The sequence below is a fragment of the Photobacterium sp. TY1-4 genome (assembly GCF_025398175.1).
Classification (GTDB): Bacteria; Pseudomonadota; Gammaproteobacteria; order Enterobacterales; family Vibrionaceae; genus Photobacterium.
On the sequence record NZ_CP099734.1, the window covers coordinates 1,435,073 to 1,665,758 of the forward strand.

A 230,686-nucleotide genomic window follows, 5' to 3' on the forward strand; every position below is an offset into this window, starting at 1 on the left:
TGACAGTTTCGTGAACTCTATATATGGCTATTGTTATATATAGTAACTCATATATACTGGCTCCAGCTGTTTATCGACTGAGTCCTTCATGAAAAAGAAAATCTTATTTCTTTGTACCGGCAACTCTGCCCGCTCTCAACTGGCGGAAGCGCTGATGCGCCATATGGCGGGTGAGCACTACCAGGTTATGAGTGCCGGCATGAAGCCGGAAACGGTGGATCCGCGGGTTTATCAGGTGCTGTCTGAGGCCGGGATCGATGCTGAAAATCTCCATAGCGTGTCTGCACAGGCATTGCAGGATCAACATTTTGATGTGGTCATCACCTTGTGTGACAGAGCCAGTAACGAATGTGCGCTGTTTTCGGATTCCGATGCGTTGATCCATTGGGATTTTAAAGATCCAAAACCGCTCGAAGGGCTGGCGCCGTTCCGGGAAACGCTGGAAGGACTGCGGGCGCGACTTGCCTTGTTTCTGATGCTCAATGGGGAACCGCAGCAGGATGTGATAGGCCCGGTTGAGTTGTTTAAAATTATGAGTGATCCGCTCCGGCTTCGGATTTTGATGCTGATCGAAGACGAACAGGCCCTGTCGGTCAGCGACCTGACCAAGGTGCTGGAAGTGAGTCAGCCGAAGGTCTCACGGCATTTGGCACTGCTCCGTGACGGTGGCGTGTTGCAGGATCAGCGTGAAGGGTTGTGGATTTTCTACCGACTGGCCGAGAATTTGCCGACCTGGATCCGGCATACACTGGCGACGGTCAGAAACGGTAATCCGAGCATGATCAATGCCGAAAAGCTAAAACTCTCAGCGCTGGCCGATCGTAAAAAACCAGGATACAGCCATAAAGATTCGACGCTGAATGCCTAGCGTTCGGCTTTCATTTATACCTTTCTGATGTTAACAGGAAAAACCATGTCGACTGTACACCCGTACTGGACCCTCCCGCTGGCGGGGAGTGGCCAATTGATTTTGACGCCTTGTCCCGGCACCAAAGAAACGCCGTTGAAAGCGGCCTTGCAGCAACTGAAAGATGCGGGTGCCACAGCGGTGCTGACCGCACTTGAACCCGGCGATTTAGCCGATGATGGCCTGACGGCGCTGGCTCAGGCGTGTGAGTCGCTGGGGCTGAAATGGTTCCATCTGCCGATTGAAGATGACTGCGCCCCGGGCGATGCGTTTGATGCCAATTGGCCGCAAGCCAATCGTGAAGCGCAGGCCATGCTGGATCAGGGCGAGTCATTGGCAATCCATTGTATGGGCGGCTCCGGTCGGACCGGGTTGATTGCGGCGCGGTTGATGCTGGCGCGTGGTGTGGCACTGGAGACGGCGATTACGCAAATTCAGGCGCTGCGCCCGGGGGCATTTACCCGTCAGGCTCACCTTGACTATATCCGGCAGTTTCAATAAACCCGAAGTTCGGGCAGTCAGAAACACCGTATAACAGAACTCTTATAAAACAACGTGATGAGTTGGCAACGCGAACCCCGTTTCGACGGGGTTTTTTTGTTGCTGGTGATTACGGTTAATTTATTTTCTGTCCCGGCTCTGACCGGGTTCATCATTTTGTCAGCCGATAACCATAGAATGCCCAGGATGAAAAAAAATGGGCTTTTATGAATTTTTTAAGAAAGGGCTAGCCAGACGTTCAGGATATGACTAGTATATTCGTTATTCCATATATATGGCTTTTCGGATATTTAATGGTGCGCTCGCACCGAGGAAATGAAGCATGGCGATTAAAGTAGGTATTAATGGGTTTGGCCGTATTGGTCGTTTGGCACTGCGCGCTGCCTTTGACTGGGCGGATATTGAATTTGTACAAATTAACGATGTCGCCGGGAATGCACAGACTTTAGGTCACCTGCTGGAGTTTGATTCTGTTCAGGGCCGCTGGCATCACGGAGTCGTCGCAGAAGACAATGCCATTGTGATTGGCGAGCATCGGATTCGCTGTACTCAGGAGCGCGATATTGATGCAGTTGACTGGTCAGGGTGTGACGTGGTGCTGGAAGCAACCGGGGTACATCGTAAAACTGAGCTGCTGCAAAAATATCTGGATCAGGGCGTCAAACGTGTGGTGGTCTCTGCGCCGGTGAAGGAAGAAGGCGTGTTGAACGTTGTGGTGGGCGTGAACGATCATCTGTTTGATGCTGAAAAACATCGTATTGTGACGGCGGCATCCTGCACCACCAACTGTATTGCTCCGGTGGTGAAAGTGATCCATGAAAAACTGGGGATTGAGCAATCGTCATTTACTACCATTCACGATTTGACCAACACTCAAACCATTCTGGACGCGCCGCATAAAGATCTGCGTCGTGCCCGTGCCTGTGGCATGAGCCTGATCCCGACCACCACGGGTTCGGCAACGGCCATTGTCGAAATTTTCCCGGAGCTGAAGGGCAAAATTAACGGCCACGCAGTTCGTGTGCCGCTGGCGAACGCATCCCTGACCGACATTATTTTTGACGTCAGCCGCGATACCACGGCCGAAGAAGTCAATGCACTACTGAAAGAAGCGGCGGAAGGTGAACTGGCCGGTGTTCTGGGCTTTGAAGAGCGCCCGTTGGTTTCTATTGATTACAAAGGCGATCAGCGCTCGACGGTGGTTGATGCGCTCTCGACCATGGTGGTGAACGATCGCATGGTCAAAGTGTACGCCTGGTACGATAACGAGATGGGTTATGCAACCCGCACGTCCGAGCTGATCCGTAAAGTCGGCCTGGCATAAAACCGGACTGAGCGACACCGCTGTAAGGGCAGTATTGAGCAGGCCACAGGACACGGGAAACCCCGCTGCTGTTGGCCTGCTTTTCCGCCGTAGTGCGAGTGCTGCGCAACTGACAAGAGAATTTTGCATGTTTGCTGCTTTTTCTAACTTATCGAAAGACGTGCGCCAATATATGTTGGTGACCTTTAACTACTGGAATTTTACGGTCACCGATGGGGCGCTGCGCATGCTGGTGGTGCTGCATTTTCACCAGCTGGGCTACACGCCACTGGAAATTGCATCGCTGTTTTTGTTTTATGAGTTTTTCGGTGTCGTCACGAATTTGGTGGGCGGCTGGCTGGGCGCCAAACTGGGCCTGAACCGAACCATGAATGTCGGGCTCGGTATGCAGGTGCTTGCCTTGGCGATGCTGGCCGTGCCATCGGCCTATTTGACTGTGCCTTGGGTGATGCTGGCACAGGCATTATCGGGCATTGCCAAAGATTTAAATAAGATGAGCGCCAAGAGTGCCATCAAAACTTTGGTGCCGGACGAGCGTCAGGGCGCCTTGTACAAATGGATCGCGATTCTGACCGGCTCGAAAAATGCGCTCAAAGGTGCGGGCTTTTTTCTCGGTGGCTTACTGCTGACCACCATTGGGTTTAAAGGTGCGGTGCTGGCGATGGCCGGTGTCCTGCTGGGCGTGCTGTGCCTGAGTTTGTCGGCTTTGGATAAGGAGATGGGCAAAGCCAAGCAGAAGGTGAAGTTTAGCCATATCTTCTCGAAAAGCAGCAGCGTGAATATTCTTTCGGCCGCCCGGATGTTTCTGTTCGGCGCGCGGGATGTTTGGTTTGTCGTTGCGCTGCCGATTTACCTGGGGCAGGTGTTTGGCTGGGAGCATAGTGCCGTCGGCGGCTTTCTTGCCTTATGGGTGATCGGATACGGCTTTGTTCAGGGTATCGCCCCGCGCATTACCGGGAAAAGCAAAGGCGTGGTGCCCGATGGCAAAGCTGCCATGGGCTGGGCCGGGCTGCTGGCGCTGATCACCGCCGCGGTTGCTTTCGGGGTCCAGTCCGGCTGGCAGCCGGGGTTGACGATTGTCGGTGGCTTGTTGGTGTTCGGGGCCGTTTTTGCCGTCAATTCATCCCTGCATTCCTATCTGATCGTCAGCTATGCCAAAGATGACGGCGTCTCTCTGGATGTTGGGTTCTACTATATGGCCAATGCGATGGGTCGCTTGATTGGAACCGTCCTTTCCGGTTGGCTGTATCAGGTCGCGGGACTGGCGACGTGTCTGTGGGTTTCATTTGCCTTTCTGGCCGTGACCACGCTGATTTCCCTCTGGCTACCGGCACACCCGAAAACACAAGTGGTAAACTAACCAGAGACAGCAGCCAGATTGGCTGCTGTCTCCTTTTCTGTCGTTATTCTATGCTTTGAAAGCATGAATCTCCTTGTAGCAACAGGGAGATGGCAAAATTTCGGGATATAGTGATACATATCAATATTTTGAAACTTTGATCTTCCTCCCATTCGACGCTCACTTTAATAAACCAGGTTCATCATGTAGAGTCTCACTCCGTTTTGCCTTTGATAACCCACAGACATGACCGGGTTACTGACCAAGTCTGACTATTGCTAAGCGAGTGATGAATACCACGATTGAAAATGCGCTCAAGCGCTTACATGGAAATCAACTGTTTGATGAAGCCACGCATCTGCTGTATGAGTTCTTATCGCCGAAGCACTGTTTTATTGGCTGTTTTGATGAGACAAGGCACTATGCTAGCACCTTGTCCTACCGGATCCAGGGTGAGTTGAGTGATCCGTTCACCTATCCACTGACGGGGACACCATGTCAGTTGGTACAGCATGGCAGTCAGGCTTGCAGTTATCCGGCGAACATCAAGGCGCTGTTTCCGAACGATATTGCGCTCCAGGCCATGGATGTCGAGGGTTACCTCGGGATCCCCGTTTTTACCGACAGCGACGAAGCCGTTGGCATCATTGTCTGCTTGTTTGATCGGCCGTACCAACACACGGAGGCCGCGCAACGGTGGTGCCAGGATTTGAGCTATCTGCTCGGAATTGAACTGAAATACACCCAGCTGTTGTCCAAACAGGAAAAATTGTTGTGGGAGCTCGAAGAGGGCCAACGAGTGGCGAAGGTCGGCAGTTGGTTCTGGGATCTGACCGCAGACACCATTTCCTGGAGCCGGGAAATCTACCGGATATACGGGATTGAAGATACCGGCCTTACGCCTTCGATTGATTTGCTCTCTGAATTCATTCATCCCGAAGATCGGGATTGGGTCTTAAACTCATTGCATGAGTCGATTGAATCCGATTCGGTCAGCTATAACCTGGTCCACCGCGCGCAACTGGCCGATGGATCGATCAAATATTTGCGCAAGCGCGCAGATGTGATCCGGGATAAACGGGGCAAGCCGCTGCTGATGCGGGGGACGGTACATGATGTCACCGATGTATACCAGATTTCGGCGAAGCTGACCAAAACATCTCACAAACTCAATACCACCTTTAACTCGGTTGAAGAGGGGATTTGGGAATATGATCTGCTCAGCGAGGAGTTTTTTACCTCGCCGAAGTTCTGGAATATCCTCGGTCGGGAAAAACCGCAAGACGGCAGTGATTTTGCGGAGTGGATTGAATGCATTCATCCGGAAGATCGCGCGGAAGGGTTGAGCTTTTTCCAGCGCTTTATTCAGCAGAATTTTACCAGCGTGTTCCAGTTTGAGTTTCGACTCAGTGAAAAACGTTTTCCGGAGCTGATCGAGGGCAACGAGCGCTGGCTGAAGCTCAAAGGGAGTGTCATTGCCAAGAATGACCAAGGTGAGCCGACCCGCATTGCCGGGATTCAGCGCGATATCACCAACACGGTGGAAGCGCGGCGCCAGTTGAATCGCGCTCAGGTGGTGTTTGACAATACCTCCGAATGCATCTTGATCACGGATCGCCATAACAAGATTATCTCGGTGAACCGGGCGTTTGAACAAACAACGGGCTACCGGGAAAAAGAGCTGCTGGGCCAGACTCCGAGTGTGCTTTCCTCGGGCCTGCATGAGAAAGAGTACTATCAGGATCTCTGGTACAGCCTGACCACGATGGGACACTGGAAAGGTGAGGTCTGGAACAAGCGCAAGAACGGTGAGATCTACCCGGAAGAGATGTCGATCAATGTGATCCGGGACAGCAATGATGAGGTTATTAATTATGTTGCCGTGTTCCGCGACATCAGTCATTGGAAGAAAGCGGAAGAGCAGCTGACCTTCTTCGCCTATTGCGATCCGCTGACTGGGTTAGTCAACCGCCGGAGCTTTGTGCACCGGGTCGAGAAAAAGATTAATTCGGTGAGCAAGAAAAGCCAGGTCTTTTCGCTGTTGTTCATCGATATGGATGATTTTAAATCGATTAACGATCTGTACGGCCATGATTTCGGGGACCGGGTGCTGACCCATATTGCCGAGCGCCTCAAGCAGCAGTTTACTGAGAACGATAATATTTGCCGCTATGGCGGTGATGAGTTTTGTGTGTTACTGCCCGACAGCGGGGCGAACGAAGCGAAAGAAATGGCCCATGCCGTGGTGGCGACAATTTCCAAGCCGCTGCTGATTGACGGTATCACCATCAATACGACGGTGAGTATCGGCGTTTCTACCTATCCCGATAGCGGCATGACGCATCATGCGTTGCTCAAGAATGCCGACTATGCCATGTACAACATGAAAGGGCGGGGGCGGAATGGCGTTTGCGAGTATGACGGCGATCTGCAGTCTGAGTATTTGCAGAAACTCCGGCTGCGGGATCGGTTGAAAAATGCCATCGCCGATGAAGCGCTGACGGTCTACTATCAGCCGATTGTGGATGCTCAGAGCGGCGATATTTCAAAGTTCGAAGCTCTGGTCCGTTGGTTTGACGATGTGGAAGGTTTTGTCTCCCCGGCGGTGTTTATCCCGCTGGCGGAAAAATACGGCTTGATTAAACAGCTGGGCTCATTTGTGCTGCACAAGGCCTGCCGCGATTTGAAAACGCTCCATGATGCCGGATTTGACTCGGTGAGCTTCTCAGTCAATCGCTCGGTGAAAGAGTTTATCAATAACGCGGAAGAAGAGCAGGTGTGGGAAGTGATCCAGCACTATGGCCTGCCGGATAACGCGATCATTATTGAAATTACTGAATCGATTGCGTCCAAAGAGAGCAGTGATATCCAGTGCCTGCTGAATCATTTCAAGCAGCGGGATATCAAAGTAGCGATGGATGATTTCGGTACCGGGTACTCGTCGCTTAGTGCGGTGGTTGAGCTCCGGCCGGATATTATCAAAATCGACCGTGAGTTTATCAAAGACATTGAGCAAAGCCCTGATAGCCAAACCCTCGTGTCGCTGATCATCGACCTCAGCAAAAAGCTCGGGATCCAGGTGGTGGCCGAAGGCGTTGAAACTCAGGAGCAACTGGCATTGTTACAGGACATGAGCTGTCAGTATGTTCAGGGATTCTATTTTAGTCAGGCGGTGCCGTTTGAACGCTGCTTCACATTGCTGCAACAGCAATGAGGCAGAGATTTTGTTACACTGCGTCAGCGAAACTGATGAGCAGGTTAAATTATGCAAAATGATGAAATCATGAACGGGGACATGCTGATCGAAACGATCGAAAATCAGCTGGCCGACGGCAACCCGATCAAAGTAAAAGAAACGCTGATGCGTCTAATGATGACCGGCACCCCGCGGGAAGAAGCCATTGAAATGATGGCGTGTGCGCTGTCTGTTGAAGTGTTTGATGTCGCCAAAAATGACGGCAGCTTTAACCTCAAGCGTTATGCTGAAAATCTCGACGCCCTCCCGGATATGCCTTGGGAGTTTGAGGATTAACATGCCCTAGCCAAGAAAGCCGCGAAAGCGGCTTTTTTTGTTCCCGAATTTCGCCATGCTCACGGTGCAGAATTTCACCACTCTTATTGAAAATCAGTATCTTAACGTCTCATCCCGATTTCATACCCATTGTAGTCAATAACGGCTCACCCTAGCTTGTTCAAACTCTCGATAACTGCGTTAGACATTTTGATTGTCGAATCACGCCTTATCGAACAATGCTGCCTTGTTCTCAAGCATTGTTCCTACACTATTGCTGCTCACTTACTGACTGTGATTGGTATCAACATCCCGGCCATGTTCATGTGCAGGATGATGCCTGCTCTGTATTTGAGCGCATTTTTTCTTGCGGCAGTTTTCTATGGCGCGACATGACCCCGGTGTTTAGCCCGCTGACGGAGGTACGTAGGAATGTTGCCTTTGTGTGATGAAATGTAATGGGCTTTAATCACAGCACTTTTACGTATTGAACCCGTAATCATGCTGAAGAAGTTAGAAATTCTGTATTTTATCCTGTTGTGATTGTGTTTTTTTGGCTTGATAGTCGGTTTTTGGCATTTTGTCCATAGAGGTTATTTCTATATATGCTACCCACTATAGGGATTATCACTGGATATGTAATAAATGATGGTCAGGTGGTCTAATTTGTGCTCAAAAACCCAATTTTTGTTGTGTGAGCCAAGTCAAAAACAGTTCATTGTGCCAGATTAGAAGAAAATCCTAGATGGATTTGTTGGAACCAGGTTAAAAAACGGTGACACATTCCAGTCTTTTTTCATTATTGTGTACATAACTTTTAAACAAGTCAGCAAGGATATAAAAATGATTATCGGTGTACCTAAAGAGATTAAAGTTCATGAATACCGTGTAGGTATGGTCCCTGCTTCTGTAAGCGAGGCTGTGGCGCATGGACATACTGTGTATGTTGAAACACAAGCGGGTACAGGTATCGGCTTCAGCGATCAGGACTACATTGATGCCGGTGCTCAAATTCTGCCAACAGCAGAAGCGGTTTTTGCCGAATCAGAAATGATTGTCAAAGTTAAGGAGCCGCAAGCTGTTGAGCGTGCGATGCTTCGTGAAGGTCAAATCCTGTTTACTTACCTGCACCTGGCCCCGGACCCAGCGCAGACCAAAGACCTGGTCAACAGCAAAGCTGTTTGTATTGCTTACGAAACAGTGACTGACGACAACGGCCGTCTGCCTCTGCTGGCGCCAATGTCTGAAGTTGCGGGCCGTATGTCTATCCAGGCTGGTGCTTTTGCGCTGGAGAAATCAAAAGGCGGTCGCGGTATGCTGCTTGCGGGCGTTCCTGGTGTTGAGCCTGCGAAAGTAGTGATCATCGGTGGTGGTGTTGTTGGTGCCAACGCAGCACAAATGGCTGTTGGCCTGCGTGCAGATGTGGTTGTTCTGGACCGTAGCATTGATGCACTGCGTAAGCTGGACGCTCAGTTTGACGGTAAAGTGAAGTGCGTTTACTCAACGAAAGATGCGATTGAGAAACACGTTCTGGAAGCTGACTTGGTGATTGGTGGTGTTCTGGTTCCTGGTGCCTCTGCACCGAAACTGGTGACTGCTGAGATGGTTAAGAACATGAAACCAGGCGCAGCCATTGTTGATGTGGCAATCGACCAAGGCGGTTGTGTTGAAACTTCTCACGCGACAACACACAGCGACCCAACTTACATTGTTGACGACGTTGTTCACTACTGCGTAGCGAACATGCCAGGTGCGGTTGCCCGTACTTCGACGTTTGCCCTGAACAACGTAACGCTGCCATACATCCTGAAACTGGCAAACAAAGGTTACAAAGCTGCACTGCAAGAAGACAAGCACCTGATGAACGGCCTGAACGTTTACCGCGGTCAAATCACTTGCGACGAAGTTGCAGAAGCACTGGACCTGCCATTCGTTTCAGCTGAAGAAGCACTGGCATAATAGCCATTTAGGTTAGTGTCGGAAAATCCCTGCCTTCGCGCAGGGATTTTTTTGCCTGAAATACCAATTGTAGTCAATCACTGGTCATCCTAACTTGTTAAAACGCCTGATAAATGCGTTAAAATTTTTGATTGTAAAATAACTACTTATCGAAGAATTCTGCCTTGTTCTCACGCGTTTTCCTACGCTATTTCTGATCCCTTACTTACTGTGATTGGTATAAGATCTGGCTGTGCGTCCTCCCCAATCTTTGCCCGATACCCGCATATAGCTTGTGAGAAAGGAGCAGGGAGAAAGGAAATGGTGGGTGTGGATCCTGCCGTAATTACAGTAAAGACGACTGCGCCATTGTGTCGCGGCATATCACTATCTCGGCTGATCACTGAAATTGCTGGTGATGAACTATCTTTTTACTCATTGACTATTCAGCGGCATTCTTAGGTGGAAATTTTTCAAGATCATCAATGATATTTGATGTTATCGGGATAGGACGTTCAATAGATAGTGTGTGAGGTGGGTGAATTATGTTTTAGATATAAATGTCTGGAAATGAATTCACTTATCAGTGGCTCGGTTGAAAGTCAGTCTGAATTAAATCGATAAAAAAGGTATGACATCTGCGTCATACCTTTGCTGTGAAGCGAATGAAATAAATGATTGTTGTTCTTATTCAATTACGTGAATGACCGGCTGACTCAGGCGTGCGCATAAATGACGCTGCCGCCTTTGATGGTATCAATAATCTGACGCGATAATCCGCTCGGCAATGCCGGGCAGCCCCAGCTCCGTCCCAGATAGCCATGATGCTTGATGAAAGACTCCGTGGCGTATTTGGCGCCATGAACCACAATGTAACGGCGCCGGGCGTTGTCGTTGATGCCGCGGGTCAGGCCGTCCAGTTTCAGGGAGTAGCCATTGCCACCGTAGTAGGTGGTGTCAGTCAGAAAGGTACCCAGCGAGGTTTGCCGGGAGTTGACCCGGTTGGAGAAACGGGTCGCTTTGCGTCCACCGCTGTTCACGCCATGGGAGACATAAGTGCGATAGATCAGCTTGTTGCGATTCAAATCAATGACAAAAAAGCGTTTTTCTGTGGATGGTTTGCTGTAGTCAATGATGGTCAGAATTTGTTTTTTCCTGCCCGATGCCTGGTAATACGCGTTATACCCTTCTTTAAATACTTGATAATCAACCACACCTTTGAGATTTGCTTCCTGATAGACATGGTTGATGATCGATTCCGGTGTTTGGTTATTACTGTATGTGTTGCCGTGAATTTTACTGGCAAAAGTGGTGATCGGTAGAAATAAAAAAATCAGAACGAACAGGTTAATCGCTTTTTTCATGGTCCTTGTTAAACACTCTATTGTTCGACTTATGGTTAATATGGCGAGACTTTACCATAAAACTGGCACAAGTTTAGTCAGATGTGTTGTATCCGAAGGGGGGTGCAGGCATAAAAAAGTCCTGTTAATTGGAGGAATGAAGTGGGAAATTCTCTGAATAACATTCAGTTAGAACATGAATTTTTTATTATTAACAACCCGGCGGCAGAAGAATCCTAAACGCTGAAAATCTGAAATGGCCTGTAATGATATTTTTATAAATACTTGTTTATAGGATGCAAATATTGATGACGGATTTATTAACTATGAATTCTTGGTCATTGAACTGTTTGTGCATTTTTTGAGCGCAATATCGCATTTTATCTTGCGATAAAAGCGTCAAAAAGCTGCTGATTTTTTGTTCGTGGTGTGTCGATAATTTGACGATCTGTCTGGAGTGGTTGTTTATCGCTCGATGGGGTGGAAAAAAGCGCGGGCAGTTTCCCGCGCTTGAGGGGCTCAGGAACCGTCCCTTATAAGGTACAGACTTCTTTCCAGGTGTTGTCACTGCCCGGAATGGAGTTGGACCACCAAATGGCTTCGTAGATCACACCGTTATAGATGATCTTATCCCCTTGGTTGGCATGGCTCGGGTTTCCGGCCCAATCGGCTTGTGGCCAGTTCGGGTAGGTGTTGATCCCTGTGGCAACACATTCGCCCGGCGTACCGCCCCCGTTACCGGTGCTGATATCACCCAGCGGCAGATCCGGTTGCTCGAACTTGAACGCATAGTCTTTCCCATTCACATTGACGCTGTAGTTTGCCGGTCCGGAAATCGGCAGATAGTAGACCATATCCAGCTCGTAAGTACCGCCAGCAGGCAGCTCTTTCCAGCCTGGCAGGGTGAAGGCGACGCGATGCATCGGTCCGTCCAGCCCGCCAATGTTGTTGGCGCGGGTATGGCCGGAAGCAATCACCTTGAGACCGCCGCCGGACTGATCTTTGGCGTTATCGGGGGCAGAAACCGGAATGTCAAACTGGAATTCCGTGCCGCCCGGCAGCGCCTGTCCGGTGTTGTTGGTGAAAGTGATCTTCGGATTGATTGGGTAGTTCTGATCGCCGACCTTGAAACCGCTGATAGCAATGGTGATATCCAGTGCTTCGGTCGGGATGGCACCGGTCGCAATGCTATTGCCGTAAGGCGTTGCAGCCTTGAACTTGTTATAGATGGTTTGGGTCATGGTGTTCCCCATGTGATATTCCCCATTGCCGGTCTTACAAGCATTTTCGGTCAGATCCACCGCGCCCCGGTTGCCGTTGGCATCAAGGGTGTAGCAGTTGTAGTCTCCGGCCAGCTCCCAGAACATGATCCCGCCAATTCCTTTGTCGATGACGTAGTCTGCTTTGACATTGATCGACTGCTCATCTTCGGTGGACAGGAAGACTTTCTTCTCCGGGTTCCACAACCAAGGGGCGACTGCAACGCTGTCATAGTGACGGGTGTAGGTGCCGACCAGCGGGTCGGTGGTCGGGTTCAGGCCATATGCCGCAGTGTAAGAGCCGTAGACTCCTTGAGCCAGGTTCAGCGCATGCCACATCGGGTTCGAGCCAGCGCCCATTTCATCCCCGGCGGCATTTTGATCGTGCCAGAGGTTATCCAGTCCGATGGCACCGTGGCCGCAGTTATTTTTCTCGCCTTCACCGGTGCCCGGCGCACACTGGGTTTGATCCGGCAGGGCTGCGCGTCCCCAAAGACCGTTTTCACCCCCGGTGACCCCTTGCCAGCCTCGGGTGTAATAAGGCACGCCGATATTGATCCGGCCGGCCGGCATGGAGCCGCGGAAGTAATGGTAGGCCCAGTCGGTGTTGAGGTAGCCGATGCCGCCGTATGCGGCGGTGTCGTACACGTTCCACATGGCCAGCTCTGAATCTTTTCCGGTATCGTATAGCGCGGCATTATGGCCGACATGATCGTTCCAGGCGCCATGGAGGTCATACGACATGATGTTGACGTAATCCAGATATGGAGTAACCGCCATGGTTTCCATCCCTCGCAGCAGGTAGCCGGAGGACGGCGCGGCAATCGTGAGCATGTAGTGCGTGCCGTCGGCGGCACTGGCGCGGTCGAGTTTCTCGCGCAGTACGCGCATCAGCTCATGGTAGGACTTCATCAGGTGCGGGCGGCGAGGCTCTGCGAATGCGGAGTCGTCCGGATTTCCGGCGCCGGACATGCTGGTCGGATATTCATAGTCGATATCCAGACCGTCAAACTTGTACTGGCGCATCATAGCGACGGCGGAATCAGCAAAGGTCTCGATACCGGCGTGGTTGATACTGCCGTCGGCATTCGTGGTCATGGTGTAGAAGCCGCCGTCGGCGACGCGTTGGCCATCAGCACCGAAGTGGCCGCCGGTTTCAGCCCAGCCCCCGATTGAGATCAGCGTTTTGACCCCGTGTTTGGCTTTGGCGGTGGCAAGTGCCCCGAAATGACCTTTGAAGCCCAGGGCCGGATCAATTTCGACGCCATCCCACGTCAGGCCGACAGCCGGGTTGGTCGGGTCGTTGACATTGCCGATATTGACCTTGCCGTCGGAGCCGATGCTGACGAAAGCATAGTTAATATGGGTCAGCTGCTCCCAGGGGATGTCGTTGACCAGATAGGAGGTTTGCGGATCGTTGCCCGCCCGCCAGCTGGTGAAGTAGCCAATGACCCGACGTGGGTGATCCGCGCCCATCAGTTCACGGCCTTCGGCATCGTAGACCGTACAGTATGGAACATTCACCCCTAGGGTCTGGTAGAGGCCGTCAGGGCGGCAGTTGTTGACGGCGGCGCCGGTAACGGTGAGTTGCACTGCGGCAGAGTCTGTGGAAGCGCCCAGGTTATCGGTCGCGCGGGCGACAACGGCCAGCGCTCCCGGCTGCGTGGCGGTATAGCTGAGGGTATAAGGGGCGGACGCCACGGTGCCGATCAGGTTGCCGGCGACCAAGAAATCAACTTTATCGACGCTGCCGTCGCTGTCGGCTGCCTGGGCCGTCAGGGTGACGGTGGTACCCACTTCAACCGTTGCTACGGACAGTGCGACATCCACGGTTGGCGCAACATTACCGGTGTCCGGCTGCTGTACGGTTATGGCCAGCGTGGATTCCGAAACCGCCCCGAGATTGTCAAACGCCTTGGCGGTAATGGTATGGTTGCCGGCGGTTGCGGTCCAGGCGGTGGTGTAGGGTGCATTTTGGACCGTCGCGAGCAGGGTTTGGCCGAGGTAAAACTCAACCTGGGCGATGGTCCCGTCGCTATCGCTGGCATCGGCGGCGATCGTGATTTGATCGCCCGCGGTGAGCGGGCCGCCGGCCGGGGAGGTCAGTGACACTGTTGGTGCGACGTTTCCGGTTGTCGCACAGTCATCGATAAAGCGCCACTCCTGACTCGGACCTGAGTGGGTTGCCGGGTTGTTCCCCTGGCTCCACCATTTGGCTTCGTAAACTTTATTTCCTTCCTGAACTTGTGCACCGCCGGAGTAGGCCGCGCTGCTGTTCCAGGCTTCGATCGATGTGCAGTCCATTGCGGCCTGGGCATTGAAGGCCAGCAGGCACGAAACCGTGAGGGCGCTGAGTCTGAAACTGGTCTTCAGGACAGCTCCCTGTTTTGAGTGAGTCATTGTTTCATCCTTAAGTCGTTGTTTATTATTGGTCAAAAAATCGATTACGGCATGTTCTTGCTTTATGTTTGCCGTGAAAGAACTATAGGAAACTTGCCAAAATTGAAGCGACTTGTTGTGATGATTTACACGATGACTCGCAAAAATAGGTGAATGGTTAATCTGTTTTTGCGCTTAATTTGCCCAAGAAATCAAATTAAGAGGGAAACGAGGTCAGGCAGGGCGGAAAGCAGCCGGCTCCAGGAATGAATCTGAAAGAGCAGACTGCTGATCGAGCGGTTGTTACTGGGTTGGTGCTTGCTGGTTAATCTGGGCTTTGAAGCGCTCACGGGTGGCGGCATCGGCTTGTTCGTACCAGTAGAACAGCATGTTCTCAGCCACATTCTGGCCCTTCTCAGGCGTTGCCGTGTTCGCGGTTGTTGGCGCTGCGACCAGTTGCGGTGCTGGTGTGACGGCCAGTGATGCCAGCGCGGCCGGGGCATTGGTCAGGTTATAGGCCTGGATTTCTTTTTCGTAATCGCGGCCAAATTGCATGCCATGCTTCACCAGCTTGTCCTGGGCAAATGAAACCGACTGAGCCTGAGGGTCGGTGAGGTTGAGGGTTGGAGTGTTATCGAACCGGCTTACTTCCCGGGCCGTCCGGAGCTTCGGCAATGCCAGTTGGTAAGTCGTATCCTGACCGGCAAATTTGATGATGATGACTTCGGATTTATAGAGTTTGTAATCCCCGTTTTCACGGTAGTTGTCCTGATAGCGGAAAGCAATCTGGTGTTCACCGTTGTGCAGAGTGAGCGTCTCATTGCCCGTTGCTTCCTTGCCGTTGACCAATACCAGTTCGCTGCTGTATGGCAGTTCGACTTTCACCTCGGCGAGGGCGGCAGTGCTCAGGCCACAGGCCGCAAGCGCAAGTAGGGCTGTATGAAGTTTCATGTCTGTTCCTTGATAATTCTAATATTCCGGCAGTGTCGCGCTAAGGCGCTGAATATAACCTGAATAGGCTGGTCTGTGCGACAGAGAATAATGTATAACTATGAAGATGTTAAATGGAGAGTACACTTTATATGGATATGACGCTGCTTCAGGTGCTGCTGTTGCTGGGTACGGGGTTTCTGGCCGGAATTATTAATACGCTGGCCGGAGGCGGGTCGAACCTGACGCTACCGGCGCTGATGGTCATGGGGATACCGGCCGAAGTGGCCAATGCCACCAATCGGGTTGGCGTGCTGATCCAAGGTATTACTGCGGTGTCGGGTTTTCGTCAGCACGGCAAACTGGAGACCGATGACACCGTGCCGATCCTGATCCCGACCGTGATTGGCGGTTTGCTCGGTGCGGCCGGGGCTGCTTACGCGCCTTCGGCCTGGGTGAAACCGCTGTTGCTGGGGACCATGCTGACGATGGCGTTGGTAATTTTACTGCGTCCGTCGATTGTCGCGCCGGAGCCCGGTACGCCGACGCGGAAAGTCCGGCAAACACCGAGTGCCTGGCTCGGACTTGGGCTGGCCGGCTTCTATGGCGGCTTTGTTCAGGCCGGGGTGGGTTTTGTGTTACTGGCGGCACTGGCCGGGACGCTGCGCTACGACTTGGTGCGGGCCAACGCACTCAAAATGTTCTGTACCGTAGTGTTTACCCTGGTCGCGTTGGTGTTGTTTATTGTTGAAGATCTGGTGTTGTGGGGACCGGGGCTCATTCTGGCATTCGGCACCATGTTTGGTGCGCATCTGGCGGTAAAAATGGCCATTAAGGCCAAACCGGAAACCCTGAAATGGTTTTTGTTTGTGATGACGTTGTGCGGCTGTATTGCGGCGATGCTGACTGATTAATGGTGTATGCGCCAAGACGGTGTATGAGAATCAAGAGGGCGTTTGCGGTATCAAGTACAACAACGAAGGAGAGGTGATCCGGCCGAACTGGCGTCGGCCGGATCCTGCCCGATTATTTCACGTAGCAGGCGAAGCCTTTGAGGTAAAACCCTTCCGGATACGCACTATCAAGCGGGTGATCAGCCGCCTGACTGAATCGCTCGATGAACTGTACCTCACGCTGGGCATCTAGTGCCGCATCGGCAATGATCTTCTGGAACAACTGGTTGTCCATCAGCCCGGAGCATGAGTAGGTCAGTAGCGTGCCGCCCGGTTTCAGGATCTGCATTGCCAGCATATTGATGTCTTTGTAGCCGCGGCATGCGCCGTTCAGCTGTGACTTGGATTCGGCGAATTTCGGCGGATCCATGATCACGACATCAAACTGCTCCCCGCGGTCGCGGTATTCACGCAGCAGCTTGAACACATCAGCGTTGAGGAATTCGGCATGCTCCAGCGGCAGAGCGTTGATTTCGGCATTGTGTCGTGCGGTATCGAGCGCCGGCTGTGATACATCGACATTGACCACCTGGCTGGCACCGCCTTTGAGGGCGTACAGGCCAAAGCCACCGGTGTAGCAGAAACAGTTCAGGACACGTTTGCCGTTGACATATTTCACTGCGCCCTGGCGGCTGTCACGCTGGTCGAGATAGAAGCCGGTCTTATGGCCGCCGACGATATCGACGTTGATTTTGACGCCGTTTTCTTCAATGGTGACGAATTTCGGCGGTGTTTCACCGGACAGGACACCGGTGCGCTGCTTCAGGCCTTCTTTCTTCCGCACCGAAACGTCTGAACGTTCGTACACGCTACACTCGGGGTAGCAGCGATTCAGCGCTTCAACCAAAGTCTCTTTTTGTGCTTCGGCGCCGGCACTGAGCAGCTGGCAGACCAGGAAATTCTGGTAGCGATCAATGGTGATCCCCGGCAAGCCGTCAGACTCGGCCGCAATCATGCGATAACCGGTCAGGCCGTCACGCTCAGCCAGAATATCGCGCAGGCCCTGGGCTGTATTGAGTCGGTTGATAAAGAAGTTGACGTCAATGGATTCATCTCGTTCAAAGGTCCATACCCGCACTCGGATCTGAGATTGCGGTGAGTAGGCGCCCCGTGCCAGCCATTCCCCTTTGTGGTCGTAAATCTCAACGGTTTCACCCAGCGAAGGCTGACCTTCGACCCGTTGAATACCGCGAGAGAAAACCCAAGGATGGCGGCGGCGCAGTGATTTTTCCCGGCCTTTGACCAGATAGATTGAAGCTGTCATGACATGCCCAAATATGGAATTCAGAATGGTCGCGTATTATGTTGTCAGGGCTGCGGAAAAGCAAATTTATCTGGTCACGGAAACCGTCGGGCAGTGCAGAGAAAGCAAGGCGTATCCCGGATACGCCCGCTCAGGCCGAAAGGCCGATTCAGATTAGGCTTTGAGCCCGCTCATCAAAGATTCCAGAACTTCGGCCTGCTGGTTCAGGCGCTCAATATCATTGGCCGATTCAGTGATCGCTAGGCAGATTTGACTCGACTGCGAGCGAACCTGCTCAACACTGCTGGCAATGTTGTCAGCCACGGCACCTTGTTGCTCTGCAGCGGCTGCGATTTCCGTGCTGCGATCAGAAATATGCTGATTGCGCTCGGTGATCTGGGTGATGTCGCTATCTACCCCGTTCATTAATTGTTCGCTGCTGCCGGCATTGTCGACCGTACTCTTCATCACGTGCATCAACTGTCGGCTGTTTTGCTGCAGGGACTCGATCATCTGCTGGATTTCAACGGTGGCTTTTTGCGTCCGGCCGGCCAGGGTGCGCACTTCGTCGGCAACGACTGCAAACCCTCGGCCTTGCTCACCCGCCCGGGCGGCTTCAATCGCGGCATTCAGCGCCAGCAGGTTGGTTTGCTCCGAAATTCCGTTAATGGTGGTGACGACATCATCAATTTTCGCGGCATTGCTATCCAGCGCAGCGACGGCATCGGCGGCCTGGGCAATTTCCGCACTCAGCACAGCAATGGCGGCGCGGGTTTGGTCAACCTGGGCTCGTCCTTGCTGTGACACTTGCTGAGCTTCGCGTGTCTGCTCCGATGTTTCGTGGGCATGGGTAGCAACTTCCCGAATGGAGGTGGCCATTTCTTCCGTCGCACTGGCCAGGGAATCGAGGTGTTGCTGTTGCTCGGAAGAGAGGGATTCACTCTGGTGGCTGCGCTGGCGCAGGCTGCTGCTGATTTGCTGCATCAGGGCAATCGCTTCCTGGGTTGCCTTGACCAGCTGTTGTTCACGCTCACTGACGCGGTCAATGGTAATGGCGAGCAGACTAAACTCATCCCGGACCTTGAAGAAGTTCAAACGGCTGGTCAAATCACCGTCCGCGAGCGCTTGAAGGGCCTTGTGGGTGGTGAACATCGCGCCGCCGATAAAGGTCATAATGTAGTACACCGTCGCCAGAACAAACAACAGGATGGCCACGATGGCACTGATCTCCAGCGGGGTCAGAAAGCCCAGCACACCGCCGTTTTCCACAGCCATGATGTTGTAGTGCATGCCCGGAACTGCCGCCGAGAGCTCGCCACTGCCGACCTGGAAACCCGACGGTGTAATGATTCGGGCCGCATCTGCTTGTGTGACCTGGTATTCAGCCAGCAGATTGGCGGTGGCTGACAGTTGATGAGTTGTAAATTCAAGGCGTTGCTCATCGGCCGCATCGACTAAAATGGCACTGATACTCAATATTGCGATGAGGGGCAACATAAAGAGTAAATAGAACTTTTCCTGAATTGTGATATGAATGAGATACTTATCGATCCATCGAAAGGCAACTTCTTTCATGAGGGCATCCTGTGAGATCCGCGGAGATGCGGCTTTACTGATAAATTACTTTATATTATCGGTTTTTTTTGTGAAATATTGAGGTGATGTATGTCACAAACTTGTGTAAAGGTCATGATTAAAGGCATGGTTCAAGGAGTAGGGTTTCGATTTCATACGGCGCACGAAGGGTTGAAGTTCGGGTTAACCGGGTATGCGAAGAATTTACCTGATGGCAGTGTCGAGGTGCTGGCTTGCGGTGAAGAAGCGAAGGTCAACCAGCTCGTGCAATGGTTGCAGCAAGGTCCGAGAGCTTCCCGGGTTGATCAGGTGGAGACCGAGGAACTGGCTTGGCGCCATGTCGATGGCTTTGAAATTATGTAACGGCCCGGGAGCAATCGCCGCCGGGCCGGGGATGACACTAACTTGTGCGGGTCAGAGTCGGTTAGATACATTTGACCGGTTTTGGGAGCCCGGCTAGCTTGGTGGCTTGCTTTGCCGGCCCTTTCGGGAACAGTTTATACAGGTAGCGGGAGTTCCCTTTCTCTTCCCCGTACTTTTTTGCCATCGCTTTAACCAACATCCGGATCGCGGGTGAGGTTTTAAACTCCAGATAAAATTCACGCACAAAATGCACCACTTCCCAGTGTGCTTCACTCAGGGTGATCCCTTCGTCATCGGCCAGCAATGGAACCAGGGCTTCAGACCAGTCGTCCACGTTTTTCAGGTAGCCCTGGGCATCGGTTTCGATATGTTTGCCTTCAAATTCAAGCATGATAAGCCTCGATCGGTTGAACGGGGCAAGCATAGTGATTCAGTGGGCTGGCTGCAAGTAAAAGTGTAAGAGGGACGCGGCGGATGGTGAGGGAGACTGCAAGAAAAAAAGCGCCTCGAAAGGCGCTTTATCCAAAGGTTTATCCCTTTAGTCGATGAGGATTAGTCATCGCTGCCCATGATGCCCAGGATTTGCAGCAGGCTCAGGAACAGGTTGTAGATTGAGACATACAGCGTCACCGTGGCAGAAATGTAGTTGGTTTCACCGCCACGAACAATGCTCTGTGTGGTCAGCAGGATGGCTGCTGATGAGAACAGCACGAACATACCGCTGATCGCCAGCGACAGCATTGGCATCTGCAGGAAGATATTGGCAACCATCGCGACCAGAATCGCAACGAAGCCTGCCATCAACATACCGCCCAGGAAGGACAGGTCACGCTTGGTGGTCAGGGCATAAGCAGAACATGCCATGAAGGTCAGGGCTGTACCGCCCAGTGCCGGAACGATGGCATGGCCCATGCCCGCACCGATATACATGTTCAGGATCGGGCCGAGGGTGTAACCCATAAAGCCGGTCAGGGCGAAGGTGAATACCAGTCCCAGGCTGCTGTCACGGTTCTTCTCTGTCAGGAACATCAGACCGTAGAAGCCAACCAGGGTCAGGATCAGGCCCGGATGTGGTAGGTTCATGGCCATGGCTGCGCCGGCAATCACGGCAGACCACACCAGCGTCAGTGAAAGCAGGAAATAAGTGTTACGAAGTACTTTGTTGGTTGACAGTACGCTTTCGTATGTTGAGCTACGATTGACAATACGATCGTTCATAAATAGTCCCCTCAGGGTTCGTGATAGTTTAGCTGTTAAGACATATATTGGGGTATTCACTTATAAATGCAAGTCAGCAAAGTCTGATGAACCACTGACAACCGCCTTAATGTCTCCGGTAAAGTGCTCCTTCCGATAATACTTAACAATTCATCAGCTTTGCTGTCAAAGTTGTAAGTTTATGTTTCAGGCACCGGGATGTCGTGTCAGAAAATTGTCTCGCCGGACAAGAGAGCAGGCATCTGGGCGGGCTGGCGTGTCGATTGGGTTCGTTGTTGAGGTGTGCAGTGACAGGCGCGCCGGGCGTTCGATGGGAACGCCAGACGCGCGGGTATCAGCTCGCAGGCTGAACGGTGTATCGGTTTAACGGATAGGCGGCGCGTACTGGATGCCGCCATCCCGCCACAGGGCATTATAGCCGCGGCGAACCTTCAGCTCGGAGCTCATGCCGATGGTACGCTCAAAGCTCTCACTGTAGTTCCCGACTTGTTTGATGATCTGGAAGCTCCAGTCATCCGCCAGCCCCAGCCCTTTGCCTTTCGGGCCGTCCAGGCCGATTAAGCGGCTAATATCCGGGTCGTTGGAGTTCTTCATGTCATCAACACTGATGGAGGACACCCCGAGATCTTCGGCGTGCAGCATGGTAAACAGGGTCCATTTGACAATGTCAAACCACTGTTGATCGCCATGCCGAACCGCCGGGCCGAGTGGCTCTTTGGAGATCAGCTCCGGTAACACCACCACGGCGTCCGGATCATCCATCCCGAGGCGGTGTGCATACAGGGCCGACTGATCCGTAGTCATTACCTCACACTTGCCGGTTTTGAAGCCGTTGATGGTCTCTTCTTCGGTGTCGAATATCACCGGGGTGTATTTCATTTCACGGAACTTAAAGTAATCGGCCAAATTCAGCTCGGTGGTCGTGCCAGACTGAACACAGACCGATTTTCCGTCCAGCTCCATGGCATTGGTCACCCCGAGGTTTTTGTTGACCATAAAGCCCTGGCCGTCATAGTAGTTAATGCCGGTGAAGGTGACGCCGAGGGTGGTATCACGATGCAAGGTCCAGGTTGTGTTGCGGACCAGCAGGTCGACTTCACCATTTTGCAGGGCGGAAAAGCGCTCTGTGGTCGTCAGCGGAATGTATTTCACCTTGGTTTTGTCGCCCAGGGTCGCTGCGGCGACTGCCTGACAGAACTCGACATCCAGTCCTTCCCATTCTCCCTTGTCATTCGGAGCGGAGAAACCTTTTAAACCGGTACTGACCCCGCATTTGATGTAACCCAGTTTTTTCACATTGTCGAGCGTCGAAGTGCCGTTACTACTGCCGGATGCACCGGCCAGCTGTTTTTCTAAGCTGGCAATTTTCTGCTCCAGTGCCTGGGTATCGGCCGAGCCGTTGCTAGCGGCGGTTGGCGGGGCGGACTCGGAATCTGCAAGTTGTTGCTCAAGCGTCTGGATCTTTGCTTCCAGCGATTTGATCAGCTCTTTGTCTTGTGCATTGCTGTTGTCACAGCCAGAGAGGGTTATTGCGAGGGTCGATATGGCCAGAGAATACCTTATTATTTGCTTCATAGTCTTATCCCGTCGATCCAAATAGGGGGCGTTCAACAAGGGGTCGTGGTTGCGAAAAACACGGATGCAATAAATCTATGTTATTTGTATCAATATTCAGTATAGGAATAGATGGTGATTCTTCTAGTGCTCGATTTGATTCATGGCTCAAGATTGATGCACTGGGGAGGCGGCAAGGACAAAGAAGGTGACCGCAGATGTTAATCTGCGGCCCCGACACAGGTGGTGTAGAGTAATGCCAGCGGGCGGTATTCGTCGCCCCGACCACTGCGCAGGTTGAGGGTTTTGATTTCACCGGAATAGAAGCTGAGGGTACTACTCCAGTAGTTGGCTTGGATCGGCCATTGCAGACGCAACAGATGATGCTGCCCATATGTGTGAAGGGCGGTCAGTTCTTCCACCGTCGGCAAGCGAAGCCCGAAACGTCGGCACCAGTTTTCCGCGGTTTGATAGTTTACTTTCGACCAGAAGTGCCCATTTTCCTTATTCATCATCGGCGGCAGTGCCTGCTCCGAGCTGATATTCATCGGCTGGTGGTAGTTGAGCCGCTCGTACGTGAATGCATAGACTGCAGCGCCCATGACGACGCGATTGTCGATCAGGGTTTCCTTTTTCGCGGCTGTTGATTTTGTTAACTTGGTAGATGGTGCCGTCAGCGTGGTTTGAGACGGCGCCACAGGCTGCTTCGATGATGCAAACGGCATGACGTTTGTCAAGGTGACCGGGGCCCGGGTTTGGCGGATGAAGGTCTCGGTTTGTTGACGTGCCGCGAGATTCTTCTTGGCTTCTACGGCCTGCGGCCAGGTCTGGAACGGACCGACTAAGCAGCGAACATTTCCACGATCGGGGACCAAAAAGAAGTGGTTGGGATACAGATCCCGAAGGGCTGCGGTCATCGCCCGGTTCGGGAGCGATTTGCCATAGTGGCATTGTAGCCAAAAACTATGATTGGTTGGCTGACCGGTTTTTCCCCATAAGCCGGTCCCGATATCACAACTGGCATTCAGGTATTGCCATCCTTGCTCTGCTTTCTCAACCTGGCAGCGGCTCGTCGCTGAAGGTGAGGCAGCGTTAACCGGATGCGAAAAGGGGAGACTCGCAAACAGGATCCAGTAAATAAAAATACGCAGATGTTGCTTGTTCATGGGACTGATAACTCAATGGGGGTATTCGCTAGCCAATATGACCATAAAAATCTCACAAATGTATGAAAAATTAAATAAAAGAATCTCAAGAGCGTGGGCTTCCCGTGAAATTTTCGCCTGTGGAATGTTGCTCTGATCCTTTTGAGTGTAGAGGATGGGAGAAGGCGTATCAGTAAAGCCCGGTGGCGACACCGGGCTTTTGTTGACCCTCATCCGGGTCGTTTAACGTTTCACATGAATCTCAACTTTGGCAACATTGGAGTATAAGCCGTCTTTATCTTTAATTTGATAAGTAAAGCTGACGCTCTTCTTACTCATTGGACGATAAGAGATCCGACCATCACCATAGTTGGTTAGGACGCCGTCAAAGCGATCCGGCTGGCTGATAATTTTCACGGATGAATAATCCAGATTGGCATAACCTTTCTCATCATTATCCATCACGTTGATCATCGCTTCACCCGGGTATTTCACCTCAACATAGTCGTCGTGGGCTTTCGGCTCTTCTGGGTTTTCGACCAGGAAGCCTTTCACCGGCGGCAGATTTTCGGCTTTACGACCGTGGCGACCAACGCTTGGAATTTCTTCCCATTGAACCAGTGCCTTACCGGTGCCATCATCAACTACGCTGTGCTCGTCACCGACATGACCGACCGGAATAAACAGCTGAGGATGGTCAAATGGTGCTTGTTCCCAGCGAACCCGCTCGTCTGTTAGCGACTTGAGGTAAGCAACAAGCGCATGTTTATCCTCGTCATTGAGGTTGACAGGTCCCAGGTTGAAGGCGAGGTTGGTGTTTTGACCATTATGACCACTACTATCACCACCAAACGGATTGTTTGGATTGGTTAGACGACGGTTACCGCCACGGCTATAGAAGTCGACGACTTGCTCCAGGGTCGACAGGCTGCCGTTGTGCATGTACGGACCGGTCAGCTCAATGTTATGCAACAGTGGCACTTTAAAGGCGCCATCCACCGCATCCCGTGGAATGTTTTGATCTTCGATCAAAGCCATATCCGGTCCGTCACCGGCCATCGCCTGGCGGGTAAATGACAGCGGGGCGCCGAATGGTGAAGTCCCACCTAAACCCATATCATCTTCTGTTGGCCGCACCCCGATATTGAAGAAGCCGGTATCAGCCGTGGCCAGTTCAAATGGCGGTTGTTGTCCTGGACGGAATGGCCCGACGAACAGGAAGTTACCCAGCACATTTTTCTCATCGCCATTTAAGCTCAGGGTCGCCGAGCTGAGCGCATTCCCTGCATGACAGCCGCTACAGCCGCCGTTGGTATTGAACACTTGCTTACCGCGTTGTTCGAGCTCCGTCATTTTCGTCTCATCATCGCCGCGGGTGTTGCCGAGCGAAACCAGAGTACTTTCATACATTTGGATTGCCAGGCCCCAAATCAGCGGAAAGTTTTGCTCAATCTGGGTATAGCCGTCTTTGTCGCGATGTGGCGCCATCCAGTATTTGTCATGGAACGCCAGGCGGATCAGTGTGCGGTAGTCGGTCCGCAGGCCCGGTGCCGGGTAGGCACTGAGGGAGCCGAGCGAACTGTCACTTGGGTGAACTTTCTGCAGCCCGAGCGGTGGCAAGCGTAATAGCTTGCGTCCCATAGTTTTGAACGCCTTGCCACGGCAGGTCATCTCAAAGTCACTGCCCGGAGGCCCGACTGCCTGAGAAGCAAGACTGGAGTTGATCAAACGGGTTTTCTCAGGGGTCATCTTACCGTGTCGCATGTCATAGGCCATGACATACGCGTCCTTGTTATGATCCCCGAATGGGTCAACCCCGTTGAAGACGTTGTTGGCCCGGCCATCCCAGAAATTTCGGAAGTTATAGACAGCGTTGATTACTGTTGGGGTATTACGCGGCTCAACCCGGCGGGTATTGAGGCCGTTGACATGGAAAATATCCTGAATATTTTCACAGGTCTCTTTGCCGTCTTCGAACTGGGAGCGGTAATTCGTCCCGTTCAGGCCGACAAATTGCGCCAGGGAAACTCCCTGAGATGAAATTACATCATCCGTCTCATAGTCGACGGCAGAATCACGGTCTGTATCGTCGACCAGTCGATACAGCGGGAAGTCATCCTGCGTCAGGGTATAGTTGGGGCCAGGTTTGCCACCGGAAGGCAGAAGTTGGAAGTCTTTATAGCCGAATTGTTCCTTCATACTCGGGTCGGTATGAAGCACGCTCGGGCTGATTTGGTTCTTGGCTCTGTTATCGGCCCCAGCGGCGAAGTGACAACTGGCACAGCTTTGCCCCTGGCTACCCGCCTGCATATCCCAGAAAAAAGCCTTGCCCAGTTTAATGGCTGCATCTTTGTCTTTAATGTATTTCTCAATACCCGGTACTTCGGGCAGGTTGTTCGGTAGATATTGGCTAGGTTTCTCAGGTGATGCCGCCACCGCCTGTTGGATGGATGCTGCTAGCAGTCCGGTTACTGCGATAAATACGCCTAGCCGGGCGTGTTTTCGCACATTATTATTTTTCATTATTTGCTCCTGAATTCCCCAAGGGGTTGCTTAAAGTGCTTATATAGTTCTTTGTGTGCATTTTGCTATTTAATGATGATATGAAAAATACAATGTGGCTTTATTAAAGTTGGGAATTTCATCAGGAGGGTAAATAAAAATTTATTGTTCAATGTTAATCACGTGAAGATGGTGGAATATAAGCAATTGTGTAAAAACAAGTGGTTGTAAAGTTGTTGGATATTTTAGTGTTAATATTTAAGTCAAATTAGTATAAATAAGATGATGTGTTATAAATAAGATGATAAATAAAAATTGATGATTTAAATGTTAAACTGGTACAAAATTGAGAAATAAAAAAGCCCGACTAATTAGGTCGGGCTTTTATTCTCTTGGGACTCACTCACAAGAGGTAGTACTTTGGTTTATGCGTTGGCCAGCTTCTGCTCCAGCGCTTTGGCATCGACAGGCTTGGTGATGAAGGTCAGTACGACGGCAACGGCCATCATCACTGCACAAATGGTATAGGCTAAGGCATACGTCCCTGTCGTATCAACCGCAACCGCCGCGACCACCGGGCCAATGAAGCCACTGATACCCCAAGCGGTGTACAGCACGCCGTAGTTGGCACCGTAGTTTTTCAGACCATAGTAGTCTGCGGTAATTGACGGGAAGACCGCCAGTAGTGTGCCGTAGCCGACGCCTGCCAGGGCTGCACCGATCATCAGGGTGAAGTCAGACTGGAAGCTGGCGAACATCGCCATGTTGATCCCCTGCATGATAAACGCCAGCATCAGGGTTTTCACGCCGCCGATTTTATCAGACAGCATACCTGCTGCGATACGGCCACCGGCGTTGAAGATCGACAGGATCACCACCAGGTATGCAGCTTCGGTAATGTTGGCTTGCGCAGCCGCGATGGAAGTGATGTTACCAATCACCATCAGGCCCGCAGAAGAAGCCAGGGCAAACATCAGCCATAGTGAGTAGAATTGCGGTGTTTTCAGCATACTGCGCCAGTTAATATCAACCGGTTTGGTGGCCGTTTTGTGTTGCCCACCGGCTGGTGCCTGCGGCTGGTAATCTGCCGGTGGGTTGGTGATGGTGCAAGCCAGCGGCAGTGCGATCAGCAGCACAGCAACGCCCAGGATCAGGAAACTGGTGTTAATACCAAAACTGGTGATCATCGAAGATGTCAGCGGTGCCAGATAAACGGCAGCCAGGCCAAAGCCTGCGGCGATCAGACCGTTAACCAGACCTTTTTTCGATGGGTGGAACCATTTCATGGCTGAAGGTGCCAGACATGCATAACCGAAACCAATACCACAGCCGGTCAGCAGGCCAAAGGTCAGGATCAGCAGGATTGGCGAGGTTGCAAAGCTGGAGATGATCATCCCGATCCCAACCATGGTGGTACCCAGGATGAGAATACGGCGTGGGCCCATACGGTCTTGCAGTACACCGGCAACCAGAAGTGATAGGGAGAAAGCAATAACAGCTACGGTGTAAGGCATGGATGCATCTGCATTTGACCAACCCAGATCAACGACCAGCGCCTGCTTAAAGACACTCCACGCATACAAGATACCCATACACAGGTTAATGCAGAAACCGGCAAGCAGGATCTGCATCGCTCTATCAAATTTTTTCATGTTCTCTATCACCACGACAGTTGCAGCCAAGTGCTGCGCCAAAGGCATAATATTTTAGAAATAATCAACAAAAGTTGTATTTTCTGAAAAGGAGCGCGGATTCTATCAACATTTGTTGAATAGAAAACAGATTGAAATATTTTGTTACAAATGTAATGCAGGAGAGGGGCGACCCGTCTCCTTGCCAGCCGGGCAGGAGACGGGATTGGAGACGTTTATCCGGTGATGACCGGAGCGGTTTTTGATTGAATGGCTGCGCTTGCTGCCCGAATGTTGATGCTGCTATCGGATCAGTTGGTCAGGATGCCGTAGATCTTGTCCTTCAGTTGTACGCGTTCCAGTTTCAATTGCGTGAAGTAAGTGTCTTCGGTCGGAATATTGTTACCTTCCAGCCCTCGTATGGTGTGGTCAAGTTGATGGTATCTATCTGAGAGTGCTTTGAAATTTTCGTCAACCATTTTGAGGTGTTTGATTTTGCTTTCCAGCTCTGGGAACTCAATATTGAGTGCGTGACTTTCACCTAACATCTTCAATACTCCGTACGTTGGTCAATATAGCCCTGCTTTCTCTCGTTGCTGTTATGGCGCCCTAAACTGTAAATCAGCAGCTTAGAATCATTATAAAATGGCGCACCCGAAACCGATTAGAGCATAATCATTCGAGTTGATTGCTGCGTTATGTCAATTTTTGATGTGGTTTTGTATTAAGGATAGAACGAAATTCCGTCGTTGAAGCTGGCGAAATCAAAAAAAAGGCCGCGTGACAAGGTCACACGGCCTGTTGTTGGCAAGGCTCGGGAGAAACGAGCTTAGCGAATAAAGCTGATGTAGGTTTGCAGAACCACCAGGTTTGCGATGTCGATAAAGAAGGCACCGACAATCGGAACGACCATGAACGCCTGTGGCGACGGGCCGTTGCGTGACACCAGCGAGCCCATGTTCATGACTGCCGTTGGCGTCGCCCCCATGCCAAATCCGCAGTGGCCTCCAGAGATAATGGCGGCATCGTAACTCTTACCCATCAGGCGGAAGGTGACGAAATAAGCAAAGACTGCCAGGGTCACGGTCTGGACCGAGAGAATGACCAGCATTGGCAAGGCCAGATCAAACAATTCCCACAGCTGAAGACTCATCAATGCCATCGCCAAAAACAGTGACAATGAGATGGTACCCAGTGCATCGACGGTCTCTTTGTTGACTTTGTAAACACGGGTTGTTTCACACACGTTGGTGATCAGGACCCCGATAAACAAGGCATAGACAAAGTCCGGTATGCGGAGCCAGCTGATCCCAAAGCTATCGACGACTGTTTTCACGTGCGCAGCACCGGCAACACAGATCAGCAGAATGAACAGGATCTCCACGGTATTTTTCGCCGTGATTCGATCTTCCTCATGGTCGCTGTAGGTCACCAGATCCGGGTGTTCAATGTGATGGTTCTCACCTTCGCCGTACTCGGATTTCAACTGGTATTTGTGGATCAGGCGCTGAGCGACCGGTCCGCCGATAATCCCGCCCATGACCAGACCAAATGTCGCCGCGGCCATCGACAGCTCCAACGTGTGAAGGTCGAAGTCATTGGCGAAGGTTTGCGACCAGGCTGCCCCGGTGCCGTGCCCGCCGGACAGCGTGATGGAGCCTGCAACCAGACCAATTAGCGGGTCCAGGCCCAGCAGACTGCTGAGCGAGACGCCAACCGCATTTTGGATGACGATATACAGTGTCGCCACGGCCAGGAACAGAAAAACGCGGGAGCCGCCTTTCACCAGGAGTTTAAAACTGGCAGCCAACCCGACTGTCGCAAAGAACATTTGCATCAAGGTATCTTTTAACGTGAGTTTAAAAGTGACATCGATACCTTGCTGGTGGAGCAATGCAATGATCGCAGCAACAATGAGGCCGCCGACAATCGGTTCGGGAATATTATACTTTCTTAGAACCTTAATTTTGCTATTAATAAAGTAACCAAGAAAAAGCACGATCATCGCGATGAGCATGGATTCCAGCTCGTTGATCTGAATAGTTGAGTTCATGATTATATCTTTTCATACTTCTTTTGGTGCTAGATTCTACTGCTTAAAGTCCCTTCTGCCTATATTGCTTTTATTTTACAGCTGGTGTAGGCAAATGTTTTGATATATTAGGGAAATGTAGGATTTCAGCTCCACTTATTAACATGGTTTATCTATTTTGTTATTTCTTTGCGTGAGGGCGAACGGGGAAAATTTCATAGAATCTGTAGGTGAATGATGGTCCTATGATCGGGGGAAATGACGATCTCTATCGGGGTGTCGATTTATATTTATTTAAAATCAATGGTTTATGAGTTGGTCTTAAGGTGCGCTTAGCACTGGTTTCAGTGCTGATTATCCGAGAATCAGCTCAGATGAGTGTAATGAAGTTGTTGTATTGATGAATGATTTTTATTGTTATCATTACTAGAGTTAATCGTCTTGATTTGAGAGGGGTTGGGGCGGATCCAGATTAATTATGACGAATATAACTGAAATATTAGTTAAACACTATGGTTGTGGTGTCTTTATTTTGCTCGGTTTGATTTTATTTTAGTCGCGTTTGTTTGGCGAATGCCCGCTGATTTCTGGTTTATAGCTTACCCGGGAAAGATATCTTTGATTAATAATTCATCTTTTTGAGTGTGTTTTGATCATTTCTGGGCGGGTTTTAAATTTATCCGGAAATTACAGATGCCTGCATCCGGACCGAGAAGGCATGGGATACAGGCACAGTGGTCGTGTCGATCAGAAGAAGTACAGCCTTAGCTGGTGCGCTTTTTCAACTTGAGCGATTTTCTCAGTTGCTGGATGTAATCGACTCGGGCCGGATTCACGGGTTTGGCCTCAACTTTTAGCTGCTCTGCCGCTTGTGCTTCCTGAGCGGTGACGCAGCGTCCGTTGATGCGAAGATGCAGTGTTTTGGTTTCAATCGCGGCTTGCTCTGCCGCCTCTTCTTGCGCTTTGGCAATGGCTTCTCGGGCAACACTTTGGTTGGTGGGTGCGATGGTCGGTTGCCGGGGATCGAAACGGGTTTTTGTTGTTGTTTTGTGCGCCTGTTGGTCCCGTTGCCGGATAAAATCATCTAAATAATCGCTAAAGCTCATAGGGTCACCATCACCTGTTTACTGGGGCGATCTGATTATATACCCAAACCTTCCCCGCTGAACATCGCATCTTTGTTGCGGCATTAATCTTCACCTGAGCCTTGGACGTTGGACTAAAATGCTTTTTCGGTCACGTGCAGCGGGTGCGGCGCATGGAGATACAGCCGGACAAACTCAGCTATCGGCACCGGGTGGCCAAAATAAAAGCCCTGGAATTCTTCGACGCCAAGGCTGGCCAGGAACTGCGCTTGCGCCATCGTCTCGACCCCCTCAGCAACCACCGACATCCCCAGGTTATGCGCCAACTCGACAATGGAGCGGGTGATTGTGATGTTATCCTTGTTCCAGGGGAGATCTTTGACAAACTCGCGGTCGACTTTCAGGATATGGACCGGGAAGCGGCTCAGATAGGCCAGGGAAGAGTACCCGGTCCCAAAGTCGTCAATCGCGATCTTCACGCCTAACCCTTCCAGCTGCCGGAGTTTGTCCAGCGCTGTGGTGACATCTGTCATAATCACGCTTTCGGTTATTTCCAGCTCCAGATGGCGCGGATCACAGCCGGTCTCCTCAATGGCTTGGCGCACGGTTTCGACCAGATTGGAGTTCAGCAACTGGCGCGCAGAAATGTTCAGGGCAAAATTTAACGGATATTGTTGTTGCTGCCATTGCTTTAACTGTCGGCAGGCGGCCATGATCTGGTGTTCGCCGACTTCGATGATCATGCCGGAATGTTCGAGAATGGGGATAATTTCGTAAGGTGGCTGAATGCGGCCCTCGGCATCTTTCCAGCGCAGTAAAGCTTCGATACCGCATATCTGTCGGGTTGCCGTGTTCACTTTGGGCTGGTAGTACAGTTCATATTGTTCGGTGCCGATAGTTTTGCGCAGTTCGGACTCCAATCGCATCATTTTGATACTTTCCGCCCCCATTTGCGGGGTGAAAAAGCAGAACTGGTTTCTGCTGCCGTCTTTAGCCCGATACAGGGCAATATCGGCATTCTTGAACAGGGTGTCGACATCATCGCAGTCATCCGGGAACAGGCTACCGCCCATACTGGCTGAAATGAATAGTTCTTTGCTGTCAATACAGAGCGGCTCATTAGTCCGCCGGATGAGGCGGTTCGCCATACTGACCAGATTGTCGGGTTCGACACCGTGTTTGACGACAATGGCAAACTCATCCCCATCCAGTCGGGCCAGGATGTCGCCGGCCCGCAAGGTGTGTTGGATGCGCTGGGCAACGGCGAGCAACACTTTATCACCGACGTCATGGCCCAAAGAATCATTCACTTGCTTGAAGTGGTCCAGATCCATCGTCATCAGGGCAAATCGGCTGCCAGTTGAGCGACTGTCCTGAACGGTTTGCTCCAAGAGTTGTTGCAGCATCATACGGTTGGGCAGTTCGGTCAGCAGATCATAGTGCGCCAGTTTGTGCAGTTTGCTTTCAAACAGGACCCGTTCCGTGATGTCCTTGCCGGTAGAGATATAGTGGCTGATCCTCCCACGACTGTTGCGGATGGGGGAGATGGTTTTCTCCTCATAAAGGACCGAGTCGTCAGCCTGGGTTCGGGTCACCACCCGGCGGACGGTCTGGCCTTCTTTCAGTTGCGCCTGAAGTTCTCGAACGTTTGCATCTTCTCCCAGTGTACGCTTGAGTAAACTGGTCGACTGAGAGCCGAGAATATCTTTGGACTTAATGCCAGTGAACTTCTCGAAGGCCCGGTTCACATATTCAATGATGCCGCGATGGTTGGTGATCACAATGGAGTCATTACTCTGCTCCAGCGCCCGCGACATACTTTTCAGTTTTTCTTCCCGGTTGATCCAGTAGGTGACATCCCGGAAATTAAGCAGTAATTCACTGCTGGTGCTGTAAGTGGTTTCCGTTGCGGTACATTCGATGTGCCGATCTCTCAGATCATTAAATTTCAGCCGAGCCTTGACCTGCTTTGGTGAGGGGTTGGCTTGGTTTTCATGGGCTTGAACGACAAGTCGCGAGATGGCCTCACGGTTCTTGTGACCGTGGATCAGAGAAAGCAAGGGTTTACCAACGGCCTTGTGGGGTTGAATGTTCAAAATGGCCCCGGCCGATTTGTTGATCGTATTGATGATGAGATCCTGACTGACACTGACGAGCCCGTCCGGCACATTCCTGAGCACCGTCTTATATTTCAGAACTGTGTCCTCGATCTCCAGCTTGAGCTGTTTCTCATCCCGCAACATCCGGTAATAGTGCCTGGCCAGCAGAATACTGCCGGCAAGCAGGCACATGCTCAAAAAGGAAAAGAGCAATAGCTTTACAATCCCTTCCCGCGACATGGTCAGTGCCCAGGTCCCGGCTGTGAGGTTCACTCGGGAAATAATGGTCCATGGCAGATCGGCGCCGTGGATTGGGCCGGTGAAGGATAAATTGGTCGTTCGCAGTTCAGAAAAGTTATGGGTATAGGTATAGAGATAATCTCCCTGGGTGACTTGACCGTTGGGATGGCTGGCAATTGCCTGCCAGAGTTCGGGGTAGACTTCGGAGAACTCCGGCACCGTTTTTTCTTGATCTGGGAACATGAATTGCCAGCTGCTTTCCTGGTTGGGCCCGATCAGCCATTCTCCACGATTATTCACCAGCCAGTTCTCATTATGATTCCAGTTATGGTGATTTTTGATTTGGTTCAGATAGTTGTCACCCAGGTAATTGAGCACAACGAGCCAGCTTTTGTTGCCGAGCTTGAAGTGACTGATAAAACGCAAAGTCGGAATCATGGGTGTTTCAATCTGTCCGTGTTCTGTATTGAGGTCAAACTGTGAGATATAGACGGAGCCGGGTGGTACGCTCAGAGACTCCTGGACATAGGGGCGCTGCCCTTTGTCTTGCAGCTCACCAGCTGCGGCCAAGCTGGGAATGCCATCGGTAATATCGACGCGAACCTGTTCAAGGCCATGGTCATCGATCAACCGGATTTGATCGTAATAGGGACGCGTGTTTGCCATGCGAATGAAGGTGTCAGACAGTGTCTGGACTTGCTCGGTGGTCAGCTGCTCGCTTGAGACGACTTCCGTTACTTTTTCAGTCAGATAGCGCAGATCATCGATCACCGGCGCAAAATGCAGCTCAGTCAGTTTCACGGTCGAGAGATGGAAGTTTTGCTCGTTTTCGCGAATGCGTGATTCCAGTTGTTGGATATCTTCATTGTAGACATACCAGGCAACAAGGACCGTGAGGGTCAGTAACGGAAAGAGCAGTACGACAAATCGTAAAATAGCTTGTCTCATAGGCCATCCATGACATCAAACTTCCAATCCAGCTGGGTATATTGTAGTACTGAAACAGCATGTATATGTGTTTATTTTTACGTTCTTTGATGCCAGACAAGTAAGACAAAAGCCAGTCGCGATGGACTGGCTGATGAAAGCGGAGTGAAATTGGCGGTTTAGGTACGGCTGTGTTCGAAGGCGAGCGCTTGCCGTTCCACCTGGCGGAAAATCAGCGTCAGGATGGCGTTGATCGTTAAGTAAAACAGGCCGGCAACACTGAATACGACCAGGGTGTCGTAGGTTTGGGCATTGATCCGCTGGGCATATCCCATGATATCCATAATCGTGATAGTACTGGCCAGGGAAGTGCCTTTAAATACCAGGATCACTTCGTTGGAGTATGCCGGGATGGCCCGGCGGACAGCATAGGGTAGCAGCACCCCGAGAGTTGCCCGGTGATCCATACCCAATGCGCGGCAAGCCTGCCATTGTCCGGATGGAATCCCATTAAAAGCACCATGAAACAGTTGCGTGCTGTAGGCTGCGGTATTGAGCGACAAAGCCAACATCGCGCAGAACCACGGCTGGCTGAGCCAATACCAAAACACACTGTTGCGGATCCATTCAAACTGACCCGGACCGTAATAGATCAGGAAAATCTGGACCAGCAGCGGGGTGCCGGTAAACAGGGTGATCAGGCCGCGGCTGACTGCGTTAAGGACCGGAAGTTTGAGGATCAGCGTCACGGTCATCAGTAGTGCCAGCAGACAACCCAGGATCAGCGACGCAGCAGTCAGCTCCAGGCTGGTCCACAGACCTTCGGCCAGTTGCCAGAGATGCTGTTGATTCATAGCGAGGCTCCTTGCGGTTGTCCCAGACCACGTGCATTGAATTGTTTATCCAGGCGTTTGACGACCCGCTGGGTCAACAGGGTGATCACCAGATAAATCGCAGCAGCACTGGCATACCAGGTAAAACTGTCATGGGTCGCCGCAGCAGTTAACTGCGCTTGTTTCAGCAGGTCGGTGACCCCGATAAGCGATACCAATGCGGTATCTTTCAGGAGCACCAGCCATTGGTTCGTGAGCCCCGGCAGTGCATGGCGAGCCGCCTGAGGCAGAATAATGCGCACGAAGGTGCGTCCTCTCCCCAGTCCCAATGCGCTGGCGGCTTCCCGCTGGCCATTGGGCACCGCTTTCAAAGCGCCGCGCAGCGTTTGCGCCGCATACGCGGCGAAGATCAGCGATAGCGCAACCACACCGGAAATGAACGGACTGATATCGATATAATCGCCGGTGATCAGAAACAGAACTTGGGTGGAGCCGAAGAAAATGAATAGCACGACCAACAACTCCGGCAGGCCGCGCAGAATCGTGACCAGCACTGTGGTTGGCCAGGCTATCCAGCGGGAGCGGGACATTTCCCCCCCGGCAAAGAGTACGGCCAGCACCAGTCCCAGCAATAAGCTGGCAAAAGCCAGCTGCAATGTCAGCCAGCCTGCTTCTGCCAGAGTCGATAAATAACCAGACAAGACCATCTTACTTACCGAAGTATTTATCGTAGATCACTTGGTATTCGCCACTGGCTTTCACGGTTTTCAGCGCCGTATTGAGCTGATCAACCAGCGCTTGGTTCTTTTTGTTGACCGCGATGCCAAAGCCGTTGCCGAAATATTGCGCATTGGTGACCGAATTGCCGACGTAGGTCAGTTTGTCGTTCTTCTCGAACCACTCGGCAACCACGGCAGTATCGCCGAAGATCGCGTCAATCCGGCCGTTTTGCATGTCAATAAAGGCATCCTGATAGCTGGCATACGGGACGGCAGTCACACCGGCCATTTGCTCGCTCAGATAGCTTTGGTGCGTCGAACCATTCTGAACCCCGACCCGTTTACCTTTCAGTGCATCCTGACTGGCAACATGGCCGCTCAGTGCAACGAACGCTGCGGCGTTCTCATAGTAAGCGTCGGTGAAGCTGACTTGCTGCAGGCGTTGCTCGGTAATATCGATCCCGGAAATCGCTGCGTCGTAGCGACGGAATTTCAGGGCTGGGATCAGGCTGTCAAAAGGCTGGTTGTGAAAACTACATTTGGCTTGGATCTCTTTACACAAGGCATTGGCCAAATCGACGTCAAACCCCTGAATTTGGTTATTTTCATCAATATATTCAAACGGGGCGTAGGTCGCCTCCATGGCAAACTTGATTTCTTCTTGCGCGGCAGCGTGAGCGGAAGCCAGACCGATCAGGGAAGCAAGTAGGATTTTTTTCATGTGCATTACTCCATGTAACTGACTATCCGGCACTGCTGGGTCCAATTGGTGAGCAGCAGCGACGGTAAACTGTTGATAAATTAATGGGTTAAATATTCAGCAAACGCTGCGGTGGTCGGGTTGACGAAAGCGTCTTTGGTCCCGTGTTCAACAATACGGCCTTGTTCGAGATACAGAACATGGCTGGCAATCTTGCGGGCAAAATCGACCTCATGGGTGACGACCACCTGGGTGATCCCGGTATCACTGAGCCCGTTGATAATTTTGACCACCTGGTTGGTGATCTCCGGATCCAGTGCCGCTGTCGGTTCGTCGAATAACAGCACTTCCGGTTTCATCATTAAAGCTCTCGCGATAGCGACCCGTTGTTGCTGTCCGCCGGAAAGATGCAGGGGCCAGGCATCCGCCTTATCAGCCAGTTGCAAGGTCGCCAGGATCGCTTTGGCCTCTTCTACAGCGGCCGCTTTGGTCATGCCGGCGACTTTTACCGGAGCTTCGATCAGGTTTTCCAGCACGGTCAAATGGGGCCACAGATTGTATTGCTGGAACACCATGCCGACTTTCCGTCTCAGGGTCAGGCCGTTCTTCTCAGCAATCGGTGCCTTGAAATCAAATCGCTGTCCGGCGATCTCCAACTCGCCGCTCCCGGCTGTTTCGAGCAGGTTCAAAATGCGCAGCAGTGAGCTCTTTCCGGCACCGCTGGGTCCGAGCAAAACCAGAGTTTCCCCTTGCTGGCAGGTGAAGCTGACGTCATGTAAGACCTGCGTTTGGCCGTAGAATTTATTAAGACTGCTGACTTGAATACCCATGCTGACTTTCTGCATTAAACTTCGCTTGGCGTTTATATTACCCAGAGCGGTATCTTATGCAAGAAAAATGTATAAATAATCCGATACGTTGCATTATTGTTTGTAAAATGTACTGCTTACGGGTTTATTCTCTGGTTAAACCAGTGGTTTAGGCGTGGGATTGTTACAGTTTTAAGCCAGGAGAGTGATGGCAGAATTTCCGGGGTGAGATTTTAGTCAGGTTGCCGTGTAAAAGAAAGGCTGCCGGATGGCAGCCTTGTATGCGAAAAGGGTTATGTGATTCGTAAAGGAATCAGCGGATCGCTTGCTCTGCCAGGGCGGCGGATTGCAGCCCCTGGCGACGCGATTGAACAACCAGCGCATAACCGGTTAAGGCGATAAAGCCTGTCGCGAACATGGCGATGGTCACCGTGTACAGGCCATAGCCCGAGAAAGCCGAGACCAGGCCACTGGCCGCAAAACAGACTGTTGTTTGCAGGAAGTTCAGCAAACCGGCAGCAGTGGCACTACAGTTTTTAAAATCTTCCAGCGCCTTGCTGATCACAATCGGATAAATTGCGCCGTTGGCGACAGCCAGCAGACAGAATGGACCCAGGATCGGCCAGATGGTTGTCGGCTCGGTGTTGAGTGCAATCAGCAGCATCGCCGTCACACTGCCAACAAACAGTTTCAGGATCCATGGCAGGACACGCTGACCGTCAAATTTATTGAGTAGTGCCCGGCAGCCATAACCGCCAACAATGAAGGCCACGGTTTGCGGGGCGTAGCTCAGGCCGATATCGGCACCGGAGTAGCCCATCGCAGACATCACGAATGGTGACCCGGTCAGGTAGGCAAAGAAAGCTGCAGAACAGGCCGCAAAGATGAGCATATTTCCGACGAACTTTTTTGAACTTAGAATTTGGCGATAGTCCCGCTGAAGCTGAGTGAGGACTTTCTCCTGTTTTTTATCCATTTTGGCGCTTTCAGGTTCTTTTAGCGTCATCATGGCCAGAATAACCCCAAAGGCAACCAGAGCAACGAAAATGCTGCGCCAGCCGAACTGATCCTCCAGCATCGCACCAGCTAATGGTGCCAAGGCCGGAGACAAGGCCACCAAAGGCATAATGGTCGCGAAGACGCGCTCTGAGACTTTGCCTTCATAGCGGTCAACCACCACGGCCTGCCAGATGACTGTGGCACTACAGGCGCCAAGGGCCTGAGCAAAACGGGCTATTAACAGGACTTCAATATTGGGTGCAAATGCACACAGCAATGAAGCCAGACTGAACAGGACCATACCGCCCATCAGGACTTTAATCCGGCCAATTCGGTCAGACAGCGGGCCGTAGACCAGCTGGCCCAGCGCCATACCCAGCAGGAAAATACTGAGAGATAAGCCGATCAACGACTGAGAAGTGTTGAATTCAGTTTGCATGGTGGCAAAAGCCGGCAGATACATATCTGTGGCCAGAAAGCCCAGCATACTGAGAAATGCAAACCAGAGGAGTGTGATTTTTGAAGGTTGGGTGTTCATAAAAGTGGCTTTATCAATTTCAATTTTCGCTAGTTTAAGTCTGGCTGTCCGTGGTGTGAAACGGTAAAATTTCAACACTTATTTCAAAAAATTTGATGTGATATGTTTTCGTACAATGAACTGCAAGTCATTGATGTGGTTGCCCGCCGGGGAAGTTTCTCCGCAGCTGCTGAAGAACTGCACAAAGTCCCCAGTGCGATCAGCTATACCGTCCGCCATGTTGAGGAGCGGCTGGCGGTTGCGTTGTTCGTCCGGCTGCATCGTCAGGTTCAGCTGACCCCGGCCGGAAATTATTTCGTCGAAGAAGCCCGCCAGCTCATCAAGCAGATGGAGCAGGTGAAGCTGCAAACCCAGCGGGTGGCTAACGGTTGGTCACAGAATGTGTCGGTGGCGTTGGATACTGTGGTGCGGGAAAGCCGGGTGAATACCCTGGTCCGGGACTTTTATCAGCATTTTCCGGATGTCGAGCTGCATTTGTCGATGGAAGTGTTCAACGGGGTCTGGGATGCCCTGGCAGATGGCCGGGCCGATTTGGTCATTGGCGCGACAGCTGCGGTGCCGGTGAGCGGGACATTCGATTATCGGGATATGGGCACGCTGGGATGGACGTTCGTGGTCGCCCCGGATCATCCGCTGGCAATTGCAGAGACACCGCTGGCGCCGGAAGCGTTGGCAAACTATCCGGCGATTTGCCTGGAAGATACCGCCCGGGTGCTGCCCAAACGGGTCACCTGGCTGATGGATAACCAGCGTCGGATCATGGTACCGAACTGGCACAGTGCAATGCAGTGTCTGAAGGCTGGATTGGGGATCACTGTGGTGCCGGAGCACATGGCCAGGCCCAGAATTGCGGCCGGTGAGCTGGTGGAAAAGCAACTGGCCAATCACCCGCCGGTGAGTCCTTGTTGCCTGGCCTGGAATAAGGAACGGTTAAACCCGGCGCTGAGCTGGCTGTTGGATTATCTTGGCGACAGCGAGCAATTGCACCGGGAGTGGATGCGTTAGTCCGTGGACTGATCGGACGCACCTGCTTCGGCGGCCGGTACGACGGTATCGGTTTGATTATCCGTCGCTTCTGCGTCCATTTTGGCCCGTTCAGCCTTGGAAATATAACGGGGCTTATTGCTCCGGTGCAGTTTGGCGTTTTGTTTCTTCTGTCTCTTCTTCAGGGCTTCGTTAATTTTTTTCTTACGATTCATGGTGCTTCTGCTGGTCAACTAATACGATTTAAGCACGCCACGGCGTCTGAGCAATTTGGGCCGGATTTACCGTCTCTCACGTGAGTCCGGTCGGCACAGTGTGACGCTGGCGAGGGCCAAGCATACCAGAAAACATTCGGGTACACGCCATTGTCTTCGAAATCATGGCGCAGGACTGTAGCAGCGGGCCGGGCTGTGTTTGGGAAAGTGGATGAGGTTCAGGTGGTTGCGGCGAGCCCATTGCACGGTCAGCGCGGTGGGTGCGGAGAGGGTCACCAGTGTGCCGATCCGGGCGCGCACGGCCTTATGGATCAACTCCAGGCTGCAGCGGCTGGTCATCACCGCAAAGCCATCTCTCGGATCGATTTCGTCGGTCGCCATCGCACCAATGAGTTTATCCAGCGCATTGTGACGGCCGATATCTTCGCGACAAAGGATGATTTCTCCTGCCGGATTGGCATACAGAGCGGCATGCAGGGCGCCGCTTTGTCGCGCGGCAACCTGAGCCAGACGAATACGCTCGCGTAAACCTTCCAGGCTGGATGTCCGGGGCAGGGGGGCGGGTTGCAGCGGCTCAAGTTGGGGCAGGGCCTGCTCCAGGGCTTCCACACCACAGATCCCACACCCGCTGGTGCCCGCGAGCTGGCGGCGATTCTGCTTCATGGCCCAGAAAGCACGGTTCGAAATTTCAACAGCTGCATGGTGGGATTCGCACGCGGCCGTGATCTCGATATCATAAATTTCGCGAAAGGAGTGAACCATGCCGGTACTCAGGCTGAACCCTCTGACAAAATCTTCGAGGTTCCCCGGGGTGACCATCATCACGGCCTGATTGATGCCGTTATAACTAATGGATAAGGCTGACTCGCTCGCCAAGGCAAAATGTCCCACAGCTTGCTCTTCCCCCAGCGCCTGATAACAGAACAGATCCGGGAGCGGCGGTGCGGTGTTGATATCGTAAGCTTCGGACCGCTGTAACACGGGGTCATTCATGGTCATGCCTTCCTGTTGTGAGTTCTGTATTGATGGCCTTAAGGTGCAGTTGCAGTTGCAGTTGCTGTTTGGGCCACCTGAGCCGGGTATTCGGATGATGTGCATGTTGTTCGTCGCTGCCGGATTAAGCCGGTGAGGGCATTGCTCCGGTTGCAAAAATGGTTTTTGCTTCGGCAAAACATTGCTCAGCCAGTGCCGAGCGTGGCGCGGTCCGACGCATCAATAATCCGATGGGCGATTGCACATCCGCGCCGCGGATCGGCACGATCCGCAGGTGGTCATTCAGATCTTCCAGCCCGCTGCGCAGCGGCATCACGGCACAACAGATGCCGGCACTGACGGCCTGGATGAGCTGGAAGGTTGAATCGCCTTCCAGGACAATTTGCGGCACTAATCCCTTACTACTGAAACTCAGATCAATCGACTGCCGGTAATACATGCCTTTGGTCAGTAAACCAAGTGGGATTTGATCCAGTTGGTCCCAAGTGAGTTCGGGTTCAGAAAAATCAAAATGGCGTACATCATGCAGCAGCCCCATGCTGGTGGCAGAGAGCTTGATGACGTCGAAATGCGTGGTATCAACCTGCTCCAGATAGCACAAGCCCAGATCCAGCTGATTGCGATTGAGGCCATCAATCACCTGCTCTGATGTCATGGAAGACAACTGATAGCGGAGTTCGGGGAAACGTTGTGACAGGGGCTTGAGCAGTTGCATCGGATTCTGGCTCGCCAGCGGCACCATGCCCAGACGAAGGCTGCCGACTAACTGTCCGCGGCAGTTTGCAGCTTCTGCCTGCAGGCCGTCATGCGCGGCTAACACGGTTCTTGCCCAGGCGAGGATCCGCTCTCCGGCCTCGGTAAACCCTTCAAAGCGCTGGCCCCGCTCGATCAAGACCAGGTCGAGTTCATCTTCCAGATTCCGGATCCGCATCGATAGCGTCGGCTGTGTGATATGACACAGTGCTGCGGCCTGGCCGAAGTGGCGGGTCTGATCCAGGGCGATGAGGTATTTGAGTTGCTTGATATCCATAAAATTCCGGGTCACATTATCGCAGGCAGAGCGGCCACATATTGATCGTTGCATGGGGCTCAATGATCTGTCGCACGATGGTTGCTTATCTGGTGCTGTGTTTAATTGCGCACCATTTCATATGAGTCTTTCAGGATACACGAATATTGAAACGAGTGGGCTGTGGCCATGCCGAATCGATGGCCATGATTTCACGGGCGTACTGCAAGGCTGGGACGTCAGTGACCTTCTTCATCCGATCAATCTCGCCGTATACCAGATAAATCGCACCATCAATTTGATCTACATCAAGGGTAGGGTTGCGGTAAATTTGCGTCAAATGAGTTGTGTTTATGGTGTGATAGATATTATCTATCATTCGAGGCGATTCTGAGCCTCCTCGATGGACCGACATCTCAAAAAAGCAGTCGCTTACATCAGTGGTTTCGGGATTCTTGCGGGGAGGCGACCCTGCTTGCAGGCTTCGTGATAGATAATACTGATGAAAAGGTAAATGCTTTCAATTGGACGCGGCTTAGCGAAGTGAATAATCTTTGACACAAATCAAAGTAATTGCATGGCCATCTGCTGGGTTGCAATTGTCTGAACCACAATCAATGAGCGTCATACCGTTTGTTTGAGAAAGCCATTTGCCTCAGATAACAGCGCGTTTGAGAAAAACCCGTTCCTGATAACTCGTTTTTAGTCAAGCGTCCGGTGCCTTTATCAGAATCAGTACACTCGCTGTCTCGTTCATTGTTCTCGCCAATCGAGGAATACCTTCATGAGTCAAAAAGAACATATCAGAGATTATAAGGCTCCGGCCGGAGGATGGGGCGCGCTGAAAAGTGTCACCAAGAGCTGGCTGGGCAGCGAGAACGCCTTTCGTAACCTCAGAATCATGCTGAAAACGAACCAGAATGGTGGGTTTGACTGTCCGGGGTGTGCCTGGGGTGAATCGCCTGAAGATGGCATGGTGAAGTTCTGTGAGAATGGTGCGAAGGCCGTGAATTGGGAGGCGACCAGCCGACGGGTCGACCCGGACTTTTTTGCGACATACAGTGTGTCTGATTTAAAACAACAGACAGATTACTGGCTGGAATACCAGGGGCGTCTGACACACCCGATGCGCTATGACGCCACTACCGATCGCTACGTCGAAACGTCGTGGGAAGATGCTTTTGCGCTGATTGCGAAGCACCTGAACGATCTGGACTCACCCGATCAGGCAGAGTTCTATACCTCCGGCCGGGCCAGTAACGAAGCTGCTTATTTGTACCAGTTATTTGTGCGTGCTTTCGGGACCAATAACTTCCCGGATTGCTCGAATATGTGCCACGAAGCCAGCGCGATTGCGATGTTTGACACCATCGGCGTGGGTAAAGGGACGGTGGTGTTTCAGGATTTAGAAGAGGCTGATGCAATTTTTGTGATTGGCCAGAACCCCGGCACCAACCATCCGCGAATGCTGGATCCGCTGCGTGAAGCCGTCAAGCGCGGCGCGCAGGTGATTTGCCTGAACCCGTTGAAAGAACGCGGGCTGGAACGTTTTCAAAATCCACAGCTCCCGATTGAAATGTTGCGGAATGGCTCGGAACCAACCAACACTGCCTATTTCCGTCCGGCACTTGGCGGTGACATGGCCGTATTTCGTGGCATGGCGAAATTCTTGCTGAACTGGGATCGCGAAGCGCAGAAAAACGGCGAACCGGCGGTATTTGATCATGCCTTTATTCAAGAACATACCAGCGGCTTAGATGATTACCTGAACACGGTGGATGCGACAAGCTGGGCGCATATCGTCGAGCAATCCGGCTTAACTATCGAAGAGATTGAAGTACTGGCACGGATGTACCGCCGGGCTGACAAAGTGGTGATGTGCTGGGCGATGGGGCTGACCCAGCATCGTCACTCAGTGCCGATTATTCAGGAAATTGTGAACCTGCAATTGCTGCGCGGCAATGTCGGCAAGGCTGGGGCGGGATTGTCTCCGGTCCGTGGTCACAGTAATGTGCAGGGAGACCGCACCATGGGGATCAATGAGAACCCGTCGGAGGCGTTCCTCAATGCGCTGGAAAAACGCTTTCAGTTTCAAGTGCCGCGCATGCATGGCCACAACACGGTGCAGGCCATTCAGGCGATGGAGGAGAAACGTGCCAAAGTCTTTATCGGCCTGGGCGGAAACTTCGCCCAAGCTACACCGGATACCTCGAGAACACACGGCGCGCTCAGCAACTGTGAATTGACGGTGCATATCGCGACGAAACTGAATCGCTCTCATCTGGTCACCGGACGTGAGGCACTGATTTTGCCTTGTCTGGGACGAACTGAAATTGACCAGCAGGCCGAAGGACCGCAGGGCGTGACAGTGGAAGATACCTTCAGCATGGTCCATATCTCCTATGGTCAGTTGAAGCCGCGCTCACCACACCTGCGCTCTGAGCCTGCCATCCTGGCTGGCATCGCCAAGGCGACGCTGGGTGACCATCCGATCAGCTGGGAATGGGCAGTGGCAGACTACAGCCGGATCCGGGATTTGATTGCCGACACCATTGTGGGATTCACCGACTTCAATGAGAAGCTCAAACATCCGGGCGGTTTTTATCTGGGTAATGCAGCGGCGAAACGTGTGTGGCACACCCCGAGCGGCAAAGCGCAGTTCAGTGCGACCACACTGCCTGAGCAACTGGTGAATGAAGGCGTGCTGGCCAAAGGTGAACGCCCGGATCTGATCCTGCAAACCATGCGCTCACACGATCAATACAACACCACGCTATATGGCCTGGATGATCGCTACCGTGGGGTGTTCGGTCTGCGTGAAGTGGTGTTTGCCAATGAAGCCGATATTCGTCGACTGGGCTTTGAACCGGGGGAAAAAGTGGATCTGGTCTCGCTGTGGGATGATGGTCGTGAGCGCCGGGTGTCCGACTTTGTGCTGGTGGCTTATGATATACCGGCGGGTCAGGCTGCGGCGTACTATCCGGAAACGAACCCGCTGGTACCGCTGGAAAGCTACGGGGATCGCACGTTTACCCCGACCTCCAAGTTTATCGCGATCAAGCTGGAAAAGGCCAAGCCAAGCATGATGATCCCGACTCAGCAAAGCTAGCAAAACAACGGAACCACGTATCAATAACGGCGTCGCAGATCGGAAACGATCTGCGGCGTTTTTTGATTGAGCGGGTGGTTCTCGTGAGCGTTTTCAGGGCTGCGCTTTGAGCGTCTGATAGCCGGCCCAGATCCGGGTCGTGGTGGTGATCCAACACAGCGTACCGAAGACCCAGGCGATCAGCGCAAAGTACTGCGGCAGCAAACAGCACAATACGAAGCAGGCAATGGTTTCGGTGCCTTCGGTCAGCCCGCCGATATAGTACAGTGATTTTTGCTGGTAGACCGGGCTTTCCAGATTGCGTTTACTGGCCATCACCGCAAAGGCCAGAAAGCTGGATCCGGTTCCGACAAAGGCAAAGATCAGAAACGCGCCAGCGACGGCATTGGCCTCGGGGTTGGCCAGCACAAAGCCGAATGGGATCAGGGAATAGAACAGGAAATCCAGCGTGATATCGAGAAATCCGCCGCAATCGGTGATCCCCTGACGTCTGGCCACTGCGCCGTCCAACCCGTCAAAAAGGCGGTTAAGGATAATGAATACCAGCGCCCAGCCATATTGCGCCCAGGCGAGGGCGGGCAGGGCCAGCAGTCCGAGTGCAAAGCCTGCCAGGGTGATTTGGTTGGCGCTGATCCCCATTTTATCCGGCAGCGCAGACAGCGATTGCAACGGCCAGCGGATCACTTTGATGGCATAACGATCTAGCATGTGATTCTCTCAATTGATTTCATGATCTTTATTTTTCGGGTTTTGTTTTTGGATCTTGGTTTCTCGTCTATTGCATGGTTCGTTCAACTGGACTCGCGTCTGGGATCCTGCCCCACCGATTCGGTATGCCAGGGCCAGCGCAACACCTCGCCGCCGGGCGGAATGTCATCATCATCATGGGTCACCATCAGCGCCGGAATGGCCTGCTGACGGATCTGCTCAAACACAAACTGGCGAAACTCGGCGCGCAGAGCTTTATCCAGTTTACTGAACGGTTCATCAAGCAGAACTGCGCGGGGTTTCGACAGCAAGGTGCGCATCAGGCTGATCCGGGCGCGCTGACCGCCGGAGATTTCATCGGGCATCTGATTGGCCAGCGCGCCGAGCCCGATCTGATCAAGGATTGCCTGTGCTTTCGCTTTGCGGGCTGTGCCTTTGATGGTCTTGGGCAGGCCGAACGCCAGGTTTTCCCACACGTTGAGGTGCGGAAACAGCAAGTCATCTTGAAACAGAATGCCGATCCGGCGCTGATCCGGTGCCAGAGGCAACATGTTCTCGCCATGGAGTTCAATGTTACCTGAGAGCTGGAAATACGGGCTTAAATGGCCGGCAACGGCACTGAGTAGGGTTGATTTCCCACAGCCGCTCGGACCCATCAGGGTTAAGATTTCGCCGGGCGCGACCTGAAAGGTGAGCGGCGGAAACATCGCCTGCTCCCGGTTATTTATAGTGAGGTTTTCCACAGATAAGGTCATCCGTGCTTTCTCTCCGTTGTTGCAGGTTGGTCCGGCGGAATCGGGCGCTGAAGCGACTGGCCGCCATGGCTAAAGTAAAGAAAATGAGGGGCAGTACGCCCTGGATCAGGCCGTAAACGGCACTGACCCGACGGTCCTGTCCGCTCGCCAGCGTTACGGCCTCGGTGGTCACCGTTGAGATCCGTCCGGCACCGAGCATCTGGGTTGGCAGGTATTGGGCCAGGCTGACGCTGATCCCGACCGCGAGACCGAGCCAGATTGCCGGCAGTAGTAACGGGCATTTAACCTGCCACCAGGTTTGCCAGCCGTTCAGGCCCAGACCACGGGCTGTCTGATCGAGGCGAATGTCGTAATGCCGCCACGGGCCGTCCAGCGCCAGGTACAGGTACGGGAAGACGAACAGCAGATGGCTCCAGCAGACCCAGAGCCAGTACCACTGGCCGGGGATCCAGTAGGTGGTGATCTGAATGCCGAATAACAGTGACAGTTGCGGGATCACCATCGGCAGGGCAATCAGCCAGCCGGGCAGGCCGCGCTGATACTTCTGTCGGTATTCCAGACAGGCGATCGCCAGTACCAATGCGCCCAGGCTGCTGATCAGGGCCAGGGTGACGCTGCTGGTCGCCAGCTCAATCAACGAGGCGGATTCCTGTTGCCAGAACCGGCCACTGTAGCGGCTTGGCAGCAGATCCGGAAAGCGCCAGCGCTGGGCGACCGACCAGATCATCAATACCGGGACCACGATCAGCGGGATCGCAATAAAGGGCAATGCGATCGGCCAAAAGCGCTGTCCGGTTAACTGTGACCGGGTTCGCCCCGTTTCGGGATTGAGGGCAGGACCACTGAGCTGCCAGCGTCGGTCGTAATGTAAGCTCAGCCATTCTGTCGCGCGCAGCATCCCAAGTGTCAGCATGGCAATTGTCAGCAGGAGCAGGGCACCGACTGCCGCGCGCGGCAGCAGGGTTAAATCTGGTTCGTTAAACCATTGCCACACCAGCACAGCTAACGTGGGTGGCCGGGTGGGACCGAGGATCAGCGCAACATCAACCACGGATAACCCGTAGGCGGTGACAGCAAAAATCGGCAGCCGCATCCCGGGCAGCCATTGCGGCAGGATCACCTTGATCCAGCTTTCGTGTCGGCTGTAACCCAGCCCGGCGGACACGGCCAGGAGCCGGCTGATCTGGATTTGCTGCAACACGGCAATACTCATCAGCAGCAGAAATGGGGTTTCCTTGACGGCCAGAGCCACCATCAGGCCAAGACCGTATGGGTCCTGGATCAGGCTAAACCAACCGTCGGTGTTGAACCCGGAAAATTCCAGCAGGCGGAACAACCAGCCGGTTGGAGAAAAGGTAAAGGCAAAGCCGATGGCAAAGGCAACATGGGGCATCGCCAGCATGGGTGACAAGGTGTGTTCTAAGAACTGCCAGCGGCGACTGCCCCAGTAGCGTTTCAGGATCACAAAGCAAAACACGGCTGCCAGCAGGGTGCTGCCCAGGCCGGTGAACAGGGTGAGGCCGATTGCGGCACTTAGCCCCGGCCAGTGCAGGACGCTGGAAAATGCCTGAAGATTCGGGGTGGTCATGCCCAATGCGGGCAGCCAGGAAAAAGCCGGGATCAGGATCCCCAAGACCCCGGGGACGAATGGCAGGGCACACAGAAACAAGGTGAGTAAATACAACAAGCGAATCATCATATATCAGTATGGCAGGGAGCAAGATTGGCCTTGCTCTCTGCCATGTTTTCCTTCTTGGTGATCAGCTGCCGTAGCGTTTTTGCCATTCGAGTTCCAGCGCGGTTAACCAGCTCGGGTGCGGTTCCGGAATGGACTTGAACAGGGAAAACCCTTGCGAACCACCCGTTGCCAGCGCATCGGCTTTAAGTACGGACGGATCGCCCCAGATCTTGGCATCAGCCTTACGCAGCTGGGCTTGCGGGCTCATCAGGAAATTGATCGCCACCAGAGCGCCTTCTTTGGCGCTGGCATTCCAGGGAATGGCCAGAAAGTGGATATTCGACAGGGCACCTTGCTGGAAAGCATAGGTCTGGGCAGATTCAGCCAGATTACCATTGGCGATGGCGGCGTTGGCGGCATTGGGATTAAAGGTGATGGCCAGCAGTAATTGCCGATCATCCAGCAACTGAATTGATTCGCTGGTGCCAGACGGGAACTGTTTTCCCTGTTGCCAGGCAACCGGGTGGAGCTGGTCCAGATACTGCCATAGCGGTGCCGTGATCCGATCGAACTTGGTGCGCTCCGACTTCGGGTCTATGGGCTGGTACAGGGCAGCTTTGTCTGCGGTCAGCTCCAGCAGGGCGGCTTTGAGAAAGCTGCTGCCGTGAAACTCCGGCGGTTGCGGGTAGCTGACTTTGCCGGGATAGGCCTTGGCGAGGCTCAGGAGCTCAGCAAAGTTCTGCGGCGGATTGTTCAGGGTCAGTTTGTCATGAATAAACACCAACTGGCCGACGCCCCACGGCGCTTCCAGGCCATCGGTGGATTCGGTAAAATCTTCACTGACCGGCAGGGATTTGTCGACCAGCGACCAGTTCGGCAGCGCCTGGGTAAAGGGTCCGTACAACAGGTTGTTTTCTTTCATCGAACGGAAGTTTTCACCGTTGATCCACACCAGATCGACACTGCCGTCCTGATTTTTTCCTGCCGTTTTTTCCGCCAGCAGGCGCTGTGCGGTTTCGGCAATATCGGCCACTTTGACATGCTTGAGGCTGACGCCGTACTGGCTTTGCAACTGGCGATCCGTCCAGCGCAGGTAATCGTTGATTTCCTGGCTGCCACCCCACGCATTGAAGTAAACGGTTTGCCCTCGGGCTTTGTCGACCGTTTGCTGCCACTGTTCGGCAGAGAGGGGCGCTTGGTTACTGGCGCTCGCAAATCCGGCGACCAATGACAGGGCGAACCCGGCGAGTAATTTTTTCATGAAATTAGCTGTCCCTTTCTTGTTTGAATTGGGTTTCGGATAACGTGCGTTTCGAGGTCTCGGTCCCTGCGCGGTCACGACGCATCCAGCGGTGATACTTTTCGACCCAGGCCAGCAGTGTCTGCGGGGCGTTGGCTTGTTTCCACACCCCGGCCGTATATTTGGCGGCTTCGCTCATGGTTGGATACGGGTGCACGGTGCCGAGGATCTTGTTTAAGCCTAAGCCATGTCGCATCGCCAGGGTAAATTCTGCCAGCAATTCACCGGCCCCGGTGCCGACAATTGTGGCCCCGAGAATCGTATCTTTGCCTTTGGGTGTAATGACCTTCACAAAACCGTGATCCGAACCATCGGTAATGGCCCGATCCAAATCATCCAGGTCGTAGGTGATCACATCATAATCAATGCCTTGCGATTTGGCTTCAGTTTCATTGATCCCGACCCGGGCCACTTCCGGTGCGGTGTAGGTCACCGCAGGGAGCACCGAGTAATCGGCTTTGAATTTCTTGAACTGGCCAAACAGGCCGTTGACCGCGGCATACCAGGCCTGATGCGCTGCGGCATGGGTCAGTTGGAACGGACCGGCGACATCACCGACGGCGAATATATTCGGGTACGCCGTCTGCATAAAGGCGTTGACCTGCACGGTGCCGCGTTCTGTGGTTTCGATCCCCAGTGTTTCAAGGCCGAACCCTTGCACATTGGCGACCCGGCCGAGGGCTAGCAGCAGGGCATCGAATTCAACCACCACCTGTTTTTCCTGATTCCAGTCGAGGTAAGCCCGGAATACGGGCTGCCCCTGGGCATCCTGCGTCGCTTCAAAGCGCATGGCCCGGTGGCCGAGTTTGACGTCAACGCCATCGGATTGCAGGCTCTGCAACACCAGTGTCGCGGCATCGGCATCTTCACGGACCAGCAGTTGTTCGGCCATTTCGACCAGCGTGACGTCACTGCCGAGGCGAGCAAAGCTCTGGGCCAGCTCACAGCCGATCGGGCCGCCGCCAAGCACCAGCAAGCGCTTGGGTTGGGTTTCAAGCGACCAGATGGTATCGGAAGTGTAGTAGTTGACTGCCTCTAAGCCGGGGATCGGCGGCACGAGCGGTCGGGCACCGGTGGCGATGACAATATTGCGGGTGGTGATGCGCTGGCCGTTGACCTCAACTTCCCACGGCGACAGGATCCGGGCATCGCCCTGAATACAGTTGACCCCCAGTTTTGAATAGCGCTCAACCGAGTCATGGGGCTCGACCTTGCGGATCACCGCCTGCACCCGCGCCATCACCCGGGCAAAATCGACGGTCGGGCGGTCCGTGGTGATGCCGAATTCATCGGCACGGCTGATTTCAGCCATGGTATGCGCAGCACGGATCAGTGCTTTCGACGGCACACAACCGGTATTGAGGCAATCGCCTCCCATTTTATGGCGCTCGATCAGGGTCACTTTGGCTTTGACGGCAGCAGCGATGTAGGCACTGACTAACCCGCCAGCCCCGGCACCAATCACCACCATATTCTGGTCGAACTGATTTGGGCGGGTCCAGCCGGTGTAGATCCGACGGCGGTTATACAGGTTCATCAGCCCTTTGGCCAAGAGCGGGAAAACGCCAAGTAAGGCCAGTGAGAACAATACTTGCGGGGAAATCACCCCGCTCAGGGAGTCAATTTCACCCAGTTGGGTCCCGGCATTGATATACACCATGGTGCCTGCCAGCATCCCGAGTTGGCTGATGAGGTAGAACATCCGGGTGGAAATCGGTGTCAGGCCCATCAGCAGGTTGACCAGAAAGAACGGAAACACCGGGATCAAGCGCAGGGTAAACAGATACAGCGGGCCATCTTTTTCGATGCCGGCATTGATAGGGGCCAGACGGTGGCCAAATTTGTCCTGAACCCAGTCACGCAGAATATAGCGGCTGAACAGAAAAGCCAGGGTGGCCCCGATGGAGCTGGCAAAAGAGACCAGCAGCAGGCTCCACCAGAAGCCGAACAGCGCGGCGCCCAGCAAGGTCATGATCGCTGCGCCCGGCAGCGACAGTGCGGTCACCCCAATATAAATCGCAAAGTAAATCAGGCTGGCCATGAGCGGCTGACTGGCAATCGTGTCCTGCAGGGCGAGTTGCTGTGCTTTGGCCTGCTCGAGGGTGAAGTACTGGCCGAGATCAAACACAAACCAGAGGCCGATGAGGGCGGCAACGATACTGAATAGCCCTATTTTTTTCTTATCCATGAGGTTCCCTATTTTGTGTGGTCAGCCGGCTGAGTCGCGTTCGGGTTGGCTTGCTCCGGCTGGATCGGCAGCGAGCAAAAGCCCTGCGCAGGTACATCCAGGGCGGTATTAAATTTGGCGGAGAGATTCTGGAAGGCGATCAGGGCCGTCAGTTCGACCAGCGCATCCTCGTCGTACCATTGCTGCAATGCAGAGAGCATGGCATCGGTCACCTGTTGTCCGGTGATGGTGATGGCTTCGGTATAGCCCAGTACCGCTTGCTCTTCGGCACTGAATAAGCCACTTTGTTGCCAGTGTGCCAGCGCCTTGATTTTTTCGACGGAGTCACAACGTTCGGCCAGTTTCATGCCGTTGGCATCGACACAAAATGCGCAGAGGTTGAGTTGCGATACCCGGACACAGATCAGTGAGCGAATCACCGGGGTTAATGGCGAAGATTTGCGGTCCAGGTAGCCAAAAAAGCCGGCAACCAGCCAGAACAGAGTGGGGCGTCGTCCCCATAATAAGGCCGGATTCAGAGGATGGCCGTAATGGCGCTTCTGAAGCCAGAGGAGCGGCTTGATGAGAAATGAGTAATCTTGCTTGGCTGAAATACGCACGTGTGCCTCTTAGGTTGCCAGTGGGCCACATATGCAACAAAGATAGCACGAATCGTTGCGCAGCATGCAGCTCTACCGAATGGTATGAGACAAGACCGAGCAACGGTTGGAAAACTTTCAGTTTTGAGAGAAAAAATCTTTAAATTCGTTTAGTTGAGCGAAATATAGACGGATTTGGCCTCTTGCTGCTGCGCCATATCCGGAATGGCGGGCTGGGAAACAAACAAATAACCGGACGCCAGGACCGGCAGTAAGGCAAGGGCCATGGTTTTGCCGATATGATAGTTGCGGTACCAGTATTTTTTGGCACGGATTTTAAGCAAAACGCCCCACAGCAACAGCAGGCCGTTAAACCCAGCGGTCAAGGCTAGTATTTCATCGAGCATTGAAAACGGGGCCAGTTGTTGATGGACAACAAAGACGATGATTGCTGTCGGCAGAAAGTTCAGCAGGACTAACAGGCGCATCAGTTTTGGCCATTTGCAAAACTTGTCTTTGAACATCTGATTGGATTGTCCTGGAAAAGGCTGCGAGCTGTACATGATACCTTCCTTCCGGCTGCGTTGACGCCCCAATTCTACTGAGGTCGCAAGGGATGAAAACCCTGTTGATGAATTTGTGAACAGCTTTGGGAGTGGTGTCAATCTTTGTCATTTCTTAACAGAAAAATGTCTTTCGGTTGGTACAAATTTGACAGGGCGCAGGGCATATAAATACTCCCCGTGGCGACCGACATTGAACCGCGTAGTTTGCTTCTTAAATGCTTGTTCAGGTCAGGGATGGCTTGGTTAAGGGATGGGAAGCGAAGCATGAAATAAAAAAAGAGGCGCAAGCCGCCTCTTTTTCACAATGAATCGGGAAGGGTTCAGCCGTTGAGTTTTGACAACAGCTCGGAACGACGCTGCGGTGGAATGACGGACCAGTGACGTCCGCTCACCGCGCCTTCCAGCGCCCAGAGCAAGTCGATACTGACCGTTTCCTGATGCGTTTCCTGCAGAGCTTTATAAGCGTTTAATGCACCGGCTTCGTAGAGTTCGTCGACGGTACAAATCCCTGCTTTTTTCAGCATTCGTTCGTTGGCTAAACGTAGGTTCGGCAAATCCTTGATACGGCTCGGGCCGGTCTGGCTTTTCTTTTCCTTGTCCTGTTTAGCAGCCTCAAAAGATTGTTTGGCGTGTTCGATAATTTGCTCTGGCGCATCCCACCACTCCTCAGGAATTGCGAAGTGTTTGGTGACGACCGGAAATCCACGCTTTTTGTAAACGTATGGGCTGAGTCCTGCTTGTTTAAATTGTTCTTCGTTTTCGGCATTGGCACGCAGGTGAAGTTTGTCGTTAACCACTAACGCAAACATGGTTTCGCCTGAGAAAATCCCAAAACCACCAAACATTGAACGTGATTTTACATTTTCAAAACATTGAAACAGTCGAAGAGAATCTTTAAGTACTGGTTTGTCCATGCTTCTTACTCGGTGAAAAATTTCTCGAGTCACCTAACAACAGAGCGAGGATTCAGATTAGCAAATTACGAAGAAAAGCAATGTCAGGGATTTGTCAGGATTCTGAACATGACTTCTTGCTACATCCATCGGCAACCCCGCTACCATAAGTCCACTTAGTTATTGATAAATAAGTAACTCTTAGGCCGGAGGCTTTGCGTCCCATTCTTTAGAATGGTTTGCCTTGTTCGTGACATAAACAAGCATATCTCAGAAGATATTTTTGAACTTGGTCCCATTTTTAAAAATGTGATATTGCTCCCACAAATAGATCCTAAAGCCTGCTAGCAAAAATTTAAAACTTATTAAATTTTGAACAAGTTGGTCGGGATTGGGCCAGATTTAACACGTTATGGGTCTTGATAAATTCGGGATGTAAATCTGTGGTCAGAGGATGGTCAAAATTGCAACAAAAAACCGATAGCAAGCTATCGGTTTTTTTGAAAAGAAAAATTGAAGTGTTTATGAAATCAGATGTTTAGGTTCTTGACTGATTTTCTCACGACCAATTCGGGCGCCATTTCAAAGATCCGGCGTTCATGTTGTTTGTCTTTCACCCGTGCCATCAGGATTTCAATGGCTTTCTTACCCAACCGTTGTTTCGGCTGGTGGATGGTGGTGAGCGGTGGTGAGAAGTACGGCGCTAGATCGATATTGTCATAACCGATGATGGAGATATCATCCGGCACGCGCAGACCCGCTTGCTCAAACGTACTGATCAGCGCCATTGCCATAATGTCGTTAAAGCAGAAAATCGCGGTCGGGCGCTCTTCCATGGCGATGAACTGCTTGGCAGCCGCCACGGCAGATTCACACTCAAAATCGCCTTCAATCAGCCAGTCCGGATTGACGCTCAAATTGGCTTCAGCCATGGCTTTGTGGAAGCCTTTGAGGCGCTCACGGCAGGTCAGTTTTTCACTGTGTCCGGTCAGGCAGCCAATTTTCTGGTGGCCGTGTTCAATAAAGTATTTGGTCGCGACATAGCCACCCAATTCCGCATTGTCCTGGATTTTGTCGGTGTGCGGGCTCTCCGGACCCCAGTCCATGACCACCATCGGCAGATCTTTCTGGCGCTCGAGCAGGGCCAGCAGTTTATCGTCCAGATCGGAACACATCACCAGTAATCCGTCGACCCGCTTTTCAGCCAGCATGCGCAGATAGTCACGTTGCTTTTCCAGGTTCCCTTCGGTGTTACACAGGATCAGCGTGTAGCCTTCGCCATAACAATATTCTTCAACCCCATGTACAACTTCGGCAAAGAACGGGTTGGTTGATTTGGTCACCAGCATGCCGATGGTCCGGGTGGTGTTACATTTCAGGCTTCGCGCCACAGCGCTCGGGGCATAGTTGAGCTCATCCACGGCGGCCAGCACTTTCTTCTGGGTTGCTTCTGCAACAAACCGGGTTTTATTGATCACGTGAGACACTGTTGTGGTTGAAACACCTGCCAAACGTGCAACATCTTTAATCGTTGCCATACTTATTCTTCTAATAATTCAAAGCGGGCTTGGGCCCATTTCTCTTCATTGATCTGAACAGCATTCAACAGCCGTGCACCAAACTGAATAAGTATCTGGTTTGCTTCTTGGAGTCAGGCCAGATACTTGTTCAGTTTGGCATGATGATCTGCGTTCACAGGGATCATCATGCTGTTTCATACTGCGTATAAAACGTCAAAAAGCCGCTTCTCTTCCGAGCGGCTTTCTTGTTCTTCTCGCCTTTCAGGCGTTGCATTGTGTAATCGCTTGCGATCACATTCTACTGAGTGTAGCGCACAGTGCAACGTTTCTGTATCGCAAGGTAGTAATTCTTGATAGATATCAACAAACTCACTGCAAATTTTCTCAAATTGGATGCATATCTGGTGGTGTTCTTTATGTCGGCCATCGCTTCTCCCGGAGGAAAACCGGGAGAATCGTGCTGGGGATGGTGCAGGTTAGGCAGGTTTCCTTATCCTGCGGGCAATACGACCGGGAAATCCTGGGTCGGATGTTTGCTGACGTGGACCGGCCAGCCATAGACCTGCTGGATGATGTCGGGGGTTAACGCCTGCCATGGCGTGCCATCAGCCTGCACTTTGCCTTGATTGATGATCACTAACCGATCGGCATATTGGGCGGCCAGATTGAGATCATGGATCACCACAATCACAGCCGCACCGGCCCGGGCCAGCTCCCGGGCCACTTGTAAGGTCCGGTGCTGATGCGCGAGATCCAGGGCAGAAGTCGGTTCATCAAGCATCAGGATACATTGCTCACCCGCCTGGCTGAGTTGCGTCAGCACCCGGGCTAGGTGAACCCGCTGTTTTTCACCACCGGACAGGGTGGGGTATAGGCGGTCCTGAAGTGCCAGGACATCGACCCGGCTCATGGTTTCAGTTGCCAGTGCTTGGGTGTCTTTTTTCGTCAGTTGCAGGGGTAAGCTGCCCAGCTCAACCACTTCCCGTGCAGTAAACGCAAACGTCAGGTTGCTGTGTTGCGGCAGGACCCCAAGGTGTCTGGCGAGGGTCGCCGGGGCATAGGTGTTCCGATCTTGACCGAAAAATTGTATCGTGCCGCCGCCGTCGGCTTCGCCGCACAGTACCTTCAGCAGGCTGCTTTTGCCGGCACCATTCGGACCGAGCAAAGCGGTCAGCTCGCCGCTGGCCAAACTGAGGGTGAAGTCATCAAGTAGTGTTTTGCCGCCCAGAGTCAGGTTCAGCGCACGGGCGTTAATCGCTGGTGTCGTTTGCGTCGTTGCAGAGACAGGGTTAATCGCGGTATTCATGACATTCTGCCTCGTTGTTTCATCAGCATGACAATAAAGAACGGCGCGCCGAGAATGGCGGTAATGATGCCCACCGGCAATTCCGTCGGTGCCGCCACGACTCGGGCCAGCATATCGGCTACCAGCAGTACCAGTGCGCCCAGCAGGGCAGAGAGCGGAAGCAGGACTTTATGGTTCGGGCCGCACAGCATCCGGCCCAGATGTGGGATGATGAGACCAAGAAAACCGATCACCCCGCTCAAAGAAACACAGATCCCGACGCCCGCAGCACAGAGCAGGATCAAGCGGCGTTTGAGCCGCTGGACGTTGACGCCCATATGTCGGGCTTCTGCTTCCCCCAGCAAAAAAGCATTCAGGGCATTGGCGTCCCGATCAAACAGCAGGACCAGCACGCTGAGTGTGATGAATGCCAGGGTGATCCCCGGCCAGGTTGCTCCGGCCAGCGAGCCCATGCTCCATAAGGACAGATCCCGTAACGCCTGATCATCGGCCAGATAGTTCATCAGACCCATCGCAGCACCGGAAAGTGCAGCAATGGCTACCCCGGCCAGCAGCATCACGGTAACAGAGGTGCCGTTTTTATCGGTCCCGAGACGGTACACCAGATAGGTGCTGACCGCACCACCGATAAATGCAAAAGCGGGCACGGTCCCGACGGTCAGCAGCAAAGGATAACTTGCTGCCAGCGGTGCAAACACCACAATCGCCAGCGCGGCTCCCAGGCTCGCCCCGCCGGAAACGCCGATGATGCCGGGATCCGCCAGCGGGTTCCTGAACAGGCCTTGCATGACCGCACCGCACAGGGCCAGAATGGCGCCCACGGCAATACACAGCAGGGTACGCGGCAGGCGGATTTGGTGGATCACAATCTGAATATGTGCCGGAAGCTCGGCTTGCCAGGGCAGTAATGCCTTCAGGCTGTCGCTGAAGCTGATCCCCATCGGGCCGACAACCACCGAGCTGGTGATTGCCAGGGCCAGGCTCAGCAAGCCCAGCGGAAAAATAATGGTGGCAGGAATGCGTTGAAACTGCATAGTGGTGAACTTCGGCTCTGTTAGTGTGGGTAGAACACGGTGTTTAAACGTTCTGCTTCGCTCAGGCTTTTCAGGCCCAGTCCGCCAATCAGTGCAGTGCCATCGATGGTGGCAATCGCTTTGTTCTGCCCGGCCGGGGTGGCGATCAGCAGCGGCATTTGCTGTAACAGCTCATCAGCACTGCCAAGGTTGGCGAGGGTTCGTGAGCTGAGCAAAATGATATCGGGCTGCATCTCGACCATGGCTTCCACGGAAACCGGTTTGTAGGACTCGACGGCTTCAGCTGCCGGGTTTACCCCTCCGGCTAAAGTGATCACGGTATCGGCAGTGGTGTTGCGCCCGGCCACATTGGCTGGGCGGCCTTCGCGGATCAATAAAAACAGGACTTTCTTCGGTGTTTGGGTTTGTGCCAGGTTCGCCTGGATGGCAGCCAGCTTGGCTTTGACGTCCTGCTGTAAAGCGGCTGCCTGGGCCTGCTTGCCCGTGAGTTCGCCGACCTGATCAATTCGGATCATCAAATCGTCTACGGTTTCGCCGGAGTTGAGGATGTTGACTGCGATCCCGGCCTGGCGGAGCAAGTCGAGGGTCGTTTTTGGCCCCATCTCATTTGATCCCAGCAAGCGGGTCGGATTGAGCGCAATCAGGCTTTCAGCTGAGAGCTGGCGGTGGTAGCCCAACGTTGGGACTGACTGATCGACCAGAGGCTTGCTGGTAATATCTACCGCCGCAATTTGTGACTGGGCATCGAGCGCATACATCAGTTCGGTGACGGCGGCCCCTGCGCTGATGATCCGTTCATTGGCCCAGGCTGCGCTCGTTGTGAGCAGGAGTGCGGTTGCCAGAGCAATACGCTTCATGATTTATCCTCTTCCATTAATAGTTGTGTGGCTTTGATATCCTGCTGCTGCAAGAACGCGAGCAGTTTGAGCATGTGTTCGATCGACCCGGATTTGTCTGCCCCGATCACCACGGGTTTGTCCGGATGTGCCTGTACTTCACGTAACAGAGCGTGACTGAAGGTATCCCAAGTCTCGAAGGGGGTACCCTGTAAGGCCCAGTACGGCGTATGTGCCATGAGGTTGATCGTGACCGGATCGGCCTCGGTAGTTTGCAGCGTCCGGGTGTCGGTTTGCGGCAATTCGACTTCCAGCGACTGCAGCTTTACGCTGGCGGTGAGCAGTAGAAACACCATCACGATGAAGATGATGTCGATCAGTGGGGTCAGATCCGGTGTCAGTTGGTCCTCGTCCTGAGGGTGATTGGTGACCCGGATCATGGCTGAGCCTCGCTGGTGCGGACTGTGGCCGAACCCGTCTTCGGATTGGCCGGATTCAGGCTCAAGCCTTCAAGCCACAGGTTGCAATAGTTCAGGGTGTGTTCCATTTTGGCCGTGATCTGATCGGCCCACAGGGCCAGTAACTGGGCACCGGTAATGGCGGGCAGTGCGATAATCAGGCCGGCGGCAGTCGTTCGCATCGCTAAGCCCAGCCCGTCAGCCAGATCGCCCGGGGTGACTGAGCCTGTGGTGGTGGCAATGCCTTTGAACATTTCAATCAGACCCAGTACGGTGCCAAGCAGTCCGATCAGCGGGCTGATCACGCCAATCAACGTCAGCAGGCGCAGCCCGGATCGCAAATTAGCGCGCTTTTGTTGCAGCCAGATCCCGGCGGCATCTTCGCGCAGCGGTTTGTCAAAGTGGCGGTATGACAGCAGCATCGCAATGCCTTGATAGAGCAAGGGGCGCTTGGCGCTCAGGGATTCGGCCAGTTGAGTCAGGCCTGCTTCATTCTGGCGATCTTGCTGCGCCAGCAACGCAATAATCTTACGTCGGCCCACGCCGGTGCACAGTATGACCTGTAGACTACGCTCCAGCAGGATCATCAGGGTCAGCGCTGAGCAGAGCAGCAGCGGCCAGGTCATCAGGCCAAATTGGGTTTGGAGTTGTGTAATGGTGTACATGTGTTAGTCCAGTTGAAAGCGAACAGGGATTTGCACGCGATGTGCAATCGCTTGTCCGTCGACGATATGAGATGAAAAGTGCCAGCGCTTGATTGCCTCCAGCGCGGCCTGATCTAAAATTTCTGTCCCGGAGGATTTCACCAGAAGTTGTTTGATCTGTTTGCCGTTCGGATCAATCCAAACTTCCACCTTGACCACCCCCTCGATACCACGGCGCTTGGCCAGCGACGGATAGGTCAGCGGACTGGGGCGGGTGGCAAAAGTTGGCTTTGAAACCATCTTGGGGACGCTGTTGACCCCGGCTGCAGCCTGTGCTGCTTGTTGTGGTTGCTCAGAACTCGGCTTGGACGGAGTCTCGGCATTTGTGGTCACCGGCCTGTCTTTGGGGGGGGCGACCGGTGTCTCCAAGACTTTCGGAATCGGCTGCTGAACCGGTTTCGGTTTCTTTATTACCGGCTGCGGTTGTTTGGCTTGAGCCATGGGTGTACGTTCAACATGCTTGTCGGCTGCCGGCTCGGCTTTTTTCACCAGCTTTTTGACCCGGCTCGTGTCCGGTTGCGGCGTCGTTTTGGCCGGAACTGGTGCCGCTTTGGTCTGAGTGGGCGTGCTTACCGGCTTCGGTTCGGGTTGCTGAACCTGCGGCTCAGGCTGTGCTGATCGGGCTTGTTGCACGGGGGGCGGCGTCGCAACCAGATTCACGGAGACCCGGGCCGAATGAGTACCTGCCGGCATTGCCATGGCCACATTGTTTGGTACAGCAGATAACAGCACACCGTGAACCAGTATGGAGACAGCGCCAGCGATGACATAACGTGTCGAGTTCATTTGGGTGGACCTACCTTAATTCTTGAAACCGGATCTTGTTGAACGTTGTACTCGCTTGATGATCGGCCAAAGCGAAAACCCGGAGATAACTGTTGATGTAAACAACGATTGATGCGAACAACGATTTAAGTGAATAACACTCTGATAAATATTGATAATTTGTATAGATAGTTTCATCAATAGTGTTTTCCGGGGCGAATATTTTCATATTATCCACGAAACACGAATAATATCAATTATCATTTGCAATGTTGTTTGCGGGTGATTATGATGCATGCAAATACGATCCGCTATTCTGTAGAGGCATGCGGTAATCATTCGCCTCGGGGGAGAATGCGTGATTTGGCAACCCCGAAAGCAAACAATCCGCATGGTCAATTCGATCGATTTGTGCCTTTGAAGCGTGACATCGTCAGTCGAGCCATCCTGTACTGTCCGCAATCCCTTCCGGGTGCGACAGTGTGATTCGGAGAGAAACAGTGTTTGAAAAAATTTCTTTAGAAGCCTTGAAGATCCAAGTCGCGGAGATGCTGGCGTCCAATCCGGGACTGCATGCGGTGCTGATTGCCCAGGAGCTGGCGATCACCGAAGGGGAGGTGATTATGGCTTTCCCGCCAGAGTGGGTCGAAACCCTGCCGGGTGAGCATGCCCAGGCTGTGCTGGAAGCCTTACCGTCCTGGGGACCGATGACTACCATCGTTCATTCCATGGGTTCGATTTTCGAGATCAAGGCGCCATTCCCGAAAGGCAAGGAAGCGCGCGGATTTTATAACCTGATGGGGAAAGAAGGTGAACTTCATGGACACCTTCGCCTGGAACATGTCGCTAATGTGGTTTTGGTTAGTAAGCCAGCGAACGGAAACGCCAATTATTTTATCGGCTTTCTGGCGGAGAATGGCGAATGTATCTTTAAGGTCTATTTGGGGCGTGATAAACAACGCCAGCTGTTCCCGGATCAAATTGAACAATTCAAACAACTCAAACAACAAATTCTTGGAGAGTAACGATCATGAGTGATGTGAAACAAGAGCGCCTGCAAAACCGTCTGGGTCCGGAAATCAAAGAATTTCGTGAAGCCTGCCAGACGCTGCAACTGGCGACAGTGGATGCTGAAGGGAAGCCAAATGTCAGCTACGCACCCTTTGCGCTGCTGGATGATGGTTACTACGTGTTGATCAGCCAGATTGCCAAGCATGCTCGCAACCTGTTGGACAATCCTCAGGTGTCGTTGATGATGATCGAAGACGAAAGTACTTCAAAGGCGATTTATGCCCGTAAACGACTGACGTTTGAGGCCAATGTGGTTGTGGTTGAGCGCCAGAGCGAGCGCTGGCTGGCAGCGATTGCCGGCCTGAAAGCGCGTTTTGGTGAGATTGTGGATGGTCTGAGCGGTCTGGAAGATTTCACCCTGTTCCGTCTGGAGCCAACCCAGGGCCTGTTCGTCAAAGGCTTTGGTCAGGCGTTCCAGGTGAGCGGTGACGACTTGGTTGATTTCGTGCATTTGCAGGAAGGTCATAAGCGGATTCAAGATGGCAGCGAAGTGACTTCGACTTCAGAAGAAGAATTGTAAGTTCTCGCTTTCACTGAGAATTTCAGGGCCTGTCGATACTGTCGACAGGCCCTGTTTGTTTAGGGGAGCCTGCCGGCGATGATATACACTCAAAAGAGCTGTATTGAATGGAGCCGCGATAATGGCTGAACAAGGCAAATCCCGACCCGGGCATTCCGTGTATTTTCCCGATGAATCTACACCGCCGCAGCGGATGAGTATGCACGAGGGCATCGCCCCCTGGTGTGACTGCTGCGTCTGCGAAGCTGAACCGTATTGGGCCGAAGTCGCCGAGGAGCTGGGCATCGATCTGAGTGACTATGAAGCCGGTGAGCCTCGTTGAGTAAAGTGTTTTGCGAGTGAATTCCAGAATCGAAACTTAGTTCGAATTCTAATTTTCTCGAACCTTGATTAAGCCGACATACGGTTTTCCGACAGGAGTCGCTCGGTATGGTTGCCGAGCGAATAGATTGCACGCAATCGAGGGTAACCCTTCATCTAGGTATTAGATGTAATGGTGACATCCTTTCACCAAAGCGACGCAATCTTTCATAATTTTATCGCCGAACCCAGTGAGCTTTCCTGATTTTTCGAGCACCGCTACGGTTTGATGGAACTTGTCAGTAAAGGGGAGGTGGTTGTTTGCTTCATTGTAGTGACTACAAATATCCTTGGGATCCAAGGCTATTTTTGGATTGTCCAGCAAGAGATTGAAGCCGTAAATGGTGCGGGCAAGAACAAACATAGCGTGGTAAACACCGCTAATCGGGCGCTCATCTTTTCTGAATGGGGTATAAAACAGCCCGTCATCATCGGTAATGATCTGCGCCTGGTGCCAAAGTTGGTAAAGGAGATTGTGCGCGGCCTCATGGATAATGTGCTCCATCAGGCGGCTCCAGTGCTCTGTCTCTTCTTTCAAGTAGCGTATGTTGAACATACCGAGCATTGTGAGATAGCTACCAGCGTTTACATGCGGTGAGTTCATAACATGGATCTGAGAAACAACGGCCTGGATCTCATCGTAGAGCGCCGGGCAGGATTGTTTGAGGTAGTCTAGACAGGTTTCTATTTCCCGGGCGGTAAAATCAAACGCCTGCTCTGTGGGGGCTGTAATCCCTTCATTTCTTTCAACCAGGTGCTTACCATAACATTCTAAGTGATCATCAGCGATCAGGGCTTTTAGAAGTTGGTTTGTATATTCATGGTATCGCAGACCAAATTGGACAACTTCGATTTGAGTTCTCTGAGTCGGGGTCAGTTCCGATAAATAACCGTTAAAGATTGCTTCCGGATGGATGTCTTCTTGCTCAATTTTCCGTACCAAGTACTCATGATAAAGAAATGTCTGAGGCATATTCTGACGAACCGATAGCTTTTTCGTGTTGAGCTCATTTTGAAGCGCGGCACCGTCAAATCCTGCGAAGTCATAAAGGTAAGAAAAACTCTCGATGAGCGCATCCAGGTTGCAAGAGACAAGCGTGTTAGCCAACGCCGCGTTTGGCTGCGCCCAATTATGGTTGCTGAAATCCATTTACTTAAAAGCCTCGGGATAATGTGTTGTGTAGTAGTGTTCCAATTCATTGTCCGTTGTTCTCAACACCCTGACTGATTCACGGGACTGGGTGATAAACGACAGTGACAAAATGATGAGGACTCCCATGAACATCACCAAGGCATCGATGCTGATGATGTCTAAATCAATGGCATAACTGAATACAAAGCTGCCGATTGGGATGGTCAGAATACAGAGAGAAAAAATGGCAGACTCAATGCGTGCTTTATAGTCATGGGGCACCGCATGGCCCCGAAGTGAGCTGAATGGGATGCCTTTCATCGTGAGCCCTAAGCCTGAGATAAACAGTGCAAAGGCTTTGAAGTAAATCAGCTCTGCCCAAGCAAAGCAGATGACACCTATCCCAATGAATACCCCGCCCAGCAATACCTGGTGATAGCGGTCCATCCATGATGAAATTTTTACTGAGGTCATGCCGCCGACTATCATGCCGACAGCAATCGCTGACTCAAATAAGACAACATACTCAATGTTGTTGCCTAGTGCCTGCTGCACATAAATTGGGACGATGATTGATATCAGCGGGGTAAGAACAAAGTTGCCGACCATCGCAGAGCAGCAAAACATCACTTCAGGTTTGAGTATTTTCAGGCTGCGAAACCCTGCGATCATGCGCAGCGCTCCCTGATCTTCCGATGACTTTACCGGGCCTGTGCTTGGGATCTGAACAAATAAGAAAAGGACGAGAGAAGTTGCATACAACACAGCTGTCACTACTAATGAGCTGTGCACACCGATCGCATAAATAACGCCGCCACCGATCACGACACCAATGATCACTTGTAGCGAGTTCAAGGTCGAGGAGATGCCGATAGCTTTCGTTAAGCGCTCTTTGCTGACAAGTCTTGGAATGATGGCGTTGGGTGCGGAAGAAATCGCACTATTGAAAACTGCCAGAAAGGAGATTGTGACAATACAAGCGATGAGTGTGTCATAAGCCTTCAGCAAAGTAATAGAAGCGATGACAGAGAAAATGCTGGAAACGAGAATAATTGTTTTCTTTGGATATTTATCAAGTAGATAACCTGAAGCAGGCAAAAAAAGGATGTTCGCAATCCACATGCTCGCGACCAGTATGCCGACACTTTCCGCTCCCGCAGTTGATTGCACGAATGCCCAAATGGTGACGATCGTGGCACATCGAAAAGCGACGATGGAGGCCAAGTGAGAAAGTATATACAGATAATAACTCATTCAATCAGCCCCCATCCAACAATCAGTTTTCTACAACTTTAAGCGCTGGTGCACCTTTCTTGTTGATAGAGAACAGTTTTGATTTATCTAGCTTTTTCATGTCGTATTTCCTTATGTGTATGATCCAAAATCGATAAATGCCGCCACCAATTGTTACCAACTTGTTGCGGCCAAGTGGTACTATAGTGCGTTCGACGAGCTTGTATCAATACACATTATATGCAACTGGTTTGTTATTGGGTGCAGTGTCACAGAATTAACGAAGTGACTGATAGGAGATGAAGATCAACCGAAAAGGCATCACGTAGGGAATGACAACGCAGCACGTGGCTTTGATTGCTGCGCAAAAATCGGATCATTTATTACAATGAAATCAATCAGGTGTGGTTGTAGTTCGCACTTGATCTCCGTAGCAAGTAAGCCGTAAATAGAAGCCCCAGTGAAAAGCTAACCACATGACCCGGCTTTGGAAGGTGGTTTTCCGCGTAAATCAGGTCGAGGGCAAATGCCGGTAATATTGTCAACGCTATAACGGATAACATGAACTTGCTTTTGAGTTGAGCGCAGATATACAGGACTAGCCCGGCTGCAGCCAACGCTAAAATGGCTTGAGAGCCCCCAGTACCTAAATTCCATGGTGCGGGAACCGTAAACGTACTGACGAAAGTCCCGGCAGCCCCTGCAAACAACCAGATGAAAGTAAAAGTCAGGCTGCCAATTCGACGTTCAAGCAGATAACCCAACGCCAGAAGTGACAGCGCATTGTAAAACATATGGGCTTGCTTGACATGAATGAGCTGAGACACGACGAGTCTCCACAGCTCAAAATCGGCAATATGTTCGACGGTGTAACCCCCGAATGGCTCTAAATCCGGCACTTTAATTTTCCCGAACAACGTCCCTGAAATAAGGTAATTCACAGTCAAAGAGGTGGTGATTGTGGCGGCAACCAAGATCAGGGTCATGTATGGGATTTGCTTGAGCTGCATTTGAGAATGTCCTTGTTTCCCTCAAGTGGCATGGGGTTATGCTTGTCAGTTTTTGCTGTGCTGGGTACAGCACATTTCTGTAAATTGGAGTTCGCAGTATCTGACTTTCAACATTTGAAGGTGTGACTTACGCTGGCACAGCACGATAAACGCTTTTAAGATCACTGTTTATTGGAAACAGAGCAGTGAAACCGCTGAGCACACACTCAGAGTGTATCGTTCAATGCTGACTCAAGTAGCAGTACTACCTCTATAGAATCAAAATATTGCCCGTCAAGCTTCATGGCATATTTCTTGGTTGTTTCTTTGATAAACCCAAATTTTTGCCAGGTTATCGGCTCTGGAGCCATGGCTGGTGGGCCTACTGAAAAGCATACCGCGGTGAGGCAAAGTAAGAGATCCTCACTATGTGTTGTCACTCAGACGCCAAAGCTCGTTGATAGAGTAAGTCAACGCTCTCTGATTCGGAAAAGTCGATACAATACCCAAGTTCAATTATGTCACCTTTTTTCGAACGATAACCGCCCAGATCACGACTATCCACAAGCTTTGAAACGTCGAAGAATACTTCAAGCGGCAAATCCGAGTAGTCCCGGTATCCTTGCATTGCAGCGATGGCATCTTCATATACTTCAGAACCTTTGTAAAATGTGGCGAGGCATGTGGATAAGGCATAGTTCTTTAGCAACTGCTTATCACTCATGTCGTTCAAATTATGAGCATTTGCGCTTAAGTTACAGCTCAAGGCGAATAATAAGGAGCTTAGTCTTTTAATTGCCATAAGTACGCCTTTTTCGCTAAAGAAAAATAACAATGATCTGTACATCTGTTACCAGTCCAAATCGTGGCATGACCAGAAGCGTCTGACCATACATCAACATCAACAACTAATATGCCTTTGTATTCGGAAAGTTTGTCTGTATGGGGAGCATCAATAACGACCTCCGGATTACCGAAGCTATCGTGTAAAAAGTTGATTAAGTCTTTCACTCGATAAATATACCAGTGACCTTGACCACCTGAAATTGTTTTTCCTTTTATATATGGCACTTTAAACCCAGCGTAGTTCAAAGCGTAGGACATGCGAATTGCACATGCATTCTCAAATCGTCCTTGCTCAGGAGTTAATACGTTAATATTGTGATTTACTTTACCACCGATTAGACTTCCGACTTCAGGAACATCTCTATTTACTTTTGCAAATGCTAACTTCATTTTCAACAAGCTTGGACGTATAGCCATCATGGCACTCATAACATTATTTATGGAAGCGTGAAAATCTCATAATTTTTTATCCTAAACAAATGCCATATTATCGGTTATGAAGCATTTTCATATTTTAATGTAAATGAATGAAAATGATAGAAATATTAAATTAAAGTAGATTTCTTATGCGGAGGCTTGCCATACTGAAATACTTACCTCCACTAGGGTTATATTTCTTTTACTGCTTGCAGATCTGACAAATCAAGCACCTGCCAGCGTTGAACTGGCAGATGCTTGTGGGGGGAAATACAGTTTTCAGGCTTGGCTTACTGAATTTGCTCAACCAAAGTGTTAAGTTCTTTCACCAGCGCTTCAGTTTTTGGGTCCTGATCTTTCATGGCAACTAAAGTTTCCTGTTGCAGCTTTTCCTGCATGCCCATCAGCTGTTTGTCTGAGATAATTTGCTGACGTTGCTCTGCCATTTTGTTTTTAGCGGTAATGAAGCTCTGGATCAGCTCGCTGCGCTCTTCTTTCGACAGCTGTTCAGTTTGAATTTTGGTCTGGATCTCCTGCGCCTGGGTGACAAACGCTTCCGGATCGTAACCAATCGCTTTGGCTTTTTGCTCAAAAGCCTGCTCCAGTTGTTTGGCCTGCGCCGCTAGCTCTGGGTTCGACTGCATCGCCTGCTGGCGGATGCTGGTGAGATCGCGCTGGATCGCATTGATGCGCTCGACGGTCTCTTTCGGCGGGGTGGCGGTTTTGTTGGCCAGGCTGGCATTGGCCTGCGGCGTCAGCACCATGGCAAGGAGAACCAGAGGCAGTGACAGGCTGATGAACCAGCGCTGTACAGATGATTTCACAGACAGCGAACGGGCAATACTTGAACGGGTATTGGTCATGGCGATACCTCTTGCTATATCAATTGAATGCTCAATGAGCGTGGTATGGCAATTAATGTAGCGAAGCGGCAGGTGGGAAATGTCAGTGATGTGTCATGAAAGCTGTGTCTTTGCTGAACAGCCGATCATTTCAGACTGGGAAGGCCGCAGAAAAAAGCCGGCACGCAGGGTGCCGGCAATCGGTCTGGAGATTGTTATCGGTTATGCTTCTTGGGCTTCACCGGCCAGAAAGGTGCGGTCAAGCCGACAAAAGGCGAGCAGCAGGTTGACGGCAGCAGCGTAGAAGCCAAACGGGTCCCGTGACTGGCAAGCCTGCGCGAATGCCGGCAGCCAGTTCAGCAGCATGGTGTCGAGGAAGGCTAGCTGTGCCTGCATCAGCGGCTCGGCCGCTTGCTCATCAGCTTGCTGATTGGCGCGGATAATGAGGTTGCCCATGAAATCCAGCTCAACAGCAAGGTGATCGGCCGGTTCGTTAAAGTCCTTGCGCTGGGCAATGTCGTAACGTTCAAGCCACTGATTCATCTCCTGCGCTGGTTGGTCATTGAGCAGGCCGCTCTGGCCGACGTAGATCGACGCATAAGGCAGGGCGCCGGTTTTCGGGGTGCTGAGAAACAGGCCGCAGAAGTCTGCCGCCAGTTCCAGCTGTGCATCGGCACGGGTTGCCAGCCGCTGTAGCGCGTTTTGGAAATCCGCTGCCGGCTGCTTGAGCTCCGGCGTCATGGCCAGACCGGAGAGAAATGTGAGGATCTCGCCGCTGTGATAGTGGTTGAGATCTTCAGCCGTCAGCTCGCGTGAGAGCAGGGAAGACATCCACCAGTAGATTTCCGCACGTTGTTCGTTGAAAGCAATCATTTCTTGCATGGCGGCTCCTGAGTCTCGCTTGTTTGGTATTGTTCTGGGCTTTGTTCAAGGTGCTGTTCAAGGTGTTGTTTAGGGCGCTGTTGGATATGTCGCTATCTGTTTCCAGATGAGAGCACCGCGCACCAGCCCGTATTATCGTCTTGATTATAAACCCCCGGCAGCAAAAGGCCCGCACAGGCACAAACGGTTCGGGATACGGTGCCAGACTGTCTGGCACCGTGCTCCATTGGGGTTACTTTGCTATACCGATCGATTTAGTCGAGATCCATCGCCGGGAACAGCGGGTTAATGTCGGTTACTTCCGTCGGGCCGCTGAAGCCGGTTACTGGTGGGACCGTGCCGGTGTATTTTTCGATGTCGACCAGCGCCGAGGCCGCTGAAGTGGCCTGTGCCAGTTTGGAAGAGCCGATATCCTGCGTCAGGACGTTCGGATCGCCGTAGGTACACAGGGTACCCGGCTTGCCGCCTTCCAGTGGGCTGTACCAGGCACCTTCATGGATGCGGCAAACCCCGGTTTTATAGTCGTCGGTCACCACGGCACCGGCCAGCACCTGACCCCGATCGTTGAAGACACGCACGATATCACCGGACTGAATGCCCCGCGCTTTGGCATCTTTGGTGTTGATGTAGATCGGCTCGCGGTCGGCCACCGCGTAGCTCGCCCGGTGCTCGGTTGAGGAGCACAACTGCGAGTGCAGACGGTGGTTCGGGTGCGTACTCTGCAAGTTGAGCGGGAACTTGTCGGAACGCGGGCCGCCGTGGCTGCGCTCTTTCTTCTCAAACCACATCGGGTGGCCCTGACAGTCGTCATAGCCCATCTGGGCAATCGTCTTACAGTAGATCTCAATCAGGCCCGAAGCGGTGCCCAACGGCTCCAGATCTGGTTCGTTGCGGAACGAGGCATGGCGGACCCAGGCCTGACCTTCCGGAAACTCGACAAAGCCCTCACCATCCCAGAACTTGCGGAAGTTCGGCATCCGCACACCCAGGCCACGGCCTTGCAGGCGGGCACCGTTGTAAATGTGTTCGATCCAGTCCATCTGGCTCTTGCCACCGGTGAACTCTTCCTCGCGGTCGAAGCGACGGCACAGATCGCGGAAAATATCGAAATCATCTTTGGCTTCGAACATCGGGTCGACCACTTGCGGCAGGGCAATGATCCCGGCGTTCGAATGGTTACCGTATTGCTCGATGTCGTTGCGCTCATGGGTGGTGGTCGCCGGCAGCACGATGTCGGCAAAACGGCAGGTCGCAGTCCACTGGTGATCGATGCTGATCACGGTTTCCAGCTTGCGCCAGACCTTGATCATCTTGTTGCGATCCTGATGGTGGTGGAACGGGTTGTTGCCGCAGAAAATCGCCATTTTCATGTGCGGGAATTTCACATCATGGCCGTTCCACTGGATGGTTTTGCCCGGGTTTTCGATACAGTCGACGAATCGTGCCACCGGAATGTAAGTGGAGTAACCCTTGAATGAGCCGTTGTGGATCGGATCGACACCCGTGACACCGCTAAAGCCGGACATCAGCGGGCCGTTCGAGGTGGTTGAACCGGCATCGTTGTAGTGCCAGCCGAAACCGAAACCGCCGCCCGGCAGGCCGATTTGACCCAGCATCGCCGCCACAACAACCAGCATCCAGGCGTATTGTTCGCCGTGCTGCATTCGTTGCAGACACCAGCCGCCGATGATTTGCGTACGGCCACCGGCCATCTGGCGCGCCAGCGCACGGATAGTCCCGGCATCAATGCCACAGATTTTTTCGGCCCATTCCGGGGTCTTCTCGATGCCGTCTTTCTCACCCAGCAGGTAAGGCAGGAACTTGTCAAAACCAGTCGTGTAGTCGGCAATGAAGTCTTTGCTATAGAGATCTTCTTTATACAGGGTATGGGCAATGGCCAGCATCAGCGGCACATCGGTTTGCGGGTTGACCGGGATCTGCTCGCCGCCGACGAATTTCTGGGTCTGAGAGCGCACCGGATCAATGTAGATCACTTTGATCTCTTTATTCTTCACCTTCTCGGCCAGTTGCTGGTAGTACGCATAAGGGCTGTGGTCCGGCACCAGCCAGCCCACCTGAAGGTTCTTGATTGGGTCAGAGCCCCAGATCACGATGGTGTCAGAATGCTCCAGCACCAGCGGCCAGGAGGTTTGCTGCTCATACACTTCCATGGCCCCGGCCACATACGGCAGCACCACCTGAGCGGCACCGGTCGAGTAGTCGCCCATTTTGCCGAGGTAAGTACCGTGCAGGCCAATTGCGCGGCTCATCATGGTTCCGGCGGAGTGCAGTTTACCCACCGACTGCCAACCGGTATGACCGGCATACAGCGCGCTCGGGCCGTATGACGTCTGGACACGCTCCAGCTCGTGATAGAAGAAGTCCAGCGCCTGAGACCAAGGCACGCGGACGAAGCGGTTGTCACCACGCTGGGTGGTATCTGATTTGTAGCCGTGCTTGAGCCAGTCGAGGCGGACCATCGGGTATTTGACCCGGGCCGGGTTATAGACCACTTCCCGCACGCCGTTGATCATCGTGGTTGGGTGCTTGTCTTTCTCGAACGGCACGGTATCGACCCAGACGCCGTTTTCGACTTTGGCGCGGAAGGCACCCCAGTGGGAGCCGGACAGAACCTCACCGGTGAAGTTCGCTTTGGTTTCGTGGGCGGCCATGGCTTTACGTGGCGCCAGCAGGCTGGTGCCGACGACAGATGCGGCACTGGCAGCGACCAGACCGGAGAGAAAGCGACGGCGCGTGATGCCTTGAGTTTGAGTTGGAGTCGCCATAATTGAATCCTTTACAAAAATTTGGAGTGAATAGCGGCGGGTAGGGCAATGCTCCCGCCGCGGTTCGTCATTAGTGGGCGCCGGCGCCACCGGTGTCTTTACCGTGGTTCTGCAGATATTTCAGCAGCGTGCGCTCTTCTGTCTTGCTCAGGCGGTAGTAGGCGCTCATGGCATTCAGGCCTGAAATCCAGCCGTTGGCGGAGAAGTGTGCCGGATCCGGCGCTGCATGGCAGGCGTTGCAGGTTGAGCCGTACATCTGCTCGGCGTATTGCCAGATCGGTTGAATGTTGTCGATCATGTCTTCAGCAGTCACCCAGGCTTCCACCGACACCTGCTGCCAGACGATATCGGTCGCGTGGTCGGTCTCTTCGGAGATCACTTGCTGGGTTGCTTTTACATCGCCGCGAATGGTGGCTTTGAATACGCGTTTACCCATGTACTCGGTCATTACCCGTCCTTTGCCGGATTTTTCCAGCCAGCCGGTGATCTTAATGTTCAGCATGTTGTCCTGACGGCCCAGCACTTCAATTTCAGAAGCCGGCAGCAGCTTCCCTTGCACTTTGCCGTTGGCATCCGCAGTGGCAAACAGTATTTTCTCACCCAGTGAGTAAAGGGTTGTTGCGGTCGCGCCCTGAGCATTGGCAGTGGCTTGCAGTGCCTGGAAGTCTTTCTGGAACCCGCCGGCCATGTTCGGCAGTTCGTGGGCAATCCCTTTGTGACACTCGATACAGTTCATATCTTCGGCCGCTGCTTTCTTCATTTCGAAGGCCGCTTTCGCCGATTGTTTGCTGTGATCCATGTCGTCATAGGAGTGACAGCTCTTACAGGTTTTCGAATTCTGACGACTCATGCGCTCCCACACTGTCTGGGCCATTTCGAGTCGGTGATCTTCGAATTGTTCCGGCGTGTCGATTTTGCCGGTCACAAAGTGGTGATAGAGATCTTTGGCCGCTTCTAATTTGCGGAACACTTTGCCTGGAAAATCTTTCGGTTGGTGGCAGTCCACGCATTGTGCCTGGACGCCGGAAGCGTTTTTGAAGTGTACCGTTTCTTTATACTCGGCGTAGTTCTGCTCCATGGTGTGACAAGAAGTACAAAACTCGATGGTTGAGGTGACTTCGAATCCTTTATGAACCACAAAGGTTCCCGCCAGGGAGATCCCAACCCCGACCACGACCAGCGCAAGGATGGAATACTTGCTGCTTGGCTTTATTATTTTTTGCCAAAGTTTTTTCATATTGGAAGATTCCGTTACAGTATGAATATGTTCGTAAATGACGGTGAACTAATATTTTTTCTGGTTTTATCTTAATTCCATGATATGAATAAGGTTCAGGCCTGGGGTGAACAGGATTGCCTGCTTTATTAAAAATTGTTAACAGGCATACCTTGTGCTACCGTTTAAAAAGTTGCTGAATTTAAGTAAGAGTAAAAAATGAGTCATCACATTCTTGTTGTCGAAGATGAGGTTGTAACCCGCGCCAAACTGGTGGGGTATTTTGAAAATGAGGGTTATCAGGTCAGTGAGGCCGACAGCGGGGAGCGGATGCGGGAAATTATGGCCAATGAGCGCATCGATTTGGTGATGCTGGATATTAATCTGCCCGGGGAAGATGGCTTGTTGTTGACCCGGGAGCTGAGAAGTCGCTCTGAAGTCGGTATTATTCTGGTGACGGGACGGGTGGACAGTATCGACCGGATTGTCGGCCTGGAGATGGGCGCGGATGATTACGTCACCAAGCCTTTTGAGCTGCGCGAGCTGTTGGTTCGGGTGAAAAACCTGTTATGGCGCATTGGGTTAGCGGAAAAGGCCCGTATAAAAGGGGCGGTGAGCCCGCAAGATAGCCATATCATTTCGTTCGGTCACTGGCAGTTTGATATCAACCGCCGGGCGCTGACCCACCATGGCGAGCCGGTGAAGTTAACCAAGGCGGAGTACGAGTTGCTGGTGGCCTTTTCTTCCCACCCAAATGTGGTGCTGAGCCGCGAGCGGATCCTGAATATGCTGAGCCACCGGGTTGAAGCGCCGAATGACCGGACCATTGATGTTCTGATTCGCCGGATGCGGGCCAAGATGGAAACCGACCCGAAAAACCCACAGATTTTCGTGACGGTTCATGGGGAAGGATATATGTTTGCCGGGGATTCATAACCCGGGAGTTTTATTTTTGACGTACTTTTTGGCCATCATTGACTTATTCATAACTTGTCATAAATCGCTGGTTTTTCAGTGATTCTGGCTGAAGCCGTTTGAGTTAATCACACTTTCGTTGATCTGAATCAAGAAGAATGACTCGCGTAAAATCAGGTGCTTGTTAGGTTTTTTCAAGTGATGTTATTGCGTTTTAACGACCATTTAACTTTGGCGGAACGGAAATGAAAAATATGCTGATAATGAGCCGGTATTTATTAAAAAAATGCGCCCAATATTTTTAGTTTATTTTTTTGTGTAGATATGAAATGAGACGGAAATAAAATAGCCTGGCCGATGCCAGGCTATTTTTATATCACTCAGGAGTACGAAATTTGCTCACGTTTTAAGATGCGATCCGTCAGCGATTGGATCGTTGGTAAGCTGATACTGCTCTCCTTGGCCAGTGCTTGCTGCTCCGTCAGCACGTCTTCCAGAATCGTCTCGGTGGTGAGCGGATTGGCCAGCACGACCCGGAACACGGTGGTGAGCTTGCGGTCCCATTTCACCGGATTCAGCCGGGTTCTGGAGACGAATGATTTCCCGGATTCCCGCTGCCGCTTCTGAATGAACTTGGTGAGATCATTGAGCGCATTGAGCAACGCTTTTTTCTCTTCTGCTGAGGCGAGTGTCAGCGCCTTTTGCGTTGCGGCCGGGACATAGCGATAGGTGAGCAGGCACAGCTCCGGCTCGGAAATCAGCTCAAAGTCCGGGTGCGCTTCGATCAGGGCAGCAAAGTGCTTGGCTTTTTCGATGCTGTTGTTGATCAGCATTTCATAGCCGGGCCGGCTGATAATATTCATGCTGGCAAACAGCAGCATCGCCATTCCGCTGCGCGAGCCTTCCAGAGTGTGGCTGCCCAGATCTTTCGAACCTTTCCGCAGGATATATTCGGCATGATGTTCAATCGCCGTCATCAGGGCCGGGTTTTTGAAGATGACCATACCGGCGCCCATCGGCACGTACAGCTGCTTGTGGGCATCAATGGTCACGGAGTCTGCGCGCTCGATCCCGCGCAGCAGGGATCGGTACTTGTCGGACATCAGCGTTGCACCACCCCAGGCCGCATCAACGTGGAAATGGCAGTCGTGCGCTTGGGCGATATCGGCCATTTGCTCCAGCGGGTCAATGTTGCCGGTCTCGGTCGTGCCGGCGACACCAATAATCGCGAACGGCTTGATATTGCGCGATTTCAGGTCGGCCAGCGTGCGTGACAGTGCCTGCAGATCGATTCGGTTATTGTCATCGGTTTTAATCGCAATCAGACTGTCGCGCCCAATGCCCAGAACATCGGCGGCTTTTTTCAGCGAATAGTGGCCGCGCTCGGACACCAGCACCGCCAGATCGTCATAGCCGTAATGCTTCATGGCTTTGAACAGACCTTCCTGGGCCACGCCCCGGAAGTCGCCGTCAGGGCGCAGGGCCTGGTTGCGAGCCACCCACAGCGCCGTGATGTTGGCAATGGTCCCACCGGAGCAGAAGGCACCCAGCGAATGGTTGGCGCTGTGCATCCATTGTTGGTAGAAGTCTTCAGACTCGTGGTAGATCAGGTTGTGCAGCATGCCCAGCACCTGACGCTCCAACGGCGTAAAGGCTTTGGAGGTCTCAATCTTGACCAGGTTCTGATTCAGGCCAATCATGATTTTGGACAGCGGCATCAGGAAATAAGGCAATGCCGAGGTCATATGGCCGATAAAACTCGGTGCAGAGGTATGGACCGACTGGGCAACCAGTTTATCAAGCAGGAAATGGGTATGGTCAGAGACAAAAGAAGGGGTTTCCGGAATATCTGCCGAAGAAAAGTCCTTCTCAATGTCGACCAGCGGCTTTTCCGTTGCCGCGATGTGCGTCTGAAGAAACGCATTCAGGTTTTCTGAAATCTCTTTTTCAATCCGGCCCAGGGTCGAATCGGGTGCCTCCGGCACGGTAAAGATGCGATGCAGCGATTCTTCCGTCGCATCGGCTTTTCGATTATCTACTGCCATAGGACATATGTGCTTCAAACTGAAATTGGCAAATTGCTGTTAATGTAATGCAATTTACCTGTTATGTCCCGTAAAAAGCCCAAATTGGTTGCGTTTACGGCGGTTTTCGGAGAACTCAACAGGGGCAAAACGGGGCAGGCTGGCGCAAGGCCGGGCCGTGTACGGCCCGGCCTGCTCGCGGGTTAGTCACATTCAATGGCTGCGATTGCGGTCATTTTTTCGTTGTACATATTGAGCGGCTGATCGATGTCACCCGGGTGGGTCAGCAGATCGGCAAAGGCACTGCGCAGCTCATAGTTTTTCGGGTGCGGTTTGCTTTGGCGATCATCAAACGACAGTTTCGCCATATGGCCCAGTGTATTGTCTTGCAGTGACAGGGCTTTTACATCCTGCTGCGTGAGCTTCAGCCAGGACTCGATGGGCTGAGACAGTGCCAGCTTGTCGGTATCATTTTCTAAGTACCAGTCAACAGCTTCGCGATTGAGCTCAAAGTGGTGCTTCCGACCTTCCAGGAACCAATCCCCAACCTCTTTCAGACTCGGATCTTTCTTGACCGCGATATCGACCAGACTCTGGTACCACGACAGGGAAGCATCAATATACTGGTGATATTTATCACTCTGACAACTGGTATCGGCAGCAAGCACGGTAGAAGGGAGGAGTGCAAGCGAGAGTATAATAGCAGGTAACTTCATTGCCTTTCCTTGTGAATAGACTGTTCTTAGATTTATGGCTGAACGCATCGCTGACTGTTGATTAGCCGCTTAAAAACAGCGAATAACAGTGCATCGAATTGAACAGAAGGTCGGGGGATTGTAACGGCAGGATTATAATAAAGAAAAGGGATCTTTGCCGGAATGAATCATGGCTAACAAAGTTGAATTTATCAGCTTGCATTTGTGTGATAAATTTTGGTGCGGTTCTGTATTGATTTGGCTCATAGTTTATTGCTGAAACGCTGAGTCAATAATGCCTTCCAAGCAGAGTAATCTGAGCAGAGTAGCTGTCCCTGAACACACGCAAGCTGCAACCAATACGCGAGCAGCGATTAATTCGCAAAGAGCTATTAATTTGCCAGGAGCTGTTAATTTGCAACGAGCAATGAATACGCAGGATCATTGAATACGCGCGCATCAATAAAAAAGAGGCTTCGTCGGAAGCCTCTTTTGAGATTAAGGATTACTGTTGCTTGTGCTTCATCGCTACGGAGATGCAGTAAGCCGCGCCTCCCCAGGTGATCCCAAGTCCGAACAGCATCATGATAATTGCGCCGAATGTCATAACTTACGCCTCCTGGTGAGTGTGGGTTTTGGATGCCAGATTGATGATTACTGCTACAACAAACATCGCAGCAACCAGTCCCCAGCCCAGCAGCATCAGATCAGAGACCGCGTAACCACCGTAGCCGTCGTTAAAGGTGTTCACCAGGTTAGTCCCCAGAATCACCGCCAGCATGGCCGGGCTCAGGAAGCGAATACAGATTTCAAACCATTTCCCGATTGAGAACTCTGAAATATTGTTGGTGTAGCTGCGAACATCTGCCGCTTTGAACAGCCAGCCGATAATCAGCAGTTCAATCAGACAGCTGGTCAGCAGTGCCACGTTGTTGATAAAGTAGTCGATCAGATCCAGCAGCAGCAGGCCGCCGTTGGTGGCGAATGCCATCGATACCACAAAGCCGATCCCACATACCACAGAGGCCGCTTTCTTCCGGGACCAATGCAGTTTGTCAATGATGGCCGATGTGACCGCTTCCAGGATTGAGATGTGCGAGCTCAGGCCAGCAACAACCAGAGCCAGGAAGAACAACGGACCCAGGATATACGGTGCCGGCAGTAGGTTAATTGCCGCCGGAATGGTGACAAACGCCAGGCCAACCCCAGCCGAAACGACTTCTGTCAGCGGTTTCGCTTGCTCTTGTGCCATGTAACCCAGGACGCCGAAGATCAAGACACCTGCCGTGATGGAGAAACCACAGTTGATCAACACCGTCATAAACGCATTGTTGTTGATATCTGATTTTTCTGGCAGATAGCTGGAGTAAGCGATCATGATGGCAAAGCCGACACTCAGGGTGAAGAAGATCTGACCGTAGGCCGCAGACCAGACTTTGGCATCGAGAATCTTACTGAAGTCCGGCTGGAACAAGTAGTTCAGGCCATCCATCGCACCCGGCAGGAATACGACGCGGCTGATCAGGGCCAGGACCAACAGGAATAACAGCGGCATCATGATTTTACTGGCGCGTTCGATCCCGCCTTTGACGCCAGTAAAGATCGCCGCAAAAGTAATTGCCCAGGCAATCGCCATCGGAATCGCGATATGCAGCTGCAGGCTCCCCAGTTGGGTCGGGGTGTTATCGCCCAGTTTCAGGTATTCGCCGAAGAAAAAGGCGTTGGTGTCACTGCCCCAGCTCTGGGTAAACGAGTGGCCCAGATAGGAAATTGCCCAACCGATGATGGCGACATAGTAGACGGCAATCACGGTGGCAATAAAGACCTGGAACCAGCCCAGCCATTCAAACTTAACGCCAACCTTCGCAAAAGCACGTGGCGCAGCGCCGCGTAATTTATGACCCAGGCTGAACTCCATAATCATAAATGGAATACCGGCAGTGAGCATGGCGAAAAGGTAAGGAATAAAAAATGCGCCGCCGCCGTTTTCATAAGCCATATACGGGAATCGCCAGATGTTCCCCAGACCGATTGCGGAGCCGACCGCTGCCAGGATAAACCCGGTACGGGAGCCCCATTGTTCACGTTTCATAAGCATCTCCTTATGTACTGCAATTCTCTATGTAACTTTGAAATCAAAGTTAATTATTCTGAATTTTTACTTCCTGTAACGTGGAATCTGGATTGAACAACCACGCTAATGATTTGAGATTAGCCAGACTAAGAATGTAAAGCAATAGAGTGTAGGTTTGTTAGCCCTGTGGAGCCCTAGTGTTAACTTTTGTTTGAGTGTAGGACAGATAAGCTAAATTAGATGGGTAAATGGAATAATTAGAGGATCTAACTATTGTTCCGGGACACGATAGGGAGAAATATTATTTTTTGAAAAGGATGACTCTGACTGTTAATTCATCAAAATACAGCTGTTCTTCATGCGGAGGCGGGATAAGGCTAGATAATCTAGCCTTTAGAGTATGTGCTCAGAAAGAAATACTCAGCCCGAGGTTGGTTTGCCATTGGCTAAGCCATTCAGAATCGAAACGAATTTGGCAATCGGCACCGCTGCTTTGCAGTTGGCAGTCCCGCTTCGACTGGCCGTCGAGCCGGTTTGCTAACCACCGTGCTTCGAACACCAGACGGGTGTTGTGGCTGATTTTATATTCGGCGCCGGTAAAAACGCCTGCTGAAAACAGTAAATCTTCATCTAACCAGTCAACTTGCGAGACTGTGGTGCCCAGCGACAGGCCGAATATGGTATCGACCTGGGGGTAAGTCTGGTAGCGAACGGCACTTTGGAAATGAACGTAGGTCAGGGAGCCATCGCCTTGAATTCCTTTCATCTCGGTCGGCTGGTGGCTGATAAACAGCCCGACCCGGCCGTTGTCCATATCGGTTTCCAGCGCTAATGCAAGATGGGGATCATCCTGAACGCGTACTCTGCTTCCGTTTTCGTCGCTAGCGGATTCAGAAAAGCTGTAGCCGAAGTAGGGCGTGACATAAACTGCGTTTTCCGCAGCGGCGTGGGGGGACAGGGTTGTGAGCATCAGCAGTCCTATCACCGATGCAAGAGGCAGTACCTTCATAGCTAGATAAGATTCCTTTGACCTAAGTTAAGTTAATTGTGACAGCATTCTGAAAATGATGCGCTTTTATTGTAAATAAGCTTGAACTGACCCCCAATTAGGGTTAATAATGTGTTAAAACATTGCTTTGAGTGGGGAAATAAACATGGAATTCGATTTAAAACTAGCACTCTTAACTGCAGCGATCGTGATGAGTGTGCTGTTGAGTTTCGGTATTATCTCAGTCACCATGTAATGCCCTTGTTCTACAAGGGCTTTTAATGGTTTTTGTATCAATTAGACTATCGGTGATACGCTGTCAGCTGGACGTGGCCAACGAACTTTGACACGAGTGACTTTGATGAATCATCTGCCATTTAGTTTAAGCGATCTTGATTTACAGCGTGTTAACAGTTTCTCGACGAAACTCAGTGGCACCCGTAACCGGAAAATTGCCTTGGTGGTCCAGGGCGGTGGACAGCGGGGCATTTTTACTGCGGGTGTCTTTGACGCATTTCTTGAAGCCGGGTTCGACCCCTTTGAACTCTATATCGGTACTTCAGCCGGCGCCTTGAATCTCTCCTCTTTTATTAGTCGGCAACAGAAGTTTGGCTACCATTTCATCGTTGACTACACCACTGAAAACGAATTCTTCAATCTTTATAAATATCTGAGCAAGCAAAAACCCATGAATTTGGACTGGGCGATGCAACAGGTGGCAGAGCAAGGACCGTTGCAGTTGGATCTAGCAACCGCCCGACAGGTCTTGCGCCATCGTACGGCGCTGGCGTGTGCAACCCGCAAAGATACGCTGGAAGATATTTATCTGCCGATGTTCCAGGATGACTGGCAGGAAGTGCTGCGGGCTTCCTGTGCGATTCCGGTGCTGTATAACCTGCCGGTCAGTTTACGTGAACTGGAGTGGGTGGATGGTGGTGTCAGCGCTGCAGTGCCGGTGAAAGAAGCCTGGCACCGGGGGGCGGATTTAGTGGTTGTTGTCCGGACCGAGCCGTTACAGCGTCCGAAAGGTGAAGAAACCGGTGCATTCAACGACTGGCGGGAGAAAATTGAAGCCGTCCTGCCGGAATATATCGATAAGCTGAGCCTGAACCAGTCGTTGGACAAGGTTAAAGCGATCCGTACCGATCTGACGCAGCGATTTGAGCAATGGAAACTGTGGCACGACAAGCCGGTAAAGTGGCACGACAAGCCGGTGGAGGCTGATGACGCGTCGTTTCCGGAAAGCCGTGTCGCGCTCCCGCCGATGGAAATTGAGGCTGAACTCGAGGTCGAAGCCGTGGTGCCTGAACCCGTAGTCGGGGTTGAGAAGAGCAGTCAGTGGCGGTTGCTGTCGGCAGATAACATTGAGCGCTTTCTGGCCATCACCGGAAAGGGAAAAAGTACCGAAATTATCGAAATGCTGAACCGTTATTATCGCACTTATGAAGATCTGAACCAGTTCTTACTTGAGCCGCCGGACGGACTGAAAGTGATCCAAATCGCCCCGGAGCGGGCGTTGCGCAGTCGGGCGCTGCTCAGCGACAAGGATGATCTCGAAGTCGACTACCGCGAAGGCCGGCTCGTCGGGCGGCAGTTCCTGGAACACTTCGCCGAGCTGCTCAACGCGCAAACCACCCTGTTCCGCTAGTCGTCTGCTGGCTTTATCGGCCTGCGATACTCATTGCTCAATTTCTCTCCGAACGACCTGATGCTGGCTACCGGATGCCTGTGGGGTATCTGTCTGATATGATAAGGCTTTTATGATACGGTTTTGAACAGCTATTCCCGTGAAAACGGACAATCCGACAGACAAGGAGTATACCGTGCAGTCAGCTTATGTTGTCGATGGGATGTTGTGCCGCGCACACCAGTTCCAACTGCCTCTGGACTATGCGCAACCTGAAGGGGAGACCATCTCGGTTTTCGCTCGTGAAGTCGTTGCCAAAGACAAACAAGATCAGGATCTGCCCTGGTTGGTGTATCTACAGGGGGGACCGGGATTTCCGTCGCCACGTCCTGAGGCCAACGCGGGGTGGTTAAAGCGTGCATTGCAACAATATCGCGTGCTGCTTCTGGATCAGCGGGGAACCGGCAATAGCCAGGTGGTGAGTGCTCAGACTCTGGCCGGTCAATCTGTAGATGCGCAGGTTGCGTATCTGAGCCAGTTCCGGGCGGACAATATCGTCCGTGATGCTGAGGCGATTCGTGTTCAGCTTGGCATCGCGCAATGGTCGCTGTTAGGCCAGAGCTTCGGCGGCTTTTGCATTCTCACTTATTTGTCCGCGTATCCGGGCAGTTTGAGTCGCGCCTATATTACTGGCGGGATCCCGCCGCTGACCCGACACGCAGATGATGTGTATCGGGCGACTTACCAGCGGGTGCTGGATAAGAATGCGGCGTTTTTTGCCCAGTTCCCTGAGGCGCAGGTGCTGTGTTGCCAGATTGCCGATCACTTATTGCAATACGATGTCCGGTTGCCGAACGGTCAGCGCTTTACCGTGGAGCAATTTCAGTTGATCGGGATTAACCTGGGCCGCAGCGGTGGCGGGCTTGCTTTGTACCATCTGCTGGAACAAGCTTTTGTCGACGTCGATGGTCAGCCGACCCTCAGCTATAGCTTTCTCAATGCCATGCTGGCAGAGCAGTCTTACCAGACCAATCCGATTTACGCAATTTTGCACGAGTCGATTTATTGTCAGCATAGTGCGTCCAGCTGGTCTGCGCACCGGGTTCGGGATGAGTACCCGCAGTGTACGTATACATCGGGCCAGCCGTTTTGCTTCACTGGCGAAATGGTTTACCCCTGGATGTTTGACCAACTTGACACGCTGAAGCCACTGAAAGCGGCCGCGGAGATCCTGGCTGAGAAATCTGATTGGCCGCAGCTCTACGATCCGACGCAGTTGGCGAACAACCCGGTACCGGTTGCAGCCGCTGTCTATGTGGAAGATATGTATGTCGAGTTTGATTACAGCTGCGATACGCTGCGTCAGTTAGCCAACGCTAAAGCCTGGATGACCAACGAATATGAGCACAACGGGCTGCGCGCCGATGGTGAGCGGATCCTGGATCAGTTGATCTGGCTGGCTGATGAGCAGGAAGCGATCATCGCGCAGCGTCCATAATTATCGTTGGACTCACCCAGTCCGATGATGAGGTCGTCAATCATCCGTTTCGTGATGCTGAATGAAGGTGTATATTAATTGCAACTTAATAAGCAAGTGATGTACGGGAGCGGGTATGGCACGCAACAATGACAGATTGTCCGTCATCGGACTGATATCGGCCAATGTGCTGAGCTTTTGGCTGTTGGCGGCACATTTTCTCCGGGGTGGTGAGATCGGCTGGTTTTTGTGTTTATTGCTGCTGCCTGCCCCCCTGTGTGTCCGACAAGCCTGGGCTGCAAGGTTCATCCAGTTAGCGACATTGGCCGTGGCGTCTGGCTGGGTGATGATCACCGCCCAGATGTTGGTCGACCGTCTGATGATGGGAGAGAGCTGGGGGAGAATGTTGGTGATAATGGGCGCGGTGATCTGTCTGACGTTGCTGTCCGTCTGCACGTTTCTTCATCCGGCGATCGAGCGGCGTTATCGTTTGGTGTAGCACTTGAATGTAGCGCTTGCATAGAGATCTTGCCTGTATAGCTTGAATAAAGATCATGAATATCGCGCCGCAAGCGTGTCTGCCGAGATGCCGTCGAACGGAGACCCCATGTTTCAACTGTACGGAGAAGCAGTTTGATACTGCCGATTTGTCAGGGTGTTCTTACTCATCGCAGGATTGCGCCTGGGTGCATAATGACTTTCGGGGTGGATATGTTATAACATAACACATCGTGCACAAAGGGCGCTCAGTCTCCCGGACTGATGCGCTGAAGAAACACGGTTGCGCTGTTTTAGTGTAATAATTTTAGATATCATCTAGGCCATACCAAGGCGTGTTCAATTGCCCCAGAACATCTTAAACAACAACTTAGGATGGCGATTGGACATGAAGTCACATGACCGGCAATGATGGACGGGACGAATGGCTGCTTCAGGCAGGCGGGGTGCGCTGGCATTGTATTCGTTCGGGTCTCATTGCTGATGCGGAAATATTAGGAACAACATGGTGAATGTTAGGGCACGTGTGCCTTTTAAAGTGGGCTTGCAGAGTAACATCGCGGCCGAACTGCTTTCTTTCAACGGCCTTGAATCAGGGAAAGAGCATGTTGCCCTGATTTTTCAGGAAGCGGACAAACGCTCTGTCCCGCCTTTGGTTCGGATGCACTCAGAGTGCCTGACTGGAGATGTGTTTCACTCTTCACGGTGTGACTGTGGTGAGCAGTTGGATGAAACGATCCAAAAAATGGGTGCAGAGGGTGGTGTACTTCTGTACTTGCGTCAGGAAGGACGCGGGATTGGCCTCTATAACAAGATTGATGCCTATGAGTTGCAAAGCCAGGGCATGAACACCTATGAAGCCAACAACCATTTGGGGTTTGGTGACGATCTGCGGGATTTCAGTGAAGCGGCGTTTATGCTGAAAGCACTGGGGATCTCAACCATCCGTTTGGTGACCAACAACCCGAAAAAAATCAAAGAACTGGAAGATAACGGGATTGAGATTGCTGAAGTTGTCGGGACCAAGGCGCATGTTAAAGAGGGCAACGAGCAGTACCTGCGGACGAAAGCCAGCCACGGCAAGCACCGGTTCAATTTCGATTAAAGCGATATCCAACCTGAATCATCAAACCCTGCCTGGCAGGGTTTTTTATTATCTATTTTCACATTAAAGAGCAAAAACATGCTCTGTGGTTGAAGTTATTCATTAGATATACTAATCCAAATCATAATAAACTTTCGTGCTGATGCCGAGTTAAATGCTTGCCAGGTTTTACCTTCCGGATTAGTATCTCCACCATAAAACAGTACTTGAATCTAAGTATCTGCAAAAACTGAGTATCAAGTTTTATCAGTTGATTAGATTTGGTTTTTTATCCTGCCTTTTGGCTGTTTTTCTCTGATTTAGACAAGTTTTCATTATTTTATTCTGTGATGAGGGATAGGTTGTGTTCCAGCAATCTTCTGCTGCCGGTATGGCAAAGCTGTTATTTTTAATAATCATTCTGGCGGCTGCCGGTCAAATGACCCAGACCATGTACGTGCCGTCGATCCCGGCCATGTCAGCCTATTTTACCGTCGAGTCCTCTTACTTGCAGGCGGTGATGGCCGCATATTTGATCCCTTATGGCTTATCGCAGTTTATCTATGGCCCGTTATCTGATCGCATCGGCCGTCGACCGGTGATCCTGATGGGGATGACGATCTTCCTGCTTGGCACCGTGGGGGCCTTGCTGGCGCCGAACTATGACCTGTTTCTATTGGCCAGTTTTGTTCAGGGCATTGGCACCGGTTGTGGTGGTGCTATGTGCCGGACAGTGACCCGAGACTGCTACGAAGGGGACCAATTGCACCGAGCCAACAGCTTGGTGAGCATGGGGGTGATCTTCTCACCATTGATTGCGCCGGTGCTGGGCGGCTATTTATCCTCGGCATTTGACTGGCATGCCAGTTATGTTTTCCTGCTGATTTTCGGCGCGGCGATCACGCTGGCGATGATGGCTTGGTTTAAGGAAACACTACCGACAGAGCGGCGCCGGAACGAGCGGGTGTGGCAAAGCTACCGGTATGTGTTGTCAAGCCGTCGTTTTCAGGGATATGTTTTGTGTCTGGTGGCGACCTTTGCGGGTCTGGCCGTCTTTGAAGCTGCGGCGGGCGTATTGCTCGGCAGTGTGCTCAAGCTGGATCCGACAACGGTGAGCTGGCTGTTTGTCGTGCCACTGCCGGGTTATCTGGCCGGCTCCTGGATGTCAGCTCGGCTGATGAAGCGTCTGGGCAGCGCACGGGTGTTATTTCTGGGAATGTGTGCAGTGCTCCTGGGGACCGGGACGATCTTGCTGCCGGGCCTGGCGGGACTTGTGACGGTGAATTCACTGATTGGTGGTGCCTTTATCTATTTCATCGGAGCCGGTGTCCTGTTTCCGGCGGCGACGACGGCTGCGATTGAACCGTTTCCGCATCATGCCGGAACGGCTGGTGCGATCCTGGGCGGCTTGCAGAACCTGGGGGCCGGGCTGGCAACCTTAGCTGCGTCGCTGATGCGTGTGGATGATCAACTGAGCCTGGGGATGGTGATGGCGGTGATGGCGCTGCTGGTGGCATTTAGTCTGGTTTGGGTGCGTCGTGGCAGTCATCAGGATACGCCGGTGATGGCGTAAGCGTGAATCGTTCGGGTGTGCTTGGCAGTTGAATTTTTTCATATCAACATCAACACCCGCACAAACGTCCTCACGAACAAAAATTAAGGGAGCCAGTGGCTCCCTTTTGTATTCGTGCTGGCGCAATCGCGTTCACTGAATCGGCGTTAGTCGCGCTTCCACAGAATGTGGCAGAACTTGTTGTCCGGGTCGCGGCTGACCAGCATGCGGGCGAAGACATCATCCAGCTCGTCATTTTCTTCGTTCACCAGCCCGATACGCACTTCGGCAAACACGTCTTTATCGACATCAAACCCGACATGTTCGGCCCAGTCGTCTTTGGTTTCAACCAGCTCAGCAGCACCGCGGTCTTCAAACTGCGCGGTGAACAGGATCACGTCCGCCGGTTCCAGGCTGTCGGCAGCCATCTCAAGAAAAATATCGTAAGCCGCGTCAATGACATCGTCATAGTCGATCAGGTTTGATGTATCCATAAACTCGTTAAATCTCAAGTGTGAGTGAGCCTGAATTATATACTGAAACGGCATCAAGATGCGATGGCTCGTCAGCGGCGGATGATGTGCAAACGTGGAAGATGCTTACCGGTGATTGAGTTCAGTGGCTGCATCTGACACAGACCAGTTTCATCTTCGGGATCTGCGCTGTTTTGAGCAACTTGGTGACAGAGACGTCAGTGCCACGAGAAAAACACCGCGAATCGATCGCAGTGATTCGTTCAGGGGGGATGATTTGCTAGAATTGCGGACCTTAAACACCGTTCTTGATCGTGTAATCAATTGGAAAGGATAAAGCGTGGCACGTACTCTCCCTGTCATTGACGGCACAACGCCGTTTCAGGATGAATATTTGCCGGTCCTGTTGGATGCTGTGAAACAGCTCAAGGCCGGTTTGGGCAAAAACCTGCACAGCATTTATGTTCACGGCAGTGTGGCCCGACGCGCAGCCAGACCCGGTAAATCGGATTTAAACCTGACGCTGATTCTGGAGCGACCGCTGAATGTCTCGGAGCAGTCGGTTCTGAGCACCTTACGCTGGCGCATTGCTTCGCATCACCCCATCATCCCCGCTGTGGATTTGAAAGTCGGCGAACTGGCGGAGGTGTTGTCACTGGACGCGATTTTTCGCTGGGGTTTCTGGCTCAAGCATTGTTGTCTCTGTTTGTATGGTGACGATTTGGCCAGCCGCTTTGGTTGTTTTGAGGCCAGTTGGGATATTGCCAAAGCGATGAACGGGGATATCAAAACGGAGCTCAGTGAATACCGTACCAAAATAATGGCCACCAAAGTGGTGGCGAATTATCTCGATTACTGTGAAGCGGTTGCCCGGAAAATGCTCTGGAGCTGCTATTCACTGGTCATGCATCGGGAACAACGTTTAGCGCTCTCTTTGCCGCAGTGTGCGGATGCCTTTCTGCGGCATTATCCTGACAAGGCCCTCGATATCGAGCGTTTGTTTATCCTGGTGGAGCGGACTCAGGTGCCGAAAAAAGCGTCGCTGTTTATGGTTGAGTCGTTCGGCGGCTGGATCGTGGCTGAATTTGATAAAATTGATCGTAAGATTGGTTGATGGACATCGCCTGCCTGCTGATGTCACCGGAAGTTCTCTGAGGTATTTTTGCAAACGCAACGAACAGGCTTTGTGCTGACCAGGCAGAGCAGAGATTCACGCGGTCAGACTGAGATCGTGCTTTGGGTCAAAACGGATGAAGGACCGTGCCGCCTGGTGGTGCAGGGTGATCATCCGGTCTGCTTTATTCCAGAAAATGATTATCCGCATGCGGAGCGGCTGCTGCGCGAGGCCGGGATCCCGGCGACCTGGCGTCCCTTGCCGATGAAAAACTTTCAACATCAGCGCATGTATGGCTGTTACAGCCAGACGGTCAGAGACAGTTTGCAGGGGGCGGCCTTGCTTCGCAGCGAGCACATTGAACCTTTTGAAGCCGATATTCGTCTGGCGGATCGTTTTTTGATGGAGCGGTTTATCCGTGGTGGTATTGCTTTTGCCGGGGTCAGCCTGCCCCGGGCTGGTTATACCGATGTTCAGCAGGTGAAAGCCAAAGCTGCTGACTATATTCCCCGACTGTCTGTGGTTTCTCTGGATATCGAATGTTCTGAAAAAGGCATCCTGTATTCGGTTGGACTGCATAGTGAGATGGATAGCCGGGTGATCATGGTCGGGGCACCGAAACCCGATGATGAGCCGGTGGACTGGATCCAGTGGGTTGCCTCCGAGAAAGAATTGCTGCAGGCCCTGGAGCAGTGGTTCTTCCGGTTTGATCCGGATATTGTGATTGGCTGGAACGTGATTGATTTTGACTGCCGTCTGCTGATGAAGCGCGCCGAGTGGCACCAACTGCCGCTGCGGATCGGGCGGGGCGGACAAACCCCGCACTGGCGTCAGTCGAGCCAGAACCCTAACCAGGGGTTTATCACGGTGCCGGGACGGGTGGTGCTGGACGGGATCGATACCCTGAAAACAGCAACCTACAATTTCCGCTCCTGGTCGCTGGAGTCGGTGTCACAGGAGTTGCTGGGGGAAGGGAAGCAGATCCACAACGTCCATGACCGAATGGCGGAAATCAACCAGATGTTCCGTCACGACAAGCTGTCCCTGGCACGCTACAACTTGCAGGACTGCAAATTGGTGACGCGGATTTTTGACAAAACACATTTGCTCGATTTTGTCATCGAGCGTAGCCGGCTGACCGGGGTGGAGCTGGATCGCGTCGGCGGCTCCGTTGCTGCCTTTACCAACCTTTATTTGCCACAGTTGCACCGGGCCGGGTATGTTGCGCCCAGCCTCGACAGCGACAACTGGATTGCCAGCCCGGGCGGTTACGTCATGGATTCCAAGCCGGGCCTGTATGATTCGGTGCTGGTGCTGGATTTCAAGTCGCTGTATCCCTCGATAATTCGTTCGTTCCGCATCGATCCGCTGGGATTGGTTGAAGGGCTGTTGCTCGAAGAGGGCAAGGCGGACGACCAAGCCATTGCCGGATTCCGGGGCGGACGTTTCCATCGTGAAAAACACTTCCTGCCGGAAATGATCGAAGCCTTATGGTCGGCCCGGGATCAGGCCAAGCGTGACGGGGAGAAAGCGTTTTCTCAGGCGATTAAGATCATCATGAACTCATTTTACGGCGTGCTGGGTTCATCGGGTTGTCGGTTTTTTGATCACCGTCTGGCGTCGTCAATCACCATGCGGGGCCATGAAATCATGAAAACGACCCGTGAGCTGATTGAAGGCAAAGGCTATGAGGTGATTTACGGCGATACCGACTCGACTTTTGTGTCGTTAAAGCGGGCTCACGATGGGGCGGATGCCGATGCCATCGGACAAGCCTTGGTTACTTATATTAACCAGTGGTGGCGGGAGCATCTGCGGCAAACCTACAACCTGGAATCGGCCCTGGAGCTGGAATATGAAACGCATTATCACAAGTTTCTGATGCCGACGATTCGCGGTCAGGAAACCGGCAGCAAAAAGCGCTACGCTGGTCTGGTGAAACGAGGCGACGAGGAAACCATAGTCTACAAAGGGCTGGAAACCGTCCGGACGGACTGGACCGCGCTGGCTCAGGAATTTCAGCAGCAGTTGTACCACCGCGTCTTCCATCATCTGGATGTGGAAGATTATGTACGCCAGTATGTCGAACAGACCAACAGCGGGGCATTTGATGATAAGCTGGTGTATCGCAAAAGGTTACGTCGTCACTTATCTGAGTATCAGAAAAATGTGCCGCCCCATGTCCGGGCAGCGCGGATGGCGGATGAAGTGAACCGCCAGCAGGGCAGGCCACTGCAATATCAGAACGGTGGCTGGATCGAGTATTTGATCACACTGAACGGCCCGGAGCCGAAGGAGGCCTTGCAGAGTACGGTTGATTACCACCACTATATTGAAAAGCAACTCAAACCGGTTGCCGACGGAATTTTACCCTTTATCGGCAAACACTTTGATGAGATCACTGCGCCGCAGCTGGGTCTGTTTTAACGGCGATAGCCGCCCCCAGCGCCCGGATGACTTTTCCTGACGGTTTCTTTTCGTTTAGTATGCTCAGAGAGCAACGAGCAAGCGGTCTATGATCAATAGAATATAGTCAGTACGGGAGGATGAATGGAACAGCTGGAATTTTTTTCTATTCCCAGCCCGTGCGTGGGCGTGTGCCAGGTGAATGAGCGCGGGTACTGTAAGGGCTGCATGCGTAATCGGGAAGAGCGTTTTAACTGGCAGAAGATGACCGCGGCTGAGCAGCGCAATACCATTCGCTTGTGTCGTCAGCGCTATCTTCGTTTGCGGAGGCAGGCTATTGCGGTGCAGGTACAGGGGGAGAGTCAACCGGAAACGGCCCCTGAGGATCCTCAGACTTCTTTATTTGATGAGTAGCGGTGTTGATAAACGAATCAAGTACGGAAATAAAAAAAAGCGCCGCAAGGGCGCTTTTTTCGATGAGATGAACTCGCATTAGATGCGGATGAAGTCCATGTGCTCAACTTTTGGTTTGAACGGGTGACGTTGGATGTCTTGTGGCTTCACCTGAACTTCAGCGCCGTCGATTACCAGAGTGATCGCTTCGTAGAAAGATGCGTCATCCATTTTGTTGATCACGTCATCGTGCTTCAGGACGATAGCAACTGGTGCTGCTTCACCACCGTAAACGATTGCTGGGAATTTACCTTCGTGACGTAGGCGGCGGCTCGCACCTTTACCCAGGTCAGTACGTACTACTGCTTCAAATTTCATCTTAAAATCTCTTTAAGTTAACTAAATAAGACAATCGAGTAATGCGACCTTACTCAATGTCGTAAATCGAGCGCGGATACTAACATTGCCCTGGCCGTGGGGCAAGAGAAAACACCTTGAGCCGTGAGAAAAAACTGCGCTTTATCATCGACCAGTGACCTCTTCATCAGATTGCCTGAAATCTGAACGCCTCTCCGGGCTGACCAGTCTGAGGGGCGTATTCCTATGACTCGAAATGCAAATAATAGGAATACAGATAAATGCAAGCAAAACTTTGCCATTCCGAGAGGTATTTAGGAAAAATTGATCCAGATCACTGTGATAATAATAGTAATTCTCATTTTTATTTGTAATACTGCGGCTATAGTTTCTTATCGATAATAATGTTATTAAGCAGGGGTTATGAAATCTAAGCTCAGTCTTGTGGCCAGCGCCGTTGTTCTTGCGATGTCACCAACACTTCAGGCTCAGGAAAGTGTTTCCGTTTTTGATGAGATCGTGGTTTCAGGGACACGCTCAGAAGCCAGCATCAAGGATGTGCCGGGGAGTATTTCGAAAGTCGACTCAGACAGCATTGAAAAAAACTTGTCGGCCGATCTCCAGCAGGCGCTGAAATATGAGCCGGGTGTGACGGTGAATGGTCAGGGTCGTTTCGGGATGGCAGACTTCACGATCCGAGGGATGAGTGGCAATCGCGTGAAGGTGCTGGTCGATGGCGTCGAGCAGCCTTCATCGTATAACCCAGGTGCTGATGCGATGCGGATGAATGCGAATACCTATGAGGTGGATACGCTGACCGCAATCGAAGTGAATAAAGGCCCGGCCTCGACCCTGTACGGCAGTGATGCGCTGGGCGGTACGGTGCTGATGCGCACTAAGAACCCGGAAGATGTACTGCAAGCCGGGGATGATACGCACGTCGGTGTGAAAACCGGTTATGCCAGTGCCAGTGATGAGTACAAAGCCACCCTTGAGCTGGCCAATCGCACCGGTGATCTGGAAACCTTGCTGATCTATACCCATCGTGACGGCCATGAAACCGAAACTCATGGGGACGGGGCAGAAATCGAAGGGCCGGAACGCGGCGCAGCCGATCCGCAGAACCTGACCTCACACAATGTGCTGGGTAAAGCATTCTACCAGATCAATGATCATCACCGCGTAGGTCTGGTCGGGGAATACTATACCCGAAGCGCAGACGGCCGGACGTTGTCGCGAGAAGGCTTTGACGGCGGTCGGGGCATGTTCCCGGGGTTTGTCTACACCAATGTTCGTACCGATGATAAAGATGAGCGGGTTCGCCTGGGGATTGAACACGAATGGCTGGCGGGCAATGCTGCTTTTGATGCGTTGAACTGGACGCTGAGCTGGAGCCAGAATAAAACCGAGCACGATAACATGGACCATACCGGCCGTTACGGCAACCGGAATCGGGTGCGACAGGGTGAAAATGAAAGCCTGCAATTTGATATTCAGCTTGAGAAAGAGTTGACGCTGGCCGGGAATCGTCATGCACTGACTTACGGCGCAGCGGCATCGGATGCTTCGTTTGAACTGGATTATACCGATTACTTCCTGGATCGCGGTACATCGGGTGCAGGCGATACCGAGGTTCCTGAATCTGATTCAGAAAAGCGTGCGGTGTTTATCCAGGATCAGATGTATTTCATGGCGGATCAGCTGGTGGTGACCGCAGGCCTGCGCTATGACGATTATACCGCGACGCCGGATCAAGCATCGGGACTGACCGAGCACAATAGTGATGCGCTGACGGCGCGACTGGGGGCGGTGTATCACTGGAACCAGAATTTCAGTACTTATGCGCAATACAGTGAGGGCTTCCGCTCTCCGAGTATCTATGAGTTGTACTATGACAAGGACAACTCATCTCGTGGCTACCGGATTGTATCGAACCCGGATCTGAAGCCGGAAGAAAGCCGTTCGTATGAAGTCGGCATGCGTGCCGATCATCGCACCGGTGCCGTGGAGCTGGCCGCGTTCTACAACGACTACAGCAACTTCATCAAGAGCAGCACAACCACGGACAATGGTCTGGATATCACGACCAACGAAAACGTAGATGAAGCTGAAATCTACGGGGTCGAATTCAAGGGCAGCCTGTGGTTGGATGAAATGGTCGGCGCGCCGATGGGCTCTTATGCCCGACTGTCGGTGGCTTACCTGGATGGTGAGGACAAGCGCACCGGTGAAAGTCTGGACACTATTGCGCCGCTAACGGCCGTGATTGGTCTGGGTTACGATGCGCCGAACGACAACTGGGGGAGCGCCCTGAATGTCACGCTGGTCGATGATAAATCGGGGAGTGACTGGGAAGCTGCCGAGAAGCCGAACGTGAAGGCACCGGGTTATGCAGTGGTTGATCTGACTGCGTACTATCGTCCGGTGAATGACCTAACGCTTCGTGCGGGTCTGTTCAACGCCTTGGATAAGAAGTACTGGCAGTATCAGGACCTGGAAGGGGTGACTGCCTCTGAGCAGGGAATTGACCGCCGCACACAGCCTGGCCGTAACTGGGGCGTAACGCTGGATTACCGCTTCTAAGCGCAATCTCTGCTCACAAAGCTGACTGAAACGAAAGCCGCATGTTCTGCATGCGGCTTTTCTGTATGTGGTTTTTGGGGATGTAGCTTGATCTGTTTAGGGCGTTTAGGATTTCTGGTACTGGTCCAAATCAAACAGCTTGTCCCGGATGGCCCAGAAGCGACCGTTTTTGCGGGCGATGATGATCTCCGGTGGGCGCAGGCGGTGTTCATGACTGGCAACTTTGGTCGGGGCGGTGTCGGTGAATGGCCGGTGGCGATCAACCAGGTGCGGGTTGATGAACTTGCGCAGGAATTCATCTTTTTGGCCTTTGGTCGACAGCGTCCAGACTTCGCTGATTTCAGACCCTTCATCGCTGGTATAGATCACTTTGAGCTGCGGTTTGTTAAATTTGTTTTTGCCTGGTTCCAGACGCAGGTCGGTACATTTCATGATCATCGCGTCTTTGAGTTTCAGTGCATCACGCAGCTTTTTATCCGGATCCACCATCACCGCATCGCAGACATGGCAGCGGCGGGCGGCAATGTCGTTGTCTGCACCGCATTCTTCGCAGTATTTGGCCCGGAAACGGTAACCACACTCTTCGCGCTCGCCGGTGTCGTCATCTTCGAAGTAACCCTGGCAGCGACGGCCGTAATGCTCAATCAGAAAACCGGCGGCATCCAGTTTGCCCCAGAAGCTGTTGTTAAAGCCACATGCCGGGCAGGGCACCATGATCACTTCACTGTCGCTGTCTGGCTTGGGATCGCCGACCTCCGGCTGGTACAGGTCATAGCAGTTCCCGGCATACTCCAGCACCAGACAGTCTTTTTTGCCTTCAAACAGGCGCAGACCACGGCCGACAATTTGCTGATACAGGCTGATGGATTCGGTTGGGCGCAGAATGGCAATCAAATCGACATGCGGGGCGTCAAACCCGGTGGTCAGTACCGAAACGTTGACCAGATATTTGATTTCCTGGCGCTTGAATGCATCAATGATCCGGTCGCGCTCATCGAGCGGGGTATCGCCGATGACCAGTGCGGCATTTTCGCCGCTCAGATAGCCCATGATTTCCTGCGCATGATTGACCGTGGACGCAAAAATCATTACCCCACGACGGTCTTTGGCATAGTCGCGAACCTGATCGATGATCATCGGGGTTGCGCGGCCGGACTGCTCAATCACACTGTCGAGGTCGGCTTCGCGGTACTTGCCGTTGGAGGCTGGGGTCAGGCTGGAAAAGTCATAGCCGATCACCGCCATGTCCATGATCTTGGGTTCGGTCAGGAATCCCTCATCCAGCAGATAGCGGATCGGCAGCTCGAAAATACAATCGCGGAAGAAGCGATCCTGCTCGGTCCGGACTTGGCCACGGGTATGATACTTGTAAATCCAGCCCATGCCTAAGCGGTAGGGGGTCGCGGTTAAGCCCAGGATCTTGATCCCCGGATTGATGGTTTGCAGATGGCTGATCACCCGGCGGTAAGCACTGTTTTCATCATCCGGCACCCGGTGGCACTCATCAATGACCAGCAGGGAGAATTCGTTGGCAAACTGATCCAGGCTGTTGGCCATTGACTGTACTGACGCGAAAACCACCTGGCGGTCGGTTTCCTTGCGGCCCAGACCGGCTGAGAAAATCGAGGCCTTGAGGCCGTAGCTTTCATATTTGCTGTGGTTCTGCTCAACCAGCTCCTTCACGTGGGTCAGCACCAGTACCCGGCCCCGGGCAATGCGGGCCAGTTCCGCCACCACCAGGCTTTTACCCGCACCGGTCGGCAGGGTAAGGACCGCCGGGGTGCTGTGCTTGCGAAAGTAATGAATGGTCGCTTTGACACTGTCTTGCTGGTAGGGGCGAAGGGTGTACATATCTGGGTGGCTACTTTTCAGGAAAACAATGGAGAAACAAGCGCAAAGTGTACCTGAAGTGCGGGGAGAATAGCGAGGGTCGTGTGTTCCAGAACGGCTCACGGGAATGTGAGCCGTATTTTTAGTGCCGGTTGGGCTCCGGCGAGACCGGCCTGATGTCGTTCGCTTATGCCTAGGAGGCGATATTGAGCGTGACTTTTTCCTGCTTGATCACTTTAGTCATCAGGCAGAACTGGCGGCGAGGAATAAAGCCGTGTTTTTCATAGAAGCTCCGGGCACCGGAGTTCCCGATATTGACTTCCAGCGAGAGGGCATGCACCCCGGCTTCTCCCATATGTTTTTCAATTTGCGGGATGAGCTCAGTCCCGATACCTTGCTGGCGCCACTCGGGCTTGAGATAGAACTGATCGATGAGGCCGATCCGTCCGCCATGTTCCACGCTAAAGCTATAGCTGATCACAATATGGCCGGCGATGATTTTTTCGCCTTCTTGTTCCACTTCAATGAACCACGCCTGGCCCAGTTCCGGGTTATTCAGGAGTTGATGGATCGCCTGGCTCGTTTGTTCGAACTTCTGCGGCAGCACTTCGTACTCAAAGAGTTCTTCAACCAGTTTTAACAGGACATCCGTTGAAGACAAGCTTGGCGCAACGAGTGAGATATTCATAGTACGACCTTATTGGTTAGGTTTTGCATTGAATCCTTTCAGGTAAAGCAGTGCGTTTATACGTGATCTGCTCATATGTATAAAGACCTCGAAATCACATAAATGTTCTATTCTTTGTTGTTTGTCCAATGTGTGATGTTCGACCGGTCTGCGGTTGAGAACGCGAATTGATTCGTCGTGTATGGATTCATGTATGCGCACAGTTTAGTTGCTATGTACTCATCCGTAAAATTGATATGATACGCGTTTTTGTACCATGCGGAGCCAGTCATGAGGCTTGATAAATTCTTATGCACCACTTTGGGTATTACCCGAAAAGAAGCCGGTAAATTATTAAAAAGTAAAGAAATTGAAGTAAACGGCGAGGTGGTGAAAAATGGCGCCCTCAAAGTGACGGATACGTGTGAGGTTGAGTTCAACGGTCGTACGCTGCAACTGACCGGACCACGTTACTTTATGCTGAACAAGCCGCAGGGCTTTGTCTGCTCTCACGTTGATGATTTTAATCCAACCGTATTTATTCTGATTGATGAAGTCAGCCCGGAAAAACTGCATGTGGCCGGTCGGTTAGACGGAGACACCACCGGACTGGTGCTGTTGACGGATGACGGCCAGTGGTCGCATCGGATCACTTCGCCGCGTCATGAATGTGAAAAAGTGTACTACGTTGAGCTGGCCGATCCGCTACCGCCGGAAACGGTGCAAACTTTTGCCGAAGGGGTGCAGCTCCGGGGTGAAAAAGAGCTGACCCGTCCGGCGAAGCTGGAAATTCTGGATGAGCGCGAAGCGCTGATCACCATTACGGAAGGCAAATACCACCAGGTGAAGCGGATGTTTGCGGCGGTCGGCAATAAAGTTGTGGGCCTGCATCGTGAGCAGGTCGGCAGCATTGAGCTGGATGATACGCTGGAGCCGGGCGAGTATCGTCCGCTGACCGACGAAGAAATTGCCGCATTTATGAAGTAAGGCGCATTGGCTAAAGTCGATGGTCTGCTTTATTCAGGCAATACGAGCGAAGTACAAGGCGGGTTGACCGCCTTTTTTATGCCTGTAGTCGGATGATTTCCGACTGATTTGAAGGCCGTAGCCCTCGTCAGCCGTGGCGTTGTATTGATACCTGCGTTTTTATTGTTAATTTCATCACCTTTTGATTACATCTTTTTGTCATGACCGGGTGAAACTCTTAGTATGCAGGCTTCCCCACAGTGATTGAATGAATTTTCCATGCGCAAATCCTTCATCAGAATGATGTTTGCTGCCAGCTTGTTGAGCTGGGGATTACTTGTTGCAATGCCTGTGGTGAATGCCCACAACCAGCCTGCGGGCACGTGGGCCTCTCTCTGTACCTTAACCGGTTTCAAGTTGGTGAAACTGGCTGACAGTGAATCGCAGCTCCAGCACGATACTCAAAGTCATTGTCCGATCGGCTTATTCAGTTTGGCTCATGCTGAAAGCCCACGGCTTGAACTCGGGGTCGCCGGGCGGGAGCGGATCGTCAGTCTGTATCACTTTGCGCCGCAGCCGTGGCCATTTTCGTGGTTTTCATCCCGCGCCCCTCCGTTCACATTCAGCTGAATGCATCGGCTTGGTTTGATCTTGTGATGAACTGGTCTGAAGCACTGCAAATTGTGAAGCCCCGAGTTGGGATTTTTATACAAACCGTGATCGGGATCCGGTAAACAGAAATAAATAATTTCCTACCAGGAAAGAGTCTTTTGTCTTAATTCATCGTACAATAGCGCCCTTCCGACATCCTCCAGCTAAGAGATTTTATGACCACATCTGACAGCCCGAAGCTGAGCTTTCAACTGATCCTGATCCTCGGGGCGATTGCTGCCCTCACGCCTTTAGCCATTGATATGTACCTGCCGGCGATGCCGAGCATTGCCAAAGATTTGGGGGTTGTGCCGGGTGCGGTGCAAATTACCCTGACGGCCTATACTGCTGGTTTTGCGGTGGGGCAGTTGTTGCACGGACCGCTGGCAGACAGCTACGGTCGCCGTCCGATTTTGATTATTGGCGTGCTGTTATTTGCGCTGGCGGCGTGTGTCAGTGCCATGAGTCAGGGGATCACTGAACTGACCTGGGTTCGGGCAGCGCAAGGGTTCGCCGGGGCTTCGGCTGCGGTCATTATTCAGGCGCTGGTACGGGATATGTTTGAACGGGAAGAATTCGCTCGGACCATGTCTTTCATCACGCTGGTGATGACGATTGCGCCGCTGGCGGCGCCGATGATTGGCGGTTATTTGTCGGTGTGGTTTGGCTGGCGCTCGATCTTCTGGGTGCTGGCAGCGGTTGCGGTCATCGTGATTCTGGCGGTACTCAACAAGATCCCGGAAACTCTGCCGCCGGAGAAACGCTTGCCGTTTCACCTCGGGGCGACGCTGCGCAATTACGCCCGGATGATGACTACGCCTGTGGCCGTGGGGCTGATCTTCAGCAGCGGTTTTTCATTTGCCGGAATGTTTACGTTTTTGACGGTTGGCTCGTTTGTCTATATCGATCTCTATCATGTCAGTACCGAGAACTTCGGCCTGTTCTTCGGCCTCAATATTGTGGTGCTGATCCTGATGACTAGCCTCAACGGTCGGCTGGTACGCAAAATGGGTTCCCACTGGATGCTGCGTCTCGGATTGGGGATCCAATTGCTTGCCGGGGTTGGCCTGGTGTGTGGTCAGGTGTTTGAGCTGGGTTTGTGGGGTGTGGTGATCCCGGTGATGCTGTTTGTCGGCACAATCTCGATCATCGGCAGTAACACCATGGCGTGTCTGCTGGCCAAATATCCGCATATGGCCGGAACGGCTTCTTCGCTGGCCGGCACCATGCGTTTCGGGACCGGGACTCTGGTGGGCGGGGCGGTGGCGATGATGCCGGACGCCACAGCCTGGCCAATGGCATTGACCATGGCGTCCTGTGCAGTATTATCTGCGGGTTTTTATTGGTTAATGTCGCGAGATGCATGAGGAGCCACATGGCAGTTTATATTGAAGAGATCGGAAAATTGGTCTCTGACGGGTTGAGTGAGCTGGCTGAGTCGGTTGAAAGTGGAAAAACACCGGGTAACCCGGTGAGTGAAACGCACTTTCTCAGCGCCTGGGTCACGAAGTCTATCAAGCAGCAGCGTTACGACCATAGTGTGGCAAAAACGTTACTGGCCTGGCAGCAGCAGGCTCGCAGTATGGGTAAGAATGCCCAGTTGAAACAGCAGTTTGTGCAGATCCGCAACACCCTGACAGGGTTGAACCCGGCCGAGGGGCTGACCGCGGCGGTGACTGCTGCGCAGATCCAGGCGTTGTATCAGGCGTTGACTTCGGCAGACTGGCTGGTAACGACCGAGTTTGAAGTGAACCGTAAGGTCACCCATCATACCGACGGCCAGGCATCGCTGGTGGTGTGTGCCAAACAATACCGGGAAGGCATTGCCGAGTCCGGTGACGTGGTGAAGCCACTGTCGTTGTATCTGCGCGGGGATGCCAAAGCAGTGATTGATGCGGCATACCAGCACGGTTTGTTGTTGTTTAAAGTCACGGACTACAAGTCGAAGGTGAAGTATCACGGCGAGTATGTGGTTTATCCGTGTAACCACGGGACGCATTTGCCGGAGTTGCCGACGCAAGCGGCGCAGTAATGCAGATGTCACAAGATACGTAAACACGGGGAGGCGGCAACGTCTCCCCGTTTGTTTTGATAGGCTGTGCTTCCGGGTTCAGCACCCGTGTCCTGCTCTTGTATTTCTGTTGTTTCGCTGTTGTTTCGCTGTTGTATTATGGTGTCTTGTTTTTCGTCGCCTTCGCAAGACGTTATTCCGTGACGGACTTGCCCTCCCGGGCGTCGGCCTGGCAGCGTTTGACAATGGCATGGGTCATGCCTTTAAAAATGAACAGGTGGGCTGGCATCATGGCAAACCAGTACATCAGTCCGGCAAAACCGGCCGGATGCCACCAGGCCCGGATGTCGAGCTCCCGGTACTCACCTAAATCTCGGATGGTAAATTCCAGTCGCCCCAGACCGGGCGCTTTCATCCCGAACAGCAGCGAGAGAAAGCGGTTCGGCTCTAAGTTGATCACTTTCCAGGAATCCAACCGGTCACCCAATGCCAGTGAGTCGGGATCGCGGCGATAACGGTTCAGCGCTTCTCCGCCTGCGGCATAATCAAGCCATTCCCGAAGCCGCCACAGGGCATTGGCGTAAAAGTAGCCGGGATCGCCGCCCAGTTGCTGAATTTGTTGCCAGAGTTGCTCCGGTGTGGCATTGGTTTTCAGGGTGTATCCGGCTTGCTTGGGGTAGTACCCATAGCCCGGTTGCCAGCGGGCGAGGGCATCGGGGTCAAATCCCCAGATTTCATTACGAACGACTTCACTTTCATGGCCCAGACATTCTTGTACGGCTTCATCGTAGCTGAGGAGCGTTTGGGGGATCAGGGACTGAATGGCGGAGCTGTTGGCTGCCAGATCGAGCTGCAATCCGCCGATCAGCGCCCGGGCAATATTGGTCGGCACCGATGTGATAAATTTCAGCCAGTACGCGGCAATGCTGGGGGTCAGGAGAGCCAGCGGCACAATGCGGACCTGTTTTCCGGCGTGCTTGCCCAGAATACGCATTTGATCGGCATAGGTCAGGATCTCCGGGCCGGTGACATCAAAAATCTGATGGCGACAGGGGGTAAAGTGCAGCAACTCCTGGAGGTAGTACAGCAGATTGCGCAGTGCGATGGGGGCGTTGCGGGATTTGACCCACTTGGGCGCAATCATCACCGGGAGGTGAAACACAAAATCACGCATCACTTCGAAGGCGGCGGAGCCCGGTCCGACGATAATCCCGGCCCGGAGCTCTGTTACGGGGATCCCGCTGTCGCGGAGGATCTCGCCAGTGGCTTTTCGGGCCGACAGATGTTTGGAATGGCCTTGTTTGGCTTGCAACGCGCCGAGGTAAATCACCCGCTGAACCGTACTTCGTTTCAGGGCAGCACTGAAGTTACGCGCGGCATCGATTTCGATATCAATAAAGTCATGGCCGTGGTTCATGCCATGCACCAGAAAAAAAACCACGTCGACATCGGCAAGCAGCGACGCTAAGTCTGTGGTCAGGTTTAAATCCAGTTCAACCAGCGATACGTTGGGAAGTTCGCCCCAGCCCCGCTTGCGCAGCAGACTCAGGTTCCGGCCGGTGGCCCTGACCTGATAGCCACTGCTGGACAACGCCGGAACCAGGTGGCTGCCGACATAGCCGGAGGCCCCGACAACCAGAATTGTTTTACTCATGGATGGTCATGCTCCCTGCAACTAAACCCTGAATACAGGTACTGCCGTGCCCGGCCAAACAGATCACGGCGACACTTTGCGAGAGGGAAGCCGATGATAAATTAATAAAATTGGTTGTTTATAAAACTGTAGCGGATAAAATTCGAACTGTCTTCGCCATTGATCGTGATTGCTTTCAACCGCTTGCTCTCAAACCCGCTTTCAGGGCTGGTTTTCAAGAGCAGGATTTCACGATCGGGCCTCAAGACGATTCCGTCTTTGTCCTGTAGTCGGCCTCGCCCGTTGGTAATCCGAAATGAAAACTATCCTGCGCCATTTCCAAGGTGAATTTCTTCGCCGCTTATTGTTGATCGCTTTTCCGATCGCTTTGCAAACCATGCTGTTTTCCAGCCGCAGCCTGGTTGACATTATGATGCTGGGCCAGTTGGGGGAGCTGGATGTGGCCGCAATCGGCATTGCCGGCCGGGCGGTATTTGTCGCGACCCTGATGATCTTCGGTGTCACGACCGGCGGGGCATTGCTGACGGCGCAATACTGGGGGGCCGGCAATCACCAGGGGGTCCGACAAAGTACCGCGCTGACGATCCTGATGACCTTGCTCGCTGCATTGGGAGCCGGGCTGATTTTCCTGTTTGCGCCGCAAGCGGTGATCGGCATGGCGACAAATTCTGAAGTGGTGATTGCCCTTGGCTCTGAGTACCTGATGATCACCGCGTTTAGCCTGTTTACCATGGCCTGGGGCAGCAGTATTGCGGTCGGCCTGCGGGCGATGCACCAACCGGGCATTGCGACCATCTTCAGTGCCATTGGCATTGTGTTGAACATTTTCCTGAACTGGGTGCTGATTTTCGGCCACTTCGGGTTTCCGGCGCTGGGGATTGCCGGGGCGGCCTGGGCGACGCTGCTGAGTGGTTTAATTGAGGCCGTGTTGCTGTATGTCTATCTCAGCCACCGCCGGCATCTCCTGGCGATGAACTTGCGGCTGCTGCTGGGGGCGGTGGAACTGGGCAAGATCCGCCGATTCCTCTCACTGTCGATGCCGACGACGTTCAACCACTTGGCGTGGTCGATGGGTATTTTTGCCTATCACGCTATTATCGGACAATCCGGCGTAGAAGGGCTGGCCGCGTTGTCGGTAATGACGCCGATTGAGTCTTTTGCCCTGGCACTGCTGATCGGTATTTCCAATGCTTCGGCGGTGTTGATCGGCAACCAGCTCGGCGCGAACAACCATGAGGCGGCATACTATCAGGCTTGGGCGGTGTCTCTGTTTAACTTCTGCTGCGCCGTGGTGGTGGCTTTGGTGATGGTGCTGTGCAAAGATCTGGTATTGGACCTGTTTTCGGCGTTATCCGGCGAGAGTCGCGCGCTGGCAGAGCATTTCTTCCTGATCTTCGCCGTGGCCGTGGTGGTGAAAAGTATTCCGATGACGATGATTGTCGGCGTGCTTCGCGCGGGTGGGGATATTCGGTTTTGCCTGTATCAGGATATGGTCGCGCAGTGGCTGGTCGGCATCCCGCTGACGGCTTTCTGTGCCTTTATCTTGCAATTACCGTTAGAATGGATTTATGCCATGTTAATTGTGGAAGAGCTGGTGAAGTCTGTCGGCTCGACGATTCGGCTTAAGTCCCGTTCATGGATGAATAACCTGGTGGCTGACGGTTAAGCTTTCATTGGGGCTGATTGGTCTGACAGGGACGCGTGGTATGGATAAAGTTTATTGATTTTTAAGAACTTTGTGGTTGAGGATTAAACGGACTGTTTAATTTGTAGATGGTTTGAAACGTATGACGCCAAAATGGCGGATAAGCCGGGTAAAGTACTTTCTCATGCCCCGGCTTTGCTGTACATTTCGTTTCCGAAACCACCTACAAACGTTTGGGGAATTGGATGTTACGACTCGTGGAGCTGTGCAAAGGCTATCAGGATGGGGCTGAATACCATTCTGTACTGCAGGGTGCAGAGCTGGCGCTGAATCAAGGTGAGCAATTGGCCCTGATGGGTGAAAGCGGCTCGGGCAAGAGTACCCTGCTGAACCTGATTGCCGGGCTGGATACGGTGGACTCCGGCGAAGTCTGGCTGGGGGAAACGCCAATTCATGCCATCACCGAGCGGGAGCGGACAGCGTTCCGTCGTAACAATATTGGTCTTGTTTTTCAACAGTTTAACTTACTCCCGACGCTGACAACCGCCGATAACATCCGTTTTTGCCGCCAACTCAAAGGGCTGGACGAAAAACCGGAGTTATGGCGTCAGATTATCTCGGCGCTGGATCTCATGCCGTTGCTCGGCCGCTACCCGGAAGAGATGTCCGGTGGCCAGCAACAGCGGGCGGCAATCGCCCGGGCGCTGTATATGGAGCCGCAAATTCTGTTGGCGGATGAGCCGACCGGCAGCCTGGATGAGCGTAACGCCGGGGCGGTGATCCGCTTGCTGGTGAACCTGACCCGTCAGCTCGATTGTACCCTGTTGCTGGTCACGCACAGTAAGCAGGTTGCTGAGCACATGAGTGGCTGTATTCGACTGCAGGGAGGTCAACTGCATGTTCAGCCCCGTAGCTAAGGCGCTCTGGGGGCACTATAAACGCCACCCGTTTCAAATTGTGTTGGTGTGGCTGGGCCTGACGCTCGGCATCGCCTTGCTGGTCGGCGTCATGGGCGTCAATCAGCAAGCCAGGGAAAGCTACCGCCAGGGCGAGCAACTTTTTTCCAATCCTTTTCCTTACCGAATTCGTCATCAGCAACCGGCCATGAAAGTGCCTCAGGCTTTCTATATTGATCTGCGCCGGGCCGGCTTTTCCCAATGCGTTCCGATGGATCAACACCGGGTGGTGACCGATGACAATCGGGACTATGAGATCGTCGGCATTGATCCGGTGGCGATGATGTCTAGTTTCAAAGTACGCGCTACGGCTGACCGTCAGGTGCAGATGCTCTCGCTGATGCAGCCGCCGTATCCGATCATGGTTGGCGAGCAACTGGCGTACTATATGGGTGTTGAGGACGGGCAGTTTCTCAAGCTCGACAACGGCAAATCGATAGGCCCGCTACGGGTGGTTGAAGAAGAGCGGGTCCGTGGTCCGCGGATGATCGCCGATATGGCGGTGATCCGGGATCTGTATCCGAGTGCCGGGTTGTCTGCCATTCTGTGTGCCGAGATGTCTCATGAGCGGTTAAATCAACTGGCCGCCGAACTCCCCCCCGCCTTGCAGCTGGAGCACAACCAGAGTGAGACGCTGGAGCCGCTTACCGATGCGTTTCACCTGAACCTGTTTGCGATGGGGATGCTGGCGTTTGTGGTCGGTTTGTTCATCTTCTATCAGGCAATGTCGCTCTCGCTGACCCAGCGCCAGCCGCTGGTCGGACTGTTGCGCCAGGCCGGGGTCTCGGGCACGCAACTGACTCAGGCGTTGCTGCTGGAGCTGCTGGGGTGGATTGTTTTGGGTCTGATTGGCGGCAACTTGCTGGGATTGGTGCTGGCGCAGCAGCTGCTGCCGTCCGTTGCGGAGACGCTGAACAACCTGTACGGGGCTAACGTCAGCCTGGAAGTGGCGTGGCACTGGCAATGGGGGCTGGCGTCGCTGGCCATCGCCATGTGTGGCTGTTTGCTGTCCTGCGGCTGGCCGTTGATCCGTCTGATCAAAACCCAGCCGGCCCGGTTGTCGACCCATATGGCGCTGGTGCGTTTCAGCGGGCGGGAGTTCGCCTGGCAGGCTTTCTTCTCCTGTCTCTTTATTGCAGCGGCCTGGGGCGTATTTCAGTTGCCGCATGGTCAGTTGGCCGGATTTGTCCTGATTGCCTTTATTCTGATTGCTTCGGCGCTGGTGATGCCGTTCTTGCTGTGGCAGTTGTTCAGGAGTCTGGGGTTACTCGTGCGCTCGGCCAGGTTGCGTTGGTTCTTCTCGGACGCTGCCGCCAGTCTGAGTTATCGTGGCGTTGCTTCGATGGCCTTTATGCTGGCACTGGCCTCGAACATCGGGATGGAAACCATGGTCGGCAGTTTTCGCAGTACCACTCAGGTCTGGCTGGATCAGCGGCTGGCGGCGGACATTTACGTGCGCCCGTCGATGAACGTTGCCCCGCGTATCGCCCAGTGGCTGGAGAAACGCGATGATGTGCGTCAGGTCTGGTGGCAGTGGCGAAAAGAGCTACCGACGGATGAAGGCACCCTGCAGGTGGTCAGTATTGGCGGGACGCAACAGGAGCAGGAGGCACTGTCGATCAAGGTTGCGATCCCCGAATACTGGCAAAAGCTTCACCATCAGCGGGCGGTGCTGGTGAGTGAATCACTGGCGCTTAAGCGCGGCTGGCAACCGGGTCAGCACATCAACCTGCCGTCTCCGATAAATGAGCGCTGGCAGATTGCCGGGATTTACTACGACTACGGCAACCCATATGGCCAGATCATGATGTCGCATAAACGCTGGCAGACCTTGTGGCCGCAGAACGGACAGGTCGGCTTGGCCGTTCATCTGAAGCCGGGTACGGATAGCATGGATGTGATGAAAGCCATTGGCGAGCGTTTCCGTTTGCCGCCGGAGCGGGTGCGTAACAATGTCGAACTGATGGCGCAGGCGATGCGGGTGTTTGACCGCACCTTCATCATTACCGCGACGCTGGGCAAACTGACGCTATTTGTGGCGGTCTGCGGCTTATTCTTTGCCACGGTTGCCGGTGAAGTCTCCCGTCAGCGCCAGTTCGCCCTGTTGCGCTGTATGGGTATGACGGGCCGTGAACTGGCTTTGCTTGGCGGGGGACAACTTCTGCTGATCGGGCTGCTGACATCGATCATCGCATTGCCGCTGGGGCTGATCCTCGCCCAGTTGCTCATCGACGTGGTGTTGAAATATTCGTTTGGCTGGACCATGCCGGTGCAGTATTTCCCGTTTGAGTATCTGACTTCGCTGGGCTCGGCGCTCGTCGTCCTGCTGGCCGCAGGCGCCTGGCCGGTCTGGCGGCTAGTGAAGCGATCGGCCATCCTGTCACTGCGGGAGGCTTTCTGATGCGGAGCAGGCTATTAGTGCTGTGGCTGACGGGGTTATTGCTGACCGCCGGGTTACTGGGGTGTGAGCCTGCTGAGCAGGAGCGGGCCAATACGGTCGAAATCCTGAGCCAGGGACTCGACGCCGACGATCAGAATTTTGCAGCCGTTGTACCCGGCAAGACCTGGCAGTTTCCGCAGGATCATCTCAGCCATCCGAGCTTTAAAACAGAGTGGTGGTATCTGACGGCGAACCTGACTTCACCGGAAGGAAAAACCTTCGGTGTTCAGTGGACTTTATTTCGTTTTGCCGGTCGGAATACGGCCGAGGCTGGCTGGCACAGCCCGCAAATGTACATGGCACATGTGGCGGTGACCGGCGAGAAGCAGCTGTGGCATGCCGAGCGCTTTGCCCGGGGCGGTATTGGTCAGGCGGGCGTTGCCGGCAATCCATTCCGGGCCTGGCTGGATAACTGGTCATGGCGCTCCGAGGACAGCAACCCGTTTCCGGGGACGCTGTCGTTTGCGGATGAGCACATGGTCGCAACCCTGCAGGTTCAAAATCAGGGCGCCCTGATTTTTCAGGGAGAGAACGGCTACAGCCGCAAACACGTCAGTCAGGAGATTGCTTCTTACTATTACAGTGCCCCGTTTCTGCATCTGGAGGGCACGCTGGTGCTGGACGGACTGCCTTATCAGGTCTCCGGACCGGGCTGGCTGGATCGGGAATGGAGCAGTGAAGGGCTGGCGCAAAGTCAGCTGGGCTGGGACTGGTTCTCGCTGCATCTCGACGATGGCAGTGCCCTGATGCTGTATCAGATCCGGGAAGCGGATTCAGTGCCGTATTATTTTGGCTCGCGGAGCTGGCCGGACGGCAGGGTCGTGACGCTCTCGGCGGACGAGATCCGGATGATCCCGATTGCCAATGCCCGCCATGAAGGCAAGCTTTACCCGGTGCAGTGGCAGATCGCTGTCCCGAGCCAACAGATTCAAGTGAAAGTGGATGTGGTCCGTAAGGAACAATGGTTGCCGTTTATGTTTTCCTATTGGGAAGGCCCGGTCAGGGTCAGCGGCAGTCATACCGGACAGGGATTTATGGAGTTGACCGGCTATTAAGTGGCGACATCACAGGTGGATGTTGTGCTTGACCGTCGGTTTGCCATAAAAAGAATTAGGATGAAATTGTGACCAATACGATAACGATTGATGAAAACATGCTGGGGCAACGGTTGATCAACCACCGGCGGGAATTTCATCGCTATCCGGAATCGGCCTGGTGTGAGTTTTTCACCACCAGCCGAATTGCCGGACTGTTGCAGTCGCTCGGTTATGCACTGCATTTTTCGGATGCCATTATCCATCGTGACGCCATCATGGGACGGGATGAAACCGAAGTTGCCCAGGCCCGGGAACGGGCGATGAGCTGGGGTGCCGACGCCAGTTTCATGGCCCAGATGGATGGGATCACCGGTGTCGGTGCCGTGCTGGAGACCGGCCGCCCCGGACCTGTGATTGCCCTCCGTTTTGATATTGATGCGGTGGAAGTCCGTGAAAGCCAGGAAGATGCGCACCGGCCGCGGTTCCTGGGGTTTGCCTCGCTCCAGGCGGGCGTGACCCATGCCTGCGGCCATGATGCGCATACGGCGATTGGCCTCGGCGTTGCTGAAATTCTGGCGGCCAACCGTGATGCTTTGTGCGGGACGATCAAGCTGCTGTTCCAGCCTGCTGAAGAAGGGTGCCGGGCCGGCAAGGCGGTCGCGCAAAGCGGCTGGCTTGACGACGTCGATTATTTCTTTGCCGCCCATATCGGGATGAATGTGCCGAGTGGCACGCTGGTATGCGATCCGCAGCATTTCCTTTGTAGCTCGAAGTTCGATCTGCATTTTTCGGGCAAAGCGGCTCATGCCGGGATCGAACCCAATGCCGGGCGTAATGCCTTGGCGGCGGCCTGTACCGCAGTCACGCAAATGCTGGCCATTCCCCGGCACCGTGACGGGATGACCCGGATCAACGTCGGCCAGTTTCATGCCGGTGACGGCCGGAACGTGATCCCGGCCAAAGCCGTGTTGATGGGGGAAACCCGGGGCGAGAACCGAACCCTGAACAGCTATATGTACCAGCAGGTCGAACAGATAGCCCGGGCTGCGGCCCAGATGCACGGGGTGGCGCTGGAGATCAAAACCCAAGGTGAGGCGATTGGGCTGGAAAACGATCCGGCGCTGGTGGCGATGCTGGCCAAGCTGGGCCTGAGCAGCGGATTTAGCCAGGTGGTGCTGGAAAAAGATTTCGGCGCCAGTGAAGATGCCGGTTATCTGGTCGAACGGGTTCAGGCCAACGGCGGCAAGGCAATTTATTGTCTGGTGGGCTCTGATCTGGCTGCCGGCCACCACAGCGGTGATTTTGACATTGATGAAAGCCGGATGCTGCCGGCGGTCAAGTTGTTCTTAAACGCAATCAGCGAGTTGCAAACGCACCCGGTCTGACCGGCCTTTGTATGGAATCTGTCAGCACGGCCCGACCCACCAGCTAAGCTGTAGGGTAGGGCAATCAAGCTGCTGGCAGCTTTCGGCAGAGGAGCGTGCGTCATCATGGGCAGAACCATCAGTGCCAAGAATAACTTCTTTTATCTGACCGCCTCGCTGGTCATCCTGTTGATCAGCGCCACCCTGACCCAGGCTCTCAGCGGCAGCTGGTTTGACTGGGTGCTCAAAGGGGTGACGTTGTTCAATTTTGCCGTTTGTCTGATCAGTTTACAGGTCGACAAAGTCTGGTTTCGCTTTCTGATCACCGTCGCCATCGGCTGGGGGATGGTTTCGGTTGGTAAGGTGTTTTTCCCCTCCCGCGAAATGGACGCCGTGGTTCTGGCACTGATGCTTTGCTTCTTCCTCGGGACGTTCAAAATCATCGCCCGAAAGATCCTGTTCACCGGCTCTGTTGATATCAATAAAGTGGTCGGCTCGGTGGCGTTGTTTCTGTTGCTCGGCCTGATGTGGGCCATGGTGTACTTGATTATCATGGAATTTTCACCGCAGGCGTTTACCGGTATGACGCAACAGCCCTGGGGGGAAAATTTTGCCAACGTCACGTATTTCAGCTTTGTGACCCTCACCACCTTAGGCTATGGTGACATTAGTCCGCTCTCTGAGGTCGCGCGGGTTGCGGTCTATCTCGAGGCAATCGCCGGCATTTTTTATATGGCCATTGTGGTGGCCAGTCTGGTGGGTGCCAGCCAGCAGCACCGGGGAGAGAAGCAGGATCCCCCATAGTTCTGGTTTTCTGGATGAAGGTCAGGAACACACGAAGTTTTGTTTGTGAAGGAGCACGACATGAAACGCAATGTTTTTCAGAAAGCCCGGCGGTTCATTAATCAACTGGAGGTGTTGGCCGAGACGTTCAGTCTCCCCCGGGTTGAGACGAAAGTCGCGGGTGCGGTCGGCGGTGATGCGCCGGGCAATGCCCTGGCTAATCAAACGGTTTTTATCAGTGGCGGCTCGCGGGGCATTGGGTTGGCGATTGCCAAGCGGTGCGCCCAAGCCGGAGCGACGGTGGTGATTGCCGCAAAGACCACAGCGCCGCATCCGAAGCTGCCGGGCACAATTTATTCGGCCGCGGATGAAATCAATCAGCTGGGCGTTGGTAAAGCCATTCCGGTGGTGCTGGATATTCGCGACGAAGATGCGATTGAGCAGGCGGTTGCCCAGGTGGTCAAACAAACCGGCGGCATTGATGTGGTGATCAACAATGCCAGCGCGATCCACCTGGCGGATATGGAAAATACGCCCAGCAAAAAGTTTGACCTGATGTTCTCGATTAATGTCCGGGGAACGTTTCTGCTGACCCAGGCGTGCTTACCGCATCTTCGACGCGCGGCAAATGCGCATATTGTTACTTTGTCGCCGCCTATCAGCCTGCAACCGAAATGGTTTGCGGCCCACGGCGCTTACACCACCTCTAAATATGCGATGTCGATGATGGCGATGACGTTTGCCGAAGAGCTGGCAGCGTATGATATCGCTTCGAACGCCCTGTGGCCGAAGAGCACCATCGCCACCTCGGCGATTGAGAACATGGTCGGCGGTAAGTTCCTTGAAGATCGCTCCCGCAAACCCGAGATCATGGCCGATGCCTGTTATGCGGTGATCACCCGCGATGCCAAAACTTGCAGCGGCAATTTCTTCATCGATGAAGATGTCCTGCGTGAGCAGGGCATCACGGATTTTGACCACTATGCCTGTCAGCCGGGTCATCCGTTGCAGCGGGATCTGTTTTTGGAAGATTAGGGCTGCGTTTCACTTGCCCGGGTTGCCGGAGCGTTACTCTTTACGGTATCGCCCGCGATTTGTCGTGCCATCACGACGCAGTCGATGCCCGGGCCGAAACCGTCTTTTGTTTGGCTTGTGACCACGAAACCTCGTTTGGCATAGAACCCTTGCGTATGCTGAGAAGTTTCGATTGTTATCGTCGTCACGGTCTGGTCTGCTTTCAGTCGGCTGAGCCTGTAATCCGTGAGCTGCGTTCCCAGCTTTTGTCCATGAAAGTCCCGGTGCACCATACCCCAGCTAAGTGAGCCAAGGTTGCGGTGTTTTTCGATGCCCCCACAAGCTAGTATCCTGTCACCGTTGGTGTAAACAAAATAGTCGCTGGATGCATCCAAAGCATCCAAAAATGCGATGAACTCGTCTCGTTCACTCGGCGCAAAGAATGTGTTCAGGTTGCTGTCAAAAATATTGATGCATTGAGTTCGATCGGCTGTTTCATAGCGTTTAAATGTCATGGGCTTTCCTTGTCTTCATACAATGTCAGTCTGCTGGCCGTCGATAAACGCGTGAAGGCATCGGGGATTCATAAGGCAGCGCATCGGCCTCGACGCCAATGTAATCTGGGGGATATCGGATTGAAACTGAACCGCCCGAATGGCGAAAGTGATTCAGATGTTTTTGGAAAATTCCAGATCAATAAGTACTGTTCCATCAATCTCCTCCTGACTTACACTTCCCGTTGGCTGAAAACCGTGTCGTTGATAAAAGCGATGGGCGCGATGGTTCCCCGCCAGCGCCCATAGCTCGATTCGCTCACCCCCGAGATTGAGTAAATGTTTTTCACAGGTGTCATAGAGGCAACTTCCTATGCCGCTGTGATATCGCGTTGGTGCAATGTAAAGCGCGCTGAGTTCATAAGTTTTCGGATTGTCGTAGCCTTTGGGTTGCCCGCAGCAGAGAAAGCCAAGTAAACCGGATTGATCTTCCGCGACAAAGACCCAAGCTAATTCACGGCCAATAATGTTGGCCCATTGTTTTTCTCGATGGGCCAGCGTAAAGCGATGAATATAATTCTGGGGCATTAAACCATCGTAGGCTGCGGACCATGAAGCAACATGAATTGCCGCAATTGCATTGACGTCATCGATTGATGCTTTTCTTATTTGGTAAGGCATCCATTTCCCCGAGCACTGACGAATGCAGAATAATTCTGCTCATGAGATTCATTATTTATCGTGATCCACTTGAACACGCCACCATTTGGGCTTTTTAGAAACATAGGAATGTGCAAGGGGGCGGAGCTCTTTGCGGTTGGGTGAATCAAAGGTACCGAGTACGAGGGCGACCACCGGGGCGTCGTCAATGGCACCTAATGTGCTGCCACAAATGTCACAAAAGCTTCGGGAAGAAGCATCGGAAGAACGCCAGGTTTTTGGTTGCCCACCTGGGCCATCCCAAGTCACCTGGTCTTGATCAAATTCGACCCAGGCCTGTGTCAGGGCGCCGGAATGGCGTTGACACATTTTACATGAGCAAGTGTGGGGATTCTTGGGGGTACCCGTTGCCGTAAAGCGGATGTTGCCACACAAGCAACCGCCTTGATACGTTCTTCCCATTGATTGAACTCCAAATTTTCTGAGGTAGCCGCAAATGACATGGCTTTCCATTTATCAGCGAATGAGCACACCATGATTGCGGCTTTCCTGGTGGGTGACGGTGTCACTATTCTGTGCGTTTTGAGAGCCTTACTGCAAGTGCGCGACACATCCAATTGGACACCTAGAGTTCCCACTCTGATTGATAGGTGCGACCTTCCAGGAGTGTGCAAAGCTCTGCCATTACTTTCATTGACTTGACCAGACGAGGCCGGCGTTCATCGGTGAGGCGGCCATCCAGCCAGTGTCGGTTATGCACGTAGACATTGTAGGGGTTGATAATGCATTTGAAGTCGATCATCAGTGACGTGGCTAATGCCGAGTGCGCCATATAGCTGTGGGGTAATCCTGCGGCATTGACGAACGTCACCACCTTGTCAAAGAGGGCGCTGACATGATTTTCATCGGTCGAACCCACATATTCGATATACTTTTTGATCTCTGAACAACAGCCCCAGTTGTATGTCGGGCTGCAAAGCACCACGCCGGCGGCCTCGATCGTCAGGCTATGCAGATATTGATATTGCTCGGTTTGGTAGATGGTATCGTTGTCAAAATTTGGCACCTTGAGTTCATCTAAATCGACGAGCTTGGCATTGATCCCCATGTCGTTGAAAGCATGCTGACATTCTTGGGCCAAAATACGGCTCCTGCTGTTTGGATCCTGGCTTGAGCTGACAATTAATATGTACATTGACAATAATTCCTTTACATTTTTCTGTTGAATGCTGACGCCCAATTCATTGTTTACTGCTGATGGGTTTAGTCATGTTGATGCCTGTCGGTATTTTGTTCAGCCTCCAGGCCCTGAGGCAGACATTCATCAAGTTCCTGATTGGCTAATTGAATGCCTTCAGCGAAAGAAATTTTCCGGGCATCAGCGAGCTCTCGGCCTCTAAATTCATTTGAATAGGACCGATATTCCAGAAAATCTTTCTGCGTCATATTCCGATAAGAGATCATACGTCGCACCTTCCTTATCGTCATTTGGTGTTAAAACGAACGAATGACATGGGAAGCTTTTCATCAGGTTGCTCCCCGCTTGACTCTCTGGTGATGACACACCTCAGTTCATTCACAATAATTCGTTAATGGTGTTGACTGAGCGATATCGTTTCATGCTCTATGTTGAAGAACGTCAGAGAGTGTGCGGGTATTGTGTGCCACGTGTTTCATAAAATCAATGGGTTTCAACGGGTTAAATTGCGTGTGGGGGCGGCTGGTGCATGGCTAGGGCGCTGCAAATGAAAGGGAGAAGGTGATGACCTTCTCCCTTGGTGATGCTGGTTGCTGGTGTCAGCTTCAGTCAATCGTTACTTCAGCTTGAGTGATGAAGTACTGCCGTTGAGCAACTGTCGCTGCGGATTGACTTCAACATAGTCGATGACCTCCGAGTAACGTTGCCGTTGTACGTTCAGCTCGTCCACGACATGGTGTTCGAACTGAACGATCAGTATGCGTCGCTCCGGAATGGCATCGGTGACCGTACCGCCCAGCTTGGCAACCAGTGATTTGGCTTGCGCTTCCATCTCAGGCTTATATTTCAGGTAATAGCTGATGGCTTGCTGTTCCTGAGACTGAGTCGCTTTCGAAGATTCTCCCGGCATCGGCATTCCCCGGTTGTACGCATGGCTCGGCGCGGCGGCCAGACCTGCGGTGATCAGCAGCGAAGCCAGAACCGTTTTGTTCAGGAAGAACCCGCGAAGCAATTGCGGAGCACAATATTTTTGCATAATCCAACCTTATTGGAAGTTAATGCGCCAGCTATTCAGGGTACCGGTATCACGACGTGCGTTGTCGGACACTTTCAGCTGCCAGTTTCCTTGGGAGTCCACACCAGCGTAGTTGACCGTGAAGGTTTTCACAATGTCGTTGGCTGAGCCGCCGCTGTTGTTGTGCAGTACTACGCTGGCGCCGTTCGGTGCCACCAAGGTGACATTCAGGTCGCCGATGTAGGTGTGCGTAATATCCAGATCCACGGTGATCGAACCGGAATCGCCCGCGCGAGTCACATCGATCACGCTGGTGATGCCGCTCAGGTTGTTATCCGGAATCGCGACGGATGTGGTGTTGCTGAAGCTCTCGGCGCCTGTACCTGTGCCGTCCGGACCATTACAACCCGCATCCAGGTAAGCTTTGGCTGCCGCGGCATCGATCAGACCATAACCAGTGCGGTTATCGCGACCCGCAACATCGATATCTTCTGCGGTCGCAGTCAGCGCTTGACGGACCTGGCTGGCATTACACTGTGGATGATAGCTCCACACCAGTGCTGCAACGCCGGTGACGTGCGGTGTCGCCATCGACGTCCCGTTGTAGTACTCGTAGTTCTCGTTGGTTGTGCTGCTGACGGTGATGGCTTGACCGACAGCGTTGGCCAGATCCAGACCCAACTGACGATCAACCGAGACAGAAACCATCGGGTAGCCGTTGTTGGTATCGACCAGGAACGGGTTCTGCAGGCCGGCTAGTGCGGTATTACTGTAGACAATGGCCGCAGAAGCCCCGGCGTTGTAACAGGCTGCCACCGCGTCGACTTCCGGATAGACACCAGAAGCCTGATTGCCGATCCGCTCGGTCAGACAGACTTTGCCGCTCATATCGCCACACTGATAGTTACCGGCGCTGGTATTACAAGTCGCCAGTTCGGCAGTGATGCTGCCCGGTACAGGTGCCGGAACGTAGCTGCCATTGGTATTGATCAAGCGGTTGTGCGGAACGACGCCACGATCAAAATAGCTTTGACCGGCCAGCGAAATGTCAGCCAAGCGACCTTCGCCCAGCGTGACGGTCGACAGGATCGCTTCACCCGGCGCGGCAATTTCAACCTGATTGGTGGCTTGCGAGAAGGCCGCATGATGTTTTTGGTTATCGATGGCCGCAACAGACATGACGGAATCATAAGAAGCCGGGTAGCTGTGGGCGGTGCTGCCATCGTTACCGGCCGCCGCGATCAACAGCACGCCGTTGTCATAGTGCTGTTTCAGGGCGTTTTCTTCGGTACGGCTTGACTGACTGCCCCCGAGGCTCATGTTGATGATATTGGCGTTATTGGCGACACAGGTGTCAATCGCTTTGACCAGGCTGGAAGAGTAGCCCCAACCGGATTCATTAAACACTTTGACGATGTGCAGATTGACGTTCTGGTTTGGCAGGACACCGACAACCCCTTCGTTATTGGAGATCGCGGCAATGGTCCCGGCAACGTGCGTGCCGTGTGCATTATTATTCCCTGGCGAAGACCAGCTGCCGGTGCCGCTGTCATTGGTGCCGCTGACCTGGTTACCACTGAGATCGTTGTGGGTTAAGTCATAACCGGAGTCGATAATACAGACGGTACGGTTACCGGCATTGCTGTCGCTCAGCAGTGTGGCACCGACGAAGGTTTGTCCCCAGGGCAGGGTTTCAGACAGCAAGTAACGTGGCGGATCGATTTCCACGTATTCAACGTCCGGGTTTGATGCCAGGGTTTGAATCGCACTAGCATCCAATTCGGCGCTATATATGGCTTTTTTCCCAATTGCTTCAACGGCTTTCGCGTTGACGCGATCAAGCAAAGATTGTTGCGCCAAATGGTTTCCGGATAATGGGCTGGCACTCCTGACTGCCAAACCAGACTGCGACTGATCTTTGAATTTTACGATATATTTCACCGGCATATCCGGCTTTCCGAATCCCGCCAACTCATCGGCTGTTGCATGAGCGCCGCACGCCATGGCAGCAACAGGTAACAGGCAACGAACCATTTTAGCTGTGTTTGTCAATTTCATTCGCTCTTCCTTTTTTGAGCATTGTTATAATTCAAATCTATGATATATATTCACTTTTAATGAATAAGTGCACTTTTTTAGTGACAGAACACGTATAGCCTTTGTGTTGAGAAGATGTGAGGAAAAAACGAGATGAAGGTTAAGAAGTTGGCTGCATATCAGATATTCAACTGGAAGAGTAAACATTAACCAGATGAATATTAAGACTGATTCCTATTCAAGTAACTTTATTGTCTGAATTTCTATACGAATCAAATGCAAAAATATGCTTGATTGTCTGTAAGTTTAGTCACTTGGATGAGCGGGCAGGCCAGAGGTGGGGAATCATTGGGTAATGTCTTCCCGGCGAACGGGGCCGCCGGGGTGGGGAAAGCCGGTGTCTTCGCGTCAGCGGCGTTTGATTTTTCGCGGGATCACTTCTACCCCGGTTCGGTAGCGACCGGCCGTGGCGTTGAGCGCCAACTCCAGGGCACTGTCCGCAATCAGCTCGAACTGCTGGGGAAGCGACTGGATCTTCATCGGCAGGAAATCGAGCAGCCGGTTATCGCCAAAGGTTGCCAGGCGGGTCCGCTGCATCAATGCCGGGTTGGCAAGCAGGCAATCGAGGATCCCTTCAAACAGGGTATAAGAGGTGGCCAGAATCGCGTCGGGCAGGCAATCCTGATCAATCCAGTGTTGTACCAACTGCTGACCTTGTTCCTGACTGAAGTGATCGCCATAGGCGACCTGTGTGTTGAGATCGGGTCGGGTGGCCTGAATCGCTGAGCGGAAACCCTGCTCACGTTCAATCGAGACCCCGAGTTCAGGGACCGCGCCAATGAGTCCGATGGCGCAGATGTCATCAGCAAGCAGGCTCTGGGTGAGCTCGAACGCCCCTTCCAGATCTTCACTGATCACACTGGCAAAGATTTCATCATCCATCGCCCGGTCAATCGCAATCACCGGTACGCCCGCAGTTTGGATCTTGGCATAGAAAGGATGGTCGGTCGGCAGTGCACTCGCCACCAACAGTGCATCAATGCGGCGGCTGAGCAGGTTGTCGGCCACTTTCATCTCGGTGTCGATGTCATCATCAGAGCAGGAAATGATCAACTGATAACCGGCTTTGCGGGCATCTCTTTCCAGCAGCTTGGCCAGCTTGGCATAACTGCTGTTTTCCAGATCCGGAATGATCAGTCCGAGCGAGCGACTGTTGCCGACGCGAAGCGACGTCGCGGCGTGATCCGGGCGGAAATTGAACTCATCCACCACGGCCATGACTTTCTGCTGGGTCTTTTCACTGATCCGGTATTTCGCGGCTTTCCCGTTGATCACATAGCTGGCTGTGGTGCGGGAAACGCCGGCGAGTTTGGCTATTTCATCTAGTTTCATTCTCTGCTTTCACTGCTGACAGAATTTGTGCGGCGGATCATATAATCGCAAAGGATCCTGTGCGGAACAATTGCAATCTTAGCTGAAACCATTCAGCATGTCAGCTGAAAGGTTTCAGCAGAGCATTCGATTGAACTTAAGTTGTGCTGAAATTTTTATTTTCAACTTTTGCTGAAACGTTTCAGCTTTATGGAAACTCAACTAGACTGAAGACAGGTCGAGCCGCGAAAGGTTTTTCGCGGGTGAATCAGACAAGAGGGATAACGCATGTTGTCACTAAGACATCAGGATATACAGCTACAGCAGGCCGCCGACAATAAACAAGCAGCGATCCGAGCGTTGGCTGCTGGATTGTCGCAGAAGGGGCTGGTCGAACAAGGGTATGTCAACGGGATGCTGGCGCGCGAAGCGCAGAATTCTACCTTTTTAGGCAACGGTATCGCCATTCCGCACGGCACCACAGACACCCGTGGCCTGGTGAAGCAAACCGGGGTTATCGTCCACCACTTCCCACAAGGCGTGGACTGGGGGGATGGCAAAACCGCTTATCTGGCCATCGGGATTGCTGCCAAATCAGACGAACACTTGGGGATCCTCAAACAGTTGACCAAAGTGCTGTCGGCTGACGGCGTTGAGCAAAAACTGCAGCAGTGTGACTCCGCCGATGCGCTGATCGCGATTCTGAATGGAGAAGCCCAGTTAGAGCCAGAGCTGGAGCCGGGGCTGATCCAGCTCGCATTTCCGGCCACCGACCTGATCCAATTGATTGCCGTTGCTGCCGGAATACTCAAAAACCGTCAGTGGGTCAGCAATGAGAGCGTGGCCGATGCCATTGCCAGTGGTGCGAGCTATCTCGGTCAGGGCTTGTGGCTGGCCAAAACCGGCAAATCGGTGACGCGCACGGCGCTGTCTTTTGTAACACCGGCGCAAGCTTTTGACGTCGATGGCCAGCCGGTACGCGGGGTGTTGATGGTTGCCGCCTGTAACGGTGTGCACCTGCCGAACCTGAATGTGCTGGCGAAACTACTGTACAACCAGCAGGCCGACAAGCTGTTCAGCGCAGATGCTGAAAAAGTGGTGTCGCTGCTGAGCGAGGAGTTGCTGGAAGGGAACAGCCAGGTATTCAAGATCCGCAATGCCCATGGTCTGCACGCGCGTCCGGGGGCGATGCTGGTGAGTGTGGCCAAGAAGTTCAGCGCCAATATTCTGGTGAAAAATCTTCACGGGGACGGCAAAGCCGTGAACGCCAAGAGCCTGATGAAGGTGATTGCCCTCGGGGTGAAACAAGGCCACGAGCTGGAGTTTACCGTCCAGGGGGATGATGGCGATCAGGCGCTGGCAGCGATCGGTCTGGCGATTGCAGACGGGCTGGGCGAGGGCAGAGCATGAGCACATCGGTGAAACCAAAAGTCGTCACGGTCACCCTGAACCCGGCGCTGGATCTGACCGGCAGCCTGGCTGCGCTGGTGCCGGGCAGTGTCAACTTGGTCGAGCAGGGGAGCCTGCATCCGGCAGGGAAAGGGGTCAATGTTGCCAAGGTGCTGGCTGAGCTGGGCGCCGAAGTCACGGTCACCGGCCTGCTGGGCGCGGATAACCAAGAGCCATTTTGTCAGCTCTTTAAAGCGCTGGGCGCGGTGGATCGCTTTGTCCGTGTGCCGGGAGCCAGCCGGATCAACGTCAAGCTGGTGGAGGCGGACGGTCGGGTCAGTGATCTCAACTTTCCCGGCGTCGCCGTCACGGAAGCAGCAATTACCGTATTTGAGGAAACGCTGTTTGCGTTGGCTGAGCAGCACGAGGTGTTTGTGATTTCGGGCAGTTTGCCGCAGGGCATCTCGCCTGCACGCTGCGCCGGTTGGATCCGTACGCTGCAACAAGCCGGGAAACAGGTGTTTTTTGACAGCAGCAAAGCGGCTTTGGCGGCCGGTCTGGAAGCTGCGCCCTGGCTGGTGAAACCCAACGATGAAGAGTTGGCAGACTGGGCCGGTCGGGAGCATCTGAGCCGGGATGAAATGATGGAAGTGGCTGAGCAACTGGCCTGTCGGGGCGTAGAAAATGTGGTGGTGTCACTGGGCGCTGAAGGCGTGATGTGGCGCAACCGTGAAGGCTGGTTGCAAGGTCAGCCGCCGAAAATGAACGTGGTCAGTACCGTCGGGGCCGGGGACACCCTGGTTGCCGGTTTGTGCTGGGGCGTTCTGAATGAATGGAATAAGCAAGAGACACTGAGTTTTGCCACCGCACTGTCGGCACTGGCGGTCAGCCAGGTCGGGGTTGGGGTCGAGGATCTCAGCGCAGTGCAGGCGCTTCAGGAAAGTGTCCGTGTCTCCGGATGTCACGTGAATGCGAACAAGGAACAGAGGGTCATATCATGAGAATTTCAGTTGTAACAGCTTGCCCGAGCGGGATTGCCAATAGCATCATTGCCGCCGGTTTGCTTGAACAAGCCGCCGCCGAATTAAAGTGGGCGGCCGATATTGAATGTCAGTCATCGGTCATCTCCAGCCGTGTCTTGAGTGAGCAGCAGATCGCCGAAGCCGATTGCGTGGTGATCGCGGCCAATACTTCGGTTGATACACGTCGGTTCGTGGGGAAGAAGGTCTATGCATCCGGTATTGATGCTTGCCTTGCGGATCCCAAAACATTCCTCGAGCAGGCCGTAGCGCAGGCTCAGGACCTGCAAAAAGCGCAAGTCACGACAGTGGCATCCACCGAAATAGCCTCGGGTGCGAAGAACATTGTCGCCATTACCGCCTGTCCGACCGGGGTGGCACATACCTTTATGGCCGCTGAAGCCCTGGAAGAAGAGGGTAAGCGCCAGGGCCACAGCATTAAAGTAGAAACCCGCGGCTCTGTTGGCGCGAAAAACCAGCTGACGGCGGATGAGATTGCAGCTGCGGATTTGGTGATCATTGCGGCGGATATCGAAGTGGATCTGGCTCGCTTTGATGGCAAGAAGCTCTACAAAACCAGCACCGGGCTGGCGCTGAAGAAAACAGCCCAGGAGTTGGAGAAAGCCTTGGCGACGGCCAGTGTCTACCGCCATGAATCAGGCGCGACCCCCGAAGCTGGCAATAACACTGAAAAAACGGGTGCCTATAAGCACCTGATGACCGGGGTCTCCCACATGCTGCCACTGGTGGTGGCCGGTGGTCTGGCGATTGCGCTCTCCTTTATCTTCGGGATTGAAGCCTTTAAAGAAGAGGGCACGCTGGCCGATGCGCTGATGACGATTGGCGGTGGCTCGGCTTTCGCCCTGATGGTGCCGGTGTTGGCCGGGTTTATCGCTTTCTCCATTGCTGATCGTCCGGGCCTGGCGCCGGGCCTGATCGGCGGGATGCTGGCCAGCTCGACCGGGGCCGGTTTCCTCGGCGGGATTGTGGCAGGCTTTCTGGCCGGTTACAGCGCCAAGTTTGTCGCGGATCGTCTGAAACTGCCGCAGTCAATGGAAGCCCTGAAACCGATCTTGATCATCCCGTTGGTGGCGAGTCTGTTTACCGGTCTGATCATGATTTACATCGTCGGTGGCCCGGTGTCTGCGGCCATGACGGGACTAACCGAGTTTCTCAATAACATGGGTTCGGCCAACGCTGTGCTGCTGGGGATCATTCTGGGCGCGATGATGTGCTTCGACCTGGGCGGACCGGTCAACAAAGCGGCCTATACCTTCGGTGTCGGCCTACTGGCGTCGCAAACTTACGCGCCGATGGCAGCCGTCATGGCGGCAGGCATGGTGCCGGCACTCGGTATGGGACTGGCGACATTCCTGGCGAAGCGCAAGTTCAACGCCAATGAAGCCGAAGCGGGGAAAGCGTCCTTTGTTCTGGGGCTGTGTTTTATCTCTGAAGGGGCGATCCCGTTTGCAGCCCGCGACCCAATGCGGGTGATCCCAAGCTGCATGGCGGGTGGTGCGTTGACCGGCGCGTTGTCGATGCTGTTCGGGGCCAAACTGATGGCACCGCACGGCGGGCTGTTTGTGCTGTTGATCCCCAATGCAATCACGCCGGTGCTGATGTATCTGGTGGCGATTGCTGCGGGAACCCTGGTCACCGGCGTCACATATGCGGTCCTCAAAATAACGGAACAAGCGCAACTGGTACCAGCGCCAGCCAAGTAATGGGTCCATGGTTGAATGCGTTCGGCACAGGGTTTCGGTTTCAGTCCGTTGACTCAATCTGAGCCCGGCCGATAAAAAACGAAAGCCCCGGCATGAATTTCATGCCGGGGCATTGCCACCGCTGCCTACAGTTGATTGAGCCCGCCGAGCGGTGAGTTCATTCCCCTATACATGCACATTGTGCCAAAGCACATCAGAACTCAGTCAAGCCGACTCATCTGTTATAGTTTGTAGACATTCCGTGCGTTGAATAACAGTGTTTCCACTGTGTTTAGCGCTTTGTTATCGTTATTTATTGTTGTTGTTCCCCAAGTTTATTGTTTTGACTTGTGTTTTTATTATTCTTGTTCCACCCGAACCAGGGTTTCGCCGTCCATGATCACCAGATACGAGTGACCGGCTTCCACATTTTCCCCGCATAAACTGAAGGCCGTTAAGTTACTGCCGCTGCCGAGAAAAAGCTCCCCGGCACAGCCATTCAGGATCTGTTGGCTGGAAATCTGACCTTTTTGCACTTTGCTGCTGGCAAACATACTGCTGGTCAGCACACTGATATCGAGGTCGGCAAAACTGAAAAAGCGAATGTAGATTTTGTCCGTATCAGTCGGCTGACTGTAGCGGATCGCCGTCAGTTGAGACTCGGTATCGGCTTCAGTGTCATGCCACGAAAGGAGCCAGTATTTTTCGCCGTTGTTGGTGACCAGTGCTGACACGGTACTGAGCGCCGTCTGGCTGTTGGTCTCCATGGCACCGACATCGACCGTGAGCGGTGTGTTGGTCGTCCAGCGTTTGGTATGTCGTTGAACGGCTTCGACACTATTGCTGGCGACGCGATTGCCGGAATCAAACAAAGCGCTGCTGTCTCCACTCTGTTTGAGGAAGTAGTCCACAGCTTGCGTTGTGGTATTGATAAACGCAAAGCTGACTTCTTTTCCGGTCGGCTGATCCTGGTCTGCAGTCTGGGTGGAAGAGCCACCACCACCACAGGCGGCCACAGCCAAGATCACTCCGATTGCTAGCGCTGCCCTCATCATGTCAGGAACCTCGTTGTAATAATTTATGAAGCTCAAAGTAAGCATATTGCAAGCGCTGGTGATTTTTTGATGAATCACGGGGAGAAAAATGAGTTTTTAATAACCAACTGAATTGAAATGAAAATTAGACTCTCACTAGTGAGAATATGTGGTGAGACGGGGTTAAGATGGCGACGAGACACCGATTTTTATCCGGTTTGAGCCATATGGGTGATTGTCAAGAAGATGTGCGAGCAACCGTACAGGATGAGACGGATGTCGCACATCAAAGAGGGGTTACAGTTAAATGCCTGACTAAAACACTTGGTTATTTTGCAAGGATAAAAATGTTTCTCATTAGCACATCCGGCGTTTCAGACCGCTCATATCGAGCAGGCGGGTGGAGATTTCTTCGACCGATAATGAGGTGGTATTGAGGTACGGAATCGCTTCCCGGCGGAACATGGCCTCGACCTTATTCAGCTCGGTTTCACATTGCGCCTGACTGGCATAATCACTGTTGGCGTAGCGGCCATTTCGGATCTCAACCAGGCGTTCGGTCCCGATTGTCAGGCCATAAGTTTTGTAGCGGAACGGCTCGATGGCTGCCGGGAGTTTCAGCTTGTTCATGTCCTCGGCAATGAACGGATAATTCACCGCGCGGATCCCGAATTGCATGGCCAGATACAGGCTGGTCGGGGTTTTACCACAGCGGGAGACCCCCAACAAAATGATGTCAGCCTGCTCTAAATTGTTCAGTGAAACCCCGTCATCATGAGCCAGGGTATATTCAATGGCCGCGATGCGATCCTGGTAACTGGCGGCATCTTTGTTAATACTGTGAGAGCGATGCAGCATGGGCTTGGGCTCCATCTGCAAATCCTGTTTCAGCGGCTCGACCAGGGCGTTCAGAATGTCATAAAAGTTGGCCTGGCTTTGTTCAATGACCGCTTTGATTTCCGGCAGCACAATGGAGTAGAACACCAGGGGTTTGATCCCGGTTTCTTCATAGGCGCGATTGATTTTTCGCTGGACGTCTTGGGCACGTTCGGCAGTTTCAACGAAAGGCAGGGTCGTTTGGCGGGTCTCAATGGGAAATTGACCCAAAACTGCATGGCCAAGTGTTTCAGAAGTAATCGCTGTACCGTCAGAAACGTAAAACACATCACGAAAATTGGATTTGCGCTGCATAAAAAGTTGAATCCTTAAAAATTATCTGTAACTTAGAGGGCATTAATACTTATAACAATAACCTGACAGGGTATCTATTCTTGTTTTACATACTTTTTGTAAAACAAAATACCTCAGCGAGGCACTATTGTGACGCAGTATTTTTTTAACTGCCAGAGCAATCGTTTTCGTTGAGGAGTTGCCCACATAAACTGTTGAATCCAATAAAGGAGAGTTGCCGTGCAACAGAATGTTGTTTGGTATGACGCTTTATCAATGAACGATGTTGATAAAGTCGGTGGAAAGAATGCATCACTGGGCGAAATGGTCGCGAACCTGGCGAATGCCGGTGTAAAAGTACCAAATGGATATGCCACGACTTCGTATGCATTCAATCAGTTTCTTGAAGCAAACGATCTAAACGATCGCATCCACGATCTGCTTGATAAGCTCGATGTGGACGATGTCAGTGCGTTGCAAAAGGCTGGAGAAACGATCCGCAATTGGGTTCTGGAAGCACCGCTGACAGCTGAGCTGGAGCAAGAAATCCGTGAATGCTACAAAACGTTGGGCGAAGGGGACGACATGCTATCTGTGGCAGTCCGTTCTTCCGCAACCGCTGAAGACTTGCCGGATGCATCGTTTGCAGGCCAGCAGGAAACTTTCCTGAACGTTCGTGGCATCGATGCGGTGATTGAAGCGGTGAAACATGTATTTGCTTCGCTGTTCAACGACCGTGCAATTTCTTACCGTGTCCACCAGGGCTTTGAGCACAAAGGCGTTGCACTGTCGGCAGGCATCCAGCGCATGGTGCGCTCTGATGTCGCATCATCCGGGGTGATGTTCACGCTGGATACGGAGTCTGGCTTCGATCAGGTGGTCTTTATCACTTCATCCTGGGGTCTGGGCGAAATGGTTGTTCAGGGCGCGGTGAACCCGGATGAGTTCTACGTGCACAAACCAACCCTGGAAGCGGGTCATCCGGCGGTTGTGCGTCGTACCTTTGGTTCGAAGCAAATCAAAATGGTTTACGCTGGCGGTCGTGAGTTGGGCAAACAGGTTGAAATCCTGGACACCACCGACGAAGAGCGCAAGCAGTTCTCGCTGACGGACGCCGAAATCGAGTCCCTGGCGAAGCAAGCGATGATCATCGAGAAACACTACGGTCGTCCGATGGACATCGAGTGGGCTAAAGATGGCGTCACCGGCGAGTTGTTCATTGTTCAGGCGCGTCCGGAAACGGTTCGCTCTCGTGATGATGCAACGGTGATGGAGCGTTTCCACCTGAGCGGCGCGAGCAACGTTCTGGTTGAAGGCCGTGCTATCGGTCAGCGCATCGGTACCGGTAAGGTTCGCGTGGTGTCTGACCTGAGCCAGATGGATCAGGTTCAGAAAGGCGACGTACTGGTTGCTGACATGACGGACCCGGATTGGGAACCGGTCATGAAACGTGCCGCGGCGATTGTCACCAACCGTGGCGGTCGTACCTGCCACGCTGCGATTATCGCGCGTGAGCTGGGCATCCCGGCTGTTGTAGGTTGCGGCAATGCCACAGACACGCTGGTGAACGGTCAGGAAGTCACAGTCTCTTGTGCGCAAGGCGAAACCGGCTTCATTTATGAAGGCGAGCTGGCCTTTGAAGTACGCCGCTCTGCGGTGGACGATCTGCCGAGCCTGCCGCTGAAAGTCATGATGAACGTGGGTAACCCGGACCGTGCGTTTGACTTCGCATGTATCCCGAACGAAGGGGTTGGCCTGGCGCGTCTGGAATTCATCATCAACAAGATGATTGGTATTCACCCGAAAGCGCTGCTGAACTACAGCGAGCAGTCGGATGAGCTGAAAGCTGAAATCGACCAACGTATCGTGGGTTACAGCGATCCGGTTGAGTTCTACATCCAGAAGCTGACCGAAGGGATCTCGACACTGGCCTCTGCATTCTGGCCGAAGCGTGTCATCGTTCGGATGTCTGACTTCAAATCGAACGAGTACCGCAACCTGCTTGGCGGCGTTCACTTCGAACCAACAGAAGAGAACCCGATGCTGGGCTTCCGTGGCGCTTCTCGCTACATTTCGCCGAAGTTCGAAGATTGTTTCGCGCTGGAATGTGAAGCCATCAAACGTGTTCGTGAGCGCATGGGCCTGAAGAATGTGGAAATCATGATCCCATTCGTGCGTACCGTGAGCGAAGCGGCTGGCGTCATTGACCTGCTGGCGAAGTTCGACCTGCGTCGCGGCGAGAACGGCCTGAAAGTCATCATGATGTGTGAGCTGCCGTCGAATGCAATTCTGGCAGATGAGTTCCTCAAGTACTTTGACGGCTTCTCTATCGGCTCGAATGACATGACACAGCTGACACTGGGTCTGGACCGTGACTCCGGTGAAATTGCCCACATGTTCGATGAGCGGAACGACGCGGTGAAAGCCATGCTGTCGATGGCGATTAAAGCCGCCAACAAAGCCGGTAAATACGTCGGGATTTGTGGCCAGGGCCCATCGGATCACGAAGATCTGGCTGACTGGCTGATGGAGCAGGGCATTGATTCTGTTTCGCTGAACCCGGACACCGTGGTTGAAACCTGGTTGCACCTGGGTGAGAAACACGCATAAAAACAGGCTAACCACACTCGGTTAACTGTCTGGTCCGCACCTGCAGCTTGCTGACGAATGTCCGGCAAGACAGGTGCGGACTTTTTTGTACCTGTTATTCTACAATCAAAAATTCTAACGCAGTTATCGAGCATTTTAACAAGCTAGGATGACCCTTTATTTACTGCGATTGGTATGACTCCATTGTTGATAGTGCAAGAGACAGAAAGCCACCGGTGCAAGTAACGGAGAACAATATGTGATCCGTTTGATAATCAGGTTGCGCTCAGTTAGTATGCCTGAATCACAGTCGAGCTGATGAAGGGCGAATGAAACCAAGGATTTACCTGATACCGGGCACGATGTGCACCGCACAACTCTGGTGCCGGATCGCGCCGCATCTTGAATCTGCTGTTGAACTGATCCACCTTCCGCCGTATCAGCATGCTTCGCTCTCCGCGTATTTCAATCAATTGAACCAGTGTCTTCCTGATACCCCTGTCCATTTGGTCGGTTTTTCTTTGGGGGGCTATCTCGCGACTCGTTTTGCCACGCAGTATCCATCGCGGGTTAGACAACTGTTTGTGATTTCCAATACCCCGTGCGCCTTGGGCCAGACAGAACTCACCGCGCGACAGCAGGCGCTAGCGCTGGTAGAGCGCTATGGATACAAGGGGATCAGTCGCAAGCGCGCGGCTGATCTTCTGGATCGCAAACCTCAAGCGCGCCAGTCTGACGGACCGAGTGAGATCGGCACGGACGAAAATCGTGTGAATGAAACGGGTCCGGATCAAGCGGTGATTGACATCATCATTGAAATGGATCGCGTGCTGGGTGAGCAGACCTTCAAGCTGCAACTACAGACAGCCTCGGCGCGGCAGGATCTGATGGCGGATCTGCTCGCGGCTGAGTTGTCCACCTCGTTTTACTATAGCGAAGGAGACCCGCTGCTCAACACTGATTGGTTGCAGCGGCTCGAAACCCAAACGCGTGATGGACGCTGCCATTTATTACCTACACCAGGCCGCGGGCATATGCTGCCGCTGGAAAAGCCGCACGAGCTGGCAAAGCATTTGCTCGACTGGTTATCCCTGAAAGCCTGACGTACTTGATTTGACCTGGTCCTGGGGTTTCTCCGGGCGATGTGCTGGTTGTGTCGATGGCCTGACGCTGAATAACATCAGTGTCAGTTTTATGATTTGTTTTACAAGGAGTTTACATGTACCGATCGGCATTGCAGTTTTTTCGGGGAGAGGGCGGACGTTATTTTTTCATCAATGGCTTTACGGCGTTGGCGTTCTCTTTCATTTTGCCGATCATGAGTCTGTTCCTGGTCAAGCAGCTTGGCCTGGATCCGAGCTATATCGGCGTGTATACCGTCAGTGTGGCTGTTTCGGGGATGGTGATCAGCCATCGCTTGGGAGCGCTGTCCGATCGGGGTGTTGCGGATAAAAAGCTCTTTTTGTTCGGCGTCTCAGGGATTGCGGCGGCGGCAGTGGGGTTCTCGTTGGCGACTGCGTTCTGGCAGGTGTTGCTGACCGGCGTGCTGTTCATGGGGCTGGGCAGTGCGTCGATCCCGATGATCCTGGCGATGATCCGGCGTTATGCTGAAAGCTCAGGACAGGACAGCACCCGGATTAATTCGCAAATGCGATCTTCAGTCTCCTTGGTGTGGATCATCGGCCCGGCGCTGGCGTTTGCTTCGGTGGAGCATTTGGGGTTTCAGGGAAATTTCTTTTTGGCCGGGACGATTGCGGTATTGGTGGGGCTGTATGCCTGGCAGGGGATATCCGGTGAAAGCCGTCACCGAACACAGCCGGTACTTCCGGCACTTGAACCGAAGACGCCGGATACCGCGCAAATCGGGAGGCGTGAGACCACACGGTTACCTAAGCGGGTTTGGATCCTCGGGATGGTCATTTTTTTGGCCAATATCGCCAATAGTACCTATATCACCAGCATTCCGCTGTATCTGACCGAGACGCTCGGGATGTCGACGTCTTTCCCCGGGATCCTGATTGGGCTGACGGCTGCGTTTGAAATCCCGGTGATGCTGTTGTCAGCGCGCTGGGCCAGCCGGTACGGTAAGCGTCCGGTGATCCTGTGCAGTTTTGTGCTGGCGGCTGTGTTTTACACCGGCCTGCAACTGGCCGAAACGCCAATGGCATTTGTGGTACTACAGGTCTTCAATGGCCTGTTCTTTGGGATATTTGTTGGCCTCGGGATCAGCCTGCTTCAGGATGAAGCGCCGGCGCATGTCGGGAAAGCATCCGCGTTCTACACCAATGCGATGGCGGTTGGCACTATGGCCGGCACATCATTAATGGGCGTGGTTGCGGGAGCTTTTGGCTATCAGCAGGCCTTGTTGATTAGCCTGGGCGCGATTTCACTGGCGTTTGTCCTGCTGCTGGCCATTGAGCTTCGGGCACGGCGGATGCAGTCGCAGCAAATGTGTCCTGCGCAGTGTGCTTCCCGTTAGCTTTGCTCTCCAATAGCGCCAGGCTTCTCGATAGCGCTGAATCGATGTTTGCTCAAGGGTTACAGCCAGAATAAGACCAACACGAGCATCGCCAGTAGGGCCAGATTGATGTTCTGGATCACCTGCTGGCGGTGCAGCTGTTTCATCATATCTTCTGAAAATTGGGCCATCTGTGCCTGCTCCCGGTTGTGTCTTTTTCTGGCCGCAGCGGGCTGTTTGGGTTGGGCCGCAGACTGCGGGGCGACGTCGATGGTCAGTGGCAGCCGAGCAGGGGGCAGTGAAGGTTTCATTCGGGCCCGGATCAGCGCGGCCGAGGCGACAGCACCATTTGCCCACCGCAGTTGATCGCCGCTGACATAGAAATCATTTTCGCACCCCCGGTGGATGATGTCGGCAAACGTCGGTTGCTGACGAGCCATCGAATCAAACGCAACCGTGCCTTTGCTCCCGTTGGACAACTCGACGTAATAATTGAGTTGCCGAAAGAGATAAGTCGCCCGAACCAGAGTGACGGGTTCAGCCGGAAGTAGGGAAGGATGCTGGATTAAGGTCATGACAATTTCCTTTCGCAGGGCTATCTGAGCGATTTCATGGTGTGTTTGGTTGTCCGCTTGTCCGGGCTAGTGAATATTTCTCACGGCGCGGACAAAATGTTTCTGTTGCCGGCTGTTTCCCTGCGCATACAGGCCATCAAAGGCCCCATGAGCTTTGAGGCTGGTGTGCTGAACCCCGGGAATTGCCAGCCCCTGTTCGGGACGGTGTTGGCTTGCCAGCAACGCATCGCCCGGGCTGCGGCCGAACTGGATGGTGGCTGCCCCCGCATACCCTTTCACACTGGTGGAACTCCAGTACAGGGCATAGTCGACTTCTCCGGATTCCCGTTGAAATTGTGATGTGACAAATCGGGGCGAGATCGGTGGCTTGCCGGTACCGACACGGCGGTAGTCGACAATGCTCTGAAGCTCTTTAATATCGGGGACGCGCCAGTCGGCGTAGCCACCATTGCTGAGGTTGTCGGCATACTGAAGGGCATCTTGCCAGCTGAGTGGTCGCAGGCTGTCGAGCGTGCTCCACATCAGCCCGGTGGCGACATCTGAGATTGTTCCGTCGCCATTATCAATCAGGTGGTTCTTGCCGTAATCCGGGTTTCCCCGCACCAGCCGGACAGAGAAACGGCGCTCTTGTGACGACTCGGCTGGATAGGCCTTGAGCTGACCTGTGGCGAAGTTGACGGTATACACGACTTCACCATGGGTTAACTGGCCGCCCGCCAGGCGCGTCCGGGTGGCGAAAACGGCGTTCAGCTCATGAGAGCCCAGGGGCTTGAACTCAAAGTACCGGGTGTCGATAAAAGGCGCGGTCTCGGCAGTGGTTGTCACCACCTGGTGCGGGCTCACTGTCTGGCGCCCCGAAAAATTCACCAGCGAGAATAGCTCTTTAGCACTTGGCAACCGCCAATCGGAATAGCCGCCAAGGTTCGCGTGCACTGCGGTTTCTTCTGCTTGTGTCAGGCTCATTTGCGTCGCATCTTTCTGCCACATTAACCCCGTGGTCTGGTCGGTCACCGTACCATCGCCATTGTCGAGATATTGCGATGTCGGGGCGGTATATTGCGCATCCTGCCCGGCAAACGGCTGGTGTGTCGACGGGCAGGGGATGGCTTGCGGGGACTGGTCAAAGCACTGATCCAGGCCGCTGTCGACGACGGTATACGGAAACAAGGTCTCAGCTTGTAAATCATAAGCTGATGCGGCGTAGACCGGCTGTCGCTCTTCGTGGATGCACGCCGTCAGAGCAAACGCACAGAGAAATAGCGTGACAGGCTTGATCATCATCGATGCCTCACGGATTTTTGTCATTGAAAGATCAGGCATATTGCGCTCGCGCCAAGGCACGGTTAATTCTCTGCTCAATGGCTTCGCGCGTTCCTTTAAACAACTGGCCCCGGTGCAGCATGTACCATTCATTCGATGCGCCGGAGTCGTTGATGATTTTGAAGCCGCGATGGATCACGATCTGACGCTTGAGGGCGGAGTCGTCACGGCCTTTCAAGCCGGATTTCAGCGCGATTTGCCTGTCGCACCACCCGTCGATACGCGCTTTCAGTGCGTCCAGCTCACCGGAGATCACTTGCTGATTAATTTTGGCTTTCCAGTCCCCGGCGTTCCCGGTGGCGTTCTCAACCAGATGTTCCCGATAAACCAGTCGCTCAACCACAGGAAGAAGCGGCTCTGAACTGAACAGACGCGTGCTGCGTTGCGCCCGGCGGGTGCCGAGTGGGTTCGCCAGAAACTTCAACAGAGACATGCTTTTTCCTCCCTCATGGTGGTTAACGTGACTAAGAATAAAGTCACAATGGTCAGCAAAAATGGAAAGAATGAGGAGGAAATAAGGAAATGGAATAACATACATTTTAAATGTATGATTGTTTCAAGGTGATTTTGCCTGCCTGTTGATGAAAAAGTCCAATCAGGGGAAGAGCTTATGGGTGACTTTGAATTTCTGGTACTTGCCAGGGTATTGCACGTTTCAGGGGTCGTGATGTGGATTGGTGGGGTCGCCTTTGTGACGACCGTGTTGATCCCCTCCCTCAGGAAAACGAAGGATGCCGAGCAGCGTTTAGTGCTGTTTGAACAGCTGGAGGGCCGGTTTGGTTTACAGGCGAAACTCACGACCCTGATCACCGGCGCCAGTGGCTATTACATGCTGGAAACACTCAACGCCTGGGATCGCTATCTGCATCCGCAGTTCTGGTGGATGCATCTGATGACTTTGGTGTGGGGGATCTTTACCCTGGTGCTTTTTGTGCTGGAGCCTTGGGTGCTGCACCGGTGGTTTCATCAGCAGGCAGTGAAAAATAGCGAGCGGGCTTTTGTCTGGTTGCACCGCATGCATCAGGGATTGCTGAGCCTGAGTTTGGTCGCCGTCTTCGGCGCTGTGGCCGGGGCCAACGGGTATGCATTTTAGATTCAGGTGGAGCCGGACAGGCGGGGCAGTGGATTCAGGTGTGGCCTGAGATGAAAAATGCCGCCCCGTGGAGCGGAGGCGGCAAAGAGCAAGAGGTTATTTATAGTTATCTTTCAGCTAGTTATTGATTAAGCTGCTGGGTACGTCTGGTAACGGACACCCATCATTTGTTCCATACAGTGAACAACCTGGCAGCTGTAGCCGAACTCGTTATCGTACCAGATGTACAGCACGCAACGCTTGTCTTGAGCAATCGTCGCCTGGCCGTCAACCACACCTGCGTGGCGAGAGCCAACGATGTCGGTCGAAACGATTTCGGTTGATTGTGTGTAATCAATCTGACCGGACAGTGGTGAGTTAATCGACATCTCACGCAGGTAAGTGTTCAGCTCTTCTGCCGATACATCTTTGTCCAGGTTCAGGTTGGCAATCGCCATCGAAACGTTTGGCGTCGGGACGCGGATCGCGTTACCGGTCAGTTTGCCTGCCATTTCCGGCAGCGCTTTGGCAACGGCCTTCGCAGCACCGGTCGACGTCAGAACCATGTTCAGCGCCGCTGAACGGCCACGACGGTCGCCTTTGTGGAAGTTGTCGATCAGGTTCTGGTCGTTGGTGTACGAGTGAACCGTTTCGATGTGGCCAGACAGAACGCCGTACTTGTCATTCACTGCTTTCAGAACCGGGGTGATGGCGTTGGTGGTGCAGCTGGCTGCGGAGATGATCTTGTCTTCATCCAGAATCACAGACTCGTTCACACCGAAGACCACGTTTTTGATGTCGCCTTTGCCAGGAGCTGTCAGCAGAACTTTCGCAGCGCCCGGAGAGGTCAGGTGCTGGCTCAGGCCTTCAGCGTCACGCCACATACCGGTGTTGTCGACAACCAGCGCGTTGTTGATACCGTAAGCGGTGTAGTCAACTTCTGCCGGGCTGTTGGCGTAGATCACCTGGATGTAGTTACCGTTGACGATAATTGCTTTACGCTCTTCATCGACAGTAATGCTGCCGTTGAACTGACCATGGACGGAGTCACGGCGCAGCAGGCTGGCACGTTTTTCCAAATCGCCGCCTTTACCACGAACCACGATGGCACGCAGGCGCAGTGGGTAACCCTGACCGCTCTTGTCAATCAGCAGGCGAGCCAGCAGACGACCGATACGACCGAAGCCGTACAGTACGACATCACGTGACTCAAGAGACTGCGAGCTGCTCAGTGATTCAGCCAGTGCAGTTTGCAGGTAATCGGTCAGGTTGCTTTCGTCTTCGTTCTTGCTCCAGTAGTCGTGTGCCAGACGGCCAACATCGACGCGGCAAGGGGACAGGTCCATTTCGGTGAGTGCTTGAACCAGTGGCAGAGTCTGTGCAGGCGATAGTTCACTGCCGGTATAACGGCGTGCAAAGCGGTGCGCTTTGATGATATCGATGACAGAGGCGTTCACGATTTGGCGACCGAACAGCAGGACTTCAACGCCTTTCTGACGGTATAGCTGGCCAAGTAGTGGTGAGATGGATTCTGCATTGGTTTGGCTTGTTTGCCAGTCTAGAAGATATTTTTCCGGACTCATCTTTGCTTAGGACCTTTCACGTTGGGGAAAAGAAACAGGCATCAATCCTGTTCGTTGTTGTCATTTTTATGCCGCGCAGTGTAACGTTTGCGTCGTTTTTATCCTAGTAAAATTAATGGCTTGGAAAGTGTGATCGGGATCGGTTCATGCCAGTGATCGGGGTCAAGTTTTTCACGTCCGGATTCCGATGACTGACATCAATTCGTCATACTTATTTTTTAACGATTCATTTACCTTTTATCCGTTGATCAGAGACTTAGTCCAGGCGAAGCACGGAAATGATGAGTTTCTTTCAAGAGAAGCTGCGAAAAGCAGATGAAAAGTAGTGGTATTCAGGAAACGGGCGGAGCTTCAGCTGAGTTATTCTGCGTAAGAAGCATAAAATTCATAAAAACGTCTGTCAGACGATGAAGAAATAGCCGAATTCAGTGCTGATTTCTTGTTGATTGGTGGGGTTCACTGCTCTATGTTTCGTTTACGGCACTTCATGCTGATGTGCTGTGGGGGAGCGCTCCCTACGGATTGCCCCCCTGTGATAGATCAGACTTGCGTCAGCAACAATCCTTCCTTGCCGGCCAGGGTGATCGCCAGATGCCCGTCTTTCACTTGCCATTCATCTCCGGTGAGCAGATCCTGCAATACGGCGTGCTCAACACCCAGTTGCCAGATCGGGAGAGTGAGTGTTTTGGCATGGTTGCTGTTGTTCAGCAGAAATAAGCTGAATGTATTGTCCAAGGTACGGGCGAAGGCCAGTTGCTGATGTTCGGCATGGAGCCATTGAATGCTGCCAGCCTGAAGCGCCGGGGATGCCTTGCGCAGCTGGATCAACCGGGTGACAAAGTCCAGCATCTCATGGGGCTGCTCGGTACGCTCCCACGGGAAGCTGCGGCGATTGTCCGGATCCTGCCCGCCTTCCAGCGCCACTTCAGTGCCGTAATACAGGCAGGGAGTCCCGACATAGGCAAACAGCATCAATAGGGCCAGCTTCATGGTGTCCTGATCACCGTCAAGCATGGTCAGGAATCGCATGGTGTCGTGACTGTCCAGCTGGTTCAATTGGGTCAGCTGATTCTGCCACGGGATTTTACCGCGGGCTTCGTTGAGCCAGTCGATCAGTTCTTCCGCATCGATCTGGCAGCGATGATAGGCAATGTCTAACCCGGCAAAGAACGCGCGTACCGGATGGGCAAAGCCGTAATAGTTCATGGCCCCGTCTTCCTGATCGCCTTGTAGCCACTGGGTGGCTTCAAAGAAATGCTCGCCCAACACATAGCTGTCGGGGTTGACCGACTTGGCGGCGTCACGGAACGCTTTGACGTAGTGGGCGTTATTCACCGCCCCGGCGCCTTCTCCCAGCATATGGATCACATCGAAACGCCAGCCGTCAATCTGATAGGGGGGCTGCAGCCAGTGCTTAATCACCGCTTCCTCACCAGCATAAATAAAGTCCTGCACGGCGGGATTGGAGAAATTCAGTTTCGGCAGCGAGCTGATCCCTTTCCAGCCGATGTATTCATTACTGTCGCCGTCGAACTGATAGTACTCGCGATAGGTTGAGGTCGGATGATTGTAGGCGCCGGGCTCACCTGTGTTGCGCTGGTGTTTATCAAACCAGGGATGATCAACCGAGGTATGGTTATAGACGGCATCCAGAATAACTTTCATCCCGCGCTTGTGGAGATCGCCGACCATGTCCGCAAACTGTGCGTTGGTGCCCAGGTGCGGGTCGACCTGGTGATAATCGGTGGTGTCGTATTTATGGTTACTCGGCGCGGTAAAAATCGGGTTGAGATAGAGCGCGGTGATCCCCAGCGCCTGGAGATAATCCAGCTTGCTGTGAATTCCGGCCAAATCGCCGCCGTAAAATTCATTCGGCCCGTTGCCTTCCTGATAGTCAGACACCGGCGCGCCCCAGGCTTTCGCGACCGTTGGTCGTTCATCGCCCCGCAGGCAGTATTCATCAGACCGGACGCTGATGCTGGGATCGCCGTTGGCAAAACGATCCGGAAAAATCTGGTAAAACACCTGCTGTTTGACCCAGGCTGGTGGTTGATCCTTGCGGTTGAACTTAAAGTGCGCTTCTTTGCCCGGCACCCGCGGGGTTACGCCCTGCGCGTGTAGCCACCACTGGCGGTTGTTCTGCATGATCTTAAAGCAGTAGTGGGTCAGGGGAATGTCACTGTTGAGCGGGATCTCCCCATGCCAGTATTGCAGGCGGCCGCAGGTTTCGCCGCGCGCCATGTCGAGCAACTCTTCCTCGTTGTCGGGTTCGCAGCGGACAAAAATGGCTGAAATCTGACGGTCGGATTCGCTGACCATCGTGACTTTCAGGTGGTGCTGGGTCGGTGTCACCCAAAAGGCATCCTGACCGTGGAACAAGTAGGGTGTCTTCATCATTCTTCTTCTCTGCCATGCATGGGAGGTTGATGTGGGACACCATACTGGCTCTGGCACGTGATGAAATCCACCCCGGAAGGGGCTTAGACGGCGTAGTCCGGGAGGCGTAGAGCGAGTTTTGGAAATACTTCACATTCTGTTAGATAGAACAGCGGCTGGTTTTCATCGTCATTTCTTGCTGACGAATGGGCATGCTATCAATTAATTCAGTGAGATAACGCCAATTTGTTACTTCACTCCAGCGGTGTTTCTCCTTGCCGTCCTTGCCGATTAAGATGGCCGTGTGGGCATCCGGGGCAATATGATATTTCTGTGTCAGCATCTGAATGTCCTCTGGACTGAACAGATCTGCGGGCTGGTTGAAGCCGTCATGGGTGATCACAATCGTGACCACATCGCGCTCCTGCAGCAGGCAATCGTTCATTAAGACCTCGCGTTGGAATGCCTGAACGAACTGATCATATTGCGGAGCAAAGTAGAGAATACTGCGATGATGCCAGTGTAGGGAATCCGGCGGGTAGGCCCGGGCGACGGGCGCTGTTACCAACCAGATGCCGCAAAACAGAGCCAAGCAACATCGAGCGTAAAGGGGCAGGGCATGACCGGTGAAGGTGCGACAGCAACGTTGCAGTATCATTTTCATCGGTACTCTCCTGGACCGGGTGAGACCAATCAAACCTGGCTACATCCTTGTAACGGTGCCACGGGTTGGGCGGATCACATGATGGTGTGTTTTGATACGCGTTGGGCTTAATCCAGTATAGCTGAAGCGTTGCGGGGTCTATATGGATGGATTTATGCTAAGAAAGTCCGACTTTGAGGTTTATTATGATTCTACCGTGTACTGGGGCAGGTGCTCGGAAACATAATCAATGAAGACCCGCAGACGTGCCGGCATGAATTTGGTCTGAGCAAATTGCAGCACGATATCCCCCTGATAGTTGCCCTTCAGGGTCCAGTCACTCAGCACTTCCACCACGCTGCCTTCTTCCAGCGCGCGTTTAATCACAAAATCCGGGAAGATCCCGATCCCCAGACCATCCAGCACGCCTTTGAGCCGCATCTGCGAATGGTTGACCGCATAACGCCCTTTGACCGGAATCGAATGAAATTTGTCATCTTTCACGAAATCCCAGATGTGATCAGTCGGTGTTTCGCCCAGGTAAATACAATCATGGCTCAGTAAATCGGTCGGAACGCGTGGCGTGCCGCGCTGGGCCAGATAATCCGGGCTGGCGCACAGGCTCAGGCGCACTTTGCCGATCTGTTTCAGCACCAGCCCTTCACTTGGCTTTTCCGTTAAGCGGAACACCACATCAATGCCTTCGGAGATCAAATCGATTTCCCCATCAGAGGCTTTGAGCTTCAGTTCAATATTGGGGTATTGGGTCAGAAACGGCTTAACCAGCGGCTGTAGCACGATACTTAAAAACGCTTTCGGGGCAGCAACGGTCAATGAGCCGGACGGCGTTTCATGCTCTGAGCTGGTAAATTCCACGATCTGCTTGGTAGTCTGCAAAATGGTGCAGCATTGATCGTAGATCCCCTTGCCTGACTGGGTGATCACCAGTTTGCGGGTGGTCCGCTCAAGCAGTTTGGCCGAAAGCGTCGTTTCCAACCGGGAGATCTGCTTGCTGAGCGCCGACGGGGTGACCCCCAGTTTTTTCGCGGCAGCCGTGAAGCTGCCTTCATCCACGACAATCTTAAAAACCGCCAGTTCCGGCATTAAGGCAATCAGGGTATTTGTGTCCATAGTTCAAGAGTCCTTTTCCAGGTCAGGGGATAATAGTCCGAATAGGCTTGGATTAGAATGGCTGGCGTTGAAACATCCTGTTAACTGAACATTTTTTCAGACAGATCACCTAACCTGATTATATGGACAACTGTCTGGTGAATGACGTTACGGCGTGCATTTGCAGAATCTAATGAGAGGAACATCATGTCAGCTGCATTCTACGACCAAATCAAACAGCAAATCGAACAAGTAAAAGCTGAAGGTTTGTACAAATCTGAGCGTGTGATCACTTCAGCACAAAAAGCGGCTGTTTCGATTAACACGGGCGAAGAAGTCCTGAATTTCTGTGCCAACAACTACCTGGGCCTGGCCAACCACCCGGACCTGATCGAAGCGGCAAAAGCCGGGATGGATCAGCACGGCTTCGGTATGGCCTCAGTGCGTTTCATCTGTGGTACGCAGGACTCGCACAAAGAGCTCGAGCGCAAGCTGTCTGACTTCCTGGGAATGGAAGACACCATCCTTTATACCTCTTGTTTCGACGCCAACGCCGGCCTGTTTGAAACCATCCTGGACGCAGAAGATGCCATCATTTCTGATGCCCTGAACCACGCATCGATCATCGATGGTGTACGTCTGTGTAAAGCCAAGCGTTTCCGCTACGCCAACAACGACATGGCTGAGCTGGAGCAACAACTGATTGCTGCAGACGAAGCGGGCGTGCGTCATAAACTGATCGTGACCGACGGTGTGTTCTCGATGGACGGTGTCGTCGCGAACCTGCCTGCGATTTGTGACCTGGCAGACAAATACAATGCACTGGTGATGGTCGATGACTCTCACGCCGTCGGCTTTATGGGCGACAACGGTCGCGGTACTCACGAGTACCACGATGTGATGGGCCGTATCGACATCATCACCGGTACGCTGGGTAAAGCCATGGGTGGTGCGTCCGGCGGTTATACTTCCGGTAAGAAAGAAGTGATCGACTGGCTGCGTCAGCGTTCTCGTCCATACCTGTTCTCGAACTCGGTTGCTCCGGCGATTGTCTCTGCGTCTCTGCGCGTACTGGATCTGCTGGCCGAAAGCGGCTCACTGCGTGATCAATTGTGGGACAACGCGGCGCACTTCCGTGCTCGTATGACTGAAGCCGGCTTTACTATGGCTGGCGCTGACCACGCAATTATCCCAATCATGCTGGGTGATGCGAAAGTGGCGGCTGAGTTTGCCGAGCGCGCACTGGCGAAAGGCATTTACGTGATTGGCTTCTCCTTCCCGGTGGTGCCGAAAGGTCAGGCCCGTATCCGGACGCAAATGTCTGCGGCCCATACCCGCGAGCAACTGGACCAGGCGATTGATGCCTTTATCGAAGTCGGTAAAGACATGGGCATCATCTAATTCAGGCAACTGGGCTCCTGATACAACTTGGGCCTGAGACGACCTGGATCCGTACGACGTATTACAGAATAGATATCGCGCTCTCGCAGCATGCGGGGGCGCTATTCGGACAAGAGATTATGAAAATTAAAGCGCTTTCAAAGCTGAAGCCTGAAGAAGGCATCTGGATGACCGAAGTGGACAAGCCGGAGCTTGGCCATAACGATCTGCTGATCAAGATTAAGAAAACTGCGATTTGCGGCACTGACGTTCACATCTATAACTGGGATGAGTGGTCACAAAAGACGATTCCAGTCCCGATGGTTGTCGGTCACGAATACGTGGGTGAAGTGGTTGGCATCGGCCAGGAAGTTCGCGGTTTTGAAATCGGCGATCGCGTCTCCGGTGAAGGTCACATAACCTGTGGTCACTGCCGTAACTGTCGTGGCGGCCGTACGCACCTATGCCGTAATACCATTGGTGTGGGCGTGAACCGTGAAGGCGCATTTGCAGAATACCTGGTGATCCCGGCATTCAACGCATTCAAAATCCCGGACGAGATCTCTGACGATCTGGCATCGATTTTTGACCCGTTCGGCAACGCCGTTCACACTGCGCTGTCGTTCGATCTGGTCGGTGAAGATGTACTGATCACCGGTGCCGGCCCAATCGGGATCATGGCCGCGGCTGTCGCGAAACACGTCGGTGCCCGTCACGTGGTGATCACCGATGTGAACGAATACCGTCTGGATCTGGCGCGTCAAATGGGTGTAACCCGTGCGGTGAACGTTGCCAAAGAGAAGCTGGAAGATGTTGCCGCTGAGCTGGGCATGACCGAAGGCTTTGATGTCGGTCTGGAAATGTCGGGTAACCCGGCAGCTTTCAACAGCATGCTGACCAACATGAACCACGGCGGTAAGATTGCGCTGCTGGGTATTCCACCATCAGACATGGGCATCGACTGGAACCAGGTGATCTTCAAAGGCCTGATCATCAAGGGCATCTACGGTCGCGAAATGTTCGAGACTTGGTACAAGATGGCAAGCCTGATCCAATCTGGCCTGGATCTGAACCCAATTATCACCCATCACTTCAAGGTTGATGACTTCCAGAAAGGCTTCGACGCCATGCGTAGCGGGCTTTCCGGCAAGGTTATCCTTGATTGGGAATAAGATTGAGAGCGCTCCGAAAGGGGCGCTTTTTCATTTCTGGTGCCTTTACACATAAACTGTGAAATGGAAAAGGGGCGATATCTAGCCCTCCAATCAGCCCTCATCAATGGTCCCACCATGTCCTATTTGGTCCCATAGCAAGTAAAAGCATTTTACTGAGCATAGATTGAAATGCTATGTGTTGCGAGCCTCTCTTTAAGCAACTTGTGATACTACTTGGTTGCGTCTAAAATGACCAAAATAAAGACCATTTAAGAGACCTGTTATATGACCACTCGAATTTTAGCCGATGTCGCTGCAAGCATTACTGAGTTAAAAGCTAACCCGATGAAAGTTGCAACGAGTGCCTACGGTGAACCTGTTGCTGTACTGAACCGAAATGAACCAGCATTTTACTGCGTACCTGCTGAAGCATACGAAATGATGATAGACAGACTCGAAGATCTTGAGCTACTTGCTATTGCGAAAGAGCGTGAATCTGAAGAGAGCATTTCGGTTAACATTGATGACCTATAAACTCGATTTCAAAAAGAGTGCACTCAAAGAGTGGAAAAAGCTTGGCTCTACGTTGCAACAGATGTTTAAGAAAAAACTGATTGAGCGCCTGGAAAACCCACATGTACCAGCCTCAAAACTTTCCGGCGCTGACAACATGTATAAAATTAAACTGCGTCAATCGGGTTACCGCTTAGTCTACAAAGTTGAAGACGATGTCGTTATTGTAACCGTCTTAGCCGTTGGAAAGCGCGAACGTAGTGATGTTTACCGTAAGGCGATGAAACGTTCAGATGTCTGATGCGGTATAGCGAGTGACAGGGGATCCCCCCTCATCTATATGGCATTGTGGCTGCCAAGGCGCGCCGACAACAATCGCTGTGCCGCCAGATCCTCATTTTTGCCGGGAACTCGCCGTACGACGAATCGCCCGTGAGCAGACGTTTCCAGTACCGGTTTGCCTTTCCGGCAGATGACACCCGGCAGCTGACACAAATCGCATCCCAGGCCGCCAAATCACTCTTTATCCCGGGTGTGCGCTACTACAAGGTGGGCGTCGGGTTAATTGACCTGGAAGATGCCCGCCATGCCCAGCAGGACTTGTTCAACACCTCCCCAGCAGATCCAACGCTGATGAAAGCTTTCGATGGTATCAATGGAAAGTTTGGCTCAGATACTGTGTTCATGGCCGCGCAGGGGATCACCCCAAAATGGGCGATGCGCCGTGAATTTCTCTCCCCGCAGTACACCACCAAGTGGCGTGATTTACCGGTTATCAAGTGCGGATAAGATAATCGGGGCTGGTCAGGTGATCTGTTCTGATAAACAGTTATCAGTGAGAACCGCCATTTTCTGCATAACTCGGGGAGTGTTAACGAGACAGAGATTGCTCAATTTTCTCAGGGCCAAACAGCGTGTGCTGTTGAAAATAAGTGTTTTATTCTCCGTTGTTGAGTGCTTATGAGGTCTCGTTATACGCACATGCTTGTTTTGACCGAACGTAAAATCGGACATAGATATCAAATCAGGACTTAAATATTTGATAAACATAATGAATTGTCTAGTATGTTATCAACATGGTATGTGTGTTATCGAGCATGCTGCCTAATACTCTGTTATAACTATCGGTGTTCCTTCAATGGATTATGAATTTTCAGCAAATTGTGATTTGAGAAATATTGCCCCATTTTGGAGAAAAATTGGCGATTTGATTGATGGAGGCATCAGCGAAGAGGAATTAGCACATATTGAGCGATTTGCTTATAGTGTGAAAGACAATAGCCATGATGTGATTCAAATGTCTTTCTCATTTCAGTCTGGTAGATGCGGTTTAGCTTTTGCCATAAAGGTAGATAATCAGTCACCAGAAATGTTAATTCTGTCTGACTCCCAGCAACTGATTGATGCTATCATGGAAAAGCACCATGAATTGTGCAATGAACTGGGCGTATAGTTATAACAAGGCGCTATTGTCGCCACTATCGTGGCTGGGACGGCTTACGCTGCGCTCCAGCCGCCCCAAAGCTTTGCGTTATATTTTTCGAAAAATTGTAGTGTAAGAGGGATTTAATGAAGCTTGTATCGTGGACATTTTTTATCGATATGCTTGGATATCGTGATATCAATGGTGAAATCAACACGGAGAAGAAAGCAAAAGATTTCATTGACTTCATGAATCAGAATAAAGCAATTTTTGATTTTTCCAACAGAGATTCTGTTAAAGAACGCTACCAAAAAAATGATCAGTTTGATCTCTATGAATTTTATGACATCAAGTATTCCTTTATATCAGATTCCCTAGTCATTAACCTCTACCCTAAAGAAGTTGAATCTCTGACAATCGAACGCAAGAAATATATGCATTCAGCAAATGCACTGTTTATTGTTTTAATGCGGTTGCAAACTTTCATATACGCGTGCTTTAAAGAAAAGCAATTGTTCCTTCGAGGTGGTGTGTCAACGAAGTACTGCTATTTAGTTGATAATTTCGCAGTTGGTGAAGGGCTGATCGATGCGTACCATACCGAGAGTAAGGTTGCCGTTCATCCCAGAATTGCGTTTAGTGACAGTGTTTTTTCTGATGAAAAACTAGTTAAAGAGGTGGAGTTTTTAGGTAATGAAATGTACGGTCGTTCGATTCTTAAACGTGATGACAACGGTGTATATTACCTAGATTATCTGGGATACAACATGAGTTGTGTTGATCGGAACAATAAAATGGTTTATCAACTTGCACTAGTAAACCTACCAATGTACTTGTCGCAGTTAGAATCCTCAAAGAACTTTGTTGAAAGCCATTCAGTAGCGGTATCCAATAAGTTGACTGAACTGAAAAGCAGGCAATTAGCTTTGTCAACGGATGAGGAGAAGTCTAAATTACAGCGAGTTATAGATAAATTCGAATGGTTAAAAGACTATCATAACTCTGCAGTAGGGGATTTTTCTGACTTCAATGAGTATGTAGTAGAATAAAAATATAAAAAATAAGGATACGTGTCACGCAGCCGACACTTCTATCCGGGGGTTGGACAAGCCCGGTGTCAACACCAACTTACTTTGACCACATTTCACCAGTTTAGAATGTCCGGTTTTCATCACTTTTCGTGACGTTTAGGTTGTCGTCGGTGTTTCTTCTTCCGGCAGGCTCGTGAGCATACCGGCCTTGCGCTTATCTTTCAGTCGATAACTGTCCCCCTTGATATTGAGCGTGGTGGAATGATGAAGCAGCCGATCAAGGATAGCCGTAGCAATCGCTTGATCCCCGAACACATCGCCCCAGTCAATAAAGCTCTTGTTCGAAGTCAGTATGGTACTGGCGCGCTCATAGCGACGGTTCACTAGGCGGAAGAACAGACTGGCCTCTTCTCTGGACATGGGTAAGTAACCTATTTCATCCAGCACCAACAGTTTCGGGTAAATCAGCAGTTGAAGCTGACGCTCAAGCCGGTTTTCCTGCTTCGCTTTCAGCAGTGTGCTGAGCAGCTTATCCAGGGGCAGGAACATGACCCGGTGCCCGGCTTCAGCCGCTTTGACGGCAAGGGCAATCGCCAAATGGGTTTTCCCAACGCCTGGAGGACCGAGCAGCACCACGTTTTCATTACGCTCGATAAACCCCAGCCCGCTTAACTCCCGTATCAGCTTGCGGTCAATGCTGGGCTGGAAGGTAAAATCGAACTCTTCAACCGTTTTCACCCAAGGCAACCGTGCTTGTTTGAGACGGGACTCGAAGCCTTTTTGGTGCCTGCCATGCCACTCTTCGCTGAGTGCCTGAGTCAGGAAGGCTCGGTAGTCCAGCTCTTGCTTAGCGGCGTGTTCACAGATGCTGTCGAGAGCCATTTGCAGGTGCTCCATTTTCAGTTTCTGTAGCAAGCTGTCGAGGTTCATGACGACACCTCGTCGTAGATGCGAAGATCACGGGTTTCCACCTGTAAGGGTAATCCCCCCGAAAAATAACAGCAGTAAAAAGTAGAATTTTCTCGTAACCTAAACGAAAGGAGATTCTGCATGAAAAAATCACGGTACACGGACAGTCAGATCCTAGCGATCTTAAAACAGGCAGAAGCAGGTACACCTGTGCCAGAACTCTGCCGCGAACATGGTATGAGCAGCGCTACTTTCTATAAGTGGCGCGCCAAGTACGGTGGTATGGATGCCTCTCTCATGACGCGGCTGAAAGAATTGGAAGATGAAAACCGGCGTTTGAAAAAGATGTATGCCGAGGAGCGCCTCAAGGCAGAAGTCATCAAAGACGCCATGGAAAAAAAGTGGTAAAGCCCTGTGAGCGGCGCTTGCTTGCTCAGCATTCGGTGGCGCGATTTTCAATTAGCATTCGCAAGGCTTGCCGGTGGTTCGGCATCAGCGAAACCGGGTACCGTTATCAGCCTAAGATGGCAACGGAAAACGCTGAGATAGCTCAATGGCTTGTCACACTGACTTCTGAGCAAAGTGACTGGGGCTTCGGGCTATGTTTTGATTATTTGCGCAATGTTAAAGGCTTCCTGTGGAATCATAAGCGGGTTTACCGTATCTATTGTGAGTTGGCACTAAACCTGCGGATACGTCCCCGGAGAAGGCTCAACCGAAACAAGCCGGAGCCATTGAAAGAGCCGACGCGCGCCGATCAAGTCTGGTCGTTGGACTTTATGCATGATCAACTGTCGGATGGACGGAACTATAGGCTACTCAATATCATCGATGACTTCCGTCGTGAAGGTATCGCGATTGAAGCAGGCTTTTCGCTGCCGGCACTGCGTGTGATTAGAGTTTTGGAACAGCTTTTAGAATGGCGTGACACACCAGTTGCCATTCGTTGTGATAATGGTCCCGAGTTCATTTCCCATGAGTTTACAGCATGGGCAAAAAGAAAAGGGATACGAATAGATTACATTCAGCCAGGTAATCCACAACAGAACGCGTATATTGAACGTCATAATCGTACGATGAGATATAGCTGGGTGAGCAAGCATCTGTTTGACTCACTGGAAGAAGTTCAGGACTATGCAACAAAATGGTTGTGGTTCTACAATTATGAGCGACCACACAAGGCCAACGGAGGGAAACCACCTTTGATGGCTGCTTAACTCCTACTTTTAACTGCGGTTAAAAATGGGAGGATTACCCCAGGTTTGTTGCCACAAGGCGCGGTGGTGTGCCGGCTCCGTCTGCCAGCCTTGTTGAGATAATCGATGGCAAGCGATACATTCGCCTTCGATGCCATAGACGCTCAGTTCACCCTCCAGGCTGATGCGGATGGTCACCGACTGACCACAGTAAGCGGATGGCACGCTGTATCGGTTGCCCCGGACTTCAATGTACGCATCACAGGCAACGTGACGCACATCATAGTAACGGGTGTCAAAGTCGGTTGGCGGCAACGTTTTTAATCTCGGGCGCTCGTCATCAAAGCGCGTCAGAGGGGATTGCCGGAACTGGCGCAGGCAGCGCTCATCTGCTGTCTCTTCGAGCCACTGGAGCAGTTGTTGATTGAGATGAGCCAGACTGTCGAAAGCCGCATATCGCGCAAAGAAGTGGTGCTTCACATAGCCGACCATGCGCTCGACCTTTCCCTTAGTCTGAGGACGCTGAGGACGACAGGCCTTGGGTTGAAAACCATAATGCTTCGCCAGCAGTTGAAAACCTTCATTGAAGACCGCGCCTTGCCGAGGGTGATGTGAAAGTACCGCTGCTTTTTGATTATCCACCAGAACGGTTTCAGGCACGCCACCAAAGTGATGGAACGCTTCTATCAAGGACTGGTAAGTATGCTCAGCATCCTGGCTCAGGCAGGACCAGACGTGGAAACGTCGGGAGTAAGACAGCACGTTCACGGCAACAGAGACGTTGCAGGGTTGGCCTGCAATCACGGTGCGTACTTCTCCCCAGTCATGCTGTAACTGTTGGTCCGGCAGGGTCTCGAAGCGAACTGTTTGGTTGCTTGGCCGCAGGCGGCGTTTAGGGTGAATATAGGCGCGGAGGATCGATCTTCCGCCCTGATATCCCCGCTCTCGCAACTGCTGGAAGATCACTTCAGCATTCCAGATATTGTCATCCAGTTTGCCGTCGATGAAGTTTTTAAACGGCTCCAGCTTGCTGGGCCTGGGTGTCTTAGGCCGGCCTTTGCACGGCGCAGGCAGCGCCAGTTGACGTCGAACGGTGCGCTCAGAGCACCCGATTTGATGGGCAATATCCACAATAAATGCCCCTTGTTGACGAAGTTGCTTTATCATGTAGAAGTCCTCTCGGCTTAGCATGTTTCTTTCTCCGTAGCCTCGACAACTACAAGGAAAGTACATGCTGGGTTGAGCGGACATTCTATTTCGGCGATTTACGGTAATTTAGCACTGGTGCTGACACCCGGACAGCCTTATTAAGCAAATTGCTCGTTTGGAATTCGGTGGGGGTTGCGCCCGCGGTTTTTTTCAGGGCGAGCGCAGCCGGGAAGTGACCACGGTGTGTTTCACTTCAACGGGTTACCGCCTGAGTTCGGTCTTGCGTTGGCTTTCTCCTGGTTGGTGATGTGTGCCATTCTCCTTATTCTGTGTGCCTTCCGGCCACCCCGGTCGTGCGTTGCTGGCACTTGCGGGCAACAGCCACACAAATTGCGACGGCGTCATTGAGATCGTTTTTGGCACCCGTTCTGAAAGGCGCCACATATTTTGATGCCATGATCTTTGGCGTATGGCCGAGCTTAGCCAACTCTCGGGACCAGTAATGAGAAGCGCCGCAGGCTTCCATCCCGATGATCGCGGGTTGGATGTTGGCAAATGTCGATAGAACTTTTGACCGGGATATTGTTTTGTGGATCAACACCTTGCCTTGGTGATCCTCACCGTGGATACTGAAGCTATGTTTGGCTAAATCAATGCCATAGATAGATGATGACATGGTGACCTCCGGTGATTTCGTGTTCAGACATACCAAGTGTGGCAAAGCCTGATGAGGGGGAGTCCATGTCATTCGTTATAAGAAAAGGTGAACAATGGACGAAATAAAAAAAATTCACTGTAATACCTGTGGCAGAACAACAAATCATGTAGCCAAAAGCAAACATACCAAAATGGTATATTTTGATTTAGAAGATGGTTTTGTTGATGAAAGCTCACCTTTAGAAAAATCAGAATATACCTTCTGGATTTGTATGGGGTGTGAATCTGCTTGTTTAGAAGATAAATATACTTGTGCTGGTATGAATGATGGACATGACCAAGTGTATATGTCAACATTTTATCCTGAACATACATTCAGCTATCGAGAGCCGAAAAGTTTTTTATATATTAGCACTGAGTTAGACAATTTATACCGGGATATAATCACATCATATCGTCATGATTTAGAAATACCAACAGCCATGGCAATACGTACACTATTAGAAGCTATATGCATAGAACAAGGTATTTCCGACGATATAGCATGGAAATTTCACATAAAGATCGAAAAATTAAATGAAATTATCGGAATGCCACAAAGTATTACTGAAGGGCTGTTAGCTTTGAAGTTTATGGGTGATAGTGCTGCTCATAAATTAATATCACCACAAATGAAAGATTTATCACTGGCAATAGACTTACTAGAAGCTTTATTGCTTCATTTGTATGAGGCTAGATTTGATCTTCAAAGTAAGTCAACTCAGATGCATCAATCATATAAGTGAGTCTTCTTATAACAAGAAATTTCAATGGATGCATATAAAGTCTGGCATTCTTGTTTTGAAGTCACTTATGTTTTGTAATAGCGGTGTTTATGCACTATTGAATTAGACGTTAGCCGTCAAATTAAAATGAGGTTTAAATATGTATTATCATATAAAGATAAAACCAAAGTCAGATAAGAGCTATTGTGAGATGAAAACGGATCTCACTGAAGAGCAACTTTTAGCTAGATATATAGACCCTTATGAAAAAGGGTTGCCGATTGTTATCAATGGTAAAACGGTCAATCCAGAAGAAATTGAAAGAATACTGATATACAAAAGTGATAAAATCATTGAATCATATATTCCTAGCATTCGAGCTGAATCTTTAAATTCATCGATAATAACTTTGGGTGGTCCATCATATCGAGAAACGGCTGTCAGTCGTTCTGAAGATATTACAGATGATTACATTGCAGGTCCTCCAGGTTATAAAAAAGAGCTGTTCGAGAGTCAAAATAAAAAGCATCAAATACCTACTGATAAATCTAAAGTGTTCATAGTTCATGGTCATGATGAAGCAGCACAAGTCAAGGCTGCTAGGTTTGTGGAAAAGCTAGGGTTAGAAGCCATAATTCTACATGAGAAAGCTAGTTCTGGTCGCACAATCATTGAAAAAATTGAACATTATTCAGAGGTCGGTTTTGCTATAGTTCTCTATACGCCTGACGATGTAGGAAATACTAAGAATAATGCAGATGAATTAAATGGTAGAGCTCGCCAAAATGTAGTGTTTGAGCATGGTTACTTAATCGGAAAACTAGGTAGAGGTAACGTGGCTGCGTTGGTAGAAGCTCCTATTGAATTACCAAATGATATAAGTGGCGTTGTATACATTCAGCTTGATGAGGCTTCAGCTTGGCACTTGCAACTAGCTAAGGAAATGAAGCAATCAGGTTATCAAATAAACATGAATGATCTTATTTAACTCAAAACGGCTAAAACATATGAGCCTTCTCGGTATCAAGGTGTAAAATGAACCCGTTTCTCTCGGCGGTTTTGGTATGAAGTTTGGTGTACGTTGCTAGTTCAGTATGAGATACTTTATAGCAAGCGTTACCCATACATTCTCTAATTCGAGTCTTGCCAGTAGAACAAAGATCTAACGCGTTTGTGTCAACTTGTGAGTTTACAATTAAACCAAACCGCCTTTCGGCGGTTTTACTTCTTCTGAACCTTCTGAACCTTCTGAACCTTCTGCAACTCTCCCCACACTCGATCGGACTCCTTCTTGTTCGATTCCTTTAACCACTTTCCATAGACCTTGGCGACCATGGTGATATCGGCGTGGCCCACTTGCTGCGCCAGGTAACTGACATTGACGTTCGCGTGGGTGATCATCCAGCTGGCGTAGGTGTGCCGCAACTGGTACTGATTCCGGTGTGGAATGCCTGCCTTTTGGCAGAGGGCCTCCCAAACTTTGCCAAGCGCGCGTTTCCCGTAATAGTCGTAGTCGCTGCACTTCTGCTCACGAACGGCCTTTGGGTTGAAGACGAAGCGGAGCTTCTCTTGGCGATAGGCTTGGCCGGGCAACTCTACATCATATTCTTTGGCCGGAAACAAATACGTTAAGTGGCGTTGCGCTTTCAGTGCTTCAATGGCTGGTGGCAGTAAATCAACAAAACGCTCTTTGTCGGTCTTGGTGGTTTTGAGGCCACGGGATAAATCGAGCCCGTTGGTTTTTCACAGCAAATAATGCCGCAGGCCAATCAGAAGAACTACTGCCCCTCATAATCAAAGCACTGCTGTTTGAGCCAGCGGCCCAGGGCGATGATTTCACTCTGTCTTGCCCGTGAATGTTTATAGGTGAAGTAGAGCTTGTCGCCGGTCGGCAATTCATGGGTGGGGATGCGCACCAGGTGCTGCCGGTCCTGATCATTGAGGAAGTAGTCATTGAGAAAGGCGATGCCTTGGTGATATTTCGCAGCTTCCGCGGCGAGAACCATGTGGCTGAAATAGCTCATGTTGGCACCGGCAGGGAGTTCGAACCCGCCCAGTTCGCACCAAGTTTTCCAGTCGGCCCCTTGCTCTGAATTAAAGATAGAATGCACGGAGAGCAAAGGTTGTTGCCAAATGGCTTCCGGTAGCGGTTGATCCTGTATTTTCTGCCACAGTTTCTGGCTACAAAAAGGGTAGAGCGTTTCCTGATACAGGAACTCAGCAGTAAAGTTCTTACGGGGTGGATGCGCCGTAACAAAGCAGTCCGCACACTGGTCGGTAAATTCCGGCTCTTCAGTGACCATCTTTAAGGTCAGTTCGATCTCCGGGTGAAGCTGACGGAAATTTTCCAGCCGCGGCACCAGCCATTTCACGGCAAGCGAGCTGTACAAGGCCAGCCGCAGCCGTCCACATTCACCCTCGCGGATCTGCTGGCTGGACTGAGAAATACACTGGAGCGAGTGGGAAATATCTTCAAAATAACGTTCACCCAGCACCGTGAGGGAGAGCTTGCGTCCGCCGCGATTAAACAGGCTTTCACCCAGATATTCTTCCAACAGTCGCACCTGATGGCTGACGGCACTTTGGGTGACGTTCAGGGCAACAGCAGCTTGCGAGAAGCTGTTCAGCCGGGCCACAGCTTCAAAACACTGCACGGCGCGAAGGGGAGGTAATTTCATTATTAGCTCAGCTCATAAATAACCAATAAATATCATTACCATCGATACTAACGTATCAACTAAGCTTCTGCCATTGGATGATTGAAAGGAAATGGGGATGGTTGCTACGTCCTCTTCGGAGGTGATATGCCAGTGATGTCTGTCGGGGTGGCGATGACCCTGCTGGTGGTGGGTAATTTGATCGCCGTTTTTTCGGACGCCTTGGTGAAAACGCTGGGGGAAGACGTAGCGGTGTTCCAGTTTGTATTTTTCCGCCAGATCACGGCGGTGCTGATCTTACTGCCGTTTTGTCTTCACCGGGGCAGGGCGGGTTTGATGGATGGCCTGAAGTGGCACACGCTGCGGGCCCATGTGTGGCTTTTGGGCGCGGTGTTTATGGTGGTGGCGATTAATTCCATGCCGCTGGCGACTGCCAATGCGATTTTCTATGCTGCGCCATTGCTGATGCTGCCGTTAGCGTACTTGTTGTACAAAGAGCAGTTGTCACGCTATTCCATGCTGGCCGGGTTGGTTGGTTTTGTCGGGGTACTGGTGATTATCCGCCCCACGCAAATTGACTGGGCGGCGATCGCCGCGTTGATTGTGGCGCTGACGCTGGCCGGGAATAACTTGCTGATCCGCAAATTGCCGCCGTATCAAAGCGTGCCCCAGACGCTGCTGCTGACGAACGCCGCAGGCATTCCGGTCTCGCTGTGCCTGGCCTTGTGGGAAGGGGAGCGTTGGGACTGGAACCTGCTGATGACAGCCGCGGGATCCAGCGCGTTTATTCTGGTCTATGCCGGGATTTGCGTGGCCACCTACCGGCGGGTGGAGAGCAACAAAATAGCCAGTGCCGAGTATACCGGTTTGCTTGGCGCGGTTGGGATCGGGCTGATCTGGTTCGATGAAATCCCGGACATGACCATGCTGGCGGGAACGGCGCTGATTATTGTGCCCTTGATCTGGCTGGCCCGGGTAGAGCAGCAGAAAAGTCGCAGGCTTCACGCCAGTCAGACGTCTGTGATCGAAAACTCACCCTGACGGGGCGCGCTGTTTTTGATGGCGGCACAATAACATGGATCCATGGATGATGTAGATCACGAAACCTGATATACTCCCCCGCGTTCACAAGGTAAAAGCTGTCGGTTCGGCAGCTTTTTTCATGCTTGTTAAATATATCAACATTGGAACAGTACATTGATTTCTACCGCTAATATCACAATGCAGTTTGGCGATAAGCCATTGTTTGAAAATATCTCAGTCAAGTTTGGTGAAGGCAACCGCTACGGTCTGATCGGCGCCAACGGCTGTGGTAAGTCGACGTTCATGAAAATTCTGGGCGGCGAGCTGGAGCCTTCTTCCGGTACTGTTTCCAAAGATCCGAACGAGCGTATGGCGAAACTGGGCCAGGATCAGTTTGCCTTTGAAGAGTACACGGTTGTCGACACGGTGATCATGGGTCACAAAGAGCTGTGGGCAATTAAAGAAGAGCGCGATCGTATTTACGCCATGGCCGAGATGTCTGAAGAAGACGGCATGCGTGTTGCTGATCTGGAAGTTGAATTCGCGGAAATGGACGGCTATTCAGCCGAAGCCCGTGCCGGGGAGCTGCTGCTGGGTCTGGGTATTCCAGAGGATATGCACTTTGGTCTGATGAGTGCGGTTGCACCGGGCCTGAAAGTTCGGGTTCTGTTGGCGCAGGTCCTGTTTGCTAACCCGGATATCATGCTGCTCGATGAACCGACGAACAACCTGGACATTCACACCATTGCCTGGTTGGAGCGCGTTCTGCTGGAGCGTAACTGCACCATGATCATCATCTCGCACGACCGTCACTTCCTGAACAGTGTGTGTACCCACATGGCGGATCTGGACTACGGTGCGCTGCGCCTGTTCCCGGGCAACTACGACGAGTATATGGTTGCTGCGACGCAGGCACGTGAGCGTCTGCTGGCGGATAATGCCAAGAAGAAAGCCCAGATTGCCGAGCTGAATACCTTCGTTAGCCGTTTCTCGGCCAACGCCTCAAAAGCGAAGCAGGCGACTTCTCGTCAGAAACAAATTGATAAGATCCAGCTGGAAGAAGTGAAAGCGTCCAGCCGTCAGAACCCGTTCATCCGTTTCGAGCAGGAAAAAGAGCTGTTCCGTAACGCGCTGGAAGTAGAAGGGCTGAAGCAGGGTTACGGTGATAACATCCTGATCAACGGCGTGAATCTGATGGTTGAAGTGGGTGAGCGCATCGCGATCATCGGTGAGAACGGTATTGGTAAGTCAACCTTCCTGAATACTCTGGCCGGCGCCATGGATCCGATGGGCGGGATGGTGAAGTGGTCTGAAAATGCCAACATTGGCTTCTATGCTCAGGATCACTCGGATGACTTCGACACAGACATGAATCTGATTGACTGGATGAGCCAGTGGAAGAACGAAGGGGACGATGAGCAAACTGTTCGTGGGATCCTGGGTCGGATGCTGTTCTCGCAAAACGACATCAAGAAATCTGTGCGCGTGATTTCCGGTGGTGAGCAAGGTCGCATGCTATTTGGTAAGCTGATCATGCAAAAACCAAACATCCTGCTGATGGATGAGCCAACCAACCACATGGACATGGAATCAATCGAGTCTCTGAACCTGGCGCTGGAAAACTACAAAGGCACCCTGATGTTTGTCTCGCACGACCGTCAGTTTGTTTCTTCGATCGCGACGCGGATCATTGAGATCACTAAAGACGGCGTTGAAGATTTCCACGGCACGTACGATGAGTACCTGGCGAAGAAAGGTCTGGAAGGCTAAGGTTTTCAACGACGAATTGTTGAACCTTTGATGCTTTAAACATGCAGAAAGCCGCCGTCCGGGCGGCTTTCTTATACCCATTGGAATCAGCGATGATTGACTGATTTCGATAGGTTTTTAGATGAGAGAGTTGAAGATGAAGATTTGGGTAGACGCCGACGCGTGTCCGAATGTGATTAAAGAGATTTTATTCCGGGCGGCCAACCGGGTTGCGATTCCCGTCACACTAGTGGCCAACCATTTTGTCCGGGTACCACCGTCACCGCATATCCGATCGATTCAGGTCGAGTCGGGGTTTGATGTCGCGGACAACTATATTGTTCAGCAAGCGGAAGCCGGCGATCTGGTGATCACCGCAGATATCCCGCTGGCCGATGAGCTGATCACCAAAGGCGCTCACGCCCTGAACCCGCGCGGCGAGCTGTATACCAAAGACACCATTAAACAGCGCCTGCAAATGCGCGACTTCATGGAAACCATGCGCAGCAGCGGCGTGCAAACTGGTGGCCCGGCACCCCTGAACCAAGCTGACCGCCAGAACTTTGCCAATAAATTGGATACGATGCTGGCGAAGTATCATCAGCGCTAAGCGTATTGCAACAAATCCTGACCGGATGGTTTGCACATTTGCAGCAGCCATCTGGATTCAGGTTTCCAGAAGATCCCTCCCTGCTTCGGATTCACAGTATCTCCGTCAATCTAAGTCACCCGCTTAGCTTTTGTAAGTCCTTTGCGTCATACAGCCTTTCTTGATCCCGTCACAACAGGCAATGTCTTTGTTGAACATACACGGGCAGGTGCTGGCAGGGTAGCTAACCTTATCCCTGATGGCACACAACAAAGCCGTGTCCACCCGAAAAGATGAAATGCATGATCGTCAAATCAGGCAAGAATTGACGCTGAATGGGCAAACTTTTGTTGCTGAAGAAGGCCATACTCAGTTCATCGATTCAATCGGTGGTGCGGAGCACGGCAACAGAGAAACCAAGGTGTTTCACCGACGTTAAGTGTCGCGTTGCTCATCATCAGGAAACGCAGGTCGCTTTTGAAAAGCGCATGCAAATACACTGTAAAAGGGTAGCATCATGCAAAAAGTCAACTTCAAAAATCTGAACGGTCAGGGCGTCACGATGGCGGCAGTGATCAACTTCCCTGAAGGGTTTGACAGCAGTAAACAATATCCGGTCGTGGTGGTCTCTCATCCCGGTGGTGGGGTGAAAGAGCAGGCTTCCGGCCTGTACGCAAAAAAACTGGCTGAACAAGGTCTGGTGACGATTGCTTATGATGCTTCTTATCAAGGCGAAAGTACCGGTGAACCGCGTCAGCTGGAAAATCCTTACATTCGTACCGAGGACGTCAGCGCGGTGATTGATTATCTGACAACGCTGCCTTATGTCGATCAGGATCGAATTGGCGCGATGGGGATCTGTGCCGGAGCGGGCTACACCGCAAATGCCGCAATCAATGATCGTCGGATTAAAGCGGTAGGCGCCGTCAGCGCGGTCAATATCGGCGCGATGTTCCGCAATGGCTGGGACAACAATGTCAAAGATGAAGACGCGATCCCTTACATTGCCCATGGCTCTCAGGCCCGAACCAGTGATGCCGCAGCAAATGACCTGGCGATCCTGCCCTTGGCACCGATGCGTAAAGAGGATGCGCCGAATAAGGAGCTGGAAGAAGCCTGGGAGTACTATCATACACCACGCTGCCAGTCTCCGACGGCTCCGGGCTATATGACTGCGCGAAGCATCAGCCAGATTATTACGTACGATGCCTACAACAAAGCCGAGGCTTTCCTGACCCAGCCCCTGCAGGTGATTGCCGGGAGTGAAGCGGGAAGCAAGTGGATGAGCGATGACATGTTTGCGCGCGCAGCCAGTAAGGACAAACAATTCCATGTTGTCGAAGGGGCCAACCATATGTCTCTGTACGATGTGCCGCAGTACGTCGATGAAGCTGTCTCGGTCCTGGCGCCATTCTTCCAGGCCAAACTCTAATTCTTCGTTTCTTCATATTACAGCGGCCGGCGGAAGGCGCCGGCCCTGAGGAGTCATCATGAGCAATATCCAAAGTGTGACCTATCAAAACCTGGGCTGGGAATCAGCAGCCGATATCTATCTGCCGCCGGATTTTAATCAAGCGACCAAGTATCCGGCGATTGTCAGCACCCATCCGATCGGAAGTTGTAAAGATCAGACTTCCGGCAATGTTTATGCCGCTGCGCTGGCGAAAGCAGGGTTTGTTGTGTTGGCTTTTGACGCCAGTTTTCAGGGCGCCAGTGGCGGCACGCCCCGCTTTATTGAAGATCCGTCGATTCGGGTGTCGGACATTCGTTTCGCGATTGATTATCTGGTGACGCTGCCTTATGTCGATCCAGATCGTATCGGCGCAATTGGCGTCTGTGGCGGTGGGGCATATACCATTCATGCAGCGATGACCGATCATCGTATCAAGGCGTTGGCTTCGATCACCGGCGTGAATTTTGGCCGCTTGATCCGAGAAGCGTTCAGTCAGTTCGATCCGGTCGGCGCGATGCAAGCGATGGGGAAACAACGGACGGCAGAAGCGCAGGGTGCAGCACGTCATGTGATTGATTATTTGCCGCCGTCAGTCGAGGAAGCCAAGCAAGCGGGGTTGACGGATATCGATGTACTGGAAGCGACGGATTATTACAAAACACCGCGTGGCCAGCAGCCCAACGGTGCAACCAGCGGTCTGTTTTCTTTCAACAGTGCAGCCATGGGCTGGGATGCCTTCCTTCATGCAGAAGTGCTGTTGACCCAACCGCTGATGGTGGTGATTGGTGACAAACCGGGTGGCTTTGGTGCTTATCGCGATGGCTGGGAAATTTACGGTCGTGCGGCGTCACAGAACAAGCAAATTTTTGTCGCCGAGGGTTGGTCCCATTACGACCTGTATGATCAGCCTGAGCCGGTCGCACTGGCCTTGGCGCAAGTGGTACCATTCTTCCGGGAACACCTGTAATTTGTTTGAGAGCCAAGCGCGAGCTAGTGCGCCTGGCATGTTTTTGAATTTGATGATCAGCGAGTGAATCTGAGGCTGAAATGGGTTGTGATTGTTTGATTGACCGATGGTCCGGAACTGAGAAGAGAGCGATTGACTGAGCAATGAGCGAGCAAAATTATTTATCGTTATCGACCAAACTGGCCGTTTTGGCGGAGATGGTCAGTCACCAGGCCCGTGTCGAAGGGGATCATGTCACGGCCGTTCCGGGTTTGTCTTTGCATCGCCGAAATGTACCGACGGAGCCTTTGCACTGTATCTATACGCTTAGTTTGGCTTTGACCGTGCAAGGCAGCAAGCAGGTGCTGATGGGAGACGAGGTGATTGAATTGCACCCCGGACAAACGATGATCACCACCCTTGATCTGCCTGTGGTTTCCCATGTAACGAAGGCCAGTCGCCATCAGCCCTACCTGGGGCTCTTGGTTCAGCTCGATATTGCTCAAATCCTGGACATTCATGCTGAGCTGAGCCTACCCCGGCCGCTGCGGGGAGAGGGTTACCAGGCCGTTTCAATTGAACAAGCTGATGCCAATTTATGCGATGTTATGATTCGCTTGCTTCAGTTACCGTTGCAACCCGATCTGCAGCCTTATTTAGTACCGCTAATCCACCGGGAATTGATCATTCGCTTGTTAACCGGCCCGCATGGTGTGCAATTACGGCAATTGGCTACTGAGGGTTCGCCCAGCGATCAAATTTCGAAAGTGGTTGCCTGGCTGAAGCAAAATTTTGCCCATTCATTGAACATGAATGAGCTCGCTGAGCGCGCCCACATGAGTGCTTCAACGTTTCGTCAGCACTTTCGTACTCTCACCGGAACCAGCCCGCTACAGTTTCAAAAGCAACTCCGCTTGCAAGAGGCCCGGGAGCTGATGCTGAATCAGAACTTGGATGCCAGTCGCGCCAGTGCCCTGGTGGGATATGAAAGCGCCTCGCAGTTCAGCCGGGAGTACAGCCGTTTGTTCGGCGCGCCACCGCTTCAGGACATTCGCCGGATCAGGCAGCGCTCATAACGCAACGGTCGGTTGAATACGTCGTTTCAGGCAATAATTTCGTTCATGCAATTCTTCAACACTGTCATTTCCTTTAGGGCAAAGAATTTTTTGAGATCAGAGCTTGTTTATTATGGCCGTCGGGTCAAAAGAACGGATAGGGTAGTTTTAGAATCGGTTTTTGTTCACCAGAATCACGCTTGGAATCTTACACTTACCGCCAAAATTGATGATTCATTTGACCACTGATTGAATGAGGGGGGAAGTTAATGACTATACTTCGCCAGAGATTTGTCGATATTCGGACGGCGTCACCGGGGGAATACGGGGTGTTATGTCGTTTTTAACTGCGTTCATGCTGTTTTGCACGAAGAGCAGTGGCTTAACGAATAAGAAGAGGTTGATACCCGATGAAGCATTAATGTGTCCCCAGATAACGCGAGGGTAATAGAATGACGAATAAATTCACAAAGTCCGTGCTATTGCTTGGGCTCGGAATAACGCTCAGCGGTTCTGTCCTGGCCGATCACGCCACTTCCAGAGCAACTAATTTCTCCGCAACACTGAACGGCTTTCAAGAAGTCCCCGCTGTCTTCACGAGAGGCTCCGGGAGTTTTCGTGCTTGGTTAAGTTACGATAAATTGTATTTTTCCTTCCGATACAATAATCTCGCCGGCCAGATTACAGCAGCCCATATCCATTTTGCTCAGCCCGGCGTCAATGGGGGCGTGTTTGCATTCATCTGTAGTAATAGTAACGGTGCCGTCAGTCCGTCGACGAATGTCCCGTCTTGTCCGGAGCCGGGGGAAAGACTCCAAGGGATGATTACCAGCGACGACGTGCTTGAGAACACAGAGCAGGGAATCAGTGCCGGTGATTTTTATGCGTTGAAACAGGCTATCAAGAATAGCGCTGTGTATATCAATGTCCATAGTGATGCGTTTCCTTCTGGAGAGCTTCGCGGCAACCTTGAGTATTCAGCGGACAGCGGCGCGAAGACTTCTGAGAAGTCCGATGATTCATCCCAAACGAATAAGCAGTATCCGGACAACACGGATGACGATGAATCGTCCAACGAATTTCATCGCAAATACAAATAATGTTGTTCACCCTCGCGCCTGAAGGGGCGCGGGGATTTTCAATTCCTCAAGCTTTCAATTCCTCAAGTTATCAAGTTTTGTCACTGCCTGCGATCAACTCCAGATATCTCGCGTCGTCTTGAAAGATTAGAGTTGAACCACGTTGACGGCAATCATGATGGGGAGCTTTGAGTCTGACGATAAGCTGTATATCGTATTGATCCCATCACTTTTCTCGGCGGATTTTTCTGCCCGATTGAATTTGATATTTCCAATTGTGAGGGCGTTAGAGGTGGTCACGGCGCGATCGATTGCTGCCTCCACGCTCCCAAAGGCGGTTAATTCAACCGTCGGTTGATAAGCCACAATCAGCTCAGAAACCCGGCAATGGAGTAGTCCGTTTGCACCCATGACTGAGTCAAGATTCACGCCGCCTTGTAATAACGGTCGGCTTTCTTTGATGAATTTTAACAAGCTACTGTTGAACCAAGCTCCCGGGGTGATTTTAATCCGGTTCCACGCCTGTGCGCTGATTTCTAAATAGTTGCTGCCCGTGTGTAGCGGAAGTTCAAGTGGAGTGGCGTGCCCAATCTTCAGCGAAATCGGATGTTGTATCGGGATGCGAATGGTTTGGGGGTTGGAGCCTTTGGTGATTTGATCAACCCATTCATCGGACCACTGGCTGATGCTGTAGGCCGGGGTCCAGCGCAGCATCCCGGAACCATCGGTTGTTTTTGTCCAGCCAAGCGGTGTAAAGCTGGCTGAGGCTGGTGGCTGGCTTGGTGGTTTGATCAGCTCCCGGGCATGAATTAAAACTTGCTTGGGTTCAAAATGTTCCTCGTCAATCAAGTTCAGTAGCAGGCTGTAACTGTTAAACAACCGTTCCGTACCAAATGCAAACGCGCCGCCGGAACATGAAGCCGGCAAAGTGTCACTGAAGTTGACCATGCTTAAAGGCAAAGTACCGGTTACCGTCGGTTTCCAGGACCAGGTTTTACTGGGGATGAGCACCTGTCCCTGGATGGTCACCACAGGGTCGGAACTCTGGTTTTCAGGGATCGTGAAAAAGGCCATCGTCAACACCAACAATAAAATAAACATGAGGTAGAGGAGCGGGCTTTTCCTGACCGTGTGATTCAGCAACGTCATCGCTCTTTAGGGTGTTTTCGGGGCAGACAGGCTGCCCCGATGATGGTGAGGATTACACTTCAGCCAAATCTGCAGCGGATTTGGATTTGTTGGTATTGGGGGATACATTTCCAGGGAAGCTCACAACAACCCCGAGAATGACAGGATTTTCAGAGGTCGTTTTCCCTTCGAACGTATTATTTCCGGAGGTACTGTGGATGTATTCGCTTTCATGGCCACCACTGCCGCCAAAATTAAATGGCCCGATGCGGAAGCCGCCACCCCCGTTGAACTTCTCATAGTTCCGGTTGTAAGTTGCTTCACTCATGGTCACTTTAAAGCTTGGTTTGTAAGCAACGAGCAACTGAACAATGCCGGTGGTCAAGATGCCGTACTGACCAAACAGCGAGCTGCTTCCTTGAGGACCGTTGGCAACCCAAGGGCTGACAATGGTGAATCCCTGGCCGGATTGCCCCTGCGTTGCATTCGCAAGTTCATTGAGGAAGCCGCCGTCGTACCAGTCGCCGGGGGAAATATCAACTAAAGTGCTGCTTTCGACTTGGATCTCTGCTTTGAGGCTGGAGTCTTGTGAGCTTAAGTCAATTTTCTCCCAGCCGCCGCTGCCGTGTACCCCCCAGAAGAAGGTGCTGTAGCCTGCGCTCCCGCCAGCCCAGGAGTGATTCATGGCTGAAGACTGATCACTGGCGTCAACAGTAATGGTAAATGCACCCTGGCTCCCATTGGTTAACTCGCTGCGCCAGTCCTGGCCGGACTGACCGACCTTAAACTCCGGCTGCCATTCCAGAATCCCGCTGCCATTTGGCACCTTGACCCAGCCGCGTGGGGCTGTTGCTGAAGCCGGATCTGTGGTTGGCATGACCGTCGCGTCAATTGCATTTTGCAGGCTTTGCGGCATGAAGGCTTTTTCGAGTTGTAACTTAAATGCCAGGGCTTGATCGAAAGCCGCTGTGGCGTCGTTAATCGCCCGGACATAGCTTTGCGCTTCCGGGGATGCCAGCCAGTCATTGATGGTCGGATACCGTGCTTCAAACACTACGCCGCCATTTTGTTTTGCGGCCAGGTAAGCTTGGTTCATATTACTGTTTGCCTGGACAATGGCATTTTGTTTTTGGGTTACCTGATTCGTCGCGTCTGTCACCGCTTGCTGTTGTTCCGGGCTGACTTTAAAAGTGACATGCGAGAAAATTTGTTTGTAGGCATCAAAAAAACGTGTGGCAGTGGGGGAGAAGTTACCCACGGGGGACCAGTTCGGCATCGCGCTAATCATTTGATAGGCTGTTGGATCCATTTGCCCCGTCGGTGCAACATTCCAGTTAAAATTCTGTGGCGTACCGTTCATTTGCAAGTACTGAATGCCGAGTTGCGTGCTGAGTTGTTGATATATCTGACTGAATAAATTCTCATTATTAGACATAAACCTTTTTCCTTGTTGGTGTTCAGGTAGTTAGTCGTCATTCATGACTGAAATAGCCTAATGAATATTTGAGTTTGAGTTCAGATACTGACTTGAACTTACTTTCTTCTGTACTGCCGCGGAAAGTAGTTTAATCCTAGGGGATGCGAGGCGTTGTACAATTAATATGTTGTGATGGTTGTTTTAATCTGTGATGAAAAATTGTAACTGTTAACTTTAAATTTAAAAGTGACTGAATATTTTAGACAAAAAAGATGGTGGATTAAACATGATCTGTTCAGGTGCTGTGCTGCATGGTGAGATAAATCCGGTGATATTGGTCGGTCTTCTACCTTTGTGAAATATAATTTTGGGTGCGAGTTGAGTTTTATTCCCACACCCAAATGTGTTTTTATTTATATTTCAATAGTTTCGAAATATTTGATGGTCGGTTGGGTGCTTAAAAAAGTGCCTAATTGGTCTAAAACGCCATTGTCATGTATGAAACTCAGGTATGCCTGATGACTTTCAACGGATAACCACTCTTCATCCAGCAGCATTTCATTGCTTGTTTGGTCAAAGAGCACCTTGACCTGCAGGTTACCGTTAAAACTTCTCACGTTCGGTAGATTTTCTTTCAGAAATGGCAATAGCTGCTGGAAACGCTCCGGTTTGACTGGGCAATTTAGGGTGACTCGAACACTCATATTTCTTCCTCCTTGGTCTGTATGGAGGTATAAGATATTTGAGTGGTGCGTATCCAACTACGCTATGATTGTCAAAAATAACGTTTTTCTGTCATTTAGTCTGTTTTATTTGGTTGGGTGTTTCGCCATACTTCAATTTAAAGGCCTTAATAAAGCTCGAGACATTTTCATAGCCGATGGTCAACGCTGCTTCTGTGACGGATATATCACCGTTTTCCAGCAGGGCTTTCGCACGGGCAAGCTTTTTATCACGTAACCATTTTTTAGGAGACAGATTGTAAGCTGCTTTGAAATCACGATTGATGCTTGAAAGGCTTCGCCCAGAGATATGCGCCAGATCGTTTACGGTCAGATGAAGAACGTCGTGATTATCCAGAAGTCGTGACAGATTTTGTTGCTTCGGCAGTCTTTTCGATGTCGAGAGTAAAGTGTGAAGTATGCCCTGATGATCTTTCCAGGCGATTAAGTGAAGCAGCTCTTGAAGCTTTATTTTCAGATAGTTGAAGTCTGTTATATCTGAATGAATCGTTTTAAAAAACTGTTTGATCGTACCATCATCTTTTAATTTAAGAATGGTTTGATCCCGATGGCCTGCGGAGCGTTTGGGTTGAGACTTGCTCAGGTATTCGGTGATCACCGTCTCATCAAAAAATACCAGGAAGGCTCTGAGTGATTCTGTTTGCTTGACAAAATCAGAATGCAGGGTTAATCCTTGTGAAAGAAAAATGGCATCATTTTCAAGCAATTCGATGGTTTGGTATTGATTGTTCGTGATGACTTCCCGGCCGCTTTCAATGTAAATCAGACAAGGCGTGTTGGTGTAAAACTCAATATCAACTAAGTCCTGTTCAAGATATTTGTAAAACAAGGCTGAGTTTCGATGATGGTTTAGGACGGTCACATCGCTCATTGCAAACAGTGCCTGAGGAAGAACTAAAACATGAGATTGAGTATATTCAAAAATCGTTTTCATCTGTCGCTCTCTGATTGACTTCGATGATATGTTCAGGACGTTTTCTGGCTCTGATTCAAGGCGATGGCTTTGGTAACATGAACTGGCAAAGGCACGCCTATTCGAGTGACTTGGTCATAAAATGCAATTGACCCTGTTCGGGGTAGTTCTCCAGCGTCATTTGACACTGATAGCCATGTCTCTCATAAAACGGCCGGGCCTGAAAGTCGAGGGTATCGACCAGCGCATGTTGGCAGCCCAGTGAGCTGGCATGCTGTTCGAGTTTTTTTAGCAGCCCAGAGCCGATCCCTTGCTGTTGCTGGTTGGGGCTCACCCATAGATACTGAATCACCAGCCAGTTCCCCCAAGCCCTGCCGATAATGCCCCCTTGTTTGGTACCATCCGGGGCACAACTGAAACAAGCCATGGTTTGATCCGCAATGTCGCGAATATGCGGCGCGTTATACTGCCTCAAACCCTGGCGGATTTCTTCGACGTCGTCATGGCATGGGTCGTTTGTCAGGATGAATTCCATTTGTCTTCCTCTCCCTTGAATCGCTGAACATTCACCAGCCCTGTATCGAATTGATGCTGGAGTGGCACAATTCCGGGTTGGTAAGCGTTTTTCCCAGCTTGATGTTATTGCGGTGATTGTTCCCATTCTGATTTCAGGATCGCGAGGACAACCGTATCCCACCACTGGCCTTTGAAATAGCGGTGCTGATGGAAATGCGCTTCCTGGCGCATCCCTAAGCGTCGGCACAGGCGAATCGCCGCTTTGTTTTCTCCGATGGTTTCGGCGTAGATGCGATGAATATTGAGCTCCTGAAACCCGAAGCTAGCCAGCGCCCGAACGGCTTCTATCATCAGGTTTTGCCCCTGGTGATGCCGGGATAAGCCGCAACCCATGGATGCCTGACGATTGTCTTCCAGACGCAAGCAGACCGTGCCGATGAATGCACCGGTCGCTTGATGTTCGATTGCCAATTGATAGCTCCGACGCGGTACTTCGTTGGCTTGCACGATAAACAGGTGGGTCAGCTCCCGGTATTTATTCGGATCACAATCGGATTCATCGTAAAAGCGCTGATACTTTTCATCCTGAGAAATCGCCACGAAAGCGTCCTCGTCTTCGAGGCACATATCGCGGATGATTAAATGTTCGGTCTTGAGTTGAAACACAGACAATCCTTATCTGTTGGGTGATCCCGGGCTCAGGATCCGTTGTTGATTAGCTTGTAGGTAATGACATAAAGCTGGTCGATATCCGGATAAATGTCACGGATCAGTGTCTTGAGTCTGGACAGTTCTAATGCCTCCTGCTCGGCATGAAACTGGTTAATGTCGTCAAACCGGAGCGGTTCGACGGAGAGGATTTCGATGTCACAGACCTTCTCGTCGGTTTCCAGCGTAAAGACTTCGACCTGACTGCCTGGGACATAGTGGCTTTCAGATTCGTCCCGGATGGTGATGGTCTTTTTCCCCGAGACAATCAAAGGGGTCAGCATTTCGAAAAAGGTGATCTTGGTAGGGGGCGTTGTCATGGGGGATTTCCTTACAATGGGCGGATAAGCATTGGTTGTGAATGAAGTTTCGGGGCAAACGACAGGGAACAACAAAAAAACTCGCTCGCAGTCGCCATGAATACGCAGCAGTTTAATGGAGTTCCAGCACCAACCGCAACATGTCTTTATGCTGAATGCCATGCTCAAAAATAGCGTCTTCATAATGATCGATAAAGAAGTCTTTGATGACGCCATCGACCCGAAAACCCAGCCGCTGGTAGAACGTCAGCTGATAACCGAATGTTCCGGTCCCTAACACGATTTGTCGAAATCCGAGCGCTTTGACCTCTGCGATCACAAAACTGAGCAGGGCAGCGCCGATCCCCTGACCCTGGGCTGTCGGACGAACCGCAATATTGAATAACTCAATCTGCTGTTCACCGTGTGCGTTTAAAACACAGGCACCGAGAATGTCTTCACCCTGGCGCGCGATAAAACACAGCGAATCCCGGAGGTAGGTTGCAATTTGTGTCTCACTCGGATCAGCTTCGAGCAGTAATGCGATGGGAATGCACTCTGCGTTGGCTCTGCTCAGCAACAGTTCTGTCTCTAGCGTCATTGATAACCCAGCTCCGAGGTGATGATCATTCGTGAAATCATTGCGTTGGTCTGGTTTTTACAGCAGATGTTTTTATTGCGCAACCGCCATACGGTAAAGCTGTTAACTCAGCTTGTATTGTGTGTGCGGTTGCGCAATGTCGGGTTCTGCTGTCGAAGTCGTGACTTAAAGCCAGCGCCGGACTTTCTGGCAATAGGCGTCATACTCAGCACCAAAAGTGTTGCGCATCATTTGCTCTTCAAAGGCGATGTACCATCGGTCTGTGATCCACAGGAAGAGCGCAGTCAGCAGCAAGGCGATGATGGATCCCCCAATGAGGATGGCGACACCGGTTAACGCGATGCAAAAGCCCAGGTACATCGGGTTTCGCGTGTATTGAAAAATACCGTCGGTCACCAGAACATCCGGCTGCCCGAAGGTCATGATATTGGTGTTGTGCTGCCGAAAGACTTTTTTGCCATTGACTGCCAGAGCAAGTCCGCCGAGGAGGAGGGGTAGCCCGGCAACATTGTAAGGCGTTGGGATCAGGTGATGCATGCCAAGCGCCCAGCAGATCACGCACATGGCTGCAATAAACATCACAAACAGTATTGGTGGTAATAACTTTCTCATGGTGAGTCTCCTGTCAAAGGGGACTCAACCATAAAAGGAGATTACGACTGGTGCCTTAACTTATGTTAAGTCCCTGCGCGGTCAGGTTCATCTCCCGGCGGATCCTGGACAGGGTTACATCGGTGACCCCCAGGTACATGGCGACATGTCGCAGCGGGATCCGGGCGCTGTCTTCGCCGAACTCATTCAGAAATTGCTCATAGCGTTGCCGGGCACCTAGCAGTAAAAAATCCGCTTCTCGTTTCTCTTTCTTCAACACCAAACGCTCATAGATCCGGCGCAGGAACACCGACCAGGCGTGATGTTGTTCGCTCAGTTCGATCAATGACAGGTAGTTGATTGAGGCGACCGTGCAGTCGGTAATGGTTTGGGTATAAAACGGACTGCCGTGGCCTTCGACCAGCGAAGTAACACTGGCAAACGCCCCCCCTTTTCTGACTAAGGATTTGTTACGCTCGGTACCGGAAGCATCGATATAAAAATAGCGGCCGATTCCATCCAGTAAAAAATGAATCTCACGTACAAGGTCCCCGGCTGTGAAGATGTCTGTTTTAGGGGCGTAATGGCGGAAAGTAAACAGGGGCAGGGCTGCTTGAAACTCCGCCTGGCTCAATGGGGAGACGGCTGAAAAAGTGTGTTCCAACAGTGTTTGGTGATGACGGTCCATATGTATCCTTACCTGACGTTGTCATGCAAACTATTTCATGTGGAAGCCGGGTTTGCAATGAGCAACTGCTTCGATTCGAGTGAGGTGGGATGATCCTTCGGGACAGAACACGTCACTTTTATGACAGTATGCGGAGAGAGATGTGACCATAAGGCGGCCGTTTGCCGCCTTAAAGGGGAGCCGTGTGTTTAGTTCGCTTCGCTGAGCACCAGATCCTTGTTCATTTTGAGGGCCAGAACCAGGCTTGCAATCGAGACCAGGCTCAGGCCGATGAGGCCCCATGCTGCAGACGTGCCGGCCTGAACCAAAAACCAGACGCAGATCCCGGAGGCGGCGGCTGCGGAAAGGGTTGCCAGGGGTTTCAGCTGAAACCAGGCGGTGATTGCACAAGATGCGGAAGCGAAAAGGAGGAGGTAGGCAATCCCGCCAACGTGATGACCGGCTTGGTATAACTGCACGCCCTTGAACATGCCGCCGAAGCCGCCGAAATCGATATAGGCTAAAGGCATGAACCAGAGGGCCATACCACTGAGACCCAGTAGGCAGCCGATGGTTTTTCTGTCCATTTTGTTTCTCTTTTCATGATTAAACAACAACGCAAATCCACAAACCGGTTCAGAACAACGGTGATGATGCGATGATCGGATCATCATCGATGCGCGACCTGTAAATATGCGTTTCGGTTTATATCAAATTGTGTGACAAAAATCATGCGATTCATGAGGCCGATGAGAGATAACAGCTTATTTTGTTATTCGTTTGGGCGATAAGTACACACAAAACAATGACAGGGGTGTGGGTAAGCAGCATAAAATCTCGATGGATTGTTATGGATTGTTATGGATTGTTATGGATTGTTATGGATTGATGCACTCAATGATCCAGGTATCGGTCGCCGCATCGTAGCAAGTATCGATAAAGGCCAAATCACCGAGTCGAAACACCAATCCGGACTCATTGGCACGGGGCTGGTTGCCGCAAATGACGTTCATCATGGCATTGAGAAACGCACCGTGAGAGACCACGAGAGAAGCGCCGTCTCCCTGGCGAACCAGGTATTGCAGCTCCAGTGCTGCCCGGCAGGACAATTCCGTGTAACTTTCGCCATTCCCGGCACTGACCACATAAGGTTGAAAAGGTGTGACGATATCCGGCTTGGGATAGCGATGCTGGGATTCTGAAAAGGCTAAGCCGGCGAGTACTCCGTTGTCACGTTCCATAAGCCCGTCCCGGACGATGACGTCCAGGTTTAACTGTTCGGCAAGGATGTCGGCACAAGTTTTGGCGCGTTTCAGAGGGCTGGAAAACAGTCGATCAAATTGACGCCCTTGTGCATGCCATGCTTCGGCGCGCTGGGTGGCTTGCTCTCGCCCCAAGGGCGTTAATGCGCTATCCAGGCGGCCTTCATGGACACCCAGCTCATCGGCCTCGGAGTGACCATGTCGGAGGAGTGTGATTCGGATCATTATTGTACTCCTTGTACGATAGTACAGTGGTCAGGAGCGTGATCCGCCACGCTCCTATAGGAGGACACTAACAGTCGACCAGAACCTCAAAGCCACCGTAAATCAGCCGTTTGCCGTCAAATGGCATCGGGTTTATTTTAGGATCGCAGATTGGGTCCTTAAAGACCTCGGGCATCGCTTCATCACGGATGGCTCTGGATGGCCACCAGATCCAGGAAAACACTACAGCTTCATTCTCCCGGCACTGAACGGCCATCGGGAAAGAGGTGATTTCTCCGGCAGGAATATCATCGCCCCAGCATTCAACCACTTTCTCGGCACCGTATTTCTTAAATACCAGCGCGGCTTTTTCAGCATAGCTTCGGTAGACCTCGCGCTTGTCATTTGGGACAGCGCAGACAAATCCATCAACGTAACTCATATTAACCTCCGACTGAAAAAAATGTGTTCATCGCGTTGGTTCTGTTGGTGAAACCGGAACGTAACTCAGATTATTTTCCATCTCCAATTCCCTGCTCGGACGGATGCCGATATTGCCATCGCATCTGGGCCGAATGTTATTGGCGGCTTGAATGGTTTCGTTATTGTTCACCAGTGCGGCATATTTCATGAACTGACTCCTGTGGTTGCGTGCCCTGTGTTTAGGCTGATTGCTCCGGCATCATGATCATCCAGGATACGCCGAATTGATCGGTAACCTGGCCGAACAGCGGAGACCAGAAGGTTTCAGCCAGCGGCATGTCGACCCGGCCGTTTTCTGATAATGCCTGAAAAGTCCGATGGGCATCTTCTGCTGTCGGCACCGTGAGTGCCAGACTGAAACCGGAGAAAGTCTGGGTATCGCTGCACCCGTCAGAAGCCATGACCACCATATCCCCGATGGAAAATTCACAGTGCATGATTTTATCTTCAAACCCCGGCTGAAGCATGTCCTCCGGTAAGGGCTCGGGACTGTCTCTGAAACGCATGCGTAGCGAAACTTGGGCGCCCAGGCGCTGCTGGTAGAAAGCCAGCGCTTCGTTACAGCATCCGTCGAAGAACAGGTAGGTATTTAAACGTGATTGCTGCATTGCGACGGACTGGCGGAGTTGCATTTCTTGTTGTCTGATCTCGCCCGTCGGATCTTCGGCAGCAAAGTCTTCTGCTTCGAATAATGGCCGGATTTCGATCTCCGAATCTTCCGCCATCGGATTGGGACATTTTTTCACCCAGTCGATGGCTTCGTCGAGAGAGCGGACCTGCCAAATCCAGTAGCCGGCGACCTGTTCGGAAGGGGGCCCGAATGGTCCGTGGCTGATACGACGTTCCGCGCCACTGAAGTGGATCCGAACCCCCTCCCGGCTGGGTTTGAGCCCCTCGCCGGTGAGCATCAGACCGGCGTTGACCAGTTCGCTGTTGAAATTGCCCATGGCTGTGAGCAGGGCCTGGTCGGGCATTTGTCCGGCTTCGGAGCCCGGTGTAGCTTTCACGATCACCATCACTTTCATACATTGCCTCCATTCCTGAGGGGGTTATCGTTCATGATGTGAGTTACACCATAGTTGAACTCCGGCGTCGGCGTGGGAAAATAATTATAATTTGTTCGTCGGCGTAACGCAGAAAATGCTGAGTGGGTTATAGTGAGCAAGCATATGCTGCGGAGTGCGTAATAAGGAGGCGCAAATGAGCAAGATGACCGAACAGAAAGCCGATCAAACATTGCGTGACAGTGCCAGCCAGGTTACCGAGCATGATATCGAAACCGTGCTGACCAAAGAGCAGGAGATTAAACAGAAAGTCCGCGGCAGCGGGACACTTCAGATGTATTTGGATGCCGTGCTCAGCATGTATGCGTTGATCAAAGCCTACTGGCAGGGGGAATATCGGGAAATTCCCTGGTTTACCATTGCCGCGATTGTGGCGGCGCTCTTGTATGTATTTAACCCGATGGATTTTTTTCCGGATATGCTGCCGGTGGTGGGGTTGATCGACGATGCGATGGTGATTGCCACTTGTGTGAAATTGGTGAAACAGGATTTTGCCAAGTTTGAGCGTTGGCAGCGCAGCCCCGAATCACCCTCGGGTAGCCGTGATCCCGAGGTCTGAATTTCGGGGGCTGAAGCGCGCTTAAGCCCCCGGTTCAAGTGACCGATTCAGACGGTGCCTGGCGTAGCGAGATGGATGTAGGGCGTCGTCGTGGCAATCAATTGAAAGCCGTGCTTTTCGACAATCGGCCGGCTCATATCCGAGGCATCAATCGTGAGGTATTGCTTGCCGCGCCGTTTGGCATCATTGATCCGCTGATGCAGCAGGGCAGAATAGTAGCCCCGGCCTCGGAAAGCTTCCAGGGTACTCCCACCCCAGATACCGGCAAACGGGCTCTCGTCGCGGTAGACGATCCAGGCCGAGGACACCGGCCGACTTTGCTCATAGACCACATAGATGGTGATATCGTCCGGTGTCTGCTGCTTGGTTTGGATTAAGTGCGCCATCTGATGGCTGAAATCCCCGCCCCAGACTTGCTCCTGAACCCGGATTGCGTCACGAATACCGTCAATATCACTGACTTCGACCACACAGTCCGGGACCGGCATCGGTGCGCTCACCGTTTCCAACGGCAGCACCATAAATGACTCAGAAGCTTCCCGGGTAAAGCCGTGGGCCAGTAACGCCGCACCAAGGTCTGCGGGTTGGTCGGTACTGTAGGTCTTCCATTCAAAAGATTGACCTAATCTGGCAAAGGCCGCGATCTCGTCGGCGATCCGCTCATTGGCTTCATCAGCAGAAAAACAGTAAAAACTGATAAAACTGCCGGGACCGTGTTGTGAGATAAATTTCACGAAATTCGGAGATGCGACTTTAGTAAAGCCGGAAAACGTCGCGTCCTTGCGTTCATGCTGGCTGTAAGCATGCATCACTTCCAATGGTTTCAAATGGCGCTCCAATTAATTGATGTCTGATGCAAATTGTGGCGTATCGCAAGATTATTCACCAAATATGGCGTTGTTGGCAATTTTGCTCGATCGCTTTATTTATAAGATATTGATTTCAGTGCTATAGTTTCAGCTTGATTTGCGCACTGGTCGGTCGTGTGAGTGAGAACCGGTGCCCTGTAAGTTTGATGTAGAAAGGAATAGGCGATGAAGTGCCCGAAATGTAAATCTGACTTTGAGCAACTGCATACCCCATTGGGCGACGTGGAGCGGTGCACCCACTGTAAGGGCTTATGGGTCGATATTTATGAATTGGAAGATGTAAAGCCGATTGCTGAAAGCCTGGATACCGGTGATGTCGAGGTCGGGAAAGAGTTCAACAAGATCGGTCACATTGATTGCCCGGTATGTCCGAACAACCAATTGTTGCGGATGGTTGATCCGAAGCAGCCGCATATCTGGTTTGAAAGCTGCCCGACGTGTTATGGCCGCTTTTATGATGCCGGCGAGTTGATCGACCTGTCCGAATACACCATCAGTGACTTTTTGAAAAAGTTCTCGGTGAAAGAGCGCCATTAATCGAAGCGTCTTACTGCGCTTTAATTGAAGGAATGAAAAGACCGGGTCAAGATTCCCGGTCTTTTGCAATGGAATTGAATATGAATGTAAGAATCGCAATCGCTGATGATATTGAAGCGATTTGCCGCCTGGGTTATCAGATTAACCAACAGCATCATCGACATGTGCCGCATGTGTTCAGCAATCCGGCCCAAAGTGACAGCGGTAGTGCGTTTTGGCTTGAGTTGATGGCGGCAGACAATACGATTTTTTATGTCTCCGAAGTTGAATCACGGATAAGTGGGTTTATCGTTGCGCGCCTCACGCAGAATACCGAGTTGAGTTTTCTGAATTCAACCCGAATTTGCCGGGTGAATACCATTGTCGTGGACGAGGAGTGTCAGGGCTGTGGGATCGGTAATGCGTTGATGACGGCAGTAGAGCGGTGGGCTGTGGCAAACCAGGCGGATGAAATGCGGCTGGAGGTGATGGAATTTAATCACCAGGCTCAGCAGTTTTATGACCGCCAAGGGTTTGGGACCCAGTCACGGATCATGAGCAAATGGCTGAAACATTAAGGAGAGCGGATGTTTGTCGTTTCATTGCACTATGTTTGCGAGCTGCAGGAAGTTGAACAGCACCTCGAAGCCCATATGGCGTTTTTGGACCGGGAATATGCCAAAGGAACATTTCTGGCATCAGGGCGGAAAAATCCGAGAACCGGTGGCGTGATCCTGGCGCGGGCAGAGCATCAGGCTCAGTTGGAGTCCATTCTGGCGCAAGACCCGTTTTATCAGCATGGCTTGGCCGAATATGAGATCACTGAGTTTGTGCCGACCAGAACATCAGCTGAGTTGCGCTGCTTACTCGAAGCTTGATTGAGCGCCGTTCCAATGATGGCAAGATGACTTTGACAGGAGAATAGGATGGATTTTCGACAGCTATCTGATCAGGCGTTATGGGATATCGCCAACCCGCTGATGGATAACCTGATGCAAGGCTCGACCGACATCGATCATGCCCGGCATACCCGTGATTTTACCGAGCGGATGCGCCAAATCGTGATGCCGGAATATCTGGAGCAGATCTGTAAACAGTACCAGGCTGAGAAAGGCTTTTTCACGGCGCGGACCCCGGTGCGAGTGTTCAAGCGACCGGACTCTGCGGCCTTCGTCTGGCAGCAGGGGTTCAGCAAGGTTGAAGGTGAATACGTTGCGGAAATGGTTCTGGTTTATCAGGACGGACGTTACCTGGTTGATCATGCGATGGTGTTTTGAACCACGGTTTTAATTGGCAATGAAAAGCTAGAGACTTCATGAAGTTAGATATTTATCAGGTCGATTCATTCACCACATCGGCCTTTCAGGGTAATCCGGCCGGGGTGTGCCTTACATCGTCGGCGTTAACGGAGTCCCAGATGCGGGCAATTGCCGCCGAAATGGCAGTCTCGGAAATTGCATTCCTCAACCTGAGCAATGACCAGTTGCGCTGGTTCACCCCGGAAGTCGAAGTGGCTTTGTGTGGCCACGGTACTCTGGCAGTTGCCCACGTGCTGAAAGAAACCGGCCGGGCCCGTGTGGGGGAGACCGTCACTTTCCATACGTTATCGGGTGCGCTTGCGGTGAAGATCGACGACACCGAGATCGAGATGGATTTTCCGGCGGCCCGCATTGTCCGGGATGTTCCGGTACAGCAGCCGCTCATCGCGCATTTGGGTCTGAATGACGATCAGCTGGTGGCTTACGGTGAATTCGACGGCAAAGTGCTGATTGAAGTCACCGATGCGTCGGTTGTCCGCTTGCTTGCGCCCAACTTTGACGGTCTGAAACAACTTCCCGGACGCAGTGTGTTGGTGACCGCGCTTTCCGATGAGCCGGGCGCTGACTGCATTTCCCGCTATTTTGCGCCCTGGGTTGGGGTGAATGAAGATCCGGTGACCGGCTCGGCGCACTGTGCGCTGGCGCCTTATTGGGCTGCCAAGCTTAACAAAACGGTGCTCAGAGGGTATCAGGCGTCGACCCGGGGTGGCTATGTGAAGATGGCGCTGCAATCGGATAACCGGGTCTTGCTTGCCGGGCAGGCGGTCACGGTGATTCAAGGGACGCTGTTGTTGCCTGCATGACAGGGGCTGGGAACTAAGGAAAACGCCGCGGAATAGTGACGGCAAAAGAACAAGGAGTAACGTGTGGAAATTAGGTTGGCACAACAGAAAGATTTGCCGGGTTTCTTTGAATATCTGGCGCAACAGTTGAAAGAGAACGGGAGCGACAATACAGCGTTGTTTCATCCGCTATCCCGCGATCAGCTCGAACTCTCTGACGCGATGAAAAGCCGTTTTCGTGATGGCATGGATAAAGTTGTCGGCGAGAACGGCTGGCGTCAGATCTGGCTGGCCGTGGAAGGTGAGCAGATTTTGGGTCACATCGATTTGCGCCATCATGATGAGCCGAACACCCAACACCGGGCGCTGTTGGGGATGGGCGTGAGTCGTCTGTGCCGGGGACAAGGGCTGGGCAAGCAACTGATCCGGTATGTCGTCGATTGGGCGGCGACCCACAGTGCGTTTGAACATCTTGATCTTTGGGTGCTGTCCACCAATGCCCCGGCTTGTCGTTTGTATGAGCGAGAAGGATTTACCCAATGTGCATTTATCTCGGATATGTATCGAATTGACGGACGCTCGGTTTCGTATTTGATGATGACACGGTCGCTACCTCAGCCGGATTAAGCACTCATCTTCATTCCGAAGGTCGATTGTCTGCGGAAGAGTCGTTCAGACTAAGAGTTGTTCAGACGGAAGCCTTGAAAGCCAACAACCAGGGAAGAACATTGAATGTCGATTCGAAAATTACTCATAGTACTCCCGATTCTGTGGATGAGCAGCCACGGGGTGGCTGCTGATTCTGACAACCCGCACGCGAGCCAGGATACGATGACTGTTCAATCTGAAACGGTGAAAATCGAGCAATTTGCTGAGATATACACGTTGATGAAACGCGCTGAGTTTGATGCGGCTGAGCAGGCGCTCGCGCAGCGTTATCAGCAGGACAAGCAAGTTCTGCCGCTGTGGGTGGCGCTGCTGACCGAACTGGAACGTTTTGAGACGCTGCGGGAACTGGTTGCGCAGGGGATCCTGCAGGCCAGCGACGATAGCGCCGTACTGGCTCAGCTCTACCTTGATCATCCGGCCCCCGCGCTGGAATATCATGCGCCGTCCGGTGATATTCCCCTGGAAAGTCATTTCCTGGTCACACTGCCCCGCGCGGAAGTACAGATCAACGGCAAGACGTTTTACTTTGTGCTGGATACCGGCGCGTCGACCAATGTGATCACCCAGCGGGTTGCAGACAAACTGGGCATTGTCGCCGATCCGCAACACCAGGTTTCGATTGATACCGCCACCGACAATGAAGTGTTTGCTCAACTGACGATTCTGCCGTCCTTCCGGGTTGGGCCGACGACGCTGCATCATCAGCCTGCGGTGATTGTGGCGAATGAATCGCTTGAGCAGCGGTTACTGGGCGTGAGCTGGTACCAGCTCGACGGGATCATTGGCTGGCCGGTGCTGAAAAAAATGAACTTAACGTTTAACTTTGCCGATAAACGACTCCTGATTGAACGGCCGGTCAAAAAATCAGGCCAACAACCTAATTTGGTCTGGTTGTTTGATGATCCCATGGTGCTGACTCAGTCCTCGGAAAAAGGCAATTTGCTGTGGTTCTTAGATACCGGGGCGATGCGCAGCCAGGTGACGGAGCGTTATCTGACCCGTCATGCGATCGATGATCTGGACTGGAAATCCAAACAGTTCTCCGGCTTGGGCGGCAAAGGCAAGGAAGAGAAAACCGCTAATCTGGAGGCGGTCGAATTTGCTTTCCCGTCCGCCACGGTGATGGTGGAAGACATTGAGGTCCGGGTCGAACATGAAGACTGTAAGCACAGTCTGTGCGATGGCCGGATTGGGGTCGATACGGCGAAAAAACGCCTCATGAATATCGATTTCTACAACGGCCACTTTGATGTCCGGGACATTGAATAGGAAACTCCACGTCTGATGCAGCCAATCTGCATCAGACGTGAACCATACGGCACTGTTCGGTGTCATCGGGAGGATAATAAATCAGATGTATATTGGAGCCGTCGCCAAACAAACCGGGCTCTCGGTGAAAGCTATTCGCCTGTACGAGCAAAAAGGCTTGATTCAGCCACCGGCGAGGCATGGCCGCTATCGCGTGTACCGTGCTCAGGAGGTGGAAGCGCTGAAACTGATTGTGGAAGCCAAATCATTGGGCGTGACCCTGGCTCGGCTGAAGGATGTCATTGTTTACCAAAATGGCGAGCTCGACTGGCAGCGAATCGGCTTGTTCCTGGCTGAGGTCAAGCAATCGCTTGAGCAGGAAAAGCAGGCTCTGGAAGCGAAAATTGCGCAGGCTGATCTATGTCTTCAGTCGCTCAATGCTTGTCCGAAAATGCTTGACTCTGCCCTTTAGGGCAGACCGTAGAATCATTGTCTCAACACTGACAGGAGAAAGAGACAATGAAGATGATGGTACTCAACGGCAACCCGAAAAAAGACAGCCTTAGCCGTCACTTGGCCGATATTTATGAAGTGGAAGCCAGGGAAGGCGCCGAGGTTCGACGCTTTAATTTGAGTCAGATGGCGTTCAACCCAAGCCTGGACATTGGATATGACTCGGATCAGCCACTGGAACCCTGCCTGGTTGAGTTTCAGAACGCGTTAACCTGGGCCGATCATCTGGTGATTGTCGCGCCGATCTGGTGGGGTGGCGTGCCCGCGAAATTGAAAGGGCTGATTGACCGAACGTTTCTGCCGGGTTTTGCTTTTCGTTATGCGTCGGGCTCTCCGGAGCCGATCCCGCTGCTGGCCGGTAAAACCGCACGCCTGATCCTGACCATGGACGCCCCGGAGACTTTCCTGGCGGAGCAAGCGGCGCCCGTGCTGGCGCAACTGGATCGTTATACGTTGCAATTTAGCGGGATCGCACCGGCTGAGGTCGATCTGTTTGGCTCAGTGATTATGGCGGATGAGGCGCAGCTTCAGCAGTGGGGAGAGACGGTCCGGTCCCACGGGGTTGCCTGCCGATAAACTTTGGCTGCTCTGGAGGCGCGTTGCCGCTACATCGGCACCGCTCTTCGACACAGCGCTTCGGAACAGGGCTTCGGAACAGGACATCGTGAAAGGCGCTCCGCAATGAGCGCCTTTTTGATCCGGCTTGCTGACAGATCATCCAATCGTTCAGACCTTCCAGATTATCATGGTTAGAAACACTCATGTTTTCCTGAAGAACAGTTCATTTACACCATGAGGCCGTCTTTTGATAGGATGACGAGTCAGAATCAATCAGATAGGGAATTCATGTGAGCCAAGGCCACTTTGAAGGAAAATATGAAGTCGAGCTGAAGTACCGGCTGCCATCCAAAGCCAATTTTATGGCTACTTTAGACCAACTGGAGCATGAGGTGATGTTGGTCGAGAATACCGAGCAGGATCATTACTTTGATCTTCCGGATCATTCGCTGGCTCTGGGAAACAAAAGTGTCTGTATCCGTCGGATGATGCCGTCCGGTATTCAACTGTGGATCGTTAAAGGACCGGAGAAAGATCGTTGTGAAGCGGTGAATATTTCCGACTGTGACAAGGCGGAAAGCATGCTGACGACCATGGGGTATCAGTGCGTTCTGAAAATGCACAAAACCCGCAGTATTTATTTTATCGATGAATTTCATATCACAGTCGATCAGCTGGACGGGATCGGCGACTTTGCCGAGTTTGCTATCATGACTGATGATGAATCCCGGCTCGATGACTACCAGCAGCAACTGACCCAACTGGCCAGTCAGTTCGGGTTGGCCGCACAACATCTCGAACACCGCTCTTATCGTGAGCTGTATACCCAGTCTCTCGGGTAGTCCCCGTCTTCCCGGTAACGGGCTGTGTAGCACGACTTTTGAGCACCATTGATACAAGGAACCGTTTCATGACATGGATGAACATGCGTTATCCCCGGCCGTTGGCGCCGGGTGCCACCATTGCGGTCACAGCTTTTTCAGCAGGGGTACCTGAGGCGTGCCACCCGCGGCTGGAGATTGTACTCGCTCATCTCAGAGCGCAGGGGTTTCGGGTGATTGAGGGGCGGTGCCTGCGTGAGAATATCATGCATGTCAGCGCACCGAAGGAAATCCGGGCCCGGGAGCTGATGCAATTTCTCTGTGACGACACCATCGATGCGGTGATGCCGCCCTGGGGTGGCGACTTTGCGATGGCGCTGTTGCCGCTGCTGGATTTTGAACGCTTGGCCGCTGCCAGGCCCAAATGGCTGATTGGCTTTTCTGATATCAGCACCTTGCAGATGGTTCTGACGACCCGACTGGGTTGGGCCACTGCCCATACAGCGAATCTGATGCAGCTGCATCCCGAGGAGCAGGAACCGCTGACGTGTGGTGTGTTTGACTGCCTGAACCACGCAGCCGGAGAGAGTATTGTCCAGCAGTCTTCGACAGCGTATCAAATGTCAGGAGAGTTGTTTGCCGACAATCCAAATGCCGTGCTGTCCCTGACGGAACCGACTCTCTGGCAGGTGTTGGGCGATACCGATACGGCCAAAGTTCAGGGGCGCCTGATCGGCGGGTGTCTGGATACCTTGTGTCATTTAGCTTCTACGCCATATTTAGACCTGGCAGCGTTGCATCGTGCTTCCGATGAGAAGGGCGTGTTGCTCTACTTTGAAAATGCCGAACTGCCGCCGACCGTGTACTTACGCACATTGCTGGGGATGAAATATCAGGGCATTTTCAAAGGGCTGAACGGGATCATCATTGGTCGTAATGCTGTGCCGAAGGCACAAGGGCAGGACATCGACAGCGATGAAGCGCTGTTCCAGGCATTGGCTGATTTACCCGTGCCGGTCATTTACGATGCGGATATCGGCCACTTGCCTCCGAATCTCACTTTAGTGAACGGCGCTTATGCGCAGCTGCGGGTCGAAGGCGGCCTAGCGACGCTGAAGCAAACACTTTGCTAAACCCGGTGAGAGATTCCCGGGTGATTCGCTGGCTGATGAAGCAAATCATGAAATACGCCTCCTGAGAAAGTACGGTTACATCTCGTTAACTACTGTTGCGATTTTGTGTGACAAGTAAGCATTGAGTTTGATATGGTTCGGACGTCAACTCAGGTACGTCACCTGAGAAACGGATGGTAAGAGATTGATGATGAACCAGAAAAAAGTCGCAGTGATCACCGGTGCCAGCCGGGGGATCGGTGCAGAAACGGCCCTGCTGTTTGCCCGAATGGGCTACGCGGTTTGTGTGAACTACCGGACGGATCATGAGGCGGCCGAGCGGGTTGCCGACGAAATTCGTGCGATGGGCGGTCGGTGCATCACGGTCCAGGCTGATGTCTCGCAGGCCGATGACGTCGAAGCGCTGTTTGCCCGGGTCGATCAGGAACTGGGCACCTTAACGGTGCTGGTGAATAACGCCGCGATCTTGCAGCCTCAGTGTCGGCTGGATGAAATGACGGCCGAGCGGATCAATCATATCCTGACGGTCAATGTGACCAGCTGTTTCCTCTGTTGCAAAGCGGCGGTGCTGCGGATGTCAACACGTCACGGAGGTCAGGGCGGCACGATCGTCAATGTCTCTTCCGGCGCTGCACGGAGCGGATCTCCGAATGAATATATCGACTATGCTGCATCGAAAGGGGCGATGGATACCCTGACCAAGGGACTGTCGCTGGAGGTGGCTGCGGAAGGGATCCGGGTCAATGGCGTGCGTCCCGGGCTGATTTATACCGACATGCATGCTGCTGGCGGCGAGCCGGGCCGGGTGGATCGACTGAAATCGAAGATCCCGATGCAACGGGGTGGCGAAGCCCATGAAATTGCTGAAGCGATCTACTGGCTGGCCTCTGAGAAATCTTCGTTCTCGACCGGATCCTTTATCGATCTCGCCGGCGGGTTATAACCCGAAACAATCCCATCGATCACAAGGAGTCACGATGACACCGGATGTTCAGGCTCTGGGACTGGAAGGGCTGCCTTTACAGCAGGCGCTGGTCGCATCAGCAATCGACGCATTTTACCCGGATGAAGATGTCCTGGCTGCGGTTTTGGTTGGCTCTCTGGCGAAAGGACGCGGTGATCGGGTTTCCGATGCCGATATTATTGTGCTAACGACCCGGGGGCGCCATGGCCGGGCAGAGGACTTGTTCCAAAAGTTTGAAGCGGAGAAGGCGATCTTCTATACCCTGACAGGAGAGCACAACGGGACGGTAAGCTTTCGCAAATATTTGTTTGAGGATCTGACCAGTGCAGAAATTCATTGCCTCGATCTCGCCGAGCCGTTCTTGTTCTGTCAACCCTACCGGGTTTTGTTTGATAAAGCGGATCTGATCCGCCAGCGATTATCTGATGATCCGGCACCAAAACATGAAGATTTCCCGGCTTATACCAGTGGTGATGACGGCCTGATCTGGGAGCTGTTTGACTGTATCAAGTGGCTCAGTCGGGGCAATACGGATTTGGCCAAAGGTTATCTGAAAAAACTGGCGCATCAGCTGGATGAATAAGCCGGAAATGAATGGCGGCACGTTGGCATCATATCGGGCGCTGTTGAAAAGTGCGGGGGTGGCCCTGACGGGCGCCGCACTGGGGCTGCTGAGCGGGATCCCGCTGGGTGAGTTGTTTGGTGCGGCGCTGGCGGTTGTCATCGCCAGACAGACCACCGGGATGCCCACGAACCTTCCGGGATGGGTCTTGACCGCAGTGCAGCTGATCCTGGGCGTCAGTGTCGGTGCTGTCGTGAAGTTCGAGCAGCTGGTCACCACCATGACCTGGCCGGCCGTGGTTGGACTCGGGCTTTGTCTGACCTGCCAGATGGCAATCAATTACTGGTGGCTGCATGCCAAAGAAGGGTGGACGCCGTTTGAATCCCTGCTCGGGGCTGTTCCGGGGGCAATGGCTGCGATTTTGATGGTCAGCGAAACGCATGCCAAACCCTCGGCAAAAATCGTTTTTTCCCACTCGGTCCGATTCTTCATTTTGGTTGCCGTTGCCGCGGTCATTTCCTGGTGGCTGCCGATTGATTCGGCGGCGGCTCAGGCGCCGTCGGCAGTCTTCTGGCCGGGACTGCTTGCGGTGCTGATCGCCAGTCTGCTGCTGGGGAAGTTGGTGGAACGGCTGGGCTTTCCGGCACCGTATATGGTCGCCGCGTTACTCTGTGCTGCGGTGTCGAATTCGTTGTTTCCGGACTGGGTGCTCCATGTTCCGGCGATGATGCTGATCTTGGCCACGGCTATGCTGGGGGCGTTAATCGGCAGCCGTCTGGCGCAGACGACACTTCGTGAAGCGATTCGCTATGCCCGGGCCGGTTTGATTGTGACCCTGTTCGGTTTACTGGTGACGGTGATTTTTGCATGGGTATGGTCGCATCTGATCGGGAGCAGTCCGGTGGTTCTGTTGCTGGCTTGGGTGCCGGGGAGTGTTGAAGCCATGACCGCTGTGGCGTTACTGCTGGGGCTGGAACCGGTCTTTGTAATGGTGAATCATATTGTCAGACTCCTGATCCTCCACGCGCTGCCGGTAGTGCTGAAATCACAACTGGCGCGCGTGGCGAATCATTCCTAGCCGAATATGCTCATCCACTTTGAAGGGGTGAACTAGTCGGTCGCCAGTAGAGCGCCGAAGGTCATCAGGCCGGCACCGCAAACCTGGTCGAAACGTTTCTTGACCTTCTTAAGCCGAGATTGCAACGGCGCGGAGGTGAACAGCAGGGCAACCAGCGCAAACCAGATCCCGTGCAGCGCCATCATATAGAGCCCGTAACCGATAGCCGTGAGCTGGCTGCTGTCATCCGGAGAGATCACCTGGCTGAAGATACTGAGGAAAAACAGCATGGTTTTGGGGTTGAGGACATTACACAAAAAACCTTGTGACAGGTAGCGCAGCCCGGCAACACGGGCAGTCTCGTTGGTCTGCGTATCCAGCGTATTGTTCGCGGTCAGAATGCCTTTCAGGCCTAAATAGATCAAATAGCCTGAACCGGCATAGCGGATGGCGGTAAACAGTGTTTCATTCTGTGAAATAAGGTAACTGATCCCCAGCACGGAATAGCTGATGTGGACACTAATCGCCAGACTGATCCCCAATGCTGTCCAGAGTCCGGCGGCTCTCCCAGCTCCGATGCTGTTTTTCAACACCAAAACAAAATCAGCGCCAGGACTCATCACAATGAGTAAGCCCAGCAGTGCAAATCCAAGTATCTCCATGAAATCTTCCTGTGATTGTATTGATTGAACGGTATGATTGTAACCAGCCCGGTCGCTCTTTATAATCGAAATTAACTCTCTTGATATGTGAGAAAAATTCACGGATGAGGCATCTCAAAGCATTTCATATTTTCCATGTTGCGGCCGGATCGACGAGTTTTACCGAAGCCGCCAATCGGCTGGCAATCACCCACGGTGCGGTGAGCAAGCAAATTAAGCTGCTGGAAGCGTATCTGTCACAGTCGTTATTTGAACGGCAGGGCAGGCATGTGGTGCTGACCGCCGCAGGAAAGCAGCTGCATCGCTATACGACACAGGCGTTTGAAGCATTGGAGTCCGGGGTTAGCGCGCTTGCACAAAGCAATGAGCGATGTCTGGAGGTTTCCTGTGAGCCGACACTGACCATGCGCTGGTTAATGACCCGGCTGTCTGATTTTTATCAGCAGCACCCCGGTACGGATATTCGTTTGTCGACGGCTGGCGGGCCGGTCACGCTGGGCGCGACCGGGCTCTCCATGGCCATTCGCCGGGATGATTTTGATTTACGTGCTGATTATCTCAGCCAGTCTCTGGTGGAAGAGTGGGTGGGGCCGGTGTGTTCTCCGGCCTACTGGCAGTCGATGCAAACGACGCCGCAGCACATCAAGCTGCTCCACAGCCAGACCCGGCCACAGGCATGGGCGGAATGGGCAACCAAATCGGGCGCTGGCTGGATTGAGCATCAGGCGCAGCAATCTTTCGCACACTTTTACTTTTCCTTGCAGGCCGCAGTCGACGGGCTCGGGATGGCGATTGGCTCTTATCCCCTGGTAGTGGATGATGTGAAGCGGGGAAACCTGATCGCGCCGTTCGGGTTTAGTCGTTCGGGGCACCGTTATGTGTTGTTAAGCCTGCAAGCACACCAGGACATCGCTCTGGAGCAACAATTTACGGCCTGGATACGGGATCAGTTCACCGCCTGTGTACCTGAAGCGCAGGAGCGCGGTTCAGACGGCGTGATCGATTCAGGTAACATTTTCGGCTCAGGCTAAACCCTCGGCTCAGGCAACCCCCCTGGCTGATGCACTGCATTAAGGTTCTGTTTTCTCTTTGCTCTCCGTGGCTTCCGTTGCGGCTTTTTCCTTGGTTTCGGCCTGCTCTTTTTCCAACAGGCGCTTCGGTGTCGATTTTTCTTTCAGTGCCCGACGATAGGCCATCGCCTGGTTGAAATCAGAGTTCTCGTCGTCAATCAGCGCTGCCAGCGCCTTGCTGTCGGTCTGACTTAACTTGCCCATCGCTTTGGCCGTCTGGCCGGATTTGGCGACATTGGCATCCTCGTCCAGATCGACCATCACGGTGGCTGCCTCCGCCAGCGCGGCAGCGTATTCATCCGGCACATTGAGGTCATACTCGCTGATTTTCATGTGCTTGCGGATTTCCTGTGCCCAGTGATATTCAAAGAACGGGATGGCATCTTCGGGCTTTTTATAGCTAATGCCGTTAAGGAACAGCACCAGGGACAGGTACTTATCATGCTTGAGCTGCTTTCTGCCCAGGTATTCAGGGAGATCGTCTGCACCGATTTTTTTACCTTTGGCGTTATACAGCCAGAGTTCATGATCCTGATTCATTTCCGCCCAGAAATCATCCCCGGACTCGATCAGGTTGTGGGTGACTTTGATGGTTACCGGAACACTGGTGCCGCCGTTGGGCATGTCCCAGAAGGTCGACAGCAGGTGATGGCCCTTGGTGAGATAAAGCAATCCGTCTTCCGGGCCGACCACGACGGTATTGAGCGCGTCTTCTGACTGCCCGGCTTTCCCTGCACAAGTATAGGAGTCCGGTTGAGTGGGCTTGGATTTTTTGGACCAGTCTTTCACGCCTTTTGCACCATTGGCGCGGCATAAATCGTCGTAGACCAGCTTCGGTTCGTTCTGGTATCGGTTGAGTCTGGCGTACTGCCAGTCATAGCTGAGTACGGCTTGTGTCGGCAGCAGTTGGTCCAATGCGACAGTGACAACGTCACCGGATTGGAGTTTCGCATAAGGGCTTTCTTCCTCATCGGCATGTGCCGGAAGCAGCACCAGAGTTGTGGTGATGATGAGGGGGTAGAACCGGAAAAAGTCACGAAGACCTGGCATATCGCAGCACTCACAAAGACGAATCACATCATGAGTCTAGCAATCGTGAGCGGTGGGGTCGTGTTTAAGAAATAATAAACCCGAGTCACCTGTGATAGACAGGGTGCTCGGGTTTGATCGGTGTGCTGATTTCGGGCCGTCAGCCAGCGAGAGGCTTACAGGCCGAGTTCATCCAGCAGATCGTAGTCAACGTCAACGGCTGCCGCCGCAGCCGTGGCTTTTTCAGCCTGGGCTTTTTTGGCGTTCTCGATAATGCTATCCGGATCGATGTCTTCATGCTGCTCGAAGTCTTCCAACTGGATGAACTCCGTTTTATCCATCGCCAGCTCCAGATAGAAAATGTTGCCTTTCTCGGTCGTGAAGCTGACCCGGCGTGCCTGTGGGCGATCCAGGTTGGTATCGACAGACAGCAGGATCTGCTTGTTCAGTGCCAGCATTTTCGGCTGGTTCTGCATAATCGAGATCCGCAGTTCACGACGGATCTTGCTGGTGAAATCACCCACCACCTGGTTCATCAGCTCACCCAGGACATCGGCGACTTCGTCGGACGTGTGGTGAATGGCCAGGTCATCTTCGGGGATCCCCATTTTCAGCATGTAGTTCTGGTACAGCTCCAGTGCCGCCTGTTGGGAGAAGTTATTGACGACCAGGCCGGTAAAACCGCCGTCAAACAGAACGAAGCAGCCGATATCAGGCTTGAGGCTGGTTTTGTTGATCTTCTGTACCATGGCCGAGTAACCGACTTGGCTGTCCGTCGCCGTCGATAAGACCGTTGCAATGGACTGGCAGAGTTTCAGAAGAATGTCGTCCGTCGTAATCGTTTTGGTTTTTTTCATTGTCTCAGATACCTAGCTAGCTTTGCCTGCAGTGTGCCATAGCGTGTATTGATGGCATAAACAGGGATGAAGCAAATTGATATAGCTCACTGTTTTGGTTCGCAAACGCGGGCAAGCATGCCCGGTGGCCTCTTAGGCGAAGCGCTGTTCCAAATAATTAACGATATCGGCAGATTCATACATCCACTCGACTTCGCCATTGTCCTGCTCGATTCGCAGACAAGGGACTTTGCGTTTGCCGCCGCCGTTCATGAGTTCCTGCTCCCACATGGTTTGCTTGGCATCACGGGTTTGCAGCGGCAGATTCAGGCGTTTCGCTGTCCGGCGCACTTTCACGCAAAACGGACACGCCTCAAATTGATACAGTTGGATCTGGCGCATTTCATCATTGATGCGTTGCTGCTGGGAGGCTTCCCGTTTGACGGGTTTAGGCGAGAAAACAGCATTAAAGAGCAAAATGAGGCGTCCGAGAATCCAGCGGATAACTTGCATGGTGGGGCATGTCCTTGATGTGATGAGTTTGGGGAAGGATTGTATTACAAGCCGTTCGAATTGGTAACTAAAAAGTACCCGGTGTTACCGGTGGCCGGATTGAACCTCATGGAGGCCAATTTTGCTCAAAGTTGGCCGTAAATTTGGGGGTATCTTCGCTGAAAAATGTCACTTCGGGTGATTTTTGGATAGGTCGATCTTTTGTCAAAAAATGCGATATTGGTTCCTGAAAAGTCGATCCAGCTCACTTATTAAAACTATTTCATAGTGTCAAATTAGGAATATGGCATTGGTCGATTATGATTAGGGTGTCATTAAGTAGAGGGAACGGACGTCAGTGACTATAACGCATAACATTCTTATCTGTGACGACTCTCCGGTAGTACACCGGGCGATGTCGCGGATCTTATCCGGGCAGCCCGCGGTGTCTCTGTTTTTTGCTGAAAACGGCAAAGAGGGTCTGGAATGTCTTGCGAGCCAGGCAATTGACATTATGTTCCTGGATTTGACGATGCCGGTTATGGACGGCTTTGAGGTGCTTACGGCGTTATCGACCAAGGCCCACCAGACCAAAATCATCATCTTGTCGGCGGATGTCCAGCGACAGGCCATGGAACGATGCATTGCCCTGGGGGCGCACCAGTTTCTGCCGAAACCGTTTGATCCGCTGCATTTAGTCTCTGTCCTGACTCCGCTGGGGATCAGCCTGCAGGAAGTGAAGACGGAGTATCCCGGCTTTCCGAGCAATGATGACTATTACATGCAAGCGTTCAAAGAGGTCGCCAATGTGGCACTCGGACGGGGCGCGGCCATTATCTCGGATCATTTCGGTGAATTTATCAGGATGCCGCTGCCCAATGTGGCGAGCTTAACGCCGGGCGAGTTGGAAATGACGATCGATGATATCCGCCAGCAAAGTGAGCTGGTGGCGATTGCACAACGGTTTATCGGTGGTGGCATCCATGGTGAGGCCCTGGTCTGTCTGCGGGGTAAAGATGTCGAGCAATTTGGTGCCCGCTTGGGCTTCAGCCAGGTCGATGAGCACAAGAATGAAATTGTCATCGATATTGCGAATCTGATGGTGTCTTCGTTTTTGGGCGCACTGTCGGAGCAGATGAATATCCCGTTTTCGGTGCGCCAGCCGATTATGCTGGAAGACTATATGATCTGGGGGGATGGTGAATCTGTCTCGACTGAACTGTTTACGGTGGAGTATACCTATCGTGCCGAGTCGATGGATCTGGAGTGCGACGTGTTGTTTATGATGGATAACAACTCAACCAAAGTCATTAAAAAAGTAATGGATACCTTACATTGAATCAAGTAACGCTTTCAGACTTTCACCTCACCATGCAGGTCCTGGACAATATTGATGCCGGGGTGGTGATCATGGATAAATCACATCAGGTGTGGGCGTGGAATTCATTCATGCAGGCTTACAGTGGTATCACCTCGGATCGCATCATTGGCAAGAACCTGTTTGAGGTCATGACGGATCTTCCGGTTGCCTGGCTGAAGCAGAAAATTGATTCGACGTTTAAGCTCAGGATGCGTTCTTTCAGCTGCTGGGAAGATCGACCCAGCATCTTTCATTTCAAGAATTTCAGCCCGGTGACCGGTGGTGCATCCCTGATGTATCAGAACATGACCCTGACGCCGCTCAAGTCCTTGAACGGGGAATTCAGTCATATCTGCCTGACCATCACCGATGTCTCGGATATTGCGAAAAGTAAAACCCACCTTCGAGAGTCCAACGAGCAACTGACGCACCTGAGCATGACCGACCGGCTGACGCAGCTCTATAATCGGGGACACTGGGAAGCTTGTCTGGCCGAAGAGTTCGAGCGCTGTCGCAACGCAAATATTCCGTCGACCCTGGTGATGTTTGATATCGACCACTTCAAAAAGGTCAATGATACCTTTGGCCATGTGGCCGGTGATGGGGTGATCCGAACCGTTGCCAGCTTGTTGCGCCGCACCAAACGGCAAAGCGATATTGCCGGCCGTTATGGCGGCGAGGAGTTCGGCGTGATTTTGCCCGGCACGTCTGCGGAATTGGGACTGTATTTCACCGAGCGCCTGAGAACCCGCATTGAAGATGCGTCCGTCTCAGTGGATGTGCGCAGCATCAATGTCACGATCAGTCTCGGGATCTGTGAGTGGGCGCCTTGGATGCAAGGCTACGAGCATTGGCTGGAGTTGTCGGACCGCGCTTTGTACCACTCGAAACAAAATGGTCGGAATCAGACCACAGTCTTTAGCAAGGAATTGGGTGACGGGTGTACGCGCCACCTGAAGCAACAAGGGTTCCGTTAATCCGGTTTTGCCTCGGAGTGACGTGGGTCTGGCGAAAAGGGGCGTCAGTCATGAGTCAAGAAACACAAGCGATTCTTACATTTTTAAAGCAAATCGGGCTCCCGTTTGAGTTGGCGCCGCTGCAAGGGAAAACCTTTCTTCCCGGAGTAAAGTTAGTGGCGAGTCGGCTGGTGATTGATGAAGAGCAGCTGCTGTACCCGGGTGATATTCTTCATGAAGCCGGACATTACGCGGTTTGTGATCCCCAGGATCGCCACTTATTAGACGGTGATATCTACAAGAACGGTATCACTCACGGCCGGATGAAAGACCGAATGCATGGCGAGGAAATGGCGGCGATAGCCTGGTCTGTCGCGGCGATTCAGCATATTGGTCTGCCGCTTGAAGTCGTGTTACATGCTGATGGATACCGGGGCGCCAGCTCGAGTTTGATTAAGGCGTTTCGTGAAGGCGGTGGGTTTGGCTATCCGCTGCTCAATGCCTGGGATATGACGTGTCCGGAGCAGGGGTTCCCCGTGATGCAGCGCTGGATCCGGGAATTGTCCTGGATGACGCCGGAGAGTTGATACCGCGCCCTTGCTGACGAATTTTTGAGGGAAGCAGGCCTTTTCAGCAACATTGCGGTTGTTTTCTGTGCGGTCAACGCGATTTCTTTTGCGATCTTTTACCGGAAGCGTCTGCAAGGGTGTTGTAATTTTGGCGAGACTTCTTAGAATTGAAGCAAATACACACTACTACTGCCGAAAAGTGTTATGGTTGTTGAGTCTGAAGGATATCACGCGCTGATAGAGTACTTTACTGAGCATTTATCTTTGTTTGAGAATGCCAGTAAAGATGGGAGTAATGAGACGGTAGAAGATGTTGTCACTGATCTGATTGCGACTAATCTTATGGCGGTTTTTTCGCAAAATCCTGACTTGGAAGCGGAATTTCGCTTCAAGTTAATGCAAGAGGCCGATGCCGTGGTCGAGGACTTAAGCGAAGTTCTGGCGGGGGCGTGGCAGTGTTGCCCGACCAATGAGCAAATTGCATTTCTGGAAGATTATATCGGACTGGTAAAAAACCTGTTCGATAGTGCGATTAGTCAACAAGTTTGCCGGGGCTGATGGGCTAAGGCATTGACCTGATTTCATGAAAAGAGAAGGCAGCTTTGGCTGCCTTCTCTTTTTTGCGCGTTTGGTCACGATTTCCCTTGCAACTCAGGTGACACCGCGCGTCTTTGGTACAGATTCGTATGTTTTGTCGCCGGTTTTACGCCGTTTATGTCCCTGCGGCATCCTTTCATTGGAATTATCATGCAAATCTCCCTGATCTAATTGATAAAAAGCATACTGTGAAATAATTTTGTCATAGTCCTCAAGTAGTTTAGCGGCCGCATCATTGGAACAAGATCACGGTTATGTGCCGGTGGTCTTGTGAGTCCGGCTGAACTATTTCTTCCTCTACCGCAGTGGTTTATCGCTCTTCAGCCTGATTCATAGCTTATTAAAACTGAAACCTTTGCCAGTAATAATAGCGCCAGGTAAATCAGGGACTTTACTCATGAAACAAACCAAGCTCGGCAAATCCAGGCTATCGATTGTCACGTCTATCCAAATCGTTTTTGTACTGCTTGTCTGTATGGGCGGCATGCTGTCGTACTTCGGAAATAAGGGGCTGAATGATGTCTCAAGGGAGTTCGAGACACTCAGCAAGCAGGCTTTACCGGTGGCGATGAACAATGCTGAGATTGTTCAGGGCTCGATGCAAACGGCCCAGCGCTTAGCTGAGGTGTTTAACAGTGCATCCGTCGAAGAGCTGGAAGCGGCTGCGAACCAGCTCAACCGTGATCAGCAAAGTGTGATCACCGCAATCAATGAACTCGGTGCACTGGCCGAGCAGTATCAAATCAGTTGGCTGATGGAAGATGTCGCCCGGGTCAAGCAAGGGCTGAACCAACTGCGGTCGATGTCGCAGACATTGCGTGACTCTCAGCAGCAAATTCTGGAGACCAAGGCGCAAATTATCAGTGATAAAGCGATGATGAATTATGCGGTGTCCGGAGTCAGGGCGGAGATGAGCCGACTGGGGATGGACCTGTATGCGGGAAATCCAACGGGTTTGAATCATGTCAATAACTTCGTCAATCACTCGCTGGAGATGGCCAGTAAACTGATTGCCTTGTTGATTGAAACCGATGTGGCGACAGCGGAGAAACTGGCCAAAGAGCTCAAACGCACCAATCTGGCCGGGATGAACTATGCCTGGCGTGAGCTCACGCAAATTGATAGTCGTATCGAAGATTACACCAGCGTGACTGTCCCGTTTGATATGGTGAAAGCCTTGTACACCGAGGAGGGGCTAGTCGCGCGGCATCTTCATGTGTTGCAGCTGATGGAAGCGCAGGCGCTGAAGGTCGAAGAGGCGCGCGGACTCATTGCCTCGGTGATGAATGAAGTCGATACCCTGACCGAAGGCGCCAATGCGATGGTGAGCCAGGGCAAGCAAGGGGTCAGCCAGGCGAGTGAAAAAGCCATAACGCTGTTTGTCACTCTGAGTATTGCCGGACTCATTCTGGCGGTGGCAGCGAGCAGCTGGATCAGCCACACGGTCAGAAGCTCACTGAAGAAAATTGACCGGGTGGTGAAAGCGACCAGCAACGGGGATCTGACCGCACGGGCGACACAAAATGCCCCGAAGGAGTTCGCGGTCCTGGGTGGTTTGCTGAATCAGTCCAATATCAACAACAGCCGGATCTTGGGGAAACTGGTTGAAAACAGCAACAGCCTGAACACCGCAGCCGAGAGCAGCCAACAAGCCGCATCGGCTTCCCGGATCGCCCTGAAAGAGCAAAGTGATGAGCTGGCGACGATTGCCACGGCAATCAACCAGCTGGAATGCTCGATCAAAGAGATTGTTTCCAGTACCTCAGAGTCAGAAGCGGAAGCGGAAAAAGCGCATGAGCTGGCATTGCAAGGGGTCCGGATCATCGAACGCAGTACGACCGGGCTACGCTCGCTGGATCAGCAATTTATTGTCAATGAGCAACGCATGGCTGAGCTGGGCAACCATGTCAATAAAATCACCGAGGTGGTGGAGCTGATCAGCTCGATTGCCGATAACACCAACCTGCTGGCTCTGAATGCAGCGATTGAAGCTGCCCGGGCCGGTGAGCAGGGGCGCGGTTTTGCCGTGGTTGCGGATGAAGTCCGGAAGCTGGCCAGCCAGACTAACCAGCAAACTGAATCGATCCGCAAGACCATTGCTGAGCTGCACCGGGCAGCGAAAGATGCCAACGAAGCCATGGTCGTCAGCCGCTCGGAAATGACCGCTTCGATCGATTTGAGCAGCGAAGTGCAGATTGCCATCGATCAGATCCAAAAGATGATCGCATCGATCAACGACAAGGTGATCACCATTGCCGCTGCGACCCAGCAGCAGGAAAATGCGTCGGTTGAAGTCGGCCGCAGTGTCGAGCAGGTGGCGAACCAGGCGAAAACCAACAGCCGCCAGCTGAAAACCCTGGTGAAAGAAGCCAGTACCGTGGCGGAAGTGGCGCACCAGCAACAGGATCTGTTGTCGAATTATCAGCTGCAATCGGCTTAACCGCGCAGAAGTTTTCATTGCAACCCCGTGAAGCGCCAGTACAATGCTGGCGTTTTTCGTTTAAGCGTTTCTTGTGAGGGGGAGAGCAGCAATGCGCATCCACGCGGTCCATCATTTATATCAGGAGCGTCTGGCACGCTCGACCCGTCCGTATCGGGCGCGCGGCTGTAACGTCGAGCGTTGCAGCTATTGCATGTTGCGCCCGCACTTATGCATTTGTGGCGACAAACCGCACATTGACTCGCAGGCGGCATTTCTGCTGCTGATGTATGACGATGAGATCCTGAAACCGAGCAATACCGGCCGGTTGATTGCCGACCTGTTTACAGACACCTTCGCCTACATCTGGTCCCGCACCGAACCCGATCCGGCGATGCTGGCCCTGCTTGACGATCCGCAGTGGCAGCCCTTTGTGGTGTTTCCGGCAGAATACGCCGCGCCTGAGCGGGTCGCTGAAACCGTGACGATTGCCCCGGGCAAGCGACCGCTGTTTATCCTGCTCGACGGCAGTTGGGCCGAGGCCAAGAAGATGTTTCGTAAAAGCCCGTATCTGAACGCGTTTCCGGTCCTGTCGATTCAGGCGGATGAGCCGTCGCGTTATCGGGTTCGTGAAGCCGCCAAAGTCGGTCAGTTGGGAACGGCAGAAGTGGCGGCGAGAATTATCGATTTATATGGTGAGTCCCAGAATGCCGAAATGCTGGATCTGTGGTTTGATGTGTTTCGCGAGCATTACCTGACCGGTAAGCTGAACCGGCAGTTGCCGGAAGCGTCTGCGATGAAACAGCTCCAGGCTTTTGTGGCCACCTGATTTTTGTAATTTTAGAACAGCTTAAGGGCTTTTTGTGCAACACCTTGTTGTTTCTTTCGGCAAACGCGAGTCAACGCGACAGGACGGCTGACTAAATTTGTGGTGTATCACAGTCTGTAGGTGTAGAACTGTGGATAATTTTTTCAGTTTTATGTTTTAGTGATTTGATTGCGGAGTGTGCAGGATGTACTACGGCTTTGATGTGGGTGGAACCAAGATTGAGTTTGGTGCCTTTAATGAAAAACTGGAGCGCGTAGCCACTGAGCGGGTGCCGACGCCGGGCGGCGACTATGACAAGCTGGTAAATACACTGGTTGAGATCATTGAGAAAGCCGATCAGACCTTTGGTTGCGAAGGCCATATCGGGATCGGGATCCCGGGGATGGAAGACGCCGAGGATGGCACTGTCCTCACATCGAATGTGCCGGCGGCCAAAGGCCGTACACTGCGTAAAGATCTGGAACAACGTCTGGGCCGCAGCGTGACCATTGATAACGACGCCAACTGTTTCGCGTTGTCGGAAGCCTGGGATGCTGAGCTTCAGGGTGAAAAATCGGTCCTGGGCCTGATCCTGGGCACCGGTTTTGGTGGCGGCCTGGTGTTTGACGGTCAGGTGTTCTCCGGCAAGAGCCATGTTGCCGGTGAAGTCGGCCATACCCGGATGCCGATTGACGGCTGGTTCCATCTGGGTGAGAACGCGCCGCTGTTTGCTTGTGGCTGTGAAAAGAAAGGCTGTATTGATAATTACCTGTCCGGTCGCGGTTTCGAGCAGCTGTATGCCCACTATTATGGCGAACAGGTAAAGGCTGTTGAGATCATCCAGCGCTATGAAGCGGGGGATGACAAAGCGGTTGAGCACGTGGATCGTTTCCTGGAGCTGCTGGCGATTTGTTTTGCCAACCTGTTCACAGCGTTGGATCCGCATGTCGTGGTTCTGGGTGGCGGCCTGTCGAATTTCGAGCTGCTCTATACCGAGCTGCCGAAGCGTCTGCCGAAGCACCTGTTGTCAGTTGCTCGCGTACCGAAAATTGTGAAAGCCAAGTACGGTGATGCTGGCGGTGTTCGCGGTGCGGCGTTCCTGAATATCAAGTAAGCCAAGCTAAGCGCGCCACTAGGATATCCTGCGTGGCAACCGATGCGAGAAGGGAGCGAAAAGCTCCCTTTTTTTGATCGGAATCTGTTAGAATCCGCGCCTGAATTTAAGATGTGGAACCACAAAATGTCCTTTCATGCCCTGGGGCTGCAAAGCCAGCTCGTTGATACTGTTACCCGCTTGGGTTTCGAAACCCCGACGCCTGTTCAGCAACAAGCCATTCCTGAAGTCCTGGCCGGGCATGACATTCTGGCGGGCGCCCAAACTGGTACTGGTAAGACTGCGGCGTTTGGGTTGCCGTTGCTGCATAGCCTGATGGAAACACTGAGCGACACTCCGGCACAAGCGGGCGAATCTGCTGGCAATCCGGCCCGGGTGCGGGCGTTGATCCTGACGCCGACCCGGGAGCTGGCCCAGCAGGTGTTTGACAATATCACGGCCTACAGCGAAGGCACCGGCGTGAAAACTGTGGTTGCTTATGGCGGCACCAGTATGAAAATGCAGGTTGCTGCGCTACGTCAGGGCGTGGATATCCTGATTGCAACGCCCGGTCGTTTGTTGGATCACGCCCACGTTCGCACCATCGACTTAGCGGATGTGCAATATCTGGTGCTGGATGAAGCGGATCGGATGCTGGATATGGGCTTTATTGATGATATCAAGCGCATTATCCGGCGGATGAAATCAACGGCGCGTCAGACCCTGTTTTTCTCGGCGACCTTTGCCGGCCCGGTGAAAAAACTGGCCTATAGTATTTTGCAGGAGCCGAAGCTGATTGAAGTCACGCCATCGAACAGTACCGCCGTGACGGTGGAGCAGATGGTGTACCCGGTGGATAAGCATCGCAAACAGGAGTTGTTGGCGTATCTGATTGGCTCGCGCAACTGGCAGCAGGTGCTGGTGTTTACCAAAACCAAACAAGGTGCGGAGGCGCTGGCGAAAGAGCTCAAGCTTGATGGCATCAAGGCGGTGTCGATCCATGGCGATAAAAGCCAGGGGGCGAGACAGCGCTCACTTGAGGAGTTCAAAGACGGCAAAGCCCGGGTGCTGGTGGCGACGGATGTTGCAGCCCGGGGCATTGATATCGAACAGCTGGAGCATGTGGTGAACTTTGATATGCCGTTCAAGGCGGAAGACTATGTGCACCGGATTGGCCGGACCGGACGCGCCGGCAAACCGGGCTATGCCGTGTCCCTGATGAGCCTGGATGAAGAATGGGCGCTGCGGGCTATTGAAGCGTTGCTGGATACCCGCTTGCCGCAACAGTGGCTGGAAGGCTATGAGCCGGATCCGACCATTGAACCGCCGGAACATCAGCGGCGGGGACGTTCGGCGGATAAACGCCGGGCCAAAGCACGCTCAAAAGTCCATCAGAGCCGGGGTCGTCAGCGCCGCGCTTGATCGCTGTGATGCTGATGTCCGGCATCGCGTTGACAGGGATGAGGTGCTGCTCTAAGGTCATGATTATTCAAAAAAGGAATTTCGTATGGTGGAAGCAGTGAAGCGTTGTCCCTGGGTGGACGAAAGCAAGCCCGACTATGTGGCGTATCACGATCTGGAGTGGGGTGTCCCGGTGTATGACGACCAGAAAATCTTTGAGTTTCTGGTTCTGGAATCGGCTCAGGCCGGTTTGAGCTGGTACACCATTTTGAAAAAACGCGCCAACTATCGTGATGCGTTCGCAGAATTCGACCCCAAGCGCGTGGCTACATTTACGGATGATGATGTCGAACGCCTGATGAATAATCCGGGGATTGTCCGGAACCGACGCAAGATTGAAGCCGCGATCAACAACGCCCGTTGCTTTTTGGCGGTCCAGGAAGCATTCGGGACTTTCGCCGATTATATCTGGTCCTTTGTTGAAGACGGACCGAAAACGAGCGCATTGCGTGAATTGTCGGATTATCCGGCGACAACCCCGGAATCGGATCGGCTGGCCAAGGATATGAAGAAGCGGGGGTTTAAGTTCCTCGGCTCGACCACCTTGTATGCCCATATGCAGGCGACCGGCATGGTGAATGATCACAGTCTGGACTGTTTTCGCCGGGCCGAACTGCTCGCTGATCAACCAGAAGATTAAACATGATGAAAAGCGGCTGACAAGCCGCTTTTTTAATGGCAAGGAGTTGCCCAATGGAGACGGTGAAACAAATTCTGGCCCTGACCCCGTTTACCTTTTTAAACCATTTCAGCCGGGTGATCCTGACTATTGTGCTGGCGCGACTGATGGGGCCGGAACATTACGGGACATTCGCGGCCATGCTGGTCCTCAGCGAGGTGTTACTGCTGCCGGCCAGCCTGGGATTTTCCGTGTCCGTCGTCCGGCTGGCGTATCCGATGTGGCAGACCGAACAGGTGGCCATGCTGCGGGGATTGCGCCTGGTGTTTCTGGCCTCGATTGCAATTCTGGGCACCCTGATCGTTGCCGGGGTGTTGAGCGGATATGCGTTGATTTCGCCGCACCAGCTGGCGGAGCAACATCTGATGTACCTGTTGCTGATTGTCCCGCTGGGGGCGTTAATGCAAACCCAGTCCTCCTTGCTGTTGGTGCTTGAACGTCAAAAACATGCGTTGCTGAGCAAGCAGTGTTTGCTGGAGTGCCTGGTGCTGGCATTCTGTCTGGTGGCCTATTGGCTGGAAGATGAAGTGCTCCTGGCGCGGATCTGCCAGGTGATGATCGTGGCGCTGCTCATTGTGGTGATCGGCCAGCATCGGCTGATCGCCCCGGCCCTGGCCGGCCAGGGCAAAGCATTTCAGATGAAGCAGTGGTATCGTCAGTCGCTGACGGTTCTGGCCAGTGGAGCCGGGGTCGTGCTGGTGGCTAAGCTGGATGTCTTGCTGGTGCATCATTGGCTCGGTGCCCATGCCGTGAGCGTATTCTACCCGGTGATTGTGATTGCCGGGCTGATGGCGATTCTTTCCAATGCCGTCGGGACATTTCTGAAACCTGTGTTGTTGCAGGCACAGTCAGAGCCCGCTTCACTGGCAACTCAGTCCACGGTCAGCCACGCCATTCGAACATTCTGGGGTATGAACAGCCTGCTGATTCTCCTCCTGTCACTGGCGGCTCATCCGCTCTTGACCCTCTATGGTGAAACGCAGGTTGAACTGGGCCACGAATTGCTGTTGATCATGCTGGCCGGACAGCTGCTGCTGCCGCTTCGGGTGATCGCGGCCAACATGATCAGCCTGATGTCGAATCCGCTCCATAACTTGTATGTGCTGTTAGGCGTGTCTGTCCTGACCGTGTGGCTGGCTGATGTGCTGCAACAGGAGTATCAGTTGCTTGGCGTGACGATCGCGTTCAGCGTTGGATTTGTGGTGGGAACGCTTATTCGGGCGATTATCGTGGTGAAAACGCTCAGTGTGTCCTGGCGGGTACTCTGCGGGTTGCCGGTGCAACTGCCGCCGGGTGAAAAATGGGATATCTCCGGCTCCTCATCGTGAGCCGGAGTCTTCAGCTGTCGTTAAACCGTCATTCAACGTTGTTTTGTTTTTGCTGGCAGTGGGCGATAGCTTTGGCCAGGATCTCGGTCGCTGTTTGATTGCAGGCAGGTAGTTCGGCATCGGAGGTCGCGACCGGAGTGGTGCGCTGTCCCCATTTAATGAGGCTGGCTCCCCAGGTCAGTCCGGCACCGAATGCGGCGGACAGGATAGTGCTGCCCGGCTGAACCCTTCCGCTTTCAACAGCTTCACACAAAGCAATCGGCACAGTGGCTGCTGAAGTATTGCCGTACTTCTGAATATTGACGAAAGCTTTCTCGAGCGGGATCCCGGCATGGTCGCAGAGGGCTTCAATAATGCGTTTGTTCGCCTGATGCGGAATGACGATATCGATCCCCTGGCTGTCGAGCCCGGAACGCTCCAGCACCATATTGGCCGCAGCGCCCATGCCTCGAACCGCCCGGCGGAAGATCTCCCGGCCCACGAAATCGAAAGCAAAGTGACCGGCATCCGGGTTAAAGCGATCCATGTGGGTGCCGAAACCCGGGATGGCCAGTACGTCACGTCCTTCCGGATCGCAACCCAGTTGCGCTTCCAGCAGTCCGGATTCTTGCTCGGTGCGGCTCAGAACCACAGCACCGGCGCCATCCCCAAACAGCACGGCTGTATCGCGCTTGCTCCAGTCGAGGTACCAGGACAGGTGCTCGGCGCCAATGACCAGGGCGTGGCGGTAATTGCCGGCCTGGATCATTCGAGTGGCCGTTTCCAGTCCGTACAAAAATCCGGTACAGGCCGCATTCATATCAAAAGCGGCCGCTTTACCGGCGCCCAGTTCGCGCTGGACCTTCGAGGCAATGTTGGGGATCAGGGTGTCTGGCGAGCAGGTGGCGATAATAATCAGATCCAATTCGCTGGCTTCAATCCCGGCGGCAGCCAGGGCGCGCGCACCGGCGACACGGGCCATATCTGAGGTATCGACATGGCTGATATGGCGGGATTCAATGCCGGTTCGGGTGCGGATCCACTCATCGGAGGTATCGACAAACTGGCTTAACTCTTCGTTGCTCAGGACGGTCGGGGGCAGACACTTCCCCCAACCTGTAATTTCGGCGTAGTACATAAAATTCTCTTTTTCGTTGTTATCTGACCATTGAGACAGAGGCCAACTTTCCGGATTTTTCAGGTTGGGCGAAAGGAGAAAAGTCGGCTCAAAGGCAGTTCACGCTAATGTAACAAAGGGGCTGGGGGAGGGACAGCGAATTCCACCCAGAGTTTAAGTCTTATCAACATGTCGGGTGAAGATGGGGAAGTATTGGTGTGAAAATAGTCGGTTATCCGTCACAGTGATGGGATCATGGCCGCTTTCTCGGCCTGATCTTGGTACGCGGCCATGATCTGTTATGATGATGTTTCCGCAAATTGAACAGAAATGGTAACTATGATGATCCGTTTTGGTGTGATTGGGACGAACTGGATCACTGACAGCTTTATTGAAGCTGCTTTGAAAACCGGACAGTATCAGCTGACCGCCGTTTACTCCCGTAAACTGGACAATGCCAAGGCCTTTGCCGAGAAGTACGGGGTGAGCCTTTGCTTTGATGATTTGGATGCGATGGCACAAAGCCCGGAGCTGGACGCCGTCTATATTGCCAGCCCGAACTCGCTGCACGCCCCGCAGGCGATGCAATTTATCCGGCAGGGCAAGCATGTGATTGGTGAAAAGCCGCTGGCTTCGCATCACGCTGAAGTCGAGGCGCTGATCGCCACTGCTGAGCAGCAGGGCGTGGTGTTGTTTGAAGCGATGAAAACGACTTACACCCCGAACTTTCAGCGTATCCGGGAATGCCTGCCGAAACTGGGCAAGTTGAGAAAGGTTTACCTTTCATACTGTCAGTTGTCGTCACGCTACAGCAAGTACCTGAATGGCGAAAATCCGAATACCTTTAATCCTGCTTTCTCCAATGGCTCGATCATGGATATCGGGATTTATCCGCTCAGTGCGGCGATCGGATTGTTTGGTGAGCCGAATAGTTTTACGGCCCAAGGCGTGCTGTTGGATTCCGGTGTCGATGCCCACGGCACCCTGGTGCTGCATTATTCGGACTTTGATGTGGTGGTCAGCCACTCAAAAGTTAGCGATGGTTTGATCCCGAGCGAGTTTCAGGGCGAGCAGGGGACTCTGCTGGTCGAGAGTATTTCCGAGTGCCGCTCGGTCACGTTGCATCGCCCGGAAGAGCCGCCTCTGAGCCTGAGTGTCGCGCAGGAAGAGAATGTGATGTACTACGAAGCATTGGAATTTGCACGGTTGATTGACCAGCAGCAGGTCTCGCATCCGGGGCTGGCCCGTACGCAAATTGTCAGTGCGATCATGACCAGGGCGCGTGAGGTGATCGGTGTCCGTTTCCCGGCGGATGAGCAAAGTCTGTAAGGATTCAGCGGTTGGACACCGGAAAGCGCTCATAAAAAAAGGTGGCCGATTCGGCCACCAAATAAAGGGATGTTGTTGTCGTTATTCAGGAAAAACGGTGATTACTATGGTCCGAAGCGCATGGCTCGGAACACCTGGTTCGAACGATTACCAGAACAGGTACGCAATGATGGACAGCGCAGCGATACAAACCAGGTTGAGGTAAATACCGGCTTTCATCATTTCGGACTGCTTGATGTGGCCTGAACCGAAGACAATCGCGTTTGGCGGTGTGGCGACCGGCAGCATGAAGGCACAAGATGCAGACACGGCAATCAGCGCTGACAGAATGACCGGCGAGACACCCAAGGCTTCTGCAACCGTCGCAAATACCGGGACCAGCAGGGCCGCACTGGCGGTGTTACTGGCAAACTCAGTCAGGAAGACCACGAAGGCAGCCACGACCAGAATCGTAAAGAACATACCGGCTTGATCCAGGAAGGTGCTCAGACCTTCAGCCAGGAAGACACTGGTGCCGGTGGCTTTCAGCACGTTACTCAGACAGATACCACCCCCGAACAGCAGCAGTACGCCCCAGTCGGTTGATTTTTCAATATCTTTCCACTGAACAACTCGGGATGCACCCAGCAGAACAATCGCAGTCAGGGCAACCAGGGTATCGAATTTGCTGAATCCGCCCAGCATCGCATTGACTGGCTTGCTGAAAATCCACAGGAAAACCGTCAGGGCAAAAATGGTGAGGGTAACCAGTTTCCCGTTATCCCATTGGACAGGTTTGTGGTCGAGCTCGAAAGTGTGCTTCAGATTTGGTTTCAGCAAGAAGTACAGCAGCGTTACAGTGAGTGGCAGCAGCACAATCGACGTCGGCAGACCGAATACCATCCACTCCGTAAAGCTCAGACCGACTTCCGCGGCGGCAATGGCGTTTGGCGGACTCCCGACAACCGTTGCAATCCCGCCGATACTGGCACAGTAGGCAATGCCCAGCAGTACGAATACATAGGTGTTGCGCTCGCTTTTGGCATTGACCTTGTTCAGGACACCCAGAACCAGCGGCAGCATCAGTGCTGTGGTTGCGGTGTTACTGATCCACATCGACAGGCCGGCAGTGACCCCGAACAGCATGAAGACGGCAACAGACATGCGTCCTTTCGCCAGAACCAGAACCTTATCGGCAATTGCTTTATCCAGCTCCTGCTTGTGCATTGCAGCGGCCAGAGCAAATCCCCCCAGGAACAGGAAGATGATCGGGTTGGCAAAGCTACTCAGGGCTTGTGGCGTTTTAAAAATGCCGAATCCAATGGCCAGAAGCGGCACCAGGATGGCAGTAATGCTGACATGAACGGCTTCGGTCAGCCATAACACGGCCACAAAGGCCAGGATACTCAGACCGACTACGACGTCCTTTTCGTAGGGTAGGAAGTTCATTAAAAAGGTAAAAAGGGCGATGTCTGCCAGTAGAATGATGCTATTCCTGTCAAACAGCCACTTTTTCAGTGTCAGGGTTAAGGCTGTCATATGCTTTCCTTTAGCTATGTTATTACGGTTCATACAACTTCATGTACCTAGGTGTCATCTGTGGTAAATGTTACATGTTATTTTCGAGTTGTTAATTGCTTGCTGCGTGATTATTGGGCATTTGGATGGGTAATTATGTGTTTTGTGAGGTTATTGCTGAATAATGTGTGGAATTGTACCCATTAATTACCCGCCTAGTTAATCATGCTGTTTAGGCTTTCCGAGGAAGTCTTTTTTAGCTGAATTTTCTGTTATTGATGTGGATCATTTTTTTTACATTGCGATAGCATGTGCGGTGGCGCTTGAAGCGGTATCACAGACAGCAAGGATGTGGGGGCAGCATCTTAGCGTGCCAGGTCAATAAATATGCATCATTGAACTGTCTCGGGAGTGCTGATTAAGGCTTCATCATCTATCCATTTTCGATGTGACATATGTCACAGTTGTGCTTCGGGGATCCGCAAAGGTGTTTCAGCATTTCTATGCCTTATGTATCATAATTATTAAAGGATGTTATCAGTAATAAAAATAAGGCTAGGTTGTTATGAGCGCAAAAACGCAAGGGTTGCGTAAGCGTGTGCGTGCTGAAGCACAGGCGCATTTGAAAGGAGTCCGCGAAAAGTTTCTGCAGTCCTATATTGAGAAGGCATCAAAAGAAAAGGTGGGTTGACCCTTGTTTTCTTTTTACTTTTCAAACAGAACAAAAAGCCATGCGATTGATGCATGGCTTTGTTTTTTCAGGCCGGCGGAAGGGCTGCATCGGCGATTTCCGGCCCTTCAGGTTCGGGCGGAGCGGTTTCGATCGGCTCCTTCGGACCCAGAAAACGTGGCTTGATGTCGAGCAGGTACACATCGGCGATGGCTTTAAGCCGCGCCAGAACTTCCCGCATGCGGATCTTAAACCCGGCGAGGCCGCCTGGCTCGGGTACTGCCAGGCAGATGGCATCAATATTGTTACTTTTGGCGATGAATAACGCGCGTTCGCAGTGAAATTTCTGCGTAATAATCACGAAGTGATTGACTTCAAACACCCGTTTGGCCCGAACCACGGAGTCCAGCGTCCGGAAACCGGCATAGTCGAGTACAATATCATGTTCAGGGATCCCCGCCTTGAGCAAATCCCGTTTCATGGTCCAGGGTTCATTGTACGAGCGGTGCGCATTGTCGCCGCTGAGCAGCAGGATGTTGATTTTACCGAGTTGATACAGCTGTTGCGCCGCCTCCATCCGGTATTCGTAATACGGGTTCAGCGTTTTGGCGATGAATTTGCTGGTCCCCAGCACCAATCCGATTGCCCGATTCGGGACATGAGCCGGGTCGGTAAAGATTCGATCCGCCGTTGAAGCCGCTACCCAGCGATCAGCCAGCAAACTCATCCCAATGATGAGCAGACTCATGACAGTAAATAGGCGGATGACGTTGAGCGGTTTCATATAATTCCGTGGAGCCTTAAAAATCGTATCATACCAAACTGATAACTAATCTGTTGATAACGCAGTGTAAAATACCTGTCAAATTGCGCGGGAGGCTGTGCGCCAGCGTTATTCAATCCAGATGATTGAATATATGTGGCAGTGGGTAGGTTTGGCAACGGCAAGTGCAGAAAAAAGCCCGCATGTGCGGGCTTCTGGGTTAGGCTGGCTGATTAGAACGAGGTCCGCTTATAGCGACGATACTCAGATTGCCAGTAGTTGGCTTCTATCTTCTCTCTAATCCGCTCATCGGTATTCTTCGGCGCTTTTTGCTGCTCGACAGCTTTTTTCGCCACGGCAAAAGCGATGTGGCGAGACACTTCCTGGATATCTTCCAGAGGCGGTAGCAGGTCGCCATTGCCATGCTTCGCCATTGGTGAGCATTCAGCGAGGGCACGGCTACTTGCCATCAGCATTTCGTCGGTGACACGACGAGCGCCGACCGCCAGGACACCCAGACCGATCCCCGGGAAGATGTAGCTGTTGTTACATTGGGCAATGGTGTAGGTTTTGCCTTCATAGACCACAGGCTCGAACGGTGAGCCGGTCGCGACCAGAGCCTTGCCGTCCGTCCAGCGGATCAGATCGGCCGGTGTCGCTTCAACGCGGCTGGTCGGGTTGGACAGCGGGAAGATGATCGGGCGCTCGCAATGCTGATTCATTTCGCGGATCACTTCCTCGCTGAACAGGCCCGGTACGCCGGAGACCCCGATCAACACGGTCGGTTTCGCGTTGCGCATCACATCCAACAGCGAAATGTTGTTATCTTCGGTATCCCACAGGTTGATTTCACTACGAGGCTGAACCAGTTTCTTCTGGAAATTGAGCAGGTTCGGCATGTCATCGACCAGCAGACCCCAGCGATCGACCATAAAGACCTGGCTGCGTGCTTGTTGCTCGGAGATCCCTTCGGAAACCATTTGCGCGATGATCGCTTCCGCAATACCGCAACCGGCTGAGCCGGCACCCAGGAAGGTCACGCGCTGCTCGGAAAGCTGACTTCCCGCGGCTTTACAGGCAGCCAGCAGCGAGCCAACGGTCACTGCCGCGGTGCCCTGGATGTCGTCGTTAAAGCAGCAGACCTTGTTCTTGTAACGCTCCAGCAACGGCATGGCATTTTTCTGGGCAAAATCTTCGAACTGGATCAGGGCATCCGGCCAACGTTGCTTCACGGCCTGGATAAACTCATCCACGAAATCTTCATATTCCTTACCCGTGATCCGGGTATGACGCCAGCCCATGTACATTGGATCCGACAGGCGCTGCGGGTTGTTGGTCCCGACATCGAGGACAACCGGCAGGGTGTAAGCCGGGCTGATCCCGCCACACGCGGTGTACAGCGACAGTTTACCAATTGGGATCCCCATGCCACCGATCCCCTGGTCGCCCAGGCCTAGGATTCGTTCGCCGTCTGTCACCACGATCACTTTGACGTTGTGACGCGATGCATTGTTCAGCATGTCTTCAATCCGATCGCGGTTCGGATAGGAGATGAACAGGCCGCGGCCACGACGGTAGATGCTGGAAAAGTTTTCACAGGCTGCACCAACGGTCGGGGTGTAGATGATCGGCATCATCTCGGTAATGTGGTTTTCGACCAGACGGTAGAAGAGGGTTTCGTTGGTATCCTGGATGTTGCGGAGGTAGATGTGGCGGTCAATATCGTTATCAAATTTTTGATACTGCTGATAAGCACGCTCAGCTTGTTCTTCAATCGTTTCAATTGCTTCAGGAAGGAGACCTTCGAGGTTGAAGAACATGCGTTCTTCGACGCTGAACGCACTTCCTTTGTTTAACAGGGGTGTTTCAAGTAACGCAGGGCCTGCGTAGGGGATATATAGGGGTCTTTTATCGTTTTTCATGCAATTGACTTTGGTAGTAGGTTAGGTCGGAGTCAATGAAAATTGCATACATCATTTTCATTCAGTGCTAATCCTATGCCTATAAATCGTTTATTTCAAAGGCTGAACACCACTTTTTCGCGAAATTGATCAAGTTTTTCGCCATCTTTTTACAGCAATTAACATTAATCCGACTGCAATGTTTCAATATGCGATGCAATGTTTCAAATTGTGGTTTAATTTGTATATTAAATGTCTATTTATGGTTTTGTTGATGTTGTGATCTGTGTTGTGAATTTTGGCTAGAAAATCGCAAAGAGGAATGACTGAGACTGTGTTTATTTCTTGTTAAAATTGATCGATTTTTGTTTTGTTTGTGTTTTCAGTTGGTGTTCGGGAACTGGGGTGACAAGGCTTCTGGGAGAGAACGATTCAGCCCGGCGAGAGGCAGCCGGGCTGAGTGGTGTCGGCACTGCCAACTGACGTGCAACGTGTCGGTCAGTCGAAGTTGGCTACGAGACTTAATAATGCCAAGGGAAGCGACTGAAATCCTGATCGCGTTTTTCCAGAAACGCATCACGGCCTTCTTGTGCTTCCTCTGTGCCATAGGCAAGGCGCGTCGCTTCACCAGCGAACAGTTGCTGGCCGACTAAGCCGTCATCCGGCAGGTTGAAGCCGTATTTCAGCATCCGCATGGCGGTCGGGGATTTACTGTTAATCGCCTCGCCCCAACGCAATGCCTCTTCTTCCAGCTCAAAATGGTCGACGACTTTATTGACCATCCCCATCTCAAAGGCTTCCTGGGCGCTGTAATCAAAGCCACAGAAGAAAATTTCGCGCGCGCGCTTCTGGCCGATCATTTTCGCCAGGTAAGCCGAGCCGTAGCCGGAATCAAACGAAGCCACATCCGGATCCGTTTGTTTAAAGACCGCGTGCTCTTTCGAGGCCAGGGTTAAATCACACACCACGTGCAGACTGTGCCCGCCGCCAACGGCCCAACCGGGCACCACGGCGATCACGACTTTCGGCATGAAGCGGATCATCCGCTGAACTTCAAGAATGTGCAGGCGTCCCATGCGGGCCAAGTCGGCAGTACCGGCTTCCGTGCCTTCATACTTATAGCCATCCTTGCCACGAATGCGCTGGTCGCCACCGGAAGAGAACGACCACTGGCCTTTGTGTGACGGGCCGTTGCCGGTCAGCAGGACACAGCCAACATCTGACCATTGACGGGCATGATCCAAAGCAGTGAACAGCTCATCGACGGTTTTGGGGCGAAAGGCATTGAGACAATCCGGGCGGTTAATCGCAATCCGGACCGTCCCCTGATCTTTGGCGCGGTGGTAAGTAATATCTTCAAATTCGAAGCCTGGGACTTCATCCCACAGTGCCGGGTTAAAAATTTCTTTGCGGGTCATGATGACGAACCTCTAGAACTGGATGCATGCATAGCACTCTAGGCTAGGGGCTTATGGCCAAATGTCAATGATTTCTATAGGGAAATTAAGGTTTTGGTTGCATAAGCGACAGGTGGTGGTTTGGCTAGGGGAACTGTAGAGCGCCGGAAAAATCTCCGACACCATGAGGCTCGGTGGCAAGTCTGGATGAGTCCTGTGTTGTGGGGATGTTAGTGGATACCCTGAAAGTAAACGTACTGTCTTTGCGGATGAGTGCTGACGCAGATCGAGAACACGAACATGCCCGTTATGTTTTGATAGTAAAACCGTGCATAGATATCAAATTAGAGTTTATGTGCTCGGTAACACCGCTATTACATCAGCTCTGCTGAGTTGGAGACAGAGCGTTTCGCCACCGCAGTGCGTGGCCACTGGGAATTGAAAATAGCCTGCACTGGGTACTTGATGCATCAACGAACGAGGATGCTTGTTAGATTTATCGCGGAGATGCAGCTGAGATCATGGCCTGTTTTCGGCACATTGCACTAAACATGTTTGCGAGCCGAAACCTCGAAAAAGGCTAGCATTCGACGTAAACAGAACATAGCAGCGATGAATACCGCTTATCTGGACAAGGTGTTACTGGCTGGTTTTAAGGCGGTGAGTAAAAAATGAGCATTCATGCTCTCACCCTGGGAGGATTACCGTTGATTTTCATGTTCTTGATTTTTCACTCTCGTTTTGTATGCTGAATGAAAACCTATGAAAAAGAACGCATTCGTTACAACAAGAGCTAGTCCAGAAATCTCTGGTAGGTTGTAACCCGATATCATAGAGAGTATATAGTATTGAGCGCATGCAGCCATGACACATAACGCTAAGGGGCGCAGAAAAGTAACGCTGGAAGGCATTCTTTTTTCGGAGAACATGTACAACACCATTAATACATGAGAAAAATGAATTGTCGCCAACGAAAAAGTCACTATAAGTAGTAATATTAACATTATAAATCTTCCGGTTGCAGTATGCCTCTACGAAGAAGCTCCTTCTGAGCATCCTTTGCATTTGAATTAGATTGATATGCAATCACGCTAGCCATCACTACCAAAATAGCAGAGGCTCTAGAAGCAATTTGTTTAGTTATTCTTATTCTATTTGCTATTTGTGCTACTGGTGAGTGTGTCATTTGATTTTTCAACTGAGTCGCAACTTCTTTAGATGCGCCTTTGATCCCATGATCTACTGCTGAAAACAAAAACGCTGAAACACCTGCTACGGTCAGGGGAAGCGTTAGGTTTAAACCCATGCCTTTCAAAACATCACTTACACCCTTGTTTGTATCAAAAAACTCCCTAAGTTCCTGGTCAGTGAGTGACCAGGAAAACCAATATGGATTAGCAATCACCTGAGAAACTAAGCCATAGAGCGAAGACTTTAGTTGATCGTCATTCAGGGCCAAGATTTGTTTCAAAACCTCAGGTTGCTTATTTTTTGGCAACTCTCTATACAAGACTATTCCAATCATAATCGCAATTGAAATTGGCTCTTGCTTCAAACGAGCTTCGTATTTTTCCATACCGATCAAGCGTGCATAGTATTTTATTGGATCTGCAGCGATTTTGGATTTGTGTACTCTCATAAAGCCTCCAGTCTAGGAATTCTGTAGATCGATACGCTAATTTGAGTTTGAGTACAAATATGTTGGATGCTTTTTAGCTTGATTTCACGCTATATTGCAATTTACCTAATGAATAATTGCTTAATTATTCTAGGTAAAAGCTCAAAATATTGAGTTAACGAATGATATGGCTGAAGTGGCCAACTTAAGCACAATGCTGCCGATAAGGGGCTCACCTCTTCTTTAGACATTGATAAGGTTGTACCTACCGTAAGTTCGCTAAAAAGTGCTCTAAGGCTCTTTAAATAGGAACCTCTTGTTTTTCAAACCTCATGGCGCGTTGCCCGGTCGCTACAGGCTGGGATATGACAAGGCCAGTGATTCTTGTCACAATAGCGTCCCTGAGATCACAGCATAAGCATTGTTCATGTCACCGTCGTTACCCATTGATTCCCTAAAAGATACTTTTCTGACGCAACTGAAATCCCATCACCTGGTGGTTGAAGCGGAGACCGGCTCCGGGAAGTCGACCCGCCTGCCGATTTGGGCTGCGCAACAAGGCCGGGTGCTGGTAGTTGAGCCGCGCCGGGTGGCTTGTACCGCGTTGGCGGAATATGTTGCGCAGCTTCGTGGCGATCAGCTCGGTGAAGGCGTGGGTTATGCTATCCGGTTTGATAACCGGTTTAACGACCAAAGTCAGATTGTATTTGTCACGCCGGGGGTGGCGCTACGCTGGCTCAGTGACGATCAGTTGGCGGCTTTTGACACGGTGATGATTGATGAATTTCATGAACGTCGCTGGGATACTGACCTGCTGCTGGCTTTGCTGAAACAAAAGCAGACGCACCGGCTGGTGGTGACCTCAGCCACGATGGACAGCCTGAGGCTGGCGCAATACCTCGGCGCCGAGCGACTGCAGGCGACTGGACGAAATTATACGGTTGAAGTGAGTCACCTGGCTTCAGACAGCCGCAACATGCCGGATATTCGGGGGATCGAGAAGAAAGTGGCGGAGGCGATTTTACCGCTGCACCAACAGCATCAGGATATTCTGGTGTTTCTGCCGGGCCGTAAAGAGATCGCCCAGTGCGCGGCACACTTAAAGCAAGTGTTTTCTGCAGCCATCATCAATCATCAAATGGATGTCATTGCCCTGCATGCCTCGGTCAGTGATGACGAGCGCCATCGGGCGCTGACGGAAAGTGATCAGCAGCGGATTATTCTGGCGACTAATGTTGCCGAAACCTCGCTGACCATCCCCGGTGTGACCCTGATTGTGGACACCGGACTGGAGCGGCGCACACACCAGCGCAATGGCCGGACGGTGTTGGGTCTGCATGCGATCTCCCAAGCCAGTGCCGAGCAGCGAAAAGGTCGGGCCGGGCGGATCAGCGCCGGGCAGTGCATCCGGCTTTATGGCAAAGCCGCGCCGCTGGAGCGGTTGACCCCACCGGAATTGCAGCGGGAAGAGCTGGTCGAGTCGATGCTGGCTGCGGCGAGCTGTGGCGCACGGCTGGATGGGTTGCAGTTTGTCGATCCGGTGCCGGAGAAGTCCCTGATGCTGGCGCGGGATAAGTTGCTGCAAATGCAGGCGATTGACCCGAACGGGCTGATCACATCGCATGGTCAGCTGTTGTACCCGCTGCCGATTGACACCTTGTTTGCCCATTTGATCACGGCGATGCCGGATAAGGCCAGCCGGGAAGCGATGGTTGATCTGGCCGCCGGGCTGAGTGTTTACCAGCGCGTGTGGCAAATGCCGAGTGGAGAAGAAAACCGGGAAAAACTGGCGCAGTGGGAGCCGAACCATTGTGACGCAATGGCGCTGGTGAAGCTGCTGCGTGGCACGGTTCCGGAATGGCTGACCATTGACCGTGATGTGCTGGCCGAAGCGCGCCAGTTGTCGCGACAAATGCGCGAGGCGCTGCAATTGCCGGATCTGGATGCGGCGTCATCCGTGAAACGCGAGCCATGGCTGAACGCTGTGATGAGCGCCGTCCCGGAACTGGTGTATGTTCGGCGTGAAAAGCGCCGCCAAGCGCTCGGAAACGGGTACGCTGAAGTCAGTATCGGCCGGGACAGCCGTTTTCCCGAACAGGCCGAGGCGGCGGTGGTCTTTGATCAGTTTGCCTTGCCGGGCAAAGGGGTTAAGCAGAACCTGGTGCTGGCCACGTGTATGGCGCCGGTTACTTTTGCCCAGCTCAATCAACTGGACATGGGAACCGAGGAGCTGGGGGAGGCTGAAGTGACCGAAGCCGGCTGTCGGGTGGCCCATCGCCGGGTTTATGCCGGCCGGGTGATCGAGACCCGCTGGCAGGCGCCTCAGGGGGAATCTGCGTTTGCGGCGTTGGTCGAGATGGTGCTTGACGGTGTGCTGGTCGATGGGCTGGCCGAGCAGGTGCGCGCGGATATCCACCAGTGGAATCTGTACCTGGCGTTGGGGCGCTATCAGGCTGAAACCTGTACGCGGGCACCGGAGCCTGTTGAAGCCCGCGATTGGCTGAACACGCAATTGGCAGCGCTGGGGGTGGAATCGGCCGAAGATCTGGCGTTATTCGGGGCTGACGATTTTCCGTTCGATGGCATTCCGACGTGGGAGCGGGAAGCGTTTGACCGCGAGTTTCCTTATCAGGTACTGCTGACCGATTTGACATTGAATATTGAATACCGGGTCGGCGGTAAGAGAGTGCTGGCGGTGTATGCCGGCGGCAACCGTAAAACGGACCCGAAACGCTGGGAGTTGCCCCGCTGGCAAGGGTGGAAAATTCAGTACCGCAAAGCCAGCCGGACGATTGATATCAAATAGGTGATCAGGTCGGTTGGGCCGAGATTTTGGCACGGATGAAATCGCTGTGGCTGACATAGATCAGCTCCGAGACCTGACGTATCACCGCTTCTTCCAGCGGGTCAATCACACCATCGGCATAGGCGACTTGCCACATGGCTTGAATTAACTGATAGCGCTCCTCTGCGGTCAGGCTGCGCAGCTTGTTGGTGAAGTCATAGAGCGAGACGGATTGCAGCGTCTGGGCACTGGCTTTATCGATGAGAAAGGTTGCTTCCTCTTCGTGAATGTCCAGGAGTTTGGCGAGTAAGTGCACTTTCGCCTGTTGCTCTTTGGGGTCGATGATGTGATCGGCAGCGGAGACCTCACACAGGAGCGCGGCCATGGCGAGTTGGAGACTGGGTGTATCCACCGCGCCACTGGCCTCGCCTTCATACATCACCTGACGTAGCAGGGTGCGTAGCTGTTTGAACATCGTGGGCTCTCTTTTTTCTTGGTCGTAGATAATACCAATCGCAGTAAATAAGGGGTCATTCTAACTTGTTCAAATGCTCGATAACTGCGTTAGAATTTTTGATTGTAGAATAACTACTGATCTAAAAACTCTGCCTTGTTCTCAACCATTTTCCCTGCGCTATTTCTGATCACTTACTTACTTTGATTGGTATAAGACCGCAGGAATGGCCGGGGGTTCCGGTGAATGTCTGCCTGGAGCGAGCAAGCCGAAGTGTAGCAGGGGAAAAGGATAAAAAGGGATAAAGGAGCCGCGACGGGCTCCTTCAGCAATTCAGAAGCAGATCAGAATCGGGCGTTGATGATCGGAAAGACGGGAATGTCCTGGCCGATGAAGGTGCCTGATTTGTCGTAGTTGATCAGACCAATCTGAACACCTTTCTCGATACGGTCCGTGGCATTGATAAAGCCGAACTGTAGCCCGGTCAGGCGGCCAGTGTAGTTGAACGCACCCATTTGCAGGCCGGTAAACTGACCCGCGGTGTAGTTGGCAAAACCCAGGTCAGCCCCTTTTGCGTTCCCGTCGTTCCAGTTCGCCAGGCCCAGTTTCAGACCGGTGGACTGGCTGGTGACGCGGTTGACACCAAACAGCATCCCGAAGCTGACGCCGGTAAACTGGCTGGTTTCAGAAAGACCCAGAATCGGCACATTCAGGCCGGAAACCTGCTCTGTCTTGCCATAGATCAGGCTGGCACGAAAACCTTCGACATTCCCTGCTGGCAGGTTGGTCTCAGGCAGAGAAAGTTGAACAGGTTGCCCAGCAAAAGCCGGGGCCGTCATGGCAGTGGCCAGGGCCAGGCTCATTAGTGTTTTTTTCATGATGTGACTCAGAGTTACGTGATAAATCGCGCGGATAGTACCTGAAGGGGGATGCCGCTTGCAATGGAAGCGCTTTGTCGCTTCCTCATTACGAAGCAGGTTCCGATACCGCACCCGACGCAGAGTTGTGGTAGAATTACGCCAGTTTTATTCAATACCCAGCTGAAAAATCAGGAATTCCTTTGACTCAGTCGAATACTTCTCAGCCAGACGTTTTCAATAATGAAAAAACGCTGAAAGCCGCGATTCAAGATTGCATGATTCGCGATCGCTTTCGTTTGCACAAGCGTGTGCAGGGCGCGGCCAGAATTAAAAATGAACAAGCCAGACACGCCGTGTTTGATGAAATTGCCATGGATATTGCCAAGTCCATGCAAATTGCTGAACTGCGAGCCACACAGCGCCCGAAAGTGACCTATCCGGCGCAGCTCCCGGTCAGCCAGAAGAAAAATGATATCGCTGAAGCGATTCAAAATAACCAGGTGGTGATTGTCGCCGGTGAAACCGGATCGGGGAAGACCACCCAGTTGCCGAAAATCTGTTTGGAGCTGGGTTTGGGCACCAAAGGGATGATCGGACACACCCAGCCGCGGCGTCTTGCGGCGCGTTCGGTGGCGAGCCGGATTGCTGAAGAACTCGAGTGCGAGATGGGTTCGGCGGTTGGTTATAAAGTCCGGTTTAATGATCAGGTGTCTGAACGCAGCCAGATAAAACTGATGACCGACGGGATTCTGCTGGCCGAAATTCAAAATGACCGTTACCTGAACCAGTATGACACCATCATTATCGATGAGGCGCACGAGCGGAGCCTGAACATCGATTTTATTCTGGGCTATTTGCGCGAGTTGCTGCCGAAGCGTCCGGATTTGAAGGTGATTATCACCTCGGCCACCATTGATCCGGAGCGTTTCTCCAAGCACTTCAACAATGCGCCGATCATTGAAGTCTCCGGACGCACCTATCCGGTGGAAGTTCGTTACCGTCCGGTGAGCGAAGATGGTGAAGACAGCGATCGCGATCAGCTGCAGGCGATTTTTGATGCCGTGGACGAGCTGTGCGACGAAGGCCTGGGCGATATTCTGATCTTCATGAACGGTGAGCGTGAAATCCGTGATACCGCTGATGCGCTGGAAAAACGCAATTTGCGGGATACCGAGATCCTGCCGCTCTATGCCCGTCTGTCGGCCGGGGAGCAAAACCGCGTCTTCCAGACTCATGCCGGGTGCCGGATTGTGCTGTCGACCAACGTTGCGGAAACCTCGCTGACGGTGCCGGGGATCCGTTACGTGATTGACCCGGGGACAGCCCGGATCAGCCGTTATAGTTACCGGACCAAGGTACAGCGCCTGCCGATTGAGCGGGTTTCTCAGGCCAGTGCCAACCAGCGAAAAGGCCGTTGTGGCCGGGTCGCGGAAGGGATCTGTATTCGCCTGTACTCGGAAGAAGATTTCCTGTCGCGGCCGGAATTTACCGATCCGGAAATTTTGCGCACCAACCTGGCTTCCGTCATTTTGCAGATGACGGCGATTGGTTTGGGGGATATTCAGGCGTTCCCGTTTGTGGAAGCCCCGGATAATCGCAACATCCAGGATGGTGTTCGCCTGCTGGAAGAGCTGGGCGCGATGAACACCAACGCCAAAGATCCGCGCAAGCGGCTGACGACGATTGGCCGCCAGCTGGCACGTTTGCCGATTGATCCGCGTCTGGCCCGGATGGTGCTTGAAGCACCGAAACATGGGGCGCTGCGTGAGGTGATGGTGATTGCTTCCGCGCTGTCGATCCAGGATCCGCGCGAGCGGCCGATGGAGAAACAGCAGGCTTCCGATGAAAAACACCGCCGTTTCTACGACAAGGAATCCGACTTCCTGACGTTCGTCAACCTGTGGGAATACGTCCAGGAGCAGCAGAAAGCGCTGTCGGGGAACCAGTTCCGCCGTCAGTGTAAGAAAGATTACCTGAACTATCTGCGGGTACGGGAATGGCAGGACATCTACTTCCAGGTTCATCAGGTGGTTCGCGAGTTGGATCTGCGCATGAACCAGCAGGAAGCCAGCTATGAAGGGGTCCATACCGCGTTGCTGGCGGGGATGCTGTCTCACGTCGGCCTGAAAGATCAGGAAAAGAACGAGTACCAGGGGGCGCGAAACGCCCGATTCAACATTTTCCCGGGCTCCGGTATTTTCAAGAAACAGCCCAAATGGGTGATGGTGGCAGAGCTGGTCGAAACATCCCGGCTGTGGGGGCGGATTGCCGCCAAGATCCAGCCGGAATGGGTGGAGCCGCTGGCCGAGCACTTGCTGAAACGCAGCTACAGTGAGCCGCACTGGGAGAAGAAGCAGGCCGCTGTTGCCGCGTTTGAGAAGGTGACCCTGTACGGGATCCCGATTGTTGCCAAGCGAAAAGTGAATTACGGCAAGATTGACCCGGTGCTATCCCGCGAGCTGTTTATTCGCTCGGCGCTGGTGGAAGGGGACTGGGAAACCAAGCACAAGTTCTATCATCAGAACCGCAAACTCTTGCAGGAAGTGGAAGAGCTGGAGCATAAATCCCGTCGCCGCGATATCCTGATTGATGATGACGCACTGTTTGAGTTCTACGATCAGCGCATTGATCACACGGTGGTTTCCGGACGTCACTTTGATACCTGGTGGAAACAGGCGGCTAAGGATAATGCCGAGCTGCTCAACTTTGAACGGGAAATGCTGTTCAGGGGCGATGCCAGCCATGTCACCGATCTGGATTATCCGAACTTCTGGCATCAGGGGAACCTGAAACTGAAGTTGAGCTACCAGTTTGAACCGGGAGAAGACAGTGACGGTGTCACGGTCCATGTGCCGCTGCCGATCCTCAATCAGGTGGAGCCGGATGGTTTTGACTGGCAGATCCCGGGTCTGCGTCAGGAGCTGGTGGTCGCGCTGATTAAATCACTACCGAAACCGGTGCGCCGCAACTTTGTCCCGGCACCGAACTACGCCGATGCGTTCCTGGCCCGTAGCGAAGCGATGGCGATGCCGTTACTCGATGCGCTGGAGAAAGAGCTCAAGCGCATGACCGGCGTGACCGTGTTGCGTGAGGACTGGAATCTTGACCAGGTGCCGGATCACCTGAAGATCACGTACCGGGTGGTGGATCATCGCAACCGCAAACTGAAAGAGAGCAAAGATCTGTACAGTCTCAAAGACGGCTTGAAGGAGAAGGTACAGGAAACGCTGTCGAAGGTGGCGGACGATGACATTGAGCAGGATGGCCTGAAGACTTGGAGTTTCGGGAAGTTGCCGGAGCGTTATCAGCAGAAGCGGGGCGGCTTTGAAGTGAAAGCCTATCCGGCGATTGTCGATAACAAAGACTCGGTCGGGATCAAGCTGTTTGAAACCGAAGAAGAGCAGCGCACGGCGATGCAGCAGGGCCAGCGCCGTCTGGTATTGCTGAATGTGCCGTCGCCGATCAAGTATCTGCATGCTAATTTGCCGAACAAGTCGAAACTGGGTCTGTACTTCAACCCATACGGCCGGGTGATGGATCTCATTGATGACTGTATTGCCTGTGGCGTCGATAAGCTGATTGAAGCCAAAGGCGGGCTGGTTTGGGAGCCGGATGCCTTTGAAGCGCTGAAAGAGTACGTCCGGGCCGAGCTGGGCGATACGGTGGTCGATATTGCCAAGCAAGTCGAAGCCATTCTGACCACCGCCTTTAACATCAATAAGCGTTTGAAAGGCCGGGTGGATCTGACCATGGCTTTCGCGTTGTCGGATATTAAGGCTCAGATTGAAGGCTTGATCTTCAAAGGCTTTGCCACCGAGTGTGGCTGGAAACGCCTGCCGGACATTCTGCGCTATATGAAAGCTATTGAGCGTCGGATGGAAAAGCTGCCGATTGATCCGAATAAAGATCGCATGCACATCATGAAGGTTGAGTCGGTGGTGTCGGATTACAAAGAGTTGCTCAACAAGATCCCGAAAGGTCAGCTAGTGCCGGAGAAAGTGAAAGAGATCCGCTGGATGATCGAAGAGCTTCGGGTCAGCTACTTTGCTCAGCAACTCGGTACACCGTATCCGGTATCGGACAAGCGCATTCGAAATGCGATCAGCGAATGTTGATTTGACTTCTATCACGTTATGAAAACAGAGCCGCAAAGGCTCTGTTTTTTTTATCTCCTCAAAAGCATTCCTCACAGAAATAATAAATCCCTTAAGGGTATAGTCTTGATTCGTCATATCTTACTTTGGAATTCTTGAGCTCAACTTGAACACCAAATTAGAAATAATGATCCAAACTTATTTCATAAATGAAAAATAATGGTTGTATTACCATGATATGCACATTTTGAATATGGTTATTAACTATGCTAATTTTTATTTGAATTAATTCATGCTCTTTTTATATTAAACAATTGTCCTCACCTAATAGCCTTTAAATAATAAATATGGGTAAATGTTAATTTTTATTATTTGGTTTTTGGTGATAATTAACAAGGAACATCAATGAATTTTTCGAGTATTAAGCAGCAGCTACTCATATTTTGTGGCGCAAGCATACTGACGGTGTCAGGTGCGATGCTGGGATATGGATATTATAGCGGGAACCAACTCCTTGAATCGCTCGATAATTTGGTTTTGAATTATGCAAAAGATTCACTAAAACAAGAGCTTAAACTGTCTGCTCAAGTGGAGGCCAGAAATATAAACCTGGTGTTCAATGAAGCTATGGAAGTGTCGAAAACGCTGGCAGCATCTTTTACTCATCAAGACCCCAATATTTCTCGAGACAGCGTGATTCAGATGATGGGGAATACTATTGATAATATCCCTAATATTATAGGGATCTACTCTGGTTGGGAATATAACAAATTTGATCATCTAGATGAACAATATGTTAATACAAAGTATGTTCAAAAAAATGGCGAGTTTGCGCCATATTTTAACCGCTCACCATCCGGAAAAATAATTCTGGAAGCGTCTTATCCTTTTTACGATATCAAGAAAAATGAAAATGGTATTCGTGGTTCGGAATGGTATTTATGTCCGAAAGAAACATTATCTGCCTGTGTGATTGATCCTGCCAGCTATGTGGTTCAGGGAAAATCGACCTTAATGAGCTCTTTTACTGCGCCGGTGCTCCGCAATGGTGAGTTTGCCGGTATGTTTGGGGTCGATTACTCGCTCGACTTTCTTCAAACTTTGGCTGTGAACACCAGTAACAATTTATTGAAAGGCCAGTCGCGGGTATTGATCATCAGTGCATCGGGCATCATTGCTGCCGATAGCGGTGATGACGGCAATATCGGCCAGCGGCTGGGGAGCACAGAGGTCAGCCAATTGATCCGCGAGCGGCAGCACGGCGAAGTGGTGTTGTCGGGTGAATCCATCATCGCCAACGAGAGTTTTACCACAGTCGGCACCAATAAGCCTTGGCATGTCGTGGTGGTGGTCCCTGAAAAAATAGCGCTGGCCGGCGCAGATACGATTGTTGAAACACTTAGTGCGCATTTCAATGCCAGTCAGACAGGACAAATGACGGTTGGTATGATCACGGGTTTGCTGGGAATGGGCATGATTTGGCTGGTGGCGGCATCGATTTCGGCACCCATAACGGTTTTGGTGAAACGGGTCGAAGCATTAACTCGCTCTGGGGGGGATTTGACTCAGCAAATTGAGATCGCCCGCCGCGATGAAACCGGGCAGTTGGCAAACCACCTGAATACATTCATCAATGATGTGCGGGGCATTGTCGGGGATGTTGCCGGCTCGGTGCAATCTCTGACGAGCAGTGTAGCGGCCACGTCTGATATTGCCAAAGAAAGTCAGACCCAGATCGCGATGCAGAGTGATGAAATTGATCAGGTGGTTGCTGCGACCACCGAAATGGCCTCGACGGCACATAGTGTCTCGGACAATGCCCAGGAAACAGCGTCAGCGGTGAGTCTCACGCAGCAGTCTGTTCAACAAGGGCATCAGGTGGTTGCCGCGAGTGCGGAAGGTCTGCGGGAATTGGCCGGTAACGTTGAGGAGGCAGCCAAAGTGATTGAAATTTTGGCGCAGGAAACGAATAACATCGGCAGTATCCTTGACGTGATCCGCAATATTTCGGAGCAAACGAACTTGCTGGCGCTCAATGCGGCGATTGAGGCTGCGCGCGCAGGTGAGCAGGGCAGAGGCTTTGCCGTGGTCGCGGATGAGGTGCGTAACCTGGCAACCAAAACGGCTCAGTCCACGGATGAAATTCAGCAGATGATCAATTCACTGCGTCACAGCAGCACAGATGCGGTGGAGAAAATGCGTCACAACCGCAGCCTGAGTGATGTCTGTCAGGCGCATGCCCAGCAAGCGGTGTGTTCTCTGGAAGAAGTGCGGACGCAAAGCGGTAAGATCCAGGATATGGCTCATCAGATTGCCAGCGCTGCCGAAGAGCAGGCAGCGGTGACTGAAGAAGTAAACCGTAGCTTAGTGGCCATTAACGAAGTGGCGGGCAAAATTGGCGCAGGGGCAGATCAGACACTGGTCGAAAGTGAGCGGGTCTGCGGCTTTACCCAGGATGTGAGCAAGAAGATCAATTTCTTCCGTTATTAATCCAGGCGTGACCACGATTGCAACCAAGCCCCATGGTGCGGGTTTGCAGTCTGCCTGTATGAACTGTCTATATAATATGCAGCATAATAAAGCGGCGCCTGTTCAGGCGCCGTTTTGTGTCTTGCGGTTTCTATCTAGTGGGATCAGCGCTCCCAGTAGGCTTCTTCCAGACAGTCTTCACGCTCCGGCAGCCCGCGGGAGAGTCGTGGGGCGTGTTGCGTTAATACTTCATAGCTGACTCGGTTCGAGTACTGGCAAATTTGCGAGAATGAAGAATAGGTCAGGAAGCTGCCGTTATGCTTGGCAGAGTTCGGGACATTCGCCTTGTGGTAGCGGTTGGCTGACATGTCGTGCAATAGGGCTGACAGGGCAGCATCGCCGGCGCCGTTGGTGTTCTTGATCTGGACTGGCCCGCCCAGGTAAGGCGCGATGTGTGAGTAAACCCGGAGCGGGTGTTCACAGGCTGACTTTTTCATCGGGCGGCTGAACTCATAGCGGTTGAAGTCAGCAATTTGGCCTGGCAGCAGGGGCAGGGAAGACTCACGCTTGAGGGCATCTTCGGTATAACCGGCCATATACAGACCGACCGGGCCCGCGGTGCACAGGACCATGTCGACCCAATTCAGCGCTTTGTCGGCAGCCATCAGCGGGTCTTTTTCCCCGGTCAGGGCTTCAGCTTCTTCCTCGTTCATGGCCACGCAGGTGACATGCTCTTTCAGAAACGCGATCCACCAGTCCTGTTTGCCTTCAATCACGTACTTGGTCCCCAGGGTCAGGACAACCGGCACATCGAACTTTTTCGCGTGTTCAATGGCTTTGAGGGCCGAGTCTTTCATCGGGTCAGTGGGCTTGCCGCGAACCAGGTAAGAAGACAGCACCAGTGCGGAGGCGTTTTCAAAAATCGATTCCGGTATGAACTCCGGGCGCAGCTGGTTCATCTGGCCTTCGTTGATGGCGAAGGTGCGCTCGCCGTCGGCGGTGATCAGCGTATAGCAGCGACCAATCGGCCCATTGACCGGTTGCAGATAATCCAGATCCATTCGGCTGGAGGTATTACACAGGTAACGGTAGGCGTAAGAGCCGATCTTCAAATCCTGGCTCATCACGCCGAGCAAAATCGATTTGTCGTCCGCCAGTACCGAGTAGTTGTGCAGGGTATTACCGATGGTATCGCCAGGATATTCGTGGCTGATCAGGTTGCGCTCTTTCAACTCCTGGTAGAGCAGCTCGGCTTTGTCCTCTTCGAGGACCAGAGAGTGCCCTTTGCTCAGGTGATGACGTGCCAGAAAGTCATCGTCAACGCGGGCTTCAATATCAACAATGGTCTGTCCGACGCCAACCAGGTGGGTACGAGACAGCGGGTTTTCTTGTTGAATTTGAGCAACTAATGGATCGCGGGCATTGACAGGAAAGTAATGCTTGGACTTACGCTGACCAGGGAATTTCATTTGTGGAGGCTATCGGTTTTAGGGAATTTTGTTCGATCATATCATAGAAGTGAGATTTATATCCCACTTCTTTGCAATATGATGACAATCCATGTTCTTTTGCTTCTTTTTTCGCCATTGAGGTCGGCTGCATTGAGTACCGGTTCAATGGGGGAAGATGAAAAAACAGCTGCATGGTGCAGCTGTTGGGTGATTCAGGTTGTTTTCGGGTTAGCCGAGGAGTTTCGGCTCATGGGCCCGGGTGCCCCCGACGGGGCGGTTGACTGAAATCGAGCGGCCTTTTTTCATGCCTTTCTCGTAGTCATCGGTCAGCGCCTTCATCGCTTCCTGAAGTTGCTTTTTAAACGTTTCGCGGTCGATGTTTTCAAATTCTTTATCGATGAAGTTGCTCATGCGTTTGTCATGATCATCATCGGTATTGAGTTCCGGCAGCTTCTCCAGTGCCCCTTCAATCCAGCCCGCCAGAAACGAACCAACCCGACGTGTGACTTCAGTGGTGCTGGTTCCGGTGCCGGCAAAGCTGTTGCGGAACTGGCCGGTTTGCTGATTCATCTCCCGGTACACGACATCAAATGCAAACGCTGCGAAAATGGCACGCTCGGCCACACCAATAAATTCGGCTTGCTTCAGCCCTTTGTAATTGGTCAGGACACACTCAACGCCAAAGCGTCGGTTGATACCGCGAATAATCTTGAGGATCTGCGGGCTGATGTCTGTCGGCAATAGGGTCGCCGTTTTGGTTTTACCCATTTGGATAAACTCAATATCGTCTTGTTCCAGACCATATTTCAGCATCAGTCGGTGTGCCATTTTAATGGCTTGTGCGGCTTCGTTGACGTTCGCAGAGTTACCCAGCTCTAGGCATTTTGCAATTTTCTTCAGCGCCTTTCGCTTCTGTTCAGACATTCGATCACACTCATTCTCTACCGGGGGCGCGTATTTTAGCGTGTTCGACCCGCTTGTACAATTCACGGTTGATAAGTGCCTGATACTTGAGAACCATGGCTGTGCCCCCCATAATGAGTCAAGATTCGAGCCAAGCGAAGAACTTCATGATGACTAAAGCCTATCAATCGATTGATGTGCCTTTTGAGTACCGCCATACCTGCTGGTTTTGCGGCGAACCCTACTTCGAGTCGTATGCCTTCATGCCGTCCCCTAATTATGAGCAACAAGCGGCACCTGTCCTGCTGCCTTGTTGTGAAGAGTGCTATGGCTTTTGTCATGGCCTCAAAGTCAGTGGACTGGATTTGCTGCGGGATAAAGTGAAGGAAAAACTGCACCGCAAATACGAACAGCACCTGCAAATCGGTGTGAACTGGACCCGGGAAGAGTTAGCGGCATCTGAGTTTGAAGGCAAAGCCCTGGAGGGTTTCAGAGAAAGTGCCTGGGCCATGTTTGAGATTGCCAAAGAACGGGTTAATTATTCGGGTTGGCCGCTGACTATTGACGGGCTGCCGGTCGCCGGGTTGACGGCGCGGTTTCAGATCGAATTTGACGGGATTGTCTATACCAGTCTGGCACATGCGACTGAGCAGCTGGCCCAAGCATACGCCATTCCGCAGTCTTATCTGGCTCAGGTGCTGGAAGTGGTTGGACGTCAGCGTCTGGCATATGCGATTCGATTCGCGAAATCGACGGGGGGGGCTTCCGAGGAAGAGCGGGAAGCCAGCATTCGGAGTTTGCAGCATTTAGTGGCAGAAGAAGCGGCGCTGGATACGGTGGATCCCGAAGCGAGCGCAGGTGTGGACGTTGCGTTGGATGACATCCAGTCTCTGATCATTGCCCGAATCCAGGTCATGCCCCAGGCCATCCATTGGGCGTTAACACATGGGATCACGACATTGCATCAGCTGTCAGCTCAGGAAGAGGCTTTTTTTGATGATTTCATGCCCGAATCGGAACTGGTTGCCTTCACCTATTTTAACGGGCTACAGGTGTATTTTGAGAAGCGGGAAAGTGACCCGCATTGGGCCGCCCGTCAAGATCCGAACCGCGATTTGTTTGCAAAGATAAATAGTTCGCAAGGATAAACAGCTTTCCAGGTTAATTAGTTTTTCAGGTTAAATAGTTTGCCAGGCTAAATGAAAAGTCTGACCAAGTCGGTTGAGCATTGCAAGGCAGAGCAGGGTGCAGGCAGAGCGTAGCCGCTCTGCCTGTGTCGCGCGTTGTTACTGGTGATGGCGGGACCAGATCTGAGTATTGCCGTCTTTGTCGAATGCTACGACGTTATACGGATCTTTCTGATCGTTATATTCCATCCCTGGGGAGCCCATCGGCATCCCGGGCGTCGCCAGACCGATTAAATTGGCCGGTTTGTCGGCTAAAAATCGCTTAATTTCTTCCGCCGGCACATGGCCTTCAAAGGTGTACCCCTGAATTTGAGCCGTATGGCAGGACGCGTAGGCCGGGCGGATCCCCAGCTTTGTCTTGGTCGGGGTCAGATCCTGCTGGTATTCGATGTCCAGTTTGAACCCGTTCTCTTCCATATGTTTCACCCAGTCTTTACAGCAACCGCAGTAGGGAGACTGGTAGTTGGTGCCGCGAACCATTTCCGAGGCCAGTACCACATGACTGGCCGTTAGCAGAGTGATGGCAATAAATACGTGACGTTTCATTCGTTAATCCTGTTTCTATTTGATCGGTAATCAAGGGTCTCACGCTGTGCGTTGCACAGGTGTTGATCAGTTTTGAGTCAGAAATCAGGCAAGAATTGGGGGTCGGTCGACCCGATCATGATAAAAGCGTAGCGAACTGACGGGCTCTGTAAACAATGGGCTCGCCGGGGGCGATATCAGCTGTGGTGTACTCGTTAGAATTGCCAGCGGTAGCGTGCATGTGTGGCAATCAAGACGTTGGCATTCATCTCCATGCATGGATGCCATTTCGCCGACAGGATGATGGCAGGAGTGGTCAGACGGTGAGGACATCTGATCACAGCATGCCGGCATGGCAGATGTCATGCACGGCGCGTTGACGGATGACATTGACCCCCCTTGTCCGGCTGACACAGGCGCAACAAGGATTGCAACAAGTGCAATCAAGACGGCTAGTTGTGTGCAATGGCGGTGAAGGGTCACAGTCGCTGAGTCCAAAAAGTGTATAACAAGTTGATTATAATGTGCTTGAAGGCGATACGGAATCTCTGTGTTTGGAAATCGCGTAATCATTGTCTGAGATCATCTTCCAGAATCGTAGATCGTCAGGGATAAGGAAGGTACAGGACAAATCATTGTAAATTTTTTGTCAGAAGTTAAAAAAGTGACATTCGCCTTACCTGGCTCTGACAATGGTCCCGAAGCGTTGCGGTTTAATTTTATATAAAGCAGAAAATCGCGAAGGTATATGAAATGCAATATACGGAGAGAGACCGTGAAGTGTTGCTGGAAACATGGATGAGCTACAAGGCGAAAATGCGGGTGACTCAGATTGAGATGGCCAAAAAACTAGGCATGAGCCAGTTGGAATTTTCAGATGTACTCCGAGGACAAACCCTGTTGGAGCATGGGTTTGTGACCCAGTTCTGTCAGTTGATTGGTGTTGACCCGGTCCTGACGTTACCCTCATTGCGAGAGCAGGTCGGGGGCGTGATCCCAGGAACCGTCACCTTGAAAAACACCTATATTGTTGATGGCAATATAAAAAATGTTCGTTATAGCGGAAATCAAATTATTGTCGAGTACGAACACCACGTTCAGGCGTGTTAACCCCTTTTTAACATTTTCGCCATAAATGCAAATAAAATGAAGGCCTTGCACTGAAAAGTGCAAGGCCTTTCTGTTCTATATGCGCCCAATTTTGTATAAATATTTGTCAAATATAATAGTTACATTTTTTGTTTTCTGGTCTGGCAATGTATTGGTGATTTCGAATTAAATTGTCTACAGAATTTTAATTAGACATATTTTATTTTTGTCTCAGCATTGAGATAGTGAGAATACCTAATAAAAACAGCCATCTATATGAGTTAAAATTGTTTTTGATTTTTTCAGTCTTGATGTTTTGACACTGTGTTCTAGATTTAAAAAGTCTTAGTAATAAGATGATTACATTAAGGGAATATACGATGTCATGTATTCAATATAATGATTTAGTCTTCATCTGTGACGCTAGTTTACAATCCTCTCTCTTCCGGGATTACCTTGAGAAGGCGCTGGATCTTCGGATCAAAACGACCACAATGGAAGGGTTGCCGGGATTACACCTGCGTCCGAAATCAAACATCCTGACTATCATCGATAACACGCAAATCAATGATGAGTCCCTGGACCTCTACATCAACTATCTCGTTGAAAATTCAATCACTGCCAGTGAAGTGCTGATCAATGCGCCGAGCGATGTCGCTGCAAAAGTTATTGCCAAGTGGCCAAACATGGTGGGCGTTTTCTTCGCCGGAGATGGCATTGATGTTGTGGCGAAAGGGATGAAAAAAATCTTTGAAGGTGAGCTGTGGCTCAGCAGAAAACTCACGAATGAATTGATTTCTGCCTATCGCCATAAAGACACCATGATTGCCAAGCCATGTGCCAATTTGACCAATCGCGAAAAAGAAATTATGCAGCTACTGGTGCTTGGCGCGTCCAATACCCAAATCGCTGAACGTCTGTTTGTCAGTGAAAATACGGTGAAAACGCATCTTTATAATGTGTTTAAGAAAATCAACGTCAAGAATCGAATGCAAGCCTTTATGTGGGCAAAAAGCAATCATTACAATGACTTACCTCTATGAGATGGACTGAGCTTGTACTCTCCGTTTTATTGTTAAGCGCCTTGCCTGCTACGGCACAGGATGATCAGCCGCCGCTTGAAAACGGCCAACCGCTTGAACAAAACGGAACGCTTGATGATTTAAGAGAAATTAGTGGTGCCGTGATTGACCAAACCATGACCCGCCTTGGGGAAGATTTTTATTCGCTGTTCGCACAAAAGCTCAGTGATGAATTCGATGATTTGGAAGAGAACCTGACCATTAAGGAACGACCGACCGCTTTGTCCGGCAGCATCATTTCTGTCCTGCATCGGCGAAAAGCAATCTACCGGACTGCTTTATCTCCGGGACGGGACCAGGTCGAGGCGAAAGTCGATGAAGCGATTAAGGTTGTCCGATCTTATGTCACTCGCTGGCGTATTGAACGCTATTTGCAAGATACGTTTGATGTTGATTACGACGAAATTTAAGAGGGCTTACCATGAAAGGGAGCAAGCTGGCCATCGCCGCGCTGTTTGCCGCCACGGCACAGGTTTCGGCAACGGAGCTAGTCTATACGCCAATCAATCCTAGTTTTGGCGGTAATCCATTGAATAGTTCCCATCTTTTGGGAGTGGCCAATGCCATCAACGACTATAAAGCACCGGATGATGATTTGTTGTTCGAGGAGCAGTCGGACCTTGAACGATTAGCGGCCAGCCTGGAGTCTCGCTTGATCAGCCAGCTGCTATCGGATGTCGGAAACGGTAATACCGGGCAACTGGTGACCGAAGATTTCCTGCTTAACATCATTGATGATAACGGAAACTTGATTATTCAGATCACAGATAAAGAAACAGGTGAATCGTCAACCATTCAGGTCAGTGGCCTAATGCCGGACATGTAGGGAGAAGTTGGATGAAAGCGTGCATTTGGGGAAGTATATTACTGATTCTCTCGGGATGTTCGATGTCGCTTGAAACACCGGAAATCAATAAAGAACCAACGCTGATGGCGCGTGGCGCTGCCTATCAGGATTTGACATCACTTCCTTTACCCAAAGGGAAAGTCTATGTTTCCGTGTATGACTTCCGGGATCAAAGCGGGCAGTATAAGCCACAGCCGAACAGTAATTTCTCGACCGCAGTTCCGCAGGGCGGGGCGGCATTGCTGACGACAGCGTTGCTCGATTCGAAGTGGTTTATCCCGCTCGAGCGGGAAGGACTGCAAAATTTGTTAACCGAGCGGAAAATCATCCGTGCTGCACAGAAAAAGCATGAAATTCCGGCAAATCACGGCCCTCATCTTCCTTCGCTAGCGTCGTCGAATATCATGATTGAGGGTGGCATTGTTGCGTATGATACCAATCTTCGGACAGGTGGCGCCGGGGCCAGGTATTTGGGGATAGGCGCTTCCGGGCAATACCGGACCGATCAGGTGACGGTGAACATCCGGGCGATCGATGTACGCAGCGGCCAGATTTTACTGAGTGTGACGACCAGCAAAACGATCTTGTCAAAAGAATTGCAAACCGGTGTCTTCAAGTTTGTCGATTATAAAGACTTGCTCGAAGCTGAGTTGGGTTATACCACGAATGAGCCGGTGAACTTGGCGGTGATGTCGGCCATCGACGCTGCGGTGGTTCATGTGATTGTGGATGGGATCAAAACGGGGTTATGGCAACCTTTGCGCGAAGCCGATTTGCAACATCCAATTATTCAGGAATACATGCAACGTCGCCGCCCGATTATTTAACGGGATACAACTCAAGCGGAGCTGACGCTTCGGATGTATGTCAAGCCCCTGAACCTGACGGTTCAGGGGCTTTTGGTTTGATTGGTCGCACTATTTCGCGTAGCTCTTCAGCTTAGGAATCTAGGCCCACAAGGACAATCCAACTTGGGTCGCAACTGTAACCCAAGATAGATGTCGTCCGAACCATCCTTCAGAAGGGCGTAGGACCGCCCGGAAGCTAGCTTGTTTGGGATGCATATGGATAACCTCATGAAAAGAAGAGAGGTTGTTCTTACAGTTAAACTAATTGACTAGGATATGAGCAAAGGTCTCATTGTTTTGAATGAGAGAGAGACTCCGCAATGCCGATAAAAGTATTAAAAACGAGAGTTCAGTTTCATGAATAGGTTGATGGAATAAAGTCTAAGAAATTCGATACTGAAAGTACGAAATGAATCTCGTGGCCTGGAAACAATGAAAGTAATACGTAGTAAGTTAATTGCATTGTGTATATCAGGTGTCGCTTTTAATGTTTACTCAAGTGACCTTGCGCTAAATGAACTAAAAGATCTTTCTGAATTCGAGTTGGGTCTGGATAACTCTGCGGTGATTGAACTCGAAGAGTCGAATTATAGCTCTGCGATGATTAATCAGCAAAGTAACGGATTAAAAACAGGGAATTCAGCTAAGATAAAGCAACGTGGTAATTATAATGATGCATATATTGCACAACAGGGTAGTAAAAATGTCGCTTACATAAATCAAAATGGAGATTATAACGAAGCAGCAGTTTCGCAAGATGGATATGAAAATGTGGGTGTAATTTATCAGCTAGGGAATAATAACAAGGCCGGTATTGTGCAAAAGGGAAGAAGAAATAAAGGAAATATTACACAGTACGGGGATGATAATACGGCACTCATAGTTCAAAAAAGTAATGTGAGTCAATTCCGCTCTGATATTCGACAGACCGGTGGACAAACACATGTCATCATCAATGGTATGAATAAAAATATCACTGTTCGATAACACAATCTAAGGAATGTTATTATGAAAAAGTTAGCTCTATTTATCTCAATGGCTCTGGTTTCTGCAACTGCTGCTGCATCAGGTGGCTATGGTTATGGGTATAGCCCAGTTGATAATACGTCTGATGTTGATATCAAAAAAGGCAGTGACTATAACCAAGTGTCGGTATACCAGTCTTCCTACCACAAAGGTAATGACTCAGATGTCGAAATCGAATACGATTCTGACTATAACTGGGTAACCGTAGACCAGTATGGTTCAAAGAATGATTCTGACGTTAAAATTAAGCATAAGTCAGATGGTAACTCTGCTTATGTCCAACAAGATGGCTATAGAAATGATTCTAAAGTGGACATCAGCTACTATGCGGAAGATAACCATGTAGGCGTCTACCAGACCGGCAAAATGAATCATTCTGATGTGAACATCCATGAAGGCGATTGGAATACCGTAATGGTCGGCCAACGTGGTGACTATAACCGTTCATATGTTGACATTGAAGGTGCATACGCTGACAAAAACTATGTGAAAGTTGATCAGTACGGTGACGGTGCTAAGTCAGACGTGGATATTTCCAGCCATTACGGCCCAGCCATGTACAACACCGTGCATGTCACTCAAACTGACTACGATCATTCGTATGTCAATATTTCAGATTCATCATACAACACGGTTTACGTCACACAGTACTAATCGTTCACCTTTTATTTAAAAAGCTGTGCCTCTAGTGGCACAGCTTTTTATCGTTTTTCATATATATCGATAGGAGTATTAAATGATTCACATCAGCCAGTTATTTTGTGTGAGTTTTATATAGGGTATTTCATCAATAGGTTTATGGAACTCTGTCTAGAAATCCCGATACTTAAAGTGTAACTAAAACATGGGAAATAAATGACAACACCCATGGAACGTATGAAGATCCATTTAATAAAATGCCGACTTGGCAATTTAACCTCTTTGAGGCGATTACACAACTGTAACAGCAAAGGTCTATGGCCGATTAATTAATCTAAGGAAAAGGTTATGAAAAAGTTATCTCTATTGATCTCAGCAGCACTGGCATCAACTTCAGCATTTGCTTCCGTTGATAATAGTTCAGATGTTTCAATCTCCCATAAGAGTGATTGGAATACGATTTCTGTTTATCAGGAATCTTATGGTTCTTATTACGGGAATACATCCAAAGCCTATATCAGTAATGGTTCCGATGGGAACTACATGGATATCATGCAGTATGGGAAAGGGAACTATTCCAATGCTAAAATTGATGGAAAATCAGATGATAACTATATCAGTGTTTACCAGGATGGGAAGCATAACAACTCGATGGCTTATATCAGTGGTTACTCTGAGTACAATGATATTGAAGTGAATCAGGAAAAAGAAGCAAATCAGTCTTATGCCACGATTGATTATAAGTCAGATTACAACAAAATTATGGTTGACCAGAAAGGTCGTTACAATGTATCCAACGCGATGATCACTGGCGACTCAGATTACAATAAGATCAAAGTGAAACAGAAAGGGAATGGAAACTACTCTCATGCGATGATCTGGGGTGATTCTGATAAGAACAAAATCAAAGTTAAGCAAAAAGGGGATTACAATTCGTCTCATGCGAATATCAGTTACTACGCCGAAGGCAACATGGTTGACGTAAACCAGACCGGTAACTGGAATCGCTCGAATGTTGATATTTACGCCGGGGATTACAACAACGTCAATGTGAGCCAGTATGGTGATCACAACATGTCGGATGTCGATATCCTGGGTGGCTCAGCCGACCACAACTACGTAACAGTCATGCAGAATGGTGACTACAGCCATTCTACCGTGAAGATTGACGATGGCGGTTACTATGGCGGCTCTAGCAGCTACAACACCGTGTACGTCTCACAAACAGACAATGACTATTCTAATGTGAATATTTCTCATGGTTCGTCTTACAACACTGTTTACGTAACTCAGTACTAAGTTGATGAAATACTCGATTCTACTCCTACTCGTTGTTGCTGCGCTTCCGGTGAGTGCAGCAACGTTTACCCCACTGGCCGTTCGTTGTGAGCCTGGTCATGGCGATATTCGACTTGTGGTCACCAATACCAGTCAGCAGAATGTGCGGGTTAAGGTGATTTCAAGCCGGAACAATGTCATGGTGACAGGCAGCGGTGGCCAGAGCACGTCGACACTGACGCTGAGCCGTTCGCAGTTTCCCGTCACACTGGAAACTGGACCGGATGAGCGGATGCGCATCGACAGGGATTGCCAGATTGAACTTTTGAACGCTTCGTAAGAAGCGTTTTTTTTGCCTCGCGTTTTTGTGTTTCTCCCGAATTGTTCTCATCGCCGGTGATGAGTCACGCTGCACTGTTTGTCGTGGTGTTCGGTGTGGTGATGTATCCGGCAAGAATGTTCAGTCAAGTGATTGATATGCAGGAGGTGATTTGTTTGAGTTCTAATGATGTTGTTTGGGGCGATGCGTCCATGGCATCGGACGGCGACGACGACATGAGCTCTACTTTCGGCCTGGCCTCAACTCTGGCAACCGTAAATCTCTGTTTACTGCGTATAAAAAAAGTGATATTTCTCTGGTTATTTACGATATGAGCTGATAATGTGCCGCCCCTCACAGCAAAAGTGAGAATGTTATGTATACCTCAACAGAAAAAGTGAGCGATAAATTGGTTCCATCTCTAACGATTGGTTTCATCAGTTTGTTCCTCCTTTCCGCACTTATTGACTTATCATTTGTTTCTCAGGTGATTCAGTCGATGTTTTCTGATGCAACTGCAACATTTGGATCCTTCTGGCAATGGCTGATGGTTCTGAATTTTGTGGTCGCAATCCTGATCGCACTCAGCAACAAAGGCCGACTACGGTTAGGCCGGCAGGAGAAACCGACCATCGGTACGTTCCGCTGGATGGCGATGATTATGTGCACCTTGCTGGCTGGCGGTGGTGTGTTCTGGTCGGCGGCAGAGCCGATTTATCACTTCCTGACCGTGCCGCCAAGTTTTCCGGATACTGCGGGGGGACTTGCGGAATCTGCGGCTCCGGCGCTGAGCCAGAGTTTCTTGCACTGGGGTTTCCTGGCCTGGGCGATTTTGGGAACACTGGCTACCATCGTACTCATGCATGCCCATCATCAGGGTGGGGTGAAACTGCGCCCGCGTGCGTTGTTGTACCCGTTGGTCGGTGATCGGCTGGAGTCACACTGGCTGGGCTCAGTGATTGATGCCTGTTCGATTATTGCCGTTGCCGCCGGTACGATTGGTCCGATTGGTTTTTTGGCATCCCAGCTGGGATATAGCTTTGAAGTGGTGCTGGGTATTGAAAATGCCGTGTCGAGCCAGTTAGCCATTTTGGCAGTCGTGGTCGCCATTTATTCGATTTCGGCCTTCACCGGTATGGACAAAGGGCTGCAATGGCTGAGCCGATTGAATGTCATCGGCGCATTTGCCTTGCTGTTGGCGATGTTGATTCTGGGCCCGACGCAATTTTTGTTCACGCAGTTCGGCACGGCTTTTGCGACCTATTTGCAACATTTGCCGCAAATGAGCTTGAGCGCGGATGCGCCGCAGTGGAATGCCTGGTGGACCTGGTTCTTCTGGGGATGGTTTATCGGTTTTGCGCCGATGATGGCTATTTTTATTGCCCGGATTTCTGAAGGTCGCTCAGTACGGGAGCTGATCCTGATGGTGGCGATTGGCGCACCTGTCGTTACTAATTTCTGGTTTACCGTGCTGGGTGGAACTGGGATCTATTTTGAACTGGAAATCCCGGGCAGCATTTCGCAGCCATTGAATGATGCCGGTTTGCCAGCGGTGCTGCTGGCGACGCTGACCCAATTGCCATTCAGCGATGTGCTGGTGGCGGCCTTTCTGATCCTGACGACGACATTTGTCGTCACGACCGGCGATTCAATGGCTTATTCGATTGCGATGGTCGTCAGTGGTGATAACGAGCCAAAACCTGCTCAGCGCCTGTTCTGGGCTATGGTGATGGGCTGCGTCGCTGGCGTGTTGTTGGTGGCCGGTGATGGTGGATTGAATGCGTTGCAATCCTTCATTGTGATCACCGCGGTTCCGGTGTCGTTGCTGATTGCGGCAACATTGATCACCGGACCGATGGCCGTGATGCGGATGCAGGCAGACCAAGCGCGTCTGGCGGACTCCGGTCAGTTGCAATGTGCTTCAGCTTCAGCAACGTAATCGCACAGAGAAAGTTCTCTTTGACGCTTAGAAAACACTCCTTCGGGAGTGTTTTGTTATGTCTGTTCGCTGCGAGGTGATGGCTTAAAGGGAATGGAGCTTCTCGACAATCGATGCCACGCCAAATCGGATTGGGTCGGTTACGGGCAACTGATAGTCTTGTTCCCATTGTCGGCAGAGTGTCAGTGCGTCGGTTTCGTCAAGGGCACTGGTATTTAAACTGATGCCGACAAAGCGGGCTTGTGGGCTGGTAAGCCGGGCTGCGGTCAGGTTCGCTTCAAGTGTCGCTTGGATGGAAGGGAACTGCATGTGCGGTAAATGACGGACATGCTGTCGACCGATCTCATGGCACAGCACCATCGCGTCAGGCTGAGAGCCGTGGAGCAGGCCCAGGCTGACACCGGCAAAAGCCGGATTCAACAGGGAGCCTTGCCCTTCAATCACATCCCAGTCGTGATCGGTGAACTCGGGACTGATGGCTTCTGCGGCCCCGGAAATAAAGTCGGCCACGACCGCATCGACAGAGATCCCTTGGCCGGAAATCAAAATCCCGGTCTGACCGGTTGCGCGAAACCGGGTGTTCAGTCCCTGTCGGTTCATTTCAGTTTCGAGTGCCAGTGACGTGTACATTTTTCCGACCGAGCTATCGGTTCCTACCGTCAGCAGTCGCTTTCCCTGCCTTGGGATCCCGGTGCCGATGGTCAGCGGTTGGTCAACATGGCGGACATCATAGAGGCGGCATTGATGAATATTGGCGGCATGGTTAATGGCCGGAAAGCTGCTGAGCCGTTGGTGCATCCCGGAGGCTATGTGATAACCCAACTCCAGCGCTTCCTGTAAGGTGGCCAGCCAGCTTTGCGGAATAAAACCACCTGCATTGGCGGTACCGATCACCAGGGTTTCTGCACCCAGGGCTTTGGCTTCTTCCAGCGACAGCTCGGTCAAACCGAGCGAGACGGTCTCTTGGGTCAGCCGAAGCTGGCCGAGACACTGTTGCGGCCGCCAATGCAGGATCCCTTTGGCTGTTTTCGCTGCCAGTGGTTCGGTCACATCACCGAGAAAAAGAAGGTAAGGTTGTGGGATTCTCATGGTCTTTCCTTGTCCTGAGGGCAGGGGATGTTTCTAGTGTAACCCCTGACAACATATCATAATGTTTGGTTATGGATGAAAAAATTGGCGTTAAATATCATAAATTTGTGAGGTATAAGAATGTAATAAACCCGCCGTTGGCGGGTTATATGGGTTACTGGTCCTCGACCGGCAGCATAATGTGAGCGTAAGGGGTATCTTTCCACATCACGTAAGGTCCGCCGGTACTGGGATCGTCCGTCAGCCCGCTGAGCATGGCACGCGGGACAATAATCATCAGGTGCGGGCCGGTTTCAACATAGTCGTCGGCGTTTTTGTGATCCGGATGGAAGGGATCTGAATTGCTGACACCGGCACCTTTGTCACCTTGCAGCATGTAAGAAAATCCGATGCTTTTGGTGTCAAAGTCTTGTTTGTTCATCATCGCACCCAGCATTTCCATCCATACGGCGTCATTACACATCGGCATGTTATCGCCAGGGAAGGTATCCGGCATACACGTCCATCCGTTATCCCCTTCAACAACAACCTTTCCGTCGACCACGACAGTCGCGTGATCACTGACCGCTGGCGGTGCTGCTGATTTTGCCCGGGCGATGCGAGCATCCAGGGCTTCATCGGCAAATGCTGCGGGCAGATTGAGCGCACTGATCAGTAAAGCCAGTGACAGCCTCGAAATTGAACGATTAACCATGA

214 protein-coding genes, 2 pseudogenes and 1 riboswitch are annotated in these 230,686 nt (G+C 52.1%); of the genes and pseudogenes, 103 read left to right on the forward strand and 113 right to left on the reverse strand.

From position 1 onward, the window contains the following. Window positions 1–88 precede the first annotated feature (88 nt). The 7 genes from NH461_RS06805 (at window position 89) to ald (ending at window position 9,541) form a co-directional block, all read left to right on the forward strand. Window positions 89–868, forward strand: coding sequence for a metalloregulator ArsR/SmtB family transcription factor (locus tag NH461_RS06805; RefSeq protein WP_261602480.1), 780 nt, complete (start codon window positions 89–91; stop codon window positions 866–868). Between the two features lie 45 nt (window positions 869–913). Beyond that, window positions 914–1,408, forward strand: coding sequence for a cyclin-dependent kinase inhibitor 3 family protein (locus tag NH461_RS06810; protein WP_261602481.1), 495 nt, complete (start codon window positions 914–916; stop codon window positions 1,406–1,408). Between the two features lie 322 nt (window positions 1,409–1,730). Further along, window positions 1,731–2,732: an ArsJ-associated glyceraldehyde-3-phosphate dehydrogenase gene (locus tag NH461_RS06815; protein ID WP_261602482.1), complete on the forward strand. Its 1,002-nt coding sequence runs from the start codon at window positions 1,731–1,733 to the stop codon at window positions 2,730–2,732. A 127-nt stretch (window positions 2,733–2,859) separates the two neighbouring features. Further along, window positions 2,860–4,092 (forward strand): organoarsenical effux MFS transporter ArsJ, encoded by a 1,233-nt coding sequence (gene arsJ / locus NH461_RS06820; protein ID WP_261602483.1) that lies wholly within the window; start codon window positions 2,860–2,862, stop codon window positions 4,090–4,092. Between the two features lie 268 nt (window positions 4,093–4,360). Continuing rightward, window positions 4,361–7,285: an EAL domain-containing protein gene (locus NH461_RS06825; protein WP_261602484.1), complete on the forward strand. Its 2,925-nt coding sequence runs from the start codon at window positions 4,361–4,363 to the stop codon at window positions 7,283–7,285. Window positions 7,286–7,336: 51 nt separating this feature from the next. After that, on the forward strand, window positions 7,337–7,603 hold the full coding sequence (locus NH461_RS06830) for a hypothetical protein (protein WP_261602485.1): 267 nt from the start codon (window positions 7,337–7,339) through the stop codon (window positions 7,601–7,603). An 822-nt stretch (window positions 7,604–8,425) separates the two neighbouring features. After that, window positions 8,426–9,541 (forward strand): alanine dehydrogenase, encoded by a 1,116-nt coding sequence (gene ald, locus NH461_RS06835; protein ID WP_261602486.1) that lies wholly within the window; start codon window positions 8,426–8,428, stop codon window positions 9,539–9,541. 695 nt (window positions 9,542–10,236) lie between these two features. On the opposite strand, the gene NH461_RS06840 is transcribed toward ald, so the two are convergent. The 3 genes from NH461_RS06840 to NH461_RS06850 form a co-directional block, all read right to left on the reverse strand. Next, window positions 10,237–10,884, reverse strand: coding sequence for a murein L,D-transpeptidase catalytic domain family protein (locus NH461_RS06840; RefSeq protein WP_261602487.1), 648 nt, complete (start codon window positions 10,882–10,884; stop codon window positions 10,237–10,239). 512 nt (window positions 10,885–11,396) lie between these two features. Beyond that, window positions 11,397–14,522, reverse strand: a complete 3,126-nt coding sequence (locus NH461_RS06845; RefSeq protein WP_261602488.1) for a chitinase C-terminal domain-containing protein — start codon at window positions 14,520–14,522, stop codon at window positions 11,397–11,399. A 282-nt stretch (window positions 14,523–14,804) separates the two neighbouring features. Next, window positions 14,805–15,452, reverse strand: a complete 648-nt coding sequence (locus NH461_RS06850) for a DUF2057 domain-containing protein (RefSeq protein WP_261602489.1) — start codon at window positions 15,450–15,452, stop codon at window positions 14,805–14,807. Window positions 15,453–15,583: 131 nt separating this feature from the next. Here NH461_RS06850 and NH461_RS06855 point away from each other — a divergent pair, with 131 nt between their 5' ends. Continuing rightward, entirely contained in the window at window positions 15,584–16,345 is a 762-nt protein-coding gene (locus tag NH461_RS06855) for a sulfite exporter TauE/SafE family protein (protein ID WP_261602853.1), read from the forward strand. A gap of 112 nt (window positions 16,346–16,457) precedes the next feature. Here NH461_RS06855 and NH461_RS06860 read toward each other — a convergent pair whose 3' ends face one another. Together NH461_RS06860 and NH461_RS06865 are read right to left on the reverse strand one after the other, a co-directional pair. After that, window positions 16,458–17,648 carry a class I SAM-dependent methyltransferase gene (locus tag NH461_RS06860; RefSeq protein ID WP_261602490.1) on the reverse strand — a complete coding sequence of 397 codons (1,191 nt, stop codon included), beginning with the start codon at window positions 17,646–17,648 and terminating at the stop codon, window positions 16,458–16,460. Between the two features lie 153 nt (window positions 17,649–17,801). Beyond that, window positions 17,802–19,202, reverse strand: coding sequence for a methyl-accepting chemotaxis protein (locus NH461_RS06865; RefSeq protein ID WP_261602491.1), 1,401 nt, complete (start codon window positions 19,200–19,202; stop codon window positions 17,802–17,804). A 90-nt stretch (window positions 19,203–19,292) separates the two neighbouring features. On the opposite strand from NH461_RS06865, the gene yccX reads away from it, so the two are divergent. Continuing rightward, window positions 19,293–19,565, forward strand: a complete 273-nt coding sequence (yccX, locus tag NH461_RS06870) for an acylphosphatase (RefSeq protein WP_261602492.1) — start codon at window positions 19,293–19,295, stop codon at window positions 19,563–19,565. Between the two features lie 61 nt (window positions 19,566–19,626). On the opposite strand, the gene tusE is transcribed toward yccX, so the two are convergent. From tusE to punC, 15 genes are all read right to left on the reverse strand, one after another. Then, window positions 19,627–19,956, reverse strand: a complete 330-nt coding sequence (tusE, locus tag NH461_RS06875) for a sulfurtransferase TusE (protein WP_261602493.1) — start codon at window positions 19,954–19,956, stop codon at window positions 19,627–19,629. Between the two features lie 161 nt (window positions 19,957–20,117). Beyond that, a complete protein-coding gene (locus NH461_RS06880) occupies window positions 20,118–20,783 on the reverse strand; it encodes a Bax inhibitor-1/YccA family protein (RefSeq protein WP_261602494.1) in 666 nt (221 codons plus the stop codon). A gap of 363 nt (window positions 20,784–21,146) precedes the next feature. Beyond that, the gene (locus NH461_RS06885; protein ID WP_261602495.1) at window positions 21,147–22,358 is read right to left on the reverse strand and encodes a transporter substrate-binding domain-containing protein; all 1,212 of its coding nucleotides are present in this window, start codon (window positions 22,356–22,358) and stop codon (window positions 21,147–21,149) included. A 200-nt stretch (window positions 22,359–22,558) separates the two neighbouring features. Continuing rightward, window positions 22,559–23,503, reverse strand: coding sequence for an SPOR domain-containing protein (locus NH461_RS06890; protein ID WP_261602496.1), 945 nt, complete (start codon window positions 23,501–23,503; stop codon window positions 22,559–22,561). Between the two features lie 222 nt (window positions 23,504–23,725). After that, on the reverse strand, window positions 23,726–26,005 hold the full coding sequence (locus tag NH461_RS06895; protein ID WP_261602497.1) for a cytochrome-c peroxidase: 2,280 nt from the start codon (window positions 26,003–26,005) through the stop codon (window positions 23,726–23,728). A gap of 404 nt (window positions 26,006–26,409) precedes the next feature. Continuing rightward, complete coding sequence (locus NH461_RS06900; protein WP_261602498.1) at window positions 26,410–27,636, reverse strand: OFA family MFS transporter; 1,227 nt, start codon at window positions 27,634–27,636, stop codon at window positions 26,410–26,412. Window positions 27,637–27,926: 290 nt separating this feature from the next. Further along, window positions 27,927–28,163, reverse strand: coding sequence for a YdcH family protein (locus tag NH461_RS06905; protein WP_261602499.1), 237 nt, complete (start codon window positions 28,161–28,163; stop codon window positions 27,927–27,929). A 281-nt stretch (window positions 28,164–28,444) separates the two neighbouring features. Then, window positions 28,445–29,668, reverse strand: a complete 1,224-nt coding sequence (gene gltS / locus NH461_RS06910; protein WP_261602500.1) for a sodium/glutamate symporter — start codon at window positions 29,666–29,668, stop codon at window positions 28,445–28,447. 743 nt (window positions 29,669–30,411) lie between these two features. Next, the gene (locus tag NH461_RS06915; protein WP_261602501.1) at window positions 30,412–30,753 is read right to left on the reverse strand and encodes a hypothetical protein; all 342 of its coding nucleotides are present in this window, start codon (window positions 30,751–30,753) and stop codon (window positions 30,412–30,414) included. 113 nt (window positions 30,754–30,866) lie between these two features. Next, a complete protein-coding gene (locus tag NH461_RS06920) occupies window positions 30,867–34,019 on the reverse strand; it encodes a bifunctional diguanylate cyclase/phosphodiesterase (protein WP_261602502.1) in 3,153 nt (1,050 codons plus the stop codon). A 158-nt stretch (window positions 34,020–34,177) separates the two neighbouring features. Beyond that, entirely contained in the window at window positions 34,178–34,852 is a 675-nt protein-coding gene (artM, locus tag NH461_RS06925) for an arginine ABC transporter permease ArtM (RefSeq protein ID WP_261602503.1), read from the reverse strand. Then, window positions 34,849–35,538, reverse strand: a complete 690-nt coding sequence (artQ, locus tag NH461_RS06930) for an arginine ABC transporter permease ArtQ (RefSeq protein ID WP_261602504.1) — start codon at window positions 35,536–35,538, stop codon at window positions 34,849–34,851. Before artQ ends, artM begins: the two co-directional genes overlap by 4 nt. 1 nt (window position 35,539) lies before the next feature. Further along, window positions 35,540–36,271: an arginine ABC transporter substrate-binding protein gene (locus tag NH461_RS06935; RefSeq protein WP_261602505.1), complete on the reverse strand. Its 732-nt coding sequence runs from the start codon at window positions 36,269–36,271 to the stop codon at window positions 35,540–35,542. Between the two features lie 80 nt (window positions 36,272–36,351). After that, window positions 36,352–37,080 (reverse strand): arginine ABC transporter ATP-binding protein ArtP, encoded by a 729-nt coding sequence (gene artP / locus NH461_RS06940; protein WP_261602506.1) that lies wholly within the window; start codon window positions 37,078–37,080, stop codon window positions 36,352–36,354. Window positions 37,081–37,372: 292 nt separating this feature from the next. Further along, on the reverse strand, window positions 37,373–38,596 hold the full coding sequence (gene punC, locus NH461_RS06945; protein WP_261602507.1) for a purine nucleoside transporter PunC: 1,224 nt from the start codon (window positions 38,594–38,596) through the stop codon (window positions 37,373–37,375). Window positions 38,597–38,698: 102 nt separating this feature from the next. On the opposite strand from punC, the gene punR reads away from it, so the two are divergent. Beyond that, window positions 38,699–39,601: a DNA-binding transcriptional activator PunR gene (punR, locus tag NH461_RS06950; protein ID WP_261602508.1), complete on the forward strand. Its 903-nt coding sequence runs from the start codon at window positions 38,699–38,701 to the stop codon at window positions 39,599–39,601. Here the strand turns inward: punR and NH461_RS06955 are convergent. From NH461_RS06955 to NH461_RS06970, 4 genes are all read right to left on the reverse strand, one after another. Continuing rightward, a complete protein-coding gene (locus NH461_RS06955) occupies window positions 39,598–39,795 on the reverse strand; it encodes a DUF2986 domain-containing protein (protein ID WP_261602509.1) in 198 nt (65 codons plus the stop codon). The genes punR and NH461_RS06955 overlap by 4 nt on opposite strands. A 162-nt stretch (window positions 39,796–39,957) precedes the next feature. Beyond that, the gene (fdhD, locus tag NH461_RS06960; RefSeq protein ID WP_261602510.1) at window positions 39,958–40,788 is read right to left on the reverse strand and encodes a formate dehydrogenase accessory sulfurtransferase FdhD; all 831 of its coding nucleotides are present in this window, start codon (window positions 40,786–40,788) and stop codon (window positions 39,958–39,960) included. Between the two features lie 124 nt (window positions 40,789–40,912). Continuing rightward, window positions 40,913–41,818 carry a LysR family transcriptional regulator gene (locus NH461_RS06965; RefSeq protein ID WP_261602511.1) on the reverse strand — a complete coding sequence of 302 codons (906 nt, stop codon included), beginning with the start codon at window positions 41,816–41,818 and terminating at the stop codon, window positions 40,913–40,915. Between the two features lie 130 nt (window positions 41,819–41,948). Next, window positions 41,949–42,176 carry a hypothetical protein gene (locus tag NH461_RS06970; protein ID WP_261602512.1) on the reverse strand — a complete coding sequence of 76 codons (228 nt, stop codon included), beginning with the start codon at window positions 42,174–42,176 and terminating at the stop codon, window positions 41,949–41,951. A gap of 405 nt (window positions 42,177–42,581) precedes the next feature. On the opposite strand from NH461_RS06970, the gene NH461_RS06975 reads away from it, so the two are divergent. Next, a complete protein-coding gene (locus NH461_RS06975) occupies window positions 42,582–44,906 on the forward strand; it encodes an FdhF/YdeP family oxidoreductase (protein ID WP_261602513.1) in 2,325 nt (774 codons plus the stop codon). A 93-nt stretch (window positions 44,907–44,999) separates the two neighbouring features. Here the strand turns inward: NH461_RS06975 and NH461_RS06980 are convergent, their stop codons facing one another. From NH461_RS06980 to NH461_RS07050, 15 genes are all read right to left on the reverse strand, one after another. After that, on the reverse strand, window positions 45,000–45,614 hold the full coding sequence (locus NH461_RS06980; RefSeq protein ID WP_261602514.1) for a CDP-alcohol phosphatidyltransferase family protein: 615 nt from the start codon (window positions 45,612–45,614) through the stop codon (window positions 45,000–45,002). Window positions 45,615–45,697: 83 nt separating this feature from the next. Further along, window positions 45,698–46,369 (reverse strand): ATP-binding cassette domain-containing protein, encoded by a 672-nt coding sequence (locus NH461_RS06985; RefSeq protein ID WP_261602515.1) that lies wholly within the window; start codon window positions 46,367–46,369, stop codon window positions 45,698–45,700. Further along, a complete protein-coding gene (locus NH461_RS06990) occupies window positions 46,335–48,065 on the reverse strand; it encodes an ABC transporter permease (RefSeq protein WP_261602854.1) in 1,731 nt (576 codons plus the stop codon). Before NH461_RS06990 ends, NH461_RS06985 begins: the two co-directional genes overlap by 35 nt. Before the next feature lie 64 nt (window positions 48,066–48,129). Beyond that, window positions 48,130–49,308, reverse strand: a complete 1,179-nt coding sequence (locus tag NH461_RS06995) for an ABC transporter substrate-binding protein (RefSeq protein ID WP_261602516.1) — start codon at window positions 49,306–49,308, stop codon at window positions 48,130–48,132. A 4-nt stretch (window positions 49,309–49,312) separates the two neighbouring features. After that, complete coding sequence (locus NH461_RS07000) at window positions 49,313–51,535, reverse strand: FAD-dependent oxidoreductase (protein WP_261602517.1); 2,223 nt, start codon at window positions 51,533–51,535, stop codon at window positions 49,313–49,315. Window positions 51,536–51,543: 8 nt separating this feature from the next. After that, window positions 51,544–52,134, reverse strand: a complete 591-nt coding sequence (locus tag NH461_RS07005; RefSeq protein ID WP_261602518.1) for a carboxymuconolactone decarboxylase family protein — start codon at window positions 52,132–52,134, stop codon at window positions 51,544–51,546. A 149-nt stretch (window positions 52,135–52,283) separates the two neighbouring features. Next, window positions 52,284–52,676: a hypothetical protein gene (locus NH461_RS07010; RefSeq protein ID WP_261602519.1), complete on the reverse strand. Its 393-nt coding sequence runs from the start codon at window positions 52,674–52,676 to the stop codon at window positions 52,284–52,286. A 323-nt stretch (window positions 52,677–52,999) separates the two neighbouring features. After that, window positions 53,000–53,593: a TfoX/Sxy family DNA transformation protein gene (locus NH461_RS07015; RefSeq protein WP_261602520.1), complete on the reverse strand. Its 594-nt coding sequence runs from the start codon at window positions 53,591–53,593 to the stop codon at window positions 53,000–53,002. Between the two features lie 127 nt (window positions 53,594–53,720). Then, a riboswitch (cyclic di-GMP riboswitch) is annotated at window positions 53,721–53,826 on the reverse strand. 276 nt (window positions 53,827–54,102) lie between these two features. Further along, window positions 54,103–55,110: an HTH-type transcriptional repressor PurR gene (gene purR, locus NH461_RS07020; protein WP_261602521.1), complete on the reverse strand. Its 1,008-nt coding sequence runs from the start codon at window positions 55,108–55,110 to the stop codon at window positions 54,103–54,105. A gap of 472 nt (window positions 55,111–55,582) precedes the next feature. Beyond that, entirely contained in the window at window positions 55,583–56,398 is an 816-nt protein-coding gene (locus tag NH461_RS07025; RefSeq protein ID WP_261602522.1) for a heme ABC transporter ATP-binding protein, read from the reverse strand. Beyond that, on the reverse strand, window positions 56,395–57,432 hold the full coding sequence (locus NH461_RS07030) for a FecCD family ABC transporter permease (RefSeq protein WP_261602523.1): 1,038 nt from the start codon (window positions 57,430–57,432) through the stop codon (window positions 56,395–56,397). The genes NH461_RS07025 and NH461_RS07030 overlap by 4 nt, the downstream gene beginning before the upstream one ends. A 20-nt stretch (window positions 57,433–57,452) precedes the next feature. Then, window positions 57,453–58,289 carry a hemin ABC transporter substrate-binding protein gene (locus NH461_RS07035; RefSeq protein WP_261602524.1) on the reverse strand — a complete coding sequence of 279 codons (837 nt, stop codon included), beginning with the start codon at window positions 58,287–58,289 and terminating at the stop codon, window positions 57,453–57,455. Next, a complete protein-coding gene (locus NH461_RS07040; protein WP_261602525.1) occupies window positions 58,286–58,708 on the reverse strand; it encodes an ExbD/TolR family protein in 423 nt (140 codons plus the stop codon). The genes NH461_RS07035 and NH461_RS07040 overlap by 4 nt, the downstream gene beginning before the upstream one ends. Then, window positions 58,705–59,391 carry a MotA/TolQ/ExbB proton channel family protein gene (locus NH461_RS07045; protein ID WP_261602526.1) on the reverse strand — a complete coding sequence of 229 codons (687 nt, stop codon included), beginning with the start codon at window positions 59,389–59,391 and terminating at the stop codon, window positions 58,705–58,707. The genes NH461_RS07040 and NH461_RS07045 overlap by 4 nt, the downstream gene beginning before the upstream one ends. 3 nt (window positions 59,392–59,394) lie before the next feature. Beyond that, on the reverse strand, window positions 59,395–60,216 hold the full coding sequence (locus NH461_RS07050; RefSeq protein WP_261602527.1) for an energy transducer TonB: 822 nt from the start codon (window positions 60,214–60,216) through the stop codon (window positions 59,395–59,397). A gap of 479 nt (window positions 60,217–60,695) precedes the next feature. Here NH461_RS07050 and hutX point away from each other — a divergent pair, with 479 nt between their 5' ends. From hutX to NH461_RS07065, 3 genes are all read left to right on the forward strand, one after another. Beyond that, on the forward strand, window positions 60,696–61,220 hold the full coding sequence (gene hutX, locus NH461_RS07055) for a heme utilization cystosolic carrier protein HutX (protein ID WP_261602528.1): 525 nt from the start codon (window positions 60,696–60,698) through the stop codon (window positions 61,218–61,220). Window positions 61,221–61,225: 5 nt separating this feature from the next. Next, window positions 61,226–61,786 carry a heme utilization protein HutZ gene (gene hutZ, locus NH461_RS07060; protein WP_261602529.1) on the forward strand — a complete coding sequence of 187 codons (561 nt, stop codon included), beginning with the start codon at window positions 61,226–61,228 and terminating at the stop codon, window positions 61,784–61,786. Window positions 61,787–61,907: 121 nt separating this feature from the next. Continuing rightward, window positions 61,908–62,108 (forward strand): hypothetical protein, encoded by a 201-nt coding sequence (locus tag NH461_RS07065; protein WP_261602530.1) that lies wholly within the window; start codon window positions 61,908–61,910, stop codon window positions 62,106–62,108. 162 nt (window positions 62,109–62,270) lie between these two features. Here NH461_RS07065 and NH461_RS07070 read toward each other — a convergent pair whose 3' ends face one another. From NH461_RS07070 to torC, 9 genes are all read right to left on the reverse strand, one after another. Next, window positions 62,271–63,296 (reverse strand): aKG-HExxH-type peptide beta-hydroxylase, encoded by a 1,026-nt coding sequence (locus tag NH461_RS07070; protein ID WP_261602531.1) that lies wholly within the window; start codon window positions 63,294–63,296, stop codon window positions 62,271–62,273. After that, entirely contained in the window at window positions 63,297–64,532 is a 1,236-nt protein-coding gene (locus NH461_RS07075; RefSeq protein WP_261602532.1) for an MFS transporter, read from the reverse strand. A gap of 377 nt (window positions 64,533–64,909) precedes the next feature. After that, the gene (locus NH461_RS07080) at window positions 64,910–65,521 is read right to left on the reverse strand and encodes a rhomboid family intramembrane serine protease (protein ID WP_261602533.1); all 612 of its coding nucleotides are present in this window, start codon (window positions 65,519–65,521) and stop codon (window positions 64,910–64,912) included. Between the two features lie 415 nt (window positions 65,522–65,936). After that, complete coding sequence (locus tag NH461_RS07085) at window positions 65,937–66,302, reverse strand: hypothetical protein (protein WP_261602534.1); 366 nt, start codon at window positions 66,300–66,302, stop codon at window positions 65,937–65,939. Beyond that, window positions 66,284–66,775 (reverse strand): type VI secretion system amidase effector protein Tae4, encoded by a 492-nt coding sequence (locus NH461_RS07090; protein ID WP_261602535.1) that lies wholly within the window; start codon window positions 66,773–66,775, stop codon window positions 66,284–66,286. The genes NH461_RS07085 and NH461_RS07090 overlap by 19 nt, the downstream gene beginning before the upstream one ends. Before the next feature lie 278 nt (window positions 66,776–67,053). Beyond that, window positions 67,054–67,626: a hypothetical protein gene (locus NH461_RS07095; RefSeq protein WP_261602536.1), complete on the reverse strand. Its 573-nt coding sequence runs from the start codon at window positions 67,624–67,626 to the stop codon at window positions 67,054–67,056. Between the two features lie 201 nt (window positions 67,627–67,827). After that, window positions 67,828–68,487, reverse strand: a complete 660-nt coding sequence (torD, locus tag NH461_RS07100; protein ID WP_261602537.1) for a molecular chaperone TorD — start codon at window positions 68,485–68,487, stop codon at window positions 67,828–67,830. Between the two features lie 254 nt (window positions 68,488–68,741). Further along, window positions 68,742–71,273, reverse strand: coding sequence for a trimethylamine-N-oxide reductase TorA (gene torA / locus NH461_RS07105; protein ID WP_261602538.1), 2,532 nt, complete (start codon window positions 71,271–71,273; stop codon window positions 68,742–68,744). Between the two features lie 70 nt (window positions 71,274–71,343). Continuing rightward, a complete protein-coding gene (gene torC, locus NH461_RS07110) occupies window positions 71,344–72,510 on the reverse strand; it encodes a pentaheme c-type cytochrome TorC (RefSeq protein ID WP_261602539.1) in 1,167 nt (388 codons plus the stop codon). Between the two features lie 198 nt (window positions 72,511–72,708). Between torC and torR the strand changes: the two genes are divergently transcribed. Then, complete coding sequence (gene torR, locus NH461_RS07115; protein ID WP_261602540.1) at window positions 72,709–73,425, forward strand: two-component system response regulator TorR; 717 nt, start codon at window positions 72,709–72,711, stop codon at window positions 73,423–73,425. Between the two features lie 359 nt (window positions 73,426–73,784). On the opposite strand, the gene panP is transcribed toward torR, so the two are convergent. The 5 genes from panP to NH461_RS07140 form a co-directional block, all read right to left on the reverse strand. Continuing rightward, complete coding sequence (gene panP / locus NH461_RS07120; protein ID WP_261602541.1) at window positions 73,785–75,449, reverse strand: pyridoxal-dependent aspartate 1-decarboxylase PanP; 1,665 nt, start codon at window positions 75,447–75,449, stop codon at window positions 73,785–73,787. Between the two features lie 182 nt (window positions 75,450–75,631). Then, the gene (locus NH461_RS07125) at window positions 75,632–76,144 is read right to left on the reverse strand and encodes a hypothetical protein (RefSeq protein ID WP_261602542.1); all 513 of its coding nucleotides are present in this window, start codon (window positions 76,142–76,144) and stop codon (window positions 75,632–75,634) included. 484 nt (window positions 76,145–76,628) lie between these two features. Beyond that, the gene (locus tag NH461_RS07130) at window positions 76,629–76,730 is read right to left on the reverse strand and encodes a MetS family NSS transporter small subunit (RefSeq protein ID WP_261602543.1); all 102 of its coding nucleotides are present in this window, start codon (window positions 76,728–76,730) and stop codon (window positions 76,629–76,631) included. A 3-nt stretch (window positions 76,731–76,733) separates the two neighbouring features. After that, window positions 76,734–78,215 (reverse strand): sodium-dependent transporter, encoded by a 1,482-nt coding sequence (locus tag NH461_RS07135; RefSeq protein ID WP_261602544.1) that lies wholly within the window; start codon window positions 78,213–78,215, stop codon window positions 76,734–76,736. A 388-nt stretch (window positions 78,216–78,603) separates the two neighbouring features. Continuing rightward, the gene (locus NH461_RS07140) at window positions 78,604–79,206 is read right to left on the reverse strand and encodes a hypothetical protein (RefSeq protein ID WP_261602545.1); all 603 of its coding nucleotides are present in this window, start codon (window positions 79,204–79,206) and stop codon (window positions 78,604–78,606) included. Window positions 79,207–79,351: 145 nt separating this feature from the next. Between NH461_RS07140 and NH461_RS25810 the strand changes: the two genes are divergently transcribed. From NH461_RS25810 to emrD, 6 genes are all read left to right on the forward strand, one after another. Further along, the gene (locus tag NH461_RS25810; RefSeq protein ID WP_410000097.1) at window positions 79,352–79,441 is read left to right on the forward strand and encodes a YnhF family membrane protein; all 90 of its coding nucleotides are present in this window, start codon (window positions 79,352–79,354) and stop codon (window positions 79,439–79,441) included. Between the two features lie 105 nt (window positions 79,442–79,546). Next, on the forward strand, window positions 79,547–80,833 hold the full coding sequence (locus NH461_RS07145; protein WP_261602546.1) for a patatin family protein: 1,287 nt from the start codon (window positions 79,547–79,549) through the stop codon (window positions 80,831–80,833). Between the two features lie 175 nt (window positions 80,834–81,008). Then, window positions 81,009–82,310 (forward strand): alpha/beta hydrolase, encoded by a 1,302-nt coding sequence (locus NH461_RS07150; RefSeq protein WP_261602547.1) that lies wholly within the window; start codon window positions 81,009–81,011, stop codon window positions 82,308–82,310. Between the two features lie 115 nt (window positions 82,311–82,425). Further along, window positions 82,426–82,788, forward strand: a complete 363-nt coding sequence (locus tag NH461_RS07155) for a hypothetical protein (RefSeq protein WP_261602548.1) — start codon at window positions 82,426–82,428, stop codon at window positions 82,786–82,788. 504 nt (window positions 82,789–83,292) lie between these two features. Beyond that, a complete protein-coding gene (gene ribA / locus NH461_RS07160; protein WP_261602549.1) occupies window positions 83,293–83,892 on the forward strand; it encodes a GTP cyclohydrolase II in 600 nt (199 codons plus the stop codon). A 370-nt stretch (window positions 83,893–84,262) separates the two neighbouring features. Next, the gene (gene emrD, locus NH461_RS07165; RefSeq protein WP_261602855.1) at window positions 84,263–85,444 is read left to right on the forward strand and encodes a multidrug efflux MFS transporter EmrD; all 1,182 of its coding nucleotides are present in this window, start codon (window positions 84,263–84,265) and stop codon (window positions 85,442–85,444) included. A 146-nt stretch (window positions 85,445–85,590) separates the two neighbouring features. Here emrD and NH461_RS07170 read toward each other — a convergent pair whose 3' ends face one another. After that, a complete protein-coding gene (locus tag NH461_RS07170; RefSeq protein WP_261602550.1) occupies window positions 85,591–85,917 on the reverse strand; it encodes an HI1450 family dsDNA-mimic protein in 327 nt (108 codons plus the stop codon). A 319-nt stretch (window positions 85,918–86,236) separates the two neighbouring features. Here NH461_RS07170 and NH461_RS07175 point away from each other — a divergent pair, with 319 nt between their 5' ends. The 3 genes from NH461_RS07175 (at window position 86,237) to NH461_RS07185 (ending at window position 89,830) form a co-directional block, all read left to right on the forward strand. After that, window positions 86,237–87,010, forward strand: coding sequence for a nucleotidyltransferase domain-containing protein (locus NH461_RS07175; RefSeq protein WP_261602551.1), 774 nt, complete (start codon window positions 86,237–86,239; stop codon window positions 87,008–87,010). 48 nt (window positions 87,011–87,058) lie between these two features. After that, a complete protein-coding gene (locus NH461_RS07180) occupies window positions 87,059–89,437 on the forward strand; it encodes a DNA polymerase II (RefSeq protein ID WP_261602552.1) in 2,379 nt (792 codons plus the stop codon). Window positions 89,438–89,560: 123 nt separating this feature from the next. Further along, entirely contained in the window at window positions 89,561–89,830 is a 270-nt protein-coding gene (locus NH461_RS07185) for a DUF1289 domain-containing protein (RefSeq protein ID WP_261602553.1), read from the forward strand. A gap of 78 nt (window positions 89,831–89,908) precedes the next feature. On the opposite strand, the gene rplY is transcribed toward NH461_RS07185, so the two are convergent. Continuing rightward, window positions 89,909–90,187 (reverse strand): 50S ribosomal protein L25, encoded by a 279-nt coding sequence (gene rplY, locus NH461_RS07190; RefSeq protein WP_261602554.1) that lies wholly within the window; start codon window positions 90,185–90,187, stop codon window positions 89,909–89,911. A 402-nt stretch (window positions 90,188–90,589) separates the two neighbouring features. Here rplY and NH461_RS07195 point away from each other — a divergent pair, with 402 nt between their 5' ends. Further along, on the forward strand, window positions 90,590–92,749 hold the full coding sequence (locus tag NH461_RS07195) for a TonB-dependent hemoglobin/transferrin/lactoferrin family receptor (RefSeq protein ID WP_261602555.1): 2,160 nt from the start codon (window positions 90,590–90,592) through the stop codon (window positions 92,747–92,749). Window positions 92,750–92,854: 105 nt separating this feature from the next. Here NH461_RS07195 and NH461_RS07200 read toward each other — a convergent pair whose 3' ends face one another. Beyond that, window positions 92,855–94,600, reverse strand: a complete 1,746-nt coding sequence (locus tag NH461_RS07200) for a DEAD/DEAH box helicase (RefSeq protein WP_261602556.1) — start codon at window positions 94,598–94,600, stop codon at window positions 92,855–92,857. Between the two features lie 172 nt (window positions 94,601–94,772). Further along, window positions 94,773–95,267 carry a GNAT family N-acetyltransferase gene (locus NH461_RS07205; protein WP_261602557.1) on the reverse strand — a complete coding sequence of 165 codons (495 nt, stop codon included), beginning with the start codon at window positions 95,265–95,267 and terminating at the stop codon, window positions 94,773–94,775. Window positions 95,268–95,537: 270 nt separating this feature from the next. Here NH461_RS07205 and rsuA point away from each other — a divergent pair, with 270 nt between their 5' ends. From rsuA to NH461_RS07225, 4 genes are all read left to right on the forward strand, one after another. After that, window positions 95,538–96,233, forward strand: coding sequence for a 16S rRNA pseudouridine(516) synthase RsuA (gene rsuA, locus NH461_RS07210; RefSeq protein WP_261602558.1), 696 nt, complete (start codon window positions 95,538–95,540; stop codon window positions 96,231–96,233). A 258-nt stretch (window positions 96,234–96,491) separates the two neighbouring features. Next, window positions 96,492–96,842 (forward strand): hypothetical protein, encoded by a 351-nt coding sequence (locus tag NH461_RS07215; RefSeq protein ID WP_261602559.1) that lies wholly within the window; start codon window positions 96,492–96,494, stop codon window positions 96,840–96,842. Between the two features lie 197 nt (window positions 96,843–97,039). Then, window positions 97,040–98,230 (forward strand): Bcr/CflA family multidrug efflux MFS transporter, encoded by a 1,191-nt coding sequence (locus tag NH461_RS07220; RefSeq protein ID WP_261602560.1) that lies wholly within the window; start codon window positions 97,040–97,042, stop codon window positions 98,228–98,230. Between the two features lie 8 nt (window positions 98,231–98,238). Next, window positions 98,239–98,895, forward strand: coding sequence for a DUF2913 family protein (locus NH461_RS07225; protein WP_261602561.1), 657 nt, complete (start codon window positions 98,239–98,241; stop codon window positions 98,893–98,895). A gap of 172 nt (window positions 98,896–99,067) precedes the next feature. On the opposite strand, the gene NH461_RS07230 is transcribed toward NH461_RS07225, so the two are convergent. Next, complete coding sequence (locus NH461_RS07230; protein WP_261602562.1) at window positions 99,068–100,528, reverse strand: SDR family oxidoreductase; 1,461 nt, start codon at window positions 100,526–100,528, stop codon at window positions 99,068–99,070. Window positions 100,529–100,823: 295 nt separating this feature from the next. Here NH461_RS07230 and NH461_RS07235 point away from each other — a divergent pair, with 295 nt between their 5' ends. The 7 genes from NH461_RS07235 (at window position 100,824) to NH461_RS07265 (ending at window position 109,788) form a co-directional block, all read left to right on the forward strand. After that, a complete protein-coding gene (locus NH461_RS07235; protein WP_261602563.1) occupies window positions 100,824–102,194 on the forward strand; it encodes an MATE family efflux transporter in 1,371 nt (456 codons plus the stop codon). Between the two features lie 224 nt (window positions 102,195–102,418). Then, window positions 102,419–103,090, forward strand: a complete 672-nt coding sequence (locus NH461_RS07240) for an ABC transporter ATP-binding protein (protein WP_261602564.1) — start codon at window positions 102,419–102,421, stop codon at window positions 103,088–103,090. After that, entirely contained in the window at window positions 103,071–105,530 is a 2,460-nt protein-coding gene (locus NH461_RS07245) for an FtsX-like permease family protein (protein ID WP_261602565.1), read from the forward strand. Before NH461_RS07240 ends, NH461_RS07245 begins: the two co-directional genes overlap by 20 nt. Then, window positions 105,530–106,624 carry a lipocalin-like domain-containing protein gene (locus NH461_RS07250; RefSeq protein ID WP_261602566.1) on the forward strand — a complete coding sequence of 365 codons (1,095 nt, stop codon included), beginning with the start codon at window positions 105,530–105,532 and terminating at the stop codon, window positions 106,622–106,624. Before NH461_RS07245 ends, NH461_RS07250 begins: the two co-directional genes overlap by 1 nt. 68 nt (window positions 106,625–106,692) lie before the next feature. Further along, window positions 106,693–107,991 (forward strand): amidohydrolase, encoded by a 1,299-nt coding sequence (locus NH461_RS07255; protein ID WP_261602567.1) that lies wholly within the window; start codon window positions 106,693–106,695, stop codon window positions 107,989–107,991. A 105-nt stretch (window positions 107,992–108,096) separates the two neighbouring features. Beyond that, window positions 108,097–108,774, forward strand: a complete 678-nt coding sequence (locus NH461_RS07260) for a potassium channel family protein (protein WP_261602568.1) — start codon at window positions 108,097–108,099, stop codon at window positions 108,772–108,774. A gap of 60 nt (window positions 108,775–108,834) precedes the next feature. After that, window positions 108,835–109,788 carry an SDR family oxidoreductase gene (locus tag NH461_RS07265; RefSeq protein WP_261602569.1) on the forward strand — a complete coding sequence of 318 codons (954 nt, stop codon included), beginning with the start codon at window positions 108,835–108,837 and terminating at the stop codon, window positions 109,786–109,788. On the opposite strand, the gene NH461_RS07270 is transcribed toward NH461_RS07265, so the two are convergent. The 8 genes from NH461_RS07270 to cra all read right to left on the reverse strand — a co-directional run bounded on the left by NH461_RS07270 (window position 109,785) and on the right by cra (window position 116,563). Next, the gene (locus NH461_RS07270; protein WP_261602570.1) at window positions 109,785–110,282 is read right to left on the reverse strand and encodes a GNAT family N-acetyltransferase; all 498 of its coding nucleotides are present in this window, start codon (window positions 110,280–110,282) and stop codon (window positions 109,785–109,787) included. The genes NH461_RS07265 and NH461_RS07270 overlap by 4 nt on opposite strands. Window positions 110,283–110,435: 153 nt before the next feature. Beyond that, window positions 110,436–110,942: a GNAT family N-acetyltransferase gene (locus NH461_RS07275; RefSeq protein ID WP_261602571.1), complete on the reverse strand. Its 507-nt coding sequence runs from the start codon at window positions 110,940–110,942 to the stop codon at window positions 110,436–110,438. A gap of 51 nt (window positions 110,943–110,993) precedes the next feature. Then, a complete protein-coding gene (locus NH461_RS25815; RefSeq protein WP_410000098.1) occupies window positions 110,994–111,434 on the reverse strand; it encodes a GFA family protein in 441 nt (146 codons plus the stop codon). Window positions 111,435–111,546: 112 nt separating this feature from the next. After that, window positions 111,547–112,116 carry an NADPH-dependent FMN reductase gene (locus NH461_RS07280; RefSeq protein ID WP_261602572.1) on the reverse strand — a complete coding sequence of 190 codons (570 nt, stop codon included), beginning with the start codon at window positions 112,114–112,116 and terminating at the stop codon, window positions 111,547–111,549. 68 nt (window positions 112,117–112,184) lie between these two features. After that, window positions 112,185–112,385 carry a hypothetical protein gene (locus NH461_RS07285; protein ID WP_261602573.1) on the reverse strand — a complete coding sequence of 67 codons (201 nt, stop codon included), beginning with the start codon at window positions 112,383–112,385 and terminating at the stop codon, window positions 112,185–112,187. Window positions 112,386–112,735: 350 nt separating this feature from the next. Continuing rightward, a complete protein-coding gene (locus tag NH461_RS07290; protein WP_261602574.1) occupies window positions 112,736–113,155 on the reverse strand; it encodes a hypothetical protein in 420 nt (139 codons plus the stop codon). Window positions 113,156–113,164: 9 nt separating this feature from the next. Next, entirely contained in the window at window positions 113,165–115,192 is a 2,028-nt protein-coding gene (locus NH461_RS07295) for a S8 family serine peptidase (protein WP_410000099.1), read from the reverse strand. 387 nt (window positions 115,193–115,579) lie between these two features. Beyond that, the gene (gene cra / locus NH461_RS07300) at window positions 115,580–116,563 is read right to left on the reverse strand and encodes a catabolite repressor/activator (protein ID WP_261602575.1); all 984 of its coding nucleotides are present in this window, start codon (window positions 116,561–116,563) and stop codon (window positions 115,580–115,582) included. 267 nt (window positions 116,564–116,830) lie between these two features. Here cra and fruB point away from each other — a divergent pair, with 267 nt between their 5' ends. Genes fruB through fruA form a run of 3 tightly spaced genes read left to right on the forward strand, consistent with a single transcriptional unit; the run spans window position 116,831 to window position 120,674 of the window. Then, the gene (fruB, locus tag NH461_RS07305; RefSeq protein ID WP_261602576.1) at window positions 116,831–117,952 is read left to right on the forward strand and encodes a fused PTS fructose transporter subunit IIA/HPr protein; all 1,122 of its coding nucleotides are present in this window, start codon (window positions 116,831–116,833) and stop codon (window positions 117,950–117,952) included. After that, on the forward strand, window positions 117,949–118,932 hold the full coding sequence (gene pfkB / locus NH461_RS07310) for a 1-phosphofructokinase (RefSeq protein WP_261602577.1): 984 nt from the start codon (window positions 117,949–117,951) through the stop codon (window positions 118,930–118,932). The genes fruB and pfkB overlap by 4 nt, the downstream gene beginning before the upstream one ends. Then, window positions 118,929–120,674 (forward strand): PTS fructose transporter subunit IIBC, encoded by a 1,746-nt coding sequence (gene fruA, locus NH461_RS07315; RefSeq protein ID WP_261602578.1) that lies wholly within the window; start codon window positions 118,929–118,931, stop codon window positions 120,672–120,674. The genes pfkB and fruA overlap by 4 nt, the downstream gene beginning before the upstream one ends. A 338-nt stretch (window positions 120,675–121,012) precedes the next feature. Here the strand turns inward: fruA and NH461_RS07320 are convergent, their stop codons facing one another. Further along, window positions 121,013–121,708 carry a hypothetical protein gene (locus NH461_RS07320; RefSeq protein ID WP_261602579.1) on the reverse strand — a complete coding sequence of 232 codons (696 nt, stop codon included), beginning with the start codon at window positions 121,706–121,708 and terminating at the stop codon, window positions 121,013–121,015. A gap of 336 nt (window positions 121,709–122,044) precedes the next feature. After that, on the reverse strand, window positions 122,045–122,878 hold the full coding sequence (locus tag NH461_RS07325) for a pyruvate, water dikinase regulatory protein (protein ID WP_261602580.1): 834 nt from the start codon (window positions 122,876–122,878) through the stop codon (window positions 122,045–122,047). A 219-nt stretch (window positions 122,879–123,097) separates the two neighbouring features. Between NH461_RS07325 and ppsA the strand changes: the two genes are divergently transcribed. The 3 genes from ppsA (at window position 123,098) to NH461_RS07340 (ending at window position 127,925) form a co-directional block, all read left to right on the forward strand. Continuing rightward, window positions 123,098–125,467: a phosphoenolpyruvate synthase gene (gene ppsA, locus NH461_RS07330; RefSeq protein ID WP_261602581.1), complete on the forward strand. Its 2,370-nt coding sequence runs from the start codon at window positions 123,098–123,100 to the stop codon at window positions 125,465–125,467. 308 nt (window positions 125,468–125,775) lie between these two features. Then, window positions 125,776–126,549: an alpha/beta fold hydrolase gene (locus NH461_RS07335; protein ID WP_261602582.1), complete on the forward strand. Its 774-nt coding sequence runs from the start codon at window positions 125,776–125,778 to the stop codon at window positions 126,547–126,549. Window positions 126,550–126,665: 116 nt separating this feature from the next. Further along, window positions 126,666–127,925, forward strand: coding sequence for a sugar efflux transporter (locus tag NH461_RS07340; RefSeq protein ID WP_261602583.1), 1,260 nt, complete (start codon window positions 126,666–126,668; stop codon window positions 127,923–127,925). Between the two features lie 59 nt (window positions 127,926–127,984). On the opposite strand, the gene NH461_RS07345 is transcribed toward NH461_RS07340, so the two are convergent. The 3 genes from NH461_RS07345 to NH461_RS07355 all read right to left on the reverse strand — a co-directional run bounded on the left by NH461_RS07345 (window position 127,985) and on the right by NH461_RS07355 (window position 130,232). Next, window positions 127,985–128,479 carry a hypothetical protein gene (locus NH461_RS07345; protein ID WP_261602584.1) on the reverse strand — a complete coding sequence of 165 codons (495 nt, stop codon included), beginning with the start codon at window positions 128,477–128,479 and terminating at the stop codon, window positions 127,985–127,987. A gap of 66 nt (window positions 128,480–128,545) precedes the next feature. Beyond that, on the reverse strand, window positions 128,546–129,760 hold the full coding sequence (locus NH461_RS07350) for a DUF1566 domain-containing protein (RefSeq protein ID WP_261602585.1): 1,215 nt from the start codon (window positions 129,758–129,760) through the stop codon (window positions 128,546–128,548). 31 nt (window positions 129,761–129,791) lie between these two features. Continuing rightward, the gene (locus tag NH461_RS07355; RefSeq protein ID WP_261602586.1) at window positions 129,792–130,232 is read right to left on the reverse strand and encodes a DUF3319 domain-containing protein; all 441 of its coding nucleotides are present in this window, start codon (window positions 130,230–130,232) and stop codon (window positions 129,792–129,794) included. A gap of 177 nt (window positions 130,233–130,409) precedes the next feature. On the opposite strand from NH461_RS07355, the gene NH461_RS07360 reads away from it, so the two are divergent. Further along, complete coding sequence (locus NH461_RS07360) at window positions 130,410–130,892, forward strand: hypothetical protein (protein WP_261602587.1); 483 nt, start codon at window positions 130,410–130,412, stop codon at window positions 130,890–130,892. Window positions 130,893–131,020: 128 nt separating this feature from the next. Here the strand turns inward: NH461_RS07360 and NH461_RS07365 are convergent, their stop codons facing one another. The 4 genes from NH461_RS07365 to NH461_RS07380 form a co-directional block, all read right to left on the reverse strand. Then, complete coding sequence (locus NH461_RS07365; RefSeq protein WP_261602588.1) at window positions 131,021–132,454, reverse strand: glyceraldehyde-3-phosphate dehydrogenase; 1,434 nt, start codon at window positions 132,452–132,454, stop codon at window positions 131,021–131,023. 540 nt (window positions 132,455–132,994) lie between these two features. Next, window positions 132,995–134,848 carry a maltodextrin glucosidase gene (malZ, locus tag NH461_RS07370; RefSeq protein WP_261602857.1) on the reverse strand — a complete coding sequence of 618 codons (1,854 nt, stop codon included), beginning with the start codon at window positions 134,846–134,848 and terminating at the stop codon, window positions 132,995–132,997. A gap of 142 nt (window positions 134,849–134,990) precedes the next feature. Next, window positions 134,991–135,494, reverse strand: a complete 504-nt coding sequence (locus NH461_RS07375; RefSeq protein WP_261602589.1) for a DUF4174 domain-containing protein — start codon at window positions 135,492–135,494, stop codon at window positions 134,991–134,993. A gap of 183 nt (window positions 135,495–135,677) precedes the next feature. Beyond that, window positions 135,678–136,604, reverse strand: coding sequence for a LysR family transcriptional regulator (locus NH461_RS07380; protein WP_261602590.1), 927 nt, complete (start codon window positions 136,602–136,604; stop codon window positions 135,678–135,680). Between the two features lie 186 nt (window positions 136,605–136,790). Between NH461_RS07380 and NH461_RS07385 the strand changes: the two genes are divergently transcribed. From NH461_RS07385 to NH461_RS07415, 7 genes are all read left to right on the forward strand, one after another. Then, window positions 136,791–137,984 (forward strand): glycine C-acetyltransferase, encoded by a 1,194-nt coding sequence (locus tag NH461_RS07385; protein ID WP_261602591.1) that lies wholly within the window; start codon window positions 136,791–136,793, stop codon window positions 137,982–137,984. A gap of 119 nt (window positions 137,985–138,103) precedes the next feature. Next, entirely contained in the window at window positions 138,104–139,135 is a 1,032-nt protein-coding gene (gene tdh / locus NH461_RS07390; protein WP_255390276.1) for an L-threonine 3-dehydrogenase, read from the forward strand. A gap of 267 nt (window positions 139,136–139,402) precedes the next feature. Continuing rightward, window positions 139,403–139,651, forward strand: coding sequence for a type II toxin-antitoxin system Phd/YefM family antitoxin (locus NH461_RS07395; RefSeq protein WP_017028225.1), 249 nt, complete (start codon window positions 139,403–139,405; stop codon window positions 139,649–139,651). After that, a complete protein-coding gene (locus NH461_RS07400; protein WP_261602592.1) occupies window positions 139,641–139,931 on the forward strand; it encodes a type II toxin-antitoxin system RelE family toxin in 291 nt (96 codons plus the stop codon). Before NH461_RS07395 ends, NH461_RS07400 begins: the two co-directional genes overlap by 11 nt. Window positions 139,932–139,978: 47 nt before the next feature. Next, on the forward strand, window positions 139,979–140,419 hold the full coding sequence (locus NH461_RS07405) for a DUF4113 domain-containing protein (protein ID WP_261602593.1): 441 nt from the start codon (window positions 139,979–139,981) through the stop codon (window positions 140,417–140,419). A gap of 349 nt (window positions 140,420–140,768) precedes the next feature. Next, window positions 140,769–141,083 (forward strand): hypothetical protein, encoded by a 315-nt coding sequence (locus NH461_RS07410; protein WP_261602594.1) that lies wholly within the window; start codon window positions 140,769–140,771, stop codon window positions 141,081–141,083. 116 nt (window positions 141,084–141,199) lie between these two features. After that, the gene (locus NH461_RS07415) at window positions 141,200–142,102 is read left to right on the forward strand and encodes a hypothetical protein (protein WP_261602595.1); all 903 of its coding nucleotides are present in this window, start codon (window positions 141,200–141,202) and stop codon (window positions 142,100–142,102) included. A gap of 138 nt (window positions 142,103–142,240) precedes the next feature. Here the strand turns inward: NH461_RS07415 and istB are convergent, their stop codons facing one another. Further along, on the reverse strand, window positions 142,241–143,014 hold the full coding sequence (gene istB / locus NH461_RS07420) for an IS21-like element helper ATPase IstB (RefSeq protein ID WP_261602596.1): 774 nt from the start codon (window positions 143,012–143,014) through the stop codon (window positions 142,241–142,243). Window positions 143,015–143,134: 120 nt separating this feature from the next. Here istB and NH461_RS07425 point away from each other — a divergent pair. Next, a protein-coding gene (locus NH461_RS07425; RefSeq protein ID WP_261602597.1) for an IS3 family transposase occupies window positions 143,135–144,210 on the forward strand; the annotation gives its coding sequence in 2 pieces (ribosomal slippage) (window positions 143,135–143,387 and window positions 143,387–144,210; 1,077 coding nt in all). 9 nt (window positions 144,211–144,219) lie between these two features. On the opposite strand, the gene istA is transcribed toward NH461_RS07425, so the two are convergent. Beyond that, entirely contained in the window at window positions 144,220–145,380 is a 1,161-nt protein-coding gene (istA, locus tag NH461_RS07430) for an IS21 family transposase (RefSeq protein ID WP_261602598.1), read from the reverse strand. A gap of 328 nt (window positions 145,381–145,708) precedes the next feature. Next, window positions 145,709–146,014: pseudogene (locus NH461_RS07435) on the reverse strand (IS110 family transposase); the annotation flags it as partial. A gap of 94 nt (window positions 146,015–146,108) precedes the next feature. Between NH461_RS07435 and NH461_RS07440 the strand changes: the two are divergent. Together NH461_RS07440 and NH461_RS07445 are read left to right on the forward strand one after the other, a co-directional pair. Continuing rightward, window positions 146,109–146,780, forward strand: a complete 672-nt coding sequence (locus NH461_RS07440) for a DUF4145 domain-containing protein (RefSeq protein ID WP_261602599.1) — start codon at window positions 146,109–146,111, stop codon at window positions 146,778–146,780. Window positions 146,781–146,919: 139 nt separating this feature from the next. After that, the gene (locus tag NH461_RS07445) at window positions 146,920–147,747 is read left to right on the forward strand and encodes a nucleotide-binding protein (RefSeq protein WP_261602600.1); all 828 of its coding nucleotides are present in this window, start codon (window positions 146,920–146,922) and stop codon (window positions 147,745–147,747) included. Window positions 147,748–147,980: 233 nt separating this feature from the next. Here NH461_RS07445 and NH461_RS07450 read toward each other — a convergent pair whose 3' ends face one another. Together NH461_RS07450 and NH461_RS07455 are read right to left on the reverse strand one after the other, a co-directional pair. Next, the gene (locus NH461_RS07450) at window positions 147,981–148,430 is read right to left on the reverse strand and encodes a tyrosine-type recombinase/integrase (protein ID WP_315903245.1); all 450 of its coding nucleotides are present in this window, start codon (window positions 148,428–148,430) and stop codon (window positions 147,981–147,983) included. A gap of 107 nt (window positions 148,431–148,537) precedes the next feature. Continuing rightward, window positions 148,538–149,437, reverse strand: a complete 900-nt coding sequence (locus tag NH461_RS07455) for a LysR family transcriptional regulator (RefSeq protein ID WP_261602601.1) — start codon at window positions 149,435–149,437, stop codon at window positions 148,538–148,540. 126 nt (window positions 149,438–149,563) lie between these two features. Here NH461_RS07455 and NH461_RS07460 point away from each other — a divergent pair, with 126 nt between their 5' ends. From NH461_RS07460 to NH461_RS07490, 7 genes are all read left to right on the forward strand, one after another. Further along, complete coding sequence (locus NH461_RS07460) at window positions 149,564–150,457, forward strand: DMT family transporter (protein WP_261602602.1); 894 nt, start codon at window positions 149,564–149,566, stop codon at window positions 150,455–150,457. A gap of 156 nt (window positions 150,458–150,613) precedes the next feature. Next, window positions 150,614–152,209, forward strand: coding sequence for an ABC-F family ATPase (locus NH461_RS07465; protein ID WP_261602603.1), 1,596 nt, complete (start codon window positions 150,614–150,616; stop codon window positions 152,207–152,209). A gap of 136 nt (window positions 152,210–152,345) precedes the next feature. Continuing rightward, window positions 152,346–152,798 carry a YaiI/YqxD family protein gene (locus NH461_RS07470; protein WP_261602604.1) on the forward strand — a complete coding sequence of 151 codons (453 nt, stop codon included), beginning with the start codon at window positions 152,346–152,348 and terminating at the stop codon, window positions 152,796–152,798. Window positions 152,799–153,294: 496 nt separating this feature from the next. Continuing rightward, window positions 153,295–154,209: an alpha/beta hydrolase gene (locus NH461_RS07475; protein WP_261602605.1), complete on the forward strand. Its 915-nt coding sequence runs from the start codon at window positions 153,295–153,297 to the stop codon at window positions 154,207–154,209. Between the two features lie 58 nt (window positions 154,210–154,267). Then, the gene (locus tag NH461_RS07480; RefSeq protein WP_261602606.1) at window positions 154,268–155,197 is read left to right on the forward strand and encodes an alpha/beta hydrolase; all 930 of its coding nucleotides are present in this window, start codon (window positions 154,268–154,270) and stop codon (window positions 155,195–155,197) included. 143 nt (window positions 155,198–155,340) lie between these two features. Next, window positions 155,341–156,252, forward strand: coding sequence for an AraC family transcriptional regulator (locus NH461_RS07485; protein ID WP_261602607.1), 912 nt, complete (start codon window positions 155,341–155,343; stop codon window positions 156,250–156,252). Between the two features lie 431 nt (window positions 156,253–156,683). After that, entirely contained in the window at window positions 156,684–157,331 is a 648-nt protein-coding gene (locus NH461_RS07490) for a CHRD domain-containing protein (protein WP_261602608.1), read from the forward strand. 126 nt (window positions 157,332–157,457) lie between these two features. Here NH461_RS07490 and NH461_RS07495 read toward each other — a convergent pair whose 3' ends face one another. The 15 genes from NH461_RS07495 to NH461_RS07565 all read right to left on the reverse strand — a co-directional run bounded on the left by NH461_RS07495 (window position 157,458) and on the right by NH461_RS07565 (window position 167,867). Beyond that, complete coding sequence (locus NH461_RS07495) at window positions 157,458–158,459, reverse strand: hypothetical protein (protein ID WP_261602609.1); 1,002 nt, start codon at window positions 158,457–158,459, stop codon at window positions 157,458–157,460. A gap of 52 nt (window positions 158,460–158,511) precedes the next feature. Continuing rightward, a complete protein-coding gene (locus NH461_RS07500; RefSeq protein WP_261602610.1) occupies window positions 158,512–159,873 on the reverse strand; it encodes a hypothetical protein in 1,362 nt (453 codons plus the stop codon). A 395-nt stretch (window positions 159,874–160,268) separates the two neighbouring features. Then, complete coding sequence (locus NH461_RS07505; RefSeq protein ID WP_261602611.1) at window positions 160,269–160,559, reverse strand: putative quinol monooxygenase; 291 nt, start codon at window positions 160,557–160,559, stop codon at window positions 160,269–160,271. 91 nt (window positions 160,560–160,650) lie between these two features. Continuing rightward, entirely contained in the window at window positions 160,651–161,532 is an 882-nt protein-coding gene (locus NH461_RS07510; RefSeq protein WP_261602612.1) for a helix-turn-helix domain-containing protein, read from the reverse strand. Between the two features lie 97 nt (window positions 161,533–161,629). Then, window positions 161,630–162,046, reverse strand: a complete 417-nt coding sequence (locus tag NH461_RS07515; RefSeq protein ID WP_261602613.1) for a GNAT family N-acetyltransferase — start codon at window positions 162,044–162,046, stop codon at window positions 161,630–161,632. Between the two features lie 104 nt (window positions 162,047–162,150). Continuing rightward, window positions 162,151–162,693: a GNAT family N-acetyltransferase gene (locus NH461_RS07520; RefSeq protein WP_261602614.1), complete on the reverse strand. Its 543-nt coding sequence runs from the start codon at window positions 162,691–162,693 to the stop codon at window positions 162,151–162,153. Window positions 162,694–162,725: 32 nt separating this feature from the next. After that, window positions 162,726–163,055 (reverse strand): N(4)-acetylcytidine aminohydrolase, encoded by a 330-nt coding sequence (gene yqfB, locus NH461_RS07525; protein ID WP_261602615.1) that lies wholly within the window; start codon window positions 163,053–163,055, stop codon window positions 162,726–162,728. Between the two features lie 112 nt (window positions 163,056–163,167). After that, window positions 163,168–163,635 carry a GNAT family N-acetyltransferase gene (locus NH461_RS07530; protein WP_261602616.1) on the reverse strand — a complete coding sequence of 156 codons (468 nt, stop codon included), beginning with the start codon at window positions 163,633–163,635 and terminating at the stop codon, window positions 163,168–163,170. 165 nt (window positions 163,636–163,800) lie between these two features. Continuing rightward, window positions 163,801–164,247 carry a methyltransferase family protein gene (locus tag NH461_RS07535; protein ID WP_261602617.1) on the reverse strand — a complete coding sequence of 149 codons (447 nt, stop codon included), beginning with the start codon at window positions 164,245–164,247 and terminating at the stop codon, window positions 163,801–163,803. A gap of 55 nt (window positions 164,248–164,302) precedes the next feature. Beyond that, window positions 164,303–164,914 carry a Crp/Fnr family transcriptional regulator gene (locus tag NH461_RS07540; protein WP_261602618.1) on the reverse strand — a complete coding sequence of 204 codons (612 nt, stop codon included), beginning with the start codon at window positions 164,912–164,914 and terminating at the stop codon, window positions 164,303–164,305. A gap of 188 nt (window positions 164,915–165,102) precedes the next feature. After that, entirely contained in the window at window positions 165,103–165,480 is a 378-nt protein-coding gene (locus NH461_RS07545; protein ID WP_261602619.1) for a hypothetical protein, read from the reverse strand. A gap of 291 nt (window positions 165,481–165,771) precedes the next feature. Next, window positions 165,772–166,380: a histidine phosphatase family protein gene (locus NH461_RS07550; RefSeq protein WP_261602620.1), complete on the reverse strand. Its 609-nt coding sequence runs from the start codon at window positions 166,378–166,380 to the stop codon at window positions 165,772–165,774. A 67-nt stretch (window positions 166,381–166,447) separates the two neighbouring features. Next, window positions 166,448–166,801 (reverse strand): DUF1428 domain-containing protein, encoded by a 354-nt coding sequence (locus NH461_RS07555; RefSeq protein ID WP_261602621.1) that lies wholly within the window; start codon window positions 166,799–166,801, stop codon window positions 166,448–166,450. A gap of 27 nt (window positions 166,802–166,828) precedes the next feature. Next, on the reverse strand, window positions 166,829–166,990 hold the full coding sequence (locus NH461_RS07560) for a hypothetical protein (RefSeq protein WP_261602622.1): 162 nt from the start codon (window positions 166,988–166,990) through the stop codon (window positions 166,829–166,831). A 31-nt stretch (window positions 166,991–167,021) separates the two neighbouring features. After that, on the reverse strand, window positions 167,022–167,867 hold the full coding sequence (locus tag NH461_RS07565) for a YciI family protein (protein ID WP_261602623.1): 846 nt from the start codon (window positions 167,865–167,867) through the stop codon (window positions 167,022–167,024). Window positions 167,868–168,042: 175 nt separating this feature from the next. Here NH461_RS07565 and NH461_RS07570 point away from each other — a divergent pair, with 175 nt between their 5' ends. Further along, window positions 168,043–168,465 (forward strand): YkvA family protein, encoded by a 423-nt coding sequence (locus NH461_RS07570; protein ID WP_261602624.1) that lies wholly within the window; start codon window positions 168,043–168,045, stop codon window positions 168,463–168,465. 47 nt (window positions 168,466–168,512) lie between these two features. Here the strand turns inward: NH461_RS07570 and NH461_RS07575 are convergent, their stop codons facing one another. After that, window positions 168,513–169,292: a GNAT family N-acetyltransferase gene (locus tag NH461_RS07575; protein WP_261602625.1), complete on the reverse strand. Its 780-nt coding sequence runs from the start codon at window positions 169,290–169,292 to the stop codon at window positions 168,513–168,515. Between the two features lie 207 nt (window positions 169,293–169,499). Here NH461_RS07575 and NH461_RS07580 point away from each other — a divergent pair, with 207 nt between their 5' ends. From NH461_RS07580 to NH461_RS07645, 14 genes are all read left to right on the forward strand, one after another. Then, window positions 169,500–169,871 carry a zf-TFIIB domain-containing protein gene (locus NH461_RS07580; RefSeq protein WP_261602626.1) on the forward strand — a complete coding sequence of 124 codons (372 nt, stop codon included), beginning with the start codon at window positions 169,500–169,502 and terminating at the stop codon, window positions 169,869–169,871. An 80-nt stretch (window positions 169,872–169,951) separates the two neighbouring features. Next, window positions 169,952–170,428 (forward strand): GNAT family N-acetyltransferase, encoded by a 477-nt coding sequence (locus NH461_RS07585; protein WP_261602627.1) that lies wholly within the window; start codon window positions 169,952–169,954, stop codon window positions 170,426–170,428. Between the two features lie 9 nt (window positions 170,429–170,437). Beyond that, window positions 170,438–170,728, forward strand: coding sequence for a YciI family protein (locus NH461_RS07590; protein ID WP_261602628.1), 291 nt, complete (start codon window positions 170,438–170,440; stop codon window positions 170,726–170,728). Between the two features lie 48 nt (window positions 170,729–170,776). Then, entirely contained in the window at window positions 170,777–171,127 is a 351-nt protein-coding gene (locus NH461_RS07595) for a hypothetical protein (RefSeq protein ID WP_261602629.1), read from the forward strand. Between the two features lie 38 nt (window positions 171,128–171,165). Beyond that, entirely contained in the window at window positions 171,166–171,972 is an 807-nt protein-coding gene (locus tag NH461_RS07600; RefSeq protein WP_261602630.1) for a PhzF family phenazine biosynthesis protein, read from the forward strand. A gap of 63 nt (window positions 171,973–172,035) precedes the next feature. Then, window positions 172,036–172,578: a GNAT family N-acetyltransferase gene (locus NH461_RS07605; protein WP_261602631.1), complete on the forward strand. Its 543-nt coding sequence runs from the start codon at window positions 172,036–172,038 to the stop codon at window positions 172,576–172,578. A gap of 105 nt (window positions 172,579–172,683) precedes the next feature. Beyond that, a complete protein-coding gene (locus tag NH461_RS07610; RefSeq protein WP_261602632.1) occupies window positions 172,684–173,889 on the forward strand; it encodes a TIGR02281 family clan AA aspartic protease in 1,206 nt (401 codons plus the stop codon). Between the two features lie 85 nt (window positions 173,890–173,974). After that, window positions 173,975–174,340, forward strand: coding sequence for a MerR family transcriptional regulator (locus NH461_RS07615; protein WP_261602633.1), 366 nt, complete (start codon window positions 173,975–173,977; stop codon window positions 174,338–174,340). A gap of 47 nt (window positions 174,341–174,387) precedes the next feature. Next, window positions 174,388–174,957 (forward strand): NAD(P)H-dependent oxidoreductase, encoded by a 570-nt coding sequence (locus NH461_RS07620; RefSeq protein ID WP_261602634.1) that lies wholly within the window; start codon window positions 174,388–174,390, stop codon window positions 174,955–174,957. A gap of 272 nt (window positions 174,958–175,229) precedes the next feature. Next, the gene (gene cyaB / locus NH461_RS07625) at window positions 175,230–175,781 is read left to right on the forward strand and encodes a class IV adenylate cyclase (RefSeq protein ID WP_261602635.1); all 552 of its coding nucleotides are present in this window, start codon (window positions 175,230–175,232) and stop codon (window positions 175,779–175,781) included. A 68-nt stretch (window positions 175,782–175,849) separates the two neighbouring features. After that, the gene (locus tag NH461_RS07630; protein WP_261602636.1) at window positions 175,850–176,893 is read left to right on the forward strand and encodes a S66 peptidase family protein; all 1,044 of its coding nucleotides are present in this window, start codon (window positions 175,850–175,852) and stop codon (window positions 176,891–176,893) included. 190 nt (window positions 176,894–177,083) lie between these two features. Continuing rightward, window positions 177,084–177,836 carry an SDR family oxidoreductase gene (locus NH461_RS07635; RefSeq protein ID WP_261602859.1) on the forward strand — a complete coding sequence of 251 codons (753 nt, stop codon included), beginning with the start codon at window positions 177,084–177,086 and terminating at the stop codon, window positions 177,834–177,836. A gap of 34 nt (window positions 177,837–177,870) precedes the next feature. Further along, complete coding sequence (locus NH461_RS07640) at window positions 177,871–178,440, forward strand: nucleotidyltransferase domain-containing protein (RefSeq protein ID WP_261602637.1); 570 nt, start codon at window positions 177,871–177,873, stop codon at window positions 178,438–178,440. A gap of 7 nt (window positions 178,441–178,447) precedes the next feature. Next, window positions 178,448–179,497, forward strand: coding sequence for an AbrB family transcriptional regulator (locus NH461_RS07645; RefSeq protein WP_410000104.1), 1,050 nt, complete (start codon window positions 178,448–178,450; stop codon window positions 179,495–179,497). A 32-nt stretch (window positions 179,498–179,529) separates the two neighbouring features. Here NH461_RS07645 and NH461_RS07650 read toward each other — a convergent pair whose 3' ends face one another. Then, window positions 179,530–180,138, reverse strand: coding sequence for a LysE family translocator (locus NH461_RS07650; protein WP_261602639.1), 609 nt, complete (start codon window positions 180,136–180,138; stop codon window positions 179,530–179,532). A gap of 104 nt (window positions 180,139–180,242) precedes the next feature. Here NH461_RS07650 and NH461_RS07655 point away from each other — a divergent pair, with 104 nt between their 5' ends. Next, window positions 180,243–181,169, forward strand: a complete 927-nt coding sequence (locus NH461_RS07655; protein WP_261602640.1) for a LysR substrate-binding domain-containing protein — start codon at window positions 180,243–180,245, stop codon at window positions 181,167–181,169. A gap of 39 nt (window positions 181,170–181,208) precedes the next feature. Here NH461_RS07655 and NH461_RS07660 read toward each other — a convergent pair whose 3' ends face one another. The 3 genes from NH461_RS07660 to NH461_RS07670 form a co-directional block, all read right to left on the reverse strand. Then, window positions 181,209–182,258, reverse strand: a complete 1,050-nt coding sequence (locus tag NH461_RS07660) for a ParB/Srx family N-terminal domain-containing protein (protein WP_261602641.1) — start codon at window positions 182,256–182,258, stop codon at window positions 181,209–181,211. 155 nt (window positions 182,259–182,413) lie between these two features. Then, the gene (locus NH461_RS07665; protein WP_261602642.1) at window positions 182,414–183,094 is read right to left on the reverse strand and encodes a DUF3334 family protein; all 681 of its coding nucleotides are present in this window, start codon (window positions 183,092–183,094) and stop codon (window positions 182,414–182,416) included. A 132-nt stretch (window positions 183,095–183,226) separates the two neighbouring features. After that, the gene (locus NH461_RS07670) at window positions 183,227–183,586 is read right to left on the reverse strand and encodes a glutathione S-transferase N-terminal domain-containing protein (protein ID WP_261602643.1); all 360 of its coding nucleotides are present in this window, start codon (window positions 183,584–183,586) and stop codon (window positions 183,227–183,229) included. A 337-nt stretch (window positions 183,587–183,923) separates the two neighbouring features. Here NH461_RS07670 and NH461_RS07675 point away from each other — a divergent pair, with 337 nt between their 5' ends. The 10 genes from NH461_RS07675 (at window position 183,924) to NH461_RS07720 (ending at window position 194,835) form a co-directional block, all read left to right on the forward strand. After that, window positions 183,924–184,904 (forward strand): response regulator, encoded by a 981-nt coding sequence (locus NH461_RS07675; protein WP_261602644.1) that lies wholly within the window; start codon window positions 183,924–183,926, stop codon window positions 184,902–184,904. After that, entirely contained in the window at window positions 184,901–185,902 is a 1,002-nt protein-coding gene (locus tag NH461_RS07680) for a diguanylate cyclase (RefSeq protein WP_261602645.1), read from the forward strand. The genes NH461_RS07675 and NH461_RS07680 overlap by 4 nt, the downstream gene beginning before the upstream one ends. Window positions 185,903–185,952: 50 nt before the next feature. Further along, a complete protein-coding gene (locus tag NH461_RS07685) occupies window positions 185,953–186,468 on the forward strand; it encodes a hypothetical protein (protein ID WP_261602646.1) in 516 nt (171 codons plus the stop codon). Window positions 186,469–186,654: 186 nt separating this feature from the next. Further along, entirely contained in the window at window positions 186,655–187,008 is a 354-nt protein-coding gene (locus tag NH461_RS07690; RefSeq protein ID WP_261602647.1) for a DUF3802 family protein, read from the forward strand. A 436-nt stretch (window positions 187,009–187,444) separates the two neighbouring features. Continuing rightward, complete coding sequence (locus tag NH461_RS07695; protein WP_261602648.1) at window positions 187,445–189,487, forward strand: methyl-accepting chemotaxis protein; 2,043 nt, start codon at window positions 187,445–187,447, stop codon at window positions 189,485–189,487. Between the two features lie 91 nt (window positions 189,488–189,578). After that, window positions 189,579–190,295 (forward strand): tRNA-uridine aminocarboxypropyltransferase, encoded by a 717-nt coding sequence (locus NH461_RS07700; RefSeq protein ID WP_261602649.1) that lies wholly within the window; start codon window positions 189,579–189,581, stop codon window positions 190,293–190,295. A gap of 184 nt (window positions 190,296–190,479) precedes the next feature. Beyond that, window positions 190,480–191,388 carry an N-acetylglucosamine kinase gene (nagK, locus tag NH461_RS07705; RefSeq protein ID WP_261602650.1) on the forward strand — a complete coding sequence of 303 codons (909 nt, stop codon included), beginning with the start codon at window positions 190,480–190,482 and terminating at the stop codon, window positions 191,386–191,388. 126 nt (window positions 191,389–191,514) lie between these two features. Continuing rightward, entirely contained in the window at window positions 191,515–192,789 is a 1,275-nt protein-coding gene (locus NH461_RS07710; RefSeq protein WP_261602651.1) for a DEAD/DEAH box helicase, read from the forward strand. 97 nt (window positions 192,790–192,886) lie between these two features. Continuing rightward, window positions 192,887–193,468: a DNA-3-methyladenine glycosylase I gene (locus NH461_RS07715; protein WP_261602860.1), complete on the forward strand. Its 582-nt coding sequence runs from the start codon at window positions 192,887–192,889 to the stop codon at window positions 193,466–193,468. Window positions 193,469–193,521: 53 nt separating this feature from the next. After that, complete coding sequence (locus NH461_RS07720; protein ID WP_261602652.1) at window positions 193,522–194,835, forward strand: lipopolysaccharide biosynthesis protein; 1,314 nt, start codon at window positions 193,522–193,524, stop codon at window positions 194,833–194,835. A gap of 28 nt (window positions 194,836–194,863) precedes the next feature. Here NH461_RS07720 and NH461_RS07725 read toward each other — a convergent pair whose 3' ends face one another. Next, window positions 194,864–195,952, reverse strand: coding sequence for a ketoacyl-ACP synthase III (locus NH461_RS07725; RefSeq protein WP_261602653.1), 1,089 nt, complete (start codon window positions 195,950–195,952; stop codon window positions 194,864–194,866). 321 nt (window positions 195,953–196,273) lie between these two features. On the opposite strand from NH461_RS07725, the gene NH461_RS07730 reads away from it, so the two are divergent. Continuing rightward, window positions 196,274–197,260, forward strand: a complete 987-nt coding sequence (locus NH461_RS07730) for a Gfo/Idh/MocA family protein (RefSeq protein ID WP_261602861.1) — start codon at window positions 196,274–196,276, stop codon at window positions 197,258–197,260. 147 nt (window positions 197,261–197,407) lie between these two features. Here the strand turns inward: NH461_RS07730 and NH461_RS07735 are convergent, their stop codons facing one another. Beyond that, entirely contained in the window at window positions 197,408–198,778 is a 1,371-nt protein-coding gene (locus NH461_RS07735) for an SLC13 family permease (RefSeq protein WP_261602654.1), read from the reverse strand. A 544-nt stretch (window positions 198,779–199,322) separates the two neighbouring features. On the opposite strand from NH461_RS07735, the gene NH461_RS07740 reads away from it, so the two are divergent. After that, window positions 199,323–199,448 (forward strand): hypothetical protein, encoded by a 126-nt coding sequence (locus tag NH461_RS07740; RefSeq protein WP_261602655.1) that lies wholly within the window; start codon window positions 199,323–199,325, stop codon window positions 199,446–199,448. Between the two features lie 67 nt (window positions 199,449–199,515). On the opposite strand, the gene NH461_RS07745 is transcribed toward NH461_RS07740, so the two are convergent. The 3 genes from NH461_RS07745 to NH461_RS07755 all read right to left on the reverse strand — a co-directional run bounded on the left by NH461_RS07745 (window position 199,516) and on the right by NH461_RS07755 (window position 203,509). Further along, on the reverse strand, window positions 199,516–200,211 hold the full coding sequence (locus NH461_RS07745) for a vancomycin high temperature exclusion protein (RefSeq protein ID WP_261602656.1): 696 nt from the start codon (window positions 200,209–200,211) through the stop codon (window positions 199,516–199,518). A gap of 212 nt (window positions 200,212–200,423) precedes the next feature. Continuing rightward, window positions 200,424–202,112 carry an NAD-dependent malic enzyme gene (locus NH461_RS07750; RefSeq protein ID WP_261602657.1) on the reverse strand — a complete coding sequence of 563 codons (1,689 nt, stop codon included), beginning with the start codon at window positions 202,110–202,112 and terminating at the stop codon, window positions 200,424–200,426. A gap of 500 nt (window positions 202,113–202,612) precedes the next feature. Continuing rightward, entirely contained in the window at window positions 202,613–203,509 is an 897-nt protein-coding gene (locus tag NH461_RS07755) for a 1,4-dihydroxy-2-naphthoyl-CoA synthase (RefSeq protein ID WP_261602658.1), read from the reverse strand. Window positions 203,510–203,857: 348 nt separating this feature from the next. Between NH461_RS07755 and NH461_RS07760 the strand changes: the two are divergent. Continuing rightward, a pseudogene (locus tag NH461_RS07760) lies at window positions 203,858–204,163 on the forward strand (ISAs1 family transposase); the annotation flags it as partial. Window positions 204,164–204,491: 328 nt separating this feature from the next. Here the strand turns inward: NH461_RS07760 and NH461_RS07765 are convergent. Continuing rightward, window positions 204,492–205,127, reverse strand: coding sequence for a hypothetical protein (locus NH461_RS07765; RefSeq protein WP_261602659.1), 636 nt, complete (start codon window positions 205,125–205,127; stop codon window positions 204,492–204,494). 406 nt (window positions 205,128–205,533) lie between these two features. Between NH461_RS07765 and NH461_RS07770 the strand changes: the two genes are divergently transcribed. Continuing rightward, window positions 205,534–207,912, forward strand: a complete 2,379-nt coding sequence (locus NH461_RS07770) for a helicase-related protein (RefSeq protein WP_261602660.1) — start codon at window positions 205,534–205,536, stop codon at window positions 207,910–207,912. 4 nt (window positions 207,913–207,916) lie between these two features. Here NH461_RS07770 and NH461_RS07775 read toward each other — a convergent pair whose 3' ends face one another. Next, window positions 207,917–208,366 carry a TerB family tellurite resistance protein gene (locus NH461_RS07775; RefSeq protein WP_261602661.1) on the reverse strand — a complete coding sequence of 150 codons (450 nt, stop codon included), beginning with the start codon at window positions 208,364–208,366 and terminating at the stop codon, window positions 207,917–207,919. A gap of 323 nt (window positions 208,367–208,689) precedes the next feature. Further along, window positions 208,690–209,223, reverse strand: a complete 534-nt coding sequence (locus NH461_RS07780) for a hypothetical protein (RefSeq protein ID WP_261602662.1) — start codon at window positions 209,221–209,223, stop codon at window positions 208,690–208,692. Between the two features lie 182 nt (window positions 209,224–209,405). On the opposite strand from NH461_RS07780, the gene hrpA reads away from it, so the two are divergent. Then, a complete protein-coding gene (gene hrpA / locus NH461_RS07785; protein WP_261602663.1) occupies window positions 209,406–213,320 on the forward strand; it encodes an ATP-dependent RNA helicase HrpA in 3,915 nt (1,304 codons plus the stop codon). A 456-nt stretch (window positions 213,321–213,776) separates the two neighbouring features. Further along, a complete protein-coding gene (locus tag NH461_RS07790) occupies window positions 213,777–215,789 on the forward strand; it encodes a methyl-accepting chemotaxis protein (protein WP_410000105.1) in 2,013 nt (670 codons plus the stop codon). Window positions 215,790–215,932: 143 nt separating this feature from the next. Here the strand turns inward: NH461_RS07790 and NH461_RS07795 are convergent, their stop codons facing one another. Beyond that, window positions 215,933–217,237 carry an inosine/guanosine kinase gene (locus tag NH461_RS07795; RefSeq protein ID WP_261602665.1) on the reverse strand — a complete coding sequence of 435 codons (1,305 nt, stop codon included), beginning with the start codon at window positions 217,235–217,237 and terminating at the stop codon, window positions 215,933–215,935. Window positions 217,238–217,447: 210 nt separating this feature from the next. After that, a complete protein-coding gene (locus NH461_RS07800; protein ID WP_261602666.1) occupies window positions 217,448–218,143 on the reverse strand; it encodes a DUF2786 domain-containing protein in 696 nt (231 codons plus the stop codon). 146 nt (window positions 218,144–218,289) lie between these two features. Here NH461_RS07800 and NH461_RS07805 point away from each other — a divergent pair, with 146 nt between their 5' ends. Next, a complete protein-coding gene (locus NH461_RS07805) occupies window positions 218,290–219,270 on the forward strand; it encodes a hypothetical protein (RefSeq protein ID WP_261602667.1) in 981 nt (326 codons plus the stop codon). A 138-nt stretch (window positions 219,271–219,408) separates the two neighbouring features. Here NH461_RS07805 and NH461_RS07810 read toward each other — a convergent pair whose 3' ends face one another. After that, a complete protein-coding gene (locus NH461_RS07810) occupies window positions 219,409–219,855 on the reverse strand; it encodes a DUF411 domain-containing protein (RefSeq protein ID WP_261602668.1) in 447 nt (148 codons plus the stop codon). A 732-nt stretch (window positions 219,856–220,587) separates the two neighbouring features. Between NH461_RS07810 and NH461_RS07815 the strand changes: the two genes are divergently transcribed. From NH461_RS07815 to NH461_RS07860, 10 genes are all read left to right on the forward strand, one after another. Further along, window positions 220,588–220,944, forward strand: a complete 357-nt coding sequence (locus tag NH461_RS07815; protein WP_261602669.1) for an XRE family transcriptional regulator — start codon at window positions 220,588–220,590, stop codon at window positions 220,942–220,944. Between the two features lie 359 nt (window positions 220,945–221,303). After that, window positions 221,304–221,966 (forward strand): LuxR C-terminal-related transcriptional regulator, encoded by a 663-nt coding sequence (locus NH461_RS07820; protein WP_261602670.1) that lies wholly within the window; start codon window positions 221,304–221,306, stop codon window positions 221,964–221,966. Further along, the gene (locus NH461_RS07825) at window positions 221,963–222,415 is read left to right on the forward strand and encodes a curli production assembly/transport protein CsgE (protein WP_261602671.1); all 453 of its coding nucleotides are present in this window, start codon (window positions 221,963–221,965) and stop codon (window positions 222,413–222,415) included. Before NH461_RS07820 ends, NH461_RS07825 begins: the two co-directional genes overlap by 4 nt. A gap of 11 nt (window positions 222,416–222,426) precedes the next feature. Next, the gene (locus tag NH461_RS07830) at window positions 222,427–222,831 is read left to right on the forward strand and encodes a curli assembly protein CsgF (protein ID WP_261602672.1); all 405 of its coding nucleotides are present in this window, start codon (window positions 222,427–222,429) and stop codon (window positions 222,829–222,831) included. 11 nt (window positions 222,832–222,842) lie between these two features. Next, a complete protein-coding gene (locus NH461_RS07835; RefSeq protein ID WP_261602673.1) occupies window positions 222,843–223,679 on the forward strand; it encodes a CsgG/HfaB family protein in 837 nt (278 codons plus the stop codon). A 453-nt stretch (window positions 223,680–224,132) separates the two neighbouring features. Continuing rightward, the gene (locus NH461_RS07840) at window positions 224,133–224,687 is read left to right on the forward strand and encodes a hypothetical protein (protein ID WP_261602674.1); all 555 of its coding nucleotides are present in this window, start codon (window positions 224,133–224,135) and stop codon (window positions 224,685–224,687) included. A 21-nt stretch (window positions 224,688–224,708) separates the two neighbouring features. Further along, window positions 224,709–225,380 (forward strand): hypothetical protein, encoded by a 672-nt coding sequence (locus tag NH461_RS07845; RefSeq protein ID WP_261602675.1) that lies wholly within the window; start codon window positions 224,709–224,711, stop codon window positions 225,378–225,380. A gap of 333 nt (window positions 225,381–225,713) precedes the next feature. Beyond that, complete coding sequence (locus tag NH461_RS07850) at window positions 225,714–226,664, forward strand: hypothetical protein (protein WP_261602676.1); 951 nt, start codon at window positions 225,714–225,716, stop codon at window positions 226,662–226,664. Between the two features lie 4 nt (window positions 226,665–226,668). Next, entirely contained in the window at window positions 226,669–226,983 is a 315-nt protein-coding gene (locus NH461_RS07855; RefSeq protein WP_261602677.1) for a hypothetical protein, read from the forward strand. A gap of 355 nt (window positions 226,984–227,338) precedes the next feature. Next, window positions 227,339–228,901, forward strand: a complete 1,563-nt coding sequence (locus tag NH461_RS07860) for a BCCT family transporter (RefSeq protein WP_261602678.1) — start codon at window positions 227,339–227,341, stop codon at window positions 228,899–228,901. Window positions 228,902–228,985: 84 nt separating this feature from the next. On the opposite strand, the gene dgcN is transcribed toward NH461_RS07860, so the two are convergent. Together dgcN and NH461_RS07870 are read right to left on the reverse strand one after the other, a co-directional pair. After that, on the reverse strand, window positions 228,986–229,990 hold the full coding sequence (gene dgcN, locus NH461_RS07865) for an N-acetyltransferase DgcN (protein ID WP_261602679.1): 1,005 nt from the start codon (window positions 229,988–229,990) through the stop codon (window positions 228,986–228,988). Between the two features lie 154 nt (window positions 229,991–230,144). Next, window positions 230,145–230,684 (reverse strand): hypothetical protein, encoded by a 540-nt coding sequence (locus NH461_RS07870; protein WP_261602680.1) that lies wholly within the window; start codon window positions 230,682–230,684, stop codon window positions 230,145–230,147. Between the last annotated feature and the right edge of the window lie 2 nt (window positions 230,685–230,686).

What these genes read in the sequence shown, in the direction of transcription:
- NH461_RS06805 (WP_261602480.1), top strand. Translation starts at nt 89, where the DNA reads ATGAAAAAGAAAATCTTATTTCTTTGTACCGGCAACTCTGCCCGCTCT.
- NH461_RS06810 (WP_261602481.1), top strand. Translation starts at nt 914, where the DNA reads ATGTCGACTGTACACCCGTACTGGACCCTCCCGCTGGCGGGGAGTGGC.
- NH461_RS06815 (WP_261602482.1), top strand. Translation starts at nt 1,731, where the DNA reads ATGGCGATTAAAGTAGGTATTAATGGGTTTGGCCGTATTGGTCGTTTG.
- arsJ (WP_261602483.1), top strand. Translation starts at nt 2,860, where the DNA reads ATGTTTGCTGCTTTTTCTAACTTATCGAAAGACGTGCGCCAATATATG.
- NH461_RS06825 (WP_261602484.1), top strand. Translation starts at nt 4,361, where the DNA reads ATGAATACCACGATTGAAAATGCGCTCAAGCGCTTACATGGAAATCAA.
- NH461_RS06830 (WP_261602485.1), top strand. Translation starts at nt 7,337, where the DNA reads ATGCAAAATGATGAAATCATGAACGGGGACATGCTGATCGAAACGATC.
- ald (WP_261602486.1), top strand. Translation starts at nt 8,426, where the DNA reads ATGATTATCGGTGTACCTAAAGAGATTAAAGTTCATGAATACCGTGTA.
- NH461_RS06840 (WP_261602487.1), bottom strand. Translation starts at nt 10,884, where the DNA reads ATGAAAAAAGCGATTAACCTGTTCGTTCTGATTTTTTTATTTCTACCG.
- NH461_RS06845 (WP_261602488.1), bottom strand. Translation starts at nt 14,522, where the DNA reads ATGACTCACTCAAAACAGGGAGCTGTCCTGAAGACCAGTTTCAGACTC.
- NH461_RS06850 (WP_261602489.1), bottom strand. Translation starts at nt 15,452, where the DNA reads ATGAAACTTCATACAGCCCTACTTGCGCTTGCGGCCTGTGGCCTGAGC.
- NH461_RS06855 (WP_261602853.1), top strand. Translation starts at nt 15,584, where the DNA reads ATGGATATGACGCTGCTTCAGGTGCTGCTGTTGCTGGGTACGGGGTTT.
- NH461_RS06860 (WP_261602490.1), bottom strand. Translation starts at nt 17,648, where the DNA reads ATGACAGCTTCAATCTATCTGGTCAAAGGCCGGGAAAAATCACTGCGC.
- NH461_RS06865 (WP_261602491.1), bottom strand. Translation starts at nt 19,202, where the DNA reads ATGAAAGAAGTTGCCTTTCGATGGATCGATAAGTATCTCATTCATATC.
- yccX (WP_261602492.1), top strand. Translation starts at nt 19,293, where the DNA reads ATGTCACAAACTTGTGTAAAGGTCATGATTAAAGGCATGGTTCAAGGA.
- tusE (WP_261602493.1), bottom strand. Translation starts at nt 19,956, where the DNA reads ATGCTTGAATTTGAAGGCAAACATATCGAAACCGATGCCCAGGGCTAC.
- NH461_RS06880 (WP_261602494.1), bottom strand. Translation starts at nt 20,783, where the DNA reads ATGAACGATCGTATTGTCAATCGTAGCTCAACATACGAAAGCGTACTG.
- NH461_RS06885 (WP_261602495.1), bottom strand. Translation starts at nt 22,358, where the DNA reads ATGAAGCAAATAATAAGGTATTCTCTGGCCATATCGACCCTCGCAATA.
- NH461_RS06890 (WP_261602496.1), bottom strand. Translation starts at nt 23,503, where the DNA reads ATGAACAAGCAACATCTGCGTATTTTTATTTACTGGATCCTGTTTGCG.
- NH461_RS06895 (WP_261602497.1), bottom strand. Translation starts at nt 26,005, where the DNA reads ATGAAAAATAATAATGTGCGAAAACACGCCCGGCTAGGCGTATTTATC.
- NH461_RS06900 (WP_261602498.1), bottom strand. Translation starts at nt 27,636, where the DNA reads ATGAAAAAATTTGATAGAGCGATGCAGATCCTGCTTGCCGGTTTCTGC.
- NH461_RS06905 (WP_261602499.1), bottom strand. Translation starts at nt 28,163, where the DNA reads ATGTTAGGTGAAAGTCACGCACTCAATATTGAGTTCCCAGAGCTGGAA.
- gltS (WP_261602500.1), bottom strand. Translation starts at nt 29,668, where the DNA reads ATGAACTCAACTATTCAGATCAACGAGCTGGAATCCATGCTCATCGCG.
- NH461_RS06915 (WP_261602501.1), bottom strand. Translation starts at nt 30,753, where the DNA reads ATGAGCTTTAGCGATTATTTAGATGATTTTATCCGGCAACGGGACCAA.
- NH461_RS06920 (WP_261602502.1), bottom strand. Translation starts at nt 34,019, where the DNA reads ATGAGACAAGCTATTTTACGATTTGTCGTACTGCTCTTTCCGTTACTG.
- artM (WP_261602503.1), bottom strand. Translation starts at nt 34,852, where the DNA reads ATGAATCAACAGCATCTCTGGCAACTGGCCGAAGGTCTGTGGACCAGC.
- artQ (WP_261602504.1), bottom strand. Translation starts at nt 35,538, where the DNA reads ATGGTCTTGTCTGGTTATTTATCGACTCTGGCAGAAGCAGGCTGGCTG.
- NH461_RS06935 (WP_261602505.1), bottom strand. Translation starts at nt 36,271, where the DNA reads ATGAAAAAAATCCTACTTGCTTCCCTGATCGGTCTGGCTTCCGCTCAC.
- artP (WP_261602506.1), bottom strand. Translation starts at nt 37,080, where the DNA reads ATGGGTATTCAAGTCAGCAGTCTTAATAAATTCTACGGCCAAACGCAG.
- punC (WP_261602507.1), bottom strand. Translation starts at nt 38,596, where the DNA reads ATGAACACCCAACCTTCAAAAATCACACTCCTCTGGTTTGCATTTCTC.
- punR (WP_261602508.1), top strand. Translation starts at nt 38,699, where the DNA reads ATGTTTTCGTACAATGAACTGCAAGTCATTGATGTGGTTGCCCGCCGG.
- NH461_RS06955 (WP_261602509.1), bottom strand. Translation starts at nt 39,795, where the DNA reads ATGAATCGTAAGAAAAAAATTAACGAAGCCCTGAAGAAGAGACAGAAG.
- fdhD (WP_261602510.1), bottom strand. Translation starts at nt 40,788, where the DNA reads ATGAATGACCCCGTGTTACAGCGGTCCGAAGCTTACGATATCAACACC.
- NH461_RS06965 (WP_261602511.1), bottom strand. Translation starts at nt 41,818, where the DNA reads ATGGATATCAAGCAACTCAAATACCTCATCGCCCTGGATCAGACCCGC.
- NH461_RS06970 (WP_261602512.1), bottom strand. Translation starts at nt 42,176, where the DNA reads ATGATAGATAATATCTATCACACCATAAACACAACTCATTTGACGCAA.
- NH461_RS06975 (WP_261602513.1), top strand. Translation starts at nt 42,582, where the DNA reads ATGAGTCAAAAAGAACATATCAGAGATTATAAGGCTCCGGCCGGAGGA.
- NH461_RS06980 (WP_261602514.1), bottom strand. Translation starts at nt 45,614, where the DNA reads ATGCTAGATCGTTATGCCATCAAAGTGATCCGCTGGCCGTTGCAATCG.
- NH461_RS06985 (WP_261602515.1), bottom strand. Translation starts at nt 46,369, where the DNA reads ATGACCTTATCTGTGGAAAACCTCACTATAAATAACCGGGAGCAGGCG.
- NH461_RS06990 (WP_261602854.1), bottom strand. Translation starts at nt 48,065, where the DNA reads ATGATTCGCTTGTTGTATTTACTCACCTTGTTTCTGTGTGCCCTGCCA.
- NH461_RS06995 (WP_261602516.1), bottom strand. Translation starts at nt 49,308, where the DNA reads ATGAAAAAATTACTCGCCGGGTTCGCCCTGTCATTGGTCGCCGGATTT.
- NH461_RS07000 (WP_261602517.1), bottom strand. Translation starts at nt 51,535, where the DNA reads ATGGATAAGAAAAAAATAGGGCTATTCAGTATCGTTGCCGCCCTCATC.
- NH461_RS07010 (WP_261602519.1), bottom strand. Translation starts at nt 52,676, where the DNA reads ATGTACAGCTCGCAGCCTTTTCCAGGACAATCCAATCAGATGTTCAAA.
- NH461_RS07015 (WP_261602520.1), bottom strand. Translation starts at nt 53,593, where the DNA reads ATGGACAAACCAGTACTTAAAGATTCTCTTCGACTGTTTCAATGTTTT.
- purR (WP_261602521.1), bottom strand. Translation starts at nt 55,110, where the DNA reads ATGGCAACGATTAAAGATGTTGCACGTTTGGCAGGTGTTTCAACCACA.
- NH461_RS07025 (WP_261602522.1), bottom strand. Translation starts at nt 56,398, where the DNA reads ATGAATACCGCGATTAACCCTGTCTCTGCAACGACGCAAACGACACCA.
- NH461_RS07030 (WP_261602523.1), bottom strand. Translation starts at nt 57,432, where the DNA reads ATGCAGTTTCAACGCATTCCTGCCACCATTATTTTTCCGCTGGGCTTG.
- NH461_RS07035 (WP_261602524.1), bottom strand. Translation starts at nt 58,289, where the DNA reads ATGAAGCGTATTGCTCTGGCAACCGCACTCCTGCTCACAACGAGCGCA.
- NH461_RS07040 (WP_261602525.1), bottom strand. Translation starts at nt 58,708, where the DNA reads ATGATCCGGGTCACCAATCACCCTCAGGACGAGGACCAACTGACACCG.
- NH461_RS07045 (WP_261602526.1), bottom strand. Translation starts at nt 59,391, where the DNA reads ATGTACACCATTACACAACTCCAAACCCAATTTGGCCTGATGACCTGG.
- NH461_RS07050 (WP_261602527.1), bottom strand. Translation starts at nt 60,216, where the DNA reads ATGAACTCGACACGTTATGTCATCGCTGGCGCTGTCTCCATACTGGTT.
- hutZ (WP_261602529.1), top strand. Translation starts at nt 61,226, where the DNA reads ATGAGTGATGTGAAACAAGAGCGCCTGCAAAACCGTCTGGGTCCGGAA.
- NH461_RS07065 (WP_261602530.1), top strand. Translation starts at nt 61,908, where the DNA reads ATGGCTGAACAAGGCAAATCCCGACCCGGGCATTCCGTGTATTTTCCC.
- NH461_RS07070 (WP_261602531.1), bottom strand. Translation starts at nt 63,296, where the DNA reads ATGGATTTCAGCAACCATAATTGGGCGCAGCCAAACGCGGCGTTGGCT.
- NH461_RS07075 (WP_261602532.1), bottom strand. Translation starts at nt 64,532, where the DNA reads ATGAGTTATTATCTGTATATACTTTCTCACTTGGCCTCCATCGTCGCT.
- NH461_RS07080 (WP_261602533.1), bottom strand. Translation starts at nt 65,521, where the DNA reads ATGCAGCTCAAGCAAATCCCATACATGACCCTGATCTTGGTTGCCGCC.
- NH461_RS07085 (WP_261602534.1), bottom strand. Translation starts at nt 66,302, where the DNA reads ATGGCAATTAAAAGACTAAGCTCCTTATTATTCGCCTTGAGCTGTAAC.
- NH461_RS07090 (WP_261602535.1), bottom strand. Translation starts at nt 66,775, where the DNA reads ATGAGTGCCATGATGGCTATACGTCCAAGCTTGTTGAAAATGAAGTTA.
- NH461_RS07095 (WP_261602536.1), bottom strand. Translation starts at nt 67,626, where the DNA reads ATGACCAATACCCGTTCAAGTATTGCCCGTTCGCTGTCTGTGAAATCA.
- torD (WP_261602537.1), bottom strand. Translation starts at nt 68,487, where the DNA reads ATGCAAGAAATGATTGCTTTCAACGAACAACGTGCGGAAATCTACTGG.
- torA (WP_261602538.1), bottom strand. Translation starts at nt 71,273, where the DNA reads ATGGCGACTCCAACTCAAACTCAAGGCATCACGCGCCGTCGCTTTCTC.
- torC (WP_261602539.1), bottom strand. Translation starts at nt 72,510, where the DNA reads ATGAAAAAACTTTGGCAAAAAATAATAAAGCCAAGCAGCAAGTATTCC.
- torR (WP_261602540.1), top strand. Translation starts at nt 72,709, where the DNA reads ATGAGTCATCACATTCTTGTTGTCGAAGATGAGGTTGTAACCCGCGCC.
- panP (WP_261602541.1), bottom strand. Translation starts at nt 75,449, where the DNA reads ATGGCAGTAGATAATCGAAAAGCCGATGCGACGGAAGAATCGCTGCAT.
- NH461_RS07125 (WP_261602542.1), bottom strand. Translation starts at nt 76,144, where the DNA reads ATGAAGTTACCTGCTATTATACTCTCGCTTGCACTCCTCCCTTCTACC.
- NH461_RS07130 (WP_261602543.1), bottom strand. Translation starts at nt 76,730, where the DNA reads ATGACATTCGGCGCAATTATCATGATGCTGTTCGGACTTGGGATCACC.
- NH461_RS07135 (WP_261602544.1), bottom strand. Translation starts at nt 78,215, where the DNA reads ATGAAACGTGAACAATGGGGCTCCCGTACCGGGTTTATCCTGGCAGCG.
- NH461_RS07140 (WP_261602545.1), bottom strand. Translation starts at nt 79,206, where the DNA reads ATGAAGGTACTGCCTCTTGCATCGGTGATAGGACTGCTGATGCTCACA.
- NH461_RS25810 (WP_410000097.1), top strand. Translation starts at nt 79,352, where the DNA reads ATGGAATTCGATTTAAAACTAGCACTCTTAACTGCAGCGATCGTGATG.
- NH461_RS07145 (WP_261602546.1), top strand. Translation starts at nt 79,547, where the DNA reads ATGAATCATCTGCCATTTAGTTTAAGCGATCTTGATTTACAGCGTGTT.
- NH461_RS07155 (WP_261602548.1), top strand. Translation starts at nt 82,426, where the DNA reads ATGGCACGCAACAATGACAGATTGTCCGTCATCGGACTGATATCGGCC.
- ribA (WP_261602549.1), top strand. Translation starts at nt 83,293, where the DNA reads ATGGTGAATGTTAGGGCACGTGTGCCTTTTAAAGTGGGCTTGCAGAGT.
- emrD (WP_261602855.1), top strand. Translation starts at nt 84,263, where the DNA reads ATGGCAAAGCTGTTATTTTTAATAATCATTCTGGCGGCTGCCGGTCAA.
- NH461_RS07170 (WP_261602550.1), bottom strand. Translation starts at nt 85,917, where the DNA reads ATGGATACATCAAACCTGATCGACTATGACGATGTCATTGACGCGGCT.
- NH461_RS07185 (WP_261602553.1), top strand. Translation starts at nt 89,561, where the DNA reads ATGGAACAGCTGGAATTTTTTTCTATTCCCAGCCCGTGCGTGGGCGTG.
- rplY (WP_261602554.1), bottom strand. Translation starts at nt 90,187, where the DNA reads ATGAAATTTGAAGCAGTAGTACGTACTGACCTGGGTAAAGGTGCGAGC.
- NH461_RS07195 (WP_261602555.1), top strand. Translation starts at nt 90,590, where the DNA reads ATGAAATCTAAGCTCAGTCTTGTGGCCAGCGCCGTTGTTCTTGCGATG.
- NH461_RS07200 (WP_261602556.1), bottom strand. Translation starts at nt 94,600, where the DNA reads ATGTACACCCTTCGCCCCTACCAGCAAGACAGTGTCAAAGCGACCATT.
- NH461_RS07205 (WP_261602557.1), bottom strand. Translation starts at nt 95,267, where the DNA reads ATGAATATCTCACTCGTTGCGCCAAGCTTGTCTTCAACGGATGTCCTG.
- rsuA (WP_261602558.1), top strand. Translation starts at nt 95,538, where the DNA reads ATGAGGCTTGATAAATTCTTATGCACCACTTTGGGTATTACCCGAAAA.
- NH461_RS07215 (WP_261602559.1), top strand. Translation starts at nt 96,492, where the DNA reads ATGCGCAAATCCTTCATCAGAATGATGTTTGCTGCCAGCTTGTTGAGC.
- NH461_RS07220 (WP_261602560.1), top strand. Translation starts at nt 97,040, where the DNA reads ATGACCACATCTGACAGCCCGAAGCTGAGCTTTCAACTGATCCTGATC.
- NH461_RS07225 (WP_261602561.1), top strand. Translation starts at nt 98,239, where the DNA reads ATGGCAGTTTATATTGAAGAGATCGGAAAATTGGTCTCTGACGGGTTG.
- NH461_RS07230 (WP_261602562.1), bottom strand. Translation starts at nt 100,528, where the DNA reads ATGAGTAAAACAATTCTGGTTGTCGGGGCCTCCGGCTATGTCGGCAGC.
- NH461_RS07235 (WP_261602563.1), top strand. Translation starts at nt 100,824, where the DNA reads ATGAAAACTATCCTGCGCCATTTCCAAGGTGAATTTCTTCGCCGCTTA.
- NH461_RS07240 (WP_261602564.1), top strand. Translation starts at nt 102,419, where the DNA reads ATGTTACGACTCGTGGAGCTGTGCAAAGGCTATCAGGATGGGGCTGAA.
- NH461_RS07245 (WP_261602565.1), top strand. Translation starts at nt 103,071, where the DNA reads ATGTTCAGCCCCGTAGCTAAGGCGCTCTGGGGGCACTATAAACGCCAC.
- NH461_RS07250 (WP_261602566.1), top strand. Translation starts at nt 105,530, where the DNA reads ATGCGGAGCAGGCTATTAGTGCTGTGGCTGACGGGGTTATTGCTGACC.
- NH461_RS07260 (WP_261602568.1), top strand. Translation starts at nt 108,097, where the DNA reads ATGGGCAGAACCATCAGTGCCAAGAATAACTTCTTTTATCTGACCGCC.
- NH461_RS07265 (WP_261602569.1), top strand. Translation starts at nt 108,835, where the DNA reads ATGAAACGCAATGTTTTTCAGAAAGCCCGGCGGTTCATTAATCAACTG.
- NH461_RS07270 (WP_261602570.1), bottom strand. Translation starts at nt 110,282, where the DNA reads ATGACATTTAAACGCTATGAAACAGCCGATCGAACTCAATGCATCAAT.
- NH461_RS07275 (WP_261602571.1), bottom strand. Translation starts at nt 110,942, where the DNA reads ATGCCTTACCAAATAAGAAAAGCATCAATCGATGACGTCAATGCAATT.
- NH461_RS25815 (WP_410000098.1), bottom strand. Translation starts at nt 111,434, where the DNA reads ATGGAAAGCCATGTCATTTGCGGCTACCTCAGAAAATTTGGAGTTCAA.
- NH461_RS07280 (WP_261602572.1), bottom strand. Translation starts at nt 112,116, where the DNA reads ATGTACATATTAATTGTCAGCTCAAGCCAGGATCCAAACAGCAGGAGC.
- NH461_RS07285 (WP_261602573.1), bottom strand. Translation starts at nt 112,385, where the DNA reads ATGATCTCTTATCGGAATATGACGCAGAAAGATTTTCTGGAATATCGG.
- NH461_RS07290 (WP_261602574.1), bottom strand. Translation starts at nt 113,155, where the DNA reads ATGCAAAAATATTGTGCTCCGCAATTGCTTCGCGGGTTCTTCCTGAAC.
- NH461_RS07295 (WP_410000099.1), bottom strand. Translation starts at nt 115,192, where the DNA reads ATGAAATTGACAAACACAGCTAAAATGGTTCGTTGCCTGTTACCTGTT.
- cra (WP_261602575.1), bottom strand. Translation starts at nt 116,563, where the DNA reads ATGAAACTAGATGAAATAGCCAAACTCGCCGGCGTTTCCCGCACCACA.
- fruB (WP_261602576.1), top strand. Translation starts at nt 116,831, where the DNA reads ATGTTGTCACTAAGACATCAGGATATACAGCTACAGCAGGCCGCCGAC.
- pfkB (WP_261602577.1), top strand. Translation starts at nt 117,949, where the DNA reads ATGAGCACATCGGTGAAACCAAAAGTCGTCACGGTCACCCTGAACCCG.
- fruA (WP_261602578.1), top strand. Translation starts at nt 118,929, where the DNA reads ATGAGAATTTCAGTTGTAACAGCTTGCCCGAGCGGGATTGCCAATAGC.
- NH461_RS07320 (WP_261602579.1), bottom strand. Translation starts at nt 121,708, where the DNA reads ATGATGAGGGCAGCGCTAGCAATCGGAGTGATCTTGGCTGTGGCCGCC.
- NH461_RS07325 (WP_261602580.1), bottom strand. Translation starts at nt 122,878, where the DNA reads ATGCAGCGCAAATCCAATTTTCGTGATGTGTTTTACGTTTCTGACGGT.
- NH461_RS07335 (WP_261602582.1), top strand. Translation starts at nt 125,776, where the DNA reads ATGAAACCAAGGATTTACCTGATACCGGGCACGATGTGCACCGCACAA.
- NH461_RS07340 (WP_261602583.1), top strand. Translation starts at nt 126,666, where the DNA reads ATGTACCGATCGGCATTGCAGTTTTTTCGGGGAGAGGGCGGACGTTAT.
- NH461_RS07345 (WP_261602584.1), bottom strand. Translation starts at nt 128,479, where the DNA reads ATGACCTTAATCCAGCATCCTTCCCTACTTCCGGCTGAACCCGTCACT.
- NH461_RS07350 (WP_261602585.1), bottom strand. Translation starts at nt 129,760, where the DNA reads ATGATGATCAAGCCTGTCACGCTATTTCTCTGTGCGTTTGCTCTGACG.
- NH461_RS07355 (WP_261602586.1), bottom strand. Translation starts at nt 130,232, where the DNA reads ATGTCTCTGTTGAAGTTTCTGGCGAACCCACTCGGCACCCGCCGGGCG.
- NH461_RS07360 (WP_261602587.1), top strand. Translation starts at nt 130,410, where the DNA reads ATGGGTGACTTTGAATTTCTGGTACTTGCCAGGGTATTGCACGTTTCA.
- NH461_RS07365 (WP_261602588.1), bottom strand. Translation starts at nt 132,454, where the DNA reads ATGAGTCCGGAAAAATATCTTCTAGACTGGCAAACAAGCCAAACCAAT.
- malZ (WP_261602857.1), bottom strand. Translation starts at nt 134,848, where the DNA reads ATGAAGACACCCTACTTGTTCCACGGTCAGGATGCCTTTTGGGTGACA.
- NH461_RS07375 (WP_261602589.1), bottom strand. Translation starts at nt 135,494, where the DNA reads ATGAAAATGATACTGCAACGTTGCTGTCGCACCTTCACCGGTCATGCC.
- NH461_RS07380 (WP_261602590.1), bottom strand. Translation starts at nt 136,604, where the DNA reads ATGGACACAAATACCCTGATTGCCTTAATGCCGGAACTGGCGGTTTTT.
- NH461_RS07385 (WP_261602591.1), top strand. Translation starts at nt 136,791, where the DNA reads ATGTCAGCTGCATTCTACGACCAAATCAAACAGCAAATCGAACAAGTA.
- tdh (WP_255390276.1), top strand. Translation starts at nt 138,104, where the DNA reads ATGAAAATTAAAGCGCTTTCAAAGCTGAAGCCTGAAGAAGGCATCTGG.
- NH461_RS07395 (WP_017028225.1), top strand. Translation starts at nt 139,403, where the DNA reads ATGACCACTCGAATTTTAGCCGATGTCGCTGCAAGCATTACTGAGTTA.
- NH461_RS07400 (WP_261602592.1), top strand. Translation starts at nt 139,641, where the DNA reads ATGACCTATAAACTCGATTTCAAAAAGAGTGCACTCAAAGAGTGGAAA.
- NH461_RS07410 (WP_261602594.1), top strand. Translation starts at nt 140,769, where the DNA reads ATGGATTATGAATTTTCAGCAAATTGTGATTTGAGAAATATTGCCCCA.
- NH461_RS07415 (WP_261602595.1), top strand. Translation starts at nt 141,200, where the DNA reads ATGAAGCTTGTATCGTGGACATTTTTTATCGATATGCTTGGATATCGT.
- istB (WP_261602596.1), bottom strand. Translation starts at nt 143,014, where the DNA reads ATGAACCTCGACAGCTTGCTACAGAAACTGAAAATGGAGCACCTGCAA.
- istA (WP_261602598.1), bottom strand. Translation starts at nt 145,380, where the DNA reads ATGCTAAGCCGAGAGGACTTCTACATGATAAAGCAACTTCGTCAACAA.
- NH461_RS07440 (WP_261602599.1), top strand. Translation starts at nt 146,109, where the DNA reads ATGGACGAAATAAAAAAAATTCACTGTAATACCTGTGGCAGAACAACA.
- NH461_RS07445 (WP_261602600.1), top strand. Translation starts at nt 146,920, where the DNA reads ATGTATTATCATATAAAGATAAAACCAAAGTCAGATAAGAGCTATTGT.
- NH461_RS07455 (WP_261602601.1), bottom strand. Translation starts at nt 149,437, where the DNA reads ATGAAATTACCTCCCCTTCGCGCCGTGCAGTGTTTTGAAGCTGTGGCC.
- NH461_RS07460 (WP_261602602.1), top strand. Translation starts at nt 149,564, where the DNA reads ATGCCAGTGATGTCTGTCGGGGTGGCGATGACCCTGCTGGTGGTGGGT.
- NH461_RS07470 (WP_261602604.1), top strand. Translation starts at nt 152,346, where the DNA reads ATGAAGATTTGGGTAGACGCCGACGCGTGTCCGAATGTGATTAAAGAG.
- NH461_RS07475 (WP_261602605.1), top strand. Translation starts at nt 153,295, where the DNA reads ATGCAAAAAGTCAACTTCAAAAATCTGAACGGTCAGGGCGTCACGATG.
- NH461_RS07480 (WP_261602606.1), top strand. Translation starts at nt 154,268, where the DNA reads ATGAGCAATATCCAAAGTGTGACCTATCAAAACCTGGGCTGGGAATCA.
- NH461_RS07485 (WP_261602607.1), top strand. Translation starts at nt 155,341, where the DNA reads ATGAGCGAGCAAAATTATTTATCGTTATCGACCAAACTGGCCGTTTTG.
- NH461_RS07490 (WP_261602608.1), top strand. Translation starts at nt 156,684, where the DNA reads ATGACGAATAAATTCACAAAGTCCGTGCTATTGCTTGGGCTCGGAATA.
- NH461_RS07495 (WP_261602609.1), bottom strand. Translation starts at nt 158,459, where the DNA reads ATGACGTTGCTGAATCACACGGTCAGGAAAAGCCCGCTCCTCTACCTC.
- NH461_RS07500 (WP_261602610.1), bottom strand. Translation starts at nt 159,873, where the DNA reads ATGTCTAATAATGAGAATTTATTCAGTCAGATATATCAACAACTCAGC.
- NH461_RS07505 (WP_261602611.1), bottom strand. Translation starts at nt 160,559, where the DNA reads ATGAGTGTTCGAGTCACCCTAAATTGCCCAGTCAAACCGGAGCGTTTC.
- NH461_RS07510 (WP_261602612.1), bottom strand. Translation starts at nt 161,532, where the DNA reads ATGAAAACGATTTTTGAATATACTCAATCTCATGTTTTAGTTCTTCCT.
- NH461_RS07515 (WP_261602613.1), bottom strand. Translation starts at nt 162,046, where the DNA reads ATGGAATTCATCCTGACAAACGACCCATGCCATGACGACGTCGAAGAA.
- yqfB (WP_261602615.1), bottom strand. Translation starts at nt 163,055, where the DNA reads ATGACAACGCCCCCTACCAAGATCACCTTTTTCGAAATGCTGACCCCT.
- NH461_RS07530 (WP_261602616.1), bottom strand. Translation starts at nt 163,635, where the DNA reads ATGACGCTAGAGACAGAACTGTTGCTGAGCAGAGCCAACGCAGAGTGC.
- NH461_RS07535 (WP_261602617.1), bottom strand. Translation starts at nt 164,247, where the DNA reads ATGAGAAAGTTATTACCACCAATACTGTTTGTGATGTTTATTGCAGCC.
- NH461_RS07540 (WP_261602618.1), bottom strand. Translation starts at nt 164,914, where the DNA reads ATGGACCGTCATCACCAAACACTGTTGGAACACACTTTTTCAGCCGTC.
- NH461_RS07545 (WP_261602619.1), bottom strand. Translation starts at nt 165,480, where the DNA reads ATGGACAGAAAAACCATCGGCTGCCTACTGGGTCTCAGTGGTATGGCC.
- NH461_RS07550 (WP_261602620.1), bottom strand. Translation starts at nt 166,380, where the DNA reads ATGATCCGAATCACACTCCTCCGACATGGTCACTCCGAGGCCGATGAG.
- NH461_RS07555 (WP_261602621.1), bottom strand. Translation starts at nt 166,801, where the DNA reads ATGAGTTACGTTGATGGATTTGTCTGCGCTGTCCCAAATGACAAGCGC.
- NH461_RS07560 (WP_261602622.1), bottom strand. Translation starts at nt 166,990, where the DNA reads ATGAAATATGCCGCACTGGTGAACAATAACGAAACCATTCAAGCCGCC.
- NH461_RS07565 (WP_261602623.1), bottom strand. Translation starts at nt 167,867, where the DNA reads ATGAAAGTGATGGTGATCGTGAAAGCTACACCGGGCTCCGAAGCCGGA.
- NH461_RS07570 (WP_261602624.1), top strand. Translation starts at nt 168,043, where the DNA reads ATGAGCAAGATGACCGAACAGAAAGCCGATCAAACATTGCGTGACAGT.
- NH461_RS07580 (WP_261602626.1), top strand. Translation starts at nt 169,500, where the DNA reads ATGAAGTGCCCGAAATGTAAATCTGACTTTGAGCAACTGCATACCCCA.
- NH461_RS07585 (WP_261602627.1), top strand. Translation starts at nt 169,952, where the DNA reads ATGAATGTAAGAATCGCAATCGCTGATGATATTGAAGCGATTTGCCGC.
- NH461_RS07590 (WP_261602628.1), top strand. Translation starts at nt 170,438, where the DNA reads ATGTTTGTCGTTTCATTGCACTATGTTTGCGAGCTGCAGGAAGTTGAA.
- NH461_RS07595 (WP_261602629.1), top strand. Translation starts at nt 170,777, where the DNA reads ATGGATTTTCGACAGCTATCTGATCAGGCGTTATGGGATATCGCCAAC.
- NH461_RS07600 (WP_261602630.1), top strand. Translation starts at nt 171,166, where the DNA reads ATGAAGTTAGATATTTATCAGGTCGATTCATTCACCACATCGGCCTTT.
- NH461_RS07610 (WP_261602632.1), top strand. Translation starts at nt 172,684, where the DNA reads ATGTCGATTCGAAAATTACTCATAGTACTCCCGATTCTGTGGATGAGC.
- NH461_RS07615 (WP_261602633.1), top strand. Translation starts at nt 173,975, where the DNA reads ATGTATATTGGAGCCGTCGCCAAACAAACCGGGCTCTCGGTGAAAGCT.
- NH461_RS07620 (WP_261602634.1), top strand. Translation starts at nt 174,388, where the DNA reads ATGAAGATGATGGTACTCAACGGCAACCCGAAAAAAGACAGCCTTAGC.
- NH461_RS07630 (WP_261602636.1), top strand. Translation starts at nt 175,850, where the DNA reads ATGACATGGATGAACATGCGTTATCCCCGGCCGTTGGCGCCGGGTGCC.
- NH461_RS07635 (WP_261602859.1), top strand. Translation starts at nt 177,084, where the DNA reads ATGAACCAGAAAAAAGTCGCAGTGATCACCGGTGCCAGCCGGGGGATC.
- NH461_RS07640 (WP_261602637.1), top strand. Translation starts at nt 177,871, where the DNA reads ATGACACCGGATGTTCAGGCTCTGGGACTGGAAGGGCTGCCTTTACAG.
- NH461_RS07645 (WP_410000104.1), top strand. Translation starts at nt 178,448, where the DNA reads ATGAATGGCGGCACGTTGGCATCATATCGGGCGCTGTTGAAAAGTGCG.
- NH461_RS07650 (WP_261602639.1), bottom strand. Translation starts at nt 180,138, where the DNA reads ATGGAGATACTTGGATTTGCACTGCTGGGCTTACTCATTGTGATGAGT.
- NH461_RS07655 (WP_261602640.1), top strand. Translation starts at nt 180,243, where the DNA reads ATGAGGCATCTCAAAGCATTTCATATTTTCCATGTTGCGGCCGGATCG.
- NH461_RS07660 (WP_261602641.1), bottom strand. Translation starts at nt 182,258, where the DNA reads ATGCCAGGTCTTCGTGACTTTTTCCGGTTCTACCCCCTCATCATCACC.
- NH461_RS07665 (WP_261602642.1), bottom strand. Translation starts at nt 183,094, where the DNA reads ATGAAAAAAACCAAAACGATTACGACGGACGACATTCTTCTGAAACTC.
- NH461_RS07670 (WP_261602643.1), bottom strand. Translation starts at nt 183,586, where the DNA reads ATGCAAGTTATCCGCTGGATTCTCGGACGCCTCATTTTGCTCTTTAAT.
- NH461_RS07685 (WP_261602646.1), top strand. Translation starts at nt 185,953, where the DNA reads ATGAGTCAAGAAACACAAGCGATTCTTACATTTTTAAAGCAAATCGGG.
- NH461_RS07690 (WP_261602647.1), top strand. Translation starts at nt 186,655, where the DNA reads ATGGTTGTTGAGTCTGAAGGATATCACGCGCTGATAGAGTACTTTACT.
- NH461_RS07695 (WP_261602648.1), top strand. Translation starts at nt 187,445, where the DNA reads ATGAAACAAACCAAGCTCGGCAAATCCAGGCTATCGATTGTCACGTCT.
- NH461_RS07700 (WP_261602649.1), top strand. Translation starts at nt 189,579, where the DNA reads ATGCGCATCCACGCGGTCCATCATTTATATCAGGAGCGTCTGGCACGC.
- nagK (WP_261602650.1), top strand. Translation starts at nt 190,480, where the DNA reads ATGTACTACGGCTTTGATGTGGGTGGAACCAAGATTGAGTTTGGTGCC.
- NH461_RS07710 (WP_261602651.1), top strand. Translation starts at nt 191,515, where the DNA reads ATGTCCTTTCATGCCCTGGGGCTGCAAAGCCAGCTCGTTGATACTGTT.
- NH461_RS07720 (WP_261602652.1), top strand. Translation starts at nt 193,522, where the DNA reads ATGGAGACGGTGAAACAAATTCTGGCCCTGACCCCGTTTACCTTTTTA.
- NH461_RS07725 (WP_261602653.1), bottom strand. Translation starts at nt 195,952, where the DNA reads ATGTACTACGCCGAAATTACAGGTTGGGGGAAGTGTCTGCCCCCGACC.
- NH461_RS07730 (WP_261602861.1), top strand. Translation starts at nt 196,274, where the DNA reads ATGATCCGTTTTGGTGTGATTGGGACGAACTGGATCACTGACAGCTTT.
- NH461_RS07735 (WP_261602654.1), bottom strand. Translation starts at nt 198,778, where the DNA reads ATGACAGCCTTAACCCTGACACTGAAAAAGTGGCTGTTTGACAGGAAT.
- NH461_RS07740 (WP_261602655.1), top strand. Translation starts at nt 199,323, where the DNA reads ATGAGCGCAAAAACGCAAGGGTTGCGTAAGCGTGTGCGTGCTGAAGCA.
- NH461_RS07745 (WP_261602656.1), bottom strand. Translation starts at nt 200,211, where the DNA reads ATGAAACCGCTCAACGTCATCCGCCTATTTACTGTCATGAGTCTGCTC.
- NH461_RS07750 (WP_261602657.1), bottom strand. Translation starts at nt 202,112, where the DNA reads ATGAAAAACGATAAAAGACCCCTATATATCCCCTACGCAGGCCCTGCG.
- NH461_RS07755 (WP_261602658.1), bottom strand. Translation starts at nt 203,509, where the DNA reads ATGACCCGCAAAGAAATTTTTAACCCGGCACTGTGGGATGAAGTCCCA.
- NH461_RS07765 (WP_261602659.1), bottom strand. Translation starts at nt 205,127, where the DNA reads ATGAGAGTACACAAATCCAAAATCGCTGCAGATCCAATAAAATACTAT.
- NH461_RS07770 (WP_261602660.1), top strand. Translation starts at nt 205,534, where the DNA reads ATGTCACCGTCGTTACCCATTGATTCCCTAAAAGATACTTTTCTGACG.
- NH461_RS07775 (WP_261602661.1), bottom strand. Translation starts at nt 208,366, where the DNA reads ATGTTCAAACAGCTACGCACCCTGCTACGTCAGGTGATGTATGAAGGC.
- NH461_RS07780 (WP_261602662.1), bottom strand. Translation starts at nt 209,223, where the DNA reads ATGAAAAAAACACTAATGAGCCTGGCCCTGGCCACTGCCATGACGGCC.
- NH461_RS07790 (WP_410000105.1), top strand. Translation starts at nt 213,777, where the DNA reads ATGCTGGGATATGGATATTATAGCGGGAACCAACTCCTTGAATCGCTC.
- NH461_RS07795 (WP_261602665.1), bottom strand. Translation starts at nt 217,237, where the DNA reads ATGAAATTCCCTGGTCAGCGTAAGTCCAAGCATTACTTTCCTGTCAAT.
- NH461_RS07800 (WP_261602666.1), bottom strand. Translation starts at nt 218,143, where the DNA reads ATGTCTGAACAGAAGCGAAAGGCGCTGAAGAAAATTGCAAAATGCCTA.
- NH461_RS07805 (WP_261602667.1), top strand. Translation starts at nt 218,290, where the DNA reads ATGATGACTAAAGCCTATCAATCGATTGATGTGCCTTTTGAGTACCGC.
- NH461_RS07810 (WP_261602668.1), bottom strand. Translation starts at nt 219,855, where the DNA reads ATGAAACGTCACGTATTTATTGCCATCACTCTGCTAACGGCCAGTCAT.
- NH461_RS07815 (WP_261602669.1), top strand. Translation starts at nt 220,588, where the DNA reads ATGCAATATACGGAGAGAGACCGTGAAGTGTTGCTGGAAACATGGATG.
- NH461_RS07820 (WP_261602670.1), top strand. Translation starts at nt 221,304, where the DNA reads ATGTCATGTATTCAATATAATGATTTAGTCTTCATCTGTGACGCTAGT.
- NH461_RS07825 (WP_261602671.1), top strand. Translation starts at nt 221,963, where the DNA reads ATGAGATGGACTGAGCTTGTACTCTCCGTTTTATTGTTAAGCGCCTTG.
- NH461_RS07830 (WP_261602672.1), top strand. Translation starts at nt 222,427, where the DNA reads ATGAAAGGGAGCAAGCTGGCCATCGCCGCGCTGTTTGCCGCCACGGCA.
- NH461_RS07835 (WP_261602673.1), top strand. Translation starts at nt 222,843, where the DNA reads ATGAAAGCGTGCATTTGGGGAAGTATATTACTGATTCTCTCGGGATGT.
- NH461_RS07840 (WP_261602674.1), top strand. Translation starts at nt 224,133, where the DNA reads ATGAAAGTAATACGTAGTAAGTTAATTGCATTGTGTATATCAGGTGTC.
- NH461_RS07845 (WP_261602675.1), top strand. Translation starts at nt 224,709, where the DNA reads ATGAAAAAGTTAGCTCTATTTATCTCAATGGCTCTGGTTTCTGCAACT.
- NH461_RS07850 (WP_261602676.1), top strand. Translation starts at nt 225,714, where the DNA reads ATGAAAAAGTTATCTCTATTGATCTCAGCAGCACTGGCATCAACTTCA.
- NH461_RS07855 (WP_261602677.1), top strand. Translation starts at nt 226,669, where the DNA reads ATGAAATACTCGATTCTACTCCTACTCGTTGTTGCTGCGCTTCCGGTG.
- NH461_RS07860 (WP_261602678.1), top strand. Translation starts at nt 227,339, where the DNA reads ATGTATACCTCAACAGAAAAAGTGAGCGATAAATTGGTTCCATCTCTA.
- dgcN (WP_261602679.1), bottom strand. Translation starts at nt 229,990, where the DNA reads ATGAGAATCCCACAACCTTACCTTCTTTTTCTCGGTGATGTGACCGAA.
- NH461_RS07870 (WP_261602680.1), bottom strand. Translation starts at nt 230,684, where the DNA reads ATGGTTAATCGTTCAATTTCGAGGCTGTCACTGGCTTTACTGATCAGT.